Source organism: Kribbella sp. NPDC104740 (assembly GCF_055583505.1).
In genome coordinates this window covers 180,665-404,565 of the sequence record NZ_JBVJNV010000006.1, presented here as the reverse complement: position 1 = coordinate 404,565, position 223,901 = coordinate 180,665, and the positions used below count along the sequence as shown (strand labels likewise).

The window sequence follows — 223,901 nt, the reverse complement described above, 5'->3', positions numbered from 1 at the left end:
CCCCGACCCGTCCGTCAGCAACCCCAGCGACGCCTGCAGCCGCCCGCCCTCGAACGCCCCGAACCACTGCCCGTGCCCCGCTTCGACAACCACCCGGTGCGCGGCCTCGCGACGGCGTACGAAGTCCTCGTACCCGTCGAGGTCCATCGGGTTCGCCGCCAGCGTCAGACCGATCAGCTGCTCCCAGTCGTCGTCGCTGCTCAGGAACCGGTACTCCGACGTCGTGTTCGGCCGTGCCGGTGGAACGACCGAGCGCGCGGTCATCACCGTGCTCCGCTCGATCCGCAACCCGGCCGCCGCCAGCTCGTCCTCGTCAGCCGCCGACCCGTCCACCGAGTCGATGCCGAAGGCAACATGCTTGGCATCCGGGAACGTCGCCGCGAACACCTCCAGCCACCGGCCCAGCTCCCCCGCGCCGATCGCCGACCGCAACAGCAGGAAGTTCCCCCACCAGAAGGTCGGGTTTTGCGGCGTCCGCACCACCACGTGATCGGCGGCGTCGCTCACCACACTCCCGCCGAGCGAGAGCAGTATGAGGTCGGTCCGGTAGCCCAGGCTGTTGATCTCCACGCCTCTATGGTCAGGCCCGCGTCAAGACGATTGTTGCTCCGCGGCCTCGGCGACGTTGCGCTGCATCCCGCCGAAGACGATCCCGTGGAACGGCTTGATCGCCCACCAGTACAGCTGCCCGGGCAGCCCGCGCGGGTGGAACAGCGCGCGCTGCCGGAAGACGGTCCGCCCCTCGGCGTCCTCGTCGACGATCAGCTCCAGCCAGGCCAGCCCCGGCAGCCGCATCTCGGCGCGCAGCCGCAGCAGTTTCGGCTCGTCGATCTCCTCGACGCGCCACCAGTCGAGCGGGTCGCCCACCGACAGGTCCTTCGGGTTCCGGCGCCCGCGCCGAAGTCCGGGCCCGCCGAAGATCCGGTCGAGCAGCCCGCGTGCCCACCAGCCGAGCCGCCAGGAGTACCAGCCGTTGCCGCCGCCGATCCCCTCGATCACTGCCCAGAGCTGCTCCGGCGTCGCCGAGATCGCGCTCTCCCGCTCGTCGACGTACAGGGAACCGCCGGCCCAGTCCGGGTCGCTCGGCAACGGATCACTCGGTACGCCTGGAGTCGCCGCGGACGCCCAGCTCGTCGTGACATCGAGGTCCTGGATGCGCTTCAGCGCCAACTCGACCGCCCGGTCGAAGCCGATCAGCCCTGGCGCCGGGTCGGGCACGTACCGCGCGATGTCGTGCTCCTTGCGAACCACCTCGTGGATCAGGCTGTCGACCAGCGGCCGGGCGATGCTGTTCGGCACCGGTGTCACCAGGCCGACCCAGTGGCTCGACAGCGACGGCGTGAGCAGCGGGAGCGTGACGATCCGGCGGCGCTTGAGATGCGCGACATCGGCGTACCGCTGCATCATCTGGCGGTACGTGAGCACGTCGGGGCCGCCGATGTCGAAGCCGCGGTTCACCTCGGCCGGCATCGCGGCGCTGCCGACCAGGTAGTGCAGCACGTCCCGTACGGCGATCGGCTGGATCCGGGTGTCGAGCCAGCGCGGTGTCACCATCACCGGCAGCCGGTCGGTCAGGTACCGGAGCATCTCGAACGACGCCGACCCGGAACCGAGAATCACCGCCGCCCGCAGTACGGTCGTCGGTACGCCGGACGCGAGCAGGATCTCGCCGACCTCACGGCGCGAACCGAGGTGCGGCGACAGCTCCTCGCCCTCGGGATAGAGCCCGCCGAGATAAACGATCCGCCCGACCCCGGCCTGGCGTGCGGCCGCGCCGAAGGTGCGCGCGCTGTGCCGGTCGCGGGCCTCGAACTTCTTGCCGGTGCCGAGCGCGTGGATCAGGTAGTACGCGACGTCGACGCCTTCGAGCGCGGCCTCGACCTGGTGCTGGTCGGCGGCGTCGGCCTCGACCACCTCCACGTCGTCGTACCAGTCGCGGCTCTCCAGGCGGCGCGGGTTGCGGGCCATCGCGCGGACGCGGTAGCCGGCCTTGAGCAGCTCGGGGACCAGGCGGCCGCCGATGTAACCGGTCACGCCGGTGACCAGGACGAGTTTTCCGGGGTCTGTCACAGCCAGACGAGTGCCCTGCGCGCGTCGAAGTCATGCCGAAGTTGTGCAGCACTTTGACAGGCAGCTTTTTGGCTGCCTATCGTAAAAAGGCAGCCACTGAGCTGCCTGTTAGGAGTGCACAGCGTGATGGACGACGTGTTCCGCGCTCTCGCGGACCCCAGCCGGCGCCGGCTGCTCGATGAGCTGAACGCGCGCAACGGCCAGACCCTGCGCGAGCTGTGCGCGGTGCTGGCGATGGCGCGGCAGTCGGTGAGCAAGCACCTCGCCGTACTGGAGGCCGCGAACCTGGTCAGCACCGTGCGGCGCGGCCGGGAGAAGTTGCACTACCTGAACGCCGAACCGATCAACGCGATCGCGGACCGGTGGATCACCCGGTACGACCGGCGGCGGGTCCGCCTGCTCGCCGACCTCAAGACCACCTTGGAGCAGCAGACCATGAGCGACAACGACTTCGTCTACACCACCTACATCCGGACCACGCCCGAGAAGCTCTGGCGGGCGCTGACCGAGCCCGAGTTCACCACCGAGTACTGGGGGCTGCACCACGAGACCGACTGGCAGCCGGGGTCGCCGATGGAGTGGAAGATGGGCGAGGTGACGATGGCCGGCGCCGGCCAGAAGGTCGTCGAGCACGAGCCTTATCGGCGACTCGCCTACACGTGGCACGTGGTGACGCCGGAGTTCGCGGCGGCCGCTGGGCTGTCGGCCGAGGACGAGGCGGCGACGAAGGACGAGCCGCTGTCGACGGTGACGTTCACCCTCGAGCCGGTGGACGACCAAGTGAAGCTGACCGTCGTCCACACCGGGTTCGAGCCCGGCTCGCGGATCCGGGAGATGGTCGGCGAGGGGTGGGTGCGGCTGATCGCGGACCTGAAGTCGTTCACCGAGACCAGCGTGGCGCTGCGGAGCTGACAATTCGCTGTGTGTTCAGCTGCTGGCTGTCGGTGTCGCTGAAGCTTTCCCGAGGTGCGGCGTCTGCTGCTCCCGGTGAGGAAAGGACCACAGCTGTGCTGCGTACACATTGGCGTGGAAAGGCGGCCTGCGCCGCCGCTGCTCTGTCGGTTCTCGCGCTCGGACTCTCGGGAGCGGCTTCGGCCGCCGCGGCCGAACCCGGTCCGGTCCGGATCAACGAGATCGAGTCCAACGGCGGGTCGCCGGGCGACTGGGTCGAGCTGGTCAACACCGGTACGACGGCCGCGGACGTCTCGGGCTGGATCGTCAAGGACAACGACAACTCGCACTCGTACAAGGTGAAGTCGGGGACGTCGATCGCGGCCGGCGGGTACCTGGTGCTCGACGTCGAGTCGTCGTACGGGCTGGGTAGCGACGTCGAGGCGCGGCTGTACAAGGGCTCGACGCTGATCGACTCGTACGAGTGGAGCGAGCACGCCAGTACGACGTACGGGCGGTGCGCGGATGGGGTCGGCGGGTTCGCGACGACGACCGCTTCGACTCGGGGCTCGGCGAACGCGTGCAGTGGTGGCGGGTCGTCGCAGGGCGCTTGGCCGGGTGGGTCTTCGGTCGCTGTCGCGGACGCGTCGAACGCGTTCGGGGAGAACCTGAGTGGCCTGTCGTTCGAGTCGGCCGGGGTGCTGTGGGCGGCGAACAACGGGCCGGGGAAGCTGTACCGGCTGGTCCCGAACGGGTCAGTGTGGCGGGCGGATGTGACGAAGACTCTGCGGTACGCCAACGGAAGCGGCGATCCGGACGCCGAGGGTGTCGTGCACACGCCTGAGGGTCTGTTCGTGGCGACCGAGCGCGACAACAGCAAGAGCGGCACGAGCCTGCCGAAGGTGCTGCGCTTCGATCCTTCGGGGTCTTCCAACGCGACAGCGGAGTGGAACCTGAAGTCGGACCTCCCCTCAGTCGAGGCGAACAGCGGCCCGGAGGGGATCTCGTGGATCCCCGACAGCTTCCTCACCGCCCACGGCTTCCGCGACGAACGCACCGGGTCGGCGTACTCCCCTGGCTCGTACCCGGGCCACGGCTCCGGACTCTTCTTCGTCGGCCTCGAAGCGAACGGGACGATCTACGCGTACGCGCTGTCGCAGGGCGGCGCGGTCGCTCGCGTCGCGACCATCCCGAGCGGCTTCAGCGCGGTGATGGACCTGGAGTTCGAACCTTCGACCGGTCGGCTGTGGGCGGCCTGCGACGACACATGCGACGGTCGTACGTCGACGCTCGCGATCAACACGGCGGGCAAGTTCGCATCGACCGCTGTCTATGCCCGCCCCACCGGCATGGGCAACTTCAACAACGAGGGCTTCGCGATCGCCCCGACCTGCAGCGGCGGACACAAGCCGGTCGTGTGGTCCGACGACTCGAACGACGCCAACCACGCACTGCGCTCGGGCACGCTGAACTGCTAGTCCTCGCCTCCTACGGACGCCTGTGGATCAGGAGCGGCAGTACGGCGGCCGCTCCTGCTTCGCGGAGTTTGGCGGCCGCGACGGTGATCGGCCACTGGGACGACGACGCGTCGACCACCAGCAGGACCGAGCGGCCCGCGACCGCCTGTGTCGTCGTTCCGTCGATCTCGATCGCGTCGCGCCAGACCTTCGCCTCCTCGGCCGACGACAGACCTTCGTCGAGCGCCGACGGGTGCAGGGTGAGCTCGGTGCGCTCCAGCCGCCCGATCTCGGCGAGGTGGTCGGCGATCGCCGTCGTGAGCGGGCGATACCCGGCTGCCGGGAGCGGGACGACCACCTCGGGCCGGCGGGACCAGGCGTCGCGCCAGCGGGACAGGGCCGCGACGCAGCCGGACTTCAGCGCCTCGACGTGCGCGGGATCAGGGCTGTCGCCGAAGACCGAGCGCAGCACCTCGCGCCACTCCGGCGCGTCGGCGTACACGATCGTGCGGCCGGGATCGGCCAGCAACGCCGGCGGGATCTTGCCCTTCGCGCCGAAGGCTCCGCCCGGCCACATCTTGCGCGGTTCGAGGACGTGGGTCTCGCCGCGCAGCTGGCGGGTGATCGTCTCGACCGTCGCCGGATCAGGCGCGGCGGTGAGCGGGTCCGGGAGCAGGCCGAGGCAGACCGAGCAGCGGCCGCACGGCTCGGCGGTCGGGTCGTCCAGCGACTCCTGGAGCAGTTGCATCAGGCAACGTTCACCGCGGGTGTAGGCGCGCATGATGTCGGCCTCGCGGCGGCGTACGGCGACGATGCCGTCGTAGTGGGCGGCGTCGAAGGTCCACTCGGCGTCGGTCCGCACCCAGCCGCGCTCGACCCGCTCGACGGCGCCGTCGACCGCCAGCTGCTTCAGCATCAGCTCGACGCGGCCGCGGCGGAGCCCGGTCTCGGCCTCCAGCGACGGGACGGTCGCCGGCTGATCGGGCCCGTACGCCGAGAGGCCGGCGAGCAGCCGGTTCACCTGCTCGGGGACGGGGATGGTCGCGGTCGCGAAGTAGTCCCAGACGCCGGCGTCGGCGTCCGATGGAAGCAGCGCGACGACCGCGTGGTCGATGCCGCGGCCGGCCCGGCCGACTTGCTGGTAGTACGAAACCGGCGACGGCGGCGAACCGACGTGGACGACGAAACCGAGGTCGGGTTTGTCGTAGCCCATGCCCAGCGCGGAGGTCGCGACGAGCGCTTTCAGGCGGTTCTCGCGGAGCGCGTCCTCGAGGAACTCGCGCTCGCCGGCTTCCAGGCCACCGGTGTACGCCGCGACGGGGACGGCCGCGCCGTGGACCTCCTGGATCGCGGCGGCCAGGCGCTGCGCGTCGGCGACGGTCAGCGTGTAGACGATGCCGGAACCGGGGAGCTTCGGGAGGTGGTCGACGACCCAAGCGAACCGGTCGAGCGGGGACAGCGCGTCGACGACCGCGAGCTGGAGGCTCGAGCGCGCGAGCGGTCCACGGAGGACGAGCGTGGAGGCACCAAGCTGGTGCGCGACGTCCTCGGTGACGCGGGTGTTCGCGGTCGCTGTGGTGGCGAGGACGGGGGTCTTCGGGTTGAGCTTCTGGAGTACGTCGGAGACGCGCCGGTAGTCCGGGCGGAAGTCGTGCCCCCAGTCGGAGACCGCGTGGGCTTCGTCGATCACCAGCAGCCCGATCTGCCCCGCGAGCCCGTCGAGCACGCGACGGCCGAACCCCGGGTTGGCCAGCCGCTCAGGCGAGACGAGCAGCACGTCGATCGCACCCGAGCGCAGATCGTTCTCGATGTCCGACCAGGCGTCGAAGTTCGAGGAGTTCAACGTCGCGGCCCGCAGGCCTGCTCGCGCCGCCGCGGCCACCTGGTCCCGCATCAACGACAGCAACGGCGAGACCACCAACGTCGGCCCGGCGCCTTCCGACCGCCGGATCGCCGTGCCCGCCCAGTAGACCGCCGACTTGCCCCACCCGGTCGCCTGCACCACGAGCACCCGGGCATTGGGCTCACACAGCGCCGCAACCGCCGTCTCCTGGTCCTCCCGCAACCGAGCCGACTCCCCCGCGATGGCGGAGATCACCCCAGCAGCAGTCGCCGCACGAGCCTCGGACAGCTTCAACGCATCACCCATGGCAAAGACCCTAGACGCCCCCACCCCCAACGCGTGGGCTCCATCGCCCAACCTGTGGAAAAGCGAGGGAGGGAGAGGAGCCGGCCGCCCCGGGCCTTCGCTTCGCTCGGCACCCCACCACCCCGAGCTGGCGCCTACGCAGTTGCTCCGCAGGTGCTGTCCTGGCACGCCGCACCCGGGTGACACGGGTTGCCTGCAGGATCAACCAAGCGCTGCGGCCCCGGCCCGTTCTTCGCCAGTACGTCGTACGGATTGGCCAACCCGCAACGGTCCAACGACAAACAACCGCAGCCCACGCAGTCCTTGAAGTCGTCTCTCAGTTGTTCGAGCTGAAGGATGCGGCGGTCGAGCTCGGCCTGCCAGCACTCCGAGATGTGCTCCCAGTCCTGCCGAGTGGGCGTGCGGTTGTCGGGAAGAAGCGCCAGGATCGCGGCGACCTCGGCGAGCGGGATGCCGACACGCTGCGCGATCCGGATCAGCGCGACGCGGCGCAGCGTGTCGCGTTTGTAGCGACGCTGGTTACCGGCGGTGCGGCGGCTGAGGATCAGGTTCTGGCGCTCGTAGAAGTGCAGCGCGGAGATCGCGACACCGCTGCGGTCGGACAGCTGTCCGACGGTGAGCTCACCCGGTTCGATGTCCATGACCTGCTCCCTTCGACCAACCTCAACCAAAGTCGAGGCTAGCCGATCAGGCAGGGACGACCAGACGCCGCCCGATGCTCGCGGACATCAGTGCGGCAGCAGCACACAACCCACCCGCCAGGTACCACGCGAGGTTGTAGCTCCCCTGCACGTCGCGGATCGCTCCAGCGCCGGTAGCAGCGAGCGCAGCACCCACCTGGTGCGACGCGAACACCCAGCCGAAGACGATCGGCCCGTCCACGCCGAACCACTCCCGGCACAGCGCCACAGTCGGCGGAACAGTCGCCACCCAGTCCAGCCCGTAGAAGATGATGAACACCCAAACGCTCGGCTGCGCCGTCGGCCCGAGCAGCGAAGGCAGCACCAGCAGCGACAGACCGCGCAGCGAGTAGTACGCGATCAGCAAGTACCGCGGATCCCAGCGGTCGGTCAGCCAGCCCGACACGATCGTCCCGCCGACGTCGAAGATCCCCACCAGCGCGAGCAGCGACGCGGCGGTCGTCACCGGCATGCCGTGGTCGTGCGCGGCGGTCACGAAGTGCGTCCCGACCAGTCCGTTCGTCGACGCCCCGCAGATCGCGAACCCACCGGCCAGCAACCAGAACGCCGGACGGCGAGAAGCGTCCCGGAGCGCCGTCAGCGCTCGCAGCGCGCTGCTACCAGTGGTGGTCACCCGCTGCCCGGCCAAGCTCCCCTCCGGGGCGCCGTACGCGCGCAGGCCGACGTCACTCGGGTAGTCCCGCAGGAAGAGCAGCACCAACGGCACCACGGCCAGCGCGGCACCAGCCGCGACCAGTGCCGGCACCCTCCACCCGTACGACGTAGCAAGCGCAGCAATAAGCGGGAGGAACACCAGCTGCCCAGTAGCACCAGCCGCCGTCAGAATCCCCGTGACCAGCCCGCGCCGCTCGACGAACCACCGCCCGGTGATCGTCGCCACGAACGTCATCGACATGGAGCCGGTTCCGACGCCGACCAGCAGCCCCCAGCACAGCAGCAGCTGCCACGACGAGTCCATGAAGATCGTCAGCCCGCTGCCGAGCGCGATCAGCACCAGGGCGCCGCTGACCACCTTGCGCAGCCCGAGCCGGTCCATCAGCGCGGCCGCGAACGGCGAGATCAGCCCGTAGAGCAGCAGGTTGATCGAGACGGCGGCCGAGATCGTCGCGTGCGACCAGCCGAACTCCTCGTGCAACGGGTCGAGCAGCACGCTGGGCACCGACCGGAAGCCGGCGGCGCCGATCAGCGTGACGAACCCGACGGCAGCGACCGGCCAGGCGCGGTGCAGCCGGTACGTCTTCTTCTCCAGGATCTCGGTCACCCAGCGAGTATGCGGACCGGTTTCGCGGCAAACCAGTGGCCTGACCGCCACCATGTGTCAAGATATGGCCATGAGCCCGCACCGGATCGCCGTCCTGGCCCTGGACCCGGTGGTCGGCTTCGACCTGACCATCCCGCCGACGGTCTTCGGCAACGCGACCAGCACCGACGGGACCAACCTGTACGACGTGAAGGTCTGCGGCGTCCGCGCCGAACCGGTCCGGGCCGCGGCCGGGTTCACGATCGTCCCGGACTTCGGCGCCGAGATCCTCGCCGAGGCCGACACCGTGATCATCCCCGGCACCTACCTCCCCGAGCCGCGCAGCCGAGGCACGCTCCCCGACGACGTCGCCGAGGCGCTCGCGTTGATCCGCCCGGGCACCCGGATCGCCTCGATCTGCACCGGCGCGTTCGTGCTGGCCGCGGCCGGGATCCTCGACGGCCGGCCAGCGACGACGCACTGGATCCGTGCCGACTTGTTCCGCGCGCTCTACCCGCAGGTGAAGCTCGACGAGGACCTGCTGTTCATCGACGACGGCGACGTGGTCACCTCGGCCGGGCTGGCCGCCGGCGTCGACCTGTGCCTGCACCTGATCCGCAGCGACTTCGGCAGCGAAGTGGCGAACCGCGCCGCCCGGCACTGCGTCGTACCGCCGTGGCGGGACGGTGGCCAGTCCCAGTTCATCGAGCGGGTGATCCCGGACGAGGGCACTGAGGGCACCGGGCCGACCAGGGCGTGGGCGCTGGAGCGGCTCGACCAGGAGCTCAGCCTGGCCTGCCTGGCGTCGTACGCGCGGATGAGTGTGCGCACGTTCAGTCGGCGCTTCAAGGCCGAGACCGGCCAGTCCCCCGGCACCTGGCTGCTGCAGCAGCGGATCCGGCACGCCTGCCACCTGCTGGAGACGACAGACCTGCCGGTCGACCGGATCGCTGAAGCAGCAGGGCTCGGTACGTCGGCCTCGCTGCGGCACCACCTGCGCAACAGCCTCGGCGTCTCGCCGCTGGCCTACCGCAAGATGTTCAGAGCCGCCTAGCTCAGACGATCACCAGCTCGTGCGGCTGGTTGTTGACCGACTCCACGCCGTCGCTGGTCACGACGACGATGTCCTCGATCCGCGCACCCCAGCGGCCCGCCTGGTAGATCCCCGGCTCGACGCTGAACGCCATGCCCGGCTCCAGCACCAGCTGGTTGCCGGCAACGATGTAGGGCTCCTCATGCACGTCCAGCCCGATCCCGTGCCCGGTCCGGTGGATGAAGTAGTCGCCGAAGCCAGCAGCGGCGATCACCGACCGGGCAGCAGCGTCGATCGACTCAGCAGTCACACCAGGTCGCACCGCGTCGACAGCTGCCTGCTGCGCTTCCTGCAGTACGCCGTACGTCGCGCGCACGTCCGCATCCCGCGGCTCACCGACGGCGTACGTGCGGGTGGAGTCGGAGTTGAACCCCGACGGCAGCGGCCCACCGATGTCGACGACCACCACGTCACCGGACTCGATCACCCGGTCCGACACGTCGTGGTGCGGGCTGGCGCCGTTCGGCCCGCTCCCGACGATCACGAACTCCGCCGTCGTGTGCCCCTCCTCGACGATCGCCGCGGCGATGTCCGCACCGACCTCCGCCTCGGTCCGCCCGGCCCGGAGGAACTCCGGGACCCGCGCGTGCACCCGGTCGATCGCCGCCCCGGCCGCGCGCAGCTCAGCGATCTCGGCCGCGTCCTTGCGCATCCGCAGCTCCCGCACGATCGGCCCGGCCAACACCTGCTCGGCCGCCGGCATCGCCTGCCGCAGCGCCAGCACGTGCAGGGCGATGGCGAAGTCGCTGACCGCCACCTGCTCCGGCTTGCCCAGCCGCTCACCCACCAGCGCGTACGGGTCGTCGCCGTCGACCCACGTCAGCACGTCGACGCCCAGCTCGGCCAGCGGCACGTCGGCGTACCCAGGTGCTTCCAGCTTCGGTACGACGAGCGCAGGAGCACCCGCTGCCGGGATGACCAGCGCGGTGAGCCGCTCGAACGAGCCACCGCCCTGACCGATCAGGTACCGCAGGTCAGAACCGGGCGCAACGACCAGACCGGTCCCCGCAGCGACCTCCTGCGCTCGCTCTAGCCTCCTCCTGAGCACAGCGGGCTCCGGAGCTACTTGGTGCAACTGTCGACGACTCATGCAGCCGACCCTATGTCCCTGGAAGCTACCTGTAAGTAATATCGGCCGCATGGACAAACAACCGCCGGGATGGCCGCTGCTCGTCGCGCTGATCAACGGCCGGAGCGGGATCCCGGACGCGCGGCTCGCCGACGCGGTCCGGGACAAGGTCGTGCTGGTCACCGGTTCGTCGTACGGGATCGGCGAGGCGACAGCCCGGCGGCTGGCCGCGGCCGGGGCGATCGTGCTGCTGGTCGCGCGGACCGCGGAACAGCTCGACGTCGTCGCCGGGGAGATCCGGGCCGCGGGCGGACGGGCTGATGCGTACCCGACAAACCTGGCCGATCCGGCGTCGGTGGAGCAGTTGGTGGCCGACGTACTGCGGGACCATGGGCGAGTCGACGTACTGGTCAGCAACGCGGGCAAGTCGATCCGGCGGTCGATCGCGGACTCCTACCAGCGCTTCCACGACATCGAGCGTACGAACTCGGTGAACTACCTCGGGCCGGCCAAGCTGGTGCTCGAGCTGCTGCCGTCGATGCGCGAGCGCGGCGCCGGGCACATCGTGAACGTGTCGACAGCGGGCGTCCGTACGCCGCCGATGGCGCGCTGGTCGGCGTACCTGGCGTCGAAGAGCGCGTTCGACGTGTGGCTGCGCTGCATCTCGCAGGAACTGCGGCAGGACGGGGTGACGACCTCGACGGTGTACATGGGGTTGGTGCACACGCGGATGAGCGAACCGACGCCGCTGCTGAACAGCCTGCCGGGGTTGTCGCCTTCGCAGGCGGCTGATCAGGTGTGTCGGGCGGTGGCGGAGAAGCCGCACAACATCACGCCGCCGCTGGTACGACCGGCTGATGCGCTGGGCAACCTTTTGCGGGTGCCTACGGATCGGTTGTTCGAGCAGTATTTCAGGAGGGGTAGCGAACGGAAGCGGGCGGAATGAGCGGGCGTGGGGCGGGGGCGTGGGAGCGACTCCGCGCTGGAGCGCGTGGAGTGAGCGCGCCGGGCGGTGGTGCGGGAGCGACGCCGGGTGGAGCGCACGGGATGAGCGCGCGAGGTGATGGCGCAGGAGCGACACCGGGCGAGAGCGCGCGGAGTGAGCGGGCGAGACGCGCTGGCGCGGGAGCAACTCTGAGCGGAGGCGCGTGGAATGAGCGAGCGCCGGGCGGTGGCACGGGAGCGACTCCGGGCGGAAGCGGCGGAATGAGCGGGCGCCGGGCATTGGCGCGGGAGCGACTCCGGGCGGAAGCGGCGGAATGAGCGGGCGCGAGGCGATGGCGCGGGAGCGACACCGGGCGAGAGCGCGCGGAGTGAGCGGGCGCGAGGCGATGGCACGGGAGCGATGCCTAGCGAGAACGTGCGGATCGAGCGACTCGGTGCTCTCGCCCCCATCCCGGCGACGCCGCGTGTGCTGGCGCGGCACGCGCCGGGCGAGGGTATGCGGGCGATCCGCTCGGCGGTCGCGCGGGGGCGGTGCGCTGTGAACACGCAGGCGACACCGCAGGAGCGGCGAGCCGGGGGCATGCGATGAGGCCGCCGGTGCGGCCGATCGGGCCGATGCGGGCGCCGGAGTGGTTGGTGCGCGGTGCGGCTGAGGTTGGTGGCGTGTCGGTTGCGTTGGCGCGGTCCGGGGTCTGGCGGTCGGCTGGGCCGCTGCAGGTACTGGGGATCGAGCGGGCGTTGCGGCGCTGGGGGCAGTCGATGGCGGCGCTCGGCGCGATCGCGGCGATCCGGTTCCCGGACCGGGCCGGGGTGATCGACGAGCGCGGGACGCTGACCTACCGCGAGCTGGACGAGTGGGTGGCGGCGATCGCCGCCGGGCTGCACGCCGAGCACGGGATCGTTGCCGGGAGCAAGGTTGCGGTGCTCTGCCGGAACCATCGGTACTTCCTCGCCGCGACGCTCGCCGCGTCGCGGCTCGGCGCGGACGTGCTGTTCGTGAACACCGAGTTCGCTCCCCCGCAGCTGGCCGCCGTACTGGAGAAGCACCGGCCCGACCTGCTGGTGCACGACGAGGAGTTCGCCGTCGAGCAGGATCTGCCGGCGGTGCTCGGCTGGCAAGAGAACGCGAGCGACCGCAGCCGCGACACCCCCGGCCGACGCGGTCGCGCTGGGGCGGTCGTCGGCGCGACCGGCCGACACCCTCGCGCGGGCGCGGTCGTCAGCGCGGACGTAGAAGGCGCGCCGCACGGCACCCTGGACGACCTGGCGACCTCAGGCGCCCCCGAGCCGCCGTTCCCCGACCGCCCCGGCCACATCACCATCCTCACCTCCGGCACCACCGGCACCCCGAAAGCCGCGCCCCGCGCCCCCACCGCCCTCGGACTCGCCGGCCTCACCGCCTCCGCTCTCCAGCGCTTCGGGCTCCGCGCTGGCGAGCCGATGCTGATCTGCCCGCCGCTGTTCCACGGACTCGGCCTGCTCAACTCGATGCTCGCCCTCTTCCTCGGCTCCCCGCTCGTCCTCGCCCGCCGCTTCGACCCCGCCGCCGTGCTCGCGTCGATCGACGCGACCCGCGCCGGCGCGGTCGTCGCCGTACCGGTGATGCTGCAACGCCTCCTCGACCTCGGCCCCACCGAGCTCGCCCGGTACGACGTCACCTCGCTGCGCGCCGTCGTCTCCGGCGCCTCCGCGCTCCCGCCCTCGCTGGCCGAGCGCTTCATCACCACGTTCGGCCCGGTCCTCTGCGACGCCTACGGATCGAGCGAGATCGGCATCGCGACCATCGCGTCCTCCGCCGACCTCGTCGCCGCCCCCGGCACCGTCGGGCGCCCGTGCCTCGGCAGCTCGGTCCGCATCCTCGGCCCCGACGACCGCCCACTGGACGCTGGCGAGACCGGGCGGATCTTCGCCGGCGGCGGTCTCGTCTTCGGCGGGTACTCCGACGGCAGCAGCAAGACCGTCGTCGACGGCCGGATGAGCACCGGCGACCTCGGACACCTGGACGCGCGCGGGAGGCTGTTCGTCGACGGCCGCGAGGACGACATGATCGTCTCCGGCGGCGAGAACGTGTACCCGGGCGAGGTCGAGGACTGCCTGCTCACGCACCCCGCGGTGCGGGATGTCGCGGTGATCGGTGTAGCGGACGAGGAGTTCGGGCAGCGGTTGGTTGCGTACGTCGTACTCGATCCCGCCAGTGCGACGGGTGATGAGCTGATCGAGCATGTGCGGGCAAACCTGGCGCGCTACAAGGCGCCGCGCGAGGTGGTGGTCGTGGAGGAGCTGCCGCGAACCGCGACCGGGAAGGTCGTCAAGCGGGAGCTCCCCGAAACCTGATCGGCTCCGCCTCTGGCGCGGACTTGCACCACTCACCAAGTCGGCGACACGCCGCGCCACCCGCTCGCCGCTCGGCGTGTCGGCGACTTGGTGAGTGCTGGGGATCCGCGCATGCACCTTCCGCGCCTCGACCGCCGCTCTCGCCGCCGCCCTCACCGCCGGCCCCACCCGGCACGCCAGCCGGCGCGGCGGCGGCTTGGTGAGCGCTGGGGATCCGCGCGAGCCGTTCGCTCTCCACTGTCCGCGACGCAGACCACATCCTGGTCGTCCACCCGGCCCGACGAGACCATCGGCCGACGCCCACCACTGATCAACCTCACGACACGCCGCATCCAAGCCCGCCGCCCCCGGCGTGTCGCTGCCTTGGACAGTGGTGGGCGTCGCACCCACCGAGTGAGCCGGCGCGTCGAGAGCCTGCGGGCTCATGCTGCTCCCACCGGGTTGCTGCTCGACAGCGTTGCGCGGCGGCGGTTGCTGCCTGGCGGTGCTGTGCGGCGGCGGTTGCCCGGACGCGGTTGCCGACGGTGTTGCGCGGCAGCGGTTGCCCGACGGTGATTGCGGGGCGGAGATTTCACGACCGTGGAGGCCCACGAGCCTGCGCGGGGTGGCGTTGAGGGCCGGGTTCGCAGGCGCGGATGCCAGGGCGGGCGGCGGCTCCGGACGTGAGGCTCGGCGGCGGCCGCCCCGCGGTGAGCGGGTCGCTCTTCCGCCGGAGCCGACCACCGACCGGTGGATCGCCGAGACCAAGCTGCACTGCGCGGCGGCGAAGGCCTGCGAGCGTGAGGCGGACGGCGTTGGAGTCCGGGCCTGCGGGCGCGGAAGCCAGGGCGGGCGGCGGCTCCGGACGTGAGGCTCGGCGGCGGCCGCCCCGCGGTGACCGGGCCGCTCTTCCACTGGAGCCGACCACCGACCGGTGGATCGCCGAGACCAAGCTGCACTGCGCGGCGGCGAAGGCGAAGGCGGAGGCGAAGGCGCGCGAGCGTGAGGCGGATGGCGTTGAAGTCCGGGCCTGCGGGCGCGGATGCCAGGCGGGCGGGCGGCGGCTCTGGGCGTGAGGCTGGCGGTGGACCCCGGGTTAGGCGTGCCTCATGGGATTCCGGGTGGTGCCTATTGGTCGGGAAGCGAGCGGGGGGCTGGACCGGTGTACGTCGGATTGATGCCCTTCGGGAGCGGGCCCTTGATGCGGGTTGGCTCCTGCTGCTGCTCCCAGGCGTGAGCGAGCAGGCCGACCGAGCGCGAGAGCACGAACAGGCCGCGGGCGAGCTCGGGGGCGAAGCCGAGCTCGGCGTAGATCGCCGCCGTCGCACCATCTACGTTCATCGGCACCGGCTTGGTGCCCTCAGCAAGTACTTTCTCCAGGGCGAGAGCCAACCGTAGGTACTCACCGCTGACTGCCCCAGCATCCGTAGCCTGCTGGAGCGCGGTGATCAGCGGGTCGCGGCGAGGGTCGCACGGATGCCAGCGGTGCCCGAAGCCCGGGATGAACGCCTTGCGTTGCTTGTACTCGGCAACCAACGCACGCGCCGCCTCCTCCGGCGGGTCGCCTGATGCATCAAGGCGCTGCAAGACCTCGATGCACTGCTGCCCCGCACCGCCGTGCACGTCGCCGAGCAGGTTAACGCCGGTCGCCATCGCGTTGTTCAGGTCCAGGCCGCAGGACGCCGCCATCCGCGCCGCGGCGATCGACGGCGCCTGCGGGCCGTGGTCGACGGCGGCGACGAGGGTGAGCTCGAGCAGCCCGGCCTCGGCCGGGGACGGCAGCTCGCCGCGGGTCATCAGCCAGACCATCTGCGGGTAGCTGACCGCGCCGATCAGCTCCTCGACGGCGTACCCACGGAGGCGGATCACGCCGGGCTGAATGTCGGTGATCGCGGTCGACCACCAGTCGGCAACGTCGCTCATACGACTCCCTCGGCTCGCAGGTCGGCGATCTCTTCGGCGCTGTAGCCGACGCCGGCGAGAACCTCGTCGACATGCTCGCCGAGCAACGGCGGCGGGCTGGTCGGTCCGACAGGTCGCCCATCGACGTGCACGCTGCTCCCGAGAACACGCAGAGAGCGCATCGCCGCCCCGACGCCGTTTCCGTCTCCCCTGCCCGAGCCGTCCTCGTCGTCCCCGTCTCGCCTGCCCACGCCGCCCCCGTCTTGCCTGCCCAGCGAGCGCGCCGCGACTCCGAAGTTGCCCTCGTGGTCCCCGCGCAGGGAGCGTGCCGCAACCCCGGAGTCATCCCCGCCGTCCGCGCGCAGAGAGCGTGCTGCGGCCCCGGAGCCGTGCGCGTCGTCCGCGCGGGGAGAGCGCTCCCCGGTGTTCGCGGCAGCTCTCGGCATCGACCGGTCCGAGGCTTCCGACGTCAGCGGGTCCGAGGATCGCGACGTCAGCGCGTCGGAAGCTCGCGGCGGCAGCGACTCCGAAGCTCGCCGCGGCAGCGCGCCCGAAGCTTGTGACGTCAGCGCGCCTGAGGCTCGCGGACCCAGCGGGTCCGAGGCGCCCGGCATCGGCACCTCGTGTAGGAGAGCGCGCTCCGAGACCTGCGTGAGGGCGAGCGCCTGCGGCACCGTCAGGACCGGCGCGACCGGCACGCCGCTGGTCGCCAGCAACTCGTCCCACTCGGCAGCCGAGCGTTCGCTGAGCGTCTTCTCCAGCTCGTGCGTCAGCTCGGCCCGGTGCTGCTTGCGGGCCTCGCGGGTGGCGAAGCGGTTGTCGGTGATCAGCTCGGGTCGGCCGAGTGCGGTGCACAGTTCGACGTACTGTTCCTGCTTGTTCGCGGCGATGTTCAGTGCGCCGTCGGCGGTCGCGAAGGTGCCGGAGGGTGCCGAGGTGACATTTTCGTTGCCCATGGCCCGTGGTTCGCGGCCGGCGACCAGGTAGTCGGAGACGACCCAGCCCATCGCGGCGACTGCGGTTTCCAGCATCGAGACGTCGAGGTAGCTGCCCTTTCCTGTCCGCGCGCGCTTCACGAGAGCCGCCGAGATCGCGAACGCGGCGGCGTACCCGCCGAGCGTGTCTGCGATCGGGAAGCCGGTCCGCGTGGGCGCGCTCTCCGGCATACCGGTGACGCTCATCATGCCGGACAGGCCCTGGATGATCTGGTCGTACGCCGGACGCCCGCGCATCGGCCCGGTCTGGCCGAAGCCGGAGACCGCGCAGTAGACGAGGCCTTCGTTTAGCTCGTGCAGCACGTTCCAGCTGAAGCCGAGGCGCTCGAGGACGCCGGGGCGGAAGTTCTCCAGCAGCACGTCGGCGTCGCGGACGAGGCGTTCGAAGACCTCGCGCCCGGTCTGTGCTTTGAGGTCGAGGGTGAGAGAGCGCTTCCCGCTGTTCTGGGCTAGGAACGAGACGCCGAGGCCGCGTGCGCTCAGTTCGGGGTCGCCGCCGAGGTTGCGTGCGAGGTCGCCGGTGCCGGGGACCTCGATCTTCACCACGTCCGCGCCCATCAGGCCGAGTTGGTAGCCGGCGAACGGGCCGGCGAGGACGTTGGTCAGGTCGAGGACCCGTACGCCGTCGAGCAGGTCGGCTGCGGGCGAGACCGCCGAAGCACGCTCCCCCAACCCCAACGGGTCGGCCGCAGGCCCGTTCGCCGGAGCGCGCTCTCCCGCCTCCATCAGGTCGCTCGCGAGCCAGCCCGTCGGAGCGTGCTCCCCCGACTCCGGCAGGTCGGCCGCAGGCGCAACCGCCGCTGCACGCTCTCCCGACTTCAGCGGGTCGGGCGCAGGTGCGACCTTCGGAGCGCGCTCTCCCTGGATCTCAGGAGGCACTGAAACCGCTCCAGCCCGTTGCGCTGATCGTGCGTGCGCAGCGGCGTACGGCCTGGACGTACGCCGGGAGGCGTTCCTCGTTGAAGCGGGTTGTGGGGCCGCCGATGCCGACGGCTGCGACGACGCGACCGTCGGAGCGGAGTACGGGAGCGGAGACGCCGGAGGCGCCGAGTTCGCGTTCTCCGTGGGTGATTGCGAAGCCGCGCTCGCCTGTTGCGGCGGCGATTGCGCGGAGCTTCTTCGGGAAGTCGCTGCCGTACGGCGACTCGCCTGCGACATCGTCGATCACCGACGGGTCGGCCGCTAGCACCGGCGGGTCGCTCAGTAGCACCTTCGACGCTGCGCCGCCCCAGAGCGGGAGGGCTGAGCCGACGGCGATCGAGTGCCGTACGCTCAGCGTGCCCTGGGCCTGGGCGAGGCAGACGCGGGTCCGCCCGACCCGGATGTACAGGTTGGCCGTCTCCCCTGTGTCGGCGGCCAGCTTGCCCATCGCGGACCGGACGGCCGGCGGGATCTCCATGCTCGCGCTGCTCAACCGCGACCAGCGCAGGAAGCCCGGGCCGATCGCGTACCGGCCGGGGCCGATCGCCGCCACCAGGCCGCGCTGCTCCAGCGTCGTGACCAGCCGCAGAACGGTTGTCTTGGGCAACTTGCTGGCGGCGGTCAGCTCGGCCAGCGTCCAGGTCGGGTGCTCGTCGTCGAACCGCTCGAGCAGATCCAGCGCTCGGTGCACGCTCCGTACGCCGGCCAGCTCCCGCTCGCCGCCGACCTCAGCTGACGCAGCACCGCTCCGCGCGCCGGCAACCCGCGCCGCCTCCGCGCCCGGCCGCGCCCCAGCAGCCTCCGTGCCGCTCAGCGCACCTGCAGCTCCCGCCGACCCCGCACCGCTCCGCGCCCCAGCAGCTCCCGCTGTACCCGCGCTGGTCCGCTCTCCAGCAGATCCCGTTGCAGAGCTGCTCCGCGCTCCAGCGACTGACGTCGACTCCACGTCGATGCGCGGACCCGCGACTCCCGTCGACTCCACGTCGCCCCGCGCTCCGGCGACACCCGCCGAATCGACACCGCTCCGTGCGCCGGCGGCTTCCGCCGGCTCGGCGCTGGCGCGCGATCCCGCGCCTCCCGCCGCCCCCGCGTCGGCTCGCGCGCCACCAGCTCCGGCGCCCCCAACGCCACCCGCGTCCGCTCGTCCCGCAGCAGCTCCACCGCTGTCCGTCATGCTGCCCCTCTCGCCGGGTTCTTCCTCTCGAAGATAACCCGGCGGTCCGCAGAACGGAATCTCTGTACCTCCTGGTGGAATGCTGCTACGGTCGCCGGAGATCCAGGGCATCGCCGCGCCCTCCGCGTGCCTGAAGGAGGTACCCCATGTTGCGTCCTGTCACCCGTAGGTCGTTTCTCGCCGGCGGGTTGTCGTTGAGCGTGCTGGCGACCACCGGCTGCGCCGCCCTCGAGGGCGGCAGCGTGGCGGGCGACTTTCCGTCCCGCAACGTCGAGATCATGGTTCCGGCCGCGCCGGGCGGCGGCTGGGATCTCACCGCGCGCCAGTTCCAGCACGTCGTACAAGAGGACGACTTCCTGCCGGGCCGTTCCACCTCGGTCGTGAACGTGACCGGCGCCGGTGGCGCCGTCGGGATCTCCAAGCTGGTCACCAAGAACCGGAAGGACCCGCACACGCTGATGATCACCGGGCTGGTGATGGTCGGCGCGCTGACCCTGAACCAGTCGAAGATCACCATCTCCGACACCACGCCGATCGCGACCATCACCGCCGAGCAGGAGGTGTTCGTGGTGAAGGCCGACTCGCCGCTGAAGACGCTGAAGGACCTGGTCAGCCAGTACGAGAAGGACCCCGCGTCGGTCAGCTGGGGCGGCGGGACGATCGGCGGCACCGACCACATCGCGGCCGGCGTACTGGTGAAGACCGCGGGCGGTGACCCGTCGAAGGTGAAGTACATCAGTTACTCCGGCGGCGGTGAGGCGACCGCGGCGATCCTGTCCGGTGATGTCACGGTCGGGATCTCCGGGCTGAGCGAGTTCGAGGAGCAGATCACCGCGGGGAAGATGCGGGTGCTCGCGACCACCGGCACCGATCCGATGACGGTCGACGGTAAGCAGCTGCCGACGCTCAAGTCCGAGGGATACGACACCGAGGTGCTCAACTGGCGTGCGATCGTCGCGCCGCCGGACATCCCCGAGGCCGACCGGCAGCGGCTGATCGAGTTCGTCACCAAGGTGAACAGCTCGCCGGAGTGGGACGAGATCCGCAAGAAGCAGGGCTGGACCGACTTCTTCCAGACCGGCGACGAGGCGAAGCAGTTCATCGCCGACGAGACCACGCGCGTCGAGGGACTCCTGAAAGAACTGGGGATCGTATGAGCACCGAGCAGACAACAGTTCGTACGGCGGACGTCGAGGTCGAGGCGTCGCGGCTGGTGCGGATCATCGCCGCGGTGGTGCTGGTCGTGCTCAGTGCGACCTTCCTGGTGGGTGTGTTCGACATCCGCAGTCCGAAGGGGCTCGATCCGGCCGGTCCGCGGTTCTTCCCGCTGCTCGTCACCGCCGCCTGGTTGCTGCTGAGCATCGCCTACCTGATCGAAGGTCTGCGCTCACCTCGTACGGCGAAGTCCGCCGACCGGAGCTGGTTCGAGCCCGTCGCCGTCTCGGCGCTGCTCGTGCTCTATGCGTTCCTCGTCGTACCGCTCGGCTACATGCTCGCGACCGCGCTGCTCTTCTTCGCCGCGGCTCGCGTGCTCGGCAGCCGGCAGCTCGTGCGTGACATCGTCGTGGCCGTCGTACTGGCTGTCGTCGTGTACGTCGCGTTCACGCAGTTCCTCGACATCTCGCTGCCGGAAGGGGTGCTGGGGCTGTGATCGCGATGGCCGTCTTCGGCGACCTCATGCACGGGTTCGGGACCGTGCTCGACCCGATGAACCTGCTCTGGGCCGTGCTCGGCGTGACGCTCGGCATGCTCGTCGGCATCCTGCCCGGCATCGGCCCGGCGCTGACCATCGCGCTGCTGCTGCCGATCACCTTCAACTTCTCCGACCCGATCGGCGCGTTCATCATGTTCGCCGGGATCTACTACGGCGCCATGTACGGCGGCTCGACGACGTCGATCCTGATCAACACCCCCGGCGAGTCCGCGTCGGTCGCGACCGCGATCGAGGGCCACAAGATGGCCCTCAAGGGGCGCGCCCGGGCGGCGTTGGCGACGGCCGCGATCGGGTCGTTCGTGGCGGGCACGATCTCGACCGTCCTGCTGACGTTCGTCGCGAAGCCGATCGGTAGCCTGGCGAGCAAGTTCCAGGCGACCGACTACTTCGCGATCACGCTGCTCGCGATGGTCGCGGTGACCGCGCTGGTCGGGCACTCGCTGGTCCGCGGGTTGCTGTCGCTGACCGTCGGGTTGTTCATCGGGCTGATCGGGCTCGACAGTCTGTCCGGCGCACAGCGGTACACGTTCGGCACGCTGCGGCTGCTCGACGGCGTCGACGTGGTGATCGTGATCGTCGGGTTGTTCGCGATCGGCGAGACGTTGCACGTGGCATCGAAGCTGCGCAGTACGCCGGACCGCCCGGCCGTGCTCGAGAAGGGCCGGCTGCGGACCGGGTACCTGAACAAGTCCGACTGGAAGCGCTCGTGGGCGCCCTGGCTGCGCGGGACCGCGCTCGGGTTCCCGTTCGGCGCGATCCCGTCGGGCGGCGCCGAGGTGCCGACCTTCCTGTCGTACACGATCGAGCGCCGGCGAGCGAAGAAGGCCGGGCGCAAGCACCCCGACGAGTTCGGCGACGGTGCGATCGAGGGCGTGGCCGGGCCCGAGGCGGCCAACAACGCGTCGTTCTCCGGCGTACTGGTGCCGCTGCTGACGCTCGGCCTGCCGACGTCGGCGACCGCCGCGGTGATGCTGGCGGCGTTCCAGATCTTCAACGTGCAGCCCGGGCCGCAGCTGTTCGAGGACCAGGGCACGCTGGTCTGGACGCTGATCGCGTCCCTGTACGTCGGCAACCTGATCCTGCTGATCATGAACCTGCCGCTGATCCAGATCTGGGTCCAGGTACTCAAGGTCCCGAGGCCGCTGCTGTACGCCGGGATCCTGGTCTTCGCCTGCCTCGGCGTGTACTCGCTGTCCGGCTCCGGGTACGAGGTGCTGATGGCGCTGCTGATCGGTGTCGCCGGGTTCTTCATGCGCAAGCTCGACTTCCCGATCGCGCCGGTGATCCTCGGCGTGATCCTCGGGCCGACGATGGAGGAGCAGTTCCGGCGCGCGCTGGTGATCTCCAACGGCGACGGGAGCGTGTTCTTCACCCGGCCGCTCAGCCTGGTCATCATCGTGCTGACCGTGCTCGCGCTGTTCGTCCCGTACCTGCCGCGGCTGGTCGCTCGGGTGCGTGGGACCCAGCCGACGCGCGACCGGCTGACCTTCGGCGAGGACGACTGATCCGGGCCGCCGGGTTGAGGGGTGGGCACCGGTGCAACCGACTGATGGGAGAGTGACCTCGTGAAGATCCTCGTCGGCTACGTGCCCACCCCCGAAGGCGAGGCCGCGCTCACCGCGGCCGCCGCCGAAGCCGAGCTGCGCGGCGCGGGCGTCCTGCTGCTGAACACCAGCCGCGGCGACGCCTACATCGACAACCGCTACGCCAACGCCGAGGAGCTCGCCGCTGCCGAGACCAAGCTGCGGGAGGCGGGGGTCGAGGTCACCATCCAGCAGGCCGTCGGGACGGGCGACGTCGCTGCCGAGCTTCTCAAGGCAGCCGCCGCTGAGGATGTGTCGCTGATCGTTCTCGGTCTGCGGCGCCGCTCGCCGGTCGGGAAGCTGATCCTGGGCAGCACCGCTCAGCGGGTCTTGCTGGAGTCCCCGGTGCCGGTCCTCGCGGTGAAGGTCACGTCCGCGCGCGACTAATCGGGGTGAGTGATTGGTGCCGGGCACCTAAACTGGTCGGTGCCATGCCTGATGCCCGGACCGAGTCCTCCAGTCCCACCCCAGCCACCGGTCCCGTCCAGGACCCCGCCCGTACGGCGAACAGCCGTCGGCGGCCTCGTCGTCGCGGCGGGCGGTCGGGCGGCCGCGGCACCCCGCCGGAGCCGGGCTCGGAGGCGGGGGCCGGTACTTGGAAAGACGAGGGCGCGGACGCCGGCCGCGCGGACGCCCGTGGAGGCGATGGTCGCGATGCGGACGCCCGCGGCGGAGCTGCTCGCGTGGCGAACGCCCCCGCAGGAGCTGCCCGCGGCGCAGACGTCCCCGGAGCAGCTGCTGCTCGCGGCGCGAACGCGGGTGGCGGCGGACGCCGGGGCGACGCTGGCGACGGGCCGTCCGTCGCCGAGCTTCTGCCTCGGCTGGAGCAGCTGACGGTTCACGACCGCGAGCAGCTCGGGCGCCGGCTCGAACGGGTGCGGACCACTCGCGAGCCTGAGAAGCGCGCGCAAGCGCTCCAGGGGATGCTCGGCGCCGTCGAGCAGGCTGAGCGGCGCGTGGAGCAGCGGCGCTCAGCCGTACCGGAGATCACTTATCCGGAAGAGCTGCCGGTCAGTCAGCTGAAGGACGAGATCGCTCAGGCGATCAAGGACCATCAAGTCGTCGTGATCGCGGGTGAGACCGGGTCCGGGAAGACCACTCAGATTCCGAAGATCTGTCTGGAGCTCGGCCGGGGCGTTCAGGGGCTGATCGGGCACACCCAGCCGCGCCGGCTCGCGGCCAGGACCGTCGCCGAGCGGATCGCCGAGGAGCTCGGGACCGAGCTGGGCGACACCATCGGGTACGCCGTGCGCTTCACCGACAAGGTGAGCGAGCGCTCCCTGGTGAAGCTGATGACCGACGGCATCCTGCTCAACGAGCTGCAGCGCGACCGCGACCTGAGCCGGTACGACACGCTCATCATCGACGAGGCGCACGAGCGCAGCCTGAACATCGACTTCATCCTCGGCTACCTCAAGCAGCTGCTCCCCCGGCGCCCCGACCTCAAGGTGATCATCACCTCGGCGACCATCGACCCCGAGCGGTTCGCCGAGCACTTCTCCGACGCGCACGGCAAGCCCGCGCCGATCGTCGAGGTCTCCGGCCGCACCTACCCGGTCGAGGTCCGCTACCGCCCGGTGAACGACCCGGACGACCCGAGCACGATCGACCGCGACCAGACCCAGGCGATCCTGGACGCGGTCGACGAACTGGCTGTCGAGGCGCCGGGCGACATCCTCGTGTTCCTCAGCGGTGAGCGCGAGATCCGCGACACCGCCGACGCGTTGAACGACAAGTTCGCGGCGCAGCGCGGCCGCCCGGGTCAGTCGGTCGAGGTGCTCCCCCTGTACGCCCGGTTGTCGAACGCCGAGCAGCACCGCGTCTTCCAGCCGCACAGCAGCAGCCGCCGGATCGTGCTCGCGACGAACGTCGCCGAGACCTCGCTGACGGTGCCGGGCATCAAGTACGTGATCGACCCCGGTACGGCGCGCATCTCGCGGTACAGCCATCGCACCAAGGTGCAGCACCTGCCGATCGAGGCGATCAGCCAGGCCAGCGCGAACCAGCGCAAGGGCCGCTCGGGCCGGACCAGCGACGGCATCGCGATCCGCCTGTACTCCGAGGAGCACTTCGAGGCCCGCCCGGAGTTCACCGACCCCGAGATCCTGCGCACCAATCTGGCCTCGGTCATCCTGCAGATGACGTCGATCGGGCTCGGTGACATCGCCGCCTTCCCGTTCATCGACGAGCCGGACAAGCGGAGCATCACCGACGGCCTGCAGCTGCTCACCGAGCTGGGCGCGATCGAGGCCGCGAAGGCCAGTGAGCGGCACCGGCGGCTGACCCCGATCGGCAAGCAGCTCGCGCAGATCCCGCTCGACCCGCGGCTCGCGCGGATGATCGTCGAGGCCGACAAGCACGCCTGCGTACGCGAGGTGATGGTGATCGCGGCCGCGTTGTCGATCCAGGACCCACGCGAGCGGCCGACCGACGCCGAGGCGCAGGCGACCCAGTCGCACGCGCGTTTCCGCGACCCGAACAGCGACTTCCTCGGCTACCTCAACCTCTGGGGCTACCTGAAGAAGCAGCAGAAGGAACTGTCCGGCAACCAGTTCCGCCGGATGTGCCGCAGCGAGTACCTGAACTACCTCCGCGTCCGCGAGTGGCAGGACATCTTCGCGCAGCTCCGCCAGGTCGCCTCCCAGATCGGCGTCACACTCAACTCCGGCGAACCGGCCGACCCACAGGCCGTGCACGTCTCGCTGATGTCCGGTCTGCTCTCGCACCTGGGCATGAAGGACCCGGCCAACCAGCACCAGTACCTCGGGGCCCGCGGCACCAAGTTCGCGATCTTCCCCGGCTCCGGCCTGTTCAAGAAGCCGCCGCAGTTCGTGATGGCCGCGGAGCTGGTCGAGACCTCGCGGCTGTGGGCGCGCGTCAACGCCAAGATCGAGCCCGAGTGGGCCGAGGACATCGCCCAGCATCTGATCAAGCGCAGCTACTCCGAGCCGCACTGGGAGCGCAAGGCCGGCGCCGTGATGGCGTACGAGAAGGTCACCCTGTACGGCGTACCGATCGTTGCCCGCCGCAAGGTGAACTACGGCAAGGTCGACCCCGAGGTCTCTCGCGAGCTGTTCATCCGCAACGCGCTGGTCGAGGGCGACTGGGACACCCACCACAAGTTCTTCCACGCCAACCGCAAGCTGCTCGAAGAGGTCGAGGAGCTCGAGGAGCGCACCCGGCGTCGCGACCTGCGGGTCGACGACGAGACGCTGTTCGCCTTCTACGACGAACGCCTCGGCCCCGAGGTCGTCACCGGGCGGCACTTCGACACCTGGTGGAAGAAGGCCCGGCAGCGCGACGCCGACCTGCTCGACTTCGAGCGCTCGCTGGTGGTCCGTGAGGGCGCCGAGGTCCGCGAGGAGGAGTTCCCGCTCACCTGGTCGCAGCACGGGATGACCTTCGACCTGACCTACGCCTTCGAGCCGGGCACCGACGCGGACGGCGTCACCGTGCACCTGCCGTTGCTGGTGCTCAACCAGGTCACCGCCGACGGGTTCGAGTGGAGCGTGCCGGGCTTCCGCGAGGAGCTCGTCACGACGCTGATCAAGTCGTTGCCCAAGGCCATCAGGCGCAACATCGTGCCGGCCCCGGACCACGCCCGGCAGGTGCTCCCGCACCTCGACCCGGCGTCCGGTCCGCTGACCGACGCGCTGGAGCGCGAGCTGCGCAACCTGCGCGACGTCCAGATCGACGAGTCCGACTGGGACTGGAGCCGGGTGCCCGAGCACCTGCGGATGACGTTCCGGGTGGTCGACGACCAGGGCAAGACCGTGGCCGAGGGCAAGGACCTGGCCCGGTTGAAGGAGCGGCTGAAGCCGAAGACGACGGCCGCGATCTCGCAGGTCGCGTCGAAGGCGGTCAGCGGGCTGGAACGGGCCGGGCTGACCGACTGGACGATCGGCGACCTGCCGCGCAGCTTCTCCGAGCACCGCGCCGGGCTGACCGTCGCCGGGTACCCGGCGCTGGTCGACGAAGGCAAGACGGTCGCCGTCCGGCTGCAGGAGACCGAGCGCGACCAGGCCGCCGCGATGTGGGCCGGGACGCGCAAGCTGCTCCTGCTGACGATGCCGTCGGTGGTCGACGTGGTGCAGAAGAACCTGACCAACCAGCAGAAGATGACGCTGCTGGCCGGTCCGCACCGCAGCGTCGGCGACCTGCTCGACGACGCGATCTCGGCCGCGATCGACCAGCTGATGGCGGCGGCCGGTGGCCCGGCCTGGAACCTGACCGCGTTCTCGATCCTGCGTGACGCCGTACGGTCCGATCTGGCCGACACCGTGCTGACGATCCTGCAGCAGGTCGAGCAGGTGCTCGCGCACGCGCGGACCGTCGACAAGCAGATCTCGCGGTCGTCGAGCCCGGCGCTGCTGGCCGCGCTCTCCGACGTACGGGGTCAGCTGGAGGGGCTCGTGCACCGCGGGTTCATCACCGAGACCGGCGCGCAGCGGCTGCCGGACCTGATCCGCTACCTGCGCGGGATCGAGCAGCGCCTGGACAAGGTCGCCGCGAACGCGATGCGGGACCGGTCCGGGATGGCGGTCGTGCAGCTGCTCACCGAGGAGTACCAGGCGCGGCTGCGCGCCGTACCGACCGGGAAATACCCGAGTCCGGAGCTCCTCGAGGTGCGCTGGATGTTGGAGGAGCTCCGGATCAGTCTGTTCGCGCAGACCATCGGTACGCCGTACCCGGTGTCGGACAAGCGGATCCGGAAGGCGCTGGCGGCGGCCTAGCCTGCTACCGGTGGCTCCGGGGCCGCGGCGTCGAGGAAGCCGGTGACCAGCTCGCGGAACAGCTCGGTGCGGGCCAGGCCGAAGAAGTGGGTGCTGCCCGGGATCACCGCGAGCTGGTGGACGGGCAGGCCCACGAAGTCGGCGTTCACGTCGCCGCCGAGCAGCTGGTAGACCCGGACGGCGTGCTCCAGCGTCATGCCGTCGTTGTCGCCGACCGTGAGCAGGGTCGGGACGCTGATGCTCTTGATCTGCTCGTCGGTCCACTCCGGGACGCCCTGGTTGAAGGTGCCGAGCTTGTCGAGCAGGGCCTGCAGGTGCTCCAGGTCGGGGTGCGGCGACTTGGCCAGGTAGTCGGCCTCCATCGGCGTCCCGGCGATCATCTCCACCTTCATCTCGCCGACCGCGGCGTTCTCCGGCCGGTCGCCGGCCTTCTGGAACGACGCCGACGACATGATCGCCTTCCGGATCAGCTCCGGGTGGTCGATCACCAGGTGCTGCGCGACGCCCGCGCCGACGCTGAACCCGAACACGTCGACCTGCTCCAGGCCGAGGTGCTCCAGCAGGCCGATCACGTCGGAGGCCAGGTTCGGGCAGGTGAGCAGCCGGTCGATGTCGTTGGTCCGGCCGTGCGCCTGGAAATCGGCCGCGATCACCTGGCGGGTCTCGGCCAGCTTCGGCAGCAGCTCGCCGAACTGGAGATCGATGTTGAACAGCCCGCCGTGCAGCAGGAGCAGCGGCGTACCGCCCTCGCCGTGGATCTCGTAGTACATCTCCAGGCCGTTCACAGGCGCGTAACCGGTCTTCACGTTCGTCTCCCCTTGGGTCGGTGGGCCCCCAGTATCGGGGACCGGGGGCCCACCGGGAGGGGTTACGGGTAGTTGGTGACGTAGCGCTGCTGGGTGGCTGCGTTCGCCGTACCGCCGGTGTTGTTGATGACGTTGCTGATCGTGCCGACGCCGCCGAGCGAGACCGAGACCAGGCCGTGGAAGCGCACTCCGGCCGTGTCCGGGACCTCGAAGGAGCGGGAGGCGACGATCGACGGGTTGGTGTTGAAGAACGAGTAGCTGCCGACGCCCCAGGCTTCGTGGTTGCTGACGCCGTTGGCGACCTTGTACGCCGCCCAGCCCTGGGTGCCGCCGCCGCTGGACCAGCCGGCCTGGTTCGGTACGTCGTACGGGAACTCGTTCTGGAAGAAGTACGTGCGGCCGTTGTTGCCGTTCCAGAGCACCTCGTACTGCTGGTAGTGCTCGACGAACAGGCCGTACATGGTCACGTTGTTGCCGTTGACGACGAGTCCGTTGGCGGCGGTGTTGACGTCCCAGCCGATGCCGTCACCGTGGTCGCCGCGCCACAGCCAGAGGTGGTCGCCGATCACGTTGTTGCTGTTCACCTGCACGCTGACCGTGGCCTTGCCGACGTGCGCGCCGCCGATCCGGGCGTAGACGTCGTGCAGGGAGGTCGGGTTCGCGGCGTGGTTCGCGTTCGCGCCGGGCTGGCCGACCTGGATCAGGACCGGCGAGTTGACCGGGCCGGCGTCGACGAGGAAGCCGGCCAGTTTCACGCCGTCGACGTCGGCGACGGTGATCGCCGCCTGGCCGGTGTCGGGGATCAGCGTGGCCAGACCGAGGCCGAGGACGACGGTGTTCGGCTTGGTGACGCGGATCGCGTCGTTCAGGTGGTAGATGCCGGGCGTGAAGAGCAGGTGCTTGCCCTGGTCGAGCGCGGCGTTGATCGTGGCAACCGGGGCGCCGGGCCTGACGACGTAGAAGTCGGCCAGGCTGATCGACGTACCGGCGGCCGGGCCGTTGGACCAGCTCGTTCCCGACGTGTTGGTGCGCAGGGCCGGGACGAAGACCTTGTAGTTGCCGTCGGCACCGAAGTACAGGAACGGCTTCTCCCGGACCTGCGGGGTCTGGCCGACCACCGTGTGCGACGGGTTCGGGAAGTTCTGCGGCGGCGCGCCGTTGACGCCGACGAAGACCATGTTCCAGACCGAACCGGCCCAGCCGTTGCCGAACTCGGAGTTCCGGCTCAGCCACTGCTGCTGCGAGCCCGAGACCACGCGGCCGTCGATCTTGGTGTCGGCGAACAGGCCGCCGCTGGCCCAGCCGTCGCCGCCGTTCCAGAGCTGGATCTCGGGCGCGCCCTTGAGATGCATCCGCCGGTACGGCGCCGCCTGCGACACCGCCCAGCGCTCGATCTGGCCGGGCGGGGTGGTGACGGCGAGGTTCTCGGCGGAGCGCCAGAAGTTCTGGGTCGCGTTGCCCTTGTTCGCCGGGTTGTCGCCCTGCTGGAGCCAGTCGGCCTCGACCCGGACGTGGCCGTTCAGGTTGACGTCGTCCGGGGAGAGACCGAGGCCGGCGACCTGGGTGTAGAAGCCGAGGTTAACGTCGGCGGTGTAGGTGCCGGGCTTCCAGAGGGCGGCGTAGCGCTGGGTGCCGAACTGGTTGGTGTGCATCTCGGCGGCGATCTGGTTCAGCCGGTTCTGCATCTCGGCCTGCGGGGTGCTGGGGCTGAACACCGACACGTTCGGGCCGAAGTCGGGGTTGCGCGGGTCGGTCGGCGGGACCACGGGACCGGTGCCTCCGTCGGTGCTGCGGACGGCGACCTCCCACAGCGAGTAGCCGTAGCCGGTCGCGCGCTGGGTGCCGGTGATCCGCAGGTAGCGGCCGGTGCCGTTGACGTCGAGGGTCTGGGTGCCGCCGGTGCCGGTGGTGGTCGCGTAGAGCTGCGACCAGTTGCCGGCATTGTCGGAGGCCTCGACCCGGAAGGCCTTGCCGTACGCCGTCTCCCAGGTTAGCGCGACCTGGCAGATCGGTTGACTCGACCCGAGATCGATCTGCAGCCACTGCGGGTCGGAGAAAGCGCTCCCCCAGCGCGTTCCCGGGTTGCCGTCGACGGCGGCCGCGGCCGGGACGCCGCCGTTCTCGGTGGAGGAGGCGGTGGCCGGGCGGCCCTGGGCGATGTTCGCCGTACCGCAGGCGGCGTCCTGCTGGGCGGACGCGGCGTCGGCCTCACCAGAGACGACGAGTGCGGCGGCCAGGAGAAGACCTGCGGACGCGAGGGCCAGAGAGCGGCGGAGAACCGCCGGGGACCGGTGCGAGGGCACCGGAGCGCGCGTGCTGAAGGACATGGGCGAGACCAATCAGACGGTGAACAGGGCGGATGAGAGAGCGCTCTCTGAGAGAGTGAACCCGCTCCGGTTCGGTGTCAAGGGAACGTTCCCCGAGCGCGGTTCCGGAACTTACGGTGGGTCGGCGGTGGTGGGGTTCAGCGGCGACCGAGGAGGCCGCGTTCGAACGCGATGGCGACGGCGGCGGCTCGGTCCTTGGCCTCGAGCTTGGCGTAGATGTGGATCAGGTGGGTCTTCACCGTCGCCTCGGTGACGAACAGGTGGTCGGCGACCTCGCGGTTGGTGGTTCCGCGGGCGACGAGGGTGAGGACTTCGAGCTCGCGGGGGCTCAGCTTCTGGTGCTGCGGTGTGCTCGATCGGCGGGTGAGGGTCTGGGCGACCGTGGGCGAGAGCACGCTCTCTCCGCGGGCCGTCGCCTCGACCGCTCGCCGGAGCTCGGCGCGCGGGGTGTCCTTTAGCAGGTAACCGGTCGCGCCCTCGTCGATCGCGGCGAGCACCTCGGCGTCGTCGTCGAATGTCGTCAGGACGAGGATCGCCGGCGCCGGCTGCTGGGCTTTGAGTGCGCGGATGAGGTCGGCGCCGCTGAGACCGGGCATGCGGAGGTCGAGCAGTACGACGTCCGGCCGGTGGCGGGCCGCGACGACCAGCGCCTCGGCGCCGTCGCTTGCTTCGCCGACGACGTCGAAGGCGGGGTCGGCGTCGAAGATGCCGCGCAGGCCGTCGCGGACGATCGGATGGTCGTCGACGATCACGAGCCGGATCATTCGCAGGTTCCGTCGGACGGCGGGATCGCGGGAACGGTTGCAGAGATCGCAGTCCCCCGGCCGGGAACGGACTCGATGGCGAGAGCGCCGGCCAAGCGAATGACTCGCTGGCGCATGGCGATCAGGCCGAAACCACCACCAGTACCTGGGACGAAGCCGGTGCCGTTGTCGTGGATGTCGAGCGCCACCACGTCTTCCAGGTAGGACAGCGTGACCACGACCTGCGTGGCTTCGGCGTGCTTGGTGATGTTGGTGAGGGCTTCTTGGGCGACTCGAAGCAGCGTGGCCTCGACCTCGGGATGCAGCGCGAGTGGGTCTCCGGTGACGGTCAGCTCGGCGGCTGCTCGCGACCACTCGCTCACGAGTTTCTCCAGCGCCGACGCGAGGTCGGTGTCGTGCAGCAGCCCCGGGCGGAGCGCGTGGATCGACCTGCGCGCCTCCGCCAGGCTCTCCCGGGCGAGCCCACCGATCGCCGTCAGCCGCGCCCCGGCCGACCCGGGATCGTCCTCCGCGGCCTCGGTCTGGGTGACGATGCCGGTCAGACCCTGCGCGATCGTGTCGTGAATCTCGCGGGCCATCCGCTGCCGCTCCCCCAGTACGCCGGCCTCCCGCGCGCTGGTCAGCAGCCGGGCCTGCAGCTCCGCGTTCTGCTCGGCGAGCGCCGCGAGCTCGGTGCTGGTCCGCTGCAGTTCGGCGATCAGTTTCCGCCGCTGCTCCGACTCGTTCGCGATCGCGGTGAACAGCACCCCGGTCGCCGAAGCGATCAGGACCGCGACGAGGAACGACACGATCAGATCGCCCGCAGACTCCCCTGCCCGCGGCCGAGCCAGCACCAGTACGGCGGCAGTCGCCGCCACCCCGGCGTACGCGAGTCTCCCCGGCAAGAGCGCGAACGCCTGCAGGAAGATCCCGACGCCGGTCACCGAGAACACCGAGTCCGCGTGGACCAGGAACGCGAGCATCACCAGCATGCCGACCAGGTAGCCGACGCGCACGAGCAGCTGCCGCTCCGGGCGGTACAGCACCGCCATCCAGACCAGCGCGAGCAGACTCACCAGCAGCACCGCAGGACGCCACTCACTGATCAACGCGAAGGTCGCGGGCAGCAGCAAGAACAAGTACGGGAACGCCGGGAGAGCGCGCTCCCATACTGGGACCCGAACAGCGTCGTTCATGCGCGGAAGCACCTGGCCGCGACGGCGGTTGCTGCAACGGTGATGGCCGCCATGACGATCAGGGTAGTGGCGGACAGAGGCGTTCCGGACCAGGCTGCGCGGATCGTTTCGACGGCCGGCGCCATCGGCGTCCAGTCGCCGACCGTGCGCAGCGTGCCCGAGGTCAGCTCGCGCGGAACCATCGCGCCGGAGACGAACACCATCGGGAAGAACAGCGCGAGGCCGAGCAGCGTCGCGCTGCGGTGGTTCGGGACGAGTGCACCGATCAGCAGCCCGATCGCGCCCAGGCTGCTCGCGGCCAGAATCCAGGCCAGCAGCACCTTCACAGCATTAGCAGGCGCCGCCAGGTCGAACGCCAGCGCGCCGATCAGGATCAGCACCGCCGTACCGAGGACGGCGAGCAACAGATGCGCGACCCACTGACCAGCAAGCAACAGGCCAGGTGCGGCGGGCGTTGCGCGCAGCCGCTTCAGGATCCCGCGTTCCCGGTACTGCGCGATCGTGCTCGGCAGCACCACCAGCGCGGCCAGGCCGATCACGAAGATGCTGAGCATCGGGACGTTCGCGTCGATGTCGCGGACACCGCTCGGCAACGTACCGGCGCTGCGCATCTTCACCCAGAGCAGCACCGCCGGGAAGGCCAGCGCGAAGAACGCCGAGGACGGATCGCGGATGATCAACCGAAGCTCGACACCGATGACCCGCGCCAGCCCCTTCACGACAGCTCCGTCTCGGAGATCGCCAAGTACGCGCTCTCCAGCGAGTCCGTCCCGGTCTGCGCGACCAGCTCCGCCGGCGTACCGGAGGCGATCACCCGGCCACCGCCGACCACGACGACGCGGTCGCACAGCGCCTCGGCCTCGTCCATGAAGTGCGTCACCAGCACCACCGTCAGCCCGCGCTCGCGCAGCTTGCGCAACATCGTCCACGTCGTACGCCGGGCCACCGGGTCGAGCCCGGTCGTCAGCTCGTCGAGGAAGACCACCTCCGGGTCCCCGACCAGCGCGAGCGCGACGAACAGCCGCTGCTTCCACCCGCCCGACAGGTTGCCGAACCGCATCCGCTGCTTGTCGGCCAGCTCCCAGTCGGTCATCACCGTGCGCCAGTCGCCGCGCTCGTACAGCCCGGCGTACAGGCGGAACGCCTCGCCGACCCGGAGCGCGTCCGGGAGCGCCGATTCCTGCAGCTGTACGCCGATCCGCTGCTGCAGCGCCCGGCGCTGCATCCACGGGTCCATCCCGAGCACCCGCAGCTCGCCGCCGTCGCGCCGCCGCAGCCCCGACAGGCACTCGACCAGCGTCGTCTTGCCTGCCCCGTTGGCGCCGGCGATCCCGACGATCTGGCCGCGCTCGACGCGCAGCGAGATCCCGTCGACCGCGGCCCTTGTCCGGTAGTTCTTCCTGAGCCCGTCCACCTCGATCACTGTCATGGTTCGAGGCTCCCGTCCGGGCGCGCACGGAACATCAACCGATCGGTGGACCGACGGCAGAAGGCCGGCCTCCCCACAGGGGACGCCGGCCTTCCGGGTGCTTCGGTCGCCTACTCCAGGCAGATCCGGAACGGGTGCCCGGCCGGGTCGGCGTAGACGCGCCAGCCGCGGGCGTTCTCGGCGGGCGGGGCGTCGACGGGGTCGAGCGGCTCGGCGCCGAGGGCGACGACCGCCGCGTGACCGCTGGACAGGTCCTCGACGATCAGGTCGAGGTGAAGCTCGAGGGAGTCGGTGCCCGGCCAGGTGGCCGGGACGTAGTCCTCGGAGCGCCGGAAGGCGAGCGACGAGAACCCGAGCGTCGAACCGGGGCCGCTGAGGCTGCGCCAGTCGTCGTCACCGTGCTCGTCGATCTCCAGACCGAACAGCGTCGAGTAGAACCGGGCGAGCTCGAGCGGGTCCGGGCAGTCCAGCACCACCGAGCCGAGCCGCCCGGCGGTACTGCCCGGCTGCTCTGCCACCTGCGTCATCTGTCCTCCAGCTTCCATGTCAGGAGTTGGGCCCGTCGGAGTCAGAAGGCCCGGAACACCATGACAGGTCACTGGCCCACTGCGCACCTTTCGACACGCACAGTTGACAGGTCAGACAGATCCGCGGCTCGCTCCGCGTGACGCGGACCTGGCAGAGTGCGCCCATGACCGTGCCGCCCGCCACGTTCGTCAAGCACCGGCTGGACGCTCCCCCGGGGTTCTTCAGCGTCGAGGCCGCCGGGCTTCGCTGGCTCGCCGTACCCGGTGGAGTGCCGGTGGTGCCGCCGCTGGACGTCACCGCGACCAGCATGACCACACCGCACCTGGACACCGTGCCGCCGACCGGTGCGGCCGCTGACGAGTTCGGCCGGCTGCTGGCCGTCACGCACGACGCCGGCGCCCGCTGGTACGGCGTACCGCCGGACGGCTGGGACACCGACGGCTTCATCGGCACCATCGAGCTGCCACACAGCCTGCGCCCGCTGGACGCGTGGGGTGCGTTCTACGCCAACCTGCGGCTCCGCCCGTACCTGCGGACGGCGTACGACGCCGGGACGCTCGACACCGATCACCTGAAGGTGTTCGAACGCCTCTGCAGCAAGCTGGAGGCCGGCGCGTACGACGACCCGTCGGAGCGCCCCAGCCGCCTCCACGGCGACCTGTGGTCCGGCAACGTCGTCTGGTGCGCCGACGGCGTCCACCTGATCGACCCGGCCGCCCACGGCGGCCACCGCGAGACGGACCTCGCCATGCTCGGCCTGTTCGGCATGCCGCAGCTGGAACGCGTCCTGCGCGCGTACGACGAGGCGCACCCGCTCACCAACGGCTGGCGCGACCGCGTCGCCCTCCACCGCCTCCACCCGTTGCTGACCCACCTGGTGATGTTCGGCGCCGCCTACCTCCCCCGCGCCCTGGCCGTCGCCCACCACTACTAACGCAAGGAGTTGTCGGAAGGCCCTTGACTCGGGCTGTGAGCAGACGAACACTTCCGGTCATGACACGACTCGCCCGTCCCAGTCGTCAGGTCACCCTGGCCGGTCTTGCCGCAGCCGCCCTGCTGGCGTCCCCACTCCTAGCCACCTCCCCAGCCTCAGCCGAGCCGGCCGTCCAGCAGCAGCCCGCTGCGAGCACCGGCCCGTCGCTGATCCCTAAGCCCGCCAAGCAGCAGGCGCTGCCCGGCCAGAGCTTCGCCCTGCAGCCCTGGAGCCTGGTGGGCCTCGAGACGAGTGCCAAGGAGAGCCGTGCGGCCAAGAAGGTCGCTGACGGGCTCACCAGCCAGCTCCGGCGCTCCACCGGCTATCCGCTGCCGATCATCCCGGCCGTACCGGGTCTGGTCGACGTGAAGCTGTCCACCAACGGCCCGGCCTCGCTCGGCGCCGAGGGCTACCAGCTGCGCGCGGACCGCTCGCAGCTGAGCATCGTCGCGGCCACGCCGGAGGGGCTGTTCCGTGGCGTGACCACACTGCGCCAGCTGCTGCCCGCCAAGGCTGAGTCGAAGACCCGCCAGGCCGGTCCGTGGCGCATCAGCGGTACCGCGATCTCCGACACGCCCCGGTACGACTACCGCGGCGCCATGCTCGACGTGTCCCGGCACTTCTTCTCCGTCGCGGAGGTGAAGCGCTACATCGATCTGGCCTCGCTCTACAAGCTCAACAAGCTCCACCTGCACCTGTCCGACGACCAGGGCTGGCGGATCCAGGTGGACAGCTGGCCGCGGCTCACGACGTACGGCGGCAGCCTGGAGACCACCGGGACGCCCGGAGGCTCGTACAGCAAGGCGGAGTACGCCCAGCTCGTCCAGTACGCCGCCGACCACTTCATGGAGGTCATCCCCGAGATCGACACTCCTGGTCACACCAACGCGGCCCTGGCGTCGTACGCCGAACTGAACTGCGACGGCGTCGCTCCCCCGCTCTACACCGGCACCGAGGTCGGCTTCAGCTCACTGTGCGTCGGCAAGGACATCACCTACGACTTCCTGGACGACGTGTTCCGCGAGGTCGCCGAGCAGAACCCGGGCAGCGTGCTGCACCTAGGCGGCGACGAGGCGCACTCGACGCCGCACTCGGACTACCTGACCTTCGTCCCGAAGGCCTCCGCGCTGGTCACCAAGCAGCACAAGCGTGTGATGGGCTGGCAGGAGATCGCCGAGACCCCGCTGCCGCCGGGCAGCATCGCGCAGTACTGGGGCACCGACGACAACCGGTCCCGCGAGCTGGCCCGCAAGGCGGCCGCTCAGGGCGCGCAGGTCGTGATGTCGCCGGCCAACCGGGCCTACATGGACATGAAGTACGACGACAGCACGCCGTGGGGCCAGGACTGGGCCGGGCTGGTCAGCCTGCGCCAGTCGTACGACTGGAACCCGTCGACGCTGATCCCGAACCTGCCGGAAGGCTCGATCGCGGGCGTCGAGGCCCCGCTGTGGACCGAGACGCTCGACGACGTCGACAAGCTCGAGTACATGGCGTTCCCGCGGCTGCCGGGGATCGCCGAGCTGGGCTGGTCGCCGGCCTCCGCGCTGGACTGGACGGCGTACACCGACCGGCTGGCCGGTCAGGGCTCGCTGTGGGACACGCTCAGCGTGAACTTCTACCGGGCGCCGGAGATCGCCTGGCGGTGACCGCTGACGAGGCCCCGGAGAGCGCGCTCTCCGGGGCCTCAGTCGTTTCCGAGCACTCTGTCGAGCAGCCAGGCGGCATCGGCGTCCAGGTCCTGCTCGGCGACGACCACGACGGCGTCACCGACCTCCAGCCGGTAGATGTACCGGTCGGGCTGCGGACGCCCGTCGCCCAGCGGCTGCTCGACCAGCCGTACGGCGACCGCCTCCAGCCGCTCGGCGTCCGGCTCGGTGGCGGTGTCGAGCTCGCCGCCGGCGGTCAATCCGGCGAATCCACCACTGCGGCTGACTGTGAGAAACACCGAATACTCCCCGGGTCGTGGTCTGCCCAAACCTTCCCGAACCCGCCGGGTTCTGTCCAGCTTCGCGCGACACGCCGACGCAATTCGCGCCGCCGGAAAGGCCATCACCCGGCGTACAGGACGTGCTGTCCTACCTTGTCCCCGGCTGGAAACGCTCACAGCGGCCGGGCCGGCGACGAATCAGCAGGTCGCCGGGGGTTTCGTTGTCTTCGGCCGGTTCCGGTGCGGCTCGCCGGGGCCCTGTCGCGCCCGTCAGGACCCGGTCACCGAGCGTGGCGGGCGGCAACTTTACGCGACACGTGTTCGTGGTCACCCCTTCCACGGGGCTCCAGATCGGCTACAGTTGTCGCGTTGCAGTTTTGGACTCCCATTGACTTTCGCTGTGCTGCATGGCCGGTTTTGTCTATCTGGGGCCTTTCGGCGACACGTGGCCCATGAGGTGTGGGTCGCGGTTTGTTACAAGCCATCAAGGAGATAGACACAAATGGCTGTCGGTACTGTCAAGTGGTTCAACGCTGACAAGGGCTTCGGCTTCATCACCCCGGATGACGGTGGCGCGGACGTGTTCGCGCACTACTCGGCCATCCAGACCTCGGGCTTCCGCTCGCTGGACGAGAACCAGCGCGTCGAGTTCGAGATCACCCAGGGCCAGAAGGGCCTGCAGGCGGAGAACATCCGCCCGATCTGATCCCCGGATCTGATCAGCTCTTCAGCACGGCAAAAACCGAACGGGCCGTCCACCTCCGGGTGGGCGGCCCGTTCGCCGTTGCGGGGCGATTGAGGCCGGGTACCAGTTCGGGCACAGCACGATCCCCCGAGGAGAGCGATGACCGAGCAGGACCGGCCCGGTAACTACACCCGCGACGACGAGGACAAGGGCGAGCGCCTCGACCGGCACTGGAACGAGCTGCTCCAGGAGCTGCGGCTGGCCCAGACCGGAACGCAGATCCTGTTCGCGTTCCTGCTCAGCATCGCCTTCCAGGACCGCTTCCAGGACGCCGACGCCTTCACCCACGACGTGTACGCCGCGACACTGGTCGCCGCCGCGCTGGCGGTCGCGCTGTTCCTCGCCCCGGTCTCGTTCCACCGGATCGTCTTCCAGCAGCGGCTGCGCGACAGGCTGGTCCGGATCGCGCACCATCTGGCCAGCGCCGGCCTGGTCTTCCTGATCGCCGCGATGTGCGGCGGCGTCCTGCTCGCCCTCGACGTGGTGCTGAACCGCACGGTCGCGATCGTCACCGTCGCGGTCGTGCTCACCTGGTTCCTGGTGTTCTGGTACGCGCTCCCGGCGTACGTCCGCCGGGTCAGCAAGAACGACTAACGGAAGCGCGGGAGGACCTCGGTCGCGACCTTCTCCAGGGCGGCCTCGGTGCCGGCGTAGACGCCCTCGGCGCGCGGCCAGTGGGTGATGACGTCGGTGAAGCCGAGGGTCTCGGCGCGGCCGACGGCGTCGGCGAAGGACTCGGCGCTGGACAGCGCGTAGGCCTTCGAGTCCAGCGACAGGTAGCGGTCGAACGGACGGCCTTCCAGTACGTCGTCCAGCCGGTGGCTGAGGTCGGCGACCGTCGACCACCAGGTGTCCAGGTCGTCGGCCTTGCCGCCGGTCGTGACCCAGCCGCTGCCGTACTTCACCGCGAGGCGCAGCGAGCGCGGGCCGTTCGCGGCCATCACGAACGGGACACGTGGTTGCTGGACGCAACCAGGCAGCGTGCGGCCGTTGCGGGTCTCGAAGTACTCGCCCTGGTGGTCGACCCCGTCGGTGGTGAGCAGCTTGTCGAGCAGCTCGGTGAACTCGGTCAGCCGGTCGACCTTCTGCCGCGGGGTCAGGTCCTCGCCGCCGAGGATCGTGGTGTCGATCCCACCGCCGGCGCCGATGCCGCAGATGAAGCGGCCGTTCGAGATGTCGTCCAGGGCAAGGATCTCGCGGGTCAGCGCGAGCGGGTGCCGGAAGTTCGGCGAGGTGACGAACGTGCCGAGTTTCACAGTGGAGGTGACCAGCGCCGCCGCGGTCAGCGTCGGCATCGTTCCGTACCACGGTGAGTCCTGCAGGCCGCCCCAGGTCAGGTGGTCGTAGGTCCAGACGTGGTCGAACCCGAGCTCCTCGGCGGCCCGCCACTTCGGCGCCGCCTCGCTCCACCGGTACTCGGGCAGGATCGTGATTCCGCATCGCATACCGACCACGATAGTTGCATTTCTCCACGATCTTCGACACGGTCGTAAGGCAGTCCCCCCGAAACCCTGGAAAAGGAGGCGCGCCGAAGCGAGGCGTGTAGCAGCCGTGGCGATCGACATCGAGGATCAGCACCTGTCCCCCGATCACGAGAACGAGCATCCTGCACTGGCCACTCCACCACCACCTGGCAGCCGAAGTCGTGGCTCAGGGCTGGACCGAGTCGTCTTCGGCGTCACCGCGGCGATCGCGCTCGCCTTCGTGGCCTGGGGTTTCGCCGACTCCGGCGGCCTCGGGACGGCGTCCGACAGCGCGCTGACCTGGGTCGAGCACAACACCGGCTGGCTGTTCGTGCTGCTGGCCTCGGGTTTCGTGGTCTTCGTGATCTGGCTGGCCGCCGGCCGGTACGGGCGGATCCCGCTCGGCGCCGACGACGAGCAGCCCGAGTTCAAGACCGTGTCCTGGGTGGCGATGATGTTCAGCGCCGGGATGGGCATCGGCCTGATGTTCTACGGCGTCAGCGAGCCGCTCTCGCACTTCACCGCTCCCCCGCCCGGCACGGTCGAGGCCGGGTCGTCGGCGGCGCTGGAGACCGCGATGGCGACCACGCTGTTCCACTGGACCCTGCACCCGTGGGCGATCTACGCCGTCGTCGGCATCGCGATTGCCTACGGCACCTTTCGGCGCGGCCGCTCGCAGCTGATCAGCTCGGCGTTCGCGCCGCTGCTCGGCCGGCGGACCGAAGGGCCGATCGGCAAGGTGATCGACAGCCTGGCGATCTTCGCGACGCTGTTCGGCTCGGCGGCCTCGCTCGGTCTCGGCGCGCTGCAGATCGGGTCCGGCGTCCAGATCCTCGGCTGGATGGACAAGGCCGGTAACGGCGTCCTGGTCGCGGTGATCGCGATCCTGACCGCGGCCTTCGTCGCCTCGGCCGTCTCCGGTGTTGCCAAGGGCATCCAATGGCTGTCGAACATCAACATGGTGCTGGCCGTCGTGCTGGCCGTTTTCGTGTTCGTGGTCGGACCGACCGTGCTGATCCTCAACCTGGTGCCGACCGCGATCGGCGACTACTTCCGCGACCTGGCCGACATGGCCGCGCGGACCGAGGCCAGCGGCGGCGACGCGATGGCGAAGTGGCTGTCCGGCTGGACGGTCTTCTACTGGGCCTGGTGGATCTCGTGGACGCCGTTCGTCGGCATGTTCATCGCGCGGATCAGCCGCGGGCGGACGATCCGGCAGTTCGTCACCGGCGTCCTGCTGGTGCCGTCGCTGGTCAGCCTGGTCTGGTTCTGCGTGTTCGGTGGCGCCGCGATCAACACCCAGCGCAACGGCACCGACATCGCCGGGCAGTCGACGCCGGAGGGGCAGCTGTTCGGGCTGCTGGACACGTTCCCGCTGGCGTCGGTGGCGACGATCGTGGTCGTCGTACTGGTCGCGATCTTCTTCGTGTCCGGCGCGGACGCCGCGTCGATCGTGATGGGGACACTGTCCGAGCGCGGGGCGATCGCGCCGCGCAAGCCGGTCGTCGTGTTCTGGGGCGTGCTGACCGGCGCGGTCGCGGCGGTGATGCTGCTGGCCGGCGGCGGCGGAGCCGAAGCGCTGCAGGGGCTGCAGAACCTGACGATCGTTGCAGCGCTGCCGTTCGCGCTGGTGATGGTCGGGCTCGCGGTCGCGCTGGCCAAGGACCTGCGCACCGATCCGCTGATGCTGCGGCGCGAGATCGGGACCGAGGCGGTCGAGAACGCGGTGATCGAGGGCGTCTCGGCGCACGGCGACGACTTCTCGCTGGTCGTCACCGGGAACGGCGAGGACGCCGCACCGAAGCAGGACGCCGTACCGAAGACGTAGCTGGGAATATGTTGAGGGTTCAACTACATTGGAAGGTGCAACGACTTCCGAGAGGTGGACCCCATGAAGAGCCCGGTGCTGTACCTCAGCCATGGCGCACCGCCGCTGGCCGACGACCGTGAGTGGACGTCCGAGCTGGCGGCGGTGTCGGCCGGTATCGAGCGGCCGACCGCGATCCTGATCGTGTCGGCGCACTGGGAGGCGGCCCCGCTGACGCTCGCCGCGACCGAGACCGTCCCGCTGCTCTACGACTTCTGGGGCTTCCCGGAGCGCTACTACCAGGTCCAGTACGCCGCTCCCGGCGCGCCTGAGCTCGCCGCGCAGGTGCGCAAGCTGCTGCAGGTCCCGGGGACGCCCGTGTACGACGATCCGTCGCGCGGGCTCGACCACGGCGCGTACGTGCCGCTGAAGGAGATGTACCCGGACGCGGACATCCCGGTGCTGCAGGTGTCGATGCCGACGCTCGACCCAGCCGCGCTGTTCGCGATCGGACGCAAGCTCGCGCCGCTGCGGGACCAGGGCGTGCTGATCGTCGGGAGCGGGTTCACGACGCACAACCTGCGCGAGATCAACCTGGCCGGGGCGCCGGGTGCACCCGCGCCGACGTGGTCGGTGGAGTTCGACGACTGGGCCCGGCGGGCGCTGGCGGCGCAGGACGTCGACTCGCTGATCGACTTCCTGCACAAGGCGCCGGCGGCCGGGATCGCACACCCGCGGACCGAGCACTTCGCGCCGCTGTTCGTGTCGCTCGGTGCGGCCGAGGAGTCGCTCGGGAGCGCGGAGACGGTGATCGACGGGTTCTGGTACGGGCTGTCGAAGCGGTCCTGGCAGATCGGCTGAGGCAGCGGCAGTCGGGCTGAGCAGTCAGATCGCCGGCGTCGCGAAGTGCGCGACGCTCGTCGTACCGAGGCTGCTCAGCCAGACCTTGCCGTCGCGCTCGCGCACGCCGGTCGGCATGTGGAACTGCGGGTGCGTCCCCCGGAGGTCGTGCACGAGCCGGCCGGCGTCGTCGTACGCCTGGATCTCGATGATGTCCGCGGGCTTCGGCTTCAGCGCGTCGGGCAGGCCCCAGACCACCTTGCGGAAGACCGGCGCCTTCGGCAGCAGCGTGTCGAGCACGGTGTTGCGCGGGGAGCCGATCGCGACCCAGATCAGCCCGTCGGAGCCGCGCGAGATGTTGTCCGGCAGCCCCGGGATCGCCGCGACCAGCTCGGGCTCGGCGCTGTCCTTGGTGAGGTCGAGCTTGAACAGCCCGTACCCAGCGGTCTCGGCGAAGAACAGCGTCCGCTGGTCGCCGCTGAGCGCGACACCGTTCGGGAACGGGCGCCCGTCCGCCAGCACGGTCAGCTCACCATCGGGCCGCAGGCGGTACACGCTGCCGGTCGACGAGTGCTCGAGCAGGTCGGCCATCCACTCCTCGACACCGAACCGGGTCGAGGAGTTCGTGAAGTAGATCGTGCCGTCGTCGGCGACGTCGGCGTTGTTGCAGAAGCGCAGCGGCCGCCCGTCGACCTCGCCGAGCAGCGTGGTGACCTTGCCGTCGCGATCCATCGTCAGCAGCCCGCGGTTCGCGTCGCAGATCAGCAGCTTGCCGTCCGCGAGCCACTCCAGCCCGAGCGGCCGCCCGCCGGTGTCCGCGAGCGTGCTGATCGTCAGGCCGTCCGCGCTGACCCGCAGGATGCGGCCGTCGCGCAGGCCGGTCAGCACGCTGCCGTCCTCGTCGATCAGCGTGTCCTCAGGCCCGTGCCCCGGTACGGCGACCACCTCGACCGCGAGCTCGGACGCCTCCCGCGCGGGCGGAACGGGTGGGGGCGACCAGCGGACCGGCTCGATACGCGACTTCATCCCCCGAGCCTAGAAGCCCGGCCGCTCCGGCGGCCAGCTCCCAGGCGTGTCCCGGTGGCCAGTTGCCGTGGGCACCTACTCCCCGGTCGAACCGTCCAGGTGCTCGCGGAGCAGATCCGCGTGCCCGTTGTGCCGCGCGTACTCCTCGATCATGTGCGTGACGATCCAGCGCAGGCTGTACGACGTACCTTCGTCCTCAACGACATGATCGCCCGGCAGCCCCGCGATTGCCGCCCGGGCCTGCTCGACGGACTCCTTGTACCGCTGGAGATCTCCGGCGTACGCGGCCGGGTCCAGCTCCGACCAAGCAGCACCGGGCGCCGCGTCGGACGAGTACGGGTACGCCGTCGGCCCCGCGGTGAACGGCCCGACGAACCACCCCAGCTCGTCCTCGGTCAGGTGCCGGACCATGCCGTGCAGCGTCAGCGTCGACGGCGCCAGCACCGCGGCCCCCAACTGCTCAGGCGTGAGCCCCTCGATCTTCCACAGGAACGTGCCGCGCTGGAAGTCGAGAAACCCGATGAGGGTCTCCAGCTCACCAGCGATGTACGGCGGGTCGACGCGTCCGTGCAGCTCCATGGTCGTCAACTATCGCGGGTCAGGGTGTCGCGGTGCTCGGCGACACCGTTCCCGCTCGGATCGGGGACGTACCGGAGGGGTCCTCCGATACGCCCGATAGGATTGCCGGCATGACATCGACTGAGTCCACCGATCGCCCCTATGCGAGCTACCCGGTTCGCATCGGTGTTCAGATCCAGCCCCAGCACGCCGAGTACGCCGACATCCGCCGCGTGGTGGCGAAGGTCGAGGAACTGGGCGTCGACGTGGTGTTCAACTGGGACCACTTCTTCCCGCTCAGCGGCGCCCCGGACGGGCTGCACTTCGAGGCCTGGACGATGCTCGCGGCCTGGGCCGAGGCGACCGAGCGGATCGAGTTCGGCGCGCTGGTGACCTGCAACTCCTACCGCAACGCCGACCTGCTCGCCGACATGGCCCGCACCGTCGACCACATCAGCGACGGCCGGCTGATCTTCGGGATCGGGTCCGGCTGGTTCGAGAAGGACTACGACGAGTACGGCTACGAGTTCGGTACGGCGGGCGGCCGGCTCGACGCGCTCGGGCAGGCGCTGCCGCGGATCGAGCAGCGCTGGGCGAAGCTCAACCCGCGGCCGACGCGGGACATCCCCGTCCTGATCGGTGGCGGCGGTGAGAAGAAGACGCTGAAGCTGGTCGCCCAGCACGCCACGATCTGGCACGGCTTCGGCGACGCCGAGACGATGGCGCACAAGCACGCCGTACTGGACGCGCACTGCGCGACGATCGGGCGCGACCCGGGCGAGATCGAGCGCTCCGCCGCGGTCGGCGACAAGAGCCCGGAGGAGGCCGGCAAGGGCCTGCTCGACGTCGGGACGCGGCTGTTCACGATGAACAGCTCGGGACCGGACTACGACCTCGGGCTGATCCGGGAGTGGCTGGCCTGGCGCGACGAGGTCAACGCGAAGGACTGAACCGGTAGGCCTGCGAGCGCGGGCTTACCTGAACGCGTCGGCGGCCTGCTGGACCATGGTCTGGTGGGCCGTCCACCAGACGCTGTCCCGGTCCTCGATGTTCGGGTTGCTCGCCCGCAACCCGACCGCGCCGTCGATCGTCTCGCGCACGATGTCGGCGTGACCGGCGTGCCGGTTGGTCTCCGCCACGACGTGGACGAGGATCCGGTGCAGCGTCACCTCGCCCTCGCGCCACCACGGCACCTTGCCGACCGAGTCCAGCTCCAGCGCCTCGATCGTCGCGTCCGAGTGCGCGCCGACGCGGCGGTACAGCGCGACCAGCTCGTCGCGCGACTCGTCGGCGGTCGCCCACAGGTCCGCCTCGGGCTCGGCGTCGTCGTCCCACCACGGCAGGTGCTCGGGGAACGGCCGGCCGAAGGTCGCCCCGAAGTACCCGGCCTCGACGATCGCCAGGTGCTTGACCAGGCCGAGCAGGTTGGTGCCGGTCGGCGTGAGCGGCCGGCGTACGTCGTACTCGGAGAGTCCTCCGAGCTTCCACAGCATCGCCTCGCGGACCGAGCGCAGGTACGTGTGCAGCGTGTCTTTGGGATCCACCCGCTCACCCTAGGCGGGCGTCCGGGCCGGACGGCGCTTCGCTAGGATTTCCGGCATGCCTACGCTGCCTACGAACGGTTCGGTGCTGCCCATCACGCGGTGGGGCGAGGACGTCATGCACCGGCTGAACCAGCCGGTCACCGACTTCGGTGACGACCTGCAGAAGCTGGTCGCGGACATGGTCGCGACGATGAACGCCGCCGAGGGGGTCGGCCTGGCCGCGAACCAGGTCGGCGTCGACCTGCAGCTGTTCGTGTTCGACTGCCCCGACAAGGACGGCAACCGGCACCAGGGCGTCGTCTGCAACCCGGTCGTCGAGCTCCCCGAGGGCAAGGACCGCCACCTCGACGAGGGCGAGGAGGGCTGCCTGTCCCTGCCCGGCGCCTTCACCAAGTGCGCCCGCCCCGACTTCGCCCGCGTGACGGGTGTCGACGAGCACGGCGAGCCGGTGACCTACGAAGGCAACGGCCTGCTCGCCCGCTGCCTCCAGCACGAGACCGACCACACCCAGGGCACCGTCTTCGGCGACCGCCTCTCCCGCAAGTACAAGCGCCGCCTCTTCGCCGAAGCCGAAGAGCTCGCCCCGGACTACCCGAGCGACTGGCCGGTCTCGCCCATGCTCAACGCCGAGGCGCACGAGGACCAGCCGGTCAGCGAGTAGCTCGCTGGCGGCGGAGCGCGATCCAGGTCAGTGAGTAGCTTGCTGGCGCCGTAGCCCGATCCACGTCAGTAGTACGGCGCCGGCGCCGTACGCGATCGCCGGCACCCAGGGCGTCTCCCAGGCGTCGACCGCCCTCGCGACCGTCGGCTCACCCGGGTCGTAGACGATCTCGACCCGGTCACCGGTCTTCGGGGCGGCGTCGTACCGGCCGATCGCCGTGGTGATCTCCCGCCCGTCGGCGGTGGTGTAGCGGGCTGTGAACGAGCGCTGGCCGCGGCCCGGCGGCGGCTCCTGCACGACGCTCGCGGTGACCCGTACTCCGCGGCCGTCGAGCCTCGCCAGCTCGACGGCGGCGTTCGCGCCGATGCCGAGCAGGACGACCGCGCCGAGAAGGCAACCGGCGAGGCGCACAGGTGCCGTCGGCCTCCGCATGGCGGTGAGACTACCTGCGGAGGCTTTCGGGCTCTCGTGGGTCAGGCCTGTACGTCGCTCAGCGGCGTGTTCGGGTCGGCGAGCTTGGTCGGGTCGACCTGCTTCTTGGAGCGGATCAGCTCCTGGGTGGGCTTGATGCCGTCGTCCCACTGGTTGATGTGCATGCCGGCGATCACGCGGCGGTCGGCGAGCCAGAAGGCGTGGAACTCCTGCTTCTCGACGTCGCCGCGGGTGACGAGCTGGTCGTAGCCGTTGCCGATCCAGCCGGAGAACTCCATGCCGACGTCGTACTGGTCGGTGAAGAAGTACGGCAGGTGGTCGTAGCTGACGTCCTGGCCGAGCATCGACTTCGCCGCGGCCGGGCCGCCGTTCAGCGCGTTGTCCCAGTGCTCGACGCGCAGGTGCTCGCCGTAGAACGGGTTCTGGATGTTCGCGACGTCACCGACGGCGTACACGTCGGCGTCGTCGGTCCGGAGCGCCGCATCGACCGCGATCCCGTTGTCGACCGTCAGGCCGGCCTGCTCGGCGAGCTCGGTGTTCGGGCGCGCGCCGATGCCGATCACGACCACGTCGGCGGCGTACTCGCTGCCGTCCTCGGTCAGCACCGCCTCGACCTTGTCGGTGCCGCGGAAGCCGGCGACACTCTGGCCGAGCCGCAGGTCGACGCCGTGGCGCCGGTGCAGCGACGCGAAGAACGCGCCCATCTCGCCGCCGAGCGCGGCGGACAGCGGCGTCTCCTGCGGCTCGATCACCGTCACCTCGCAGCCGTACTCCCGCGCGGCCGCCGCGGTCTCGAGCCCGATCCAGCCGGCGCCCACGACGACGACCCTGCCGCCGGCGCGGATCGCGTCGCGGAGCTGGTCGGAGTGCCCGATCCGGCGCAGGTAGTGGATCCCGTCGAGCTTCACCCCGTCGACCTTGAGGCGGCGCGGCGAGACACCGGTGGCGAGCAGGAGCTTGGTGTACCCGATCCGCTCGCCGCTGTCGAAGGAGACCTCGTGCGCGGCCCGATCGAGCCCGGTGACCCGGTTGCCGAGGACGAGCTCGACGTCGTGCTCGGCGTACCAGCTCTCGGCGTGCACGAACGACTTGTCGCGCTCGTCCTTCCCGAGCAGGTACCCCTTCGACAGCCCCGGCCGCTCGTACGGCCGCTCGCGCTCGTCCCCGATCAGGACGACACGCCCGTCGAACCCTTCGCCCCGCAAGGCCTCAGCCGCCTTCGCCCCGGCCAGACTGGCCCCGACGATGACGAAGCTGGATCCGCTGCTCATGAATCTCCTTCTAAAGACGATTGATTTCGACATTAGAAGTCGCGCCCGGCCCAGTCAACGCGTCCGGCCGTACGGTGGACAGATGCGCGAGTTCACGCCGTACGAACAGACGACGGTGGACGCCGATCTGCCGGTGCTGCAGCGGTGGGTCGCGGAGCAGCCGAGGCTCGGCGGCGAGGTGGTCGTCGACCGCGACGCGTACGAATCGAACGTCGGGCACGTGCTGCTGGTCGTGCGACTGCTCGACCATTCGGCGGTACGCCATGCTCGCGAGGAGCTCGCGTCCATGGTGGCTCGGCCGGAGCACCTGAGGGTCCAAGCCTGGCGGTGGATGCCGGACCCCGCGGAGATCGAGCGGCTGCACGAGGAGGTGCGCGCGGTTCGGGTCGCCGGTCCAGGGCGGGGAAAGGTCAGCGTGAGCTGGCCGGACCAGACGACCGGGTTCCTGGTGGTCGCGCTGGACCGCGAGGATCCGGCGCTCGCCGCGGCGATCGAGGCGGTCCGGCCGGGATGGGTGCGGGTGCACCCGGAGCCGATGGTCGTCGACCCGCTGGTGTGATCACCAGCGCGAGGACTCGAGGTCGTTTTCGAGGATCGCTTCGACGGTTTCGGCCGGGGTTTGGTCGGTGGTGTCGAGCCAGAGGCCTTTTCGCGGGATCTCGGTGAGGCCTGTCTGCAGAGTGCGGACGGCGTCGGCGAGCGACTCGCCCGGGCGCTGCCAGGCGGCGTACGTCGTACTGCCGCGGCCCAGCTCGCGGGCGACGATCGAGTCGACGGACGGGACGAGCACCACCAGGTGCGGCTCGACGTCGCGCAGCGAGGCGAACCAGCGCTCGACGTGGGCGCCGAGGATGATGTCGGAACAGGTGAAGTCGAAGCCGGCGTCGGCGTAGTGCTGGGCGATCTTCGCGGTGGCGGCGTACCGGAGCTCCAGCTGGCGGACGGCCTCGGGATCGGGGTCGGGGGTCATGCCGACCGCGCCGGCGACGACGCCGCGGTGGAAGACGTCGCCGTCGAGGGTCGCCGCGGGCGGGCCGAGGCGGGCGGCGAGCAGCGGCGCGATCGTGGACTTGCCGGCGGCCTGCATGCCGGTGATCAGGACGACTTTCCGCATGTGGCCAATCCCATCACGCCCGTCCAGGGCTTTTCGTCGATAAGCTGCGCGGGTGCCATCGATGCAGAGCGAGCCAGGGTCCAAGCGCCCGGTCACGCTCGACGACGTGGCGCGGCACGCGGGAGTCTCGCAGCCGACCGCGTCGCGGGTGCTGAACGGGAGCGCGCGCAAGGTCGCCGAGAGCTACCGCGAACGCGTGCTGGCGGCGGCGCGGCAGCTCGGGTACACGCCGAACCTGCCGGCGCAGGCGATGGCGCGCGGCACGTCGCGGACGGTGGCGCTGGTGATCAGCCTGATCTCCGACCCGTACTTCTCCGCGATGGCCGCCGAGATCATGAAGCAGGCCGAGGCGATCGGGCTGCACGTGTCGATCGCCGTCACCGAGCGGCACGCCGAACGCGAGCTCGATCTCGTGCGCGAGCTGCGCGGCCAGCAGCCGCGCGCGATCATCCTCGCCGGGACCGGGTACGTCGACCCGCCGTCGGAACAGGATCTCGTCGACGAGCTGCGCCGGTACGAGGAGACCGGCGGGCGGGTGGTGCTGATCAGCCGCAGCGACCTGCCCTTCGAGACCGTCGACTTCGACAACCACGAAGGCGCTCGTTCGCTGGCGCGCGAGCTGGCCGAGCTGGGCTACCGCCGCTGCCTGGTCCTCGGCAGCGCCACTCCCCTGCTCTCGATGCAGCGCCGGGTCGAAGGTTTCGTCCAGGGCCTGCTCGAGTCGGGTGTCGGCGACGCCCGGGTCCACCACCCCGACTTCAGCTGGGCCGGCGCCCGCGACTTCGTGCTCTCCTTGAGCGACACCGAGCTCCACGACCTCCAACTCGTCTTCGCGATCACCGACGACATGGCCCTCGGCGCCCTAGCCGGCCTCCGCGAACGCGGCCTCCGCATCCCCGAGGACATCGGCGTCGCCGGCTTCGACGACATCAGCACCCTGCGCGACGTGGTCCCCAAGCTCACCACCGTGCATGTCGCCCTGAACGCCGTCGCCGAAGAAGCCGTCTACCGAGCGACCACCACCGACACGACCCTCACCCGCCGCACGGTCCCGGCGTACCCAGTACTTCGCGCGAGCACCCCGCCGCTCACCAGCTGAACACCAGCCGTTGTACGCCACCGAAGGCCGCTGACGCGGCTCAACGCCGGAACCCCGGCGAGCGACGCCAGCGCCGCTCCGCGCTCCACCGCCCCAAGCGCCCTAGCCCTGGGCACCGGGCACCGGGCACCGGGCATGGCGATGATCGGCCCGGCCTCCCGTCGCCCGCGCGAACACCTGCTGGTGCTCTAACCGGCATGACAAGTGCGAGTGACCGCCAGCTGCAGTCACACCTCCCCCACGTCCGCGCTGGGGCCGCGCCCCCGCGAACTCAGGCGTGAGCCTCCAAAGGACCTGGACGCCGCAAGATGTGTCGCCGTTTCGCCAACTGGCGAGCGGTGTCGCGAGCGCCCGTGCGTGTTGCGCCTCGCGCGTTCTACAGCTTCACTCCTCCGCTCAGTAGGTCGATCTTCCAGTAGCGCTGGAGGCTCAGGAACAAGATGGCCAGGGGGACGATCGAGACCAACACTCCCGCGATGACGATGGAGTACTGCGCTGCCTGGCCGCCGGTGATGATCATCAGGCCGTAGAGGCCGAGGGTGAGGGGGTAGAGGTGGTCGTCGCTGATCATCACGAAGGGCAGGAGGAAGTTGTTCCAGATGCCGATGAATTGGAGGAGGAAGACCGTCACCAAGGCCGGGAGCATGAGGGGCGCGCCTACGGAGCCGAAGATGCGGAGTTCGGAGCCGCCGTCGATTCTGGCGGCTTCCATGATCTCGTCGGGGACCGAGGCTTCGGCGTAGATCTTGCAGAGGTAGATGGCGAAGGGGCTGACGAGCTGGGGTAAGAGGACTGAGGCGTAGTTGTTGGTGAGGCCGAACTTTGCCATCAGCAAGAACTGTGGGATGGCGAGCATGATCTGTGGGAGCAGGACGGCGGCGACGATGGCTCGGAAGAGGGCTCGGCTGCCGGTGAAGTGGTACTTGCCGAGGGCGTAGCCGGCGGCTCCGGCGATCGCTGTCGAGAGCAGGCCGCCGCCTACCGCGTAGATCACCGAGTTGAGGATCCAGCGCGAGAAGATGCCGTTGTTGTACGAGAACAGTGCGTCCAGGTTGGAGAAGAAGCCGCCGGAGAAGGACGGGACGAACGGTGCGGTGGAGAAGAGTTCGTCGTTGGTCTTCGTGGAGGCGATCAGGATCCACAGGACCGGCAGGACGCAGTACAGGGCCCCGATCAGCAGGATGGTCGTGGGGACCCAGCGGATGTGGCGGGTCATCGGGTCTGCCTCCGGGTGAGTCGGCGACCCAGGGCGGAGACCAGGACGGTCGCCGTGACGGTCAGCGTGATCAGGACGAACGACGTCGCGGCGCCCTCGTAGATGCTGTTGTTGACGAAGGCATCGGTGTAGACCCGCATCAGCGGCACCCAGGTCGACGAGATCGCGTTGGCCAGCGGCTTCAGCGTGGTCGGCTCGTTGAACAGCTGCAGCGAGCCGATCACCGAGAACAGCGCCACCATCGCGACTGCGGGCGCGATCATCGGCAGCTTCACCCGGACGGCGATCTGGAACTCCGACGCCCCGTCCAGCTCGGCCGCCTCGAACAGTTCCGGCGGCAACGACCGTACGGCGGTGTACAGGATCACCATGTTGAAGCCGACCACGCCCCACACCGCCACGTTCGCGACGCTGAAGAAGATCCCCTTGGTGCCGAAGTAGTCGACCACGTCACCGCCGATCGGCGAGGTCGCCGGCAGGTACAGGAACCCCCACAGCAGCGACGCGACCACACCCGGTACGGCGTACGGCAGGAAGATCGCGAGCCGCGCGAACCCGACCAGCCGGGCCCGCTTCGCGTCCAGGCAGAGCGCGAAGAGCACCGCCAGCGCGACAGTCATCGGTACGCCGACTCCCGCGATCAGCAGCATCCGCCCCAGGCTCGCCCAGAACTCGCGGTCGCTCAGCGTCGCCGCGTAGTTGGCGAACCCGGCGAACACCTCGGTCGGCTTGCCGCCGCCGAGTAGCCCGCGCCCGACCTTGACGCGCAGGAAGCTCAGGACGACGGCGTAGATCGCCGGAGCGATCGTGAACAGCAGCAGCAGGACCACCGCCGGTGCGACCAGCAGCACCGGGAGCAGGCCGCCACGTCCCTTGGGTCCGGACGTGGCGGCACGAGGCTGACTCATCTCAGCCGGCGACCTGGAAGCCGAGCTTCTTCATGTCGCTGACCGTTGCCTCTTGCATCGTGTCGAGAGCACCGGAGAGCGCGGTCTTGTTCTGCAGCGCCGCTCCGAAGGCGTTGCTGTAGGCATCGAACGTGACGTTCGCGTTCGGGCCCCAGATGTCGAAGCTCCGGACGTTGGCCGAGACCGTTGCCATCAGCGTGTTGTAGTCGGGCTGGTTCGACATGAACGGCGGCGGCGTCTTCAGCGCAGGCAGCTCCCGGCCCTGCTTGGAGGCCGGGAAGGCCTGCACGTCCTTGACCAGGATGCTCATTCCCTCCTCCGACGAGTTCATCCACTCGATGAACTTGGCGGCCTCGGCCGGGTGCTTGGAGTTCGCGGTGACGGCCTCGGTCTCACCGCCCCAGATGCCGACGGTCTTGTCGCCCGCGGTCCACGCGGGCAGCGGTACGGCGGCCCACTTGCCGGCCGTGTCCTTGGCGATCGACGGCAGCTGGTTCGGGCCCCACTGCGCGCCGACCCAGCCGACCAGGGTGCCGTTGTTCATGTCGGTGTTCCACTGCGCCGACCAGTTCGGCTGCGGGCTGACCAGGCCCTTCTTGATCAGGCCGTCCCAGTAGTCGGCGACCTTCTTGCTCGCGGCATCGTTGATGTTCACCGACCAGGTGTCGCCGTCGGCCTTCCACCAGTTGGCCCCGGCCTGCTGCGCGAGCCCGGCGAACCAGCCCGGGTCGGCGGCGGTGAAGTTGCCGATGAACTTCTTCGGCGCGGCCTTCTTCAGCGCCGCGGCGGTGGCGGCGTACTCGTCCCAGGTCGCCGGGGCCTTCAGGCCGAGCTGGTCGAAGACGTCCTTGCGGTAGAAGAACACCATCGGGCAGACGTTCTGCGGTACGCCGTACGTCTTGCCCTCGAACTGGACCTGGGAGAGCGCGGCCTTGTCGTACTTGGTGTCCAGGCCCTTCACGTAGTCGTCGATGGGGACCACGACCTGGTTGGCGATCAGTGCCGGCAGCGCCTGGTACTCGACCTGGGTGATGTCGGGGTTGGTGCCGGCCTTGTTGTTGGTGATCAGCTTGTTGTAGAGCGTGTAGCCGGTGCCGGACGGCTTGGTCAGCTTCACCTGGACGTTCGGGTTCGCGGCGTTCCAGGCGGCGACGACCTTGTCCATGCCGCCGTCCCAGTTGACGAACTCCAGCGTGATCTTCTCGCCCGAGCTGCTGCTGCCACCGCCCGTCGGGGCGGATCCCGAGTCCGAGCTCGAGCACCCGGCGAGCGTGAGCGCCGCCGCGACCAGTACGCCGACGACGGCGGTCTTGCCTGATTTCATCGTGACTCCTTCTCGGGTCCTCACTTCGACGCCCAGGCGGGGTAGCCGGTGGGGGTGGTCTGCAGGCCGATCCACTGCCGGTGCGTGTACGCCGCGAGCTGGCCCTCGCCGCCGTGCCGGGCGTAGCCGTCGTTGACGTGCACCTCGTTGCTGCGCACCTTCTGCGCGAAGGCCAGACCGCGCATCGGGTCGCCGGTGAACACGGAGTTCATCAGCGTGCGGTGCCGGTTCACCAGGTCGAGCGCCTCGGCCTCGCTGTCGACGACGGTGATCGGCATCACCGGGCCGAAGATCTCCTCGGTGAACACCGGCATCTGCGGGGTCACGCCGGTCAGGACGGCGGGCTGGTAGAACGTCCCGTCGTACGTGCCGCCGGTGGCGAGCTTCGCGCCGGCCGCGATCGAGGGGGCGACCAGACCGTCGGCGAAGCGTTCGAGCTGCCGGGGGCTGATGATCGGGCCGAGGTCGACGTCGTCGCGCAGCGGGTCGCCGACCCGGAGCTTCGCGACCCGTTCGACGACGGCCTCGGTGAACTGGTCCGCGACCTGGCGCATCACGATGTGCCGGCCGGCGGTGATGCAGGTCTGGCCCTGGTACCACAGCGACGACCACAGCGCGCAGCTCGCGGCCTGGTCGAGATCCGCGTCGTCCAGTACGACGAACGCGTTGTCGCCGCCGAGCTCGGTCGCCGCGGCGCGGAAGTTCTTCCCGGCGTACGCGGAGATCTGCTGACCGACCTCGAACGAGCCGGTGAAGTGGATGAGATCCAGGTCGGGATGCTCAGAGAGCGTTCTCCCGGTTTCCGGCCCGTCTCCCGGGATCACGTTGAACACCCCGGCCGGTACGCCGGCCGCCTTGGCCGCCTCGGCCAGCATCTGGCCGCCCGCGATCGGGGTCAGCTCGGCCGGCTTCAGCACGACCGCGTTGCCGTAGGCCAGCCCGGGAGCGAGCGCGCGCATCGCGAGGCTCATCGGGTAGTTCCACGGCACGATCAGCCCGATCACCCCGAGCGGGACCGCCCGGGAGAGCGAGATCTTCCCGCTCTTGTACGGCGGCAGGATCGCGCCCGCGTTCTCGGTCAGCTGGGTCGCCGAGTTGAGCAGCTGGTTGATCGACTGGCCCAGCTCCTCCTCCGCCTTCTCGCGCGTGCCACCGGTCTCGCGGATGATCAGCGTGATCAGCTCGTCGCGCCGCTTGTCCAGCTCACCGGCGAAGGCGCGAAGGATCTCGCAGCGTGTGTTCGCGTCGACCTCGGCCCACTCGGCCTGGGCCCGCCGCGCGCTGCGAACCGCCCGGTCGACCTGCTCGGCCGAGGCGCTGCCGTAGCGCGCGAACGGTTGGCCCGACCCCTTGTCGAGCACCGGCACCCAGTCGGACGCGGGCGGTTCGCACCACCCGTCGATCCAGACCTGCGACTCGTAGTCCCGCACACCGCTCGCAGGAACCGAAACCATCGGCGACCTCCCACTGTGAACCCGCCCGGAGGACTCCCCGATGTGTCGCTGGGCCGGTGCTTCCCGCATCCCGGATCGGAATGCGCTTTCCCTGGAGGATTGCGCATTCCCGGTGATCGGTCAAGGGGTGCGGTGGGGTTGGTTGGATCGGTTGAAGCTTTCCGGGTGCGGTCACGCTGAGACTGGCGGTGAAGCTTCCCCAAAGCGCTTCAATCGTAGGATTGAAAGGTATGAGAGAAGAGATCGAGAAGGTCGCGAGCGGGCCGTGCGAACTGCTCGCCGTGAGTGAACCGGCGCACCCGACGCAGGACGCGTCGTTCGGTCCGATCCGCAACGAACTGTTCGCCGAGCTGGTCGGGATGGGGTACCGGTCGATCGCGCTGGAGACCGATCGGGTGGCGAGCTTCCTGGTGGACGACTACGTACGGCGTGGCCAGGGATCGCTGGACGCGGTCATGGACGCGGGGTTCTCGCACGGCTTCGGCGCGGTGGAGGCGAACCGGCAGCTGGTCGAGTGGATGCGGGAGTGGAACTCGAGGCGCGCCGATCAGGTGTCGTTCCACGGGTTCGATCTGCCGACGGAGACGGTGATGGCGCCGCATCCCGCGGCGTACCTGCAGTACGTCGCGGACTACCTCGGACTCGACCTGAGCTTCGAGGACGACGAGCGGTGGAGCCGGCAGGAGGCGATCATGGACGCGAGCCAGTCGCCAGGCCGCAGCCCTGAGGCCATGGAGCTGAGGGTCGTGGCGGACGAGTTGCTCACGGCGCTGTACCGGCGAGCGCCGGAGCTGGTCGCCGCCAGCTCGCGCGGTGCTTGGTATCGGGCTCGTACGCAGGCGAACACCGCGCTCGGGCTGTTGCGCTATCACCAGCAGTCTGCTGAGGAGACCGACGAAACCACGCGCATCTCCGGGCTGCTCGCGGTGCGGGACGTGATAATGGCGCAGAACCTGCTCGACATCCGTTCGCAGGAGGATCAGCGTGGACGGACGTTGGTGTGCGCTCAGAACGCCCACCTGCAAAGGGATCCGAGCGTGCTGGAGATGGGCGGGATGACGCTGACGTGGCAGTCGGCCGGTGCGATCGTGAGCTCGCTGATCGGCGAGCGGTACGCGGTGGTGACGACCACGCTCGACACTCCCCCGGCGGCAGGTTAGTGCGGGCGGGTGGCGTAGAAGGCGACCGCGGCTGAGGACGCGACGTTCAGGGAGTCGACGCCGCCGGACATCGGGATGCGGACGATCACGTCCGATTCCGCGAGGACGTGGGGTTTGAGGCCGTGGCCTTCGGTGCCGAAGATGAGGGCGAGCTTCGGGTCCTGGCGGGCGGTGAGGTCGTCGAGGGTGATCGAGTCGTCGGTGAGGGCGAAGGCGGCGGTGGTGAAGCCGTGGGACTTCAACTTCGCGAGGTCGCCGGGCCAGGAGGTGAGGCGGGTCCACGGGACCTGGAAGACGGTGCCCATGGAGACCTTCACCGAGCGGCGGTAGAGGGGGTCGGCGCAGGTCGGGGTGACCAGGACGGCGTCGACGCCCATCGCGGCGGCGGCGCGGAAGCCGGCGCCGACGTTGGTGTGGTCGACGATGTCGTCGAAGATCGCGATCCGGCCGGTCCGGACGGCGCCGAGCAGGGTGTCGAGGTCGGCGGGCGGTTGGCGCTTGTACGACGCGAGCGCGCCGCGGTGGACGTGGAAGCCGGTGACCTGCTCGGCGAGGTCCTCGGAGACGAGGTAGACGGGGGCCTCGGGCCACTTCTCCAGGACGTCGGCCAGGGTGTCGAGCCAGCGCGGAGCGAGGAGGAACGAGCGGGGCTCGTACCCGGCCTCGGCGGCTCGGCGGATCACCTTGTCGCCCTCGGCGATGAAGAGGCCGTGCTCCTCTTCGAGGAGGCGCCGGAGGTTGACCTCGCGGAGCTGGACGTAGTCGGCGAGGCGAGGGTCGTCGGGCTGGTCGATCTCGACGATCACGCACGCACCGCCCGGCGTCCCGGTCCCCGGCGCTGAGCCCGAACGGCTTCCAGTGCCGCGGGCGCTGTCGTACCGGCAGTCATCGGCGGACCTGCGCGGCGACGTCCACTACGTTGCCGATGACAACGATCGCGGGAGCGCCGAGGCCGGCTTCCTGAGCGGTGGCGGCGATGGTGGCGAGGTCGGCGGTGACCATCTCCTGCGAAGGCAGAGTGCCGTCGGCAATTACCGCGGCGGGGGTGTCGGCGGGGCGACCGTGCTCCAGGAGAGTGGCGGTGATCTTCGGGAGGTTCTCGACCGCCATCAGCAGGACGAGCGTGCCCGAGAGCTGGGCCAGCGCGGGCCAGTTGATCAGCGAGTCCGGGTGGTCCGGCGGGATGTGCCCGGAGACGACGGTGAACTCGTGGGTGACGCCGCGGTGGGTCACCGGGATGCCGGAGACAGCGGGGACCGAGATCGAGCTGGTGATACCGGGAACGACCGTCCACGCGACACCCGCCTCGGCGCACGCGATGGCTTCCTCGAAGCCGCGGCCGAAGACGTACGGGTCGCCGCCCTTGAGCCGGACGACGAGCTTCCCGGCGAGCGCGCGCTCGACGAGGATGCGGTTGATCTCCTCCTGCTGGGCCGAGCGGCCGCGCGGGAGCTTCGCCGCGTCGATCAGCTCGACCTCGGGGTGCAACTCGTCGAGGAGTTGCTGCGGGGCGAGCCGGTCGGCGACGACCACGTCGGCCTCCGCGAGCAGCCGGCGTCCGCGGACGGTGATCAGGTCGGGGTCGCCCGGGCCGCCGCCGACGAGGTACACGCCGGGCTGCTTGTCGAGCGAGTCGCGGGCACCGAGCGCGCCGGTGCGCAGCTCCTCCAGGATCGCGTCCCGCACGGCGGCCGAGCGGCGGTGGTCGCCGGCGCCGAGCACGCCGATCGTCACGTGGTCGTGCTGACCCGACGCCGGGGTCCAGGCGGTCGCACGCGAGCGGTCGTCGGAGCGGACGCAGAAGATGCGCCGCTCCTCGGCCTCGGCGGAGACCTGGTCGTTCACCGCCGCGTCGTCGGTCGCGACCACGACGTACCAGGCGCCGTCGAGGTCGCCGGCGGTGTAGCCGCGCTCGACCCAGCGCAGGTCGGGATTGGTGAGCAGGCCCTCGATCGTCGGGGTGATCGCGGGTGAGATCACGTCGATCTGCGCACCGGTCTCGAGCAGGCGCGGGAGGCGGCGCTGGGCCACTCCCCCGCCGCCGACGACGACCACGCGCCGGCCGGTGAGGACCAAGCCCGAAAGGTAGGGAGCAGGCTCGGTCATTCGCTCTCTCCAGCAGCAATTCCAGCGGACTCGAAAGTCGCCATCTCAGCGAGCGCACGAACGGCGCAGGTCAGGATCGGGTAGGCCAGTACGGCGCCTGTCCCTTCTCCCAGGCGGAGGTCCAGATCGACGAGGGGCTGCAGACCCAGAGCCTTCAAAGCGACAGCATGCCCGGGCTCAGCCGAGCGGTGGCCGGCAACGCAGTAGTCGGTGGCCGACGAGTGCAGCGCCTGAGCGACCAGCGCAGCAGCACCGGCGATCACGCCGTCGAGGATGACCGGGATCTTGTTCGCGGCAGCGCCCAGGATGTAGCCGGTGAGCGCAGCGTGCTCGAGGCCGCCGTACGCCGCCAGCGCGTCGAGCGGCTCAGTCGCCGGTACGCCGTGCAGGGTGAGCGCGGCGGTGACGACCGCGGTCTTGTGGGCGAGGGTGGCATCGTCGATGCCGGTGCCGCGGCCGGTCACGTCGGCCGCGGAGGCGCCGGTGAAGGTGGCGATGAGGGCCGCGGAGGCGGTGGTGTTGGCGATGCCCATGTCGCCGGTGAGCAGGCAGCGGTAGCCGTCGCGCACGAGCTCGTCGGCGAGCTCGTAGCCGACCTCGATCGCGGCCAGCACCTCGTCGGCGGTCAGCGCGGGGCCGACGGACAGATCACGGGTGCCGGGGCGGACCTTGGCGTGAACGATGTCGAGGCCGTCGACGTCGCTGGCCACACCGACGTCCACCACCCGTACGTCGACCTGGTTGTTCTTGGCGAAGGCGTTCACCGCCGCGCCGCCGGCCGCGAAGTTGGCGAGCATTGCGGCGGTGACTTCCTGGGGCCACGGTGAGACACCCTGAGCATGAATACCGTGGTCAGCAGCAAAGACAGTCACCACTGCTGGTGCAGGCACCACCGCACCGGTCATCCCCGCGACACGGATCGACAGATCCTCGAGTACGCCGAGGGAGCCGGCCGGTTTGGTGAGCTGCTGGTGACGCTGCGTGGCTGCGGTCATCGCTGCCTCGTCGGCCGGCTCGATCCGGGTCAGGATCTCCTCCACCGCGGTTTCCTCCAGGTTCGTCGTCGGCCGTTCGGGCACGGCCACCCCCGATCTTCGCATCCCGGCGGCCGCGCCCCGGCCGGAGTCCGCGGGACGAGGCCAGTAATGTCGGGATCACCACACGCGAGATCCCGGGAGGATCATCAGATGTCGCTCGAACGGCCGGTCGCGCAGGACCCGTACGAGAAGCTTCCGACGGTGGGCTCGTTCACCGTCACCAGTACCGACTTCACCGACGGTGAGCCCCTCGACGACGCCCAGGTGTTTGCCGGTGGCAACACCTCCCCGCAGCTCAGCTGGAGCGGGTTCCCGGCGGAGACCAAGGGCTTCGTGGTGACCTGCTACGACCCGGACGCGCCGACCCCGTCCGGGTTCTGGCACTGGATCCTGGTCAACCTGCCGGCCGACGTCACTGAGCTGGAGGCGGGCGCAGGGACGACCGAGCGGCTGTCGAACGGCGCGTTCCACGTCCGCAACGACTACGGCACCAAGAACTTCGGCGGCGCGGCCCCGCCGGCCGGCGACCACCCGCACCGGTACTACTTCGTCGTGCACGCCCTCGACGTGGACAAGCTCGACGTCGACGACCAGGCCAGCGCCGCGGTGGTCAGCTTCAACCTGGCCTTCCACACGCTGGCCCGCGCGATCGCGACCCCGGTCTACACCGCCCCGGAGTGACCGCTGGTACGGCGGGGAGCCGGCAACGACTCCCCGCCGTACTGCTCAGCTGAAGCGCTCACCGGCCTCGGCCTTGCGCACCAGCAGCGCGCTCGGCTCGAAACGAGACCCGTACGCCGCCGCCAGCTCGCGGGCGCGAGCGACGAAGCCGGGCAGGCCGCCGGCGTACTGGTTGACGTACTGCAGGGCGCCGCCGTACAGCGGCGGGAAGCCGATGCCGAAGATCGAGCCGATGTTCGCGTCGGCCACCGAGCGCAGCACGCCTTCGTCGAGGCACTTGACGGTCTCGAGCGACATCGCGAAGGTCAGGCGCTCCTGGAGATCGGCGAACGGTACGTCGGCAGCGCCGCCGAAGTGCTCCCACAGCCCCGGCCACAGGTGCTTCGGCCCGTCCGCCGGGTACTCGTAGAACCCGGCACCGGCCGCCTTGCCCTTGCGGTCGAACTCGCTGACCAGGCGATCGGTCACCGCCATGCCCGGATGCCCGTCGAACGCTCCCGCGCTGTCCCCGGCCGCCTGCGCCGCGTCGCGGATCTTCTGCGGCAGTGTCAGCGTCACCTCGTCCAGCATCGCCAGCGGCGGGGCCGGGAAGCCCATCTGCGTCGCGGCCCGCTCGACCGTCACCGGGTCGACGCCCTCGGCCACCATCGCCGCGCCCTCCATCACCAGCGTGCCGAAGACCCGCGAGGTGAAGAACCCGCGGCTGTCGTTGACCACGATCGGCGTCTTCTTGATCTGCCGGACCACGTCGTACGCCTTGGCCAGTGCACGGTCCGACGTCTTCTCCCCCACGATCAGCTCGACCAGCGGCATCCGGTCGACCGGCGAGAAGAAGTGCATCCCGATGAAGTCGTCCGGACGGTCGATGCCGTCGGCAAGCGACGTGATCGGCAGCGTCGAGGTGTTCGAGCAGAGCAGCGCGTCCGGCTCGACCACGCCGGCGATCTCGGCGAAGACCTTCTGCTTCAGCTCCTCGCTCTCGAAGACCGCCTCGATCACCAGGTCGCAGCCGGCCAGGTCGTTCGGGTCGGCGGTCGGCGTGATCAGGCTGAGGAACGCCTCGGCCTTCGCCGCGGTCGTCCGGCCCTTCTTCAGCTGCTTGGCGAGCAGCTTCTCGGAGTACTGCTTGCCCTTCTCGGCCGCCTCCAGCGAGACGTCCTTGAGCACGACCTCGATGCCCACCTTCGCGCAGGAGTAGGCGATCCCGGCGCCCATCATCCCCGCGCCGAGCACACCGACCTTCACAGCCCGGTACGCCGGTACGCCGTCCGGCCGCGAAGCGCCCGCGTTGATCGCCTGCAGCTCGAAGAAGAACGCGTTGATCATGTTCTTGGCGATCTGCCCGGTCGCCAGCGAGACGAAGTAGCGCGACTCGATCCGGGAGGCGGTGGCGAAGTCGACCTGCGCGCCCTCGACGGCGGCGCTCATGATCGCTCGCGGCGCCGGGTAGGGCGCGCCCTTGAGCTGCTTGCGCAGGTTGGCCGGGAAAGCGGGCAGGAACGCGGCGAGCTTCGGCGAGGACGGCGTACCGCCCGGGATCCTGTAGCCGTCGCGGTCCCAGGGCTGCTTGGCGTCGCCGTCGTACGACTCGATCCACTGCTGAGCACGGGCGAGCAGCTCGTCGCGCGGGACGATCTCGTCGACGATGCCGACCGACTGCGCGTGCGCGGGCTTCATCCGCTGGCCCTGCAGCAGCACCTTCATCAAGGCGTCCTGCAGCCCGAGCATCCGGACCGCGCGGGTGACGCCACCGCCGCCGGGCAGCAGGCCGAGCGTGACCTCCGGGACACCGAGCTCGATCAGATTGTCATCGGCAACGATCCGGTGGTGGCAGGCGAGCGCGATCTCCAGCCCGCCGCCGAGCGCCGACCCGTTGATTGCGGCAACGACCGGGGCGCCGAGGGTCTCCAGCGCGCGGAGCTGGCGCTTGACCTCCTCGACGGTCGCGAACACCTGCGCGGCATCCTCCGGCTGCGCCTGCGAGATCAGCTGCAGGTTGCCACCGGCGAAGAACGTCTTCTTCGCGCTGGTGATCACGACGCCCTTCAAGCCCTCAGCAGCCTGGAGCCGCTCGACCGTCGCGCCCATCGCGGTCAGGTACGCGTCGTTCATCGTGTTCGCCGACGCGTCCGGGTCGTCCATCGTCAGCGTGACGATCCCGCTGTCCTCGGTCCAGGAGATCATGCCGCCAGCCTCTCGATGATGGTCGCGACGCCCATCCCGCCGCCGACGCACAGGGTGGCCAGACCGTAGCGGAGCTCACGGCGCTCCAGCTCGTCCAGCAGGGTTCCGACCAGCATCGCGCCGGTGGCGCCGAGCGGGTGCCCGAGCGCGATCGCGCCGCCGTTCACGTTCACCTTCTCGTGCGGTACGCCGAGGTCGGCCATGAAGTGCAGCACCGCGGCCGCGAACGCCTCGTTCATCTCGAAAAGGTCGATGTCACCGACCTCGAGCCCGGCCTTGGCCAGCGCCTTGCGCGCGGCCGGTGCGGGTCCGGTCAGCATGATGGTCGGATCGGCGCCGCTGACCGCGGCCGCGACCACCCGTCCGCGCGGCGCCTGACCGAGCGCGGCGCCCGCCTTCTCGTTGCCGATGGCCACCAACGCGGCGCCGTCGACGATGCCGGAGGAGTTGCCCGCGTGGTGCACGTGCTCGATCCGCTCGACCCGCACGTACTTCTCCAGCGCGACCGCGTCGAACCCGCCGTGCTCGCCGATCGCGGCGAACGACGCGGGCAGCCCGGCCAGCGTCTCCACCGTCGTACCGGGGCGGACGAGCTGGTCGTGGTCGAGGATCCGCAGGCCGTTGCGGTCGTCGACCGGGACGACCGAGCGCGCGAAGTACCCGTTCGCCCAGGCCTTCGCGGCCCGGGCGTGCGACTCCGCGGCGTACGCGTCGACGTCGCTGCGAGAGAACCCGTCGATGGTCGCGATCAGGTCGGCGCTGATGCCCTGCGGGATGAAGTTGGTCTGCAGCGCGGTCTCCGGGTCCATCGCCCAGGCGCCGCCGTCGGAGGCCATCGGGACGCGCGACATCGACTCGACCCCGCCGGCCAGGATGAAGTCCTCCCAGCCCGAACGCACCCGCTGCGCCGCCTGGTTCACCGCCTCCAGACCGGACGCGCAGAAGCGGTTGAGCTGGACGCCGCCGGTCGTCTCCGGGTACCCGGCAGCCAGTACGGCGGTCCGCGCGATGTCCATGCCCTGGTCGCCGATCGGCGTCACCACCCCGAGCACCACGTCGTCGATGGCCGCCGGGTCGAGCTGCGGGTGGCGGGCCCGCAGCTCGTGCAACAGGCCGGTGACCAGCTGGATCGGTTTGACCTCGTGCAGCGCGCCGGTCGGCTTGCCCTTGCCCCGCGGCGTGCGGATCGCGTCGTACAGGAAGGCTTCACTCATGGTGGTCCCGTCGGTCGAGTTCCCCCGATTGTGACAGTGTTGGTGTCACGGTCGTCAAGAGGGGCCATTATGATCTCCGCCATGTCCGAAGCCGTCCCCGACGCGACCCTCACCGTCGACGAGCTGTCCACCCGGGTCGGGATGACCGTCCGGACCCTGCGCTTCTACGCCGGCCGCGGGCTGATCCCGCCGCCGGTCCGCCGCGGCCGGGTCGGCTACTACGGGCCCGAGCACATCGCCCGCCTCGACCTGGTCCGCGAGCTGCAGGCGCACGGGTTCACGCTGTCCGCGATCGAGGGCTACCTGGAACGCATCCCGGACGACGCCTCCCCGCAGGACATCGCGCTGCACCGGACGCTGCTGACGCCGTGGATGCGCGACCTGCCCGAGACGCTCGACCGGCCGGCGCTGGTCCGGCGTACCGGCCGGGAGCTGACCGACGACGACATCGAGATGCTGGTCGCGCTCGGCGTCGTCGAGCCGACGCCGGACGAGGACGTCTTCCAGGTCGCCACGGCGCACCTCAGCCTCGGCGTCGAGCTGCTCGACCTCGACCTCCCGGTCGAAGCGGTGCTCGCGGCCGGGCGGATCTTCACGGAGCACGGCCGGGCGATCGCCGAGGAACTGACCGAGGTGTTCCGGACCAAGGTCTGGCCGCACTACCGCGACTCGGGCGGCCCGCCGGAGCACATCCAGCAGCTCGTCGAGCGGTTCAAGCCGGTCACCATCCAGGGCCTGGTGCTCGCCTACGAGCGCGCCGTCGGCGAAACCCAGCGCGACACCGTACGCCGCCGGCGACGCTGACAGGATCCGGACATCTCGGTGCCAACCCGGGCGCCGAGCTGCACGTCGACAGGACAACCGACGAAAGGACGTCCTGTGCGCAAGGTCCTGCTGGCCGCCACCAGTCTGATCCTCCTGCTCAACTCGATGCCGCAGGCAACAGCCGCGCCGCCCGCGGTGGGCACGGCGACGTACGACCTGGGCGCGACCGCCTACACGCTGCCCGGTACCGATCTCAAGGCCGAGCTGACCGCGGTCGTGCACTACCCGAAGAAGCTGTCCGGCAAGTACCCGGTGGTGCTGATGTCGCACGGGCTGTGGGACACCTGCATCGACCGCAAGGCCGGCCAACTGGTGTCGGACTGGCCGTGCCCGGCCGGGACCGAGGTGATGCCGAGCTACCGCGGCTACGACTACCTCGGCGACGTGCTCGCCGCCCAGGGCATGATCGTGATCTCGATCGGCGCGAACGGCACCATCCCGCAGTTCGGCGAGGAGCAGGACGCGGGCCGCGCGGCGCTGATCAACAAGCACCTCGCGCTGTGGCAGAAGCTCGCGACCACCGGCACCGGTCCGCTCGCGGGCAAGGTGCGCGACCACGGCAAGGTGGTCGACTTCCGCGGGCACGCCGACCTGATGAACGTCGGGCTGCTCGGTCACTCCCGCGGTGGACGCGGCACGCTCTTCCAGGCCGCCGACATCCACCAGAAGGACTGGCCGGCCGGCGTACGGGTGAAGGCGGTCGTGCCGCTCGCTCCGGCCGAGCCCTACTCCCCCGACGACGACCCGGACGGCGAGACCTACGACCCGTACCGGATCACGAACATCCCGGTGGCCGGGCTGATCGGCAGCTGCGACGGCGCCGTCCAGGGGCAGGTCTACAACTACCTGCAGGCCCACAACAAGGCGCCGCTGTTCCAGTACTTCATCCCGGGCGCGAACCACGACTTCTTCAACACCCAGTGGTCACCGGGCAGCGGCCAGATCGGCGCGTACGACGACGCCACGCCCGCCGGACCGGGCCGCTGCAAGTCGAGCACCGGCTCGTCGGACAAGCAGCTCACCGAGACCCAGCAGCGGGAGGTCGCGACGACATACATCTCCGCGTTCTACCGCCGCTACCTGCTCGGCGACCAGCGGATGAACCCGGTCCTGACCGGCGCGACCCGGCCGCTGCCGTACCCGGTGACGATCAGCAAGGACCTACCCGTTGGACACCCGTAGGTAGGTGAGCCCGCGCAGATCGAGGTAGGTCTCGCTCGGGGTGGTGACGACGCGCAGCAGCACGTCGTCGCACCCCGGGCAGCGGGCGACCATGCCCGGCGCGGACATGTAGAGGTGCGCCTCGGCGAAGACGCCCTCCCGGCCGCAGCCGGCGCACTTGCCGACCGCGGCGGTGAGGTCGACGGCGAACACCTCGCTGAGCGCGCCCGCCGCCGCGTTGCCGTCCAAGTAGGTCGGGACATCCGCGGTCATCGCGGTCCTCCTGTCATCCGAAGCGTTCGGTACGGACCCGGGCCGGGTCGTGGCCGGCGCCGACCAGCAGGTCGGCCACCGTCTCCACGAACCCGGTCGGGCCGCAGACGTAGGTGGTCAGGTCGTCGGCCGCTCCGAACGCCTTGGCGGTCAGCACCTCGGCGTCGATCCGGCCGACCCGGGGTTCGCCGGGCGGCGCCTCCCGGGTGTAGACGAAGGTCAGGTCGACGTCGTCGGACATCGCCAGCTTCTTCAGGTCGGGCAGGTAGATGACCGCCTCCGGGCGACGTACGGAGTACAGCAGGCGGGCCGGCACCGTGCTGGCGGCGTGCGCGTGCTCGCGCAGCATCGCCATCAGCGGTACGACGCCGGAGCCGCCGCCGATCAGCTGGATCCGGCCGACATCCTCCGGGCGCCAGACGAACCAGCCGCCGACCGGGCCGCGGACCTCCAGCGGGTCGCCGACGTTCACGACCTGCACCAGGTACGGCGACACCTCCCCGTCGTCCACCACCTCGACCGTCAGCTCGACCGTCGAACCGGTCCACGCCGAGGCGATCGAGTAGGACCGCGAGGCTCGGTAACCGTCCGGCGCGGTGAGCCGGACGTCCAGGTGCTGCCCGGCCAGGTGCCCGGGCCAGTCCGGCAGGTCGAGCACGATCGTCCGGGCGGTGGCGGTCTCCTCGCGCACCTCGGTGACCGTGCCGGTCTGCCAGGTCAGTCGCCGGCGTACCGCTGTTCTTTCCATGGGTCTCCGTACTCGTGGTAGCCCGCGGTCTCCCAGAAGCCGAGGTCGTCGGTGTCGGACAGCACCAGGCCGCGGACCCACTTGGCGCTCTTCCAGAAGTACAGGTGCGGGATCAGCAACCGCGCCGGACCGCCGTGCTCGGGGTGCAGCGGCTCGCCCTCGAACTCGTAGGCGATCCAGGCCTGCCCGTCGAGCAGGTCCTCCAGCGGGATGTTCGTGGTGTAGCCGCCGTAGCTGTGCGCCATCGTGAAGTCCGCACCGGTCTCGACGTCGGCGAACAGGGTGTCCAGCGAGACACCCTTCCACTCCGACTCCAGCTTCGACCAGCGCGTCACGCAGTGGATGTCGCGGGTGATCTCCTCGGCCGGCAGCTTCAGGAACGCCTGCCAGTCCCACTTGTGCACCTCACCACTCTCGGTGGCGATGCTGAACTCCCAGTGCTCCGGCAGGACGTGCGGGGTCGGCCCGGCCGACAGCACCGGGAAGTCCCGCGTCAGGTACTGCCCCGGCGGCAACTCCGTCCCGCCCCGCCGCCGCCCGGTGAACCCCGGCGACACGATTCCCATCAGCCGACCTCCTCGCTCCAGACCCTCTCGGCAGCAGTCTGGCACGAAGCGCTCAGATTCCCAGTGTTCTCCCGATGATCTCTTTCATGATCTCGGTGGTGCCGCCGTAGATGGTCTGGATGCGGGTGTCCAGGTAGGCCTTGGCGATCGGGTACTCGGTCATGAAGCCGTAGCCGCCGTACAGCTGCAGGCAGCGGTCGACGACCTTCTTCTGGAGCTCGGTGGTCCACCACTTCGCCATCGCGGCCTCACTGACGGTGAGCGTGCCGGCGGTCAGTTCCTCGATGCAGCGGTCGACGAAGACGCGGGCGATCTGGGTCTCGGTGGCCAGTTCGGCGAGGACGAAGCGGCTGTTCTGGAAGGAGCCGATCGGGCGGCCGAAGGCGGTGCGCTCCTTCACGTAGGCCAGGGTCGACTCGAGGATGTTCTCGCAGGCGGCCGCGGCGACGACCGCGATCGTGAGGCGTTCCTGCGGGAGCTTCTCCATCAGGTGCACGAAGCCCTGGCCCTCCTGGCCGAGCAGGTTGGTCGCGGGGACGCGGACGTTGTCGAAGAACAGCTCGGCGGTGTCCTGGGCCTTGAGGCCGATCTTGTCCAGGTTCCGGCCGCGCTCGAAGCCGGGCGCGCCGCGCTCGACGACGAGCAGCGAGATGCCCTGGTAGCCGGCGTCCGGGTCGGTCTTGGCGACGACGATCACCAGGTCGGCCAGGATGCCGTTCGAGATGAACGTCTTCTGCCCGTTGATCACGTACTCGTCGCCGTCGCGGACGGCCGTCGTCCGGATGCCCTGCAGGTCGCTGCCCGCGCCGGGCTCGGTCATCGCGATCGCGGTGATCGTCTCGCCGCTGCAGAACCCCGGCAGCCAGCGCGCCTTCTGCTCGTCGGTCGCGTAGTCCAGCAGGTACGCCGAGTTGATGTCGGTGTGGATGCTGAAGCCGACCCCGCTGGCCCGAGCGCGGGTCAGCTCCTCGATCAGCACCGCGTTGAACCGGTAGTCGCGGACACCTCCGCCGCCGTACTGGTCGGGCATCATGAACCCGAGCAGCCCCGCGCTGCCGGCCGCCGTCCACAGCTCGCGCGGGACGATCCCCGCCTCCTCCCAGGCGTCGTGGTGCGGCACGATCTCCTTGTCGCAGAAGGCGCGCGCGGTCTCGCGGAAGGCGTGGTGGTCGGCGTCGAAGAGGTGACGTTCCATGGGGCTCCTCGGGTCAGTTCTGCTCGGCTTGGACGGCGGCGCCCGAACGCAGCAGTTCGTCCACGCCGTCGACACCCCACTCGGTCAGGGCTGCACGGGTGTGCTGCCCCGGTCTGCTCGGCGGCGCGCCGAGGCTGGTCGGCGTGCGGGAAAATCGTGGCGCGGGTGCTGCCTGTCGTACGCCGTGGTGGTCGACGAAGACTCCGCGCGCCGCGAGGTGCGGGTGTTCGCCGGCCAGCGGCAGGATCGGCGCGACGCAGGCGTCGGTGCCGTCGAAGATCTCGGTCCACTCGGCCTGGGTCTTGCGCGCGAAGGCGGCGGCCAGCTGTTCGCGCAGCTCGGGCCAGTTCGCGACGTCGTACCGATCAGGCGGGTTGATCCCGAGCAGCGCGATCAGCTCGTCGTAGAACTTCGGCTCGATCGCGCCAACGCCCATGTACTGACCGTCGGCGGTCTCGTACACGTCGTAGAACGGCGCCCCGGTGTCCAGCAGGTTCGTCCCCCGCTCCTGCTTCCACACCCCACCCGCCAGCGCCCCGAGCAGCATCGTCGTCAGGTGCGCCGACCCGTCGACGATCGCCGCGTCCACGACCTGGCCCCGCCCGCTCACCCGCGCTTCGGTCAGCGCAGCGAGCACCCCGATCACCAGATACAGCGACCCACCGGCGAAATCCCCGAGCAGATTCGCCGGCACCTGCGGCGGCCCGCCCGCACGCCCGATCGCGTGCAGCGCCCCCGACAGCCCGAGGTAGTCGATGTCGTGCCCGGCCGACTGCGCCAGCGGACCGTCCTGCCCCCACCCGGTCATCCGCCCGTAGACCAGCCGCTCGTTCACCGCCCAGCAGTCCTCGGGTCCGAGCCCGAGTCGCTCAGCGACGCCCGGCCGGAAGCCTTCCACCAGGATGTCGGCCTGACCGACCAGCCGCAGTACGGCGTCGATCGCCTCCGGCCGCTTCAGATCGAGCGCGACACTGCGCCGCCCGCGGTTCACCAGCTCGTACTCCGGTGGGCCCATCGCGAGCCCGCCGCCCGGCCGTTCCACCCGCAGCACGTCGGCCCCGAGCTCGGCCAGCAGCATGCACGCGAACGGCGCCGGCCCGATCCCGGCCAGCTCGACCACCTTGACCCCGCGCAGTGGACCCATACCGCCATTGTGACAGTTCCACTGTCACAGTCGTCAAGCCACGGTCAGCTGACGCTCCACCGTGTGCAGCTTGTCCGGGTTCATCGCGAGGTCGAGCGAGCTGATCAGATCGCCGCTGAACGTGACGAAGCAGACCGCGCGGACGCCGGTCGGGTCGGTCGCGAGCAGGGCCGGCTCGCCGTTGGCCTCGGTGAAGCCGAACTCGACGTCGGCGCCGAACTTCACCAGCGAGCCGAGCAGGTAGCGAGCGACCTTGTCCGCGCCGACGACCGGCAGGCGCGCGGCGCTGACCTTGCCGCCGCCGTCCGAGCGGGACACCACGTCGGCGGTCAGCAGGTCGGTCAGGCCTTCGAGATCGCCCTGCTGAGCGGCCGCCAGGAAGCGTGTGACCAGCTCCTGCCAGTGCGCCCGATCGACGTGCTCGTTGCGCGTCTCCTCGACGGCGACATGCTTGCGAGCCCGGGCGTGCAGCTGCCGCGCGTTGACCTCGGTGGTGCCGATCAGCTCGGCGACCTCGCGGTGCGAGTAGCCGAACGCCTCCCGCAGTACGTACGCCGCACGCTCGGGCGGGGTCAGCCGTTCGAGCACGGTCAGCAGCGCGTAGGAGATCTCCTCACGCTCGGTGATCACGTCCAGCGGGCCGGGCCGGTTGGTCAGCACCGGTTCGGGTAGCCACTCGCCGACGTACGTCTCACGCCGGGCGCGTGCGGAGGTGAGCTGGTTGAGGCAGAGGTTCGTGACGGTCTTGACCAGGAAGCCGGTCGGGTTGGTGATCGTCGACTGGTCGACGCCCTGCCAGCGCAACCAGGCGTCCTGCAACACTTCCTCGGCGTCGGTCACCGTCCCGAGCATCCGGTAGGCGATCGCGAACATCCGCCCGCGCTCCCGCTCGAAGCTGTCCTCCATCCCCTCAGTCTCGCAGCGGCCTCAGCGGAAGGTCTCGGCGGCTTGCTGGAGCTTGCCGTAGTACTCGTGCCAGCCGGTGTCGTCGAGCGCGTCGGCGTCCTTGCCGCCCTGGCCGTCAATCAGCTCGCGGACGATGTCGGCGTGCCCGGCGTGGTGGGCGGTCTCGTCGACGACGCGGACCAGGAGCGCGCCGAACGTCGTCCGGCCGTCGGTCCAGTGCGGGACGTCGGCGGGGGTGTCCAGGTCGAGCAGCGCGAGCGACTCGTCGCTGTGGGCGCAGGCCTGCTGGTACAGGTCGGTGAGGTACTCGGTGGACTCCGTCGGGAGCGCCCACATGTCCGCGCCCTCCCAGACCGAGCCGTCCGCCTCCCACGGCAGCGGGTGCTCCGGTGGGCGGCCGACGCTGGTGCCGAGGTAGACGTACTCGATGCCGGTGAGGTGCTTGACCAGGCCGAGCAGGTTGGTGCCGGAACGGACGAGCGGGCGGCGCCGGTCGTACTCGCTGATCCCGTCGAGCTTGGCGAGCAGCAGCGCCCGGGTCGTGCGCAGGTACTCGTGCAGCACAGACTTGAGGTCCATGCGGCCGACGCTAACTCACGGCACCGACAGAACCGGCGCACCCGGCACCGCAGGCCCTCAGGGCGCCCCTGGCGGCACGAACCGCAGCCCACCCGGCGCGCCCTTCTCGATCAGCGTCAGCAAAGCCGCGGTGTCGAGATGCTCGTCGATCGCGTCGGCGAGCCGGTCGAGCCGGTCCTCCCGCAGCGCGGCGAACGACACCGTGCCGTCCGGCGCCCGCTTGCCCGCGAGCGCCGCGATCTCGGTCAGAAACGTTTGCCGAGCAGCATCGTCGTCGAGCAGCCCGTGCCAGATCGTCCCCCACACGACCCCGCTCCGGCACCCGCCCGGGAACTCCTCCGCATCGCCGGTCACCCCGACCACGCCGTGATGGATCTCGTACGCCGTCGGCGCCGGCCGCGCGAGCACCTTCTCCTTCGCGAACTCCGTTGCCACTGGCAACAACCCGAGCCCGGTGTGCGACCCGCCGCCCTCCACGCCGTACGGGTCGTCGATCGCGCCGCCGAGCAACTGGTACCCGCCGCAGATCCCGAGCACCGGCCGCCCGGCCGCGACTCGCGCCTGGACGGCCTCGGCGAGACCGGTCTCGCGCAGCCAGGCCAGGTCGGACGTCGTCGCCCGCGACCCGGGCAGCACGACCAGGTCGGCGTCGCGGACCTCGGCCGGGCTCGCGGTGAAGAACACGCTCGTCGTCGGCTCGACCGCGAGCGCGTCGAGATCGGTGAAGTTGCTGATCCGCGGGAAGCGCACGACGGCGATCGTCAGCACGTCCGGGTCGTGATCGGTCCGCCGCGCGGGGATGTCGAGCGCGTCCTCGGAGTCGAGCCAGAGCTCCGGCAGCCACGGCAGCACGCCGTACGTCGGCCGGTCGGTGACGCTGGTCAGCATGTCGATGCCCGGCTGCAGCAGCGAGACGTCGCCGCGGAACTTGTTCACCACGAAGCCGCTGATCAGCCGCTGGTCCTCGGCCGACAGCAACGCGACCGTGCCGAACATCGAAGCGAACAGCCCACCGCGATCGATGTCGCCGACCACGACGACCGGCGCCTGCGTGTGCTGCGCGAGCCCCATGTTCACGTAGTCCGACTGCCGCAGGTTGATCTCGGTCGGGCTGCCGGCGCCCTCGCTGATCACCACGTCGTACCGGCTCGCCAGATCGTCGTACGCCGCGAACGCCGCCTTCGCCAGCTCCGCCCTCTCGGTGAGGAAGCCGCGGGCGGTCAGTTCACCCCAGGGCTCCCCCATCAGCACCACGTGACTGCGGCGGTCGCTGCCCGGCTTGAGCAGCACCGGATTCATCGCGGCCTCCGGCTCGGCGCCGGCGGCAACGGCCTGGATCCACTGCGCGCGGCCGATCTCGGCGCCGTCCGCGCAGACCATCGAGTTGTTCGACATGTTCTGCGCCTTGTACGGCGCGACCCGCACGCCCCGGCGCGCCAACCACCGGCACAACCCCGTCACCACAGTCGTCTTGCCCGCGTCGGAGGTCGTACCGGCGATCAGCAGCGAGTTCACCCCAGAACTTTAGCTTTCGTCTTCCGGTGGTTTCTTGGCACTCGGCAGCCGCGGGTTCGTGCCCTGGAAGCGGGTCGACCCGGCGCGTTCGCGGGCCGAGAGCGGCGTCGCGACGTTCTCCAGCGACTGCCCCTCGGCGTCCACTCCGAAGAACCACGCGATCAGACCACCGACCAGCATCACGACCGCGCCGATGATGTAACCGACGGTCAGCGGACCGCGGGCCGGGTTGTCGCCCTCACCGATCAGCGACGCGAACAGGAACGGCGCCACCACACCACCGGTCAGCTGCGAGATCGCGAAGAAGAACGAGATGGCCTGGCCGCGCAGCTCGATCGGGAAGATCTCGCTCACCGTCAGGTACGCCGACGACGCGCCCGCCGAGGCGAAGAAGAACACCACGCACCACAGCCCGGTCAGCGACGCCGCGTTCAGCGCGCCGGCGTTGAACAGCAGCGCGGTGACGAACAGCACCACCGCCGAGATCGAGTACGTCGCCAGGATCATCTTGCGCCGGCCGATGGTGTCGAACAGGTGCCCGAGCAGCAGCGGACCGGCCAGGTTGCCGATCGCGAACGGGAAGAAGTACAGCGCGATGCTGGAGTCGTTCAGCCCGAAGTACGCCTTCAGGACCAGCGCGTAGGTGAAGAAGATCGCGTTGTAGAGGAAGGCCTGGGTGACCATCATCGAGAAGCCCAGGAACGACCGGCTGCGGTACTTGGTCAGCATCACGTGCGCGATCTCGCGGTAGGTCACCGGCGGGTAGTCGACCACGTTGATCGCCTCGTCGTCGCTGACCTCGCGGAGCTCGCCGCCCTGGCGGCGGACGGTTTCCTCGATCTGGTCGACGGTGCGCTCGGCCTCCTCGACCCGGCCGTGCGTCATCAGCCAGCGCGGGCTCTCCGGGATGTGCCGGCGCAGGTAGATGATCATCAGGCCCATCACCGGCCCGATCAGGAAGCACAGCCGCCAGCCCCACTCGATCGGCACGATGTCGTCGTTGAGGAAGACCAGGCCGACCGCGGACCCGATCAGCGCGCCGCCCCAGTAGGTGCCGTTGACGCCGATGTCGACGCGGCCGCGGTACTTCGACGGGATCAGCTCGTCGATCGCGGAGTTGATCGCGGCGTACTCACCGCCGATGCCCATCCCGGCCACGAACCGGCACAGCGCGATCGACCAGAAGTCCCAGCTCAGGCCGGCCGCGCCGGAGGCGACCAGGTAGACCACGAGCGTGATGATGAACAGGTTCCGGCGGCCCCAGCGGTCGGTCAGGCGGCCGAAGAACAGCGCGCCGACCACCTCGCCGGCCAGGTAGATCGAGGCCAGCAGCCCGACCTCGGCGGTGCTCAGGCCGAGGGTCTGCGACTCCTTCAGCACGTTGCCGACCAGCGAGACCAGCTGGATCTCCAGACCGTCCAGGATCCAGGAGACCCCGAGGCCGACGACGATCATCCAGTGGAAGCGGGTCCACGGCAACCGGTCCATCCGGGCGGGCACCAGGCTCGGTATCGCCTTGCCCTCCTCCAACGCAGATTCACTCATGCCCCGCCTCTCCTCCCGGCCGGTCTGAAGTTGTCCGTTGGACCGGGTACCCCGTGCCCGGAGTTTTCATCCGCGGCCGATGGTTCCGGCCCGCGGGCACGGTGCCGGGGGTGCGGCCGGGCTGACTACAGTGGCCCGCATGGACAACGACGTGACCGTCGCGGACGCCCCCGAGCAGCACCGGTACGAGGCCCGCGACGCCGCCGGCGCGCTGATGGGGATCGCCACCTACCGCCGGACCAGCGAGCACATCACCTTCCTGCACACCGAGACGATGCCGGAGTTCCAGGGCCGCGGTGTCGCCGGCCGGGTCGCCAAGCAGTCGCTCGAGGACGCGCGCGCCGCGGGCCTCAAGGTGCGGCCGGCCTGCCCGTACTACATCCAGTACTTCGAGAAGCACCCCGAGTACGCCGACCTGCTGGAGTCGGAGTAGTGGCGGCGCCGGAGCTCGGCAAGCTCGACTGGCAGCCCGCGGCCGACGTACCGGAGCTGCTGGCCGAGCCGGTCCGGGCCGCGCTCGGTGCGCTGCCGGCGTACGCGGCGGCGATCGATCCCGAGCTCGCCGACACCGCCGCGTTCTGCGCCGAGTACGACGTACCGATGGCCGCGTCGGCCAACTGCGTCATCGTGCACGGCAAGCGCGCGGGTGAGTCGACGTACGCCGCGGTGATGGTGCTGGCCACGCACCGGGCCGACGTCAACGGGGTCGTCCGCAAGCACCTGGGCGTCCGGAAGATCTCGTTCGCCGCCCAGGACGACGCGGTCGGCAGCACCGGGATGCAGTACGGCGGCATCACGCCGATCGGGCTCCCGGCCGACTGGCCGGTCCTGGTCGACGAGTCGGTCACCGCGGCCGGTCTGGTCGTGATCGGCAGTGGTCTGCGCTCGTCGAAGATCCTGATCGACGGCGCCGCTCTGGCCACGCTCCCGACATCCACTGTGCTCGCGCTGTCCAGCCCGGCCGCCTGAGGCTGCCGGGTCAGGTTCCGGCGGGCCGCGACAAATCGGCGCCAGATCGCGCCCGGGGCGCTAGCATCGGAGGGTCTTGGGTGAGAGGCGGCTGCCTCCTGCCCTCGATCAGGGGACGCAGGGAGGCTGGGGAAGGCGTGATGAGGTCGTGACCGTGGCAGGCGGGGACGACGGCGGGCCGACCGCTCTGCGGATCATGCTGGGCGGGCACCTGCGCCGGATGCGGGAGACCGCGGGGATCAGCCGGGCCGACGCCGGCTGGCAGATCCGCTCCTCGGAGTCCAAGGTGAGCCGGATGGAGCTCGGCCGGGTCGGCTTCAAGGAGCGCGACGTCGCCGACCTGCTCCGGCTCTACGGGCTCAGCGACGACCGTGAGCGCGAGCGCCTGATGGAGCTGGCCCGGGCCGCGAACAACCCCGGCTGGTGGTCCCGGTACGGCGACGTGATGCCGGCCTGGTTCTCCAACTACGTCGGCCTCGAGGTCGCCGCGAAGCTGATCCGCACCTACGAGGTGCTGTTCGTTCCCGGGCTGCTGCAGACCGAGAACTACGCCCGCGCGGTGGTCCAGTTCGGCAAGGCCTACCTGCCGCAGGAGGAGATCGACCAGCGGGTCGCGCTGCGCGTCACCCGGCAGCAGATCCTCACCCGGGTGAACCCGGTCAAGCTCTGGGTGGTCATCGACGAGGCGGTCCTGCACCGCCCGGTCGGCGGCCGCGAGGTGATGTGCGAGCAGATCGAGCACCTGATCAAGCTCACCAAACTGCCCAACCTGACCCTGCAGCTGATGCCGTTCAGCAATGTCGGTTACCCCAGTGCCGGTGGAGCGTTCAGTATTCTGCGCTTCCCCGAGGGCGACCTGCCCGACGTGGTGTACATCGAGCACGCGGCCAGCGCGCTCTACCTCGACAAGGTCGAGGATCTCGACGAGTACGCCGCGATCATGGACGCGCTGAGCATCGCGGCGGCGCCGGTGAGCGAGACGCCGCGGCTGCTGCTCGAGGCGCTGGAGCGGATGCACTGATCAGAAAAGCCTCCGGGTGATCAGAATTGTGATCACCCGGAGGCTTCTGTTCGCCTGCGGTCAGGCGACCTTCAGGTCGACCTTGATGTTGCCGCGGGTCGCGTTCGAGTACGGGCAGACCTCGTGGGCCTTGGCCACGATCTCCTCGGCCACCGAGCGCTCGACGCCGGGCAGGCTGACGACCAGCGCGACCTCGAGGCCGTAGCCGGCGCCACCGTTGATCGGGCCGATGCCGACCTCGGCGGTGACGGTCGAGCCGTCGCTGTCGACGCGCGCCTTGCGGGCGACCAGCTTCAGCGCGCTGTGGAAGCAGGAGGCGAACCCGGCCGCGAACAGCTGCTCGGGGTTCGTGCCCTCGCCGTTGCCACCCATCTCCTTCGGCGGCGCGACGGTGACGTCCAGCTTGCCGTCGTCGGACGCGGTGTGCCCGTCCCGGCCGCCCTGGGCGGTCGCGCGGGCGGTGTAGATGACTTTCTCGACTGCGATGGTCATGCGGTTGATCTCCTCGTGGGGGTCAGCGAGTGGAACGGAGGTTCAGCGGGTGGGGTCGAGCAGCAGCTTGCCGACGGTCCGCCGGGCACGCATGTCCTCGTGCGCCGTCGCGACCTCGGTCAGGCCGTACTCGGCACCGACGATCGGCTTCAGCTTGCCCGCTGCGACCAGCCCGAACAGGTCCTGCAGCGAGTCGCCGAGCATCCCGGGCCGCCGGAAGCAGTCGACCAGCCAGAAACCGGCCACGGTCCGGGAGCCCTTCATCAGCCGGCCGGGGGCCAGCGCGTTGGCGGCCTCGCCGGAGGCCGCGCCGAAGGTGACCAGCCGGCCGAACGGCGCGAGCGCCTCGAACGACTCGTCGAAGGTCCGGCCGCCGACCATCTCCAGCACCACGTCGACCGGCTTGCCGCCGTTCGCCTCGAGGATGCGGTCCTTCAGGCCCTCAGGGGTGCCGTCGATGGCGACGTCCGCGCCGAGGTCCAGGGTCTGCTGCCGCTTCTCGTCCGAGGACGCGGTCGCGATCACGCGGCCGGCACCCCAGAGCTTGGCGAGCTGGATCGCGAGCGAGCCCACTCCCCCGGCGCCGGCGTGGATCAGCACGGACTCGCCCGGCTGCAGGTTCGTCGAGGTCTTCAGCAGGTGCCAGGCGCTGGTGCCCTGGACGACGAGCGCGAGCGCGTCACCGTCACTGACGCCGTCCGGGACGTCGAAGACCGACACGCCGGCGGCCACCGCCTGCTCGGCGTACCCGCCGGTGCCGACCAGGGCGACCACGCGGCGGCCGTCCGCCGTACGGCCGACGACCTCGCCGCCGGGGACCAGCGGCAGCTTCGCCTTGGTCAGGTAGCTGTTCTCGACCTGGTGGGTGTCGGCGTAGTTGATGCCGGCCCGGTCGACGGTGATCAGCACCTGGCCCTCGGCGGGCACCGGTGCCTCGACCTCGGCCACCTTCAGGACCTCCGGACCGCCGAACTCGGTGATCTGCACTGCACGCACGCCTGACACTTCCTCTCGGTTGGTCTCCTTACACTGTACAGTACAGCGTATGGCAACTCGGACTCCCCGCAATACGCTGAACCCCGAGCTGATCGTCACCACGGCCCTGGAGCTGATGGAGGGCCGCGGTCTCGACAGTTTCAGCCTGCGCGCGCTGGGCAGTGAACTGGGTGTCGGCCCGATGGCGATCTACACCTACTTCCGCAACAAGGACGAGTTGTACGACGCCGTCCGCGACCACCTGATGGGCCTGCTCCCCCCGGTCCCGCCGGGTGCGGCCTGGCCGGACCAGGTCCGCGCGGTCTGCCGCGGGCTGCGCCGGCTGATGCTCCAACATCCTTGCCTGGCGCAACTACTTGCCGGGCGGCCGCTGAGCGGGCACGAGACGGCCCGGGTCGCCGAGGGGCTGCTCGGCGTACTGCGGTCGGCGGGGTTCGACAAGGAGACCGCGGCGCGGACGCACACGACGCTGTTCACCTACGTGCTCGGCGCGACGTCGTGGGAGATCCAGATGGCCTCCGAGCAGCGCGACCCCGAGGGCCTGCGCCGGCTGCGGACGACGATGGAGTCGTTGTCGGCGACGGAGTTCCCGACCGTGGTCGAGCTCGCGCCGGAGCTGGCCCGGACCACCGGCGGCGAGGAGCAGTTCGACTACGGCCTCGACCTGCTGATCAGCGGCCTCAGAACAGCATCGTGACGATCGCGACGACGCCGATCAGCACGATCAGGCAGCGCAGCGCGACCGGCGGCAGCTTGCGGCCGTAGCGGGCGCCGACGAAACCACCGATCGTCGACCCGACCGCGATCAGCCCCGCGGCCAGCCAGTCGACGTCCGCGACGATCACGAACAGGATCGCCGCGACCGTGTTCACGAAGGTGGCCAGCACGTTCTTCAGCGCGTTCATCCGCTGCAGGTTCGCGTCCAGGCCGAGGCCGAGGATCGCCATCAGCAGCACCCCCTGCGCGGCGCCGAAGTAGCCGCCGTACACGCCGGTGAGGAAGACCGCCGGGATCACCCACCAGGCGCCGCGGTGGGTGTGGGTCGGCACGCTGATCCACTTCGACAGCCACGGCTGGAACGCGACCAGCACACAACCGAGCAGGATCAGCACCGGTACGACGGCGTGGAACGCCGAGTCCGGGAGCGTCAGCAGCAGGACCGCGCCGACCACACCGCCGATCAGCGACGCGGGGACCAGCCGGATCATCCGGCCGCGCTGCCCCTCGAGCTCGCGCCGGTAGCCGATCGCGCCGGCCGCCGTACCGGGTGAGAGACCGACACTGTTGCTCACGTTGGCCAGCACCGGAGGAATGCCGACAGCCAGCAGGGCGGGGAACGTCAGCAACGTGCCCGACCCCACCACGGCGTTGATCGTGCCCGCGCCTACCCCCGCCACCAGGACGAACAGCGCCTCGAACCATGTCATCGTTGCAAAACTCTACGCACCGTCAACGACTTGGTCCGCACGAGTCCAGTCGTTGAGCCTTCAGGTGTTGCGGAGAACACACCGGCCCGGACCCCACCGCTGGGTGGGAACCGGGCCGGAATGTCTTGTCTGCAAGGGGAAACTACTGCGCCGCGGGCGGCGGGGGGACCGTGTCCTGCGGCGGGGTGGTCGCCGCCGGCTGCTGCGAGCGGGAGCTGACCGCGGCCTTCTGCGCGGCCTCGATCGCCTCCTGCACCGCGTTGTCGGCCTCGGCGACCGCGGCGTCCGGCGTACTGGTCAGCTCCTGGGCCGGAGCGGCCTGCTCCACCTCGTGCGGCTCCGGGAACGGGCCTTCGGCCTTCTGCGGGATGCCCGCGATCTGGCCGACCGCGCTGCCCAGACCCTCCATCGCCTTGCCGATCTCGCTGGGGATGATCCACAGCTTGTTCGAGTCGCCCTGGGCGATCGACGGCAGCATCTGCAGGTACTGGTAGGCGAGCAGACCCTGGTCGGGCTTGCCGGCGTGGATCGCGTTGAAGACCGTGGTGATGGCCTGGGCCTCACCCTGGGCCTTCAGGATCCGCGCCTCCCGCTCGGCCTGCGCGCGCAGGATCCGGGACTCGCGGTCACCCTGCGCGGTGAGGATCGCGGACTGCTTCTGGCCCTCGGCCGACAGCACGGCGGACTGCCGCATACCCTCGGCGGTCAGGATCGCCGCGCGCTTGTCGCGGTCGGCGCGCATCTGCTTCTCCATCGAGTCCTGGATCGACGGCGGCGGGTCGATCGAGCGGAGCTCGACCCGGTTCACCCGGATGCCCCACTTGCCGGTCGCCTCGTCCAGCACGTACCGCAGCTTCTCGTTGATCTCCTCGCGGCTGGTCAGCGTCTGCTCCAGGTCCATGCCACCGATGATGTTGCGCAGCGTGGTCATGGTGAGCTGCTCGATCGCCTGGATGTAGTTCGAGATCTCGTACGTCGCCCGCACCGGGTCGTTGACCTGGAAGTAGATGACGGAGTCGATCGACACCATCAGGTTGTCCTCGGTGATGACGCCCTGCGGCGGGAACGCGACGACCTGCTCGCGCATGTCGATCGTGTACCGGACCTTGTCGACGAACGGGGTCAGCAGGTTCAGGCCGGGCTGCAGGCCCACCTTGAACTTCCCGAACCGTTCCACGATGCCCACGGTCTGCTGCTGCACGACCCGGACGGACTTGATCAGCGTGACGACCACCAGTAGAGCTACCAGCGCCAGCACGATGAGGAACGCTTCCACGTGACCCTCCACTCCAACGAAACAGGATCGACAGTCTTTCGTACAGACGGGCCACTGCCCAGCCCGGTTCCCTCACGATCCGGAGTCGCTCGGGACAACTTCCGTCGCGCTCGGTCAGCGCGGCGGATCGGAGTCCGGCTTGCCGTCGGTGGCCTGCGCGTCGGGCTCGATCTGCTCGTGCTCGTGGTGGCCGAGCGGCAGGCCGACCGGGTAGACCACGGCGGTCGCGCCGTCGATCTGCATCACCTCGACGCGGGTGCCCGGCGCGATCGTGGTCAGGTCGTCGAACGGCCGCGCGGTCCACAGCTCACCGCCGAGCTTGATCGAGCCGAGACTGTCCGGGTGGATCTCCTTGACCACCACGCCGGTCTTGCCGATCACGTGCTGGGAGCCGGTCTTCATCTCCACGCCGTGATGGATCTTGCGCACCAGCAACGGGCGGATGGCGCCGAGCATCGCGCCGGCCGCGATCAGGCCGAGGACGATCTGCAGCCAGAGCAGGCCCGGGAACAGCGCCGCGCCACCGGCCGCGACGAGCGCGCCGCCGGCCAGCATCAGCAGCGTGAAGTCGAGTGTGGCCAGCTCCGCCAGACCGAGCACGGCGGCGATCCCGAGCCAGACGGCCCAGAGGTGTTCCTGCAGCCAATCCATCATCTGCCAACCCTATCCGCGAACGGGACCTTCGGCAGGTCCACCAACCGTCGGACGCACCCCGAAGCCCTCAGGATTCCTGAGTACCGTGCTCGTACTCCGACAGTACCGCGCGCCGCGGACAGGCCGGCGGAACGCGCGTGGATTTGCCGCCTCAGAAAGCGCGCGCGGTGTACCGGCCGTCGATGTGCTGCAGGGTCAGGGCCAGGTCGAAGGTCTCGCTGAGGGTCTCCGCGGTCAGTGCCTGCTCGATCGGGCCGGCGCTCACGACCCGGCCCTCCTTCAGCAGCAGGGCGTGCGTGAACCCCGGCGGGATCTCCTCGACGTGGTGCGTGACCAGCACCATCGCGGGCGCGCCCTCGGCCGTCGCGATCGAGCTCAGCGACCGCACCAACTGTTCGCGACCCGTAAGGTCGAGCCCGGCCGCCGGTTCGTCGAGCAGCATCAGCTCCGGGTCCGTCATCAACGCGCGCGCGATCTGCACCCGCTTCCGCTCCCCCTCGGACAGCGTCCCGAAGGTGCGGTCGGCCAGGTGCCCGATGCCCAGCTCGGTCAGCAGCTCCTTGGCCCGCTGGTGGTCGACCTCGTCGTACTCCTCGCGCCACCGCCCGACCACGGCGTACGACGCGGAGACGACGACGTCGGAGACCCGCTCGGCCCGCGGCAGCTTGTCGGCGAGCGCCGCGCTGGTCAGCCCGATCCGGGGCCGCAGCTCGAACACGTCGACGGTGCCGACGACCTCGCCGAGCAGCCCGACGATGCCGGACGACGGATGCAGCTGCGCGGCCAGCACCTGCAGCAGCGTGGTCTTGCCGGCGCCGTTCGGCCCGATCACCACCCAGCGGTCGGCCTCGTCCACGGTCCAGTCGACGCCGTCCAGCAACCGCGACTCGCCCCGCACCACCGAGATCCCCGCCAGCTCCACCACTGCAGTCATGAGGCAAAACCTACGGGGTGCCCGGTCGTGGTCGGCGAGGACCCTGCCGGTCGGTCCGGCCTGCTGGCGATGTGAGGTGCGGTGAAAGCCAGGGTGCACGGGTGGAGCCGGGTGGCGGTGGGGGTGAAGTGTCGGGCGGACGGGCGGCGGTGGGAGACTGCTGGGCGTGCTGACCACTGCCGCCTCGGTGCGTTTCACCGTGTGGACGAACGCGATGCTCGCCGGGACCTGCGACCCGGACACCGCCGCGCACCGGATCCTCGGCGACGACGTCGGGCACCACGTCGCCGGACTCGAAGCGCATCCCGAGCCCGCGACGTTGCCGGTGGCGCTCAATCTGCTGCGCGCCGCGGGGGCGCGCGAGGCCTACCTCGCGCTGCCTGTCCCCGGCGATCCGATCGGGCTCGCCGGGCCGCCGGCGTTCAACGAGACCGCGCTGGAAGCCGGCGAGGCCGTCGTGCTCTCGGGTGCGGGGATCGGCCTGATCCCGGCGTACGTCGGGCCGGCCGTGCAGTGGTCGGTGCTGCCCGCGCAGGCTCCCCCACCGGCGGATCTCGGCGAGGCCGACCGCGGGCTGCGCGCGGCGCTGATCGAGGCCGCCGAGTCGCTGGCCGCGCTCGACATCGCGCGCTGGAAGCCGGAGATCGCGGACGCGCTGATCGACATCCGCAAGATCGGCCAGGGCAAGGGCGACGACCTCGCTCCCGGGTACGACGCCCGCGCGGTGAAGGCGGCGGCAACAGCCCGGCGCTGTTTGGCGATCGCCGACGCCGCTTTGGAGGACGACGGAGCTGCAGTGACCGGAGCTGAAGCAGACGCGCGGCGTCGCGCACTCACCGAGCTGGCGGCTTCCGCACGACGTGCGCTGGTCGCCGCCTGCGGACCGTTCGCCGGGCAGTAGACCGCCCGCGCGGCAGCCGTCAGAACGTCGCGATCGGGTTGACCGGGCTGCCCGACGTACCGGCGAAGCGAATCGGTGCGACCGCGAGCTGGAAGTCCCACTGGCCGAGCTCGGCCGCCGTCTCCGCGCAGGCTTCGAGGTCGCAGTTGTCGAGCAGCCACAGGCCCATCGCGACCAAGCTGACCGCGTGCACCGGCATCAGCACGCCGTCGTACCCGGACGGCTGCACGTCCTGCGGCGTGTCGGCGCCGATCAGCGCGACGCCGCGCTCGTGCAACCACGGCAGGCACGACGCGTGCCAGCCGGCCTGGACGATGCTCGGAACCGGCCCGGCCTCGTGCCGCGCCCGGCCGTACCCGGTCCGCAGGAGAACAGCGTCGCCGGGTTGCACCCGCACGCCCTGACGGCGCTCGGCCTCCTCGAGATCCTCGGGGTACACGCCCTCCCCCGGCTGCAGCCACGGCACCTCGCGGACCTTCGCGACGTCCAGCAGCACGCCCCGCGTGACGATCCCGTCAGCCGCCGCCGTCACGGCCGCCCACGCGGATCCGGTCTCGGCGCCGACCAACTCGTGCGACCGCCCGTTGTACATCTGCCCGTCCCAGAACAGATGGCAGGGCGAGTCGACGTGCGTGATCGTGTTGCCGTGGAAGAAGATGCCGAGCCGCTCGTTGGAGAAGCCCCAGCGCCGGTCGTTGTGGAACAGGGCCGGCATGTTCTCCGCGCCCGGCATCTCGGCCGCACACGGGCACGACGTCGTCGCCCGCTCCAGCTCCGCCGGTACGGCGACCTCCCACCCGCACGACACGCTCCGCCCGTGCCGCACCGCCCGCGCGGCCGCCAGGCGGACCTCGTCGGTGACCAGGTTGAGCGTGCCGCGCTCGTCATCGGCACCCCACCGTCCCCAGTTCGACAGCGTGTCGAAGTACCCGAGGACGTCGTCCTGCGTGGGCAGCGGTCGTTCTGGCATCGTCAGAGCACCTCCGGTCGTGCGGGTCGGCCCGCCGACAGTACCGCCGGACCGGCCGACTGCGGCGGCACCGGAATGTGGACCGGGCGTCCACGGATTGGCGCGGCTCGGATAGGTTTCTGTTGCGATGACAGCACAGCCTGAGCACGAGACGCCCCCGCTGGACCGACCGACCCTGCTGGTCACGTTGACCGGCGCGGACCGGCCCGGGTTGACGTCGGCGGTGCTGTCGACGATCGCGACCCGCGGGCTCGAGGTGATCGACGCCGAGCAGGTCGTGCTGCGCGGGCGGCTGGTGCTCGGCGTACTGCTGTCGGCACCGCGCGACCACAAGCAGCTGAAGAAGGAGCTCAAGGAGCTCGCCGAGCAGCTCGACGTCGAGATCGACGTGAAGAAGGGTGTCGGCGACAACGAACCGCGCCGCAAGGGCCGGACCCAGGTGACCGTGATCGGGGCGCCGCTGACCTCGCAGGGCTTCGCGGCGATCGCCGGCCGGATCGCCGACACCGGCGCGAACATCGACCGGATCAGCCGGATGGCGCGGTACCCGGTGACCGCCGTCGAGATCGCGGTCTCCGGTGCCGACACCGACGCGCTGCGCACCGTGCTCGCGCTCGAAGGCGTCCGGCAGGGGCTCGACGTCGCTGTCCAGGCCGGTGGGCTGTACCGCCGCGCGAAGCGGCTGATCGTGATGGACGTCGACTCGACCCTGATCCAGGGCGAGGTGATCGAGATGCTCGCCGCACACGCCGGGCGCGAGGCGGAGGTCGCCGAGGTCACCGAGCGGGCGATGCGCGGCGAGCTGGAGTTCGCCGAGTCGCTGCACCACCGGGTGGCGGCGCTCGAAGGGCTGCCGGCGTCGACACTGGACGAGGTGTACGCCGCGATCCAGCTCGCGCCGGGCGCGCGGACGCTGGTCCGGACGCTGAAGCGGCTCGGGTACCAGTTCGCGATCGTCAGCGGCGGGTTCAGCCAGATCACCGACAAGATCGCGGCCGACCTCGGCATCGACTACTCGGCCGCGAACGAGCTGGAGATCGTCGACGGCAAGCTCACCGGCAAGGTGATCGGCCAGGTCGTCGACCGGCCGGGCAAGGCGGTCGCGCTGCGCCGGTTCGCGGAGTCGTCGCGGACGCCGCTGTCGCAGACCGTCGCGATCGGCGACGGCGCCAACGACCTCGACATGCTCGCGGCCGCCGGGCTCGGCGTGGCGTTCAACGCGAAGCCGGTGGTCCGCGCTGCGGCCGACACGCACCTGAGCGTGCCGTACCTCGACACGATCCTCTACCTGCTCGGCATCTCCCGCGAGGAAGTCGAAGCCGCCGACAACCTCAGCTGAGGTCGAGCTTCCCGGTCTTCGCCGCGGGCGGCGCGACGATCGGCAGCTTCCCGCCGAAGTGCGTGAACGTCGCCTGGACGGCGGTGTTGCCGTCCTTGGTGTCGGCGAGCACGTAGTTCATCTGCCGCGGCCGGTTCTGCTCGTCGACGAGGATCGACAGACTCAGCTGCGCCGGGAGCGTCTTCGCGTCCGTCCGGTCGACGTACACACCGAACGCACCGGCCGCCGCGGCCTTCCTCACGTCGATGACGAGCTGGTACTCGCGCACCGGCGCACCACCCATCGGCTGCACCAGCCCGGGCTTGAACGACGTCGCGTACGCCGTACCGCCGATCAGCTGGTGGAACATCGCGTCGTTCAGGTCCTGCACGACGATCAGCGCCGCGGCCAGCACCTCCGGGTCCTTCTTCGTCAGGTCGAGCTTCACCCACGGCTTCGCCGGGTTCCCGGTCAGCTCGTCGTTCTCCATGTAGAGCACCTTGCCGATCCGCCGCACCGGCAGCCCGTCCTCGACGGTCACCGCGGCATCGGTCGCCGACCCCGCGAGCCGTACGTCGGTAGTCGCCGTCCAGACCGTGCCCTCCGGCCCGCCGTTCAGCACCGCGGACATACGGAACGTGCCCGCCTTCTTCAACGCCGCCAGCACCTTCGGCGCGAACGTCTCCTTGGTCAACTCGACCACCGCAGGCGTCGGCGTCGGCGTCGGCGTCACCACGACCGGCGCGGCCGCGGGCGCCTCCTTCCCCGCCCCACACCCGACCGGTACGACGAACAACGCGAGCACCAGCGCGCGGGACAGCAGGCGGTTCACTTCAGCACTCCGATCTCCGCGGCCGCCGGTGAGTTCGGCGGCGCACAGGAGATGGTGACACGACAACGACCCGGGGACCTACTCGAGCGGTTGCAACAAGCTGCAACCGGTCAGGTGGTCGGTGGGGTGGCGATCCGGGAGGGGGGCGGTGGGGTGAGGGTGAGTTTCTGGCCGAAGCGGCTGAAGGTCGCGAGGACCTGGGAGCGGCCCTGGGTGAAGCGGAGCTGGACCGGGAGGCAGTGGGCGTCGACGGCGATCCGCAGGGTCATTGCTTCGGGCAACGACGGGAGGTCGGCGGTGGTCAGGTAGCCGCCGAGGGCGTCGGCGGCGGTCGCCCGGGCCAGGTCGATGGTGACGACGTACTCCTGGGCCGGGGCGCCGTTGACGGTGATCCGGTCGGCGCGCTGGAAGGTCGTCGCGTGCGCGGCGCCGCCGATCAGGGCGTGCACCTGGGCGGCCCGGGCGAGCCGGTCGGCGGAGCGGGACGACTCGCCGCCGGGCGCCAGCTCGGACCACGGGCGGGACTTGTCGCCGGTGAGCTCGGCGTCCTTCAGGTACAGCGTGCTGCCGACCTTCACGACCTTGCGGCCGCCGCCGGCCGCGATCAGGCCGGCGTGGTCGCCCTTGATCCGCAGGTCGGCGGTGACGACGGCGTCGTCCTTGCCGGGTGTCGTCGTGCGGCTGACGACCCGGAAGGTGTTCTTCTCGGCCAGCCGGGTCAGCAGCTCCGACGACAGGTTCGCGGGCGAGAGTTGGTCGTCCCCCGGCACCTTCGGCGTCGGCGTACCGGACGATCGGCCGGACGTCGTGTCGGCCGCCGACGGGCTCTCGGTCGCGGCGGATCCCGCCGTCGAGGTCGCGCCGCACGCGACCACGGCCAGCGTGGCGACCAGGGCTGCGGCGACGGCTCCGAGGCCGGCTCTCGCGATGCGCACTGCGATTCTCCTCGTTGCGGGGATCGCGTGTTCAGCCCGACCCGGTTCGGGTCACATCGTGACAGATCCGGCGGTCGCCGGGAACACTGTGTGACCTAGCACAAGCTGCCAATCCGTTTGCGAACGCCGTACGGCGGCAGGCAGGATCGCGCGCATGTCTCCCCGCGTCGATCTCCCCGGCCCCTTCAGCGCCCGCCCCGCGACGACGGCCGACGTCCCGGCGCTGCACGAGCTGGTCAGCGCGGTCGAGCACGCCGCCAACGGCGTCGCCGACACGGGCGCGGACGGGATCGAGGCGACCCTGACCCGGCCGGGGCTGGACGCGAACGCCGACAGCCTGATCGTGCACGCGGCCGACGGGCGGGCCGCCGCGTGGGCGTGGATCAACCGCGGCCGGCACGCGCGGGTCGACGTCGCACCGGCGTACCGCGGGCTCGGGATCGGGAGCGCGCTGCTCGACTGGGTCGAGGCGCGGGCCGCCGAGGTCGGGACGGACTGGGTCGCGCAGATCGTCGACGACCAGGACCTGGCCGGCACCGAGCTGCTGCGCTCGCGCGGCTACGAGGTGCTGGCGACGAACTGGATGCTCGAGATGCCGACGACCGGGCTCGACGTGAAGGTCCCGGACGGGGTCACGATCCGGCCGTTCGGCGCCGGCGACGAGCGGGCGGCGTACCAGGTGATCGAGGACGCGTTCGACGACTGGCAGCCGCGGCGCAAGGAGTACGACGAGTGGGCGCGGATGAGCATCGAGCGGTCGAGCTTCGCGCCGGCGCTCTCGCCTGTCGCGTTCGCCGGTGGCGAGTTGGTGGGGGCGGTGCTCAGCCTCGATCTGCCCGAGTCCGGCAGCGACGGGTACGTCGAGCAGGTCGCGGTCCGGAAGGATCAGCGCGGGCGCGGCGTCGCGAAGGCGCTGCTCGCGACGGCGGCGGAGGCGATGCACGGTCTGGGGCGGACCAAGCTGACCTTGTGGACGCACTCGGACACGGGCGCGCTGGCCATGTACGAGCGGCTCGGGATGACCGTGCGGCGGAGTACGACGGTGCACCGCGGCCGGGTCTGAGTCGGCACCAGATCGTGACGAGGTGTTGACTCGCGGCGATGAGAGCGCTCCCATAGGCGTAACCCACCCAGGGAGGTCACCATGCGTTCCCGCCCGAACGTCCCGTGCCGCCCTCGCCTCCGGACCCTGCTCAGTGCACTCGTCGTCCCGGTGCTGGTCGCCGTACCGCTGACGATCGCCGCGCAGGCCAGCGTCCCGCCGCCCGCGAACGGCTGGACCACGGTCTGGTCCGACGACTTCGACGGCCCGAGCGGCAGCCTGCCGTCGAGCACGAACTGGATCGTCGACACCGGCCACGGCTACCCCGGCGGCCCCGGCAACTGGGGCACCGGCGAGATCCAGAACTACACCAGCTCCCCCGACAACCTGTCCCTCGACGGCGCCGGCAACCTGCGGATCACCCCGCGCCGCGACGGTGCCGGCAACTGGACGTCGGCCCGGATCGAGACCCAGCGCGCGAACTTCAAACCGCCCGCGGGCGGCGTCCTCGCGATCGAAGGGCGCATCCAGATGCCGAACGTCACCGGCAACGCGGCGCTCGGCTACTGGCCCGCCTTCTGGGCGCTCGGTTCGCCGTACCGGGGCAACTACTGGAACTGGCCGGGCATCGGCGAGTTCGACATCATGGAGAACGTCAACGGGATCAACTCGGTCTGGGCCGTGCTGCACTGCGGCGTGAACCCGGGCGGCCCGTGCAACGAGACGACCGGCCTCGGCGCCAGCCGCGCCTGCCCGGGGTCGAGCTGCCAGTCGGCGTTCCACACGTACAGGTTCGAGTGGGACACCAGTACGACGCCGAACGCGTTCCGCTGGTACGTCGACGGGCAGCAGTTCCACTCGGTCACCGAGGCGCAGCTCCCGGCCGACACCTGGGCCAGCATGACGTCGCACGCGGGCTACTTCATCCTGCTGAACGTAGCGATGGGTGGGGCGTTCCCCGACGCGTTGAACGGGCCGACGCCGCGCGCTGAGACCGTGCCGGGGCACCCGATGGTCGTTGACTACGTAGCGGTCTCCACCAAGGGTGGCGGCACCACTCCCCCGACGACGCCGCCTCCTGGTGGTAGCGGCGCGTACGGAACGTTGCAGGCCGAGGCGTTCGGCCAGCAAGGAGGTGTGGCCACCGAGACGACCAGTGACACCGGCGGCGGCCAGAACCTCAGCCAGCTCGGCAACGGCGACTGGGCCCGCTACAGCGCCATCGACTTCGGCAGTACGCCGGCCAGGCAGTTCGTCGCCCGCGTCGCGTCAGGCGCCGGCGGCGGGGTCAGCGGGCTGGTCGAGGTCCGGCTCGACAGCCGGTCGAACGCGCCGATCGGCAGCTTCGCGGTCGGCAACACCGGCGGCTGGCAGAGCTGGCGGACCGTACCCGCCAACATCGCGGCGGTCACCGGCGTACACGACGTGTACCTGACCTTCACGAGCGGCCAGCCGGCGGACTTCGTGAACGTCAACTGGTTCACGTTCGGGCACTGAGCCCGTCGAACACCACGCCGGCGCCTCGGACAAGAAATACCTTGTCCCAGGCGCCGGCTTCTTGTTCCAGGCCCCGACGGTCAGGCGATCTGGTCGGCGGCGGGCGCGGAGATCGTCAACGGGTCGCCGAACTTGCTGAACTTCCCTTCGATCTTCGCGCCCTCGGCCTCGTAGCTGAAGCTGCGCGGCAGCGCGTCCGCGTCGACGGAGATCTCGATCGGCAGCGTCGTCAGCTGCGTCTGACCGGCGGTCTCCGGCGTCAGGTAGGTCCCGAAAGCCTTCGCACCGGTCGCTTTCACGACGTCCACGGTCATCTTGTACTTCGTCGTCGCGGCGCCGTCGATCGTGTCCCCCGGCGTACTGGAGAACTCGGTCGCGTACGGCGCCCCGGCCACCACCAGGTACTGGTCCAGCTGCGGCGACAGCAGCTGCAACATCGCGCCGGCCATCAACGCCGACGTGTCCTTGCCGGCACCCTTCGCCGCCGGGTCGTGCTTGACCCACGGCTTGGCCGGGTTGTTGCTCAGCTGCGCCCCCTTGCCGTACAACGTCCCACCGATCCGCACCACCGAAGTCCCCATCGCCGACCCACTCACGTCGGCGCCCTTCCCATCCAGCCGCACGTCCGTCACGAACGTCCCCGGCCCGTCGGAATCGGTCGTCACCGTCTCCAGGTGGAACGTCTTCTTCCCCTGCAGCGCCGCCTGGACCTTCCCCGAGAACTCGTCCTTCGACAACGCCGGCCCCGCCGACGCGGCAGGCTCGTCCGAGCCCCCACACCCGGCCGCCCCCAGCAGCACCCCGACCAGCACGAACCCAACCATCAGTTTCTTCACCCGCGGAGGATGCCACAGGTCCGTCGCGGCGCGGGCCGTCGCACGCCGTGACCTATTCTTCGGCTATGTCTCAACAGGTGGTGAGCAGCGGGCCGGGTGCTCTCTTCGCGATCGGCGGGGCCGAGGACAAGCTGAAGAAGCGGATGGTGCTGCAGGAGTTCGTCGAGGCGGCCGGTGGGTCGAAGGCGCGGATCGTGGTGGTGCCCACGGCGTCCGCGCTCGGGCCGGACGTGACCGACGTGTACTCCGCGTTGTTCTCCGCGCTGGGGGCGGCGAGTGTGGTGGGGGTTCGGCCGGAGAATCGCGAGGACGCGGACGACCCGGCGTTTATCGAACCCCTCAACGAGGCTACTGGGATCTTCATGACCGGTGGAAACCAGCTGAAGCTCAGTGGTGTGGTGACTGGTACGGCGTTCGGGCGGGCGATCACGGCTGCGCACGGGCGTGGGGCTGCTGTGGGTGGGACCTCGGCTGGGGCCAGCATCTTGGCCGAGCACATGATCGCGTTCGGACGGTCGGGAGCGACGCCACGGCAGCGGATGAGTCAGCTGGCCGGCGGGCTCGGGCTGGTGCAGGGCGCGATCGTCGACCAGCACTTCGCGCAGCGGAACCGGTACGGCCGGCTGCTGTCGCTGGTCGCGCAGTCGCCGGGGCTGCTCGGGATCGGCGTGGACGAGGACACGGCGGCCGTCGTACGGGGGTCACATCTGGAGGTTGTCGGGCGCGGCGCGGTGACGATCTTCGACGGGAGCCGGATCACCTCCAACGCGCACTACGCGAAGCGGTCCGAGGCGATCCTCGCCTCCGGCGTCGTCCTGCACGTGCTGCCCGCGACCTCGACGTTCGACCTGCGGGCGCGTGCGTTGCTCTCGTACGGCCCGCAGCCGCCGGCCGAGGAGCTGGCCGAGATCGAGCAGGCCGAGGCGGACCTGCGGAAGCTGGCGCGCGACATCGCGGCCGAGGGCGTCTCCCCGCGGTACTACGCCGAGCAGAAGCGGCGCGCGGGTAAGCGCACCGCCCGGCGGGTGTCGTCGGCGACGGAGTCCAGACCGGAGGCGACCGAGCCTCTGAGCGCGGGCGCCGAACTCAGCCGACCAGACACCGATCCGCAACCAGACAGTGGGACGCAATGACCGAGACCGCCCCCCAGCAGCGCCGTAAGCCCGCCGACCCGCAGGGCACGCCGAGCCCGGACCTGAAGATCATCGAGACCCGGGTCTACCGCGGCCCGAACGTCTGGAGCTACGACCCGGCGATCCACCTGGTCGTCGACCTGGGGTCGCTGGAGCAGTGGCCGTCGGACACCATCGACGGGTTCACCGAGCGCCTGCTCGCCGACCTCCCCCGCCTCGACCAGCACCACTGCTCGCGCGGCCGCCGCGGCGGCTTCATCGAGCGCCTCCAGGAAGGCACCTGGCTCGGGCACATCGCCGAGCACGTCGCCCTGCAGCTGCAGCAGGAGGCCGGCCACGACATGCGGCGCGGCAAGACCCGCCAGGTCAAGGGCATCCCCGGCCGGTACAACATCGTCTACGCGTACGCCGACGAGGCCGTCGGCCTGGCGGCCGGCGAGCTGGCGGTGCGCTTCGTCAACCACCTGGTCCAGCCGGACCCGGACTTCGAGTTCACCACCGAGCTCGAGCGGTTCATCAAGCAGGCCGAGCGGACCGCGTTCGGCCCGTCGACGCAGGCGATCGTGGACGAGGCGACCTCGCGCGACATCCCGTGGATCCGGCTGAACAAGGCCAGCCTGGTGCAGCTCGGCCAGGGCGTGCACGCGAAGCGGATCCGGGCCACGATGACGTCGGAGACCGGTTCGATCGCGGTCGACGTGGCCAGCGACAAGGACCTGACCACGCGGCTGCTGGCCTCGGCCGGCCTGCCGGTCCCCCGCTCGGACTCGGTCCGTACGGTCGAGGACGCGGTCAGCGTCGCGAACAAGATCGGCTACCCGGTCGTCTGCAAGCCGCTCGACGGCAACCACGGCCGCGGCGTCTGCCTGAACCTGGCCGACGCGGACGCGGTCCGCGAGGCGTTCCCGATCGCGGCCGAGCAGTCCCGGCGCGGCTGGGTGATCGTGGAGAACTTCGTCACCGGCCGCGACTACCGCTGCCTGATCATCAACGGCCGGATGGAGGCGATCGCCGAGCGGGTCCCCGCGCACGTGGTCGGCGACGGCGTGCACACGGTCGCCGAGCTGGTCGAGATCACCAACGCCGACCCGCGCCGCGGCGTCGGGCACGAGAAGATCCTGACCCGGATCACGGTCAACGCCGCCGCCCGGGAACTGGTCCGCAGCCAGGGCTTCGAGCTGGACGACGTACCGCCGGAGGACGTCACCGTGAAGCTGACGCTGACCGGCAACATGTCCACCGGTGGGATCTCGATCGACCGCACCTACGAGGCGCACCCGGAGAACGTCGAGATCGCCGAGGAGGCGGCCCGGATGATCGGGCTCGACATCGCCGGGATCGACTTCATCTGCCCCGACATCACCCAGCCGGTCCGCGAGACCGGCGGCGCGATCTGCGAGGTGAACGCGGCCCCGGGCTTCCGGATGCACACCAACCCGACGATCGGCGAGCCGCAGTACATCGCCAAACCGGTCGTCGACATGCTGTTCCCGCCGGGAGCGACCAGCCGGATCCCGATCGTCGCGGTCACCGGCACCAACGGCAAGACGACCACGAGCCGGATGATCAGCCACGTCTTCAAGGGCATGGGCCGCAAGGTCGGGATGACATCGACCGACGGCATCGTGATCGACGAGCGGCTGGTGATCCGGTCCGACGCCTCCGGCCCGAAGTCGGCCCGGATGGTGCTGCAGAACCCGCGCGTCGACTTCGCGGTCTTCGAGGTCGCCCGCGGCGGGATCCTGCGCGAGGGGCTGGGGTACGAGCGCAACGACGTCGCCGTCGTGCTGAACATCCAGCCCGATCACCTCGGGCTGCGCGGCGTCGACACGCTCGAGCAGTTGGCCGACGTGAAGGCGGTGCTGGTCGAGGCGGTGCCGCGGACCGGGTTCGCCGTGCTGAACGCCGACGACCCGCTGGTGCGGAAGATGCGCCGCAAGTGTTCGGGCCAGGTCGTCTGGTTCAGCATGGCCGAGGCCGGCAGCGAGGTCCGCGAGTACATCGAGGGGCACTGCCGCCGCGGTGGCCGCGCGGTGGTGCTGGAGCGGTCCGAGCTCGGCGACATGATCATCATGAAGCACGGCCGGCGCTCGATGCAGCTGGCCTGGACGCACTTGCTCCCGGCAACGTTCGGCGGCCGGGCGATGATGAACGTGCAGAACGTGATGGCCGCCGCGGCGGCCGCGTTTGCGGCCGGGGCGCCGTTGCACGACATCCGGCAGGGCCTGCGCACGTTCAGTACGTCGTACTACCTGTCCCCGGGCCGGCTGAACGAGATCGAGGTGGACGGCCGGCACGTGATCGTCGACTACTGCCACAACGCGCCGGCGATGCGGATGCTCGGCGACTTCGTGGACCGGATCGGCGAGAGCCTCGGCGCGTCGTCGGAGCTCGGGCGGCCGTCGCGGATCGGTGTGATCGCGACCGCGGGCGACCGGCGGGACGACGACATGCGCGAGCTCGGCGAGGTCGCGGCGCAGCACTTCGACGTCGTGGTGGTCCGCGAGGACAACCGGCTGCGTGGCCGCAAGCGCGGCGAGTCGGCCGAGCTGATCATCGAGGGCGTCCGGGCCGCGATGGCCGACGGCGCCCGGTGCCGCTCGGTCGACCTGGTGCTGGAGGAGCTCGACGCCGTACGGCACGCGCTCGGCCGGTCCAACCCCGGTGACCTGGTCGTGCTGTGCGTCGACCAGCACCAGTCGGTCCTGGCCGAGCTGGAGTCGGTGTCGCACCTCGCGCAGGCCGGCGCGCGCTCCGGTGACGAGGGCGGCGACCCCGACTTCGTCCGCCCGGACGAGGAGAGTGAGCAAGCCGACGACGAGTGAGGGGAACTCGGGTGGGGGCAGCGTCGTTGGCCTGTCCGTGAAGACGAAGTTGCTGCTGGCATGTATCGCCGTTGCCCTCCCCCTCCTGGCGTCCTGTGGATCCGGCGCGGCCGCCGCTGACCCCGAACCATCGGTCACTACGCCGGGCGTGCTGGTCGAGGACGCCTGGGTCCGGGCCACCGCCGGGGCGAAGGACACCACGATGACGGCGGCGTTCATGTCGCTGACCAACCCGGGCGACACCGAGATCAAGTTGACCTCGGCAACCTCTCCGGTGGCCGGCGTGGTGCAGCTGCACGAGATGACGATGAAGGACGGCAAGATGGTGATGCAGGAGAAGGCCGGCGGGATCGCCGTACCGGCCGGCTCGCACGCGCACCTGGCGCCGAGCGGTGACCACGTGATGCTGATGGACCTGAAGCAGCCGCTGAAGCCCGGTGACGAGCTGCCGCTGACGCTGAAGTTCTCCGACGGCAGCACGCACGACCTGACCGTCCCGGTGAAGAACTTCACCGAGGAGGAGGAGCACTACCACCCCTCCGAGACCCCGACACCGGCCTCTTGACATCGACAAACTCCAGGCCCTCGCGCCGGCAGCTCCTCTCGTACGCCGGAGCCGCCGCCGCGGGGGCCGCTGTCACCGGCGGCGCCGTTGCCCTCAGCAACGACACCGGGCCCGCCGCGGGCGCGGCGTCGCGCGACCTCAGCCCGTACGGCGACCACCAGCCCGCGATCGCGGCGCCCACCCCGAAGCACACCGAGCTGGTCGCGCTGAACCTGCTCAGCGGCACCGACAAGGCCGCCCTCGGCCGCCTGATGCGCTTGTGGAGCACCGACATCGTCGCGCTCACCGCCGGGCGGCCGACGCCCGGCGACACGGCACCCGAGCTGGCCGTCCCGAACGCCGCGCTGACCGTGACGGTCGGGTTCGGGCCGCGGGTGTTCACGCGGCCCGGGCTGACGGCGTCCAAGCCGCGCGGGCTCGACGACCTGCCGGTGATGCGGCACGACCGGCTGCTCCCGGCCTGGTCCGGCGGCGATCTGCTGATCCTGGTCGGTGCCGATGACCCGGTGAGCGTCGTGCACGCCGTACGGCGGCTGGTGGCGGACGCGGCGCCGTTCGCCAAGCCGGCGTGGCGGCAGAGCGGCTTCTGGAACGGGACCGGGCCGGACGGCCGGCCGGTGACCGGGCGGAACCTGTTCGGTCAGGTCGACGGGACCGGGAACCCGACGGTCGGGACGCCGGAGTTCGACGCGACGGTGTGGGCCGACGGGCCGGACTGGTTCCGCGGCGGCACGACGCTCGTCGTACGGCGGATCCGGATGAACCTGGACACCTGGGACGAGTTGACCCGGTCGGAGCAGGAGCGGGCGGTCGGGCGGAAGCTGTCGACGGGGGCGCCGGTGACCGGGACGGCCGAGCACGACGAACTCGATCTGCTCGCGCGGGACGCGGACGGGCGGCTGGTGATCGCGGAGAACGCGCACGCACGGTTGTCGCACCACAGCACGAACGACGGACGGCGGATCTTCCGCAAGGGGCTCAACTACGTGCACGACACCGGTGCGACGAGGGAGAGCGGGCTGGTGTTCCTCAGCTACCAGGCCGACGTGGCCGGGCAGTTCCTGCCGCTGCTGGCGCGGCTCGACGCTGCCGACGCATTGAACGAGTGGACGACGACAATCGGCTCAGCCGTCTTCGCGATCCCACCAGGATGGCACGAGGACGGCTGGCTGGCGCGCGAGCTGCTGAGCTGAGCCGGCCGGGACAACCGGCCCAGCCCAGGAATCCTCAGCCGGCCCGGAAGCTCAGGAACTTGCTGCTCGGGTAGCTGTGGAAGTTGTTGGCCGGCTCGAGGTTGGCCGGGCCGGTGCAGTCGGCCGTGCGGTACAGCAGCACGTCCTCGGTGGACCAGTTGAACAGGGCGCCGGGGGCGAACGGCAGCACGGTGCAGGCGCCGGGGACGTCGTTGTAAGCGACGGCCTTGCCGGTGAAGCTGGTGGTCTCGAAGAAGCAGGCCTGGCCTTCGGTGCACTCGAAGGCGGTCTGCGCCGCGGACGCCGGTGTGACGGTGAGACCGGTCGCGGCGACGGCGAGCGCGGTGAGGGTCAGGGCGGGACGAATTCTCACAGTTCCTCCACAGGGCGGGGTGATGGCCCCAACCCTATGGTTGAACATTCACTGAAGTGGCTTCGTCCGGCGTGGCGCGGTTATAACGAGCCAGCAGGCGACGCTGGGGCTCGCGCTGGTCGATCCAGTCCAGGTCGTCGGACAGGACCGCGTCGTTGCTGCGGTCGGCGTACGGGTCGAGTGGCGGCGGGGGCGGGGGCAGCGCGCGGAGCTTGAGGGCTGTCATCGGGATGGCCAGGAGTACCGCGAGGACGAGCCAGGGCCAGTAGTCGCGCAGGAGTGGCTCGAAAGTCTCGAAGAAGCTCCTGGTTGCCTCATCTGCTCCGGGGGCTTTCACAGCGTTGACCAGCGCGAAGCAGACCAGGTACCAGCCGGCCAGCACCGGCCAGAAGTACGCCGAGCGCCAGCCGCGCCGCCAGCAGCAGACGTACAGCAAGATCGCGAGCCCGACCGCGACCAGCAGCCCGTTCAGCTGCCAGAGCCAGTGCACGCCGTCGACGTGCGCGGCCGGGCGGGCGGCGTACCAGGCCAGGGGCAGCGCCAGCGCGAACGCCGCCACGACCGAGGACCGGGTGCCCAAGGCACCGAAGAAGGCGCCGACGGCACTTGCCGCGAGCAACGTGATCAGCACGTCGCGCGCCGAGAACGCGTGTCCGCTGAGCCACCAGGTGCCTGCGGCAACGACGAGCACCAGCGGTACGGCGTACCGGACGCGGCCGAGCAGGAACCCGGCCGCCACTCCCCCGGCGAACCCACCGAGCACGAGCAGGTCGACCCGGCCGCCGCCGGCCGGGACGAACTGCGTCGAAGCATCGGGCAGACCGGCCAGGTAGGTCGGGGCGAACCCGGCCACGAACCAGCCGATCACGGCCGCTGGGACAGCCCACAGGTAGCGCATCTGGACCTCGATCCACCCCCGGGGGCCGGGGGAACCGACGGTGTCGGCAGCCCAGCGCACCCGGCCGTGGTCCCGGGCCAGGTCAGTGCTGGGCTCGCTCGACCTTGCTCTTCAAGATCTCCGGGGTATCGACGGTAGCTCCCTCGGACCGCAACCAGGCGTCAAGACTCGCCCGATCCTGCAGAGACATCACCGCGACCACATCACCGGCCCGGGCCTCGGCGACCAGCGCCTTGGCCGCGTCCAGCTCGGTCGGGAACGACGGCACGTCCTCGACGCCGACCGACCGGGTGCCCTCCCGGAACACCTCGTCCAGCTCGGCCGGCGGCCGGCCGCGCAGGTAGGTGTCCTTGTGCCCGATCACGACCCGGTCGGCGCCGCGGGCACCGATCGCGCCCATCGCCGTGACCATCTCGTCGGCCCGGTCGCCCGGGGAGCCGAGCGCGAGCAGCAGCCGGCCGCCCTCGGGGCGGACGCCGTTCATGATCTCCAGCAGCGCCTCGAGGCCGGCCTCGTTGTGGGCCAGGTCGATCACCACGGTGAAGTCGCGGACCGAGTACATGTTCATCCGGCCCGGGTTGTTCTCGTTCGGCGAGAAGCTGGACAGCCCCTCGACGACCGCGGCCTTCGGCAGGTTCAGCCCGAGCGCCGCCGAGGTCGCGGCGAGCGCGTTCTCGACGTTGTAGTGCGACAGCCCGGACAGCGTCATCGGGATGTCGGTGACCTTGAGCAGCGGCTCGGCGTCGCTGGAGTTGTCCAGCACGGTGACGAACCCGTCCAGGACGGTGGTCGCCCGGCCGCCCTCCTCGAGCACGGTCCGGATCGACGGCGAGTCGGGATCGCGGGAGAACACCCAGCACTTGGCCGGCGAGTCCAGCCGCATCGCGAACGTGCGCGGGTCGTCGCCGTTCACCACGCACCAGCCGCGCGGGCGGGTGATCTTGGTGATCACGGCCTTCACCTCGGCGAGCTGGTCGACGGTGTCGATACCACCGAGCCCGAGGTGGTCCGCGGTCACGTTGGTGACCACCGAGACGTCGTTGGACGCCACGCCGATCCCGCGGCGCAGGATACCGCCGCGGGCGGTCTCGGTGACCGCGAGCTGGATGCCGGGCTGGGACAGCACCCGGCCGGCACCGCTCGGGCCGGAGAAGTCGCCGTACTCGACCAGTTCGCCGTCGAAGTACACGCCGTCGGTGCTCGACCAGCCGACGTGCAGCCCGGCCGCGCGGCCGATGTGCGCGATCATCCGCGAGGTGGTGGTCTTGCCGTTCGTCCCGGTCACCGCGACGACCGGCACCTTCGGCCGCAGCGTCGGCGGCGGGTTGCCCGGCGGTTCGTTGCGGACCCGGTCACCGACCGCCGTGACGAGGGCGGCCAGCTCGGACTCCTCGGTGGCGAACGCGTCGACGACCTCGACGATCGCCTCACCGAGCGCCCGGGCGCGCTGCTCGTGGGCCCAGGGGAAAGCCACCACCAGCCGCCGTACGTCGGCCTCCGGACGCACCCGGACGCCGATCCGCCCGATCCCGGCCTCGCGGGCGATCCGGCGGACGATGTGCCCGACCACGCGGATCGCGAACCGCTGCCGGAACCCCGAGCCGATCCGGCCCGGCCGGGTCGCGCCCAGCCCGAGCGCGGAGGCGTAGGCCTTCGCGGCCGGCGCCGGGGCGTCGATCAGCGCGGACAGGTCGAGGGTCAGCTTCACCGCGGCGCGGCTGAAGTAGAGGTTCGCCCCGTCGAGAACGCGGAGCTCTACCTTGGAAGTCACACTAGGCACCCATCGCGTGGTAGCCGCCGTCGACGTGGACGATCTCGCCGGTGGTGGAGGGGAAGAAGTCGCTGAGCAGGCCGACGATGGTCTTACCGGTCGGCTCCAGGTCGGACGGGTCCCAGCCGAGCGGGGCACGGTCCAGCCAGGGCTCCTCGAACTTCTCGAAGCCCGGGATCGCCTTCGCGGCCAGCGTCTTCAGCGGGCCGGCCGAGACCAGGTTGCAGCGGATGCCCTGGGCACCGAGATCGCGGGCCAGGTAGCGCGAGGTGGACTCCAGCGCGGCCTTGGCCACCCCCATCCAGTCGTAGCCCGGCCAGGCGACGGTCGCGTCGAAGGTCAGCCCGACGACGCTGCCGCCGCGGCTCATCAGCGGCGCGCAGGTCACCGCCAGTGCCTTCAGGCTGTACGCCGACACGTGCACGGCGCGCGAGACGTCGTCCCACGGGCCGTCCAGGAACTTGCCGCCGAGGATCGTCTCCGGGTTGCCGTAGGCGATCGAGTGCACGACGCCGTCCAGGCCGTCGACGTGCTCACGGACCTTGTCCGGCAGCGCGGCCAGGTGCTCGGCGTCCGTCACGTCCAGCTCGAGCACCGGCGGTTCGACGGGTAGCCGTTTGGCGATCCGTTTCGTGATGCTCAGCGCGCGGCCGAAGTTCGAGATCAGCACGGTGGCGCCTTGTTCCTGCGCCACCTTGGCCGTGGCGAAACCGATCGAGGAGTCGAGGGTGACTCCGGCGACCAGGATCCGCTTGCCGTCGAGGATGCCCACCGGCGTCCCTTTCCTGGATGAACTGAGAGGTGAGTGTGACTAGTTGCCCATGCCGATGCCGCCGTCGACCGGGATCACCGCGCCGGTGATGTACCCGGCTTCCTCGGACGCGATCCAGCGCACGGCGTTGGCGATCTCGGTGGTCAGGCCGAACCGGCCGAGCGGGATCTGGCCCAGGTACTGCTTCTGGGTCTCCTCCGGGAGGACGGCGGTCATGTCGGTCTCGACGAAGCCCGGCGCGACGACGTTCGTGGTGATCCCGCGGCTGCCCAGCTCACGGGCCATCGAGCGGGCCATCCCGACCATGCCGGACTTGCTGGCCGCGTAGTTCACCTGGCCGGGCGAGCCGAGCAGGCCGACCACCGAGGAGATGAAGACGATCCGGCCCTTGCGCAGCCGCAGCATGCCCTTGGCGGCGCGCTTGGCGACCTTGAACGACCCGGTCAGGTTGGTCTGGATGACCGCGTCCCAGTCGTCGTCGGACATCCGCAGCAGCAGCGTGTCCTTGGTGATGCCGGCGTTCGCGACCAGGACCTCGACCGGGCCCTGCTCGGCCTGGATCGCCTCGAAGGCGGCGTCGACCTGCTCGGTGTCGGTGACGTCACACTTCACCGCGAAGAAGCCCTCCGGCGGCTCGGTGCTGTTGTACGTGATCGCCACGTTGTCGCCGGCGTCCCTGAACGCCGTCGCGATGGCGAGCCCGATGCCCCGGTTGCCCCCGGTGACGAGTACCGATCTGGCCACGAACACTTCTCCTCACTCGATGGACGTGCTGCCGGACGAACGCTATCGCCCGGCCCCGGTGCCGCCGTGAACCGGGCGGACACCGGGGCGGCGGACGGCGTACCGGTCAGGCGTCCTCGAGGCGGAAACCGACCTTGAGCCCGACCTGGTAGTGGTCGATCTGGTTGTCGACGATGTGGCCGCGGATCTGGGTCACCTCGAACCAGTCCAGGTGCCGCAGCGTCTCCCCGGCCCGGCCGATCGCGTTCTGGATCGCCGCGTCGACGCCGTCCTTGGACGTGCCGACGAGCTCGGTCACCCGGTAGGTGCGATCTGTCATCGTGCTCTCCCTTCCCAGCTGCCTGCGGCTGCCCTGAACGAGCGGCGTACCGTTGTCCATAGGTGAGGAGAATAGATGCCCCGACGACGTGAGACCGACAGCCATCCGGTCGTCTCCGTGACCACTGCGCAGCCCGGCCGTTCCGAGGACCTGGAGAGCCGGATCGCGCGGTACGCGTGGATGATGTCGCTGCGGGTGGTGTGCTTCGTGGCGGCGGTGCTGACGCCGTCGCCGTGGCGCTGGATCCTGCTGGTCGGGGCGGTCTTCCTGCCCTCGGTCGCGGTGGTCTTCGCCAACGCGCACCAGAACCGCAAACTGGCCGGCGCCGACAGCTACGAGGCCCCGCCGCGGGTGCAGCTGGAGCGGCAGCCGGGGCCGGTGATCCAGGGAGAATACGTGTCCGATCAGCAGTCCGTTGACGACACCGAAAAGTGATCTCGGCCGGGACTGGATTCTGCGGCCGGATCCGTGTCAGAATCTCCCGCGTGCTCTGAAGTTCACCAGTGAAATTCAGGGACTTGATGCGGCGTCGGACGGCTCCCCCCGTGGCTGTCCGACGTCGCTTCATTTTCCCCAGGCTTTTGATTATTGAGTGATCAGGAACAATTCCTCATGAGTGAACAAGCACCGGCGTCCGTCTGCTCTGCAAAGGGATGTGGCGCCCCCGCCCGCTGGGCGCTGCAGTGGAACAACCCCAAGATCCACACCCCCGACCGGCGTAAGACGTGGCTGGCCTGCGACGACCACAAGCAGTCCTTGAGCGACTTCCTCGGCGCCCGGTCATTCCTGCGAGAGGTCGAACCTTTCACCGGCTGAACAACTCCGGGCGGCGTTACGGGTGAAAAAGTAAATTTCCGGTTCAGATTGCCGCTGAGTGGTAACTAGCCGCCGATCGCGGACATCGGGCGGGCCGGCTGCAGGAACGCCGGGTCGGCGATCCCGTGGCCGGGGAGTTTGCCGCGCATGGCCTTGCGCCAGCGGTCGGCGAGGTCCTCGTCGGAGGCGCCTGCCCGCAGCGCCGTGCGCAGGTCGGACTCGGTGCGCGCGAACAGGCAGTCGCGGACCTGGCCGTCGGCGGTCAGCCGGACCCGGTCGCAGTCGCCGCAGAACGGGCGCGTCACGCTCGCGATGATCCCGACCGTCTGCGGGCCACCCTGCACGGTGAACGACTCCGCCGGGGCACTCCCCCGGGTCGCCGCGTCGGTCGGCTCCAGACCGAACCGCTCGCCGAGCTTCTCGAGGATCTCGTCGGCGGTGATCATCGTCGACCGGTCCCAGCCGTGCTGCGCGTCCAGCGGCATCTGCTCGATGAACCGCAGCTCGTAGTCGTGGTCCAGGCAGAACTGCAGCAGCTCCGGCGCCTGGTCGTCGTTCACGCCGCGCATCAGCACCGCGTTCACCTTCACCGGCGCCAGACCGGCCGCGTGCGCCGCCGCGAGGCCGGCCAGCACGTCCTTCAGCCGGTCCCGGCGGGTGAGCTGCTGGAAGGTGTCCCGGCGGACCGTGTCGAGGCTCACGTTCACCCGGTCCAGGCCGGCCGCGGCCAGCGCGTCGGCCTGGCGGGCCAGGCCGATGCCGTTGGTGGTCAGCGAGACCTGCGGGCGCGGCGTGAGGTTCGTCGTACGGTCGACGATGCCGACCAGGCCGCGGCGCAGCAGCGGCTCACCGCCGGTGAAGCGGATCTCGTCGACGCCGAGGTGGGTGACCGCGATGGAGACCAGCCGGACGATCTCGTCGTCGGTGAGCAGCTCCGGCTTGGCGAGCCAGTCGAGGCCCTCCTCGGGCATGCAGTACGTGCAGCGCAGGTTGCAGCGGTCGGTCAGGGAGACCCTGAGGTCCGTGGCGACCCGGCCGTAGTTGTCGGCCAGACCGTTCCGCGTCTTGGTATACACGCCCCCAGCGTACGTGCCACCGGGCGGGCGACGGCGATGTGTTTCAGGTCATGGCCTAAGTTCGTGGGGTGCGTCGTTTGATGACAAGGCGGTGGATCGGCTCCGCGCTGGTGATCCTGGTCCTGGCCGGGGCCTGCGTGCAGCTCGGCCGCTGGCAGCTGCACCGGCTCGACGAGCGCAAGGAACGCAACCACGTCACCACCAGCAACCTGGCCGCCGCTCCGGCGCCGATCGGCGAGATCGTCGGTGCCGACCACGTCGTCGGGCCGCAGCACGACTGGCGGACCGCGGTCGTCACCGGCCGGTACGACGCGAGCAAGCAGATCGTCGTCCGCTACCGGAACGTGAACGACCGGCCCGGGTTCGAGATCGTCACCCCGCTGATCCTCACCGACGGGACGGCGCTGCTGGTCGACCGCGGCTTCCTCGCCCGCCAAGGCGCCGAGCTGGCGCCGTCGACGATCCCGCCGGTGCCCAGCGGCGAGGTGACCGTCACTGGGCGGCTGCGGCGCAGTGAGCACGGCGGCCACACCAGCGGCGGTACGCCGGTCGACGGCACCGCGCGGCTGATCAACGGGCCGGACTACTCGTCGACGCTCGGGTTGAAGCTGTACGACGGCTACCTGGCGACCGATCAGCAGCAGCCCGCGGCCGATCCGGCGTTCGGCAAGTTCCCCGGGCCGGAGATCGACGACGGGCCGCACTTCTTCTACGCGCTGCAGTGGTTCTTCTTCGCGCTGATGGCGATCGGTGGGCTGGTCTACTTCTCGCGGCAGGACCTAGAGAAGGACAAGGAACCTGAGGGCGCTGCTCCGGGCGAGCCCACCGAGGTTGCCGATCGCAACCGTTCGGAAGCGGTTGTCGGCGTGTCGGACAGTTCCGGGCCGGCGCCGAAGGAATAGCGCGTACTCCGCCTGCCCGTCGGTGAGACATCGTTTCATCATCTGAGACGATGCGGGCCGCGCGCGGCGCGCACCTCAGCGGCTCACGACGTTCTGCGGCAGGATGGTGGGCGTGGACCTCGGACTTCGCGATCGCACGTACATCGTCACCGGCGCCAGCGGTGGACTCGGCTTCGCCACCGCGCGGGCCCTGGCCGCCGAAGGCGCCAACCTGGTGATCTCCAGCCGCAACGAGGAGTCGATCGCGCGGGCCGCCGCCGAGCTCGGCGAGAACGTGGTCGGTATCCCGGTCGACAACGCCGACCCGGAGAGCGCCGAGAGGCTGGCCGCGACGGCGATCGCCAAGTGGGGCGCGCTGCACGGCGCCCTGATCAGCGTCGGCGGGCCGCGGGCCGGTACGGCGCTGGACACCGACGAGGACGACTGGCGCTCGGCCTTCGACAGCGTGTTCCTCGGCGGGCTGCGGATCGCCCGCTCGGTGGCACGGGCCGGCGCGGAGGGGACGTCGCTGGCGTTCGTCCTGTCGTCCTCGGTGAAGTCGCCGATCCCCGGCCTGGCGATCTCCAACGGGCTGCGCCCGGGGCTCGCGATGGTCGCCAAGACGCTGGCCGACGAGCTCGGCCCGAACGGCGTCCGGGTCAACGGCCTGCTGCCGGGCAAGATCGCCACCGACCGGGTCCGCGAGCTCGACTCCAAGGGGGGTGACCCCGAAGCCACCCGCCGCTCGGCCGAGAAGACCATCCCGCTGCGCCGCTACGGCCTCCCGGAGGAGTTCGGCCGGGTCGCAGCCTTCGTCCTGTCCCCCGCCGCGTCGTACCTGACCGGTGTGATGATCCCGGTCGACGGCGGAGCACTCCGAACCATCTAGTCCTTCGGCCGGTCCTTGTCCTTCGAGGGCTGGACGCGCTTCGGCTCGCCGGGCATCTTCGGGTACTCCGGCGGGTACGGCAAGTCGCCTTCGCCGTGGTCCTTCTCGTGCTTGGCGGAGAGCTCGAGCAGTGAGTCGAGCGAGAACGCCTGCTCGCCGACCGCCGCGTGCAGGTCGCCGACCTCGGCGAAGCGGGCCGGCATCGTGAGCACGTCGAAGTCGTCCGGTACGACGTCCTCCAGCTCCTCCCAGCGCAGCGGCGCCGACACCCGGGCGCGCGCGTTCGGACGCACCGAATACGCCGACGCGATCGTCCGGTCGCGGGCCATCTGGTTGTAGTCGATGAAGATCCGCTCGCCGCGCTCCTCCTTCCACCAGTTCACCGTGACCTGGTCGGGCAGGCGACGCGCCAGCTCGCGGCCGAGCGCGATCACCGCGCGCCGCGCCTGGATGAAGTCCCAGCGCGGCTCGATCGGCACGTACACATGCAGGCCCCGCCCGCCGGAGGTCTTCGGGAAGCCCTCCAGCCCGTGCTCGGCGAGCAGCTCGCGCAGCGCCGGCGCGACGGCGACCGCGCTCTTGAAGTCCGTCCCGGGCTGCGGGTCGAGGTCGATCCGCAGCTGGTCCGGCGAGTCCAGCTCAGGGCGCCGTACCGGCCAGGGGTGGAACGTCAGCGTGCCGAGGTTCGCCGCCCAGGCGACCACCGCGAGCTCGGTCGGGCAGACCTCGTCGGCCGGCCGCCCACTGGGGAACTTGATCGTCGCGGTCTCCACCCACTCCGGCGCGCCCTTCGCGACCCGCTTCTGGTAGAACGCGTCGCCCTTGTTGTCCATCCGGGTGGACAGCTTCGCGCCCTCGAACCAGCCGCCGGGCCAGCGCTCCAGCGTGGTCGGGCGGTCCCGGAGCGCGCCGAGGATGCCGTCGCCGACCGCGACGAAGTAGTTCACGATGTCGAGCTTGGTCAGCCCGCGGTCCGCGAAGTACGGCTTGTCCGGGTTGCTGACCCGGACCGTGCGCCCCGCCACCTCGAGCTCGATTGCCTTGGTCGCCGCCATGGCCGTGACGCTACCGCCCGGGACCGACCAAAACCGGTCGTCACTCCCAGGAAAAGCGATCTTTTCCCAACCTCTGGCCACCCTAGGTGACCGAGCGGTAACGTTCCTGCACCTCGTTCCTGGGGCGTGAGGCCCCCGGGACACTCTTGAAGGAGCACGAGGATGAACAGATCCGCCCTGCTCGCCGCTGCCACCGCAGTCGCGACCGCCACCGCCCTGGGCCTCGGGACCGGCACCGCCACCGGCGCCCCGCAGGCCGAACCGGGCCCGTCCCCCGCCACCGCGGCCGCCCGGGTCAAGGCCGCGATCGGCCAGAACCTCGGCACCCTGAAGGCGACCGGCGCCGACGCCTTCACCGTCCGGGACGTGATCGTCGACGCCGACGGCACCAGCCACGTCCGGATGGACCGCAGCATCGGCGGCCTGAAGGTCCTCGGCGGCGACGTCGTCGTGCACCAGGCCAAGGACGGCGCCTGGAAGGACGCCAGCCTGACCCTGACCAAGCCGGCCGACGTCGACCGTACGCCGAAGATCTCGGTCGCCGGCGCCACCGCCAAGGCGCTGACCGGCGGCATGCTGTCCAATGGAATGAAGGCCGAAGGCAAGCCGTCCCTGGTGATCGAGGCCCGCAAGGGCGCGCCCCGCCTGGCGTACCTGGTCACCACCGGCGGCACCCAGGCCGACGGCACACCGAGCCACGTCACCACCACCGTGGACGCGCTCACCGGCGCCAAGCTGGTCAGCGAGCAGCACATCCACACCGCGAGCGGCGACGGCAAGAGCCTGTACTCCGGCACGGTCACGATCGACACCACCCCGGCCACCGGCGGCTTCACGCTGACCGACCCGGCCCGCGGCAACGGCTACACCGCCGACGCGAACAACAAGACCGACTCGATCCTGTGCCAGCTGTTCGGTCTGGGCTGCCCGACCCCGACCCGGCTGAACGACGCCGACAACCACTGGGGCAACGGCCTGAACACCGACCGCGCCTCGGCCGCCGTCGACGCGCACTACGGCGCTGCGAAGACGTTCGACTACTACAAGCTGATCCACGGCCGCAACGGCATCTTCAACGACGGCAAGGGCGTCCCGAGCCGGGTCCACTACGGCACCAACTACGTGAACGCGTTCTGGGACGGCAAGAAGATGACGTACGGCGACGGCGACGGTGTCGCGGCCGGCCCGCTGGTCTCGCTCGATGTGGCCGGGCACGAGATGTCCCACGGCGTCACCACCGCGACCGCGAACCTGACCTACTCCGGTGAGTCCGGCGGCCTGAACGAGGCCACCAGCGACATCTTCGGCACGCTCGTCGAGTTCTACGCCAACAACACCAACGACCCGGGCGACTACTACATCGGCGAGGAGATCATGAAGGACCGCCCGGCGCTGCGGTACATGGACAAGCCGAGCAAGGACGGCCAGTCCAAGGACTGCTGGTACTCCGGCATCGGCAACATCGACGTGCACTACTCCTCCGGCGTCGCCAACCACTTCGCGTACCTGCTCGCCGAGGGCACCGGCCCGAAGACGTTCGGCGGCCTGCCGCACGACTCCACCACCTGCAACGGCACCACGCTGCAGGGCATCGGCAAGGACAAGCTCGGCAAGATCTGGTACCGGGCGCTGACGACGTACATGACCACCGGGACGACGTACGCGCAGGCCCGGACCGCGACGCTGAACGCGGCCACCGACCTGTACGGCGCGGCGAGCGCCGAGCGCACCGCCGTCGCGGCGGCCTGGTCCGCGGTGAGCGTCAACTGATCGCCGACAGCAACTGATCCGCGACCTGGCTGTGGTCGGCTGATCGTTGAACTTGTACACCGGCCCTGTCCCACTGGGGCGGACAGGACCGGTGTACAACGGTCGGCATGGGGAGGGACGTGACGGGGCGCGCGCTCGGCATCGACCTGCACCTGGACGCGGGGGTCGGGGCTCGGGCTGGGCGTTCGGGGCGATCGCTTGAGACGGCGCTGCGGGACGCGGTGGCGTCGGGGCGGCTTGCTGCGGGGACTCGGTTGCCTGGGACCCGCACACTCGCTGCCGACCTCGGGGTCGCACGTGGGACGGTCGTCGAGGCGTACGCGCAGCTGACTGCCGAGGGGTGGTTGGTGAGTACGACGGGCGCGGGAACGTGGGTGGCGCAGGCGTCTCCGTCAGATCGGTCTGCTGCACCCATCCCGAGAAAGTCTGTTGTCGATCTGCGGCCTGGGCGGCCCGATCTCGGTCTGTTTCCGCGGGCGACCTGGGTGGCCGGTGTCCGGCGGGCGCTGGCGGAGGCCGAGCATTCGAGTCTGGACTACGGCGATCCGGCGGGGCTGCTGGTGCTGCGCGAGGCGGTGGCGGCGTACGTCGGGCGGACGCGTGGAGTGCAGGCCGACGCCGGTGCGGTGGTGATCGTCGGTGGGTTCAGTCACGGGCTGGCGGTGCTGTCGCGGGCGTTGCGGGCGCAGGGTGTGCGGACGATCGGGACCGAGGATCCGGGGTTGGTTCACCACCGCGAGATGATCCACCGGAACGGGCTCGCGACCTCGCCGCTGAATGTCGGACCGTGCGGGGCTGAGCCGAGCGAATCAGCCATGGGTGCTGTGCTGCTGACGCCGGCGCACCAGCACCCGCGCGGCGTCGTACTGGGCGCCGGTCAGCGCGCCGGGTTCCTCGACTGGGCCGAGCGCAGCGACGGGTACGTGATCGAGGACGACTACGACGGGGAGTTCCGGTACGACAAGCAGCCCGTGGGCGCGCTGCAGGCGCAGGCGCCGGAGCGGGTGGTCTTCGCCGGGAGCACCAGCAAGTCGCTCGCGCCGGGGTTGCGGATCGGGTGGTTGGTGGTGCCGGAGCGGCTGCGGATCGCCGTACTGGATGCGGTGGTTGCGACCGGCGCGACGGTGAGCGCGCCTGATCAGCTCACGCTCGCGCAGCTGCTGGAGCACGGCGACTACGACCGGCAGGTACGCCGGGCGCGGCAGGTCTACCAGCGGCGGCGGCAGGAGCTGGCCGCGCGAGTGCAGTTGGACGGCGTACCGGCTGGGCTGCATGCGCTTCATCCGCTGGAGTCGGTAGAGCAGGAGAAGCGGCTCATCGACGCGGGGCTGGCGAACGGGCTGCATCTGATGGGGCTGCACACCGCGGGCTACTGGCACTCCCCCGACGACGACCGCGCCGGGCTCGTCATCGGGTATGCGACGCCGCCGCAGCATGCGTGGCGAGCTGCGCTCGACGCGCTCGCCACGCTTCTCAAGTGACTCGGCGATCTGCCCGCGCGGCCAGCTCCTCGGCGTCCGGGAAGGTCATCATCTCGACCCCGGGCGCGCACAGCATCACCACCACGAAGCGGCTCCACGCGTCCGGCAGGTTGTTGGCGGCCCGGTAGTGGATCACGTCGCCGCCGGGCTCCCAGAACGCCTCGCCCGCGGTGATCACCCGCGCGGGCTCGCCTTCGAGCTCGAAGAGCATCTCGCCCTCGAGCATGTAGCCGAAGACCGGGCCGGAGTGCCGGTGCGGCTGGGTGCCCGCGTCGCCGGGCGGGATCTCGATGGTCGCGGTCATCACGTGCGCGCCGGCCGGGATCGCCGGCGTCTGCGAGTCGAGCATCGAGAGGACCGTGTTGGTGGGAGGCAGGTTGTCGATCATGGAACCGAGGCTAAGCACGGCGTACGGCGGACGACTGGTCCACTTCGGCACCGGCGGACTGGACCGGTGCTGTCACGTTCCGGGCCGCTGCGCAGTCTGGGGTGCATGCCCGACGAATCGACGCTGTTCCTGGAGCACCAGCCGCTGCTGGTTGCCATCGGCTACCGGGTGCTCGGCAGCCACGCCGACGCCGAGGACGTCGCACAGGAGGCGTGGTTGCGGTGGGCAACGACCGACCGCGCGGCGGTGGAGAGTCCGCGGCGGTTCCTGATCACGGTGGTGACCCGGCTGGCGATCGACCGGCTCCGGCGGGCGCACCGGCGGCACGAGGTCTACCCCGGTCCGTGGCTGCCGGAGCCGGTGCCGACCGGAAAGCTCGGGCCGGCCGAGACCGCCGAGCAGCGGGACACGTTCTCGCTGGCGACGATGCGGCTGATGAACCAGCTCAGCGCGCCGGAGCGTGCGGTGTTCGTACTGCGGGAGGGCTTCGAGCTGCCGTACGAGGAGATCGGGCGGGCGCTCGACCTGGAGGAGGCGCACGCGCGGCAGCTCTACCGGCGGGCGACCGCGCGGCTGAGCGCCGATCGGGAGCGCTTCCCCGCCGATCCGCACCGGCACCGGGAGCTGGTGGCCCGATTCCTGCAGGCGGCCCGGACGGGAGATCGTGCCGGGCTGCAGCGGTTGCTCGCGCAGGAGGTGACGGTGTGGATCGACGGGGGCGGGAAGCGCAGCGCGGCGCTGCGGCCGGTCGTCGGGGCCGAGCGGGCGAGCCGGCTGGTGCTCGGGACGCTCGGCAAGTACGCCGACGTGGCGCTGCGGATCGCCGACGTGAACGGTCAGGACGCGCTGCTCATCCGGCTCGGCGGTGAGTGGCAGGTCTGCTCGTTCGAGACGGCGGGCGGGCTGATCACCGGCATCCAGTGGATGTCGAACCCGGACAAGCTGAGCTTGTTCAGCGGTGAGCGTTCAGCCAAGTGATCACGTCTTCAGCAGCACCTCCCGTACTGCGCGGACCCAGGACCGAGTAGTGGTCCTGGCCCGGGTACAGCTTGAAGTCGGCTTTCGATCCGGCGTTGCGGACGGCCTGCCGGGTGACGGCCTTCTTGATCGACGGGTCGGCGTCGCCCTGCAGGAGCAGCATCGGCGCGGACGCCCGGCCGCGAGGCACGGTCTGCTCGTCCAGCCAGTCCTGGATCCGCAGCGCGGCCGCCGGGTTCTGCGGGGTGAACTGGTAGTCCGGCAGCTTGTCCCCGAAGTTCACCGTGAAGTCGGCCCAGATCTGGTCGGTGCACTCCTGCCGCGCCTTCGGCAGCAGCGCCAGGGCCTGCTGGCCGAGGTAGTCCTCGAAGCGCAGCTCCGGGTGCACGGTCTTCAAACCGTTCAGCGCCAGCAGGAAGAACCCGCGATCCACCGGCCCCGGCGACGCGTACGAGTAGGCCTGCCCGACGTCGGTCACCGGGCTCACCCCGACCGTCCCGCGGAAGTCGAGGCCCTGGCCGTACGTCGTGGCCAGCTCCCCCGCGGCGATCGCCGCGTGCCCGCCCTGCGAGTGCCCGACCGCGAAGTACTCCGTCGACACCGACGGCTCGGCCCGTACGGCGGCCCGCACGGCGTCGATCACACTGCGGGCTTCGCTGTCGGCGACGATGTACGGGTGCTCGCCGTCGGAGCCGAGGCCCTCGTAGTCGGTCGCGGTGACGGCGTACCCGGCGGAGAGCAGGCGCGCGACGAAGCCGGCGTAGCCGAAGAGGTCGATCTTGCCGTCGGCGTTGCGGGCCGTGGAGGGGGCGCAGCGGTCGATGATGCCGCTGGAGCCGTGCGCCCAGGAGACGATCGGCCAACCGTGCTTGGGCGGGCGGCCCTTCGGGGTGAAGAGCGCGCCGCTGACGACGATGTCGCGGCCGGTCAGCGCGCGGGAACGGTAGGTGATCCGGTCGGCGCGGGAGGAGACCGCGGCCAAGACTGGGTCGAGGCCGGTGATGCGTCGGGTGGAGACGATCTGTCCGGCAACAGACTGTCGTTGCTCGGTCACCGCAACAGCTTGTGTGGTGTGCTGAACGGTGGCTGGTGCAAGGCCCGCGATGGCCGCGACTGCGAGGCCGATCGCGAGCCTGCGGACCTTCGGTGCGTGGTGCATGGGAGAACTCCTGTGCTCGGCATCTGTTGCCGGACACGACGGAACAGCTGGTACGTCGCGTGACAGCGCGAGCTGTGAGCACGCGCACACCCCAGGTGTCTTGCGAGATCAAACGTTTTGTCCATTGCCCACCTCGAACGGCGGATTTACCTTCAGGACATGGGTGGGGACTTACGTGAGGCGCGGCCGCTGTTGCTGGTGGTCGAACGGGATCCGTTGCGGCTGGACCGGATCGAGAACGAACTGGAGCGGAGCTTCGGCGTCGACTTCCGGGTGCGCGGTGAGCTGACGGCAGCCGCCGCGCTGCACTGCCTGGACCTCGCGCACGAGCTGGAGCAACGGGTGGCCGTCGTACTGGTCGATCACGAGCTGCCGGACGACGAACGGGCCGCCGTACTGGCCAAGGCGCGGGAGGCGCATCCGGACGCGCGGCGGGCATTGACGATCCCGTGGGGTGCGTGGGCCGAGCGGGCGACCGCGGCGGCGATCCTGGCCGCGATGTCGAAGGGTGACATCAACTACTACGTGCTGAAGCCGTGGATCGGGCACGACGAGCTGTTCCACCGGACGGTCGCGGAGTTCGTGCAGGAGTGGTCGCGCAACGAGGTCGCGAACCTGCGCGAGGTCGTGGTGGTCGCCGACGAGCGGTCGGCCCGCGGGCACGCGATCCACGCGCTGCTCGGGCGGAACGGGATCCCGAGCGCCTTCCGCGCGACCGGGTCGGCGAACGCCGACCTCGTGCTGGCCGAGATCGGCGAACCCGATCCCGGCGACGGTGTCGTGGTGTGGATGCCTGCGATCGGCGGGACCGTGCTGCACGATCCGACCGACGTCGAGATCGCCGAGGCGTGGGGGGTTTCGACGACCCTGGACGACGAGCAGCGCGACTTCGACGTGCTGGTGATCGGCGGTGGGCCGGCCGGGCTGGCGACCGCGGTCTACGCGTCGTCGGAGGGACTGCGCACGCTCGTCGTCGAGCGCGAGGCGATCGGCGGTCAGGCCGGGACGAGTTCGCTGATCCGCAACTACCTCGGGTTCTCCCGCGGGATCAGCGGGTCGGAGCTGGCCCAGCGCGGGTACCAGCAGGCGTGGGTGTTCGGAGCGCACTTCGCGCTGATGCGCGAGGTCGTCCGACTCGATGCCCTGGGCAACGGGTTCGCCGCCGAGATCGGCGGGGTCGGCGCGGTGACGGCGAAGGCCGTCGTCCTGGCGACCGGGGTCTCGTACCGGCGGCTCGGCGTACCGGCGCTCGAAGCGCTGACCGGAGCCGGGGTGTACTACGGCGCCAGCGTTTCCGAGGCGCACGGGCTGACCGGGCTCGACGCGTGCGTGGTCGGCGGGGGCAACTCCGCCGGCCAGGCCGTGATCCACCTCGCGCGGTACTGCCGCCAGGTGACGCTGGTGGTCCGCGGGCCCGACCTCTCGGCGACCATGTCGCAGTACCTGATCGACGTCATCGACGCGGCACCGAACATCGCCGTCCGGGCCTCCAGCGAGGTCGTCGACGGTGGCGGTGAGGGGCGGCTGGAGCACATCACCCTGCGCGACCGGTCGAGCGGCGCCGAAGAGGTGGTCGCGGCCGACGGCCTGTTCGTGATGATCGGCGCCGAGCCGCGGACGGCGTGGTTGCCCGCGGAGGTCGGGCGGGACAGTCACGGCTTCGTGCAGGCCGGGGCCGACGCGGCCGGGTCGGCGCTGTGGGGCTCGGAGCGATCGCCGCAGCCGTACGAGTCGACGGTCGCGGGGCTCTTCGCGGTCGGCGACGTCCGGTGCGGGTCGGTGAAGCGGGTCGCGTCGGCGGTCGGCGAGGGGTCGGTCGTCGTGTCGCAGGTTCACGAGCACCTCAAGACGCTGCGGATCGCGGAGCAGGCCACCGCTGATGGTTGACGCTCCCCCGACCCCACCCCGCTTCATGTACTCCGCGGGGATGGTCGCGCTGACCGCTCTGGTGCTGCTGGTCCCGCTCGTCGCGCTGCTCCTGCTGCTGCGGGATCCCGGGCTCGACGTGCACTGGGAGCACCACCCGTCGCACTTCTGGCTGGTCCTGCTGACCGCGGCGCTGAGCGCCGTACTGGCTCAGGCGATGGGCGCGGCCGCGCTGCGTCGTGGTGATCCGCGGGTGCTGCTGGTGTCGCTGGCGTTCCTGTCCGCGGCCGGGTTCCTCGCGTTGCACGCGCTGGCGACGCCGGGTGTGCTGCTCAGTACGCCAAACGCCGGGTTCGTGCTCGCGACACCGATCGGGGTCGCGATCGGGTCGGTCTGCGCGGTGCTGTCGAGCCTGCGCTTCGAGGGTGAGCGCTCGGTGGTCTGGATGCGCCGCGGGCGGCGGATCCGGTTCGGGCTGCTGGTGCTGATGGCGTTGTGGGCCGTTGCCTCGGTCACGCAGTTGCCGCCGCTGCACGACACCGCCGTACCGGAGGTTGCCGACGGCATCCTCACCGTGCTGGCCGTCCCGACCGTCCTGCTGTACGGCATCGCGGCCGCGATCTACCTGCGGATGTGGAACGCGCGGCCCTCGCTGATGCTGCTCTCGCTGGTGTCGGCGTTCGTGCTGCTCGCGGAGGCGATGGTCGCGCTGGTCTTCGCGCGGAACTGGGCGCTGTCGTGGTGGGAGTGGCACCTGCTGCTGCTCGCCGCGTTCGTCCTGGTCGTCGCCGGGGTCCGGATCCAGTGGTACGAGGAACGCTTCTCCGACCTGTACGTCGCCGGAACGGTCGCCGGGCGGCGCGAGCTGAGCGTGCTGTTCGCGGACCTGCAGGGGTTCACCACGTTCTCCGAGCAGCACGAGCCGGGCGAGGTGACGGCCATGCTGAACACGTACTTCGAAGTCGTCGTCCCACCCGTGGTCGGCCGGCACGGCGGTGAGGTGGACCGGATCATCGGCGACGCACTGATGGTCACCTTCAACAAACGCGGCGACCAGCCCGACCACGCCCGGCTCGCCGCGGCCGCCGGGCTGGCCTTGCAGGAAGCGGCCGAGCGGGTGTGCGCCGAGCACCCGGACTGGCCGCGGTTCCGGGTCGGGATCAACACCGGCATCGCGACGGTCAGCCTGCTCGGCACCGAGGGCGGCCGCACCCACACGGTGATCGGCGACACCGTCAACGTGGCCAGCCGGATCGAGGGCAAGGCGCCCGGCGGCGGCGTCGCGATCGGGCCGGCCACCAAGGCGCTGCTGCCCGGCGCGGTCACCGAGTCGCTCGGGCCGATCAGCCTCAAGGGCAAGGCCGAACCGCTGGAGGTGCACCGGCTGATCGCGCTCTGACGCATGATCACCCTCGTCTTGCGCGCCGTACGGGCTGTTGGTGCGTTGGCCCTTGGCGCGCCCCGGTGCGGGTGTGAGAATCCGGCTCATGTCTGCCCAGAACCGATCACGGCGCCGCCTGGGCGCCCTCGTGGTCACATCGACACTCGTCCTGACCGGAGTCGCCGCCATCGCGGCCGCCCCGGCGCAGGCCGCCTCCAGCACCGTGGTGATCACCGAGGTGTACGGCGGCGGCGGCAACTCCGGGGCGCCGTACACGCACGACTTCGTCGAGCTGACCAACAACAGCGGCGCCGCGGTCGACCTGACCGGCTGGTCGATCCAGTACGCGTCGTCGGCCGGGACCTCCTGGACGAACAAGATCACCCTGTCCGGCTCGATCGCGCCCGGCGGCGTCTACCTCGCGCAGGGTGCGAGCGGTGGGGCCAACGGCCAGCCGCTGCCGACGCCGGACGCGACGGGCAGCGTGAACATGTCCGCTGCGTCCGGGAAGGTCGCGCTCGTCACCTCCACGGAGTCGCTGACCTGCGCGACGGGCTGCGCGACCGCGGCCGGCGTCGTCGACTTCGTCGGGTACGGCGCGGCCAACGACTTCGAGACCGCGGCCGCTCCCGGCCTGTCGAACACCACCTCGGCGACCCGGAAGACGCCCACGGCCGACGCGGACAACAACGCGGTTGAGTTCGAGGCCGTGAACCCGTCGCCGAAGACGCTGACCACCGCGCCGCCCGCGGAGGACCCCGTTCCGGCCAAGATCCACGAGATCCAGGGGGCGGCGCACCTGTCGCCGCTGAACGGCAAGCTCGTCGGCGAGGTCACTGGTGTGGTCACCGCCAAGAGCGGCAACGGGTTCTGGTTCCAGGACACCGCGCCGGACAGCGACCCGGCGACCAGCGAGGGGCTGTTCGTCTTCACGAGCTCGGCGCCGGCTGTTGCCGTCGGCGACGCCGTGTCGGTTCAGGGCACGGTCGCCGAGTTCCGGCCGGGTGGTTCGGGTGGGAGCGACAACCTGACCACGACCGAGCTGACGAACCCGACCGTCACCGTCACGGGGACTGCCGCCGTCCCTGCGCCGACCATCGTCGGGCCCGGCGGCCGGGTGCCGCCGTCGACGGTGATCGACGACGACTCGAACGGTGACGTCGAGACCACCGGCACCTTCCAGCCGGCCACCGACGGGCTCGACTTCTGGGAGTCGCTCGAGGGCATGTGGCTGGGCATCGACAAGCCGCAGGTGACCGGGCCGACCAACTCGTTCCGCGAGCTGTCCGTCGTACCGGCCGGGTCCGGCCTGCGGACGGCGCGCGGCGGCATCCTGCTGCAGAAGACCGACAGCAACCCCGAGCGGGTGCTGCTGGACGACGTACTGGCTCCGGTCCCGGACGCGAAGACCGGTGACACGCTCGCCGGGACCGTCACCGGGGTCCTGGACTACGGGTTCGGCAACTTCAAGTTCCTGGTCACGCAGACGCCGACCGTCGTCGACGGCGGGCTGAAGCGCGAGAAGACCACGCCGTCGTCGCTGGTCCAGGTCTCGGTCGCGACGTTCAACGTCGAGAACCTCGACCCGTCCGACGGCGCCGCCAAGTTCGACGGGCTCGCCCAGGCGGTCGTCCACAACCTCGCGTCGCCCGACATCCTCGGGCTGGAGGAGGTCCAGGACAACGACGGCGCGACGAACTCCGGGACGACGGCCGCGGACGTCACGCTGAACACGCTGGCCGCGGCGATCCAGAAGGCCGGCGGCCCGAAGTACGCGTGGCGCCAGATCGACCCGGTCGACGGTGACGAAGGTGGCGAGCCGGGTGGGAACATCCGGGTCGCGTTCATGTACCGCACCGACCGGCCGGTCAAGTTCGTCGACCGTGCGGGTGGCGGCTCCACCGTGGCGACGACGATCGTCACCGACCGGTTCGGGCGGCCGCACCTGAGCTCGTCGCCGGGTCGTGTGGACCCGTCGAACCCGGCCTGGGAGGCGACTCGCGTGCCGCTCGCGGGTGAGTTCACCTGGCTCGGGCAGCCGCTGTTCGTGGTGGTCAACCACTTCAGCTCCAAGGGCGGCGACGACCCGCTCTGGGGCCGTGTCCAGCCTCCGGTCCAGAGCTCGGCGCCGAAGCGGCATCTGCAGGCGCAGTCGGTGCGCACGTTCGTCGACCAGATCCTGGCCAAGGACCGCGGCGCCAACGTGATCGTGCTCGGCGACCTGAACGACTTCGACTTCAGCCAGACCGCTGACATCCTGGTCGGAACCGGTCGCACTTCACTGATCAACCTGCCGCGGACGCTGCCGGCCAAGGAGCGGTACAGCTACGTGTTCGAGGGCAACAGCCAGATCCTCGACCAGATCCTGATGTCGCGGAACCTGCAGCCCGGGTCGTCGTACGACGTGGTGCACATGAACGCCGAGTTCCCCGACCAGATCAGCGACCACGACCCGCAGGTGGTCAGGGTGATCCCGCTGCCGTCGTGGTACCGGTGATTACGGGCCGCTGACGGCGGACCCCCGGACGGGGTTTCGCTTGCCCGGCCGCCGATAATGAAAAGGAGCCGGTTTCCCCGGGGAACCGGCTCCTTTTTCGACTGAGGAGGTACGGGCACCGTGACCGACGGCACCAAGCAGTACGCGATCGACAAGACCGACCAGGAGTGGCGCGCGCAGCTGTCCCCGGCGGAGTACCAGGTACTGCGCAAGGCCGGCACCGAGCGGGCGTTCACCGGTGAGTACACCGACACCAAGACCGTCGGCGTCTACAAGTGCCGGGCCTGCGACGCCGAGCTGTTCCGCAGCGAGACCAAGTTCGACTCGCACTGCGGCTGGCCGTCGTTCTTCGCGCCGCTGGCCGAGGAGCGGGTGGAGTACATCACCGACACCACGATGGGCATGAAGCGCGTCGAGGTCCGCTGCGCCAACTGCGGCTCGCACCTGGGCCACGTGTTCGAGGGCGAGGGCTACGGGACGCCGACGGACCTGCGGTACTGCATCAACTCGATCAGCCTGACGCTCGCGCCGGCCTGATCTCCACCTGTCAGAAGCCCGGTCCCTGGTGGGGCCGGGCTTTCTGCTGTTCCGCTCAGATCGGAGTCGCCAGAGCGACCGGGTTGCCGTCGGGGTCGAACGCATACGCCTGGCGTTCGCCCCACGGCATGTTGGCCGGCTCCTGGACGATCTTGTAGCCCGCCTCGCGGAGAATCTCGACCTGCGACTCGACGTTGTCGACGTACACGAACAGCTCGAAGCGCGGTGCCGTGCCGACGGTGATGCCGAGCTGCGCCTCGGGCCAGCCCGTGTCGGCCAGGCCCAGCGACGACTCGCCGCGTTCGAGGCCGACGTAGTGCGGGTCGCCCTCCAGCGGGAACTGGTACGTCAGCTCGTAGCCGAGCAGCGCGTAGAAGTCGATCGAGCGCCGGACGTTGCCGACGTACAGGACAGGGAACGCCTTGCGGTCCATGTCAGGCGAAGTTGGCGACCAGCTCGCCGAGCTCGGTCCGCTTGCCGGTGTAGAACGGGACTTCCTCGCGCACGTGCCGGCGCGCCGTCGACGCGCGCAGGTCGCGCATCAGGTCGACCATCCGGTGCAGCTCGTCGGCCTCGAACGCCAGCATCCACTCGTAGTCGCCGAGCGCGAACGACGCGACCGTGTTCGCCCGGACGTCGGGGTAGCCGCGGGCCATCTTGCCGTGCTCGGCGAGCATGTGCCGGCGCTCCTCGTCGGGCAGCAGGTACCACTCGTACGAGCGGACGAACGGGTACACGCAGATGTACCCGCGGGCCTCCTCGTCGGCCAGGAACGCCGGGATGTGGCTCTTGTTGAACTCCGCCGGGCGGTGCAGCGCGTACTGCGACCAGATCGGCTTGAGGTGGCGCCCGAGCCGGGACCGGCGCAGCGCGTGGTACGCCTTCTGCAGCGCGTCCGAGGTCGGCGCGTGCCACCAGACCATGAAGTCGGCGTCGGCGCGGAACCCCTCCACGTCGTACCAGCCGCGGATCACCACGTCGTCGGCCGCCAGTTTGCCGACCAGCTCGGTCAGCTCCGCGGTCAGCTCGTCGCGGTCGGTGTCGCCGAGCGGCGTCTCGACCTTGAACACCGACCACATCGTGTAGCGGATCACGTTGTTCAGCTCGCGCGCCTTCGGCTTCGCGGGCGTGCTGCTCTCGGGCTGGTTCGCGTCGGTCACGACCCCATTGTCGCCAATGCGGTCAGATGCTCCCGCACCCGGGTTGCCGCCGCGCTACCCGAGGCGACACAGGCGGCGATCCCGACCCCTCGGTACGCCGCCCCGCAGACGGCGAGGCCGGGCTGCTCGGCGACGGCCGCCTCGACGCGGTCGACGCGGTCGAGATGGCCCACGGCGTACTGCGGGAGGCCGCCGCCCCAGCGGGTGACGAGCGAGCCGACGATCTCCGCGTCGAGGCCGATCGCCTTGCGGAGATCCGCGGCGGCGAGCTTGACGAGCTCCTCGTCGGAGCGCTGGAGAACGTACTCCTCACCGAGGCGGCCGACGGAGGTGCGCAGTACGGCGAGGTCGCCGCCGGCCTCGGCGGACCAGTCCCACTTGGCGTGCGAGAAGGTCGCGGCTTTGATCGTACGGCCCTCGTCGGAGGGGACGAGGAAGCCGGATCCGGTCGCTGTGGTGGGCCAGTGCTTCTTCGGGACGGCGAGGGTGACGATCGCCATGCTGGCGTAGTCGATCGCCGCCAGCTCGGTCGCGGCTGTGGGGACGACGTCGGTCAGCATGCGCGCCGCCGGAGATGCGGGGACGGCGACGATCACGGCGTCGGCGCGGAAGTAGGTCGGCGCGGGGACCGGGCCGGCCTCGAGCTCGTACTTCGTGGCCTCGTCGTCAGCGACCTGAGCGATCTTGCGGACCGGCATCGAGCGGTGGATCTCGACGCCGCGCGCTGTGAGGTCGGCCTCCAGCGCGTGGATCAGGCGATTGATCCCGCCGCGCAGCCCCGCGAACACCGGCTTGCCGTCGCTCGCCCGCCGCTGGCTGGTGGCGCGCATCTCTTGGGTCGCCGCGAGCAGGCTCGGCGTGGTCCGCAGCTTCGCGTACAGCTCCGGCACGGCGGCCGCGAGTGAGATCTCCTCCGCGCGCCCGGCGTACACCCCACCCAGCAGCGGATCGACCAGCTTGTTCGTCACCGCCGCGCCCATCCGGTCAGCGACGTACCGCCCGATCGCGACGTCCTCGGTCAGCACCTCCGCCGGCATCTCAGCCTCAGCCGCAACCCGCGCAGCGCCGTCCTCGCCGAGCACATCCGCAGTCGCCGCCGCATCCACCGGCACCCCCATCACCGTCGGCGGAATCGCCCGGATCCGGTCCCCCACCCAGAGCCCCGCCGAGGTCGTCGCCGGATGCACCAGGTCGTCGCCCAGCCCGACCGCCTCGATCAGCGCCACCCCTTCCGGCCGCCGAGCCAACACCGACTCAGCCCCGAGATCGACCGGCACCCCCTCCAGCACGTCCCCCGCAAGCTTCCCACCCAGCCGAGGCGCCCCTTCCAGCACGACCACCCGCGGCGGATTGGGCCCACTCACCAACGCATGCGCCGCAGCCAACCCACTGACCCCACCACCGACAACCACCACCACGGGAGATTCCACGCGCCCATCCTTCACCCAGCGTCCGAACCCGCCCGCTCGGGGTCGGTCGACTTCCCCGCGGCCACCCTTCACCCCGGGCCCGAACCCGCCTGCTCGGGGTCGGTCGACCTCCACGCGAACATCCTTCGCCCCGGGCCCGAACTCGCCTGCTCGGGGTCGGTCCACCTTCACGCGGCCACCCTTCTCCCCACCGGCATCGGGTCCGGCCCCGCCCCGTCGCCGCGCTCGGCGATTGGCAACCCCCAGCCCGCGAAGCGGGTCGGTCGGATGACCGCGCTGATCGGTCGGAGCGGTGAGCCGACCTCCACCACTGACCAACCTGGCGTACGAGCCCGCCTCCCGGCTCATCCCCGCGGCGATGCCGCGCTGACACCGGCGTTGGTCAGTGGTGGGTGTCGCTCGCGGGGTAGGCACCCGCGTGCCGCACCCTCCGGCTTGCGGGGAGCCGACGTTCACCACCGACCAAGCCTGCGGTCCGGGCCATCTAGTGGGCGGCCTACGCGGGGAAGGCGCGCCCGCGGTGGCGTTGGTGGGTGGTGGACGTCGGCGCCGGGCTGTTGTGTTGGACGGTTGCCGCTTGCGGTTGCCGCTTGCGGATGCCGCCGAAGCGGTGTGCCGCGCGAGGTGGCGGGGCCGGACCTGCAGCACTCACCAACTCGGTGGTTGTGGCCATCAGCCAGTCCGTCTAGGCGGGGACGGCGCGTTGGCGGGGGTGTTGGTGAGTGATGGGCGTCCGGGGGCTGCTGGGCCGGCTGGGTGTGCCGCGGGCGGCGGCGTGCTGTCGCCGACGCGGGCCGTGCGGAGAGGCTCGTGTTCGGGAGGGGGCTGGGTGGTCCGCTGGGAATCAGCGTGCGGACTTCTCCTGGACGGCCTTGACGATGCGGTGGAGGACGTCGGGGTCTGCTGTGGGGGGTACGCCGTGGCCGAGGTTGAAGATGTGGGCGGGGGCGGACTTCGCCTCGGTGAGGATTCGGTCGATCTGGGGTTCGATGGCGGGCCAGCCGGCGGTGAGGAGGGCTGGGTCGAGGTTGCCCTGGACGGGCTTGGGGTGGCCGGTGGCGGCGGTGATTCGGCGGACGGCCTCGTCGAGGGGGACTCGCCAGTCGACGCCGATGACGTCGGCGCCGGCTTCGCTCATCAGGCCGAGGAGTTCGCCGGTGTTGACGCCGAAGTGGAGGCGGGGGACGGCGTAGTGCTCGAGGGCCTGGAAGACCTTGGCGGAGTGGGGCTGGACGAATTCGGCGTAGTCGCGCGGGGAGAGAGCGCCGGCCCAGGAGTCGAAGAGTTGGATGGCTGAGGCGCCGGCTTCGATCTGGATGGAGAGGTAGGAGATGGCTACGTCGGCCAGGCGGTCGGCCAGGGCGTGCCAGAGCTTCGGGTTGCCGTGCATGAGGGACTTGGTTTTGGCGTGGTCCTTGCTGGGGCCGCCTTCGACCAGGTACGACGCGACGGTGAAGGGGGCACCGGCGAAGCCGATCAGGGGGGTGCCGCCGAGCTCGGAGACGAGTTGCTGGACGGAGTCGGTGACGTACTCGACGTCGGTCGGCTCGACCGGGCGGACGGCGTCCAGGTCGGCGAAGGAGGTGACCGGTGACGCGACGACCGGGCCGACGCCGGGCTTGATGTCCAGGTCGACGCCGACGGCCTTCAGCGGGAGCACGATGTCGGAGTAGAAGATCGCCGCGTCGACGCCGTAACGGCGTACGGGCTGCAGCGTTATCTCCACGACGAGGTCGGGGCGCGTGCAGGACTCCAGCATCGTGATGCCCTCACGGACCTTCCGGTACTCCGGGAGCGCCCGCCCCGCCTGGCGCATGAACCACACCGGGGTGTGCGTCGACAGCTCCCCCCGAGCAGCCAGCAGGAAAGGAGAACGCTCGAGCGCAGACGATGTGGAAGGCACCCACCGATGATCCCACGCGGTCAGCGCGCCACCGACAGCTGGTCACCCACCTCCCCCAACACCTGATCACCACCCCCCACAACTCCTCACCACAGCTCCCCCAAGGTTTTGGGGCCGCCCGGTCTGGACTGAGGAGAGAGGGAGCGAAGCGACCGAACGACGAGGGAAGACCGGGCGAAAAGCCCCAAAACCCGCCGAGCCGAAGGCGAGGCCAACAAACACAGCCCGCGAACACACCCCGACACCCGCGCCACCCCCGGTGCCCGCACCCCGACGCCCCCGGTGAACCCCGACAAACCCACCACCCCCGGTGATCACCCCTGCCCACCGTGCAACCAACCCTCCCCCATCGGCGCGTCGAAATCCGCGTCGGTGAGTAATCAGTCGTAGGCTGCGGAGCATGGGTGCCCGCAAGCAGGTCGACGCGCCACCCGCGGAGTTCGCCGAGGCTCTCACTCAGTTGCGTGAGGCCCGGTTCCGGCCCGAGGTCTTCGTCGAGGAGATGCCCGCGCCGCAGCGGATCGCTCCGCACGCGGCCGCGGTCAGCGCTGACGTGACGGTTGATGGTGACGACGTCGCCACCGGTCGTCTGGTCGTCCTCTACGACCCGGACGGGAACGACGCCTGGCAGTCGACCTTCCGCTGTGTCGCGTACGTGCGTGCGGCCGTCGAACCGGAGATGGTGACCGACGCGCTGCTCGGTGGCGTGGGCTGGACCTGGTTGATGGAGGCGCTGGCCGACCGGGGTGCGGAGTTCGGAGCACCGAGCGGTACCGTCACCAGGGTGGTGTCCGAAAGTTTCGGTGGGATGGCCGACGACGACGCGACCGCGGAGATCGAGATCCGCGCCTCCTGGAGCCCGGTCCCGGGCCCGGACGGCGGGGTGGACGTGACGCGGCACGCGGAGGCGTGGGGCGAGGTGCTGTGCACCGCGGCAGGGTTGCCGCCGGTGCCGCCCGGTGTGGTCGCGATGCCTACCCGCCGCGGTCAGCGGGGCCAATGAGCCCGGCCGAGACCCAGCAGTCGCCCGTCCCCGAGGACCCGACCGAATCCCTTCCGCTGCTCGAGCTGCGCGACGGGCTGTCCGAGGTCGTCGACACCGACCCCGCGCTGCAGGAGGTCGTGGAGGCGTTCCGGGCCGGCAGTGGGCCGGTCGCGGTCGACGCCGAGCGCGCCTCCGGCTACCGGTACTCGCACCGCGCGTACCTGGTCCAGCTGCGCCGTGAGGGTTCCGGGTCGGCGCTGGTCGACCCGATCCCGTTCGGTGACCTGTCCGCGCTCGGTGACGCGATCGTCGACGCGGAGTGGATCATCCACGCCGCCAACCAGGACCTGGCCTGCCTGGCCGAGGTCGGGATGGTGCCGCGGACCGTGTTCGACACCGAGCTCGCCGGGCGCCTGCTCGGGTATCCGAAGGTCGGGCTGGCGTCGCTGGTCAGCGAGGTGCTCGGGTACCGGATGCGCAAGGAGCACTCGGCCGCCGACTGGTCGACCCGGCCGCTGCCGAGCCCGTGGCTGGTGTACGCCGCGCTGGACGTCGAGATGCTGATCGAGCTGCGGAACGCGATCGAGCAGGAGCTGCGCCGCGAGGGCAAGTGGGAGTGGGCCGAGCAGGAGTTCGCCGCGATCCTGTCCGCGCCGCCGCGGGAGCCGAAGCCGGATCCGTGGCGGCGGACGTCGGGGATGCACCGGGTGCGGAACCGGCGCAGCCTGGCCGTCGTACGGGCGTTGTGGGAGGCGCGCGACCAGATCGCGGAGGCTGCTGACATCTCGCCGGGGCGGATCCTGCCGGATGCGGCGATCGTCGAGGCGGCGGCCGCGATGCCGGTCGACCGGGACACGCTGCAGAAGCTGACCGCGTTCAAGGGCCGCGGCGCGCACCGGCACATGCGGACGTGGTGGGAGGCGATCGATCACGCTCGTCGCCTGCCTGATGGTGAGCTGCCGAAGCAGGGCCCCCGGTACGACGGGCCGCCGCCGGCGCGGGCTTGGGCTGATCGGGACCCGGATGCGGCGGCGCGGTTGTCGGCTGCGCGGGCGACTGTCGGGGAGATCGCCGAGGCGCATCGGTTGCCGACGGAGAACTTGTTGTCGCCGGACACGATTCGCCGGCTGGCGTGGACTCCCCCGGCGACGCCGGATCTGGAGTCGGTGAAGACGTTCCTGCGCGAGCACGCGGCGCGCGAGTGGCAGATCGGGTTGACCGCGCAGGTGCTGACGGACGCGCTGACGGTGACTGCTCCGGCCAAGTCGCTCGACTAGCTTGTCGCCCCAAGCCCCGGACCAGTTGGTCACGGGGATTGGGGGAACTACTTGACGAGCTGGTCGGTGGTCAGGCCTGGAGCTGGCGCTCGATCGCTTCGACGACCTCGGCGGACTCCGGGGTCGTCCGGGTGCGGAAGCGGGCCGCGACCGTGCCTGCCGGGGTGACCAGGAACTTCTCGAAGTTCCACTGGACGTCCCCGGCGTTGCCCTCGGCGTCCGGGGTCAGCGTGAGCTCGGCGAACAGCGGGTGCCGGCCCTCGCCGTTCACCTCGGCCTTGTCGAGCATCGGGAACGTCACGCCGTACGTCGTCGAGCAGAACTCCTGGATCTCCTCGGTCGTGCCGGGCTCCTGGCCGCCGAACTGGTTGCACGGGACGCCGAGGACGGTGAAGCCGCGGTCGGCGTACTTGCGCTGCAGGTTCTCCAGCTCGGTGTACTGCGGGGTGGCGCCGCACTTGGAGGCGACGTTCACGACCAGCACGGTCTTGCCCTGGTAGTCACCGAGGGACGTCTCGGTGCCGGACAGGGACCGCAGGGGGATGTCGTACAGGCTCATCGGTTTCCTTCGAGGGGCAGTTGGCGGGACAGGAAGTCGGCGGTGCGCTGCCAGGCCTGCGCGGCGGCCCCGGCGTGGTGGAACGCGGGCATCGGGTTGTCGAACGCGTGCCCGGCGCCGGCGTAGCGGTGGATCTCGGCGTCGCCGAGCGCGGCGACGATGGTGTCGACCGTGGCCGGCGGCAGGTAGTCGTCGGCGTCGCCGAAGTGGTGCAGGCTCGTCGCCTTCACCTCCGGCGCGAGCGGCAGCAGGTTGGGCAGCGCCGAGCCGTAGTAGCTGATCAGCACGTCCGGGTCGGCGACCGCGGCGACGTTGAAGCCGAGGCCGCCGCCGAAGCAGAAACCGATCACGCCGACCGCGGTGTCACGCCCGCGCAGGTACTCCAGCGCAGCCACCGAGTCGGACACGGCCAGGTCCCAGTCGAGCCGACCCAGTACGGCGAGCGCCCGGTCCAGCAGATCAGGCGCGTCCGGGTCGAGATCGACGCCGTCGAGACGCCAGAAGATCTCCGGCGCGACCACGTGGTACCCGAGCGCGGCGAGCTGCGCGCCGCGCTCCTTGATGTAGTCGGAGACCCCGAAGATCTCCTGCAGCAGCAGGAGCCCCGGCCCCTGCCCTTCCCAGACGTGCACTGGCATCAGGCCGGAGCCGGTGTCGATTTCCAAGGTCACACGGCCGAGCTTACTGTCCTAATTTCGCCACCTGCGGAAGAGCCTCCGGAAACCGCGACGGCTTGGCCGGGACCCAGCGTTTGCACTCCTCGATGGCCGAGTTGAGCAGGCGGTACAGCCGGTCGTCCGGGTCGTTGACGCAGGCCTGGGAGATGCCTTCGACCGCGCACGACACCGCGCGAGGGGCCGTACGGCGGGCGTAGTCGGCGGTTCCCCGGTGCGCCTTCGCGGTGAACGCTCGCGCCCACTTGGTCGCGGCGGGGACCGAGTCGAGGGCCTCCTGCGAGGCCGGGTCGACGCTGTCCAGTGGGCGCCCGTCGAGCTGGGCGAGCTGCCGCTCCCCCACGATCAGCGCGACGGCGAGGATGTACTGGCGCTCCTGCGAGACCACCGGCAGGGCCTGCTGGATGCAGACGGCCGTCACCCGCGGTACGACGTGCGGGTCGTCCGGGGTCAGGCCGATCACCGACGGGATCAGCGGCGCCAGCCGGGACCGGCCGGCGTCCGTCGTACAGTCGTTGACGTCGCGTGCGACGCCCGCGAGCAGCGGGTGGGTGCAGGCCGGATGGTCCGACCAGGGTTCCCCGGCCAGGTAGGACGCGAACTCCATGAAGCAGGCGCCCTTGCGCGGACTGCGGTGCTTGCCCCGGCTCAGGACCGGGACGGAGAGATCGAAGTTGTTCATCTGAGCGACTCCCGAAGCGTGCCTTGATCCAGCATGCGCCTGTTCGCAGCCGGGCGCCACGTCCAACGCGCGGCCGGGCCGCACCGGTTGTGAGCAGCCGCACAGGCGTGGCTGCTTGGGGCGGTTCATTACCGGCGGGTAGCATCGGCAGTGCCACCCCACCCTAAGGAGGGCCTCGTGCCCCGTGAGATCCGCGATGTCGTGTTCGTCGACGGCGTTCGCACCCCGTTCGGCAAGGCCAAGGGTCAGTACGCCGAGACGCGCGCCGACGACCTGGTGATCAAGTGCATCCGTGAGCTGCTGCGCCGCAACCCGTCGCTGCCGCCGGAGCGGGTGGAGGAGGTCGCGATCGCGGCCACCACCCAGATCGGCGACCAGGGCCTGACCATCGGCCGGACCGCCGCGCTGCTGGCCGGCCTGCCGAACACCACCCCGGGCTACGCGATCGACCGGATGTGCGCCGGCGCGATGACCGCGGTGACCACGGTCGCGTCCGGGATCGCCTTCGGCGCCCAGGACGTGGTGATCGCCGGCGGTGTCGAGCACATGGGCCGGCACCCGATGGGCGAGGGCGTCGACCCGAACCCGCGGATCATCTCCGAGAAGCTGGTCGACACCTCCGCGCTGGTGATGGGCTCCACGGCCGAGAACCTGCACGACCGCTACCCGACGATCACCAAGGCCCGCACCGACGCGTACGCCGTACTGTCGCAGGAGCGCGCCGCGAAGGCGTACGCGAACGACCTGATCCAGCCGGACCTGGTCCCGATCGCGATCCGCTCGGCAGAGCAGGGCTGGGGCCTGGCGACGACCGACGAGCCGATGCGGCCCGGGACGACGCTGGACGACCTGGCGAAGCTGAAGACCCCCTTCCGCCCGCACGGCCGGGTCACCGCGGGCAACTCGGCGGGCATCAACGACGGCGCGACCGCCGCGCTGCTCACCTCGGCCGAGGCGGCCGAGGAGCTCGGGCTGAAGCCGAAGATGAAGCTGGTCTCGTACGGTTTCGTCGGGGTCGAGCCCGAGGTGATGGGCTTCGGCCCGGTCCCGGCGACCGAGAAGGCGCTGAAGCAGGCCGGCCTGACCATCGACGACATCCAGGCCTTCGAGGTGAACGAGGCGTTCGCCGTCCAGGTGCTGGCGTTCCTGGAGCACTACGGCATCGCCGACGACGACCCGCGGGTCAACCCGTACGGCGGTGCGATCGCCTTCGGGCACCCGCTGGCCTCCTCCGGCGTCCGGCTGATGAACCAGCTGGCCAAGCAGTTCGAGCAGCGCCCCGAGGTCCGCTACGGCCTCACCACCATGTGCGTCGGCCTCGGCATGGGCGGAACCGTCATCTGGGAGAACCCGAACTGGGAAGGCAACGCCGCATGAGCGACCTCAACACGCTGATCGCCGAAGCGACCGCGATCGAGAACGACGAGCTGGTCACGCTCGCCCCCAGCCGCGACGTGGTGCTGCCGAACCAGGCCGGCACGATGGCGCTGATCACGCTCGACAACGGCCAGGACCACACCAAGCCGAACACCTTCGGCCCGAAGGGTCTGGCCGAGCTGAACCAGGCGATCGACGCGGCGCTGGCCCGCGAGGACGTCGTCGCGATCGGGGTCACCGGCAAGCCGTTCATCCTGGCCGCCGGCGCCGACCTCAGCGGCGTACCGAAGCTGGTCGACCGGGAGCAGGCGCTGAACCTCGGGCGGATCGGCCACGGCGTGATGCGCAAGCTGGCCGAGGGCGGCAAGCCGAGTTTCGCGTTCGTGAACGGTGTCGCGCTCGGCGGCGGCCTGGAGGTCGCGCTGCACGCGTCGTACCGGACGGTGTCGGTGGCGGCCGGGATGATCTCCACGCCGGAGGTCTTCCTCGGGCTGCTCCCGGGTTGGGGCGGCAACTTCCTGCTGCCGAACCTGATCGGCGCCGACAAGGCCGTGAAGGTCGTGGTCGAGAACGCCCTGAACCAGAACAAGATGCTGTCCGGCCCGGAGGCGGTGAAGTTCGGGATCGGCGACGTGCTGCTGGACTCGGCCGACTTCCTGGAGCAGTCGTTCATCTGGGCGAGCAAGGTGCTGACCGGCGAGATCACCGTCGAGCGGCCGGAGATCGACCGCGGCGACGCGTGGGACGCGGCGGTCGCCCGCGGCAAGGCGTTCGCCGACCTCAAGGTCAGCGGCGCGGCGCCCGCGCCGTACCGGGCACTGGACCTGATCGCGGCGGCCAAGGACAACGACCGCGACCGCGGCTTCGCGGCCGAGGACGAGGCGCTGGCCGACCTGATCATGAGCGAGGAGCTGCGCAGCGGCCTCTATGCCTTCGACCTGGTCAACAAGCGCGCCAAGCGTCCCGCCGGTGCGCCGGACAAGTCGCTCGCGCGTCCGGTCAACAAGGTCGGTGTCGTCGGCGCCGGTCTGATGGCCGGCCAGCTCGCCCTGCTCTTCGTACGCCGCCTCGAGGTGCCGGTGGTGCTGACCGACCTCGACCAGGAGCGGGTCGACCGCGGTGTCGGCTACGTGCACGGCGAGATCGACAAGCTGCTCGGCAAGGGCCGGATCCGCCCGGACAAGGCCAACCAGCTGAAGGCGCTGGTCACCGGCTCGGTGGACCGCGCGGTCTTCGCCGACGCCGACTTCGTGATCGAGGCGGTCTTCGAGGAGCTGCAGCTGAAGAAGACGATCTTCGCCGACCTGGAGAAGATCGTCGCGCCGGAGGCGATCCTGGCCACGAACACCTCGTCGCTGCCGATCACCGAGATGGCCGCCGGCCTGGAGCACCCCGAGCGCGTCGTCGGGTTCCACTTCTTCAACCCGGTCGCGGTGCTGCCGCTGCTGGAGATCATCCGGGCCGACCAGACCGACGACGCCTCGCTGGCGACGGCGTTCGCGGTCGGCAAGAAGCTGAAGAAGTCCTGCGTGCTGGTCAAGGACGCGCCGGCCTTCGTGGTGAACCGGCTGCTGACCCGCTTCCTCGGTGAGGTCAGCGCGGCGGTCGACGAAGGGACGCCGATTCCTGAAGCAGACAAGGCGTTGTCGGCGCTCGGCCTGCCGATGCCGCCGTTCGTGCTGCTGCAGCTGGTCGGTCTGCCGGTCGCGCTGCACGTCGCCGAGACGATGAACCGGGCCTACCCGGACCGGTTCGCGGTGTCCGAGAACCTCGCCAAGGTCGTTGCTGCGGGCAAGAGCTCGTTCTACGTCTGGAGCGCCGAGGGCAAGCCGTCGGTCGACCCGGAGGTGGAGGCGATCGTCACGGTCGGCGACCAGCCGTCGAGCGCCGACGAGCTGCGCACCCGGGTGCTGACCGCACTGGCCGAGGAGATCCGGATCATGCTCGACGAGGGTGTCGTCGCCGAGGCCCAGGACATCGACCTGTGCCTGCTGCTCGGCGCCGGCTGGCCGTTCCACCTCGGCGGCATCACGCCGTACCTGGACCGCTCGGGCATCGCCGAGAAGGTCAACGGGCAGCGCTTCCTCCCCAAGGGCGTCGCTTCGCTGGCCTGATCCCCCGAACCTGCTGGGGTCGGTGCGGCGCCCGGAAGCCCGCTCCGGCCCCAGCAGTCCGTTCCGTCAGCCCCGGAAGCGCCTGACCGCCAGGGTCAGCTCCGCCGGGGTCTTGCCGGTGTGGCGCTTCAGGATCGTGCTGTACGCCGCCTCGGTGGTGCCGTGCACCGCGAGGTCGGCGTACAGGGCGGCGACCTTCTTCATGCCGAGGTCGTCGGCCAGGTACTGGACCGCCCACCAGCTCTGGCCGTACGCGCGGTCGCCGTTCGCGTCGAACGCCTTGCGGTCCGGGAGCTCCTTCAGGCCCGGCAGGTACTTGGTCTTCACCGTCCGCCGGTACGGGTCGACGGTCCACTCGGGGTCGTCCTCGACCGAGCGGCAGCGCACGTACTCGGCCAGGCCCTCGCTCAGCCAGAGCGGGACCATCGGGCCGATCGGGACGGTCGCGACGTGGGTCATCTCGTGCACCAGCAGGTCCTCGTCGAGGTCCTTGCGCAGCGCGGGGTTGATGACGATCCGGCTGCCGATCGGCGGGCCGGACGGTTTGCCGAGCTGCTCCCCCTCGTACAAGGTGACCGCCTTGGCGGCGATCGTCCAGCCGCGGCCGTCGCCCGACGTCCACAGCGTCGCCATCACCTGCGGGTCCGGCATCGCGACCACCAGCACCGAGCCGTTCCAGCCGCGCGGCCAGTGCCGGCGGACGGCAGCGACGGCGTCCTCGGAGACCCGCGCGATCGTCTGGCCGAGCGCGAGCTCGCGTTGCCCGACCACCACGACGACCTTGCCGCGGCGGACCAGCGCGACCTCCTGGAAGTCCCACGGCTGCCGGTGCCCGTCGCGGCTCAGCATCTCGTCGGACGCGCCGTCCTCGACCAGCACCCACAGGTTGTCGCGCCGTACGAAGGTGTAGCCCAGATCGGTCTGCACGGGCTTCGGGTCCAGGCCGGCGATCTGGTACCGCATCATCACCCGGGTGCTGAACGTCGTCGGCCCGTACTTCTCGGCCAGCTTCGGCGTCGCCCAGCTGTCGGCGGTGAAGAACTTCAGGCTGCCGAAGCCGAACTTGCGCAGGTTCGTGAACAGCAACCGCTGCCGGGCGACCAGCTTCGGCTGCTTCGGGTCGACCGCGGCGAGGAACCCGGCCGGATCGTTCTTCAGTACGGCGGCCGCCCGCTTCCCGAGCAGCAGGTCGATCTCGCGCTGCCGGCTCTTCTGCTCGGCGCCGGTCAGCTCGTGGGCCGACGGGTTGCCCAGCGCCGCCGCCGTACTCCCGGCCGGTGGCCCGCCGTCCCCGCTCTGCCGCACGGCCACGACCCCGGCGGTCCCCGCCAGCACGAGCGCGGCAGCGGCCGCGACCCAGCGCCTCGGGTGCTTCATGAAAAATCCCGCCCTCGATCGGTCCAACTGCGCGATCCTATCGCCATGACCGTCTACGCCGAGCTGGACGAGATCCTCCGGGAGCTCAGCACGACCGCCCACCGCATCCTCGGCGACAACTTCGTCGGCGCCTACCTGCAGGGCTCGCTCGCGCTCGGCGACGCCGACCGGCAGAGCGACTGCGACTTCCTGATCCCGGTGCACCGCCCGATCACGCCGGCGCAGGAGGCCGCGCTGCGCGCGCTGCACGACGAGATCCCCACCCGCGAGGGGTACTGGAACCGCCGCCTCGAAGGCTCGTACCCGCTGCTGTCCGAGCTGCGCACGCTCGACGGGCTCGGCCGCGACTGGCTCTACATCGACAACGGCTGGCGGGAGATGCAGTGGTCGGCGCACTGCAACACCGAGGTGGTCCGCTGGACCCTGCGCGAGTACGGCGTGACGCTGGCCGGCCCCGATCCGAAGACGCTCGTCGACGTCGTACCGGCGGAGGTCCTGCGGGCGCGGATGCGGGCCGACATCCCGCAACTGCTGCCCGGTCTCGCCACCTGGATCTCGATCGAGCTGGCCTGGGGACAGCGGTACGCCGTGACGACGCTGTGCCGGATGCTGCACACGCTCGCCGACGGCCGGGTCAGCTCGAAGCGCGCGGCGCTGCTCTGGGCGATCGACACCCTCGACCCGGAGTGGACCGGGCTGTGCCGCCGGGCGCTGGACGGCCGCGCCCTCGGGTGGGATCCCGAGGACGCGGCCGACTCCGACGAGGTGGAGCGGACGGTCGCCTTCGCCGCGTTCGCCACAGCGACGGCGACCGCGACCGCGCGCGGCTAGGCCTTGGTGACCTCGCCGGTCTGCTCCTCGCGACCGACCCGGCTGCGGCGGTAGCCGTACAGGAAGTACACGATGAAGCCGAGCGCCATCCAGATCGCGAACCGCAGCCAGGTCTCCAGCGACAGGTTCAGCATCAGGTAGATGCAGATCAGCGCGGCCAGGATCGGGATCACCGGGTTGCCCGGGACGCGGAACGAGCGCTCGATGTCCGGGCGGCGCTTGCGCAGCAGCGGGACCGCGATCGAGACCAGGGTGAACGCGGCCAGGGTGCCGATGTTCACCATCTCCTCGAGCTTGCCGATCGGGGTGACGCCCGCGACGATCGCGACCACGACACCGATCCCGATCGTCAGCCGGTACGGCGTACCGAACTTCGGGTGCGTCTTGCCGAGCTTGGCCGGGACCAGGTGGTCACGGCTCATCGCGAACACCACGCGCGCCGCGCCGATCATCAGCGTCAGCACCACGGTGGTCAGACCCGCGACCGCACCGGCGGAGATCAGCGTCGCGAACCCGGGCCGGCCGACCGACCGGAACGCCTCGGCCAGCGCGGCCTCGCCGTTGATGTCCTTGTAGTTGACCATCCCGGTGATCACGATGCAGACCAGCACGTAGAGCACCGTGCAGATCGCCAGCGAGCCGATGATGCCGCGCGGCAGGTCGCGCTGCGGGTTCTTCGCCTCCTCGGCGGTGGTCGCGACCACGTCGAACCCGATGAACGCGAAGAACACCAGCGACGCGCCCGAGACCAGGCCCATCACGCCGAACGTCGACGGGGTGAACCCGAACAGCGCCTGGAACAACGGGGTGGTGATGGTGACGTCGCCGTTCTCGGCCGGGACGCTGTCGGGGATGAACGGGGTCAGGTTCGAGCCCTTGATGTAGAACAGGCCCGCGATGATCACGAACAGCACCACGAACAGCTTCACCGCGACCAGCGCCAGGTTGACCCGCAGCGACTCCTTGATGCCGACCGTGGCCAGGACCGTCAGCACGATGATCAGCAGCATCGCCAGCACGTTCACGCTGGAGTCGGGGCCGATCGAGTCCGGCCAGCCCAGCCCGATCTGCTCCAGGAACAGATCGGCGTACGTCGACCAGCCCTGCGCCACGACACTTGCCCCGAGCATCAGCTCGAGCAGCAGGTCCCAGCCGATGATCCAGGCGAAGATCTCACCGAGCGAGAAGTACGAGAACGTGTACGCCGAGCCCGAGACCGGGACGGTCGAGGAGAACTCCGCGTAGCACAACGCCGCGAGGCCGCAACAGATCGCCGCCAGCACGAAGGACAGCGCGATACTCGGTCCGGCGTACGCCTGGGCCGCCCGGCCGGTGAGCGTGAAGATGCCGGCGCCGATGATGACGCCGATGCCGAACACGGTCAGGTCCAGGGCGGTGAGGCGTTTCTTGAGCTGGTACTCCGGCTCGTCGGTGTCCGCGATCGACTGCTCGATCGTCTTGGTCCGTAACAGACTCACGACGCCTCCTTGGTCCAGATTTTCTTCAGATGTTACTCACCGTTGAGGCCGGTAGTCTTTCAGCGACATCCACAGCGTCGCCTCGGTGTACCCAGACCTTGTCAGGAGTATGCGGTCGCGGTTGGCCTGGTCGGTACCGTGCCGGGCCAGGTCCTCGTACAGCTCCTCGACCGCCTTCACGCCGATCTCGCGGACCAGGAAGCGCACGGCCAGCCAGCTCACGCCGTACACGTCGGCGTTGCTCTGGTAGAACCCGAGATCGGTGGGCAGCGCGTTCAGGCCGGGCAGCGCCTGGTCGACGACCTCCTGCTCCCACTTCGCGACCTCGCCCGGACCGCTGACCGCCTCGATCCCGCGCCAGGACACGTACTCCGCGACGCCCTCGGCCAGCCAGAGCGGCTCGTACCCGCCGAGGTCGGCGGTGGCGACGTGGGTGATCTCGTGCGACAGCAGGATCTCGTCGATCCGGTCGCGTTCCTTGGGGTTCACCACGATGTACGCGCCGCCGACCGTACCGTCGGCGGTGTCCTGACCGGGCAGCGAGGTGAACGTCGAGCCGGCGCTGGCCGCGGACTCGATGTCCTCGTCGGCGAACCGGGCGTCGCGGACCTCGGTGTCGTCGAGCGCCGCGATCAGCACCGAGCCGCGCCAGCGACGCGGCCAGTACGCCGACACCTGGCCGAGGGCTTCGTTGGCCTCGGCAACGATCGCCTTGGCCCGCTCGGTGTCGCCCTTCTCCACGATCGCCAGCACCCGCGGCCCGCGCCGGACCTCGATCCGGCCGAGGTCCCACGGCTCGCGGTGCGCGGTCGGGCCGAGCTCGTCGTCCAGGTCGTCGTCGTCGGTGATCACCCAGCGGCCGCCGCGGCTGACGAACGTGTAGCCGAGCTCGGTGGTCACCGGGTCGTGGTCGACCTTCGGGATCTGGTAGCGCATCAGGACCCGGACCAGGTACGTCGAGGCGCCGTGCTCGCGGACCACCTCCTGGTCGAACCGCTCCTCGGCCTGGCTGAACCCGACCTCGGTGAAGCCGATCTCGACCAGGTTCGCGAACAGCGTCCGCTGCTCCTGGCGCAACTTGGTGTCGGCCGGGTCGAGGTCGGACAGGAACAGCTTCTCGTTGCCGGTCCGGACCGCGCGGGCACGGCGCAGCAGCACGGTGTCGACGGCGAGCCGGCGGGCGGCGACCGCGGCCGCGGTCTTCGACGGCGGCTTGTTGCTCTGGTTCGGCGGCGCGGTCGGGCCGACACTCACCTTGGGCCGGCTCCGGGCGTCGTCCTCGCGCTGGTCGACGGCGTACACAACGCCGCCGCAGGTCACCGCGACCACCACCAGCAGACCCAGCCAGCGGCGGGGTCTCGGGGGCGGCGCCTGAGCGCCCGGCCGGGCAACCTCAGGGGGTGACACACTCACGTCGGGTCGATTCCTCCGGTCCGCCCGTCCAGCGACAGCCCGGCTACCCTACTCGGTCCTGCCGAATCCACCACCGACACGCCGGGTATACAACTTGCCCCGGGAATCCCCGGGAAACCCCGGGTGTCGGGCAAGCGATCTCCGTAACCGGTTCCGCCTGGTGGATCGATCAGGCTGCCGCAGCAGCTTTCAGGGCCTGAAAGAGTCCGGCCTCGGTGATGCCGAGGTGCTCGAGCATGATCCGGTCGCGTTCGGCCTGGGTCTGGCCGAGCGCGGCCATCTCCTGGTACAGCGTCACCAGCTCCGTCCCGCCGTACCGCTCGAAGAGCAGGTCGACAGCCAGCCAGGACAGCGGGTACGACGTCAGCGAGTCGTGGAAGAACGTCGCGTCGGCGGGCAGCGCCTTGGCCTTGGCGAGGTACTTGGTGCGGACGGTCTGCCGGTACGTGCCGAGCGCGAGCGGTTTCGCGCCGTCCATCGGCAGGAACTCGACCCAGGTCGCGGCGCCCTCGACCAGCCAGCGCGGCGCGAACGTCCCGTACGGCGCGGTCGCGACGTGGGTGAACTCGTGCGCGAGCGTGCGGGCGTCGACCTTGGCGCGGTTGCGCGGGTTGATCACGACGTACGAGTCGGTGCGCTCCCCCACGCCGCTGACCTCGCCGGGCAGCGATCGGTAGACCCAGGTCGCCATCGCGAGCGCGTCCTCGGCGTTCTTCGGGAGCGTGTAGTCGGCGCCGCGGACGATCTTGTCGTCGAGCGCGATGACGACACCGGAGCCGGTCCAGCCGCCCGGCCAGCTCTTGCTGACCGCCTTCACGGCGCTGCCGGCCTTGGTGAGCAGGCTGTTCGCGAGCTTGCCCTGGCCGCGTTCCACGACGACGAGGACTCTCGGGGCGCGTCGGACGAGGACCTCGCCGGTGTCCCAGGCTTCCTGGTGCGAGCCGCGTGGGAGTCTTCGGTCGAGGTCGGTGTCGGAGACGAGAGTCCATTGCTTGTTGGGGCGCTGGACGAAGGTGTAGCCGAGCATCGTGCGGGCGGGGACGGGGTCGATGTCGCGGATCTGGTAGGTCATCGCGATCGCGACGACGAAGGTGCTCGGCCCGTACTTGTCGGTGATCGCCTGGTCGTACTGCTCCTGGAGGCGCTCGTACTTGAGGCTGGCGAAGCCGAAGCGGCGCAGGTTGTCGAAGAGCATGCGCTGGCGGGCGCGAAGGGTCTTGTTGGCCGGGTCGACCGCGGCCAGGAACTGCTCGGGTTTGTTGAGCTTCACCGCTTCGGCGCGGGCGTTCAGTACGGCGTCGACGCCGGAGGCGCGGGCGGCACGGTCGACGACGGGGGTCTTGGGGGCTGCTTCCGCGGGAGGTGTCGCGTCGCGCGAGCCGGATTCGTGCAGGGCGAGCCCGCCGGCAACCGCCGCGGCAACCAGCACAAGAGCGATGAGAACAGGGCCAATTCCTCGGCGGTGTGAAGCTGCGGCGTGCCGTCCACGCACTGGTTCACGTGGACGGCTGTCCACAGGCTCCGGCTCCTCAGGAAACCAAGGGGCTGCCTGAGGTGACTCGCCGGTGTCTGCTTCGGCTGGGTCCTGAGCCTGCTGCTGGGGGAACCAGGGGGCAGGCTCGGGATCAGGCGCCGGTGGGCCGGCCGCGGGCGGTGTCGGGCTCACTGGTGATCGCGTCCCCCTGGTGGCGGGTGATCAGCTCGATCACGTCGCGGGCCAGCTCCTGACCGGTCAGGCCGATCTCCTGCAGGATCGCCGGGCGCTTCGCGTGGTCGAGGAAGCGCTGCGGGATCCCGAAGTCCCGGACCGGCGTGGCGACGCCGGCGTCCCGGATCGCCTGCGCGATCGCCGCACCGCACCCGCCGACGCGGCCGTTGTCCTCGATCGTGACGACGAACTTGTGCTTGCCGGCCAGCTCGATCAGCTCCGGCGCCACCGGCTTCACCCAGCGCGGGTCGACCACGGTCACCCCGAAGCCCTGCGCGCCGAGCCGCTCGGCGACGTCGACGGCGGTCGCCGCCATCGACCCGATACCTACCAGCAGCACGTCGGTGCCGGTGCGGACCAGGACGTCCGTCGTACCGACCCGGTCGATCGCCTCGATGTCGGGGAACACCTCGCCCTTGGCGTAGCGCAGCACGGTCGGGGCGTCGTCCACCTCGATCGCCTCGTTCAGCAGCTCCGCGACCCGCTTGCCGTCCCGCGGCGCGGCCAGCCGCAGCCCCGGCACGAGCTGCAGCAGCGACATGTCCCACATGCCGTTGTGCGACGCGCCGTCGTCACCGGTCACACCGGCGCGGTCGAGCACGAACGTCACCCCGCACTTGTGCAGCGCGACGTCCATCAGCAGCTGGTCGAAGGCCCGGTTCAGGAACGTGGCGTACAGCCCGACGACCGGGTGCAACCCACCCATCGCGAGGCCCGCCGCACTCGTCACCGCGTGCTGCTCGGCGATACCGACGTCGAAGATCCGGTCCGGGAACTCCTGCCCGAACGCCGCGAGGCCGGTCGGGTGCAGCATCGCCGCGGTGATCGCGACCACGTCCGGGCGCCGGTGGCCGATCTCGACCAGTTCCTCGGCGAACACGTCGGTCCAGCCGCGTGGTTTGTGCAGCGGGCGGATCTGGTGGAAGTTGTCCTCCTCGTCCTGCACCGCCGCGTCGTACCCGAAGCCCTTCTGGGTGACCGCGTGCACCAGCACCGGGCCGCCGAACGCCTTGGCCCGGGCCAGCGCGTCCTCCATCGCCTCCCGGTCGTGGCCGTCGACCGGCCCGACGTACTTCAGGCCGAGGTCCTCGAACATGCCCTGCGGGGCCAGCATGTCCTTGAGGCCCTTCTTGACGCCGTGCAGCACCTCGTACATCGGCGGGCCGACGTACGGCGTGCGGCCGAGGTTCGTCTTGACGAGATCGAGGATCTTCTCGTACCGCGGGTTGGTGCGCAGGCTGGTCAGATGCGTCGCGAGGCCGCCGACGGTCGGGCTGTAGGAGCGCCCGTTGTCGTTGACGATCACCACCAGCTTGAGGTCCTCGCCGGCGGCGATGTTGTTCAGCGCCTCCCAGGCCATGCCGCCGGTCAGGCCGCCGTCGCCGATCAGGGCGACCACGTGCCGGTCCTCCTGGCGCAGCCGGTACGCCTTGGCCAGGCCGTCGGCGTACGAGAGCGCCGTCGAGGCGTGGCTGTTCTCGACCAGGTCGTGCTCGGACTCGGCCTGGCTCGGGTACCCCGACAGGCCGCCCTGCTGGCGCAGGGTGTCGAACTTGGGCGCCCGGCCGGTGAGCAGCTTGTGCACGTAGGTCTGGTGGCCGGTGTCGTAGACCAGGCGGTCGCGCGGCGAGTCGAAGACCCGGTGCATCGCCAGGGTGATCTCCACCATGCCGAGGTTCGGGCCGAGATGACCGCCGGTCCGCGAGACCGTTTCGACGAGCACGTCGCGGATCTCCGCGGCGAGGTCCGTCAGCTGCTGATCGGTCAGGTCCTTGAGGTCCGCCGGCCCTCCGACCGTGTCCAGCAAGCGCATCGAGCTCCTCCGCAGGTTGTCCTCGAATGGTCGAGTCTATGCACCCCGGTCGCCGAAGCCGAACGCGGCAACCCCTCCCGGAGCAATCTCACAGTACGGGACGCTCGCGGCGTACGGGTTGTTCACCGGTCGCGCCCATCTCACCTAGAGTAACCGTCATGGAGATGGTGCGGACCCTGTTCCGCAAGTACGACGGCCGCCCCCACCGCCTGATGGAGTCGGTCCACCTCGGCGAGGACGACCACGGCCTCTGGGTCGGCTCCCGCCCCGGCGACCGCGCCCAGCGCGCCGACGGCACCTGGATCAGCGTCGACCACGTCCGCGTCCGCCTGTTCCCGCGCGGCCAGTGGTGGAGCGCCCTGTTCAACGCCGCACCCCACCCCACCGAGATCTACTGCGACATCACCATGCCACCGGAGTTCGGCGTCTCCATGGTCACCGCGGTCGACCTGGACCTCGACATCCGCCGCCTCCGCGACGGCACGGTTCACGTGATGGACGAAGACGAGTTCGCCACCCACCAGATCCACTACGGTTACCCACCCCAGGTGATCGCCACGGCCCAGGCGACGTGCGCCTGGGTCGTGTCCAACATCACCACCACGGAACCGTTCCTGACGGTCTACAAGACGTACTTGGACCGCGTTCGCGAGCTGGCCTAGGAGCCGCAGCCCTCCAGGCCCGGGTAGTCGGCGCAGAGCCGGAACCCGGCGGCGACCCCGACGTAGACCCGCAGGTCGTCGATGCGGCCGTCGAACGCCTGGCCGGACGCCCGTCCGGTGCCGACCACCGTGCTGCCGGCCCGCAGCGGGACACCCGGCGCGGAGACGGTCGAACCGTCGGTCGGGGCGTTGTCGACGGTCAGCTCCACCTTGCCGGTCCCGTTGGCGAGGTTGGCGTCGTACGAGCCGGCCAGGAGGTGCCAGCCGGCGACGGAGTCCCGGTCCACGGTCGAGACCGCCACCGTCTCGGTCGTCGAAGCGGCGTCACCGCGGACGAAGCGCCACTGGCTGGTGAACGTGTCCACCGGCCGGTACTCGAGCCGCCAGGTGTCCTTGCCGGCGGTTCCCTGCCGGGCGATCACCATCGGCTTGGCCGGGTCGTCGACCTTCACCCGGGCCGCGACCGTGAAGGACGCGCTGCCGTCGACCGTGGCGGCGTTCAGCGTCAGCGACTCCTGCGACCGTCCGGTGAGCTCCAGCACGCGCCCGAACTCGGGGTCGTCGACGAACGCACCGGCCGGCTTGGCGAAGCCTGTCAGCGTGAGACCGGCCCCGCGGACCTGCTCCGGCGTCCGCGAGGTGCCGTTGGTCCGTACGGCGTTGTCGAGCGGCCAGTACGCCGCCAGGCCGGCGGTGATCCGGTCGTTGCCGCCGCCACCCACCCGCGGGTCGACCAGCGGCGCGACCTCCTCGGCGACCAGCGCGCGCTGCCACACGGCGACGCGGTCGATCGAACCGGTGAACGCGCCGGCCGGCGTACCGGCGTACTTGCCGCGGCCCACGGTCAACGGGCCGCCGGCCTGCCAGCCGGGGGCCGACTGAGCGGTCTGCTGGAGCCGGCCGTTGACGAAGAGCTGGAGCTGGCCGGTGGCCGCGTCGTACGTGCCGAGCAGGTGCGCCCAGGCACCGTTCACCGGTGCCTCCAGGGACGACACCTTCGAGATCGCCGGGCGATCGACGTCGGCGGAGGTGCGGGCGAAGGTCCACCGCTTCGTGCTCGCGTCGTAGCCGAGGCCGGCCGCTGTACTCCTGGTGCCGGTCACCGCGGCGACGACACCGGTCCGGGTGGCGTTCGCCGGGCGGGCCCAGGCCGAGATGCTGAAGCTCTTCGAGGTGTCGATCACCGGCGCGGTCGCCTCGGCGACACCGTCGACCCCGTCCAGAGCGAGCGCGCCGTCGATGCGTCCCTTGGCGTCGAGCGCCGCCGCGCCGCCGATCGTCAGCGGGTGCGTCAGGCCGGGACCGTCGGCGGCCGTCGTACCGGTGCCGTCGTCGAATCCCCAGGAGCCGACGGCGGCGGGACGCGGCCCGACGTTGAACACGAAGCGCGCGGTGGTGCTGAGCTGCCCGATCGCGTTGATGCTCCGCGCCTCCAGCGTCGCCCAGCCGTCGCGCGGCGGCGCCATGCTGACCGACACGGTGCTGCCGTCGACATCGACGGGAGCCTTGCCCGAGAAGCCGTACCGCAGCGCCACCACGTCGCTGGAGGTCGCGCTGACGGTGACGTCGACCGACTCCCCCAGCGGCATCACGACGGGACAGGTGGTCTGCTCGAGGCAGTTCGCGACCGGTGCGCCGTGGTAGCTCACCGAGATCGCCGGAGGCGTCGGTGGGACCGGCGGGTCGTCGGCGGCCGCGGTCAGGCCACTCAGGCCCGCGACCCCCAACGCCAGTGCTGCCGTGACGGCTCCCCGTCGGAACAGACTCCACCCCTGCATCCGGACCCTCCCCAGGACTCGCTGCCCCGAAGCCGGGGACGCATCATCGTGGAGGGTGGGCAGGGGCGGCGTCTACGGAGTTGCAGTTTGTTGCAGGGTCAGCGGCCGAGGACCTTGTACTTCGCCTCCGCCGAGCCCTTCTGCGGCTCCCACCAAGGCGTGTTGGCCTTGTACCAGTCGATCGTGGCCGACAGGCCCGCGTCGAAGTCGGCGTAACGCGGCTGCCAGCCGAGTTCGGTGCGGATCTTGGTGGAGTCGTTGGAGTAGCGCAGGTCGTGGCCGGGGCGGTCGCTGACGTGGACGAAGGCGTCTTCGGGCTCGCCCATCAGGGTGAGGATCTTCTCGATGATCTGCTTGTTGCTGCGCTCGTCGCCGGAGCCGATCAGGTAGGTCTCGCCGAGGCGGCCGTCGGTGATGATGCGGTGCACGGCGTCGTTGTGGTCCTCGACGTGGGTCCACTCGCGGACGTTCTCGCCGGCGCCGTACAGCTTCGGCTTGTCGCCGATCAGGACGTTGGTGATCTGACGCGGGATCAGCTTCTCGACGTGCTGGTACGGGCCGTAGTTGTTCGCGCAGTTCGACAGCGTCGCGGCGACGCCGTACGAGCGGGCCCAGGCGCGGACCAGCATGTCCGAGCTCGCCTTCGAGGCCGAGTACGGCGAGGACGGGTCGTACGCCGTGGTCTCGGTGAACTGCTCGACCGAGTCCAGCGGCAGGTCGCCGAAGACCTCGTCGGTGGAGATGTGGTGCATCCGCTTGTCGTGCTTGCGGACCGCCTCCAGCAGCGTGAAGGTGCCGATGATGTTCGACTTGATGAACGGCGACGGGTCGTTCAGCGAGTTGTCGACGTGCGACTCGGCGGCGAAGTGCACCAGGACGTCGGTCTCGGCGACCAGCTTGCCGACCAGCTCGGCGTCGCAGATGTCGCCGTGCACGAAGGTGACCTGCTCGGCGACCGGGTCGAGGTTGCTCCGACTGCCGGCGTAGGTGAGCGCGTCGAGCACGGTGACCTCGACGTCGGGGTACCGCCGTACCGTGTCGTGCACGAAGTTCGAGCCGATGAAGCCGGCGCCGCCGGTGATGAGCATCCGTCGCATGCGGCACAGGATAGCGATCCCGGAGGTGACCGGCGGCGCCGGTACGGTGACGCCATGCGCCGAGTCCGGGTTGTCTATCGCAAGTACGACGGCAAGCTCCACTGGCACCAGTGGATGACCTACCTCGGAGAGGACCAGTACGGCGTCTGGTTGGGTGCGCCGGCCGGTGCGACCGCGCAGCGCGGCGAGGAGCCGGCGATCACCATGGACGCGGCCTGCGTGCAGCTGTTCCCGCGCGACAAGTGGTTCACGGCGAGCTTCAACGACGTCCCGGCCAAGACCGAGATCTACTGCGACGTGACGACGCCGGTGACGTTCGGCGAGGAGGAGTTCACGATGGTGGACCTCGACCTGGACGTGGTGAAGCGGCGCGACGGCAGCTTCTACGTCGACGACGAGGACGAGTTCGCCGAGCACCAGGTCAAGTACGACTACCCGGCCGACGTGATCCGGGCCGCGCAGGCCTCCGCGGACTGGCTGTCGGGTGCGGTGCTGACCGAGGAGCCGTTCCGTACGGCGTACAAGACGTACCTCGACCAGGTCCGCTAGAGACAAGGCGGCCGGGCCGCTCCTGGCTGGAACCGCCCCGTCCCAGCCGGTCGGCCCGGCAGCCCTCTCAGCGTCCCCGACCAAGGGGTCATCCGCAAGGTTTTGCGGATCGTTCGAAGGATCTTTCGCGCCGATCACCACCGACCGGCGCGGAAGCGCCGCGGATCAGCGGAAGAACACCGATCCGTACGCCGTCTGCGTCGCCACGTCGACCCCCGGGGCGAGCTGGGCCAGCTGCGGCCCGGAGCACGACGTACCGGTCGACACGAAAGCCGTCGTGTCGGTGCGGTTGGTCAGCCGGTGAAGGCTGCCCGGGTCGCCGGACAAGCGGTAGCAGTTGCCGTTGACCGGGTTGGTGATGGTCTGGCTGTCGTACTGGAAGGTGCCACCGGCCGCCGAGGCCGGCGGCACGCTGGTGAGGCCGAGGGCTGCCGCTCCGACGACGAGGCCGACCGCGATCTTGCGCATGCTGTTCCTCCTGGTGCTCAGGTGACATGACCACTGCACGGTAAGGAGGCGGCCACCGAGCGCGACAGGTTTTGCACAGGGCCTGAAAGCCTTGCAGCGCGGCCGGGGCTCGGCCTGCCACACTGTGCGCGTGGAAATCGCGATCGAGATCGTCGCCCTGGTCGCGCTGGTGGCGACGGGCGCCGCACTGGCCAACCGGATCGGGATGTCGGCGCCCCTGCTGCTGGTCGTGGTCGGCGTCGTGGCGTCGTACCTGCCGTTCGTCCCGCGGGTCGAGCTGTCGCACGAGGTGGTGCTGGTCGGCTTCCTGCCGCCGCTGCTCTACTCGGCGGCGATCAAGACCAGCCTGGTCGACTTCTCCCAGCACCGGCGCTCGATCAGCACGCTGTCGGTCGGCCTGGTCGCGTTCACCGCGGTCGGCGTCGGGTTCGTCGCGTACTGGCTGCTCGGCGCGCTGGCCGAGGCCGACGGGCAGAAGCCGCTGCCGCTGTGGGCCGCGCTCGCGCTCGGCGCTGTGGTCGCACCGCCGGACGCCGTCGCGGCGACCGCGATCGCCCGGAAGGTCGGCCTGCCCCGGCGGGTGGTCACGATCCTCGAGGGCGAGAGCCTGCTGAACGACGCGACCGCGCTGGTCTGCCTACGGACGGCGATCGGCGCCGCCGTGGTGACGCCGATGTTCCTGGACGTCAGCCTCGACTTCCTGCGCGCCGCCGGCGGCGGGATCCTGGTCGGGCTGGTGGTCGCGATCGTGCTGGCCAAGATCCGGCGCCGCTTCACCGACCCGGTGCTGGACACGACGCTCAGCCTGACCGCGCCCTTCATCGCGTACGTCGCCGCGGAGAACCACTACATCCACGCGTCCGGCGTACTGGCGGTGGTGGTGACCGGTCTGCTGCTCGGGCACAAGGCGCCGATCATCCAGTCCGCGGCGTCGCGGATCTCGGAGCGGACCAACTGGCGCACGATCCAGTTCCTGCTCGAGAACGCGGTGTTCCTGCTGATCGGTCTGCAGACCCGGTGGATCCTCGACGACCTGTCGGAGAGCCCGCTGTCGGCGCGCACGATCGCGCTGACCACGATCGGTGTCTTCCTGACCGTCGTGCTGCTGCGGCCGATCTGGATGTTCCCGGTGACGATCCTGTCCCGCAACATCCTCGGCCGGTCGCGGTCCGGCCCGGTCTCCTGGCAGGCGCTGACCGTGCTCTCCTGGGCCGGGATGCGCGGCGTGGTGACACTGGCCGCGGTGTTCGTGCTGCCGGAGAACACGCCGCACCGCGAGCTGCTCGTGTTCATCGCGCTGGCCGTCACCGCCGGCACGCTGCTGCTCCAGGGCTCGACACTCCCCTGGCTGGTCCGCCGGATGAACCTGCCCGGTCCCGACCCGGCCGAGGACGCGCTGCAGGAGGCCGCCGTACTGCAGGCCGCACACAAGGCCGGCGAGGAGGAGCTCGACAAGGTCCTCACCGACGACGACCCGCCGCGGGTCGTCGAGCTGCTCCGCCAGCGCGGCGAGGCCCGGGCGCTGGCCGCCTGGGAACGACTCGGCCGGCCCGAAACGGAGTACGAAACGCCGAGCGAGGCATATCGTCGACTTCGGATGGTCATGCTGCAGGCCGAGCGTGCGCACATCCTCAAGGTCCGGGACGAGGGCCTCGTCGCCGACGAGGTGCTGCAACGGGCACAGATCGCACTCGACATCGAGGAGTCCATCTTGGATCGCGCAGAAGCCGACGACGTCGGCGGACAGTCCGACGACCTCCGCGTACCGGCCCCTCCGGGCGGCCCGTGCGACCACCTGGCCACGGCGCCGGTGGTGACCACGCCGAACACGCCCGAGGGCTGCGAGGAGTGCCTGGCCGCCGGCGGCAGCTGGGTGCACCTGCGGCTGTGCCTGGGCTGCGGGCACGTCGGCTGCTGCGACTCGTCGCAGATGAAGCACGCCAGCAAGCACTTCGCCGAGACCGAGCACCCGGTGATGCGGTCGTTCGAGCCCGGCGAGAACTGGCGCTGGTGCTTCGTCGACGAAACCCTCGGGTGATGGCCGACTGCCTGTTCTGCTCGATCGTCGCCGGGTCGACACCCGCCCACCTCGTGCTGGAGACGCCCGAGGTGGTCGGGTTCCTGGACATCCGGCCGGTGTTCAAGGGGCACACGCTGATCGTGCCGCGCGAGCACGTCGACACCCTGGTCGAGCTGCCCGACGAGCTGACCGTGCCGCTGTTCGGGGCGGCGCGGTCGGTCGCGGCCGCGGTCCGTACGGCGTACGGCGCGCAGGGGTCGTTCGTCGCGGTGAACAACGTGGTGTCGCAGTCGGTGCCGCACCTGCACGTGCACGTCGTCCCGCGGACCAAGGGCGACGGGCTGCGCGGGTTCTTCTGGCCGCGGACCAAGTACGCCGACGAGGACGAGGCGGCGTCGTACGCGGCCCAGCTTCGCGACGCACTTTCTCAGTAGTCGCTGTCCATCCGGGGCCGGCTCGTTCGTGGTAGTGCCGTACCGACCGACGAACCGAGGAGATCCACCGTGAAGTACCTGCTGCTGATCAACGCGAGCCCGACCGCCGACGGCCAGGCCGAGGGCTGTACGCCGTCCGACTGGATGGCCTACGACAAGGAGGTCCGCGACGCGGGCATCCTGGTCTCCGGGGAGTCGCTGGCCGACCTGGTCACCGCCACCACCGTGAAGGTCGACGCCTCCGGTCACCGCACGGTCACCGACGGGCCGTTCGCCGAGACCCGCGAGGTGCTCGGCGGGTTCTACGTGATCGACGTCCCGGACCTGGACGTGGCGCTGGACTGGGCGGCGCGCTGCCCGGGGTCGCGGGGCGACGGCAACATCGTGGTCCGCCCGGTCGCCGACTTCGGCTGATGTACGACGAGCGCTCGACCATCTCCGCCTCGGTGGAGATGGTCGAGCAGGTCTTTCGCGAGGAGCGTGGGCGGCTGCTCGCGGCATTGTCGCGCCGGTTCGGCGATCTCGATCTGGCCGAGGAGGTCACCTCCGACGCGATCGAGGTGGCGCTCGAGAAGTGGCCCGTGGACGGCGTACCGCCGAAGCCCGGCGCGTGGCTGATGACCACCGCGCGCCGCAAGGCCGTCGACCGGCTGCGCCGCGACAAGACGTACGCCGCGCGGCTCGCCGTGCTCCAGGTCGAGGCCGAGCGGACCGCGCCTGCTGCGGACGCCGCCTCCGATGACGAGTTGCCCGACGAGCGGTTGCAGCTGTTCTTCACCTGTGCGCACCCGGCGCTGCCGGCCGAGGACCGGGTCGCGCTGACGTTGCGCTGCCTGGCGGGCCTGACCACGCCCGAGGTCGCGCGGGCGTTCCTGGTGCCGACGGCAACGATGGCGAAGCGGATCGTCCGGGCGAAGAAGAAGATCCGCGAGGCCCGGATCCCGTTCCGCGTGCCTGCCGCCGACGAGCTGCCGGAGCGGCTGCCCGGGGTGCTGCAGGTGACGTACTCCGTCTTCACCGAGGGGTACGCCGCCAGCTCGGGCGCCGATCTGCAGCGCGTCGACCTCGCCGAGGAGGCGATCCGGCTCGCGCGAATCCTGCAGCGGCTGATGCCGGGCGATCGGGAGGTCGCGGGATTGCTCGCGCTGATGCTGCTCATCCATGCGCGGCGCGATGCTCGCACTGGGCCTGATGGTGAGGTCGTGCTGCTCGACGACCAGGACCGCGGGCGGTGGGACCGGACGATGATCGAGGAGGGCCGCGCGCTGGTCGTCCGGGCGATCACCGGGCCGCCAGGGCCGTACGGCGTCCAGGCCGCGATCGCCTCGCTGCACGACGAGGCCGCTTCGGTGGAGACGACGGACTGGCCGCAGATCGTTGCCCTGTACGACGTCCTGCTGGCGCTCGTGCCGTCGCCGGTGGTCGCGCTCAACCGCGCGGCGGCGATCGCGCTGCGCGACGGGCCGGAGGTGGGGTTGCGGCTGATTGACGAGCTGGCCGGGGAGCCGCTGCTGCGTTCGTATCACCCGTATCACTTGGCGCGGGCCGATCTGCTTCAACGGCTCGGGCGCCGGGAGGAGGCTGCGGCGGCCTACGGGTTGGCGCTGGAGACGGCGGGGACGGACCCGGAGCGCGGGCACGTCGAGCGGCGGCTGTCGGCTCTGGGCACGCGCTGAATCGGGCGCGTCGAGCTGCGCCGCACGCGCCCTTCGGGACTGGTGCGCCTCCGAGCCGGACACCCACCACTGATCAACCGTCGTCTCGCGCCACGACACGCCGCGACACGCCGCGTGACCGGCTGATCCGGCGGACTTGGTGAGTGGTGGGTGTCCGCGTCACCGTTCGCCGAGCGTGCGATCCAGGCGCGTCCGCAGGTTTCCCAGCGCCCGCTCGACCGCCGCACGGACCGCCTGGTCCGGGTCGTCCCGCAACGCCTCGATCGCCTCCGCGTGCTCATACTCCCCCGCCGCGCCCACCGCGCGCACAGCGGCCACCCGCACCCGCGGTAGCTCGTGCTCCAGCATCGGCAGCAGCAACTCCACCAGCTCGCCCAGCTCGCGCTGCGCGGTGATCCGGGCGACGTGCTCCCGCACGCGCCACGCCGGGTCGTCCGCAACCACGCGCAGCGCCTCGACCGCCTCGTCGCTCCACGCGTACATCAGCACGCGCGCCGCCCACACCCGCACCCAGTAGTAGTTGACCGGACCAACAGGCCGGCTCCACCCGCCAGGATTCTCCTGCCCGGTCAGCGCGACCAGCTTCGGCAGGTCGCGGCCGAAAGCGTCAGCGCCCGAGATCTCCCCGGTGAGCAGCGCGACGCACCAGTCGACGACCGTCTGTTCGCCGTACCGGGCACAGGCGGCCTGCACGACCGCTCGGGGATGAGCCACCCGGCCAAGTAAACCCGACGATCAGAGCAGCGACTTGAGGATCACCACGATCGACGACAGCCCGGCCAGCGCCAGGATCGTCTGCCGCAGCCGCGGCCCGTGGAACCGCTTCTGCAGCGGTACGGCGACCGCGAACCCGATCCCGAGCGCCGGGATCCACGACAGCCCGTAGAGCAGCTGGTGCCGCGTCAACTGCCCACCGATCGCCACTCCCGCCAGCGACACCGCCGACCCGATGAAGAAGAACGCCGCCAGCGTCGCCCGCAGCCGCGGCCCCTGCTCGTGCTGCAGTACGACGGCCGCCGGCGGCCCGCCGATCGACGCCGCCGTACCGGAGATCCCCGCGACCGCACCGGCGATCACCAGGTTCTGCCGCGTCGCCCGGACGTCGAGCCGCCAGAACGTGAGCACCACCGCGCCCAGCACGACGAACCCGACCACCGCCCCGATCGCCCGCGCCGACAGCCAGCCGAGCACCAGCACCCCGAGCGGCGTCGTCACCACCCGCGCCCCGGTCAGCCAGCCGGCCTGCCGCCAGTCGATCTGGTTCCACTCCCGCACCAGCGTGAGGATCGGCAGCAGCATCCCGAGCACGAGCATCCCGCCCGGCATCAGCGACGGATCGAGCAACGCCACCACCGGCGCCCCGACCAGCATCAGCCCGAGCCCGAGCGTCCCCTGAACGACCGCCGCCACGGCGATCGCCAGACCGCCCAGCAACAAGATCCCCAGCTCCACGTCGCCCAGCCTCTCTCACCGCCGCACCAGCCCGTCGTACGAGCTGCCAGGACCGTTCTACCCGCCTCAGGACCGTACACACCCGACGGAGATGACCTGTAACGATGGTCATACTCCCGGACATGGGTGGAGCATGAGGAGCACTTCGAGCCCGCCCCCGCCGGCCGACGTCGGCGCGCTGCCGGACCACGACCGCCGGTTCCGGGAGCTGTTCGACAGCGAGTTCCGCCCGCTGCTCGGGTATGCGTTGCGCCGGGTCGGTTCGCCTGACGACGCCGCCGACGTGGTCGCCGAGACGATGCTGGTGGCCTGGCGACGGATCGACGAGGTGCCTGTCGACGGCACCGCCCGGCTCTGGCTGTACGGCGTCGCCCGCCGCGTCGTCGCCAACCACCGCCGGGGCGAGCTCCGCCGCGACCGGCTCGCCGGACGGCTGCGGCAGCACCTGGTCGAAGCACTGCCCGACCACACCGAGCTCACCGGATCCACGACGGTGATCCAGCAGGCGATGGCCGGGCTGAACGACGACGACCGTGAGCTGCTGATGCTCACCGCCTGGGACGGTCTCGAACCGCGCGAGGCCGCGATCGTGCTCGGCGTACCGGCACGGACGGTTCGGACACGGCTGCACCGGGCCAGAAGCCGGCTGCGCAAGAGCCTCGGAGACGCCTTCGGTGAAGGCGGACATGTACGGGAAGACCAACCCCAGCGACCGGCACAGGAGGAGCGATGAACGACGACGAGCTCGACCGGCTGATCGCCCGGGCCAATCCGTACTCGGACGAGACCGTGCGGCAGTTGCCGACCGGCAAGGCCGAGTCCGACCTCCTGGAGGCCGTCATCAGCACCCAAGCACCCACCCCGGAAGTCACCCCGCCGCGGACGTCCCGTCCGCCGGTACGGCGACGCGTGGTCGTCCTGGTCGCCGCCGCGGCGACCGTCGCCGTCGCGCTGACCGGGGTGTTCTTCCCGAAGGGCGGCAACCCGGCTGCACCGGTTTCGGCGTACGGCGCCGAGCTGCGGGCCGCGACCGACGCGACGCCGCGGCTGGTGCTCGACGACCCGGCCTGGAAGATCGGCGACGTGCCGGCGTTCGGGCCGGATGAGGGCCAGATCGAGTTCGTGAGCGGCGAGCAGGAGCTGGAGGTCGACTGGCGGCCGGTCGAGCGGTACCCGAGCTGGGAGGACAAGAGCCGTCAGGGCTCCCCCGTCGAGCTGCTCGGGCAGACCGGCAAGCTGTACCTGTCCGGCGAGCCGAGCGACTTCACGATCGTGCTGCCGCCGAAGGGCCGGTACTTCCTGACGATCCGTGCCGACCTCGGTTCGGAAGCGGCGTACCGGAGTCTGGTCGCGAAGCTGAAGACCGTCGACACCGACGCGTGGCTGGACGCGATGCCGGACACGATCGTCAAGCAGTCGGACGCGCCGCGCGTGGTCGACGAGATGCTGACCGGCGTACCGCTGCCCAGCAGTTTCGACCGGGCGCCGCTGCTGAAGGTGCTGGTGCTCGCGCGCTACCACTTCGGGGTGATGGTCACCGGTGAGGTCGCGTGCGGCTGGATCGGGCAGTGGATCGCGGCGAAGAAGTCCGGCGACACCGTGAAGCTGAAGGAAGCGACGACGGCGCTCGCCGGCAGCCGCGGCTGGAAGGTACTGCAGGACATGCAGGCCGACGGCGGCTGGTCGGACGTGCTCTGGCAGACCGGCGACACGGTGGCCCGGGGCGGCAGCCCCGCGAACGGGTGGTCCGCGCTGGGGTGCGCCGAGCGCTGACTGGTGCAGCCCGGCAGCGTGAAATTCGCGCTGCCGGGTTCAGCCGCGGGCCAGGACCTCGATCATGAAGATCTTGATCGTGGCGGCGCTGGCGAGGCTGCCGGCGCCGGACATCTGGACGCCGGTGAGCAGGCCGGACTCGACCGAGGCGGCGCGCCAGTTCGGGACGCCGCTGACCGAGGCGCCGATCGCGAAGCCGATCTGGCCGACGCCGAGTTCCTTGCGGCCGCGGGCCTTCTCCTTGGTCGCCTCGGTGATGTACTGCTGCTTCAGCGCCTCGTAGTCGGCGCCGCTGCCGCGGGTGATGCTGACGATGCCGTCGCCCTTCGCGGACTTCCAGACGCAGCGCGAGTAGCGGCCCGGCGTACTGGCGACGACCTTGCCGACCTTCAGGCCGAGGCGCTCGCTGATCTCCGCCGAGGTGAAGAGCTGGCACAGGCGGTTGCCGGAGACGCGGACGATCGGCGGCTCGCCCTCGTCGATGGTCGGCTCGGGCAGCGCGGGGGCGCCCTTGCTGGAGGTCTTCGTCGGTCCGGCCACGGTCGGCCCGTACGCCGTCGGCTCAGCTGCCGCGCAGCCTGCCAGTACTCCGATCAACGCCGCTGCGACCACAACGCCTGCACGCACAGTCCACCCCGTACTTCGGTCTCGCCCCCGGTTTGCGACCGACAGCCAACCAGGCGCGCATGACCAGTACGCGCCCAGCCGGTGAACAACAAAGACCGGCCCCCAGCAACGGGGACCGGTCTCTGGTTGTCAGTCGGTCAGTTGGCGATCAGCGACCGCAGCACGTACTGCAGGATGCCGCCGTTGCGGTAGTAGTCCGCCTCGCCCGGGGTGTCGATCCGGACCACCGCGTCGAACTCCTTGGTCGACCCGTCGGTGCCGGTGACGGTGACCTTGACGGTCCGCGGGATCTCCCCGTCGTTCAGCGCGGTGACGCCGCTGATGTCGAAGGTCTCCTCGCCGCTCAGTCCGAGGGACTCCGCGTTCTCGCCCTCGGGGAACTGCAGCGGCAGCACGCCCATGCCGATCAGGTTCGACCGGTGGATCCGCTCGAACGACTCGGTGATGACGGCCTTCGCGCCGAGCAGCGCCGTGCCCTTGGCGGCCCAGTCGCGCGACGAGCCCGAGCCGTACTCCTTGCCGGCCAGGATCACCAGCGGCGTACCGGCCTCGGCGTACGCCTCGGAGGCCTCGTAGATGCTCGTCACCGGCGCGTCGTCCTTGGTGAAGTCGCGGGTGAAACCGCCCTCGGTGCCCGGCGCGATCTGGTTGCGGAGCCGGATGTTGGCGAAGGTGCCCCGGATCATCACCTCGTGGTTGCCGCGGCGCGAGCCGTACGAGTTGAAGTCCTTGCGGTCGACGCCGTGGTCGGCGAGGTACTTGCCGGCCGGGCTGTCGGCCTTGATCGAACCGGCCGGCGAGATGTGGTCGGTGGTGACCGAGTCGCCGAGCTTGGCCAGCACCCGGGCGCCGCTGATGTCGGTGACCGGCGACGGCTCCTTGGCCATCCCCTCGAAGTACGGAGGCTTGCGCACGTACGTCGACTCGCCGTCCCAGTCGAAGGTCTTGCCCTCGGGCGTCGGCAGCGACTGCCAGCGCTCGTCACCGGCGAAGACGTCGGCGTAGTCCTTGGCGAACATCTCCTTGTTGATCGAGGTCGCGATCACGGCCTCGACCTCGTCGGCGGCCGGCCAGATGTCCTTCAGGAACACGTCGTTGCCGTCGGTGTCCTGACCCAGCGGGTCGGTCTCGAAGTCGAAGTCCATCGTCCCGGCCAGCGCGTACGCGATCACCAGCGGCGGGCTGGCCAGGTAGTTCATCTTCACGTCCGGGTTGATCCGGCCCTCGAAGTTGCGGTTGCCGGACAGCACCGACACGACCGCCAGGTCGGCCTCCTGCACACCGGCCGAGACCTCCTCGGGCAGCGGGCCCGAGTTGCCGATGCAGGTGGTGCAGCCGTAGCCGACCAGGTGGAAGCCGAGCTTCTCGAGGTACGGCGTGACGCCGGCCTTCTCGTAGTAGTCGGTGACGACCTTCGAGCCCGGGGCGAGCGACGTCTTCACCCACGGCTTGGTGGCCAGGCCCTTGTCGACGGCGTTCTTGGCCAGCAGCGCGGCCGCGAGCATCACCGACGGGTTCGAGGTGTTGGTGCAGGAGGTGATCGAGGCGATCACGACGTGGCCGTGGTCGAGCTCGACCTCCTGGCCGTTCAGGCTGATCTTGGTCTTCTTCGACGGGCGGCCCTGGGCGCCCGCACCGTGCGGGGTGTGCGGCTCGTCGTTGGTGTGACCGTGCCCGTTCGGCGCGTCGCTGGCCGGGAAGCTGCCCAGCTCGGACGGGTCGACGTCCAGCTCCTCGGTGGCGTAGTCGACGAGGGCGCCGCGGAAGCCTTCCTTTGCCTGGCTGAGCTCGATCCGGTCCTGCGGGCGCTTCGGGCCGGCGATCGACGGGACGACCGTCGACAGGTCCAGCTCGAGGTACTCCGAGAAGCGCGGCTCGACCTCGGCGTTGTGCCACAGGCCCTGCTCCTTGGCGTACGCCTCGACGAGCGCGACCTCTTCGTCGCCGCGGCCGGTCAGCCGCAGGTAGTCCAGCGTGACGTCGTCGATCGGGAAGATCGCGCAGGTGGAGCCGAACTCCGGGCTCATGTTGCCGATGGTGGCGCGGTTGGCCAGCGGGACGGCCGCGACGCCGTCGCCGTAGAACTCGACGAACTTGCCGACCACACCGTGCTTGCGCAGCATCTGGGTGATGGTGAGGACGACGTCCGTCGCGGTCGCGCCGGCCGGGACGGACCCGGTCAGCTTGAAGCCGACGACCTTCGGGATCAGCATGCTGACCGGCTGGCCGAGCATCGCGGCCTCGGCCTCGATGCCGCCGACGCCCCAGCCCAGCACGCCCAGGCCGTTGACCATCGTGGTGTGACTGTCGGTGCCGACGCAGGTGTCCGGGTAGGCCTGGCCGTTGCGGACCATGACGGTCCGGGCCAGGTGCTCGATGTTGACCTGGTGGACGATGCCGGTCCCCGGCGGGACGACCTTGAACTCGTCGAACGCGGTCTGGCCCCAGCGCAGGAACTGGTAGCGCTCGCGGTTGCGCTCGTACTCGAGCTCGACGTTGCGCTCGAAGGCGTCCTGGCGGCCGAAGACGTCGATGATGACCGAGTGGTCGATGACCAGCTCGGCCGGGGCCAGCGGGTTGATCTTGGTCGGGTCGCCGCCGAGCTCGGCGACGGCCTCGCGCATGGTGGCCAGGTCGACGACGCACGGCACACCGGTGAAGTCCTGCATGATCACCCGGGCCGGCGTGAACTGGATCTCGGTGTCCGGCGCGGCGTTCGCGTCCCAGTTCCCCAGCTTGGTGATGTGGTCGGCGGTGATGTTCGCGCCGTCCTCGGTGCGCAGCAGGTTCTCGAGCAGCACCTTGAGCGAGTACGGCAGCGTCTGCGCGCCCTCGATACCCGCCAACCTGAAGATCTCGTACGACTGTCCGTTGACCTCGAGTGCACCCTTGGCACCGAAGCTGTCGACGCTGGCCATCAACCTGCTCCTCTGTCCGTCCTGGTCCGCTGGTACCCATCCTGCCGAGCCACCCACCGGCCCCGCAGGTCAGGCTGCCCTAACCTGTCCCCACAAACTCTCTCGACATCAAGATACACGATGTCGAGCCACCACTCTAAGCCGAAACTCCGTTGCCGGGCGCGCCCACCGGCTGATCGACTGCCGCGTGCACACTTCGCCGCCGGACGCGCTGGTCCGCGCGTACGTCCGCTGGAACTGGGCCCGCGCCGTACTGCACAACGGCTGGTGGCTGGTCACGTCGGTCTACCTGGTCGTCGACGCCGGACTCAGCGCCGCCCAGATCGTGGCGATCGGAGCCGTACAGGGGATCTTCGCGCTGTGCTGCGAGATACCGGCCGGCGTCCTGGCCGACACAGTCAGCCGGAAGTGGTCGCTCGTCGTGTCGCAAGTCCTGATGGGGACGGCGATGCTGGCGACCGGACTGGTCACCTCGTTCCCGCTGCTGCTGGCGACCCAGGTGCTGTGGGGGCTGGCGTGGACCTTCGCGAGCGGTTCCGACGTCGCCTGGATCACCGACGAGCTGGACGACCCCGGGCGGGTCTCCGGCGTACTGGCTCGCACCGCCCGTGCCCAGTTGTCCGGCGCGGCGACCGGGCTGGTGGTGATCGGCGCTCTGGCCTGGGCCACCCGGCGCGAGGTGGCCATCGTCACCGCCGGGACTGCGATGCTGCTGCTGAGCCTGTACGTCGTCACCCGCTTCAGCGAGCACCGCTTCGTCCCCTCGGCCGGCGCGCGATGGGCGGCGTCCTGGACGATCTTCCGCCAGGGAGTCGCGCTGGTCCGCGGCAGCCCGGATCTGCTGCGGATCTTTCTGGCGACGTTCCTGGTCAACGGCGCGACCGACGCGGCCGGCCGGCTCGCGCCGAAGCAGCTGCTCGACCTGGGGCTGCCGATCCGGCTCGACCCGATCGTCTGGTTCACCGGGCTGGGCTTCCTCGCCCTCGTCCTCGGTGCGCTGACCCTGCGGATCGCGGGACGGCGCCTCGACGGCGAGCACGCGCGGCACTCGTACGGCGTCGCCGCGCTGGTCGGGACCGCCGGGACTCTCGGGCTGGCGGTCGCGCCGAACGCGGCGACCGGTGCCGCGGCGTTGATCCTGGTGTCGGGGATCGCCGTACCGCTCACCCGGGTGATCTCGACGATCTGGGTCAACGCGCGCACCACGTCCGGCGTACGGGCGACGACGCACTCGTTCCTCGCCCAGGCCGAGTACCTGGGCGAGGTCGTCTGCGGCCTGTTGATCACGCTCGTCGCGCACGTGGCCGGGCTGCCGGCCGCCCTCGCGGGCGGCGCCGCACTCTTCGCCGTGACCGCGGCGATCATGCGGCGCCCTGCCCGGCGTACGGGTTAGGACAGCTGCGGGAGGACCTCGGAGGCGATCAGCTCCAGGTGGTCGAGGTCGGTGAGGTCGAGGATCTGCAGGTAGAACCGGTCGGCGCCGAGCTCGGCGAAGCGGCCGAGGTGGTCGACCATCTCGGCCGGGGTGCCGCCGAGGCCGTGCTGGTTCAGCTGCTCCATCGACCAGCCGAAGGCGGTGGCGCGGCGCTCGACCTCGGCCTTGTCCTTGCCGACGGCAACCCGATGGGCCGCGGACAGGTGCAGGGTCTTCGGGTCGCGGTCGATCGCCGTACAGGCTGCCTGGACGCGGTCGAAGAGGACCTTGGTGTCCTCGACGGTCTTGAAGCCCGCGTTGAACTCGTTCGCGTACTGCGCGGCGAGCGCCGGGGTGCGCTTCTTGCCGGCGCCGCCGACGATGATCGGCGGGTGCGGCTGCTGCACCGGCTTCGGCAGCGCCGGCGAGTCCTTCAGCTGGTAGTGCTTCCCGGTGAACTCGTACTTCTCCCCCACCGGCGTGTCCCACAGCCCGGTGATCAGCTCGAGCTGCTCGGTCAGCAGGTCGAACCGGCCCGGCGTGTCCGGGAAGTCCAGCCCGTACGCCGCGTGCTCGGCCTCGTACCAGCCGGCGCCGAGCCCGAGCTCGGCGCGCCCACCGCTCATCTGGTCGACGCCCGCGACGGTGATCGCGAGCACGCCGGGGTTGCGGAACGTCGCGGAGCTGACCAGCGTCCCGAGCTTGATCCGGCTGGTCTCGCGCGCGAGCCCGGCGAGGGTGATCCAGGCGTCGGTCGGCCCCGGCAGCCCGTCGCTGCCCTCCATCGCGAGGTAGTGGTCGGACCGGAAGAACGCGTCGAACCCGCACTCCTCGGTCTTCTGGGCGACGGCCAGCAGGTCGTCGTACGAGGCACCTTGCTGGGGTTCGGTGAAGATCCTGAGCAACATGGGGACAACGCTATCCCGCGGTGATGTACAGCTGCTCCAGGTAGGACGGCTGGAAGTCCGGGCCGCGCCGGTAGAGGCGGCGTACGAGGCCTTCGACGTCGATCTCGCCCGGGAGCTGGGTGTCCCACCACTCGGGGACCTGGTCGTACCAGCGATCGATGCGGAGGGTGCGGCCCGCGGCGTCGATCCGAGCGAAGAGCCAGCCGCCGTGGTCGGTCTTCGCTTCCTCGATCCAGAGGTCGCCGAGAAGCTCGCTGAGCCGGTCGTCGGGCCATTCGTCGTGCTCGACCTGCGCGGGCTCGAGATCGAAGCGGTAGGACGGGCGGTTGGGGTCGAGCACCTGCACCTGGATGGTGAACCCGGAGGGGACGACGTCGGTCCGGATGCGGCACCAGATCTTGAGAGCTTCGAACGCCGAGGCCTCGGTGGGCTTGGGGCGGGGGCGCTCGGGCTCGGCGCGCATGGCCTGCTCGACGCCGAGCGGGAGGGCGATGGGGGTGCCCGCGCCGGAGAGCTCGGGGATGAGCATGGCGGCGGGGTCTTCGGGGTGGCCGCTGTCTTCGGGGGCGCGGCCGTTGAGGTGCTCGTCGGGCTGTCCGTCAACCAGTTCGGCGCCCTGTGCATCCAGGCGCTCGTCGGTCTGCTCCGGGTGATGCCCGTTCAGCCCACTGACCTGCGCACCAGCCGCCGCGATCCCGGCCGCGGCCGCCTCCGCCGCGTGCTCCCCGTCGCCAGCCCGCCCGTCCGTGCGTACGTCGGCCGCCTGATCCCGCTCGTACGTCTCCACGGCCTCGGCAAGCCCGACGTGCTCTGCGGTGTCGTCCTCGTACCCGTCGCCGAGCGCGGTGACTTCCTCGGTCTTCTCACCGACGTACGAGTCGGTGTGGCTGGCAGCAGGCTGGCCCTCGTACTCACCTCCGAGAGCAGCAACCTTCTCGGTCCGCTCGCCGTCGTACGAGCCTTCACCCCGGTCGCCCTCGCGATCCTGCTCGCCACCTGCGGTCTTCTCATCGACGAGCTGCGCACCATCCGCAGAGGGCGCCTGGCCGGCACTCGGCGCGTCCTCGACACCGGACGGCTGCTCGGCGGACGACGCGTCGTTCACCCGCTGCGCCTGCTCGGTCTCGACGGCGCCTGCCTGCTGGGCTTGCTGCAGCTCGTACTCCGCAGCGTCTGACTCCTCGACCAGCTGCTGCGAGTCGGCGACGCTCGCCTGCTCCCCGGACTGCGGCTGCTGCGAGTCGGCGACGCCTGCTTGCTGCGGCTCGTACTCGGCAGCACTTGCAGGTCCGGCCGGCTGCTGCGAGTCGGCGGAGCCTGCCTGGGGCTCGTACTCCGTGGCAGCCGCTTGCTCGGCCGGCTGCTGCGAGTCGGCGACACTCGCCTGCTCCCCGGACTGCGGCTGGTACCCCTCAGCGCCGACCGGCTCAGCCAACTGCTGCGCATCGGCGCCTACCTGCTGCGCTTGCTGTTGCTCGTACTCCGTGGCACCCGCTCGTTCGACCAGCTGCTGCGCCGAGTCGGCGGCGCTTGTCTGTTCCGCGTACTGCGGATCGGCGTCTGCGGCGGTTGCCTGCTGAGCCGTGTCGGCGGCGCTGCCCTGTTGTGCGTGCTGCGGCCCGGTGTCTGCGGCTGTTGCCTGCTCGGCTGCGGCTGTCCGCTCGGGCGCGACATCCTCGGGTGCGTCCCCGACGACATCCTCGGATGCGTCCCCCGCGGCGGCGCGGCGGGCGAGGTCCTCGGATTCAGCTCCAGCCGGGGATGCCGCGGCGTCGGCCGGTGATGCAGCCTCAAGGTCTTGTTGAGGTTCAGGTGGCTGCGCAGCGATCTCGCCGAGCTGGTCTGCCGTCCAGTCCGCGTTGCCGAGGGTCTCGTCGTGGAAGACCTCGGAGGTGAACTCGTCGTACTCGTCGAGCTCGTCGCCGGAGCCGCCGTACTGGTCGCTCAAGGGCGGGTACGTGCGGGGGCCCGCGCCGGCTGTGGGGTGTTCGCCGGAGTCGATGCGGGCGATGTCCTCGCGGGTGGGCTCGTCGACGATCGCGGCGATCTCGGCGGTCGGAGCGTCGTCCTCGAAGGCGGGGGGCTGGTATGCGGCTTCGTGCTCGGGCGTGCGGGGGTGGCGTGCGGCGTCGTCTTCGGATGTGTGCGGGTCGCGTGTGGCGTCCTGGTCGGACGCGTGCGGGTGCGGTGCGGCGTCGTGGTCGGACGCGTGCGGGTGCCGTGCGGCGTCCTGGTCGGACGCGTGCGGGTGCCGTACGGCGTCCTGGTCGGATGCGTGTGGGTGCCGTACGGCGTTGTCCTCGGATGCGCGGGGGTGGTGTGCGGCATCGCGCTCGGACGCATGCGGGTGATGCGCGGCATCCTGCTCGGGTGCGTGCGCCTGCGGATGGCGTGCGGCGTTGTCGTTGGAGCGCGACGGCTGGTTCTCGGCGTCGTGCTCGGCCTGCGCGGTGTTGCGTGCGGAGAGGTCGGTCGGCTCGGCCGGGTGCTGTTGTTCGGCGCGGATGTTCTGACCGGGGTGGTCCGTGTCCGCGGGGGCGCTGGTCCAGTGGGCGTTTGCTTGCGGCAAATCGTCGGACGCAGCTTCGGGCTCGCCGATCAGCTGGTCTTCGAAGATCGGGGCGTCGGCGGAGTCCGGGTGGATCGTCCAGCGTTGGCCGGGTGCGTAGCGGTCGTCGTCGCCGTCGGATGCGTGGTCGTTTGCCGGGCGCTGGCCATGGTCGGGCCGTCCGGCGCCGGGGGCGAGCTCGTCGGCTGGCTGGTGGGTGTCGCCGGCGCGCTCGGTGTCCGTTGGTACGTCGTACGCCTGGCGGTCGGCGGCTCGGGTTTCGAGGGCGCGTCGGTTGTCGGCTTGAGGGCCGAGAACGCCTCGATCGTTGGCTCGGGCGTCCAGAGCGCGCCGGTCGCCGTCTCGGGCGTCGACAGCGCGGCGGTCGTCGTCGTGAATCTCGGGAGCGTGGTCGACGTCGGCGTCTGTGGCAGGCGCGAGGTAGGCGTCCGGGGCGTCGCCGGCGTGCGCGTCACGGGCATCGCCGGCGTGAGCGTCGCGGGCGTCGCCGGCGTGAGCGTCGCGGGCGTCGACGGTGTGTGGGTCACGGAGGCCGACGGCGTGGGCGTCGAGGGCCTGGTCGGTGGGTGCGTCGGGGTCGACATCGTTGGGTGCGTGGTAGCCGGCGGTGTCGGGGGCGTCTGTCCGCTGGCTGGTGCGGTGTACGTCGGCTGCGTCCGACGTGGTGTCCTCGTCGGCGGGAAGGGCCTCGATGGACTCGGTGGGGAGATCTGCGGGGGACGTTCTGCGTTGGCGGCGGGCGGGGCGCGGCGGGTGCGCCAGGTGGGGGTTGGCTGCCAGGTAGGCCGCTGCGTCTTCGATCCACTCGCCGTTGATCCAGGCGCCGCCTACCCACTCGCGTTCCATGGGGGACGGAGGGGTGAGGTGGTCGTCGAGGGGGGACGACGGGGAGAGATGGGCGTCCAGGGGGGATGACGGGGGCTGAGGTGAGGAGGCGTGGGGCTCGGGTGTTGAGGGCGTCTGGTGGTACGGCTGGGGCGCCGTTGAGTCCGCGGTCGGCTGGAGGGAGGGGACTTCCTCGGAGGACTGCGGTTCGGCATCGCGCTCGTCGTACGGGGGCTGCGGTTCGGCCTTGCGCTCGTGCGGAGGCTGCGGCTCTGCCTCGTGCTCGTCGTACGGCGGCTGTGCATCGTCTTTGGGGGCCTCGACGGGTGGGAAGACGCCGGTGTCGTCGTCGGGGTCTGCGGCGGCGATGGCTTCGGCGACCGGAGGGATGACGCCCGTGTCGTCGCCGGCGGTGAAGGCGTCGAGGGTGCCGGGGTCGGCTACCGGGGGGATCACTCCGGTTTCGTCGTCCGGGGTGGACGAGTCGTCGACGGGGGTCAGTACGCCGGTGTCGTCGTCTGCGGTCGACTGGTCGGCGTCGACGGGGGCGATGACGCCGGTGTCGTCGGCCGGGGACGAGACGGGGGTGAAGGCGGCGGGTACGAACGGGGAGGCGGGGTCGGGGTGTGGCTCCGCGAAGGCGGCGGGCGGCTGGGCGAACGGTGGGGCGGGATGCGCGGACGGGTCTTGCTGGTGCAGAGCCTGGGGCTGCCCGAGGGATGCGGGAGTGCCCGGGTGAGGAGGCTCGGGTTGCCCGAAGGATGCGGGAGCGCCCGGGTGAGGAGGCTCGGGCTGCGCGAAGGGAGCACCGGGGTGAGGGGCTTCGGGGGCAGGTTCGTAGGACCCGGGCGCGAAAGGCGAGGTGGGGGTGGACTCGCGGGTCTGGTCATCGTCGGCGGGGGGCGCGAAGGGTGAGGCGGGCTGCCGGGGATCGGGCTCGCGGGAATCCGGAGCTTGAGGGCCGGCAGGGGGTGCGAACGGCGAGGCTGGGGTGGAGTCGCCACCAGGCGCCTGCGAGTCGTTCGCAGATGGGGCGAACGGCGACGACGATTCCCGGGCCTCGTGGGTCGGGGCGAACGGGGAGTTCGGGTGCGGTGGCTCCGGGAACGGTGTGAAAGGCGCTGTGTCGTCGGCGACCGCTGCCAGTTCGTTGGTGGCCTCGTTCGCGGACGTGGGTGTGTCGGGCGTGTACCTCGCTGCCGCGGGGGCGTCGGCGAAGAGGCTGGCGTAGAAGTCTTCGCCGTCCTGGACGGGGGCGCCTACGCGTGGGGGTTCGGAGGACGGGAGGGGGCGGTCGTAGGTGTACGGCGGCGGGTCAGCGACCGGAGGCTCGGGGGCGGCCAGGCCCAGGCCGGCGAGTGAGGCGTTGTCGTCCTCGCGGGGCTTCTTCTTGCGGCCGAAGAGGCGGGGTTTCTTGCTGACGACGCCGTAGCCATCCTCCGGGGCGTCGCGCGTCGGCTGCGGCTCGCGCGTCGGCTGCGGCTCGTACGCCGGCTGGGGCTCGTACGCCGGCTCAGCTGCGGCGCCGATGACCGGATCAGCGTCCTCCGCGATCGGCTGGCCGGTGAACGGGCTGACGCCCGGCGGCACGATGAAGAGCTCTTCCTCCTCCGGCTCCTCGACCACGACCGGAGCAGGCGTGAACACACGAGCAGCCGCCCCAGGATTGAACTGCGCAGCCGCGACCAAAGCCGCATGGAGGTCAGGCTGCTGCGGCGACCGCGGCCCGATCCCCAGGCGCCCGAAGAAGTGGTTGAGCTCGTCCGCCGACAAGGTCGATGCCCCAGCAGAGCGGATCAGACCGACAGCGAGCGGCACCAGCTCGTCCAGCCCGCCGAGGTAGTCGGCCCACTCCGCGGCCCACTCGACGAGCTCGCGCGCGGAGCCCTCATCAGAGGTGACCCATTCGCCGATCGGGAGGAAGCCGTCGTCGACGGGCTGCCACGGGTCACCCTCGTACGACGCGCGCGCCCACGTGCCGTTGAAGGAGCCGTAGACGAAGCCCAGCTCCCCCGCCGCGATGCGCTGCTTGACCTCCGGCTGGCCGATCCAGTCCGGAGCGCCCGCGAGCAGGTCCGTGCCGGCGGTGCGGCTGTGCTGGGTGTGGTAGCCGAAGAGGACCGAACGGCCGCCGTCCAGGCGGACCATGCGCAGGTCGGAGCCGGTCTCGTCCTGGTGGTACCAGCCGCCGGCGTCGGCGTACCAGCGGCGGTCGAAGCCGGTGGCGTGAGCGACCGCGGCGAGGGCGCTCCAGCGGGCGCGCAGCTCCTCCGGGTCATCCAGGTCGACGAGCGGCATCGGGTATCAGGTCTCCAGCGAGCATCAGGGCACCAGCGCTGAACGGTACCCGAGCCCTACGGCAACTAACCAGTCACAGGTTCGAGCACGGCGACGCACTCTATGTGATGGGTCATCCCGAACAGGTCGAACGCCCGCAGCGAGCTGACGCCGTAGCCGAGGCCCGCGAACGTCTTCAGATCGCGGGCCAGCGCGGCCGGGTCGCAGGCGACGTACGCGATCTTCCGGGGCGCGAGTCCGGCGATCCGGCGTACGACGTGCTTGCCGGCGCCGGTCCGCGGCGGGTCCAGCACAACCAGGTCGACCTGCGACAGCCCCTGCCGGACAGCACCGGTCAGCACCCGGTCCACATCCCCCTGCTCCAGCGTCACACCGGTCAGGTCGTGCAGGTTGCGCCGGGCGTTCTTGACCGCGTCCTTGTCCCCCTCGATCGCCAGCACCGCGCACCCGGCCTCCGCCAGGAACGCAGCGAACAGCCCGACCCCGGAGTACAGGTCCAGCGCGGTCTCTCCGGCAGCAGGCTCCAGCCCAGCCAGTACGGCGTCCACCAGCGTCGTGGCAGCCGCCGGGTGGACCTGCCAGAACCCACCGGCCTCTACCCGGAACCTGCGGTCGCGTACTACCTCCACGACTCGACCACCGCTCGCTACGTCGGTCAGCACCGCCTGCTTGCCCTCCGACGACACCACCGCTTGTACCGACGTTGTGTCGGCCCACCGCTGGTCCAGCACCGAAGGCGTACCGGGGTGTGCGATCAGGCACTGGTCGACCAGCACCAGCTCGTGCGACCTGTGCACCCGCATGCCCGGCCGGCCGTCGGGGCCGACGGCGTACCGCATCCTGGTCCGCCAGCCGAGCCCGTCGTCGCCCGGCGACTCCATCACCACGGTCCGCTCGATGCCACCGATCCGGCGCAGCGTGTCGGAGACCACCGTCGCCTTCAGCCGGCGCTGCTCGACGATGTTGGCGTGCTGGAAGTCGCAGCCGCCGCAGCGCCCCGGCCCGGCGTACGGGCAGGGCGGCTCGATCCGGTGTGGGGAGGGGGTGAGCACCTGCACGACGTCCGCCCGCAGGTACTTGTTGGTCCGCTCGGTCACCCGCGCGTGCACCAGCTCCCCGGGGAGCCCGTGCCGGACGAAGACCACCTGGCCCTCGTAGCGCGCGACACAGTGCCCGCCGTGCGCCACCGGGCCGATCTCCAGCTCCAGCACCGCCCCGACGATGTCGTCGTCGCTCACCGATCTCCTGACGTCTTGCGAGAGCCCCGGCGTACCTGCCCGGCCACCCGCTCCACCCGGTCCTGCCGTTCCTGGGCCGCCTCGGAGGAGATCAGCTGGTACGGAACCGACGTCACCATCACACCAGGTGTGAACAAGAGCCGCCCCTTGAGCCGCAGTGCGCTCTGGTTGTGCAGGAACTGCTCCCACCAGTGCCCGACGACGTACTCGGGGATGTAGACCATCACCACGTCGCGCGGCGACTGCCGCCGGATGTCGCGGACGTACTGCAGGATCGGCCGGGTGATCTCCCGGTACGGCGACGCCAGCCGCTTCAGCGGCACCGGGATGTCGTGCCGCTCCCACTCGGCCTGCAGCGCCTCGGACTCCTCGCGGTCGACGTCGACGGTGACGGCCTCCAGCATGTACGGCCGGGCCGCCTTCGCGAAGGCCAGCGCCCGCAGCGTCGGCTTGTGCAGCTTGGAGACCAGCACGATCGCGTGCACCCGCGACGGCAGCATCAGCTGGTCGTCGCCCTCGATCGCCATCTCGTGGCCGACCGTGTCGTAGTGGCGGCGGATGCCCTTCATCAGCAGGAACAGCACGGCCATCGCGATGATCGCGATGTAGGCGCCGTGGGTGAACTTGGTCAGCAGCACGATCACCAGCACGATCCCGGTCAGCGTCAGGCCGATCGTGTTGATCACCCGCGAGCGCATCATCTGGGCCCGCTTGGCCTGGTCGGTCTCGGTGCGCAGCAGCCGGGTCCAGTGCCGGACCATGCCGGTCTGGCTGATCGTGAACGAGACGAACACGCCGACGATGTAGAGCTGGATCAGCCGCGTCACCTCGGCGTCGAACGCGATGATCAGGAAGATCGCGAACGCGGCCAGGATGATGATGCCGTTGCTGAACGCGAGCCGGTCGCCGCGGGTGTGCAGCTGCTTGGGGAGGTAGCTGTCGCGGGCCAGGATCGAGCCGAGCACCGGGAAGCCGTTGAACGCGGTGTTGGCGGCCAGCACCAGGATCACGCCGGTCGCGGCGGCGACCAGGTAGAAGCCGGGGCTGAAGTGGTCGAAGATGCCCTTGGCCAGCTGCCCGATCACCGGGTCCTGGTGGTAGCCGGGCCCGAGCGGTACGCCGTTGCTCAGCAGCTGCGTGGCCGGGTCCTCGGCGAACCGCACCTTCATCACGTTGGCCAGCGTGACGACGCTGATCACCATCACGATCGAGATGCTGCCGAGCAGCAGCAGCGTGGTCGCGGCGTTCTTGCTCTTCGGCTTCTTGAACGCCGGTACGCCGTTGCTGATGGCTTCGACACCGGTCAGCGCGGCGCAGCCCGAGGAGAACGCGCGCAGCACCAGGAAGCCCATCGCCAGTCCCCCGGCGCCGGTCGCGAACTGGCCTTCGGGCGCGATGTCGAACGACGCGGTGGCCGCGTCCGGCAGGTGGCCGAACAGCATCCGGCCGAAGCCCCAGGCGGCCATCCCGAGGATGGTGAACATGAACACGTACGTCGGCACCGCGAACGCCGTACCGGACTCGCGGACGCCGCGCAGGTTCATCGTGGCCAGGAACAGGACGGCGACCACCGCCGCTGTCGCCTGATGGCCCTCGAGCGCCGGGATCGCCGAGGCGGCGTACTGGGCGGCGGACGAGATCGACACCGCGACGGTCAGCACGTAGTCGACCATCAGCGCGCTGGCCACGGTCAGCCCCGCGGTCGGGCCGAGGTTCACGTTCGCGACCTCGTAGTCACCGCCGCCGGACGGGTAGGCGTGCACGTTCTGCCGGTACGACGCGACCACGACGAGCATCACGAAGGCCACCACGATGGCGACCTTCCAGGAGAAGGTCAGCGCGGTCAGACCGGCCAGCGACAGGGTCAGCAGGATCTCGTCCGGCGCGTAGGCGACCGACGACAGAGCGTCACTGGCGAACACGGGCAGCGCGATCCGCTTCGGCAGCAACGTCTCACCGAGCTGGGTGCTGCGCAGTTTGCGGCCGATCAGCAGTCGCTTGCCGATGTCGCCGAGAGCGGGAGTCACACCGAGGATGTTAGAGGGCCCCCAGGTTCGGTGTAGCGTCTACACCGCCGAATGGATGCCAGCGGCCCCCCGCGGGGCAGGGAGTGATCACGAAGTGCACGTCGTCATCATGGGCTGCGGACGCGTCGGGTCGACGCTCGCCCGGACCCTGGAGAAGCGCAGCCACACGGTGGCGATCATCGACCAGTCGGCGGACTCGTTCCGGCGGCTGAGCCCGAACTTCTCCGGCCGCACGATCACCGGGATGGGCTTCGACCGTGAGGTGCTGATCGAGGCCGGGATCGAGGACGCCGAGGCGTTCGCGGCGGTCTCCAACGGCGACAACTCCAACATCCTGGCCGCGCGGGTCGCGCGGGAGAACTTCGGGATCGAGAACGTGGTGGCCCGGATCTACGACCCGGGCCGCGCCGAGGTCTACCAGCGGCTCGGCATCCCGACCGTCGGCACGGTGAAGTGGACGGTGGACCAGATGGTCCGCCGGCTGCTGCCGAGCGGGTCGGAGCCGGAGTGGCGCGACCCGTCGGCGACGATCCGGCTGGCCGAGGTGCACGTGCACTCGGGCTGGGTCGGTCGGGCCGCCTTCGACATCGAGAAGGCCACCGGGGCCCGGGTCGCGTTCCTGACCCGGCTCGGCGAGGGCCTGCTGCCCAAGGCGGACACGGTCATCCAGGAGGGTGACCTGGTGCACGTCGTGATGCTGGAGACCAACGCGGCGGCGATCGAGGCCCAGCTCGGCGCCAAGCCTGAGGAGCTGTGATGCGGGTAGCCATCGCCGGGGCCGGGAACGTCGGGCGCTCGATCGCCGGCGAGCTCCTGGAGAACGGCCACGAGGTGCTGCTGATCGACAAGGACCCGCGGGCGATCAAGGCCGAGTCGGTGCCGCGCGCCGAGTGGCTGCTGGCCGACGCCTGCGAGCTGTCCTCGCTGGAGGAGGCGGCGCTGCAGCGGTGCCAGGTCGCGATCGCGAGCACCGGTGACGACAAGGTGAACCTGGTCGTGTCGCTGCTGGCCAAGACCGAGTTCGGCGTACCGCGGACTGTTGCCCGGGTCAACCACCCGCGCAACGAGTGGATGTTCAACGAGGCGTGGGGCGTGGACGTGTCGGTGTCGACGCCGCGGATCATGTCGGCGCTGGTCGAGGAGGCGGTCTCGGTCGGCGACCTGGTCCGGCTGTTCACCTTCCGCCAGGGCGACGCGAACCTGGTCGAGCTGACGCTGCCGGAGGACTCGCCGATGATCGGCCTGCGGGTCGGCGACATCGACTGGCCGACCGACACCGCGCTGGTGACGATCATCCGCGAGGGCCGGGTGCTGCGTCCGGACCCCGAGGGCACGCTGGAGCTGAACGACGAGCTGCTGTTCGTCGCCGCGGACGAGACCGAGGAACAGCTCGAGGACATGCTGTCGCCGCACCACCGGAAGTAGGTGGGGAAGGCTGAGGCCTCCCCCACCCGGCAACTACTTCAGACCGAAGGCGTTGTCGATCCTCTGGTCGATCGTGAACTGACCGCTCTCAGCCTTCGTGCGAAGGCTGGCGTACTTGGCTCCTCTCGGAGGATTCAGGTGAGTGGTCCAGCCGGCCTGCGTCTGCCGGAGTGCAGCCGCGCGCCAGGTCTTGCCGTCGTACGAGATCTCCAGCGTCGGCTTGCGGATGCCGGCGGTGGAGTTCGTCTCCGACCAGCGCGGGGTGACGGTCAGCTCGTGACGAGAGACTGTGTAGTCGAGCTGGATCAGCGACAGGACCGTGTCAGTGCTCGCTGACGTGAAGCCCCATTCGGTCCGCGTGGCCGTCGAGTACGGGTTCGGGTAAGTCCCGCGCGTGTTCTCCGCGACCAGCTTGTACGGCAGCCGCTCCGGCTTCAGTCCGCTCGCGGTGAGCTGGTCCCGCGCCTCCTGCGCGACCAGCGTCGAGCCCTGGTACAGGCTCAGCTGCTGGGTGATGTCCCAGTTGCCGAACGCCGTACCGACGTGGTCGCCACCGTCACCCCAGCCAGGTGACACAGCTGCCAGCGACCCCTCGGCACGCACCGGCGACAGCCCCTTGGCCAGCCGCGGCCGCTGCACGGGCCCGAACCACTGCAGAGAACTGCGGCTCCCACCGCGGTAGCTGCGCCAGCCCGTCTCGGTCTGCTGCACCTCCCGGGAGATCTCCGCCTTCGCCTGGTACGGCACACCCGCGGTGACCCAGTCGACGCGATCGCCCTGCACCGCCATCCCGGTCGTGTTCATCGCGGACTCCCAGTCCGTGTTCCACACGTCGTACCGGTTCTCCAGCCCGCGCCCGGCGCGGAAGTTGCGGAAGGCAACGTCGATCCGGGCCAGGTCGCGCCCGGACGGCCGGTACGCCGGTACGCCGGGCACGTGGTCCCAGAAGCGCGACAGGTCGTACAGGTAGTCCAGCGTCGGGTTGGACGTCACCGTCAGAGTACGCCGACCCCTGGTGAGCTGAGCGATCAGCTGCTCGCCCTCCTCGTGCGTCAGCGTCGCGACGGTCAGCGGCGGCGGGCTGGGCAGGTAGATCGAGTCGCTCCACGGCGTCAGTCGACCCGGCCCGTCGTTGACCACCACCAGCAGCTTCGCCCCGGCAGCAGCAGCCGCAGTCGCCTGCTGCTCGATCGACCCGTTGTTGCGTACGACGACCGCCTTACCCCGCTGGCTCCCGGCCCGGTCGCCCAACACCGCCTCCAAGTGCTGCCGGCCCTTCGGCAACGGCTGCGCGCCCTGGCGGACCAGCAGGTCGTCGTACGAGTCGACGGTCAGTGCAGGCTGCTCCAACCGCCAGCGAGCACCAGCAACGAAATCGCCGTCCTTCACAGACGCTGTCGGCAGCACCCAGACGCTGTCGTACGACGGGTTGGTCCAGCGCGACGAGCCGACCGAGAAGTCGCGCCCGAAGTCGCGGTAGACGTTCGCGCGCACCTCGCTCATCGCGGTCGGCTGCGGCGCGGAGGCGGTCAGCTGCCGCGCCTTGCGCGCGTCGTACGTGGCGGTCTTGTCCTTGTCGAGGTGGATGTCGACGAGGGTCAGCACGGCCATACCCCGGCTGCTCGGGCCGTTGGCGCCCTGGACGTCGCCGGTCAGCCAGGTCGTGTAGTCACCCGGCGGCAGCTCGACGTCGACGCCGTCCTCCCCGATCACGAACTGCCCGTACGAGCCGCGGCCGATCAGAATCGCGTCACCCGCCATCGGCCGGCCGGTGCGGTCCTTGGCGTCCAGGTGCAGTGTGTACCGCTCCCCTTCGCGCCCGATCCCGATCACCGTGCTCAGCCGCAGCCCGGTCGAGCTGGTTGCAATCAACCAACCAGACAGCTGCTTGTCGACCGGCGCGGCGTTCACGGCCACGGTCACCTTGACCTGCGCGGTGCCGTGCGCGGGCACGGTCACCGAAGGAGTCGACAGCGCGAACAGCCCGGCCGGTGCGTCCTTCACCTGCGTCGACAGGTTCAGCTCGACCGCCTGATCGCGGTCGTTGGTGTAGGTGACCGTCCGCTCGACCGACTCGTCAGGCGCCACCGGCCAGGGGTGGAAGCCCGAGTAGACCGACGCAGTCGCCCGTACGGCGGACTTGCTGGCCGCTGCAACATCCAGCCGGCCGTTGCCACCCTGGTACGGGATGTAGTCCGGTGTCGACTTGGCCGTGCTGACGATCGCGTCCTTCAGCTGCTGCCCGGTCCAGTCCGGGTGCTGCGCTGCGAGCAGCGCCACGGCTCCGGCGACGTGCGGCGTTGCCATCGACGTACCGCTCATCAGCTGGTAGTAGCTGGTGCCCTCGGCGGCGTACTGCGAACGGGCGGCGAGGATGTCGACGCCCGGCGCGGTGATGTCGGGCTTGAGGCCGCCGTCGCCGACCCGCGGTCCCCAGCTGGAGAACTCCGCGAGCTTGTCGGCGCCGTCGACCGCTCCGACGGTCAGCGCCGCGTCGGCGATGCCCGGTGCGGAGGCGGTGTAGTAGCCCGGACCCGCGTTGCCGGCGGCGACGGTGAAGAGCGCACCGGTCTCGGCGGACAGCTCGTTCAGCGACTGGCTGATCGGGTCGCTGCCGTCGGTCGGGCCGCCGCCGAGGCTCATGCTGACGACCTTGGCGCGCTGGTCGCGCGCGGCCCACTCCATCCCGGCGATGATCCAGGACTCCTGGCCGCTGCCCTCGTTGTCGAGAGCACCTTGCCGATGTGCAGCCGGGCACCGGGCGCGACACCGCGCTCAGCGCCGCCGGAAGCCTCACCGGTACCAGCGATCGTGGACGCGACGTGGGTGCCGTGGCCCTGCCGGTCGGTGACGTCCAGCTCCGGCACGAAGCTGGTGGAGGCCACGACACGGTCGTCGAGGTCCGGGTGCTGCAGGTCGACACCGGTGTCCAGTACGGCGACGTCGACGCCCTCGCCGGTGTTGCCACCGCGCCAGACCTCCGGCGCGCCCACCTGCGCGACGCTGTCGGCCAGGTCGACCTTGAACTTGCCGTCGAGCCACACCTTGTCGATGCCGCCGGCCAAGGTGCTGCGCGCTCCGGCAGTCAGCGACCGCCAGAACGCGGCCGGCTCGTCAGTAGTGAGCGCAGCGCCCTGGATGCTGCTGAGCGTCTGCTGCCTGCGCGCTCCCGACGGCACCTGCTGGCTGCGCGACCTGGTGGCCGCGTCGGTGTAGGTGACGATCAGCGGGAGCTCGTCGCCGTACCCGTCGGCCAGCAGCCGGGTGACGTTGAACAGGTTGGTGTCGAGCCGCTTGGCGGCCAGGAGGTGAGCAGCCGAGCGGGGGTAGACGTAGGTGTCCTTGCCGTCCACGTGGACGTCGTGGTCGGCCAGGCGGCCGTCCGGACCGGTGACGCGGTAGTTCTGCTTGCCGTCGGAGCCGACGGTGATCTCGACCTTGTCACCGGTGATCAAGGTGACGGTACGAGGAGCGGGTGCTGCCGGCAGCGCAGCTGCCGTGGGGGCGGGCGACGCGGTGGCGGAACCACCGGTCAGGGTCGCGGCGACGGTCAGCGCCGCCGCGAGTACGGCGGTCACCGCCCGGGCGCGACCGGGACGTGGAGTCACGAGTGCCTCACAGGGTTTCTACGGACGAAGTCGCGAAATCCTAGGCAGCACAACCGCTGGTGAACGTGGGAAAGCGCTGGCGCATAGAGGACACGTCCGCTACGCGACAGCGCTCAGCAAACCCCTACTTCTTCTTGCCACCACCGAGCAGATGGGTGATGTGGTCGCGCGCCTCGTCCCACTTGTCGGCGGGCAGCGAGCCACGCAGTACGGCGTACGCGAGCCAGAGTGCGAGCGCGTAGAACGGCAGACCGAGGCCGACCTTCGCGATGCCGAGCGCGTTCAGGCTGCCGGCCAGGTACAGCGGCACCTGGACGATCAGGCGGATCGCGAACAGCGCGACGAAGACCCAAGTGGCCCGGCTGAACCCCCGCAGCATCGCGGGGTCGCGACGCCACGCCGTACCGGTCTGGGTGATCAGGCCGTAGAGCACACCGAACAGCGGCCAGCGGATCAGCACGGTGATCAGGTAGAGCAGGCCGTACCCGACGTTGGTGAGCAGGCCGGGCAGGTAGACGTCCTCGGCGTTGCCGCTGCGATTCGCCACCCAGGCCGAGATCAGGACGCCGACGAAACCGCCGAGCACGTTCCGCAGTGGCTGCCGGCGGATCAGCCGCAGCACGGCGACCGCCGCACCGCAGGCGATCGCGACGATCAGCGCGAGCTTCAGGTCGTGGTCGGTGACGCCGTAGACGATCAGGAACGCGATCCACGGCAACCCGATGTCGAGCAGCGCACCCCAGCCACCCAGTGCCTGGAAGAAGTCCTTGTCGGTGCTCTTCGGACGCTCGTCCTTCGGCTCGTCGGTCAGCTCCGCCTCGGCCGCCTCGAGCTCCGGGCGGAGGATGTCGGCCAGCTCCTCGTCGGTGGGGTGCTTCGGCTGGTGCCCGCCCAGGTCCGGTGCGACGTGCCCGTCCAGGTCCCGGTCGGAGTCCTGACCGGCGCGCGGCTCAGCCATGCGCGGCCGTCGGTCGCAGCTCGTAGCGCGGGTTGAACATCACCCGGTCGCCGTCCACCACCCCGATCCGCCCGGAGGCGATCAGCTCCGAGCCGGGGTGGATGCCGGCGATCTTGCGCCGGCCGAGCCAGACCAGCTTCACCGTGCCGGTGCCGTCGTACAACTCGCCCTCCAGGGCCGGGACACCGCCGCGCGGGCTGAAGGTGATGGTCCGCAGCGTCCCGTACAGCGTCACCATCTCCCGGTCGTGACAACCGGTGATGGACCGCGCGCCACAGTCGTGGGCGAAGTCCTTGAGTACCTCGGCGTCCTGCTCGTCCTGGTCTCCGGCCAGGCCGCGGAACGCCCGTCGCCACAGTCCGGCGGGTTTGTCGCTCCCCATGCGAATCAGTGTAATCCGCGCGCGAGCGCGCCGGCGCAGTACTTGTGCACGGAGGATCAGGCCTCTTCCTCGGCGGCCGGCTGCGCACCCGCGGGCAGCTTCAGCGCGAGCGACTCACGCGGCGCCATCGGCTCCGAGCCACGGACCACGACGACGTTGCGGAAGGCCTGCTCCATCGGCGGCGCGGCCTCCGGCTCGACCGCCGCGCGACCGAGCACCGTGCCGCGCAGCAGCCAGCGCGGGCCGTCGATGCCGATCACCCGCGAGGTCTGGCTGAAGATCTGGCCCTCGGGGTCCTGGACCGGTACGACGAGCACGAGCTCGGTGCCGAACGGGCCGTCGGTCTCCGACGCCGTACCGCCCATCTTGGTGGCCTCGCCGGCGATCTCCTGGCGGACCTCGTCCCAGATGCCGGCCGTCCGCGGCGCGGCGAACGCGCGCAGCTCCAGCGCCGAGTCCTCCAGGACCAGCAGGATCGCCTGCACGTCACCGCTCTGCTCGTCGACCTGCAGCCGCAGCTCCATGCCCGGCAGGCCGGTGATCACCAGGGCCCCGAGGTCGATCCGGTCCTCGGCCTCCAGCGTCGCCGGGTCCACCTCGGTGATGTCGAACGGACCGCCGGTGGTGTCCTGCACGGACGCGGTGGTCGTGGACTCCTCGGCGTCACCGTCGCCGGCGGCGCTCTCCCCGGTCTCGTCCGCGGTCGTCTCCTCGACGGCGTCCACGGTCTCCCGGGTGTCCTCGTTCTTGGCCTTGCGGCGGAAGATCACTGCTCTTGCCTACTTCCTCGATCGTCAGTCTTCTGGGGGCGGCACGAACCCCGCCGTAGTCTCCCGTACCCGCAGGTCAGCGGGCTGCACCTGATCAGCGTGTCACACCACCGAAACCACCGGTCGAGCCGTGTCCCCCGGTACCGCGCGCGGAGCCCGGCAGGGTGGTCACCTCGACGAAGCGAGCCTTCTCGACCTGCTGCACGATCAGCTGCGCGATCCGGTCGCCACGGTGCAGGGTGACCTCGGCGTGCGGATCGTGGTTGACCAGGCAGACCTTGATCTCGCCGCGGTAGCCCGCATCCACTGTTCCCGGAGCGTTCACGATCGACACCCCGTGCTTGGCGGCCAGCCCGGACCGCGGGTGCACGAACGCGGCGTACCCGTCCTGCAGCGCGATCGCGATCCCGGTCCCGACCAGCTGCCGCTCCCCCGGCTTGAGCGTCACGTCGTGCGACGCGACCAGGTCCGCGCCGGCGTCTCCCGGGTGCGCGTACGCCGGCAGCGGCAGCTCGGGGTCGAGCCGCTGGATCAGTACCTCGGTCATGGGTTCACCTCGTAGTCGTGAACGGTTTCGGCCGTCAGATCAGTTCCGTGTTTCACGAAGTGCTCGGGCGGGACCACGACGAAAACAGCGTTGGCGCGCAGCGCGATGTTGCCGTCCGGCCCGTTGAGCCGGCCGATCGCCTTCGCGTACATCCGGCGTCCGGCGAACCCCAGGCAGGTCGCCGACAGGTGCAGCGTCGTACCGACCGGCACCGGGCGGATGTAGTCGGTCTCGAGCCGCCCGGTCACCATCGGGCGCCGCAGCAGCCAGGAGAGCCCGCCGAGCGTCTCGTCGAGCGCCAGCGCCAGTACGCCGCCGTGCGCGAGCCCAGGAGCACCCTGGTGGTCAGCTGTCACGGTGAACTCACCGGTGATGCTCACGTCGGCCCCGGCGGTCGACACCAGCCGCAACCCGGTCGGGTGCGACGGGCCGCAGGCCACGCAGCGCTCGTAGTGCGACGGCAGCACCGTGCCGGGAGCAGGAGCTTCCGGGTGACGCTCCGGCGGCTCCAGCTCACGCTGCGGGGTCGCAGAGCGGGTCGGTGGCTCGATCACGAGAGGCGACCCTACCTACGGCGTCTGTTGCGCCACATGCCAGGCTGGTGCTGTGACGAACTACAGGGAGCGGCTGAGCGTGCCGGTGCGCTGGTGGGTCATCGCCGCCCTGCTCGCCCTGACCATCTGGCTGATCGTCGCGGTCCCCGCGGGCCAGCCGGCCGGCCTCGTCGCCGGTGGGATCGTGGCGGCCGTGCTGACCGTCGTGTTCGTCCGGTACGGCGGTGCGCTGGTCGAGGTGGACGCCGAGCGGCTCCGCGCGGCGCAGGCGTCGATCGAGCGCGAGTACCTCGGCAAGGTCGAGGCCCTGACCGGTGAGGCGGTCCGGAACGCGTTCGGCCGCGACTGCGACCCGGCGGCGTACCTGGTGCTGCGCAGCTACGTGCGCGGCGCCGTACGGGTGGAGATCACCGACCCGCACGACCCGGCGCCGTACTGGCTGATCGCCACGCGGCACCCGGAGCAACTGGCTGCCGCCCTGACGCAGAACAGCGTGGCAAGATCCTGAGGAACAGCTGGATCAGCTAAGGAGGCAGTGGTGATCGGAGCCAAGATCGGCTGGAAGCTGGTGCTGGCGGTCTTCACGATGGTGGTCGGGCTGGTCGCCAACAAGGCGGTCACCACGGCCTGGAAGATCGGGTCCGGCGGCAAGCCGCCGAAGGGCAACGAGGCCGGGTACGTCGAGGTGGTCAGCTGGGCGGTGGCCAGCGGCGCGGCCGCGGCGGTGGCCAAGCGGTTCGCCGAGCAGCGGGCGGCGGCGTACTGGCTGAAGTCCACCGGGCACCTGCCGCCCGGGTTCGAGAAGGAAGCCGTGCAGGGCGCGGCCAAGGACGTCGTGAAGGCCTGAGAACGCACCAAGGGACCGGCCCCCGGAAGGGGGACGGTCCCGATTTGGTACGACTCAGCCGAGCAGGGCGACGGTGCTGCTGTTGTCAGGCAGCGCAGTCGCGGCAGATCAGCTGGCCGTTCTTGCTGTTCGCGAGCTGGCTGCGGTGGTGGACCAGGAAGCAGCTCGAACAGGTGAACTCGTCGGCCTGGCGCGGGAGAACCCGTACCGCCAGCTCCTCGTGGCTCAGGTCGGCGCCGGGCAGCTCGAAGCTCTCGGCCGCCTCGGCCTCGTCCTCGTCGACCTTGCCGGAGTTCTTGTCGTGACGGCGAGTCTTCAGCTCTTCGATCGACTCCTCGCTGGAGTCCTCGTCCGTCTTGCGCGGGGCGTCGTAGTCAGTCGCCATGGTGTTTCCCTGCCCTCTTCGTACCCGTGGTGTTGCCTGCTGAGCCCTGGAACGGATAACGCGCCCGAGAAATTCCGCCCGGAATCCTCTGGTCCCCCGAAACCCTTGACAGACAGGCTGGGACCGGACTCGCTTCCGCTCCCGAGGCAGGGATTGTGCCCTATAACCCGGCCATCGCGCGCGTCGGGGTCCACCTTCTGACCCGCGTGTCGAAGAAATTGTCAGGACCGAACAGAAGGTTGCGCGTTACCGCCCCGTACAAGCACTGCGCGTGCACGAACGAGCAGACGCTATGCGCGCAGCGGGTTCGCCGCCGCGAGCGCGTCGTGTAACGCATCGAACACCGCGGGCGTGGCCGCGATCGACATCTCCGGCGAGACCGGGGCGCCGTTCAGGCCACCGACCCGGGCGCCGGCCTCGGAGGCGACGAGCGCGCCGGCGCCGTAGTCCCAGGGGTTCAGCCCGCGCTCGTAGACCGCGTCCAGCCGGCCGCAGCCGACGTAGCAGAGGTCGATCGCGCCGACCCCGATCCGCCGGATGTCGCGGACCTCGGCGATCAACTGCTGAACCACCTCGGCCTGCACCAGCCGCCGGTCCGGGTCGTAGCCGAAGCCGGTGCCGACCAGGGCGCGGTCGAGCGACGTACAGTCCGAGACCCGGATCGGCTTGCCGTCCAGGAACGCGCCGCCGCCGAGCGTCGCGGTGAACACCTCACCCTTCGGCGCGTCCACCACCACCCCGGCCACCGTCACGCCGTCCTGCTCGACCGCGATCGAGACGGCGTACGTCGGGATGTCGTACAGGTAGTTCACCGTGCCGTCGATCGGGTCGACGACCCAGCGGACCCCGCTGGTCCCGTCGATGTCGTCGCCCTCCTCGCCGAGGAACGAGTCGTCCGGCCGCGCCTCGAGCACCCGGGCCCGGATCAGCTCCTCGGACTCGCGGTCGACGGCGGTGACGATGTCGGTCGCCGTGCTCTTGGTGTCGGCGACGGTGATCGTGCCGCGGCGCCGCTCGACGATCAGCTCGGCCGCCTCGGTGGCGACCGTGACGGCCAGCTTCAGCAGTTCCTGCGGGGTGCTCATGCGGTTTCCTTCGCGAGGGAGGTCTGGGAGGAGGTGGGGCGGCGCAGGGCCGGGCAGCAGTCGGGGCGGCAGTTGTCCCAGCCGGGACCCAGCTTGCCCACGCAGGGCCGCTCCGGCTGCTCACCGCGCTCGGCCTCGGCCCGCTCGACCACCAGGTCGCGCAGCATCGTCACGAACCGCGGGTCGGTGCCGGGCGTCGCCGCCCGGGCCATCGGCAGGCCCAGCTTGTCAGCGGTCGCCGCCGCCTCGGTGTCGAGGTCGTAGATGACTTCCATGTGGTCGCTGACGAACCCGATCGGCACCACGGCCACCCCGGGCACGCCGGCCGCGGCCAGCTCCTCCAGGTGGTCGTTGACGTCCGGCTCGAGCCACGGGACCTGCGGCGGGCCGGAGCGCGAGCAGTAGACCAGGTCGGTCCGCCGGGTGACGCCCGTACGCCGCTCCAGCTCGGCGGTGATCTCCGCCGCGACGTCCAGGTGCCAGCTGACGTAGCCGTCGCCGTCCGGGCCGCTGGTCGCGTTCATCGCGGTCGGGATCGAGTGCGTCACGTAGGCGATTGCGGCGCCCTCCGGCAGCTCGCTCAGCGCAGCAGCCGTCGACTCGACGAAGGACCCGACGAAGCCCGGGTGGTTCGCGTAGTGCCGCAGCTTGTCGATCACCGGCGCGTTCTCGACCGCCGCGGTCGCGTCGGCCAGGTTCTCCCGGTACTGCCGGCAGCCCGAGTACGACGGGTAGGCGCTCGTCACGATCACCACCGCGCGGCGGATCCCGTCGGCGGCCATCTCGCGCAGCGTGTCGGTCAGGTACGGCGCCCAGTTGCGGTTGCCCCAGTAGATCGGCAGATCCAGCCCGATCTCGGCGAACGACTCCCGCAGCGCGGCCAGCAGCGCGCGGTTCTGGTCGTTGATCGGGCTCTTGCCGCCGAAGCCGTAGTAGTGCTCGCCGACCTCCTTCAGCCGCTCGTCCGGGATGCCCCGGCCGCGGGTGACGTTCTGGAGGAACGGGAGCACGTCCTCGGGTTTCTCGGGACCACCGAAGGACAGCAGCAGCACGGCGTCGTACGGGGAAGGATCAGGCGACACGGGGTGGGGCATGTAACGAGTTTGTCAGGCCCGCCGGATACGGTGTGCACGGTCCCCCATGCTGAAGCCCTACTACCACCTCATGCGCCGTCCCGGTGCCGCCGCGTTCTGCGCCGCCGGGATCCTCGGGCGTATGCCGATCTCGATGATCGGCCTCGGCATCGTGATCCTGATCGCCCAGGAGAGCGGCTCGTACGGACTGGCCGGAGCGGTCTCCGGCGTCGCCGTGGTCGCCGGTGCGATCACCGGGCCGATCCAGGGCCGACTGGTCGACCGCTTCGGGCAGCGCAGCCTGCTGCTGATCGGCAGCGTGCTGTGCACCGTCGGGCTGGCCGGGCTGCTGCTGGCCGTCCGGGCCGACGCTCCGACCGCCGTGCTCTACCTGCTCTCGTTCCTTGCCGGTGGCACCCGTCCGCAGGTCGGCTCGTTCGTCCGAGCGCGCTGGACGCACCTGCTCGGCCGCGGCCGAGCGCTGCAGACCGCGTTCGCGCTGGAGGCAGTCGGCGACGAGGTGGTCTTCATCATCGGGCCGGTGCTCGTCACCGCCCTGGCAACACAGGTGAGCCCGTACGTCGCTCTGGCGACCGCTGGTGTGCTCGGGCTGGGCGGTGGGATCTGGCTGGCGCTGCTGCGGCGTTCTGATCCCCCTGGCCGTGGCAAGGCGGACGGCGCCGAGCAGGCCCCGCTGCCGTGGCTGTCGCTGATGCTGCTGTCGCTGATCGGTCTGGGGCTCGGGGCGACGCTGGGGAGCGCTGAGGTCGTCACGGTGGCGTTCACGGCCGAGCAGGGGCAGCCGGGGATGTCCGGCGTCGTACTGGCGGTGTGGGCGTTCGGGTCGCTGCTGGCCGGGCTCTGGTACGGCTCAGTGCACTGGCGGGCGCCGGTGGAGCGGCGGCTGCTGATCGGGACGATCCTGCTGGCGATCTCGCTGGCGCCGCTGCCGTGGGTCGGCAACACCGTCGTACTGGGTGGGGTGCTGTTCTGCGCCGGGCTGACGATCGCGCCGACGATGGTGGCGGTCACCGCGTGCGTCGAGGAGTGGGTCCCGCCGCAGCGGTTGACCGAGGCGATCACGTGGACGGTCACCGGGATCCTGCTGGGAGTTGCGCCGGGCAACGCGGCGGCTGGTCACGCGGTCGACCTGTGGGGCGCGTCGTCGGCGTACTGGGTGCCGGTGTCGATCGGGGTGCTGTGCGCTGGGGTGGCCGGGGTCTCGATCGCGTTCGCTCGACCGAAGACGGTGTTCGCGCACAACTAGCGCGGGAGTGGGGCGTTCCAGCCGCGGCGGATCGCCAGCAGGCGGATGAGGAAGCAGATCACCGCGGCCATGATCGGGACCCAGAGCTGGTGGTAGTCGAGCTCGATCGCGACCACGACGATCGCGGCGCCGAGGAAGGCCGGGGTCGCGTAGATCTCCGACCGCAGCACCACCGGTACGCGGCCGGACAGCACGTCGCGGACGACACCGCCACCGATACCGGAGATCGTGCCGAGCAGAGCGGCCGGCAACGGCGAGAGCCCGAAACTGCTCGCCTTCACCGCGCCGGTCACGCAGAACAGCGCGAGGCCGGCCGCGTCGAAGATGTTCACCATCCGCTCGACGCGCCCGATCCGCGGGTGCAGGAAGAACGTCAGCAGCCCGGCCGCGACGGGCACCACCAGGTACCGCCAGTCCTGCAGCGCCGCGGGCGGCGTCGCGCCGATCAGCACGTCCCGGAGGAAGCCGCCGCCCAGCCCGGTCACCATCGCCAGCACCTGGATGCCGAACACGTCCAGCTTCTTCCGTACGCCGACCAGCGCCCCGGTGATCCCGAACACGAAGATCCCCACCAGATCCAGCACCTGCAGCACCACCGACCCGTCCATGCTGCGCACGCTAACCGTCCACAGGCTGGTGCAATCGAGAGGCACGCTGAGGCCCGCGAGGGTTAGGGTCGGCGCCATGCCCGGTCCCCCAGTCGTCGACTACACCGCCACGTCCACCCGCCCAGGCTGGGACGCACTTCCCGGCGCTCTCCAGCACTCCCTGGCCGTTGCCCTAGGCACCGAGATCGCCCACGTCGGGCCTTCGGTCACCTCGGGCTTCACCGGCGGCTTCGCAGCGCCGGTGGACCTGGCCGACGGCCGCCAGGTCTTCGTCAAGGCGGCACCGGACACCCTGCACGCCTACCGCGCCTACCAACGCGAGGCCGAGATCGTCCCGCAGCTACCGGCCGCCATCCGCGTTCCCCGCATCGCCGCGACGGCATCTGAGGCTTCTTGGTTCGCCGTTGCTTCTGAGCGAGTCGACGGCCGTATGCCGGGCAGCCCCTGGAACGTCGACGACTTCGCCGCGGTCACCAGCGCCTGCGAGACGATGGCCGACGCCCTCACCCCCACTCCCCTCGCCGGGCTCGACGTACTCGTCGACGACATCGCCTCCGGCGGCTGGCCGATCGAGCTGCCGGCGCAGATCCTCGCCGGCGACCGCCCGCTCCCCGCCGGCTTCCAGCCCTGGCTCCCCGCCGTACTCCGCGAGCTCGGCGACCTCATCGCGCTCTACCCCGAGGCCCTGGCCGGCGACACCGCCATGCACAACGACCTCCGCCCCGACAACCTGCTCATCGACCGGCACGGCGCCTGCTGGACGGTCGACTGGAACTGGCTCGGCCTCGGCCCCAACTGGTTCGACTGGTCGTGTCTGCTCCCGATCGCGCAGTACGAAGGCATCGACACCCAGGCGGCGATCAGCAAGTCCCCGCTGACCGCCGACGTCCCGCCCGACCACCTCGACTGCGGCGCAGCGCTCGTCGCGGCGTACATGCTCGACCACCTGGACACGCCTCCCCCACTCGGCTGCACCCCGGAACTACGGAGGCACCAGCGCCTGTACGCCTGGACCTTCCTCGACTGGCTGGCGCTGCGCAGAGGCTGGGCCGCCTAGTCCAGGTGGAAGCCCAGCTCCCGGGCCGCCTTCGTCGGTACTGGGTCGGCCCACCGGTTCGCGTAGTTCGCCGCCGTCGCCAGCGAGCGCGGCTCCAGCTTGTCGACGTACACAATTCCGCTCAGGTGATCCGTCTCGTGCTGGAAGATCCGCGCCTGCCAGCCGGACAGCTCCCGCTTCACCCGCTCACCGGCGACGTCCGTGTAGTCCGCGTCGACCTTCAGCGGCCGGTTCACCACCGCGGTGTAGCCGGGCATGCTCAAGCACCCCTCGTAGAAGCCGCGCAGACTCCGCCCGACCGCCTCGTACGACGGGTTGATCGCGGTGAAGAACTCCAGCGGGTACCGCTCGCGGGCCTCCGCGACCTCGTCCGGCACCGGCGCCGGGTCCTCCATGACGGCCATCCGCAACGAGATCCCGACCTGCGGCGCGGCCACGCCGACACCCGGTGCGGCCCGCATCGTCCGCTTCAGCAGCTCGACGAACTCACCGAGCAGCTCGTCGCCGAGCTGTCCGTCGTACGGCTCGGCCTGCTGCCGCAGTACCGGGTCGCCGAGCGCGACGATCGGCGCGACGTCGTCGCGGTACAGCTCGACCAGCGCCTCGACGCGGTTTTTCAGAGTGCTCACCGAAGACACACTAAGATCGTATACATGACCAAGGGTCCGGTGACGCGCTACAAAGTCGAGGTTCAGGACGGCGAGAAGACGTCGCGGCGCGAGGACGTGGTGGTGACCGAGGAGCCGCTCGAGCTCCGGCTGGAGTGGCCGGGCCGGCCTCCGGAAGCGCTGGTCGTGACGATGCGCACGCCGGGCTCCGACTTCGAGCTCGCCGCCGGGTTCTGCCTGGCCGAGGGGTTCGCCGTCCGCCAGGACGCGATCCGGACGGTCGCCTACTGCACCGACGTCGTGCTGACCCGCGAGCAGCAGTTCAACACCGTGACGGTCACCTTCGACGGCCCGCCGGACCGCGAGCCCCCGCAGCGGTACGGCGTGACGTCCGCCGCGTGCGGTGTCTGCGGTCAGCAGAGCCTCGACGAGCTCGCCGAGCGCGAGTACGAGCCGGTCGACCCGGTCGAGGCGCCGCTCGACCTCGTGCTGCGGCTGCCCGACCTGCTCCGCGACGCCCAGCCGACGTTCGGCCGTACCGGCGGTCTGCACGCCGCCGGGCTGTTCACCAACGACGGCCGCAAGGTGATCGTCAAGGAGGACGTCGGCCGGCACAACGCGGTCGACAAGGTCGTCGGCTGGACCGTGCTCAACCAGCACAGCCGCAAGGGCCTGATCCTGACCCTGAGCGGCCGCGCGGGCTACGAGCTGGTGCAGAAGTCGGTCGCCGCCGGGATCGGCATGATCGTCGCGGTCGGCGCGCCGTCGAGCCTGGCCGTCGACCTGGCCCGTAAGTTCGGCATCACGCTCGTCGGCTTCACCCGCGGCGAGCGGTGTGTGATCTACAGCGCACCCGAGCGCGTCCTGCGCTGACCCATCCGCCCCGGGCGCGGCTCCGAAGCTCTTCCGACCAGTTGTGACGAGCGAAGAGGATGCCCGTGAGCGGAGAGTCGACAGCCCTCCCGTGGCCGGTGGTGACCGGCCCCGGAGGTACGACGCCGGCCGAGCTGATGGCCCGGGTGGCCCGCGGTGACGCCGACGCGTTCGCGCACCTGTACGACCAGATGGCGCCGCGGGTGTTCGGCCTGATCCGCCGGGTGCTGCGCAACCCGGCCCAGTCCGAGGAAGTCACCCAGGAGGTGATGGTCGAGGTCTGGCGGACCGCCACCCGGTACGACGCCGACCGCGGCTCCCCGACGTCCTGGATCCTGACGATGGCGCACCGGCGCGCGATCGACCGGGTCCGCTCCGAGCAGTCGGCCACCGACCGGGAGCAGGCCGTCGCGGCGGCCAGCAGCAGCACGGCGTACGACGAGGTCTCGGAAGCGGTCACCACGAACCTGGAGGTCGAGCAGGTCAGGCACTGCCTGTCCGCGCTGACCGAGCTGCAGCGGGAGTCGGTCACGCTGGCCTACTACGGCGGCTACTCCTACCGTGAGGTGGCCGAACTGCTCGACGCCAAACTGGCGACGATCAAAGCACGCATGCGCGACGGCCTGATCCGGCTGCGCGACTGCCTGGGTGTGACGGGGAGGTGAGGGCCATGACGACACCGGACGTGCACATGCTGACCGGTCCCTACGTACTGAACGCACTGCCCGAGGACGAGCGGATCGGGTTCGAGGCACACCTCGCCGACTGCCCGTCGTGCAGCTCCGAGGTGGCCGAGCTGCGAGAGGCGGCCAACAAACTCGGTACGGCGGTCGCCACGCCGCCACCGGCCGCGCTGAAGTCCCGGGTGCTGTCGGAGATCGCGGTGACCCGGCAGCTGCCGCCGATCGTGCGGCAGACCGACGACGACCCGCAGCCGGCGCGCCAGGCCCCAGCCACCGCCGACGTGCCGCACCGCGCGCCCGCTCAGCGCCGCTCCCGCCGCTCGATGCTTGCACTGGCCGCTGCCTTCCTGGCGATCGCCGGTGTCGGTGGCGTTGCCATCGACCAGTACCGCGACAGCCAGCGCGTCGAGCAGCAGAACCAGGACCTGGCCGGGCTCCTGGCCCAGCCGGACGCCCGCACGGCTCGCGCCTCTGTCACCGGCGGCGGCAGCGCCGCAGTAGTCATGTCAGCCAACCAGGACCGAGCCATCGTCCTCCTGCGCGGCCTGCCGAAACTCCCGGACGGCAAGACCTACCAGCTGTGGCTGATGGACAAGTCCCTCACCCCGCACTCGGCCGGCCTCGCCACCCCGGAGGCAACCAGGCTGATCACCGGCGGCGTCAAGGACAAGACCGCCCTCGGCATCACCGTCGAGAACTCCCCCGGCGCGATCACCCCGACCGAGCCGATCATCGCCATGGTGCAGATGGCCTAGGGCTCCACCCAGGGCAACCTTCGCCGAGCTACTGCAGCTTGATGAACGTTGCCCTGGGCACGTACTCGTAGCGGTCCGGCATGCAGGTCAGGATGATCACCTGGCCGTGGTCGCCGGCCCGGCCGAGCAGGGTGCCCATGTCGCGCAGGCGGGCCTTGTCGGACCAGCCGAGGGCGTCGTCGAAGATCACCGGGACGCTGTTCTCGGTGGTGCTGACCAGGTGGCTGATCGCCAGCCGGGTGATGATCGCCAGCTGCTCCTGCGCACCGGTGGACAGCGACTCGACCCGCAGCCGGTTGCCCTCCAGCTCGCGCTCGGCGACGGCCAGGTCGTCGTCCAGCCAGACCCGGAACGTCGGCCCGTAGACACTGCGCCCGAGCGCCTCGATCCTGGTCTGCAACGGCTCCGAGTACTTCGTCTGCGCCGCGGCCCGGTGCCGCCCCAGCGTCTCGTGCACCCGCCGCGCGGCTTCGGCCCGGCGCTGCAGGTTCTCGTGCTCGGCCCGTACGCCGGCCAGCTCGAGCTCGGCGGTGTCCTGCCGAGTCGCCAGCCCGTCGCGGCCCGACTGCTCCAGCCGGCCCTCCGTCGTACGCAGCGAGTCGCGCAGGGTGTCCCGATCGCTCTGCAGCCGCCCAGCGACCGCTAGCGCGTCAGCCAGCTCACCCTCGACGTGGTCCGCACCAGCGGCGTCCACCTGCTCCTGTACGGCGGTCAGCTCCTCCAGCACCGCCTCTACCTCACCGGTGGCCTGCTCCTCGGCCGCGTCGACATCCTCGTCGGCCAGCACCGCCCGGGCCGCCTCCAACGAGGCCGTCGCCGCAGCAACGCGCTCAGCCGCCAGCTCCGCCCGGGCCCGCGCCTGCTGCGCTTCCGACCGGTCCTCGTCCGCAGCCTTCCGCGCCTGCGCCGCAGCGAACTCCGCGTCGGTCAGCAACCGCTCAGCCGTCGCCAGCTCGGACCGCGCCTCCTCCAGCGCCCGCTGCGCACCGGACAGGTCGTCGGGCGCCAGCGGCTCCGGCATCACCAGGTCCTCGAAGTCGAAGGTGTCCTCGGCGAACTCCTCGAACAGCGACATCTGCCCCGGTACGTTCTCCACCGCGGGCTGCTGCTTGCCCTTCGGCGCCTCTTCCTCTTCCTCAGCCGGCTCCTCGCCGACGCCCAACCGGGCGCACAGCAAGGCGATCCGCTCAACCGGGTCCCCACCAGCGGTCAACGACTTCTCCGTACGCCGGGCCTCCTGCAGCTCCGCCGACGCCGTGTCGCTCTTCCGCAGCGACTCCCGCGCAGCAGGCAGGTCCCTGACCTTCGCCCGCTTCAGCAGGTCCGTCTCACGCCGTACGGCCTCGTCGACCAGCGATCGCAGCGACGCCGCGTCCCCACCGGCCCGGACCGTCACCTCCACCTGGCCCGGCACACCCACGTGCAGCGCACCTGAGACCAGCAGAGACACCTCAGCACCCTCAGCCAGCTCCGCCGGCACCTTGGCGCCACCAGCGTCCAGCCCGGTCCCCTCCAGCGAGACCGGCTCCGCACCAACCCGTCGTACCGACACCTCCGGTACGCCGGCCGCCAGCGCCGCACGCGCCTCGACGACCCTGGCGCGCGCGTCCTCCAGCTCGGCGACCAGCGCGTCGGTCACCTTGATCCCGTCGAGCACCCGCGATGCGGCAGCGATCCGGGTCCGCACATCGGCCAGCTCGGCCTGCTGGCCGGTCAGCCGGTCCAGCTCGGCGCGGTCCATCAGCTCGGACACCCGCTGCTCGGCATGCTGCACGTCGCCGCGCCGGTCGTCCTTCAGCTCGACCACCTCGGCCAGCGCGGCCTCGGCGGCGTGCAGTGTGTCGGTGGAGGCCTTGGCGACCTTCTCCGCCTCGGCCCTCAGCTCGGTGAACTCACCGGCCGCGGCGGTGAACCGCTCGACCTCCGCCAGCAGCCGTTCGCGCTCCAGCCGCGTCCGGGTGTGGTTCTCCAGCCGGGCGCGCGCCGTCTCGGCCCTGGCGCGCACCGAGTCCCGCCGGAGCAGGATCTCGTCGGTCTCCTTCTTGCGGACCCGCAGCGCCTCGACGGACTTCAGGTGCTCGGCCAGGCGGCCGCTGAGGTCCTCCAGGTCGAGCGCGAGCCGCTCGGCCCGGCGGATGTCGGCGACGACCTCCTCCATCGCCTTGGCTGCCTGGGCGGATCGCAGCTCGGCGGCGGTCACTGCCTGCGCCGACTTGGCGAAGTCACCGGTCGGTCGGCCGCGCGGCGTCCAGTAGCGGAGGAACTCGTGCTCGACGGCCGAGACCAGCGGCATCGAGGCGCCGTCGACCGGCGTACCGGACTCGGCGGTGACGGCGGTGATCAGCGGCTCGGCGTCCGCCGGGGTCGGCAGGACCAGCGACTGGCCCTGGCTGACCATCAGCGTCTGCCAGAGCACCGGGTCGACGTTCTCGGTGAAGAGCCGGTCGGCCTCGTTGTGGGCCTCGCGGCCGGTGAACGACGCGCGGCTGCCGTCCGGCGCGACGACGGACAGCTCGGTGGACCGGTTCTTCAGCCAGCGCTTGGTGTAGGTCAGCTCGCGGCCGCCCAGCGTCAGCTCGACGGTCACCTCGGGCGCGACGTCGTGGCCGACCGGCTGCACGTCGGTGATCCGCTTCGACTTGGAGTCGTCGGGCAGCTGGAAGACCAGCGCGAACGCCTCGACCAGGCTGGACTTGCCGACCTCGTTGTCGCCGACGACGACCGTCGTACCGATCGCGGGCAGCTGGACGGTCCGGTCCGCGACGCCGCGGAAGTTCCGCAGCGTCAGGCTGTGCAGTCTCATCCGGCGTCCCTGGCCAGGCGGTGCATCAGGGTCAGCGCGGCACCCGCCGACTCGTCGCCACCGGCGAGCGCCTGGCGCAGCTCCTCCATCGCCGCCCGGGCCGGGCCGCTCAGCTGCAGCGCGTCCAGGTCGGCGGCCTCCGGCGCGGGCCGGACGGTCCAGAACTTGGGCCACTTCTCCACACTGGCGAACACCTCGCCGAGCGCGTCGATCGTCGCGTCCAGCCGGCTCATCAGCGGCAACGGCAGCGACCCGTCAGCGGCCAGCCGCACGTACGTCCGCTCCTTGTCCGGCAGCTCGGCGAACCAGTCCTCCAGCGCCTTCAGCGACTCCTCGCCGTCCAGCTCGACGTGGTGCTCGACCATGTGCCACGCACCGACCCGCTGCGGCTCGACGGTGATCGAGTCACCGGACAGCGTCACGGCCAGGACGTTGCCCGGGTCGGTCTCCTCCGGCGCGGTGACCTCCTGCGTCCCGGAGAACCAGATCCGCTCGGTCACCTCGGTCGTCGAGTGCCGGTCACCGAGCCCGACGTACTGCAGCCGCCCGTCCGCGACCGCGGCCTCGAGCGCCGCCTGGTCGATGGTCGGTACGTCGGACATGCCGCCGCTGAGGCTGGTCAGCTGCCCGTGCGCGAGCAGGATCCGCCGTACGGGGCGCTGCCCCTCGTCCTTCGCGCTGCCCGCACCGCCCGCGCCTCGCTTCGCGCCGGCCGCGCCGCTCTTCGCACTCTGCGCGACGGGCGTGAGCCCGGCGTAGCCCGGCGCCGCCGGGTCCGACACCGGCCGCCGCGAACGCCAGGGCGCCCCGACGATCTCCACCCCCGGCACGATCTCCAGCGGCGTCTCGTCAGTGATCACCGTGACGTGCTCCGGCTTGTGCGCGGCCCACTGCGCCGACGTCCACAACGACCCCGGCTCCAGCGCGTCGTGGTTCCCCGGTAGCAGCACCACCGGCACCGGAATCCGCTTCAGCGCCTCACAAGCCCGCAGGATCGTCTGCCGCTCGACCTGGTTGTGCTCGAACACGTCCCCGGTCACCACCAGGAACCGCGCCCCGACCCGCTCCGCGACCTCACCGATCCGCGCGACAGCGTCCAGCCGCGCCTGACCCCACCGGGCCTGACCGTCCGGCCCCAGGAACCGGCGCATCATCCCCAGCTGCCAGTCCGAACTGTGCAGAAACGTGATCGATTCGTCCATCGCGCGAGAACGCTAACCCGACCCGGCGACTACCGCCCAACCCAACACACCCACAACCCGTGACCGCCCGGCATCCGAACACCCATTCGGACTTTTCCGGTCTAGTCTTCTACCATGACGCGCCCTTGGTCGATCACCGCCGGCACCGGTCTGCTGGTCGCTCTCACCGCCGGGTACGGCGTGAAATCGGCCCTCACGTTCACCCGCGGCGGCACCCTCGGTTTCGTCTTCCTGGTCGCGGCGCTAGCCGCCGCGTACGCGACGTACGGACTGCTCCGCGGCAAGACGCTCGGCCACAAGTGCGCCCTGCTCGTCGGCGGCCTCACATTCCCGTACGGCCTGATCTCCCTCCCGCTCGGCCTCGCCTTCGCCGCCGCCGGGATCGCCCTCGTCTACCTGCTCTCCTTCCCCCAGGGCTCGCGCCGCTGGTACACCACCCACCGCACCCCGTCCCAGGCCGACTCCGACCGCCTGCACGTGGACTTCTGATATCCGGTTGCCGGTCCACCCCGCGGCCCGGAAGGATTCGGCGCATGGAGACGGTGCTCGAGACCGAGCGGCTGGTGCTGCGGCGGTTCACGACCGGGGACGTGGAGCTGCTGGTCGAGCTGGACTCCGATCTCGAGGTGATGCGGTTCCTGACCGGGCAGGCGACGCCGCGGGACGAGATCGAGCAGAAGGTGCTGCCGGGGATGCTCGACGTGTACGCGCGGCACCCGGGGCTGGGGACGTTCGCGGCGCACGAGAAGGCGAGCGGGGAGTTCGTCGGCTGGTTCGGGCTCCAGCCGACCGCGGTCGCGGGGACGGTCGACGTCGGGTACCGGCTGCGGCGCGACGTCTGGGGGCGGGGTTACGCGACCGAGGGGACGCGGGCGCTGATCGCGAAGGCATTCGCCGACGGTGCCGAGCGGGTGGTGGCGGACACGATGGCCGTCAACACCAAGTCCCGCCGGGTGATGGTGAAGTCCGGGTTGCGGTTCGTCCGGGTCTTCCATGTGGTCTTCGAGGACCCGCTGCCGGGCACCGAGCACGGCGAGGTCGAGTACGCCGTCGACCGGGCGACCTGGTTAGCTGGAGTCCGTGCCTGACGACAAACCGCCGTACGCCGTACTGGACATCGACGCGACGCTGTCCGACACCAGCCGGCGCGTGCACTTCCTGGAGCGCAAGCCGAAGGACTGGGACTCGTTCTTCGCCGGCGCCAAGGACGACGCGGTGCTCGACGAAGGGCTCGCGGTCGCGACGCAGCTCGCCGAGGGGCACGAGATCGTCTACCTGACCGGGCGGCCGGAGCGGCTGCGACGGTCGACGGTGAAATGGCTGAAGGACAACGGCTTTCCCGACGGACAGCTGTTCATGCGGCGCAACAACGACCGGCGGCCGTCGGCGACGATGAAGCTCTACCGGCTCGACCAGCTCAAGGCCGACCGCCCGGTCGCGATCCTCGTCGACGACGACGTGAAGGTGTGTGCGGCCGCCGAGAAGGCCGGGTACGCCGTCCTGAGGGCCGACTGGGGACTCGATGCCGAGACCCAGCCGACCCTCTTCGACGCGCAGGAGAAGGAAGGCCGGACCTAGGTCCACACCCGGATCACCGCGACCCGCCCGGCGCCGGTCACGTCCGCGGAGCCGTCGAGCTCCACCACGTCACCGGCCGCCAGAGTCTCGGCCTGAGTCCCGACCTCGACGCCGACCGATCCCTCCAGGCAGACGACCACCAGGTGATCCCCCGCCTCGACCGTCAACGGCGCCGCCTCGACGATCACGGTGCCACTGGCCTGACCTCGCCGCGTCATCAGGTTGAGGTCCCGCGTCGGACCGGCCACCCGGCACCGCACCGCGGCCGCACCGTCGAAGCCGAACGGCACGAAGCGAGTCAGCTCCTGCTCGGCCCCGTCCAGCTCCAGGACCATCGCGTCGCCCTCGACCAGCACGATCGTCCGGTCGACGTCCGGGAACACCGAGAACTCGCAGTCCTCCACGACCTCGGCCAGGCTGACCCGCCAGGCGAAGTCGCTCGCCGCACCGCCGCCGGCCAGCTCGGTGGTCAGCCCGGCGCCGTTGCGCCAGGCCACCTGCTGCTGGTCGGCGGCTCGCAGGATCCTCATCGTTACTTGCTCAGCCCGACGATCAGCGTGTTCGCGTACGGCGGGTAGGCGCTCAGGTAGAAGTTCTGCACCTTCGACCCGTGCAGGAACGCGTTGCGGGCGTAGAGCAGCGGAACCATCGGCGAGTCACCGAGGATCTGCTTGTCCAGCGCCGCCCACTGCGTCGCGGCCTTGGCCCGGTCTGGCTCACCGGTCGCGGCGGCGATCGCCGTGTCGACGGCCGGGTTGGAGTACCGGGACAGGTTGTACCCGCCGTTGCCGATCTCCGAGGTGGCGAACAGCGGCTGGATGTTGCCGATCGCGCTCGGGAAGTCCGGCAGCCAGCTGCCGACGGTCAGGTCGTAGTCGCCCTTGGCGTTGGTCTGTACCTCGGTCAGCGCCTCGGCCTCGTACGGCTTGATGGTGACCGTGATCCCGGCCCGCTTCAGGCCCTGCTGGATCGCCTGCGCGACGCCGAGCTTCTGGTTGTCGGCGGCCAGCACCAGGTTGAGGTTGGTGGCACCGGCCGCGGCCAGCATCGTCTTGGCCTTCTCCGGGTCGCCCTGCGGCGGCGCCGGGTACAGGTCGAACTTGCTGTAGCCCTCGATGCCCGGCGTGATCAGCGTGGTCGCGAGCTCGCCACCGAACTCCGGACCGCCGACGGCGACCTGGACGGCCTGCTTGTCGACGGCGTACTGGATCGCCTTGCGGACCTCGGGGTTGGCCAGCGCCGGGCGCTTGTTGTTCATCGCCAGGTACTGCAGCGCGCCGGACGGCGAGGTCGCGACGCGGGCCTTGACCGCCGGGTTGCCGGTCACGGTCGGGATCAGCGCGGCCGGCACCGAGACGCCGGTCGCGGCGGAGAACTTGTCGTCACCGGCGTCGGCGATCAGCCGCTGGTTCACCACGTCGGGCTGCAGACCCATGTCGGTGACGATCGAGTCCGGCAGCGCGGTCCGCGCCGGGTCGGTCGCCTGGTCCCAGTTGGGGTTGCGCTCCAGCTCGAGCTTCGAACCGGGCACGTACTGCTTGACCTGGTAGGGGCCGCTGGCCACGGGGTCCTCGCCGTAGTGGGCGGGGTCGGTGTCGGCCTTCTTCGGCACCGGCGAGAAGGCCGGCATGCTGACGATCCACGGCCAGTCGCCGTACGGCTTGTTCAGCTTGAACACGATCGTGGTCTCGTCCGGTGCCTCGACCGACGCCAGCTCCTGGCCCTTGTACGGACCGGTGTACTTCTCGGCCCCGGCCAGCAGCGCCTTGTGGTAGCCCAGGCCGCCGGACAGCTCCGGCGCGAACGACCGTTCGACGCCGTACTTGATGTCAGCGGCAACGATCGGCGACCCGTCGGCGTACTTGAGGCCCGGCTTCAGCTTGTACGTCCAGGTCTTGCCGCCGTCGGCGACCTGCCCGGTGTCGGTGGCCAGGTCGGGCACCAGCTCGGCGCCCTTGCCCTCGGTGGTCTTCCACGAGGTCAGGCCGCGCAGCACCAGGTGGATACCGCTGATCCCGAGGTTCTGGCTCTTGGCCGGGTCGTAGCTGATCTCCTTGCTGGTGCTCAGGTAGTGCAGCGTGCCGCCCTTCTCCGCGGTGGCGTCGCCACCCGCGCCGGGCGTGGACTTGTCGTTGGCGTTGCAGGCGGCCAGCGCGAGGGCCAGCGCCCCTGCGACAGCGACCGCCCGGGTGATGCTCTTCATGATGTCCTCTCAGACAGTGGGGGTTCGGAGGTTTCGGGGAAGTAGCAGGCGACCCGGTGCTCGCCGCTGACTTCTTCGAGGGCCGGCCGGACCGTCGCGCAGACGTCCTGGGCCTTGTAGCACCGGGTCCGGAACGGACAGCCGGACGGCGGGTCGATCGGCGTCGGCACGTCACCGGTCAGCACGATCCGCTCCCGCACGGCGCCTGGTTCAGGAACCGGTACGGCGGACAGCAACGCCCGCGTGTACGGGTGCGCCGGGTTGGCGTACACGTCGGCGGCCGGGCCCTCCTCGACGATCGTGCCGAGGTACATCACGGCCAGCCGATCAGCCACCTGCCGTACGACGGCCAGGTCGTGCGCGACCAGCACGTACGACAGCCCCAGCTCGTCGCGCAGATCCGCGAGCAGGTTGAGCACCTGCGCCTGGACCGACACGTCGAGCGCGGAGACCGGCTCGTCGCAGACCAGCAGCTCGGGCTTCACCGCGAGCGCCCGGGCGATGCCGATCCGCTGGCGCTGCCCGCCGGAGAACTCGTGCGGGTAGCGCTCGAGGTGCTCCTCGGACAGCCCGACCTGCTGCAGCAGCTCGATCAACTGGGCGCGGCTCGGCTTGATCCCCTGCGCCCGGAACGGCGTCGACAGGATCGTGCCGACCGACTGCCGCGGGTTGAGCGAGGCCTGCGGATCCTGGAAGACCATCTGGATCTTGCGGCGGACCGGGCGCAGCCGGCGGCCGCGCAGCTTGGTGACGTCCTGACCGGCGATGCTGACCGTGCCGGCGGTCGGGTCGAGCAGCCGCATCGCGAGGCGCGCGAGCGTCGACTTGCCCGAGCCGGACTCGCCGACCAGACCGACGGTCTCGCCCTTGCGGACGACGAAGTCGATCCCGTCGACCGCCCGGACCGCACCCGCCTTCCGGAACGGCACACCCCGGACACCGAAGTACTTCTTCACCCCGTTGAGCCGGAGGAGCTCCTCGCCCACGCCATCGCTCGCGGCCGTCGACACTCCGCTCACAGCTTCACCTCCGGGCGCCGGCCCAGGTGGCAGGCCGCCTCGTGGTCGCCCTCGCCGGGTCGCGGCGTCAGCTCCGGCCGTTCGGTCACGCACCGCTCCCCCACCTGTACGGCGTACGCACACCGCGGCTGGAACGGGCACCCCGTCTTCACCGACCCCGGCGACGGCGGGCTCCCGGGAATCGTTGCCAACCGGTGCCGCGGCGGGACATCGACCCGCGGCATCGCGCCGAGCAGCCCCAGGCTGTACGGGTGCGCCGCCCGGAAGAACAGGTCGCGCACGGTGCCGCGCTCGGCCGCGCGGCCGGCGTACATCACCAGGATGTCGTCGGCGACCTCGGCGACCACCCCGAGGTCGTGCGAGATCAGCACCAGCGCGGTGTCGAACTCGCGCTGGACGTCCTCGAGCAGCCGCAGGATCTGCGCCTGGACCGTCACGTCGAGCGCGGTCGTCGGCTCGTCCGCGATCAGCACCTTGGGGTCGTTCACCAAAGCCATAGCGATCACGACCCGCTGCCGCATTCCCCCGGAGAACTCGTGCGGGTACGACCGGGCCCGCTGCTCGGCCGCCGGGATGCCGACCAGGTCGAGCATCCGGACCGCCCGCTTCCAGGCTTCCTTCTTCGAGGTGTCGTGGTGCAGCCGGTACGCCTCGGCGATCTGCCAGCCGACGGAGTAGTACGGGTTGAGCGCGGAGAGCGCGTCCTGGAAGACCAGCGCGATGTCGTTGCCACGGATCTTGCGCAGCTCCTCGTTCGGGAGCCCGACCAGCTCGCGGCCGCCGAGCAGCACCTCGCCCTTGACCTCGGCGTTCGACGGCAGCAGCCCCATCACCGCGGCCGAGCTGACGCTCTTGCCCGAGCCGGACTCGCCGACGATGGCCAGCGTCTGCCCGGGCGCGACCGCGAGGTCGATCCCGGCCACGGCCGGTACCGGCCCGCCCTCGGTCGTGAAGGTGACGTGCAGGTCGTGCACTTCGAGTACAGGCTTGAGATCAGGCGTGAGATCAGGCATGGCCAACCCTCGGGTCGAGAACTCCGTGCAGCACGTCCACCACCAGGTTGGCGACGATCACCAGGAACGCCGCGAACAGCGTCACCCCGACCACCACCGCGACGTCGAGCTGCCCGACGCCGCTGATCAGCAGCTCGCCGAGCCCCTGCATGCTGAACACCTTCTCGGTCAGGATCGCGCCGCCGAGCAGACCACCGAGGTCGAGCCCGAAGATCGTCACGATCGGGACCAGGACCCCGCGCAGGCCGTGCACGACGACGACCCGGCCCTCGCCCGCGCCCTTGGCCCGCGCGGTGGTGATGTGGTCGAGGTTGAGCTCCTCGAGCATCTGCGCCCTGGTCAATCTGATGTACGACGCCGCGTTCAGCGCGGCCAGCACCAGCCAGGGGGTGATCAGGTGCCAGGCCCAGTCGACCGGGCTCTCGGTGAGCGGCACGTACCCGTTGACCGGGACCATGTTCAGCCAGAAACCGAAGACCAGGATCGCCAGCAGCCCGACCAGGAACGACGGTGACGCCACGCCGACCAGCGCGAACCCGACGGCCGCGCGGTCGAGCAGCTTGCCGCGCTTCAGCGCCGCACCGACGCCGAGCGAGACGCCGACGATCAGCCACAGGACGGCCGCGCCGAGCGCGATCGACAGGGTGACGGGCAGCCGGCTGATGATCAGCGTGGTGACCGGGCGGGCCAGCGGGAACGAGTACCCGAAGCAGGGTGCTTTGCACTGCACGGTCGCGGCGCCCTCGCCGAAGCTCCGGCCGGCAACGATGCCCTTGAGGAAGTTGAGGTACTGCTGGACGACGCTCTGGTCGAGCTGCATGAAATGCCGCGCCTGCTCCAGGCGGTCCGGCGTACAGGGTTTTCCGCAGCCGAGCCGGGCCGGGTCGGCGGGCAGCGCGTAGAAGATCAGGTAGACGGCCAGACTGAGCGCGAGCATCACCAGGACGGTCGCCAGCAGCCTGCGGATCACGAACCACACCAGGTCGGGCATCAGTTCGCCCTCCGCAGCCGGACGTCGAACGCGTCCCGGACGCCGTCACCGAGCAGCGTGAAGCCCAGTACGGCGAGAAACAGCATCGCGCCGGGGAACACCAGGAACCACGGGTCGGAGCCGGTGTAGACCCAGGCGATCGAGTCGGAGATCGACCGGCCCAGGCTCGGGGTCGGCGGCGTCACGCCGACGCCGAGGAACGACAGCGCGGCTTCGGTCCCGATCACACCCGGCACGGCCATCGTCGCGATCACCAGCACCGGGCCGAGCAGGTTCGGCAGCAGCTCGCGGGTGACCACGTGCCAGCCGCCGGAACCGGCCGAGCGCGCCGCCTCGACGAACTCGCGGGTGACCAGCGAGCGCGCCTGGTTGCGGATCAGCCGGGCCAGACCGGCCCAGCCGAACACGCTGAGCACCAGGATCAGCAGCAGCCAGCGCGGGAAGCCGGACGGGACAATGATGCCCAGGGCAATCATGAAGACGAGCTGCGGGAAGCCGAACAGGAAGTCGAGCAGCCGCGACACGACCGCGTCGTACCAGCCGCCGAAGTACGCCGCACTGATGCCGACCAGGGTGCCGAGCACGGTGGTGATCGCGGTCGCGACGACGGCGATGAACAGCGACGTACGCAATCCGAGGACCGTGATCGCGAACAGGTCGCGCCCGGTCAGCGGCTCGACGCCGAACCAGTGGTCGCCGCTCAGCCCACCGACCGCGCCGCGCGGGGCGTTGCCGCGCAGGGGGTCGAGCAGGCCGATGTTGTACGTGTAGGCGTCCTGCCCCTCGAGCTTGACCAGCAGCGGTGCGGCCGCCGCGATGACGATCAGTACGACGACCAGGACGGCGCCGAGCCGGGCACTGCGGTCCCGGCGGACACGGCGCAGGGCCTGCCGGGTCGGTGAGACGGCCGTGGCGACCGAGGTACTCACGAGCACTCCTGACAACGATGGACTGGAAACCCAGCCGGATGACGGTAGGCCAGAGTCTTCCACCATCCTGCTCCTGTCTTGAATAGTGAGAATGTCGATCCATCTAGTGGATTTTGCTCTCCTGGGGAAGATCGGTGCCGGTGGGTGGGTTGTGGTTGGCAACAGCCATGGAACCGGGAGCACCGATGCGAGCCGTTGTGCACAGCGAGTTGGGGAACGCCGACGTACTGCGAGTGACCGATCTCGAGGTGCCGTCGCCCGGGCCCGGGGAGGTGCGGGTGCGGATCGCGGTCTCGGGCGTGAACCCGACCGACTGGAAGTCGCGCAGCGGGGCGTACGGCGACACGGAGATCCCGCTGTCGGTGCCGAACCAGGACGGCGCGGGGGTGATCGACGCGGTTGGCTCGGACGTGTCTGGGCCGGCTGTGGGCGACCGGGTCTGGGTGACTCTGGCGGCGTACCAGCGACCAGCCAGTGGAACTGCCCAGGAATTCACTGTCGTACCTGCGTCACGCGTCTTCCCGCTGCCTGATGGTGCGTCCTTCGACATCGGCGCGAGCGTCGGCGTCCCCGCGATCACCGCGCACCGCGCGCTCACCGTCGCCGAGGACGGCCCGTCCCGCCTCGCGCCCGGCGCGCTCGACGGCCGGACGATCCTCGTCGCCGGAGGCGCGGGCGCGGTCGGCCACGCCGCCGTGCAACTCGCCCGCTGGGCCGGCGCGACCGTCATCGCGACGGTCAGCGGCGACGCCAAGGCGGCGTACGCGACGGCCGCCGGTGCCCACCACACGGTCAACTACCGCGACCCCGACGCCGCGGACCAGATCCGCGCGATCGCTCCCGACGGCGTCGACGTGATCGTCGAGGTCGCCGCGGGCGGCAACAGCGACCTGGACCTCGCCGTACTGCGGCCGCGCGGCACGATCGCGATCTACGCCAACGACGGTGGAGCGCCGTTCGCGCTGGACATCCGGCAGAACATGAATCTCAACGCGCGCTACCAGTTCGTGCTGCTGTACACGGTCGGGTGGGACAAGCTGACCGCCGCGGCCCAGGACGTCACCGCGGCGATCGACGCCGGCGCTCTCCCCGTCGGCGAATCGGCCGGCCTGCCGCTGCTGACGTTCTCCCTGGACCAGACCGGCGACGCGCACCGAGCTGTCGAATCAGGTGCCGTGGGCAAGGTTCTGATCCAGGTCGCGGACCTGTAGCGCCGGCCGATCGACTCCCGACGGCTACTCCTGATCGATCAGTTCCCAGCGCCGCCGGGGCCACAGCTTCACGGCGAGCACCGCGAGCACGGCCCCGACGAGCATCCCTGGCAGCGCCCAGCGCCACCCGGTGAACGCGTTGGTGGAGGTGGTGGCAGCCGCCGCCACATCCTCCGCGACGGCGACCTCAGGCGTCGCATCGTCGGTCGTCTTCTCCGAGGTCATCCCCAGCTGAGCCAGCGCCGACAGCAACGCCCCGCTGTCAGCCGCCGGATGCCAGACCGGTTTGTCCGGCAACGTCCCGCCGTTCCGGGTCTCGAACGTCGCCACCCACGGCCCGCCCTCCGCGCCGGTGTAGATCAGATCGAGCCGCCACACCGACATGTCGTGGATCAGCCAGGTCGCCCGCACCACCGGCCCGTGCCCCTCGGCCTTCCATCCCGGATGATCCTTGAACGACGTGCCGATCCCCTGCATCAGCATGTCGTAGTTCGGATCCTGGTGCCCGGCAGCCTCGACCTTCTGCAGCGCCGGCGCACTCACCAGCACACTCGTCGGCCCACCCGCCTGCGCCGGCACCGCGATCCAGGCCGACATGACGATCAGCAACACCCCACCCAACCGCAGCAAAGTCTTCATATGTCACCTACACCGCTGCCGGCCGGGAAGTTCCCGCAGTAATTGCGTTGCTTCGGCCGTCGACGCCCGCAAGGCTGAACTCCATGCGTGACTTCGACCCCGCCGCCGCCTTCGGTCCCTCCGTCGCCGCCCGGGACGTCACCTCCTCCCGCGGCGACGAGCAGCCGGCCGTCGACCTGCTCGCCGACCTCGCCCGCGGCGACTCCGCCTTGGAGTTCGCCATCGGCACCGGCCGCATCGCGCACCCGCTCACGCAACGCGGCATCCGCGTCGACGGCATCGAGCTCTCCCCCGACATGGTCGAGCAACTCCGCACCCGCCCCGGCGGCGCCGACTTCAACGTCCGCGTCGGCGACATGACCACCACCACGACCGGCCGCACCTACCCGCTCGTCTACCTGGTCTTCAACACGATCTTCAACCTGCTCACCCAGGACGCCCAGGTCCGCTGCTTCGAGAACGCCGCGCGCCACCTCACCGACGACGGCGTCTTCCTCGTCGAGGCCGCGGTACCGAGCGCGTGGCTCCCGGCGAACCAGTACGTCAACGCCGAGCAGGTAGAGCCGTCGTACGTCGTACTGGACGTCTGCCGCTACGACCCCGCGACCCAGATCCTCGACGAGAACCACGTCCGCCTCGACGCAGCCGGCGTGCACCTCGGCCCGATCTCCTGCCGCCTGGCCTGGCCCTCCGAGCTCGACCTGATGGCCCGCCTGGCCGGGATGAAGCTGGTCGACCGCTGGGGCGGCTGGGAGAAGGAGCGGTACACCGGCGAGGGCATGCACGTCTCCGTCTACGGCCGCGCTACCGCCTGACCGACTCGGCGATCTCCTGCGCCTGCTGCTTGTCCTGCGCGCCCTCGAGCCGGAACGTGAGGCCGTCGTACACCCAGACCAGCGTGGGCCCAGCGACCCGCTCCCAGCGCTCCACCCCGTTTCGGTCCTCCAGCACCAGCTCGTGCGGCGTGCTGAACCAGTAGCCGTTGACCGACGGCACCGGCTCCAGCGACTCGTAGTACTTCTTCACGTACAGCGGCGACAGCCGATCAGCGAACTGCTCCAGCCGTACGACACCGTGCGCGGTGTTCCAGCTCATCGCGACCTTCCCGTCCGCGCCCTCGGCACCTGCGGGCGCACCGAGCCTGGCTGGTACGAGCGGAGTGATCCCGGCGCTCCGCCCGGCCTCAGCGACCGACTGCTTGCCAGCGACAACCGGCGGCCCAGGCGCACTCGTCGGCCCACTAGGAACAGGACGCGCCTCCACGCCTCCGATGTTGAGCCACTCGGCAACAGCAGCTCGCACCGGCGGCGCCACCATGACCCCGGCGACCAGCACAGCCAGCAACGCCAGCAGCGCTCGCCACTTGCTCCGGATCACCTCACCTGCAGTACGCCGTACAGCCACTCGCTCCAGCACAGCCGCCGCCAGATCAGGCGCCACCGGAGGCGCATACGAACGCCCAAGCGCCCTGAGCTCCTCAGCCAACTGCTCGTCCGTCATCGCTGCACCTCCTTGTCAGGCAGTTGGCTCCGTAGCTTCTGCAGTGCTCGGTGCAGCCGCGACTTGACCGTCCCCTTGGGCCAGCCGAGCACAGTGGCCGTCTCCTGCTCGTCCAGCTCCAACAGGTAGCGGCAGGTCACCACCAGCCGGTACTGGTCGGGCAGAGCCTTCAGCGCGTCCAGCAACTCGCGCCGCCGCTCAGCAGACAGCGCAGCCGTCGCCGGGTCGTCGAGCACCTCGTCCGGCAGCGCCACCAGCTCTTCCCGCCGCAGCCTGCGCCGCCGGGAGCGCATCTGGTTACGCGTCTCGTTGGCGACGATCCGCAGCAGCCACGGCCGGAACGCCGACTCGTTCCGGAAGCTGCCCAGCGACCGGTACGCCTTCACGAACGACTCCTGCACCACGTCGTCCGCGTCCGACCCAGCGCCGAGCAGCACCGCCATCCGCTGCGCCACCGGCGCATGGCGGCGTACCAGCTCCGCGTAGGCGGCAGTGTCGCCGCCCCGGACCCGGTCCACGATGCCGGCCTCGTCGCTGATGCCGCCTCCTTCTCCGTCCACCCCCACTACACCGCTGAACCGCCGGAGGTTCCCGACTACCCGAAATCGTCCTGGATCACCGGCACACTGCTCATCATGACCGCACAGTTCGGACCCCACCGCTGGTCGGCCGGCCACGACCGTACGCCGGACACCGACCGCTTCCGCGGCGCCCGCTTCCACGTCGCCGACCTCCGCGACACCCGCTTCGTCGACTGCGACCTGACCGGCGCCCGGATCGTCGACGCCACGCTCGTCGACGTCGACGTCTCCGGGTACGTCGAACGCCTGGTCGTGAACGGCGTCGACGTCACGGCGTACGTCGAGACCGAGCTCGACCGCCGCCACCCCGAACGCGTCCAGCTGCGCTCGGTGGGCAGCATCGACGACTTCCGCGCCCTGTGGACGACGATCGAGTCCTTGTGGGCCGAGACCACCGCCCGCGTCCCCGCGGCGCTGACCTCGCAGCGAGTCAACGACGAGTGGTCCTTCGCCGAGACGCTGCGCCACCTGGTCTTCATCACCGACTCCTGGGCGAGCCGGACGATCCTCGACCAGGAGAACCCGTTCCACCCGCTGGCGCTCCCGCAGACCGCCTACTCCGTGACCGATGCGGCCACACTGGGCATGACCCTCGCCGCCGCGCCGCCGTACGAGGAGGTCCTGGCCGCCCGCCGGGACCGCCAGTCCGTCGTACGCCAGATCCTCGACTCCCTCACCGACGCCGACCTCGGCCGCCCCTGCAAGCGCCCACCGGCCCCCGGCTACCCCGAAGCCGACCGCCCGGTCGCCGAGTGCCTCTACGTCGTCATGGAGGAGGAGCTCGATCACCACCGCTACGCGACCCGCGACCTCGCTACCTTCACCTGATGGACAAACCGGCCCAGGCCTTCGCCGCCCTCTGCGGCGCCGTACGGCGTGACCTCCCGCGCGGCCCCCGCACCCTCCGCTGGCTTGAAGCCGGCAAGGGCCCAGCCGTCGTCTTCGAGGCCGGGGCCATGTCCCCCGTCATCACCTTCGCCGCCTGCTTCAAGGAGTTGGCGACCGACCACCGCGTCATCGCCTACGACCGAGCCGGCTACGGCCTCAGTGACGCGGCTCCGCTCACGCTGGACCTCCAGATCACCGACCTGATCGCCGTACTCGACGCTGTAGGCCCAGCAGTCCTCGTAGGGCACAGCTGGGGCGGCCTGCTCTCCCAGCTCGTCGCCTGGCAACGCCCTGACCTGCTGAAGGGCCTGGTCCTCCTAGACCCGTCTCACGAGGCCCTGTGGTCGGACTCCCTCACTCCCGAGGCATTCGCCGAAGCCTCCCGTCACCCCACCCCCTCTGACCCTCGCGCCGCCGCCATCCTCCCCGCCGCCCAGGAGCTGGCCATCCAAACCGCCCAGACCGCCGACGAGCCCCTCCTGCGCGACGCCTACCTCTCCTACGTCGAGACCGACGCCCAGCTCTTCACCATCCTCGACGAGATCCCGATGATCCTCGACCACCTCCCCGACATCGCCCACCTCCGTGCTTCCGCAACCTGGCCCGACGTGCCCATCACCCTGTTCACCGCCATGAAGGGCCGCCCAGCCGCCTTCGTCGAACCAGTCCTCGTGGTTCAAGAAGCCTTGGCCGCCGCGGCCAACGCCCACCACACCGTCGTCCCCGACGCCGGCCACTACATTCACCTCGACCGCCCCGACCTGGTGATCCGAGCCGTCCGCGGCGCCCGGTAAATCCATTGCGCCATCGCGCAGCTCTGCGACGATGCGACGGTGCCGAAGACCTTCACCAAGCGCCGTGAGCCGGCCGCGCCGGGCTCGATCCCCGACCGCCTGCAGATGTTCACCCGCGAGGTCCGCTTCTACCGCGAGATCGGCCCAGCCGTCGGCGTCCGAGTCCCGGCCTGCTTCCTCGCCGAGGAGAACAACGGCGCGACCCACCTCGAGCTGGAGGACCTCTCCGACTGGCGCCTCGGCGCCGACCCAGTTGATGCGGCGCGCCTGCTCGCCGGTCTGCACAAGCGCTGGGAAGGCCGCGCCCTCACCGAATGGCCGTGGCTGGCTCAGGACGACGTGTCCGACCTTGTCGACACCCTCTTCACCGAAACCTGGACCACCGCGCGCAACAGGCCCGACCTGACGCCGGCCGTCCGCGCCCTGGGCGACGACCTCGTGGGCCGAGTCGCCGCCGCCGAACAACGGGCCGCGTCCGCCGGACCGCCCACCCTCGTTCACGGCGACGCCTCGGCGCGCAACATGCGCACGTCGTACGACGGCGAGATCGCCCTCCTCGACTGGGAGGACCTGCGCATCGGCCCCGGTCTCGACGACCTCGCCTGGTTCCTGGTCTCCTCGGTCGACCCGTCGAGCTGGGACGCGACCATCGCGGCGTACGGCGACGCGGGCAACCTCCGCGACACGCTGCCGGCGATGGCGATCCAGGGACTGTTCTCGTTCGCCGACGAGCCGGAGTCGAGCCCCGCCGCGGCGCGGTGGATCGCTCGCCTCACCGAGACCGTCCGCCGGATCGGCTGCTGACCAGCGGCGTTGTCCACAAGGAATTCGATCCACGCGAAAACGGTCCGTACGACGTACTAAGGTCGTGGTCGTGCCTGATCTCGACGAGTCGTTCCTTGCCCTGCCGCGCCACGAGCTGGCCGGTGCCGCCCTGCAACGTGCCAAGGATCTCGGCGCGAGTTTCGCGGAGTTCCGGCTGGAGCGGATCCGGTCGGAGTCGATCTCGCTGCGCGACGGTGCGCTGGAGAGCGCGCGCGACGACGAGGACCTCGGGCTGGCCGTGCGCGTCATCCACGACGGGACGTGGGGTTTCGCCGCCGCCGTCGCGCTGACGACGGACAGCGCGGTCGCCGTCGCCGAGCAGGCGGTCAACCTCGCGCAGGTCTCGCGGCCGATCAACACCGAGCCGATCGAGCTGGCCGACGAGCCGGTGTACGACGACGTCACCTGGGTGTCGTCGTACGAGATCGACCCGTTCAGCCTGCCGCGCGCGGAGAAGGTCGCGCTGCTCGCCGACTACAGCCGCCGCCTGCTCGACGCCGACGGTGTCACGCACGTCAACGCGCACGTCGCGTCCGTGCACGAGTGCAAGTTCTACGCGAACTCCGAAGGTACGTCGTACACGCAGCAACGCGTCCGCATCGGCCCGTCGATCCAGGCGACCTCGGTCGACCCCGAGACGGGCCGCTTCGACACGATGACGACCTGCGCTCCCCCGGCCGGTCGCGGCTGGGAGTACATGACCGGCACCGGCTGGGACTGGGACGGCGAGCTCGCCCGGATGCCCGGCTGGCTGGCCGACAAGATGGTTGCCCCCAGCGTCGAACCGGGCCGGTACGACGTGGTCGTCGACCCGACGAACCTCTGGCTGACCATCCATGAGTCGATCGGCCACGCCACCGAGCTCGACCGCGCCCTCGGCTACGAGGCGAACTACGCGGGCACCAGCTTCGCGACCCTCGACCAGCTCGGCACGCTGAAGTACGGCTCGCCGATCATGCACGTCACCGGCGACCGCACCGCCGAGCACGGCCTGTCGACAGTCGGGTACGACGACGAGGGCGTCGCCGGTCAGCAGTGGGACCTGGTCAAGGACGGCATCCTCGTCGGGTACCAGGTCGACCGCCGGATGGCGACGGTCAACGAGGACGTCCTCGGCACGCCACGCTCCAACGGGTGCGCGTACGCCGACTCCTCCGGGCACATCCCCATCCAGCGGATGGCGAACGTCTCGCTGCAACCCGCACTCGACGGCCCCTCGACCGAGGAGCTGATCAGCCGGGTGAAGAACGGGATCTACATCGTCGGCGACAAGTCCTGGTCGATCGACATGCAGCGCTACAACTTCCAGTTCACCGGGCAGCGGTTCTTCAAGATCACCGACGGCAAGCTCGACGGCCAACTGCGCGACGTCGCGTACCAGGCGACCACCACCGAGTTCTGGGGCTCGATGGAGGCGGTCGGCGGCCCGCAGACCTATCTGCTCGGCGGCGCGCTGAACTGCGGCAAGGCGCAGCCGTCCCAGTCCGGCGCGGTCACCCACGGCTGCCCGTCCGCCCTGTTCCGCGACGTCAACATCCTCAACACCACGCAGGAGGCCGGCCGGTGACGACCGCCATTCAGCTCACCCCGCAGGACACCGTCGAGCAGGCCCTGGAGCTGGCAGCCGCCGCGGGCGCCGAGGGCTGCGTCGTCCTCGTCGCCGAGACCTCCAGCGCGAACCTGCGCTGGGCGAACAACACCCTGACCACGAACGGCGCGATGCGCGGCAGCAGCGTCACGGTGATCGCGACCGTCGGCGCTGGCGAAGGGACCGCAGTCGGCATCGTCAGCCGCTCGTCGGTGACGTCGGAGTCGCTGCGCGACATCGTCGAGGCCGCGGTCGCGACCGCCCGCGACGCCGAACCGGCCGAGGACGCCCGCCCGCTCGTCGACGGCACCGTCGGCCCCGGCTGGGACGACGAGGCCGACGAGACGTCGGTCGGCGTGTACGAGAAGTTCGCGCCCGCGCTCGGCGAAGTCCTCGCTCGCGCCGGCCGCGAAGGTCGGTGGCTCTACGGTTTCGCCGACCACGAGGTCGTCACCCTGTACGCCGGCTCGTCCGCCGGGCTGCGCCTGCGGCACTCGCTCCCCCGCGGTTTCGTCAGCGCCACCGGCAAGTCCGGCGATCTGTCCCAGTCCGCCTGGGCCGGCGCCGCCACCCGCGACTTCACCGACATCGACCCGCTGTCCCTCGACGCCGAACTGACCCGCCGCCTCGGCTGGGCCCAGCGCACCGTCTCGGTCGACGCCGGCCGCCACCCCACGATCCTCCCGCCCGCCGCGGTCGCCGACCTCACGACGTACCTGTTCTGGACCTTGGACGGCCGAGACGCCGCCGACGGCAACAGCCCGTTCTCCAAGCCAGGCGGCGGTTCCCGCGTAGGCGAAACCCTGTCACCGCACCCGGTGAACCTCCGCTCCGACCCGCACCTCCCAGGCCTCGAAACCTTCCCCTTCGCCGTAGCCCGCTCCTCCGGCGGCGCCAGCAGCGTCTTCGACAACGGCCTGACCCTCACCGCGACGGACTGGATCCGCACCGGCAAACTAGAAACCCTCATGCAAAGCCGCTTCACCGCATCTCTGGCCGGAACGTCGGCAGCCACCCCCGCCATCGACAACTACATCCTCTCCGTAGACGGCGCCACCGGCTCAGTAGACGACCTGGTCGCGGGGATGGACAACGGCCTACTCCTCACCTGCCTCTGGTACATCCGAGTAGTAGACCCCCAAACCCTCCTCGTCACCGGCCTCACCCGCGACGGCGTCTACCAGGTCGAAAACGGCGAAGTCACCGCCGCCGTCAACAACTTCCGCTTCAACGAAAGCCCCATCGACCTCCTCACCCGCTTCACCGCCGCAGGCGCCACCGTCCCCTCCTTCTCCCGCGAGTGGGGCGACGACTTCTCCCGCACCGCCACCCCACCCCTCCTCATCCCCGACTTCAACATGTCCACCCCCAGCCAGGCGAACTAACCTCCGCCGCCCGCTGCCGAACAGACGGCGAGCACGCGAGGCAAGCAGATGAACAGGCAAGCAAGAGGCGCACCGGCCAGGTCGACCGGTGCGCCAAGTCAGCCGGTGCCCCGGACCTGACCGGTGCGACTCGGCCCCCGACCTCCCCGCTTTCCCTTCGCCGGCAGCGGCGGGAAGTTCCAGCGACGTCACCCGGCGAGACAGCGGCGACCAGCCGGGAGTGGACGTGGTGAACAAGTCAGCCGGGCGGACGTCGCGAGCGTGCCGGCGGCGCGGGCGGGCGAGCAGGCGAGCAGGCGAGCAGGCGAGCAGGCGAACGAGCAAGACACCCGCGAGCAGAGGGCGCGCCGACTGCAGCAGCCGGTGCGCCGGAAGCTGCACCGTAACCAAGTCAGCCGGTACCCCGGACCTGACCGGTGCGACTCGGCCTCGACCTCCTCGCCTTCCCTTCGCCGGCAGCGGCGGGAAGTTCCAGCGACGTCACCCGGCGGGGCAGCGGCGACCAGCCGAGAGTGGACGTGGTGAACGAGCCAGTCGGGTGGATGGGGTGAGCGCGCCGGCCAGGTGCCTGGCGTCAGCCCGCCAACCGGGTGCGCGAGGCAGGTGGCTGGGGTGACGAAGCAGCTGGAGTTGGCACAAGGGCCGACACGACAGCCCCGCCGCGCGCCCACCAGAAAGGCTCAGGCCGGCTTGGCCTGGGTGACTCTCCACAGCTTGCGGCGATCTTCGTCGTACAGGTCCGCGCCGCCGAGTTCCCACTGGTCGGCGAGGTCGTTGATCAGGGTCGGGTCGAAGAAGCGGGCGGCGAAGCCGTCTTTGGAGTAGAGACCGTCGCCTACCTCGGGGGACTTGGCGTAGCAGGGGTCTTCGGTGGACCAGGCCGAGTAGACGAACAGGCCGCCGGGGCGGAGGACGCGGCGGATTTCGTTGAGGAGGGAGCGGAGTTCGGTGCGGGTGAAGGCCATGTTGAGGAGCAGGTTCGCGTAGACGGCGTTGACCGTCGCGTCGGCGGGCGGCAGGGGGTCGCGTACGTCGTGCAGTGCCGCGGTCACTCGGTCGTCGAGGCCGTCACGCTGTGCGTCCAGCCGGAGCTGGTGCAGGGCTGACTCGCTGAAGTCGGTCGCGTGCACGCTGAAACCCTGACGGGCCAGGTACAGCGCGTCACGGCCGTGGCCGGCGCCGAGTTCGAGGACGTCGTCGATGCCTGCGGCACCGAAGAGGCGCACCGTCCAGCGCGCCAGTGCCGACGGTTCCGGCCCGTGCAGGCGCGGCTTGTCGTCGTACGCGCGCTGCCACCTGTCCTGCTGAGCCCTCGCGAGCTCCTGCTCAGTCTTCATCTTGCTCCCCGTGGTCGCCGTGCCGGTCGGGAGGACCAGCAGACCGCTGCAGCCTACGCGACATCTCCCAGCCCGTCTCCCCGCGGCCGTCCTTTGCCAACCGCAACGACCCCTGCGAAAAATAGTTGCCATTAGCAAGCACAACCCGGCGGCCGCCCACCAGCACAGCAGAACGCGTCACCAGGTCCGGACATACCGACCACTCCCGCTACGCGCCGTCATCAGACCTGTGAGCCGGTTGGTATCCAACTGAGCCCTCACCGCGCGGCACAGCCGGCCGCAACGAGCGAGCCGCTGCGCGACGAGCCCGAAACGAACACTCCGGTACGCCGCGCGCCCCCGCCGCGCCCTTCCCATACTGGAGGTGAACCACGATGAAGCCGGGGGGCGAATGGCCAACCGCGATGATCCGGACTCATCCGACGCCGTCGTACTGACGCATGCGCTGCGGGCGCTCCGGATGCGGGCCGGCGTGGTTCTGGCCAGGCTCGAGGACACCAAGAACGAGGACGTCGCCTCCCTCCTCAACCTTCCCGTGGTCCGCGCGCACGCCGAGCGTCAGGAGATCGGCCGCCCCGACGCCGCGCTCCAGATCATCGCCCAAGCCGTCCGCGACACCACGAACGCGACCCACCGGATCGTCGCGGACGCCGTACTGGGTCTCGGTGTGCTCGCCGATGTCTACGCCCAGCACGGCCTCGACGACAAGGTGATCCAGTCCCTGCGCGCAGGCGCCGTCGGCCGTCGCCGCGCGACCTTGCTCGCGAACTGGCGTCGCCTCCACGACGCGATGGGCGAGCCGTCCATCGAACCGCCCAGCGACCGAACCCTTCGCGGCAGCACCGAACCCGAGGTCCTCCGCCAGCTCGCCCGCCGCCTGATCCAGCCCGGCCCGGTCTCCCCTACCGCCGGCCCGCTGTCCAGTGCGAGCGACCCCGATCCACCGCCAACCGCTCCCGCGGGCCGCGTTCTCGTCGTCGGCGGCGCGGTGATGGACGCGATCTTCCGGACCCGGATGATCCCGCAGCACGAGACCTCCGTCCCCGCGCACGACTTCACCCTCACGCCCGGCGGCAAAGGCGTCACCCAGGCGATCGCCGCAGCGCGTCTCGGCCTGAAGGTCTCGCTCGTCGCCGCGGTCGCCGACGACCCGTTCGGTCACGAGATCGTCCAGCACCTGCGCGCGGAGAACGTGGACACGTCGCTGCTCAAGATCGTCCGCGGCGCCCGTACGCCGATGACCGGCGTCTTCGAGCTCTCCCTCGGCGACAGCATCGCGGCGGTGTGGCGCAACGAGAAGGAGATCAGCCTGACCGTCCGCGACGTCGATCTGCTCGGCCGGCAGATCGCGGAGTGCGACGCGCTCCTGCTCACCTTCGAGGTCCCACGCGAAACGGTCCAGCGCACCCTGAGCCTGGCGCACTCGAACGAGGCGCACCCGATCATCATCGTCACCCCCGGCCAGCCGCACACCGACGGCCGCATCTCCCGCCCGGCGCTCGCCCAGATCGACTACCTGGTCGCGCACGCCTGGGAGCTGGAGCGCTACCGCCCGACCGACCAGGACCGCTTCGACGCCGACCGCCTCGGCGAGCACCTCCTGGACGCCGGCGTCGGCACCCTCTGCCTGCTCAGCAACGGCGGCGGCCTGATCTACTCCCGCACCGCCCCCACGATCGACCGCCTCCCGACGGTCTCCCGCTCCCCCTTCAAAGAGGTCTCGATCACCCGCGACGCGTTCTGCGCCGCCCTGGCCGCCAAACTCATCGACGACGGCCCCACCCTCACCGCCGCCATCGCCCGCTGGGTCACCGCCGCGATGGCCTGCGCCGCCGAGGACTTCTCCCTGGCCACCACGATGCCGGACCGCGACCGCATCAACCGCAAGCTCCGCGAGGCCCAGAACTTCTGAGTGTACGACGGACGCACGTCGCCGCGAGGCTGCCCAGGGACGCCGCCGCTGCCTTTTGGCAACCAGCGCGCCGTTTTGGCAACGCGAACGCCCCCGGATTGCCAGAAAGGAGGTCTCCGGTCGCCGATTTGGCTATGTCCGGACCTGTTGGCGATGCCAAAGAAAGTGCATTGACACCCATTTGCCATGCGCTTCACTGATAGCAATCAATCGAAGCGGTGAAGGGACCCAATCTAGCGCACACCGCGAAGTTTGCAAGTCCGGAGATCGAAAGTGAGGGGCCGAGATGACCGAGAACAGCGCCCTCGTACTCATCGTGATGCTGACCACCGCCGTCGCTCTGTACAGGTTCTGGAAGCAGATCATCGGGATCCTGGTGATCTCGATCGTGATCGGCTTCGGCTACGGCGTGTACAGCTTCGCTGTCGCGATGACGAACTGACCGACCGCATCACGATCACCGCGAGCGAGGCCTTCACCGACGATGCTGAACGCTTCGCCCTCCCTGACCAGCAAAGCCTGACCAGTAAGGCCTTACGAGCGCCGGCGGACCAGCCGGCGCTCGTTCGGCTCGACCGCCTCGGTGCCGCCACGTACCCGGCAGCACCAGATCATCGAGTCCGCGAGCTCGGCCCGGCTCTGCTCGACCGGTACGCCGTACCGGCCGCGCACCTCGGCCAGGCTCTGCGTCCCGTACCGCAGCCGCAATTGCCGTGGGCTGATCGCGACCCCGTCGACGTACAGATAAGGCCGCGGCCGTACCGACAACCAGTGCTGCCAGTTCGCCGCGCGATAACTCGACCCGGTGAATCCGAGATTCCGGTCGACCACCGTGGTGAGCAGTTCCGCGGTGGATTCCGAGCGCGACAATTCCTTGCGTACTCCGGCCAGCAGCGTAGAAATGGCATTCTTCGGCGCGACATCGAACGAGTAGACCCGGGACACGTCCCACATCCGCTCCGCCGGTACGCCGAACTGCCGGCTCAGCTGCTTGCCGACGACCGCCCAGTCCATCGGCGACACGCTGCACAACGACACCGGCCGTAGATGGATCGGATCGACCAGCGCGAAGTTCCGCGAGCCAGGCCGCGCGCTGCGCAGGTAGTGCAGCGACCCGAAGATCGGGTCGGCATCCTCGGTCGCGCACTCGACGAACCGCAGCACGCTCAGCGGGTACGCCTCGGTCGGCACGAGCTCAGGGATCCTGGCCTGGTCGGCCCGCAGCCCGACCGCCGCGTGCCGCAGCTCGGCCTCGAGATCACGCCGCCGGATCCGCCCGCTGTACGCCGCCACGCGAGGCAGCTGCAGCAGCGTCCGTACGGCGAGCGCCCGCGCCTCGACGCCGTGCCGCGCGGCCGCGGCGCCGACCAGGCCGGCGAAGTGCTCGTCACCCGCGCGGCACAGCTCGAGCGTGAGTGGGATCCGGGCCGAGTCCCGGAGGGCAGGAACTTCTGCCCCGATGGCAAGGGCGCTCATCCGGCCGCCTCCTGTCGTGCACGGTGCCCGCGGGCACGCTGAGAAGGATGGTACCTGGGGCAGCCCGCCCGGAATCGTGGCGAGCTGCGCCCGGTCCGTCGACTAGGACCGGGTGAATCGTCGTTCGGTTCCCTCGAGCGGAGGGAGAATCAGGCCGAGGGCTCCTGATCGAGCAGCCGGGCCTTGAGGAGGTCGAGCCGCTTCTGGACCAGGTCGCTGCTCAGCTCGATCGGATCGAGCCGCGAGATGTGGGCGTCGTAGAAGACATCGAGACGTTCGAGCAGTTCGTCGTGCGGCCAGCAGAGCACTTCGTAGTTCCGCAGCGTCTCGACCTGGTCGGCGGTGAAGTCGATGACCCAGCGTTGCTCGGAGGCGCCGTCGACGACCTCGACCCAGCAGTGCGAGGTCAGCACCGGCGTCGATTCATGCGTCACGGTGCCGTAGCAGTACGAGAGCTGCGACTCGTCGACGCGCTCAAGCAGTTGTTCGATCAGCCACGCGGAGGTGACCCCGCACTGCCCGCGCGACGGCCGCGCGTCCTCCGCCGGCGCGTCCAGCGGGCCGCTGTACATCGTGTCCGCGTTCCATGCCTTGAGCAAACGCTTGCGATACTTGCCGAGATCATCGGCCCAGCTGGGCAGCTGCCGGAACGGCTGCAGAAGAGCAAGGGCTCGATCGACCCCGGGGTGCGGCACTGGACGTCCTTAGTGAGCAAGTGGCTGGCACGTCGTTCTCTGCGCAATCGCGACAGCGGCCAGCCCGGTTCTCGGACTGCCCCCAGCAAGAACGCCCCCTGCGTCCGGCATGCGATCGGCGCCGGACGATACAAGGACATCTTGCCTGTGAATCGGGCGATTGTCGCCCTCTTCCGGCAGCCTGCGTTCGGTCACGCAAGCCACAGGAATAGTAACGATAAGTCACCCGAAACGTCACTCCCTCACCGGCGAAATCGGCGTCGCGTCGTGGAGCGGATTCTTAAGGGTTCCTGTCTTAGGAATCGGTGGGCGGGTGTCCAGGTCCGCGTAGCCAAGAGTCAGTCGGTAGCCGTTCAGCGGGTAGCGGGTGAAGGTTTCGCCCGTCAGCGCCGTGGCGGCGATTCGGTCGGCGAGGTGGGGGTTTTCGAGCGCGTAGCGGTCGAGTTCGCCTCGGACCAGGCCCCAGAGGTCGACAGTCGGGACGAGGTGGGAGAGCGGGTTGAGGACGCCGAGGAAGAGGGCGTCGACCATGTACTGGCGCAGGACGTTCCAGGGCTTTCTCGGGAGGACTCGATCGTGGGAGTCCGGTTCCGCGCCACGCGCGGGGATGGGGTCGGTGGAGAGGTTGACGTCGTCGACGAGGTCCTTGATGACCAGACGGGATGGGAGGCCGGACTCGTCGCAGATGATGGCGAGGTTCTCGCCGTGGGGGTTGACGGTGATGCCGTAGTGGTGGAGGAGGTGGAGCAGCGGCCGGAGGATGGTGGCGAGGAGGTGGCTGATCCAGACCTCGGGGGTGGCGCCGGAGCGTTGGATGTACGACGCGACCAGCGGTTCGCCGGCGGAGTCGATGTGGAGGACGGCGGCGAGGGGCCAGGCGGTTTCAGCTGGGCGAAGGCGGGGGTCCAGGGGGTCGCGCCAGATGCAGCCGAGGGTTTCGGTCCACTGGTACGGGATGCCGGGTGCGGCATTGAGTTGCGGGTGCCGGACGGTGACCGAGGCGACCTCGCCGAGCAGTTCGGCGCCCAGCGCCTGCAGGGTTTCGTCGCGGTACCAGAGGCCGCGGAGCCACTGGGTGACCATGGGCGCGGCGAGCGTGCAGTGGACGGGGATGCCTCGGTAGACCGAGGTGTTGAGGATCTTCAGCGGGAGCTTGACCTGGTAGCGCAGCGGGGACGAGAGATTGACCATCGTGCGGATCGACTGCGTCGGCAGGTAGTCGTCCGGCCCCTCCCCCAGGACGACGATCTCGCCGGTGGCCAGTTCGCGTGACCACTGGGTGCGGACGACGTGGTCCAGCTGCCACGGGTGGACCGGGAGCCAGACGTACGAGTCCGGGTCGACCAGCTGGTTCCGGAACACCTCCAGCGCCTCGGGTCCGAGCTCGCGGCCGACCACTGCGTGCTCCGACAGGTCAGGAGTCCCCCGGAACTCCGCCAGGCCTCGCCGTACCGCCAGCCAGACCAGGCGGAGCGGCGTACGGGCTTCTGGGGTGTAGCGGTCGCTGTCGGAGGCTGAGAAGCCCTGGCGGCCCTTGTTGGCGACGAGGATCGGGTGGCCGGTCAGGTGACCTTCCAGCTCAGTGTGGTGAAGCTCCGCGAGCTCTGCATTGCCCACAGCAGTAGAAGCCATCCGTACGTCGGCAGCGAGCGTGCTCGACAGCTCAGCCGTGTAGCCCGCCAGCGTCGGCCCGTCCAACCCCAGTACGTCGGCAGCGTCCAGCAGGAACTGCAGCGGGTCGACAGCCGGCTCGCTCTCGTCATTGCCGAGGATGCCGGCCGTGGTCCGCTGCACCGAGCCAGGCGTCACCCGGTACGTCGCGAACGGCCCCTCTTCGTACGCGAACGTGTAGGCGACACCACCAAGCTCCAGCCGCCCGTCGACAGGCGTCAGCAGAGCCTCGCTGCAGAACTGGGAGATCAGCTTCGCCAGGAGTTCCGACGAGCAGCGCGTCCAGCTCATGCGGGCTGGGCGAAGCTGGTGAAGGCGGTGGACTTCTGCAGCCGGAAGACCTCGCGCCCGGCGACGGTGTTCAGGATCGTCGCGTTGCGCACGGCCCCGATCCCGAGGTCCGGTGCCGCGACGCCATGGCTGTGCAGATCGGCGTTGGACACGAACATCCTCTCCAGGCCGCGGACGCTGTGGTCCCGGTTGATCGCCCACCGACCAGCAGCGTCCCGCTGGACCAGCGACTCGACAGACGGCTGCAGGAACTCCAGCGCCCGGTTGCGGTAACCAGTAGCGGCGACAACCACGTCACACGTGTGCTGGAAGGTCCGGCCGCTGTCAGCGCGCTCTGTCGTCAGCACAACCCCGTCCGGCCCGTCCACAGCAGCAGTGACCGCCACACCGCACTGCAGCTCAGCAGCGACGTCCTGCGAGTACAGGAGGTCGTGGATCTGATCCAGCGTCTCCGACGAGATCCCCTTGTAGTGCCGCCACTGCTCCTTCACCAGCCGGTCTCGCACTGGCTCGTCGAGCGAGTGGAAGTAGTCCACGTACGACGGTGTCGTCATCTCCAGCACCAGCTTCGAGTAGTCCAGCGGTGCGAACGACGCCGTACGGGTCAGCCAGCTCACTGCCGGTCCGCCAGAGCGCAGCAGGTCCAGCGTGCACTCAGCCCCCGACTGCCCCGACCCGACGACAGCTACGCGCCCAGCGCCCAGCAACTGCTCCCGCCGGTACAGGTAGTCGCCGGAGTGCAGCAGCCGCGTAGCAGGCAGGTCAGCCAAGGCAGCCGGTACAGACGGCTCAGTACCGACGCCGAGCACCAGGTGCCGAGCCACCATCACCTCATCACCAGCAGAAACGGTGAAGACCGACCCGTCCCACTCCACCGACGTCACCTCGCGCCCGAAGTGCAGCGAGTCCAGCTGCGCCGCGCACCAGCGCAGGTAGGACTCGTACTCCCGCCGGGTCGGGTGGAACTGCTCCCGCACGTAGAACTGGTAGAGCCGGTCGTTGTCCCGCAGGTACGACAGGAACGACAGGCGGTGCGCCGGCTCGACCAGGCTGACCAGGTCGGCCAGGAACGAGACCTGCAGCATCGCGTCGTCGAACATCAGCCCGCGGTGCCAGGTGAACTCCGGCCGGCTGTCCAGTACGGCGACCTGCAGGTCGAGCCCGTCGGCCAGCGCGGCCAGGCCTAAGTTGAACGGCCCGGCGCCGATCGCGATCACGTCGTAGCTCATCTATTCCTCCACGGCCCTGGTGCGGACCATCAGTAGTGCGGTCTTCTCGGGCAGCTGTAGCTCCCCGGACGGCTCGAACCCGGCTGCGGCGAACGCGCGCAGCGAGGGGGTGTTGCGGACATCCGGCTCAGCCACGACCCGCGAGCAGCGGGGATCGGCCCGCAGCACCGCGTCAGCGAGGGCGCGCAGCAGGCGCCGCCCGATCCCCCGGCCCACCTGGGCCACGTCGCCGATCGCGACGTGCAGCCCCCAGTCGTGCTCGCGCCAGGCGTAGTACTCCGCGAGCCGATCGTGCCGGACGCGGTACAGCTCGACGTACGCCAAAGCAACGCCCTCAGCAGCAACCAGGCAGGGCACCGAGTGCTCCCCCGCCGCCTGCTCGTCCAGCACCTGGGCCCAGCGCTCCACGGACCAGTCGGACTCCCACCACGGCAGGATGTGCGGCTGCGCCATCCACCAGGCGACGAGAGCCGCGTCGGATGCCTCAGCGGGGCGGAGGTCGAAGCCGTCGTCGAGGTGCAGCACCGGCGCGACCTCGCACCTCATCGAGCCGCGCCAAGCCGCAGGGGGTTCGGGATCTCCAGGTAGACCGACTGGTTGTCGAGCGGCGCGACCACCTCGTCGATGCCCTTCAGCCGGGTCAGCATATTCGCCTTGCACGGCAGCTGGTCGGCGCTGAGCCAGCGCTGGGCCAGCCGGTCGCCGTCAGGCCCTGCAGCCTTCAGCGACGGCAGCGCCTCCGACAGCCGATCCCGTACGACGTCCAGCAGCGCCCGCTCGTCCGCTACTCCGTCCACCCCCAGTGCGCCCACCACAGCGAGCGCCTGGTTGTGCAGCAGGTAGTAGGTGAGCCGGTCGTCGACGATCGCGTCCTCGACCACGGCCAGCGTGGAGTCGCTCTCACCGGTCACCGCGAGCAGGCCCTCCAGGTACGACGACGCCAGGTAGTAGCCCTGATTGTCGCGGTACGCGCCGCCGATGACCCGGCCGGCGTCGTCCAGCCGGACCAGCGTGTTCTGCTGGTGCGCCTCCAGGCCGATGCCGGTCTCGGCGTACAGGCAGAGCATCGGGACGAGCACCTGGTCGACGTACGACGCCACCCATGCACCCGGATCGTCCAGTACGCCGGGGAGCGCGCTGAGCCGGCTGCCACCGCCCAGGCGCGGTGCGACGAGCCCGGCGAGACAGGCGTAGCTGTCGACGTCGGCTGGCACCTCGCGGACCGCCACGTCGAGCCCGGTGAGCGTCGGCCCGCCCTCGTCGAGCGCGACCCAGGCTGGGTCGCGGACGATCGAGAAGCCGGGGTGCTGCGTCGCCGTACCGGCGTTGTACGCCGCGTCGAGCAGGCGGTTGATCTCGAGGCCGCGGCGCAGCTCTGTTGGTGTGGACTCGCGGCGCGAGTTGGTGATCCGCAGCCCGAGCGACAGCTTCAGCATGACCGGCAGGTCGGGGTGGTAGACGGTGCGGAGGCTGGAGGTCGGGTACCACTGCGCGCCGAGCGGTCCGAGCGGGCGCACCCGGCCGGCGCGGATCAGGTCGGCCACGCGGGGGCGCTGGGCGACAGACGCGGCCTGCCATGGGTGGGCTGGTACCAGCGCGGTGCCTGGCGCCGGCGTGGTACCGGCCAAGGCTGCCATCAGCTGCTGCGCGTCCAGTCCTTGGAGCGACGGCGCACCCGTCACCTGGTCCGAGGAGACCAGGTCCTGGTCGACCTCGAACCAGTGCACGGCGAAGCGGCCGCCGAGCTCAGGTGAGTACGCCGCGAGCTCGGCGCCAGTCAGTCCGTCGCGGCTCTTCGGGGCGGGGTGCATCTGATGGCCGACGAGCAGGGCCTGCTCGTGGGCGAGGAAGCGGCCGCGCCCAGCCGCCTCCTGCCCTTCGCCGGTGCTGGCCGGTGCGCCGGCGAAGAACGTCTCGACGTTGCGCACCGACTCCGCGGTACGCGCTGCCAGGTCGTCGACCTCGGACGGATCAGCATCAACAGCCAGCAACCGAACCAAGTCCTCCGGCACAGGCGCCTCTCCATTGACCGCCACATCCGCGAACAGATGCAGTCCAGTGGGAGAGGCGTGCAGGACCTGCGCGGTGACCTCGGCATCACCAACCGGGAAGCTGAGCGGGCCGGGAGCAACCTCTACCCCCGCCTCCCGCGTGTAGCACCGCAGGATCGCGTTCAGATGGGCGTCGACTGCCGCTTGCGTCGTGGGGGTCACGCTGCTCCTTCGCCGCCGGCCGACCGGACTTCGTGGCCGGTGGCCACGACCAGGTCGAGCAGTTCCTCGATGTCCGACGCGGTGGCGTTCGGGTTCAGCAGCGTCAACTTCAACGCGACCGCCGCCGGACGGTCGCCTCCGCCGGGAATCCTGGTCCGGCCGATCAGCACCCGTCCCGACGTCAGCAACCGGCGCCGGACCTCACCCTGGAGCGCGTCCACGCCGGCCGCGTCCAGCCCCCGCCCGGCGACCCGGAACAGCACCGTGGTCAGGGTCACCGGCGCCAGCAGCTCGAGGTTGCTGTCGGCAACGACCCTGGCCGCGGCGGCGTGCGCGAGCTCGTGGCAGGTGTCGAGCATCTTGCCCAGTCCGGCCCGGCCGTAAGCGGTCAAAGTCGTGGCGACTTTCACAGCGTCCGGGCGCCGCGTCGTCTGTAGACTTCGCCCGAGCAGACCGTCCAGCCCGGAGTCGATGTCGTCGGCCGGGTTGAGGTAGTCGACCGAGCGGCCGAGCGCGGAGAACCGGTCCCGGTCCGCGACCAGCAGCATGCTCGTCGCCGCCGGCTGCCAGCCGATCTTGTGCAGGTCGAGCGTCACCGAGTCGGCCGCCGGCAGCTCCGAGAGCAGCGGCGCCAGCCGGTCCGAGAACAACGCCCCGAACCCGTACGCCGCGTCCGCGTGCACCCAGGCGCCGTACGGGCGAGCCAGCTCGGCGATCCCCTCGATCGGGTCGATCGTGCCGTAGTCCGTCGTACCGGCGGTGGCGACGACGGCGATCGGAGTCCGACCGGGCACGGCCAGCTCGTCAGCCAGTACGTCGAGGCGCAAGCGGAAGTCACCGTCGGTCGGGATCGCGATCACCGCGTCCTCCCCCAGCCCGAGCGCGGCGCACGCGCGCTGGATCGAGAAGTGCGCCAGCTCGGAGCACAGCACGACCGGCCGCCGCATCGCGTAGACGCCGTCCCGGCGGACGTCGAGACCCGCCGCCGCGGCTGCGTTGTCGCGCGCGATCAGCATCGCGAGCAGGTTGGAGATCGACCCACCAGGAGTCAGTACGCCGTCAGCCGCCGGGCCGAAACCGGCCATCGCCGCCAGCGCCCGGACGACCCACTGCTCGATCGCCAGCGTCGCCGGGCCGGAGTCGTAGGTGTCCATCGACGCGTTGCTCGCCGACGCGATCCGGTCGGCGTCGACCGCGACCTGCAGCACCGGCGGCTGCAGGTGCGCCGCGGCGTGCGGATGGCTCAGGTCGATGCCGTCGCGGTCGAGCAGACCGGCGATCAGGTCCAGCGCCGCCGACTCACCGACACCGGTCGACGGCACCCGCGGCTCACCGAGCACCGCGCCGGTTCGCCGTAACACGTCCGCCGGCTGACCGGCCGGCAACGGCCCGCGGTCCCGATCCACTACCGTGGAAGCCAACGGCCACTTCGAGACGGGCAGCTCGACCGGCGACGGCGCGAGACCCACTTGCTGCAACATCCAGCGACTCCAGGAAAGTTGTTGAGTAAGGCAACCCTTACTTAGGTAGCCCTAACCTACTTCTCCTGCAGGTGATGTCAATTCACCGCCCGTACGGCGCGCGGGTCAGGACGAAGGTAGCGATGTTGAGCTCGTCGACGCCACCGTCAGCGCCGCGCACGACCCGCAGTTTCTCCCCCGCGAAGTACCCGTCGCGCCCCTGGTAGAGATCAGGACCGAGCGGCGAGAACCGGCAGGTGAGAGCGCCGCTCAGTTGGAGGATGCACCCACTCACCGACATCGTCACGGGCGTGTTGCCCCAGTACCAGTGGCCGAGCAGCTCCTCGCCCTGCGGCAACTCCGGCTCCGGCACCCACTCTGGCGGCAGCCACGGCTCGTGCGTCACGAGCGTCCGCATCAGGTCGAGCGGCACCGACGAGCACTTCCCGTACGTCGCGTTGGCCAGCGCGACCGCGCCGATCCGCCGTACGCGATCGACGAACAGTCCGGCGACGAACCCCGGCATCGAACCCGTGTGACCGGCAAAGAGATAAGGATCGTCGGCCTGCAAGCGCAGCCCCAACCCGTACGCCGCGTTCAGCGCCTCGCGCGGATCGGCCGACGCCGGCGTCGCCATCTCCTCGACGCTCTCCCGCCGCAGCACCTCCGGCACCGGGTCGATCCAGAAGTTCGCGTACGCCGCCAGGTCCTCGATCGTGCTCCACAGCTGCCCGGCCGGTGCCATCGCGCCCGCGTCGTACGCCGGCTCCGGCGCCAGCCGCCCGCTGAACGGGTGCACCGAGAAACCTTCAGCCGCCGGAGCTTCCGGGAAGTACGTCGTCCGCCGCATCCCCAGCGGCAGCAGGATCCGCTCCCGCACCAGGTCGAACCACGACTCGCCCCGCAGCCGCGCGACGATCTCACCGAGCAACCCGTACCCGAGGTTCGAGTAGTGGTACCGCTGATCCGGCCCACCCGCAGCCTGCGACTCGTCCATCGCCGCGGCCAGCGCCTCGAACGAGACGCCCGGGTTGCGCTCCCACCACGGGCCCTCGGGCTCGGCGTTCATGCCGCCGGAGTGCGACAGCAGGTGCCGCAGCGTCCGGTCGCCGAACGCGATCCCCGGCAAATGCTTGCCCACGGCATCGTTCAGCGCGAGCAGCCCGTCGTCGCGGCACTGCAGCACCAGGATCGCGGTCAGCGTCTTGGTGATCGACCCGATCCGGTACTGCCGCTCCGGACCGGGCAGCTCACCACCGGACCCAGCGAACTGCCCGCGCGACCCGGTCCACACCAGCGCCCCGTCGCGCACCACACCCGCGGTGATCGACGGCAGCTTCCACTCACTCTGGGCCGCCGCCACCTCGGCGTACAGGGCGGCGGCGGTCTCAGGGCGAACGGTCACTCAAAGGCCTCCGGGGAAGGGCAGGAGCAGATCAGGTTGCGGTCGCCGTACGCGCCGTCGATGCGGCGCACCGGCGGCCAGTACTTCGTGGTCCGGTCGACCGACTGCGGGAAGGCGGCCTCCTCGCGGGTGTAGGCGTGCTCCCACTTGTCGTTGATCACCGCGGACGCCGTGTGCGGCGCGTTGACCAGCGGGTTGTCGCCGGCCGGCCACTCCCCGGCCGCGACCCGGTCGACCTCGTGCTTGATCGCGATCATCGCGTCGATGAAGCGGTCCAGCTCGCCCAGGTCCTCGGACTCGGTCGGCTCGACCATCAGCGTGCCCGGCACCGGGAACGACATCGTCGGCGCGTGGAAGCCGTAGTCGATCAGCCGCTTCGCGACGTCGTCGACGGTGACACCGGTCTCCTTGGTCATCGGCCGCAGGTCGAGGATGCACTCGTGCGCGACCAGGCCGTTCTCGCCGGTGTAGAGCACCGGGAACGCGTTCTCGAGCCGCTTGGCGACGTAGTTCGCGGTCAGCACCGCGGCCTTGGTCGCCGACGTCAGGCCCTCGGCGCCCATCATCCTGATGTAGGCCCAGGAGATCGCCAGCACACCGGCCGAGCCGAACGGCGCCGCCGAGATCGGGCCGACACCGGACTCCGGACCGGCCTGGTCGAGCAGCGGGTGGTTCGGCAGGTACGGCGCCAGGTGCGCCGCGACCGCGACCGGACCGACGCCCGGGCCGCCACCACCGTGCGGGATGCAGAAGGTCTTGTGCAGGTTCAGGTGCGAGACGTCGCCGCCGAACTCGCCGGGCTTGGCCAGGCCGAGCAGGGCGTTCAGGTTCGCGCCGTCGACGTACACCTGACCGCCGTTGTCGTGGACGATCCGGCAGACCTCGGTGACGCTCTCCTCGTACACGCCGTGCGTGGACGGGTAGGTGATCATGATCGCGGCCAGCTTGTCGGCGTGCTCAGAAGCCTTGCTGCGCAGGTCGTCCAGGTCGATGGTGCCGTCGTCGTTGCCCTTGACAACCACGACCTTCATCCCGGCCATCACCGCGGAGGCGGCGTTGGTGCCGTGCGCGCTGGACGGGATGAGGCAGACGTTGCGGTCCTCGTTGCGCTGATTCGATTCCTTCTGGGCCCGGTGGTACCCGCGGATCGCCAGCAGGCCGGCCAGCTCGCCCTGCGAGCCGGCGTTCGGCTGGATCGAGACCTTGGCGTACCCGGTGACCTCGGCCAGCCAGCGCTCCAGCTGACCGATCAGCGTCACGTACCCGGCGGCGTCCTCGATCGGCGCGAACGGGTGCAGGTCGGCGAACTCGGGCCAGGTGACCGCTTCCATCTCGGTGGTCGCGTTCAGCTTCATCGTGCAGGAGCCGAGCGGAATCATGCCGCGGTCGAGCGCGTAGTCGTAGTCCGACAGCTTGCGCAGGTAGCGCAGCATCGCGGTCTCGGACCGGTGCGTGTTGAAGACCGGGTGGGTCAGGTAGTCCGACGTCCGGGCCACGGCCTCGGACAGGTTCCCGCCGCCGAGCGCGGCGTCGTACCGGACGCCGAACGAGCGGCAGACCCGGCCGAGCGCGGCGGCGTCGGTCTTCTCGTCGCAGGAGATCCCGACGTGGTCGGCGTCGACCAGGCGCAGCCAGATCCCGTTCTGCCGGGCGGTGTCGACGACGTCGGCGGCGCGACCGGGGACGCGGGCCAGGACGGTGTCGAAGAACTGCTCGTGCACGACCTCGACGCCACCGGCGCGCAGCGAGGCGGCCAGGCTGTCGGCGTTCGCGTGCACGCGCTCGGCGATCGCCTTCAGTCCGTCCGGGCCGTGGTAGACGGCGTACATGGACGCGACGACGGCGAGCAGGACCTGAGCCGTACAGATGTTGGACGTCGCCTTCTCGCGACGGATGTGCTGCTCACGGGTCTGCAGGGCCAGCCGGTACGCCGGCGCGCCGTCGGCATCGACCGAGACGCCGACGAGGCGACCGGGCAACGACCGCTCGAGACCGGCCCGGACCGACATGAAGCCGGCGTGCGGACCGCCGTAGAACAAGGGGACTCCGAAGCGCTGCGAGGACCCGACGACGATGTCGGCGCCGGCCTCACCCGGTGCCTCCAGCAACGTCAGCGCGAGCAGGTCGGAGGCGACGGCAACCAGCGTCTCGCGCTCGTGCGCCGCCGTGACCAGCGGCTTCAGGTCGCGGACGACGCCGCCGGAGCCCGGGTACTGGACCAGGAAACCGAAGAAGTCACCCTCGGGCAGACCGCGAGTGGTGTCGGCGACGACGACCTCGATGCCGAGCGCCTCGGCGCGGGTCTCGACCACCGCGATCGTCTGCGCGAAGCAGTCGGCGTCGACCAGGAAGCGGTTGCTCTTGGCCCCTCCAGCCGACGACCGCCGGTTCGACCGGTGCGCCAGCGTCATCGCCTCGGCGGCCGCGGTGCCCTCGTCGAGCAGCGACGCGTTCGCGGTCGGCAGGCCGGTCAGGTCCGACACGACGGTCTGGAAGTTCAGCAGCGCCTCCAGCCGGCCCTGCGAGATCTCCGGCTGGTACGGCGTGTACGCCGTGTACCAGGCCGGGTTCTCGACCAGGCGGCGGACGATCACCGACGGGGTGAAGGTTCCGTAGTAGCCCTGGCCGATCATCGAGGTGGCGACGTTGTTGCGGCCGGCCAGCCGGCGGAGCTCGGTCAGCGCGTCGACCTCGGAGGCCGGCTCGGGCAGCCGGAGCGGCTCGGCCGAGCGGATCGAGGCCGGGACCGCGGCGTCGACCAGCGCGTCGACGTCGGCGTAGCCGAGGGTCTGCACCATCCGGGCCACCTCGTCGGCCCGCGGACCGATGTGGCGGTCGGCGAAGGTTGCTGAGATTTCAGTCATCAAGAGGCTCCGTTGCTGGCTGTCGCTTCCGGTGGCCTCCCCCTCTGTCACGCACGGCAGCACGCTTCAGAGTCGCCTGACGCACCCGGTCCATGGGCCTGAGAGGTTCCGGGGAGGAATTGCCCCTTCGGCGCCCGTCGTACGGGTCTCTCCCGAGTGCGGTGAACAGCTAGAGAGCAGCGTACCTCAGCCGGTCATCCGGGCGCGGCGACGGGCAGCGAGCTCGTCGTTCGCGTGCGGGCCGGACTCCTCGTCGTGGCCGTCGGCGCGCTCGGTCGGCAGCTCCGACAACGAGCCCTCGACCTCCCGCCAGACGCCACCGAGCGCGATCCCGAAGACCCCCTGGCCGCCGGCCAGCAGGTCGATCACCTCGTCCGGCGAGGTGCACATGTAGACCGAGGCGCCGTCGCTCATCAGCGTGATCTGGGTCAGGTCGTCGATGCCGCGCTTGCTCAGGTGGGCGATCGCGGTGCGGATCTGCTGCAGCGAGATGCCGGCGTCGAGCAGGCGCTTGATCACCTTGAGCAGCAGCACGTCGCGGAAGCCGTACAACCGCTGGGTGCCGGAGCCGGTGGCCGGGCGGACCGACGGCGAGACCAGGCCGGTACGGGCCCAGTAGTCGAGCTGACGGTACGTGATCCCCGCGGCGGCGCAGGCGGTCGGGCCACGGAAGCCGACATCCTCCGGCATCGGGCGCAGGTCGTCGTCGAAGAGCAGGCCTTGCACCCCCGCTGCGGCGGCCGCGTCGGCGCGTGCTTCGGACGCCTGCTGCGCCGTCAGATCAGTGTCGCCGGTGCGTGTCACGCCTGAGCCTCCCTGGGTACCGACTGGAACGGACTACATCCGTGGAGTTACAACTCCTCACAACTCCTTCAAGGTAAGCCGCCGACTTGACCCGGTCAACGACAACCGCTCCGAGCCGAAAGCGTGTCGCGACTCCGGGCCGAATTGTTACCAACCCGGCCTTGTACCAGAGACACCAAATTTGCGGGTCCCGGTGAAGGCTCGAGCGCGGCCTCAGGACTTGTCGAAGTCCTCCGGGGAGACCTGGTCGAGGAACTCGCGGAAGCGCTCCACTTCCTCTTCCTCCTCCACCTCGTCGGCCTCGTCGTTCTCACTCTCCGGGACCGGTACGCCGGCCTCGGCGAGGATCTCCTCGCTGCAGAACACCGGCGTGCCGGTGCGCAGCGCGAGCGCGATCGAGTCCGACGGGCGGGCGGAGATCTCGGTCTTGTCGTCGAAGACCAGGATCGCCTCGAACACCCCGTCGGTCAGGTTCACGATCCGGACCTGGGTCAGGGTGTGACCCAGGACACGGATCACCTCGGCGAAGATGTCGTGGGTGAGCGGCCGCGGCGGCTCCATCCCCTGCTGCGCGAACGCGATCGCGCTGGCCTCGGCCGCACCGATCCAGATCGGCAGGTACCGCTCACCGCCGACCTCCCGGAGCAGCACGATCGGCTGACTCGAGGGCATCTCGACCCGGACTCCGATTACGTCGACTTCGCGCACACCCTCAGCCTACTCCGCGACGCCGACACAAGCTGGCCGACGTACGGTCAACGGCTGAGCCGCGACCTGACGAGTGCGGCGTGCAACCGTACGGCGAGCGCAGCCAGCTCCTGCGTCTTGTCGTCCCGGCGAGGCCCGGCGACCTGTTCGATGAGCCCGACCTCGCGGTCGGCCGCCGTCCGGAACGGGCGCAGGTGCCGCGGCTCCACGCCGTACCGGCCGAACTCGGCGGCCGCCTTCGCGACCAGGATCGCGTCGCCGTCGTAGTGGTTGCCGCGAGCCACCACCAGCTGGTGGCTCTCCAACTGCTCCAGCAACTCAGCCGAGATCCCGGCCGCGACGCGCAGCTCCTCACGCGTCAGCTTCAACTCGGTGCGGTCGGCACCGAAGTCCTCCGCCACCGGCAGACCCGCAGGCTCGACCGCCGCAGGTGCCGCCGGACGACCACCGGGTGTCGGCCGCAGCCCGCGGTCCATGGCGCCGAGGTGTTCCTTGATCACCTTCAGCGGCAGGTACTGGTCGCGCTGCGCGGTCAGGACGTAGCGCAGCCGCTCGATGTCGGCCGCGCTGAACTTGCGGTACCCGGACGCGGTCCGGGCCGGCGTCACCAGTCCCTCGGCCTCGAGGAAGCGGAGCTTGGAGATGGTGACGTCGGCGAACTCGGCCTGCAGGACCTGCAGCACCGCTCCGATGCTGCTTCCTCCGGCGTCAGCCTCAGGCCTGGCCACTGGCGTAGTAGACGAGCCGGTACTTGCCGATCTGGACCTCGTCACCGTTGTTCAGCGCGACCTCGTCGATCCGGTCGCGGTTCACGTAGGTGCCGTTCAGGCTGCCGACGTCGCGGACCTTGACCCCGGCCGGGTCGCGGCGGAACTCCGCGTGCCGGCGCGAGACGGTGACGTCGTCGAGGAAGATGTCGCTGTCGGGGTGCCGGCCGGCGGTGACCACGTCGACGTCGAGCAGGAACCGGCTGCCCGCGTTCGGGCCGCGCTGGACGATCAGCAGCGCCGACCCGGCCGGGAGCGCGCCGACGGCGGCCTCGTCCTCGGCGGTCAGTCCCTCACCGGCCAGCTCGATCCGCTCGGTGTCGGGCTCGGCGCTGATCGGGGTCAGCATCGCGGTGTCGGTGACGCCGGGGGCGGGCACCGGACGGTCCGCGCCAGGGAGCATCGTTCCGCACTGCGAGCAGAACCTGCTGCCCTCGGAGTTCTCGTGCCCGCACTGGTTGCAGAACGGCATGCTGTGATCCTCCCGATCGCCGGCGGTCCGGCGACGTTGTCGTAGATCCCCGTGATGACTGTCGTGGTGCAAGTGTGGACTGCGCCCTCAACCCTCGACCGGCGGTTGAGGCCGCAAACCTATCAGTCCTGGTGCGTCAGGACGGGTCGAGCTGGCCCTTGTAGGTGTCGGCGTCCATCAGGGCCGCCACCTCCTCGTCGTCGTCGACGCGGATGTCGAGCAGCCAGCCCTCGCCGTACGGGTCGGTGTTGACCAGGTCGGGCTGGTCGGCCAGCGCCTCGTTGACGGCGGTGACGGTGCCGTTGACCGGGGCGAACAGGTCGCTGACGGACTTGGTCGACTCCAGCTCGCCGCAGGCGTCACCGGCCCGTACGACGGCCCCGACCTCGGGCAGCTGGACGTAGACGATGTCACCGAGCGCGTCCTGGGCGAAGTCGGTGATACCGACCCGCACCGGGCCTTCCTCGCCGGCCTTCACCCACTCGTGCTCGGCCGTGTACTTCAGGTCTTCGGGGTACACCTCGGGTCCTCTTTCGCTCAGGATCTACTTGGTCGGGCTGGGGGCCGGGCGAGCGTAGCGATGCTCCTCCGGCGCGTGCAAGGCGCTGACGGTCAGCTGCCGCAGCTCGGTCACCTCGGCGGTGCCACCGATCTGCGGACCGGTCACCTCGCTGACCAGGCCGCCGGGGAAGTTGGCCGCCTCGGCCAGGTTGTGGGACTCGCCGATCGCCTCGATCACGTACGGCGAAACCAGCTTCTCGCCGTCCACCCGGACACCGGGCGCGTCGTCGGTCAGGTCGGTGCTGGCCACCACCCGGACCTGGCCGTTGATCTGGATCGCCTCGGCACCGGCGTCGCGCAGTTCCTCGATCGCGTCCAGCAGGTTGCCGGACGTCATTTTGCCGTCGGGGTCGTTCAGCGTGATCCGGACACCAGGCCCCTGTGCGGGCAGCGTCCCGGCCAGGATGCTGAGCGTGCGGACCTGCTGCTCGGCCTGCTCGCGCGCGGTCTGGGCCTTGTCGGCACTGGAGGACAGCGTGTTCTTGCGCTCCTCCAGCTCGGTGATCTCGCTCTCCAGCCGGCGGTTGTTCTGGTTGAGGCCGTCGAGGATCGCGATCAGGTCCTCGCGGCGGGCGTTCTGGTAGCCGTCGTCGGCGCGGTTGACGCGGACCTGGACGACCGCCGTACAGGCCACCAGCGCCAGGACGACGGCCACGATCGCCTGACCGCGGGACGGCTTGAAGCCGGCCTTCAACCGGCGCAGCGCCAGGTTCGGGCCCTTGACCCGCGGCTGCGGCATCGGCGTCGGGGCAACCGGGTGCGCCGGCTCGGCCGGCGGCGTCTCCCGGGCCGGCTCCGGCTCCGCGCCGCGCCGCGACTCGGCGGTCCGGCGGTGCTCGGCGCGGTGGTGCGCCTCGCGGCCACTGGCCGGCTTGGCCGGGCCGTCGGGCGGCGGCGTGCTCTCGGGCGGTCGCTGGTCGTCGCTCATCGTCAGGCCCGGAAGACGTGCCGGCGGATCGCGGCCATGTTGGTGAAGATCCGGATGCCGAGCACGACCACGACGCCGGTGGACAGCTGCGAGCCGACGCCGAGCTGGTCACCGAGGTAGACGATCAGGGCCGCGATCAGCACGTTCGACACGAACGAGACGACGAACACCTTGTCGTCGAAGATCCCGTCCAGGAACGCGCGGAGCGCGCCGAAGACCGCGTCCAGCGCGGCGACGACGGCGATCGGCAGGTACGGCTGGGCCCAGTCGGGCACGTCGGGCGCGACCAGCAGGCCGATCACGACGCCGATCA

The 223,901-nt window shown here is 70.4% G+C and carries 208 protein-coding genes and 1 riboswitch (2 of these 209 running past the window's edge); of the genes, 83 read left to right on the top strand and 125 right to left on the bottom strand.

All coding sequences use genetic code 11. The features are described from left to right. Positions 1–570, bottom strand: the 5' portion of a protein-coding gene (locus tag ACZ6Z4_RS29940) for a GNAT family N-acetyltransferase (RefSeq protein WP_465571469.1). It extends 219 nt beyond the left edge of the window; only the first 570 of its 789 coding nucleotides appear in the window; the start codon lies at positions 568–570; its stop codon lies beyond the left edge, outside the window. 21 nt (positions 571–591) lie between these two features. Further along, positions 592–2,070 carry an SDR family oxidoreductase gene (locus ACZ6Z4_RS29935; RefSeq protein ID WP_465571466.1) on the bottom strand — a complete coding sequence of 493 codons (1,479 nt, stop codon included), beginning with the start codon at positions 2,068–2,070 and terminating at the stop codon, positions 592–594. A gap of 126 nt (positions 2,071–2,196) precedes the next feature. Between ACZ6Z4_RS29935 and ACZ6Z4_RS29930 the strand changes: the two genes are divergently transcribed. Next, positions 2,197–2,982, top strand: coding sequence for an ArsR/SmtB family transcription factor (locus ACZ6Z4_RS29930; RefSeq protein WP_465571464.1), 786 nt, complete (start codon positions 2,197–2,199; stop codon positions 2,980–2,982). A 95-nt stretch (positions 2,983–3,077) separates the two neighbouring features. Next, on the top strand, positions 3,078–4,439 hold the full coding sequence (locus ACZ6Z4_RS29925; RefSeq protein WP_465571462.1) for a lamin tail domain-containing protein: 1,362 nt from the start codon (positions 3,078–3,080) through the stop codon (positions 4,437–4,439). A 10-nt stretch (positions 4,440–4,449) separates the two neighbouring features. On the opposite strand, the gene ACZ6Z4_RS29920 is transcribed toward ACZ6Z4_RS29925, so the two are convergent. The 3 genes from ACZ6Z4_RS29920 to ACZ6Z4_RS29910 all read right to left on the bottom strand — a co-directional run bounded on the left by ACZ6Z4_RS29920 (position 4,450) and on the right by ACZ6Z4_RS29910 (position 8,529). After that, the gene (locus ACZ6Z4_RS29920; protein ID WP_465571459.1) at positions 4,450–6,567 is read right to left on the bottom strand and encodes a RecQ family ATP-dependent DNA helicase; all 2,118 of its coding nucleotides are present in this window, start codon (positions 6,565–6,567) and stop codon (positions 4,450–4,452) included. Positions 6,568–6,701: 134 nt separating this feature from the next. Then, complete coding sequence (gene soxR, locus ACZ6Z4_RS29915) at positions 6,702–7,208, bottom strand: redox-sensitive transcriptional activator SoxR (RefSeq protein ID WP_465571456.1); 507 nt, start codon at positions 7,206–7,208, stop codon at positions 6,702–6,704. A 46-nt stretch (positions 7,209–7,254) separates the two neighbouring features. Further along, on the bottom strand, positions 7,255–8,529 hold the full coding sequence (locus ACZ6Z4_RS29910) for an MFS transporter (protein ID WP_465571451.1): 1,275 nt from the start codon (positions 8,527–8,529) through the stop codon (positions 7,255–7,257). 70 nt (positions 8,530–8,599) lie between these two features. Between ACZ6Z4_RS29910 and ACZ6Z4_RS29905 the strand changes: the two genes are divergently transcribed. Continuing rightward, positions 8,600–9,562 (top strand): GlxA family transcriptional regulator, encoded by a 963-nt coding sequence (locus tag ACZ6Z4_RS29905; RefSeq protein WP_465571448.1) that lies wholly within the window; start codon positions 8,600–8,602, stop codon positions 9,560–9,562. Position 9,563: 1 nt separating this feature from the next. Here the strand turns inward: ACZ6Z4_RS29905 and ACZ6Z4_RS29900 are convergent, their stop codons facing one another. Further along, positions 9,564–10,691: a M24 family metallopeptidase gene (locus tag ACZ6Z4_RS29900; protein ID WP_465571445.1), complete on the bottom strand. Its 1,128-nt coding sequence runs from the start codon at positions 10,689–10,691 to the stop codon at positions 9,564–9,566. A 49-nt stretch (positions 10,692–10,740) separates the two neighbouring features. On the opposite strand from ACZ6Z4_RS29900, the gene ACZ6Z4_RS29895 reads away from it, so the two are divergent. Both ACZ6Z4_RS29895 and ACZ6Z4_RS29890 read left to right on the top strand, forming a co-directional pair. Beyond that, positions 10,741–11,616 carry an SDR family NAD(P)-dependent oxidoreductase gene (locus tag ACZ6Z4_RS29895; RefSeq protein WP_465571440.1) on the top strand — a complete coding sequence of 292 codons (876 nt, stop codon included), beginning with the start codon at positions 10,741–10,743 and terminating at the stop codon, positions 11,614–11,616. A gap of 662 nt (positions 11,617–12,278) precedes the next feature. Continuing rightward, the gene (locus ACZ6Z4_RS29890) at positions 12,279–13,949 is read left to right on the top strand and encodes an AMP-binding protein (RefSeq protein ID WP_465571437.1); all 1,671 of its coding nucleotides are present in this window, start codon (positions 12,279–12,281) and stop codon (positions 13,947–13,949) included. 1,107 nt (positions 13,950–15,056) lie between these two features. On the opposite strand, the gene ACZ6Z4_RS29885 is transcribed toward ACZ6Z4_RS29890, so the two are convergent. Genes ACZ6Z4_RS29885 through ACZ6Z4_RS29875 form a run of 3 tightly spaced genes read right to left on the bottom strand, consistent with a single transcriptional unit; the run spans position 15,057 to position 18,728 of the window. After that, positions 15,057–15,851 (bottom strand): citryl-CoA lyase, encoded by a 795-nt coding sequence (locus ACZ6Z4_RS29885; RefSeq protein ID WP_465571432.1) that lies wholly within the window; start codon positions 15,849–15,851, stop codon positions 15,057–15,059. Next, on the bottom strand, positions 15,848–17,704 hold the full coding sequence (locus ACZ6Z4_RS29880) for a CoA transferase (RefSeq protein ID WP_465571428.1): 1,857 nt from the start codon (positions 17,702–17,704) through the stop codon (positions 15,848–15,850). Before ACZ6Z4_RS29880 ends, ACZ6Z4_RS29885 begins: the two co-directional genes overlap by 4 nt. Further along, positions 17,694–18,728 carry an IclR family transcriptional regulator gene (locus tag ACZ6Z4_RS29875; protein ID WP_465571425.1) on the bottom strand — a complete coding sequence of 345 codons (1,035 nt, stop codon included), beginning with the start codon at positions 18,726–18,728 and terminating at the stop codon, positions 17,694–17,696. The genes ACZ6Z4_RS29880 and ACZ6Z4_RS29875 overlap by 11 nt, the downstream gene beginning before the upstream one ends. 338 nt (positions 18,729–19,066) lie before the next feature. Here ACZ6Z4_RS29875 and ACZ6Z4_RS29870 point away from each other — a divergent pair, with 338 nt between their 5' ends. From ACZ6Z4_RS29870 to hrpA, 6 genes are all read left to right on the top strand, one after another. Next, positions 19,067–20,077 carry a Bug family tripartite tricarboxylate transporter substrate binding protein gene (locus tag ACZ6Z4_RS29870; protein ID WP_465571422.1) on the top strand — a complete coding sequence of 337 codons (1,011 nt, stop codon included), beginning with the start codon at positions 19,067–19,069 and terminating at the stop codon, positions 20,075–20,077. Further along, positions 20,074–20,571: a tripartite tricarboxylate transporter TctB family protein gene (locus ACZ6Z4_RS29865; RefSeq protein WP_465571417.1), complete on the top strand. Its 498-nt coding sequence runs from the start codon at positions 20,074–20,076 to the stop codon at positions 20,569–20,571. The genes ACZ6Z4_RS29870 and ACZ6Z4_RS29865 overlap by 4 nt, the downstream gene beginning before the upstream one ends. Before the next feature lie 5 nt (positions 20,572–20,576). Beyond that, positions 20,577–22,139, top strand: a complete 1,563-nt coding sequence (locus tag ACZ6Z4_RS29860; RefSeq protein ID WP_465571850.1) for a tripartite tricarboxylate transporter permease — start codon at positions 20,577–20,579, stop codon at positions 22,137–22,139. A 60-nt stretch (positions 22,140–22,199) separates the two neighbouring features. Continuing rightward, positions 22,200–22,604 (top strand): universal stress protein, encoded by a 405-nt coding sequence (locus ACZ6Z4_RS29855; protein ID WP_465571414.1) that lies wholly within the window; start codon positions 22,200–22,202, stop codon positions 22,602–22,604. Between the two features lie 249 nt (positions 22,605–22,853). Continuing rightward, positions 22,854–23,051, top strand: a complete 198-nt coding sequence (locus tag ACZ6Z4_RS29850; protein ID WP_465571863.1) for a hypothetical protein — start codon at positions 22,854–22,856, stop codon at positions 23,049–23,051. Next, a complete protein-coding gene (gene hrpA, locus ACZ6Z4_RS29845; RefSeq protein ID WP_465571847.1) occupies positions 23,030–26,950 on the top strand; it encodes an ATP-dependent RNA helicase HrpA in 3,921 nt (1,306 codons plus the stop codon). Before ACZ6Z4_RS29850 ends, hrpA begins: the two co-directional genes overlap by 22 nt. On the opposite strand, the gene ACZ6Z4_RS29840 is transcribed toward hrpA, so the two are convergent. From ACZ6Z4_RS29840 to ACZ6Z4_RS29810, 7 genes are all read right to left on the bottom strand, one after another. Then, a complete protein-coding gene (locus ACZ6Z4_RS29840) occupies positions 26,947–27,756 on the bottom strand; it encodes an alpha/beta fold hydrolase (RefSeq protein ID WP_465571407.1) in 810 nt (269 codons plus the stop codon). The genes hrpA and ACZ6Z4_RS29840 overlap by 4 nt on opposite strands. A gap of 62 nt (positions 27,757–27,818) precedes the next feature. Continuing rightward, positions 27,819–30,083, bottom strand: a complete 2,265-nt coding sequence (locus ACZ6Z4_RS29835; RefSeq protein WP_465571404.1) for a discoidin domain-containing protein — start codon at positions 30,081–30,083, stop codon at positions 27,819–27,821. Positions 30,084–30,220: 137 nt separating this feature from the next. Continuing rightward, positions 30,221–30,847 (bottom strand): response regulator, encoded by a 627-nt coding sequence (locus tag ACZ6Z4_RS29830; protein WP_465571397.1) that lies wholly within the window; start codon positions 30,845–30,847, stop codon positions 30,221–30,223. Further along, the gene (locus ACZ6Z4_RS29825; RefSeq protein ID WP_465571390.1) at positions 30,844–32,022 is read right to left on the bottom strand and encodes a sensor histidine kinase; all 1,179 of its coding nucleotides are present in this window, start codon (positions 32,020–32,022) and stop codon (positions 30,844–30,846) included. Before ACZ6Z4_RS29825 ends, ACZ6Z4_RS29830 begins: the two co-directional genes overlap by 4 nt. Then, on the bottom strand, positions 32,019–32,741 hold the full coding sequence (locus ACZ6Z4_RS29820) for an ABC transporter permease (RefSeq protein ID WP_465571386.1): 723 nt from the start codon (positions 32,739–32,741) through the stop codon (positions 32,019–32,021). Before ACZ6Z4_RS29820 ends, ACZ6Z4_RS29825 begins: the two co-directional genes overlap by 4 nt. Beyond that, on the bottom strand, positions 32,738–33,451 hold the full coding sequence (locus ACZ6Z4_RS29815; protein WP_465571381.1) for an ABC transporter ATP-binding protein: 714 nt from the start codon (positions 33,449–33,451) through the stop codon (positions 32,738–32,740). The genes ACZ6Z4_RS29820 and ACZ6Z4_RS29815 overlap by 4 nt, the downstream gene beginning before the upstream one ends. A 110-nt stretch (positions 33,452–33,561) precedes the next feature. Further along, a complete protein-coding gene (locus ACZ6Z4_RS29810) occupies positions 33,562–33,978 on the bottom strand; it encodes a VOC family protein (RefSeq protein ID WP_363677778.1) in 417 nt (138 codons plus the stop codon). Positions 33,979–34,142: 164 nt separating this feature from the next. On the opposite strand from ACZ6Z4_RS29810, the gene ACZ6Z4_RS29805 reads away from it, so the two are divergent. After that, entirely contained in the window at positions 34,143–34,913 is a 771-nt protein-coding gene (locus tag ACZ6Z4_RS29805; protein ID WP_465571376.1) for a fructosamine kinase family protein, read from the top strand. Between the two features lie 59 nt (positions 34,914–34,972). Beyond that, complete coding sequence (locus ACZ6Z4_RS29800; RefSeq protein ID WP_465571371.1) at positions 34,973–36,598, top strand: beta-N-acetylhexosaminidase; 1,626 nt, start codon at positions 34,973–34,975, stop codon at positions 36,596–36,598. Positions 36,599–36,636: 38 nt separating this feature from the next. Here ACZ6Z4_RS29800 and ACZ6Z4_RS29795 read toward each other — a convergent pair whose 3' ends face one another. Continuing rightward, on the bottom strand, positions 36,637–36,897 hold the full coding sequence (locus ACZ6Z4_RS29795) for a protealysin inhibitor emfourin (RefSeq protein ID WP_465571368.1): 261 nt from the start codon (positions 36,895–36,897) through the stop codon (positions 36,637–36,639). Between the two features lie 484 nt (positions 36,898–37,381). Here ACZ6Z4_RS29795 and ACZ6Z4_RS29790 point away from each other — a divergent pair, with 484 nt between their 5' ends. Next, positions 37,382–37,585 carry a cold-shock protein gene (locus ACZ6Z4_RS29790; protein ID WP_012921273.1) on the top strand — a complete coding sequence of 68 codons (204 nt, stop codon included), beginning with the start codon at positions 37,382–37,384 and terminating at the stop codon, positions 37,583–37,585. Positions 37,586–37,723: 138 nt separating this feature from the next. Then, positions 37,724–38,218 (top strand): DUF6328 family protein, encoded by a 495-nt coding sequence (locus ACZ6Z4_RS29785; protein WP_465571360.1) that lies wholly within the window; start codon positions 37,724–37,726, stop codon positions 38,216–38,218. Here the strand turns inward: ACZ6Z4_RS29785 and ACZ6Z4_RS29780 are convergent. Continuing rightward, positions 38,215–39,069 (bottom strand): LLM class flavin-dependent oxidoreductase, encoded by an 855-nt coding sequence (locus tag ACZ6Z4_RS29780; RefSeq protein ID WP_465571357.1) that lies wholly within the window; start codon positions 39,067–39,069, stop codon positions 38,215–38,217. The two genes, ACZ6Z4_RS29785 and ACZ6Z4_RS29780, sit on opposite strands and share 4 nt — an antisense overlap. 106 nt (positions 39,070–39,175) lie before the next feature. Between ACZ6Z4_RS29780 and ACZ6Z4_RS29775 the strand changes: the two genes are divergently transcribed. Both ACZ6Z4_RS29775 and ACZ6Z4_RS29770 read left to right on the top strand, forming a co-directional pair. Beyond that, positions 39,176–40,915 carry a BCCT family transporter gene (locus tag ACZ6Z4_RS29775; RefSeq protein ID WP_465571353.1) on the top strand — a complete coding sequence of 580 codons (1,740 nt, stop codon included), beginning with the start codon at positions 39,176–39,178 and terminating at the stop codon, positions 40,913–40,915. Positions 40,916–40,978: 63 nt separating this feature from the next. Further along, entirely contained in the window at positions 40,979–41,755 is a 777-nt protein-coding gene (locus ACZ6Z4_RS29770; protein ID WP_465571349.1) for a dioxygenase family protein, read from the top strand. A 24-nt stretch (positions 41,756–41,779) separates the two neighbouring features. On the opposite strand, the gene ACZ6Z4_RS29765 is transcribed toward ACZ6Z4_RS29770, so the two are convergent. After that, on the bottom strand, positions 41,780–42,760 hold the full coding sequence (locus tag ACZ6Z4_RS29765; protein ID WP_465571343.1) for an SMP-30/gluconolactonase/LRE family protein: 981 nt from the start codon (positions 42,758–42,760) through the stop codon (positions 41,780–41,782). Positions 42,761–42,835: 75 nt separating this feature from the next. Then, positions 42,836–43,339: a DinB family protein gene (locus ACZ6Z4_RS29760; RefSeq protein WP_465571338.1), complete on the bottom strand. Its 504-nt coding sequence runs from the start codon at positions 43,337–43,339 to the stop codon at positions 42,836–42,838. A 110-nt stretch (positions 43,340–43,449) separates the two neighbouring features. Here ACZ6Z4_RS29760 and ACZ6Z4_RS29755 point away from each other — a divergent pair, with 110 nt between their 5' ends. Continuing rightward, positions 43,450–44,268, top strand: a complete 819-nt coding sequence (locus tag ACZ6Z4_RS29755) for an LLM class F420-dependent oxidoreductase (protein WP_465571335.1) — start codon at positions 43,450–43,452, stop codon at positions 44,266–44,268. Between the two features lie 24 nt (positions 44,269–44,292). Here the strand turns inward: ACZ6Z4_RS29755 and ACZ6Z4_RS29750 are convergent, their stop codons facing one another. Then, positions 44,293–44,862 carry a DinB family protein gene (locus ACZ6Z4_RS29750; protein WP_465571332.1) on the bottom strand — a complete coding sequence of 190 codons (570 nt, stop codon included), beginning with the start codon at positions 44,860–44,862 and terminating at the stop codon, positions 44,293–44,295. A 55-nt stretch (positions 44,863–44,917) separates the two neighbouring features. On the opposite strand from ACZ6Z4_RS29750, the gene def reads away from it, so the two are divergent. Then, positions 44,918–45,523 carry a peptide deformylase gene (gene def / locus ACZ6Z4_RS29745; RefSeq protein ID WP_465571329.1) on the top strand — a complete coding sequence of 202 codons (606 nt, stop codon included), beginning with the start codon at positions 44,918–44,920 and terminating at the stop codon, positions 45,521–45,523. A gap of 27 nt (positions 45,524–45,550) precedes the next feature. Here def and ACZ6Z4_RS29740 read toward each other — a convergent pair whose 3' ends face one another. Both ACZ6Z4_RS29740 and ACZ6Z4_RS29735 read right to left on the bottom strand, forming a co-directional pair. Next, positions 45,551–45,955 (bottom strand): DUF3592 domain-containing protein, encoded by a 405-nt coding sequence (locus tag ACZ6Z4_RS29740; protein WP_465571325.1) that lies wholly within the window; start codon positions 45,953–45,955, stop codon positions 45,551–45,553. Positions 45,956–45,996: 41 nt separating this feature from the next. After that, positions 45,997–47,226 (bottom strand): NAD(P)/FAD-dependent oxidoreductase, encoded by a 1,230-nt coding sequence (locus tag ACZ6Z4_RS29735; RefSeq protein WP_465571322.1) that lies wholly within the window; start codon positions 47,224–47,226, stop codon positions 45,997–45,999. Between the two features lie 82 nt (positions 47,227–47,308). Here ACZ6Z4_RS29735 and ACZ6Z4_RS29730 point away from each other — a divergent pair, with 82 nt between their 5' ends. Next, entirely contained in the window at positions 47,309–47,785 is a 477-nt protein-coding gene (locus ACZ6Z4_RS29730; protein ID WP_465571319.1) for a hypothetical protein, read from the top strand. Here the strand turns inward: ACZ6Z4_RS29730 and ACZ6Z4_RS29725 are convergent, their stop codons facing one another. Then, on the bottom strand, positions 47,786–48,340 hold the full coding sequence (locus tag ACZ6Z4_RS29725; RefSeq protein ID WP_465571316.1) for an AAA family ATPase: 555 nt from the start codon (positions 48,338–48,340) through the stop codon (positions 47,786–47,788). 61 nt (positions 48,341–48,401) lie between these two features. Here ACZ6Z4_RS29725 and ACZ6Z4_RS29720 point away from each other — a divergent pair, with 61 nt between their 5' ends. Then, the gene (locus ACZ6Z4_RS29720; RefSeq protein WP_465571313.1) at positions 48,402–49,439 is read left to right on the top strand and encodes a LacI family DNA-binding transcriptional regulator; all 1,038 of its coding nucleotides are present in this window, start codon (positions 48,402–48,404) and stop codon (positions 49,437–49,439) included. 376 nt (positions 49,440–49,815) lie between these two features. Here ACZ6Z4_RS29720 and ACZ6Z4_RS29715 read toward each other — a convergent pair whose 3' ends face one another. From ACZ6Z4_RS29715 to ACZ6Z4_RS29700, 4 genes are read right to left on the bottom strand one after another with little or no spacing between them, the layout of a single operon-like run. Continuing rightward, on the bottom strand, positions 49,816–50,655 hold the full coding sequence (locus tag ACZ6Z4_RS29715) for a carbohydrate ABC transporter permease (RefSeq protein WP_465571310.1): 840 nt from the start codon (positions 50,653–50,655) through the stop codon (positions 49,816–49,818). Next, complete coding sequence (locus ACZ6Z4_RS29710) at positions 50,652–51,563, bottom strand: carbohydrate ABC transporter permease (protein WP_465571307.1); 912 nt, start codon at positions 51,561–51,563, stop codon at positions 50,652–50,654. The genes ACZ6Z4_RS29715 and ACZ6Z4_RS29710 overlap by 4 nt, the downstream gene beginning before the upstream one ends. A 1-nt stretch (position 51,564) precedes the next feature. Further along, positions 51,565–52,887, bottom strand: a complete 1,323-nt coding sequence (locus ACZ6Z4_RS29705; protein WP_465571304.1) for an ABC transporter substrate-binding protein — start codon at positions 52,885–52,887, stop codon at positions 51,565–51,567. A 20-nt stretch (positions 52,888–52,907) separates the two neighbouring features. Next, positions 52,908–54,341 (bottom strand): aldehyde dehydrogenase family protein, encoded by a 1,434-nt coding sequence (locus ACZ6Z4_RS29700; RefSeq protein WP_465571301.1) that lies wholly within the window; start codon positions 54,339–54,341, stop codon positions 52,908–52,910. 230 nt (positions 54,342–54,571) lie between these two features. Between ACZ6Z4_RS29700 and ACZ6Z4_RS29695 the strand changes: the two genes are divergently transcribed. Further along, positions 54,572–55,501 (top strand): erythromycin esterase family protein, encoded by a 930-nt coding sequence (locus tag ACZ6Z4_RS29695; protein ID WP_465571298.1) that lies wholly within the window; start codon positions 54,572–54,574, stop codon positions 55,499–55,501. On the opposite strand, the gene ACZ6Z4_RS29690 is transcribed toward ACZ6Z4_RS29695, so the two are convergent. The 3 genes from ACZ6Z4_RS29690 to cobT all read right to left on the bottom strand — a co-directional run bounded on the left by ACZ6Z4_RS29690 (position 55,498) and on the right by cobT (position 58,692). After that, positions 55,498–56,307, bottom strand: a complete 810-nt coding sequence (locus ACZ6Z4_RS29690; RefSeq protein WP_465571295.1) for a TrmH family RNA methyltransferase — start codon at positions 56,305–56,307, stop codon at positions 55,498–55,500. The genes ACZ6Z4_RS29695 and ACZ6Z4_RS29690 overlap by 4 nt on opposite strands. 79 nt (positions 56,308–56,386) lie before the next feature. Beyond that, positions 56,387–57,607, bottom strand: a complete 1,221-nt coding sequence (cobA, locus tag ACZ6Z4_RS29685; protein WP_465571291.1) for a uroporphyrinogen-III C-methyltransferase — start codon at positions 57,605–57,607, stop codon at positions 56,387–56,389. Next, positions 57,604–58,692, bottom strand: coding sequence for a nicotinate-nucleotide--dimethylbenzimidazole phosphoribosyltransferase (gene cobT, locus ACZ6Z4_RS29680; protein WP_465571288.1), 1,089 nt, complete (start codon positions 58,690–58,692; stop codon positions 57,604–57,606). Before cobT ends, cobA begins: the two co-directional genes overlap by 4 nt. Before the next feature lie 102 nt (positions 58,693–58,794). On the opposite strand from cobT, the gene ACZ6Z4_RS29675 reads away from it, so the two are divergent. Next, a complete protein-coding gene (locus ACZ6Z4_RS29675) occupies positions 58,795–59,325 on the top strand; it encodes a YbhB/YbcL family Raf kinase inhibitor-like protein (RefSeq protein ID WP_465571283.1) in 531 nt (176 codons plus the stop codon). Between the two features lie 45 nt (positions 59,326–59,370). Here the strand turns inward: ACZ6Z4_RS29675 and ACZ6Z4_RS29670 are convergent, their stop codons facing one another. Both ACZ6Z4_RS29670 and ACZ6Z4_RS29665 read right to left on the bottom strand, forming a co-directional pair. After that, on the bottom strand, positions 59,371–61,509 hold the full coding sequence (locus tag ACZ6Z4_RS29670) for a 3-hydroxyacyl-CoA dehydrogenase NAD-binding domain-containing protein (protein WP_465571281.1): 2,139 nt from the start codon (positions 61,507–61,509) through the stop codon (positions 59,371–59,373). Continuing rightward, on the bottom strand, positions 61,506–62,723 hold the full coding sequence (locus ACZ6Z4_RS29665) for an acetyl-CoA C-acetyltransferase (RefSeq protein WP_465571279.1): 1,218 nt from the start codon (positions 62,721–62,723) through the stop codon (positions 61,506–61,508). The genes ACZ6Z4_RS29670 and ACZ6Z4_RS29665 overlap by 4 nt, the downstream gene beginning before the upstream one ends. 81 nt (positions 62,724–62,804) lie before the next feature. On the opposite strand from ACZ6Z4_RS29665, the gene ACZ6Z4_RS29660 reads away from it, so the two are divergent. Both ACZ6Z4_RS29660 and ACZ6Z4_RS29655 read left to right on the top strand, forming a co-directional pair. Beyond that, positions 62,805–63,527 (top strand): MerR family transcriptional regulator, encoded by a 723-nt coding sequence (locus ACZ6Z4_RS29660; protein WP_465571276.1) that lies wholly within the window; start codon positions 62,805–62,807, stop codon positions 63,525–63,527. A 75-nt stretch (positions 63,528–63,602) separates the two neighbouring features. Next, entirely contained in the window at positions 63,603–64,730 is a 1,128-nt protein-coding gene (locus ACZ6Z4_RS29655; protein ID WP_465571273.1) for an alpha/beta hydrolase family protein, read from the top strand. Here the strand turns inward: ACZ6Z4_RS29655 and ACZ6Z4_RS29650 are convergent. The 9 genes from ACZ6Z4_RS29650 to ACZ6Z4_RS29610 are packed head-to-tail and all read right to left on the bottom strand — an operon-like array spanning position 64,710 to position 73,180. Next, positions 64,710–64,982, bottom strand: coding sequence for a DUF6510 family protein (locus ACZ6Z4_RS29650; protein ID WP_465571270.1), 273 nt, complete (start codon positions 64,980–64,982; stop codon positions 64,710–64,712). The two genes, ACZ6Z4_RS29655 and ACZ6Z4_RS29650, sit on opposite strands and share 21 nt — an antisense overlap. Positions 64,983–64,995: 13 nt before the next feature. Further along, positions 64,996–65,730, bottom strand: coding sequence for a ferredoxin reductase (locus ACZ6Z4_RS29645; protein ID WP_465571263.1), 735 nt, complete (start codon positions 65,728–65,730; stop codon positions 64,996–64,998). Next, positions 65,700–66,296: a molybdopterin-dependent oxidoreductase gene (locus ACZ6Z4_RS29640; protein WP_465571260.1), complete on the bottom strand. Its 597-nt coding sequence runs from the start codon at positions 66,294–66,296 to the stop codon at positions 65,700–65,702. The genes ACZ6Z4_RS29645 and ACZ6Z4_RS29640 overlap by 31 nt, the downstream gene beginning before the upstream one ends. A 52-nt stretch (positions 66,297–66,348) precedes the next feature. Then, positions 66,349–67,491 (bottom strand): acyl-CoA dehydrogenase family protein, encoded by a 1,143-nt coding sequence (locus ACZ6Z4_RS29635; protein ID WP_465571257.1) that lies wholly within the window; start codon positions 67,489–67,491, stop codon positions 66,349–66,351. 13 nt (positions 67,492–67,504) lie between these two features. Next, positions 67,505–68,635 carry a CaiB/BaiF CoA transferase family protein gene (locus tag ACZ6Z4_RS29630; RefSeq protein WP_465571254.1) on the bottom strand — a complete coding sequence of 377 codons (1,131 nt, stop codon included), beginning with the start codon at positions 68,633–68,635 and terminating at the stop codon, positions 67,505–67,507. Between the two features lie 33 nt (positions 68,636–68,668). After that, on the bottom strand, positions 68,669–69,541 hold the full coding sequence (locus ACZ6Z4_RS29625; RefSeq protein WP_465571248.1) for an RNA polymerase sigma-70 factor: 873 nt from the start codon (positions 69,539–69,541) through the stop codon (positions 68,669–68,671). A gap of 21 nt (positions 69,542–69,562) precedes the next feature. Further along, on the bottom strand, positions 69,563–70,120 hold the full coding sequence (locus ACZ6Z4_RS29620; RefSeq protein ID WP_465571244.1) for a DinB family protein: 558 nt from the start codon (positions 70,118–70,120) through the stop codon (positions 69,563–69,565). A 57-nt stretch (positions 70,121–70,177) separates the two neighbouring features. Beyond that, complete coding sequence (locus tag ACZ6Z4_RS29615) at positions 70,178–71,635, bottom strand: cobyric acid synthase (protein WP_465571241.1); 1,458 nt, start codon at positions 71,633–71,635, stop codon at positions 70,178–70,180. 9 nt (positions 71,636–71,644) lie between these two features. After that, positions 71,645–73,180: an MFS transporter gene (locus tag ACZ6Z4_RS29610; RefSeq protein ID WP_465571237.1), complete on the bottom strand. Its 1,536-nt coding sequence runs from the start codon at positions 73,178–73,180 to the stop codon at positions 71,645–71,647. 139 nt (positions 73,181–73,319) lie between these two features. Here ACZ6Z4_RS29610 and ACZ6Z4_RS29605 point away from each other — a divergent pair, with 139 nt between their 5' ends. The 3 genes from ACZ6Z4_RS29605 to ACZ6Z4_RS29595 all read left to right on the top strand — a co-directional run bounded on the left by ACZ6Z4_RS29605 (position 73,320) and on the right by ACZ6Z4_RS29595 (position 75,170). Then, positions 73,320–73,613 (top strand): GNAT family N-acetyltransferase, encoded by a 294-nt coding sequence (locus tag ACZ6Z4_RS29605; RefSeq protein ID WP_465571233.1) that lies wholly within the window; start codon positions 73,320–73,322, stop codon positions 73,611–73,613. Next, on the top strand, positions 73,613–74,149 hold the full coding sequence (locus tag ACZ6Z4_RS29600) for a YbaK/EbsC family protein (RefSeq protein WP_465571230.1): 537 nt from the start codon (positions 73,613–73,615) through the stop codon (positions 74,147–74,149). Before ACZ6Z4_RS29605 ends, ACZ6Z4_RS29600 begins: the two co-directional genes overlap by 1 nt. Positions 74,150–74,345: 196 nt before the next feature. Then, positions 74,346–75,170, top strand: coding sequence for a helix-turn-helix domain-containing protein (locus tag ACZ6Z4_RS29595; RefSeq protein WP_465571843.1), 825 nt, complete (start codon positions 74,346–74,348; stop codon positions 75,168–75,170). A gap of 60 nt (positions 75,171–75,230) precedes the next feature. On the opposite strand, the gene ACZ6Z4_RS29590 is transcribed toward ACZ6Z4_RS29595, so the two are convergent. Both ACZ6Z4_RS29590 and ACZ6Z4_RS29585 read right to left on the bottom strand, forming a co-directional pair. Next, positions 75,231–75,662, bottom strand: a complete 432-nt coding sequence (locus ACZ6Z4_RS29590; protein WP_465571227.1) for an organic hydroperoxide resistance protein — start codon at positions 75,660–75,662, stop codon at positions 75,231–75,233. A 42-nt stretch (positions 75,663–75,704) separates the two neighbouring features. Then, complete coding sequence (locus tag ACZ6Z4_RS29585; RefSeq protein WP_465571224.1) at positions 75,705–76,658, bottom strand: quinone oxidoreductase family protein; 954 nt, start codon at positions 76,656–76,658, stop codon at positions 75,705–75,707. Positions 76,659–76,707: 49 nt separating this feature from the next. Between ACZ6Z4_RS29585 and ACZ6Z4_RS29580 the strand changes: the two genes are divergently transcribed. After that, the gene (locus ACZ6Z4_RS29580) at positions 76,708–77,355 is read left to right on the top strand and encodes a TetR/AcrR family transcriptional regulator (protein ID WP_465571219.1); all 648 of its coding nucleotides are present in this window, start codon (positions 76,708–76,710) and stop codon (positions 77,353–77,355) included. On the opposite strand, the gene ACZ6Z4_RS29575 is transcribed toward ACZ6Z4_RS29580, so the two are convergent. The 4 genes from ACZ6Z4_RS29575 to ACZ6Z4_RS29560 form a co-directional block, all read right to left on the bottom strand. Next, the gene (locus tag ACZ6Z4_RS29575; protein ID WP_465571216.1) at positions 77,339–78,085 is read right to left on the bottom strand and encodes a sulfite exporter TauE/SafE family protein; all 747 of its coding nucleotides are present in this window, start codon (positions 78,083–78,085) and stop codon (positions 77,339–77,341) included. The genes ACZ6Z4_RS29580 and ACZ6Z4_RS29575 overlap by 17 nt on opposite strands. 142 nt (positions 78,086–78,227) lie before the next feature. Beyond that, positions 78,228–79,361 carry an SPFH domain-containing protein gene (locus tag ACZ6Z4_RS29570; protein ID WP_465571213.1) on the bottom strand — a complete coding sequence of 378 codons (1,134 nt, stop codon included), beginning with the start codon at positions 79,359–79,361 and terminating at the stop codon, positions 78,228–78,230. 114 nt (positions 79,362–79,475) lie between these two features. Continuing rightward, positions 79,476–80,015, bottom strand: a complete 540-nt coding sequence (locus ACZ6Z4_RS29565; RefSeq protein ID WP_465571210.1) for an NfeD family protein — start codon at positions 80,013–80,015, stop codon at positions 79,476–79,478. 151 nt (positions 80,016–80,166) lie between these two features. Then, positions 80,167–80,949 carry an ABC transporter ATP-binding protein gene (locus ACZ6Z4_RS29560; protein ID WP_465571207.1) on the bottom strand — a complete coding sequence of 261 codons (783 nt, stop codon included), beginning with the start codon at positions 80,947–80,949 and terminating at the stop codon, positions 80,167–80,169. A 166-nt stretch (positions 80,950–81,115) separates the two neighbouring features. Here ACZ6Z4_RS29560 and ACZ6Z4_RS29555 point away from each other — a divergent pair, with 166 nt between their 5' ends. After that, on the top strand, positions 81,116–81,850 hold the full coding sequence (locus ACZ6Z4_RS29555; protein WP_465571201.1) for a hypothetical protein: 735 nt from the start codon (positions 81,116–81,118) through the stop codon (positions 81,848–81,850). 19 nt (positions 81,851–81,869) lie between these two features. On the opposite strand, the gene ACZ6Z4_RS29550 is transcribed toward ACZ6Z4_RS29555, so the two are convergent. Beyond that, on the bottom strand, positions 81,870–82,820 hold the full coding sequence (locus ACZ6Z4_RS29550; protein WP_465571198.1) for a cyclase family protein: 951 nt from the start codon (positions 82,818–82,820) through the stop codon (positions 81,870–81,872). 127 nt (positions 82,821–82,947) lie between these two features. Between ACZ6Z4_RS29550 and serB the strand changes: the two genes are divergently transcribed. Beyond that, entirely contained in the window at positions 82,948–84,159 is a 1,212-nt protein-coding gene (serB, locus tag ACZ6Z4_RS29545) for a phosphoserine phosphatase SerB (protein WP_465571194.1), read from the top strand. Here the strand turns inward: serB and ACZ6Z4_RS29540 are convergent. Beyond that, entirely contained in the window at positions 84,152–84,970 is an 819-nt protein-coding gene (locus ACZ6Z4_RS29540) for a hypothetical protein (protein ID WP_465571190.1), read from the bottom strand. The two genes, serB and ACZ6Z4_RS29540, sit on opposite strands and share 8 nt — an antisense overlap. Before the next feature lie 110 nt (positions 84,971–85,080). Beyond that, entirely contained in the window at positions 85,081–85,905 is an 825-nt protein-coding gene (locus tag ACZ6Z4_RS29535; protein ID WP_465571187.1) for a hypothetical protein, read from the bottom strand. A gap of 154 nt (positions 85,906–86,059) precedes the next feature. On the opposite strand from ACZ6Z4_RS29535, the gene ACZ6Z4_RS29530 reads away from it, so the two are divergent. Both ACZ6Z4_RS29530 and ACZ6Z4_RS29525 read left to right on the top strand, forming a co-directional pair. After that, entirely contained in the window at positions 86,060–86,968 is a 909-nt protein-coding gene (locus tag ACZ6Z4_RS29530; protein ID WP_465571184.1) for a GNAT family N-acetyltransferase, read from the top strand. Positions 86,969–87,049: 81 nt separating this feature from the next. Then, positions 87,050–88,444, top strand: a complete 1,395-nt coding sequence (locus ACZ6Z4_RS29525; RefSeq protein WP_465571179.1) for a glycoside hydrolase family 16 protein — start codon at positions 87,050–87,052, stop codon at positions 88,442–88,444. An 80-nt stretch (positions 88,445–88,524) separates the two neighbouring features. On the opposite strand, the gene ACZ6Z4_RS29520 is transcribed toward ACZ6Z4_RS29525, so the two are convergent. Further along, positions 88,525–89,280 carry a hypothetical protein gene (locus tag ACZ6Z4_RS29520; protein WP_465571176.1) on the bottom strand — a complete coding sequence of 252 codons (756 nt, stop codon included), beginning with the start codon at positions 89,278–89,280 and terminating at the stop codon, positions 88,525–88,527. A 65-nt stretch (positions 89,281–89,345) separates the two neighbouring features. Between ACZ6Z4_RS29520 and ACZ6Z4_RS29515 the strand changes: the two genes are divergently transcribed. From ACZ6Z4_RS29515 to ACZ6Z4_RS29500, 4 genes are read left to right on the top strand one after another with little or no spacing between them, the layout of a single operon-like run. Next, positions 89,346–90,413: a cyanophycinase gene (locus ACZ6Z4_RS29515; RefSeq protein WP_465571174.1), complete on the top strand. Its 1,068-nt coding sequence runs from the start codon at positions 89,346–89,348 to the stop codon at positions 90,411–90,413. Then, on the top strand, positions 90,410–93,238 hold the full coding sequence (gene cphA / locus ACZ6Z4_RS29510; protein ID WP_465571171.1) for a cyanophycin synthetase: 2,829 nt from the start codon (positions 90,410–90,412) through the stop codon (positions 93,236–93,238). Before ACZ6Z4_RS29515 ends, cphA begins: the two co-directional genes overlap by 4 nt. Before the next feature lie 37 nt (positions 93,239–93,275). Continuing rightward, positions 93,276–93,803 carry a copper chaperone PCu(A)C gene (locus tag ACZ6Z4_RS29505; RefSeq protein WP_465571168.1) on the top strand — a complete coding sequence of 176 codons (528 nt, stop codon included), beginning with the start codon at positions 93,276–93,278 and terminating at the stop codon, positions 93,801–93,803. Continuing rightward, positions 93,800–94,996, top strand: coding sequence for a Dyp-type peroxidase (locus tag ACZ6Z4_RS29500; protein WP_465571166.1), 1,197 nt, complete (start codon positions 93,800–93,802; stop codon positions 94,994–94,996). The genes ACZ6Z4_RS29505 and ACZ6Z4_RS29500 overlap by 4 nt, the downstream gene beginning before the upstream one ends. Positions 94,997–95,030: 34 nt before the next feature. On the opposite strand, the gene ACZ6Z4_RS29495 is transcribed toward ACZ6Z4_RS29500, so the two are convergent. From ACZ6Z4_RS29495 to ACZ6Z4_RS29470, 6 genes are all read right to left on the bottom strand, one after another. Continuing rightward, a complete protein-coding gene (locus ACZ6Z4_RS29495; protein ID WP_363675027.1) occupies positions 95,031–95,369 on the bottom strand; it encodes a hypothetical protein in 339 nt (112 codons plus the stop codon). A 34-nt stretch (positions 95,370–95,403) separates the two neighbouring features. Continuing rightward, the gene (locus ACZ6Z4_RS29490) at positions 95,404–96,267 is read right to left on the bottom strand and encodes a hypothetical protein (protein WP_465571162.1); all 864 of its coding nucleotides are present in this window, start codon (positions 96,265–96,267) and stop codon (positions 95,404–95,406) included. Positions 96,268–96,349: 82 nt separating this feature from the next. Beyond that, entirely contained in the window at positions 96,350–98,038 is a 1,689-nt protein-coding gene (locus tag ACZ6Z4_RS29485; RefSeq protein WP_465571159.1) for a Mur ligase family protein, read from the bottom strand. Position 98,039: 1 nt separating this feature from the next. Beyond that, positions 98,040–98,810, bottom strand: a complete 771-nt coding sequence (gene fabI / locus ACZ6Z4_RS29480) for an enoyl-ACP reductase FabI (RefSeq protein WP_465571156.1) — start codon at positions 98,808–98,810, stop codon at positions 98,040–98,042. A 39-nt stretch (positions 98,811–98,849) separates the two neighbouring features. Further along, the gene (gene fabG, locus ACZ6Z4_RS29475) at positions 98,850–99,554 is read right to left on the bottom strand and encodes a 3-oxoacyl-[acyl-carrier-protein] reductase (RefSeq protein WP_465571153.1); all 705 of its coding nucleotides are present in this window, start codon (positions 99,552–99,554) and stop codon (positions 98,850–98,852) included. 106 nt (positions 99,555–99,660) lie between these two features. Continuing rightward, positions 99,661–99,873 (bottom strand): dodecin, encoded by a 213-nt coding sequence (locus tag ACZ6Z4_RS29470; RefSeq protein WP_344170733.1) that lies wholly within the window; start codon positions 99,871–99,873, stop codon positions 99,661–99,663. A gap of 75 nt (positions 99,874–99,948) precedes the next feature. Here ACZ6Z4_RS29470 and ACZ6Z4_RS29465 point away from each other — a divergent pair, with 75 nt between their 5' ends. Together ACZ6Z4_RS29465 and ACZ6Z4_RS29460 are read left to right on the top strand one after the other, a co-directional pair. Further along, the gene (locus ACZ6Z4_RS29465; RefSeq protein ID WP_465571146.1) at positions 99,949–100,308 is read left to right on the top strand and encodes a DUF3099 domain-containing protein; all 360 of its coding nucleotides are present in this window, start codon (positions 99,949–99,951) and stop codon (positions 100,306–100,308) included. 177 nt (positions 100,309–100,485) lie between these two features. Beyond that, positions 100,486–100,689 carry a hypothetical protein gene (locus tag ACZ6Z4_RS29460; protein ID WP_363675039.1) on the top strand — a complete coding sequence of 68 codons (204 nt, stop codon included), beginning with the start codon at positions 100,486–100,488 and terminating at the stop codon, positions 100,687–100,689. Between the two features lie 65 nt (positions 100,690–100,754). Here the strand turns inward: ACZ6Z4_RS29460 and moaA are convergent, their stop codons facing one another. After that, the gene (gene moaA / locus ACZ6Z4_RS29455) at positions 100,755–101,765 is read right to left on the bottom strand and encodes a GTP 3',8-cyclase MoaA (RefSeq protein WP_465571143.1); all 1,011 of its coding nucleotides are present in this window, start codon (positions 101,763–101,765) and stop codon (positions 100,755–100,757) included. A gap of 80 nt (positions 101,766–101,845) precedes the next feature. Here moaA and ACZ6Z4_RS29450 point away from each other — a divergent pair, with 80 nt between their 5' ends. Continuing rightward, the gene (locus tag ACZ6Z4_RS29450) at positions 101,846–102,667 is read left to right on the top strand and encodes an SURF1 family cytochrome oxidase biogenesis protein (protein ID WP_465571140.1); all 822 of its coding nucleotides are present in this window, start codon (positions 101,846–101,848) and stop codon (positions 102,665–102,667) included. A gap of 103 nt (positions 102,668–102,770) precedes the next feature. Then, entirely contained in the window at positions 102,771–103,535 is a 765-nt protein-coding gene (locus ACZ6Z4_RS29445) for an SDR family oxidoreductase (RefSeq protein ID WP_363675045.1), read from the top strand. On the opposite strand, the gene ligD is transcribed toward ACZ6Z4_RS29445, so the two are convergent. Beyond that, positions 103,532–104,590: a non-homologous end-joining DNA ligase gene (gene ligD, locus ACZ6Z4_RS29440; protein WP_465571137.1), complete on the bottom strand. Its 1,059-nt coding sequence runs from the start codon at positions 104,588–104,590 to the stop codon at positions 103,532–103,534. The two genes, ACZ6Z4_RS29445 and ligD, sit on opposite strands and share 4 nt — an antisense overlap. A 162-nt stretch (positions 104,591–104,752) precedes the next feature. On the opposite strand from ligD, the gene ACZ6Z4_RS29435 reads away from it, so the two are divergent. Next, entirely contained in the window at positions 104,753–106,360 is a 1,608-nt protein-coding gene (locus ACZ6Z4_RS29435) for a M4 family metallopeptidase (protein ID WP_465571134.1), read from the top strand. A gap of 107 nt (positions 106,361–106,467) precedes the next feature. Further along, a complete protein-coding gene (pdxR, locus tag ACZ6Z4_RS29430) occupies positions 106,468–107,841 on the top strand; it encodes a MocR-like pyridoxine biosynthesis transcription factor PdxR (RefSeq protein WP_465571114.1) in 1,374 nt (457 codons plus the stop codon). On the opposite strand, the gene ACZ6Z4_RS29425 is transcribed toward pdxR, so the two are convergent. Next, positions 107,834–108,229: a cupin domain-containing protein gene (locus ACZ6Z4_RS29425; RefSeq protein ID WP_465571111.1), complete on the bottom strand. Its 396-nt coding sequence runs from the start codon at positions 108,227–108,229 to the stop codon at positions 107,834–107,836. The genes pdxR and ACZ6Z4_RS29425 overlap by 8 nt on opposite strands. A gap of 105 nt (positions 108,230–108,334) precedes the next feature. Between ACZ6Z4_RS29425 and sigJ the strand changes: the two genes are divergently transcribed. Then, positions 108,335–109,207, top strand: a complete 873-nt coding sequence (gene sigJ, locus ACZ6Z4_RS29420; RefSeq protein ID WP_465571108.1) for an RNA polymerase sigma factor SigJ — start codon at positions 108,335–108,337, stop codon at positions 109,205–109,207. Here sigJ and ACZ6Z4_RS29415 read toward each other — a convergent pair. Beyond that, the gene (locus tag ACZ6Z4_RS29415) at positions 109,182–110,261 is read right to left on the bottom strand and encodes an alpha/beta hydrolase (RefSeq protein WP_465571106.1); all 1,080 of its coding nucleotides are present in this window, start codon (positions 110,259–110,261) and stop codon (positions 109,182–109,184) included. The genes sigJ and ACZ6Z4_RS29415 overlap by 26 nt on opposite strands. 264 nt (positions 110,262–110,525) lie before the next feature. On the opposite strand from ACZ6Z4_RS29415, the gene ACZ6Z4_RS29410 reads away from it, so the two are divergent. The 4 genes from ACZ6Z4_RS29410 (at position 110,526) to msrB (ending at position 116,647) form a co-directional block, all read left to right on the top strand. Continuing rightward, a complete protein-coding gene (locus ACZ6Z4_RS29410; protein ID WP_465571104.1) occupies positions 110,526–112,253 on the top strand; it encodes an NAD(P)/FAD-dependent oxidoreductase in 1,728 nt (575 codons plus the stop codon). Then, entirely contained in the window at positions 112,246–113,631 is a 1,386-nt protein-coding gene (locus ACZ6Z4_RS29405) for an adenylate/guanylate cyclase domain-containing protein (RefSeq protein ID WP_465571101.1), read from the top strand. The genes ACZ6Z4_RS29410 and ACZ6Z4_RS29405 overlap by 8 nt, the downstream gene beginning before the upstream one ends. 88 nt (positions 113,632–113,719) lie before the next feature. After that, positions 113,720–116,110, top strand: coding sequence for a lamin tail domain-containing protein (locus tag ACZ6Z4_RS29400; RefSeq protein ID WP_465571099.1), 2,391 nt, complete (start codon positions 113,720–113,722; stop codon positions 116,108–116,110). 120 nt (positions 116,111–116,230) lie between these two features. Beyond that, positions 116,231–116,647: a peptide-methionine (R)-S-oxide reductase MsrB gene (msrB, locus tag ACZ6Z4_RS29395; protein WP_465571097.1), complete on the top strand. Its 417-nt coding sequence runs from the start codon at positions 116,231–116,233 to the stop codon at positions 116,645–116,647. Positions 116,648–116,702: 55 nt separating this feature from the next. Here the strand turns inward: msrB and ACZ6Z4_RS29390 are convergent, their stop codons facing one another. From ACZ6Z4_RS29390 to hemE, 4 genes are all read right to left on the bottom strand, one after another. Next, a complete protein-coding gene (locus ACZ6Z4_RS29390; protein WP_465571095.1) occupies positions 116,703–117,080 on the bottom strand; it encodes a VOC family protein in 378 nt (125 codons plus the stop codon). Position 117,081: 1 nt separating this feature from the next. Then, positions 117,082–117,807 (bottom strand): hydrogen peroxide-dependent heme synthase, encoded by a 726-nt coding sequence (gene hemQ / locus ACZ6Z4_RS29385; protein ID WP_465571093.1) that lies wholly within the window; start codon positions 117,805–117,807, stop codon positions 117,082–117,084. After that, positions 117,804–119,237: a protoporphyrinogen oxidase gene (hemG, locus tag ACZ6Z4_RS29380; RefSeq protein WP_465571091.1), complete on the bottom strand. Its 1,434-nt coding sequence runs from the start codon at positions 119,235–119,237 to the stop codon at positions 117,804–117,806. Before hemG ends, hemQ begins: the two co-directional genes overlap by 4 nt. A gap of 844 nt (positions 119,238–120,081) precedes the next feature. Further along, positions 120,082–121,140, bottom strand: coding sequence for a uroporphyrinogen decarboxylase (gene hemE / locus ACZ6Z4_RS29375; RefSeq protein WP_465571088.1), 1,059 nt, complete (start codon positions 121,138–121,140; stop codon positions 120,082–120,084). 400 nt (positions 121,141–121,540) lie between these two features. Between hemE and ACZ6Z4_RS29370 the strand changes: the two genes are divergently transcribed. Both ACZ6Z4_RS29370 and ACZ6Z4_RS29365 read left to right on the top strand, forming a co-directional pair. Next, positions 121,541–122,143 carry a DUF3000 domain-containing protein gene (locus ACZ6Z4_RS29370; RefSeq protein WP_363675075.1) on the top strand — a complete coding sequence of 201 codons (603 nt, stop codon included), beginning with the start codon at positions 121,541–121,543 and terminating at the stop codon, positions 122,141–122,143. Continuing rightward, entirely contained in the window at positions 122,140–123,402 is a 1,263-nt protein-coding gene (locus ACZ6Z4_RS29365; RefSeq protein WP_465571080.1) for an HRDC domain-containing protein, read from the top strand. Before ACZ6Z4_RS29370 ends, ACZ6Z4_RS29365 begins: the two co-directional genes overlap by 4 nt. A gap of 70 nt (positions 123,403–123,472) precedes the next feature. Here ACZ6Z4_RS29365 and ACZ6Z4_RS29360 read toward each other — a convergent pair whose 3' ends face one another. Genes ACZ6Z4_RS29360 through ACZ6Z4_RS29350 form a run of 3 tightly spaced genes read right to left on the bottom strand, consistent with a single transcriptional unit; the run spans position 123,473 to position 125,317 of the window. Continuing rightward, a complete protein-coding gene (locus ACZ6Z4_RS29360; RefSeq protein WP_363675079.1) occupies positions 123,473–123,961 on the bottom strand; it encodes a glutathione peroxidase in 489 nt (162 codons plus the stop codon). Then, positions 123,958–124,632, bottom strand: a complete 675-nt coding sequence (locus tag ACZ6Z4_RS29355) for a dienelactone hydrolase family protein (RefSeq protein ID WP_465571075.1) — start codon at positions 124,630–124,632, stop codon at positions 123,958–123,960. The genes ACZ6Z4_RS29360 and ACZ6Z4_RS29355 overlap by 4 nt, the downstream gene beginning before the upstream one ends. A gap of 10 nt (positions 124,633–124,642) precedes the next feature. Beyond that, a complete protein-coding gene (locus ACZ6Z4_RS29350; protein ID WP_465571072.1) occupies positions 124,643–125,317 on the bottom strand; it encodes a hypothetical protein in 675 nt (224 codons plus the stop codon). Positions 125,318–125,494: 177 nt separating this feature from the next. On the opposite strand from ACZ6Z4_RS29350, the gene ACZ6Z4_RS29345 reads away from it, so the two are divergent. Both ACZ6Z4_RS29345 and ACZ6Z4_RS29340 read left to right on the top strand, forming a co-directional pair. Then, complete coding sequence (locus ACZ6Z4_RS29345) at positions 125,495–126,694, top strand: thiolase family protein (RefSeq protein WP_465571069.1); 1,200 nt, start codon at positions 125,495–125,497, stop codon at positions 126,692–126,694. Next, positions 126,691–128,808, top strand: a complete 2,118-nt coding sequence (locus ACZ6Z4_RS29340; protein WP_465571066.1) for a 3-hydroxyacyl-CoA dehydrogenase NAD-binding domain-containing protein — start codon at positions 126,691–126,693, stop codon at positions 128,806–128,808. The genes ACZ6Z4_RS29345 and ACZ6Z4_RS29340 overlap by 4 nt, the downstream gene beginning before the upstream one ends. A 66-nt stretch (positions 128,809–128,874) precedes the next feature. On the opposite strand, the gene ACZ6Z4_RS29335 is transcribed toward ACZ6Z4_RS29340, so the two are convergent. After that, a complete protein-coding gene (locus ACZ6Z4_RS29335) occupies positions 128,875–130,185 on the bottom strand; it encodes a hypothetical protein (protein WP_465571063.1) in 1,311 nt (436 codons plus the stop codon). A gap of 45 nt (positions 130,186–130,230) precedes the next feature. Between ACZ6Z4_RS29335 and ACZ6Z4_RS29330 the strand changes: the two genes are divergently transcribed. Beyond that, positions 130,231–131,016, top strand: coding sequence for an aminoglycoside adenylyltransferase domain-containing protein (locus ACZ6Z4_RS29330; protein ID WP_465571058.1), 786 nt, complete (start codon positions 130,231–130,233; stop codon positions 131,014–131,016). Here ACZ6Z4_RS29330 and ACZ6Z4_RS29325 read toward each other — a convergent pair. From ACZ6Z4_RS29325 to dxs, 4 genes are all read right to left on the bottom strand, one after another. Beyond that, the gene (locus ACZ6Z4_RS29325; RefSeq protein WP_465571054.1) at positions 131,013–132,494 is read right to left on the bottom strand and encodes an APC family permease; all 1,482 of its coding nucleotides are present in this window, start codon (positions 132,492–132,494) and stop codon (positions 131,013–131,015) included. The two genes, ACZ6Z4_RS29330 and ACZ6Z4_RS29325, sit on opposite strands and share 4 nt — an antisense overlap. Before the next feature lie 36 nt (positions 132,495–132,530). Then, on the bottom strand, positions 132,531–133,907 hold the full coding sequence (locus tag ACZ6Z4_RS29320; RefSeq protein WP_465571050.1) for a hypothetical protein: 1,377 nt from the start codon (positions 133,905–133,907) through the stop codon (positions 132,531–132,533). Between the two features lie 169 nt (positions 133,908–134,076). Continuing rightward, on the bottom strand, positions 134,077–135,336 hold the full coding sequence (locus ACZ6Z4_RS29315; protein WP_465571047.1) for a hypothetical protein: 1,260 nt from the start codon (positions 135,334–135,336) through the stop codon (positions 134,077–134,079). 196 nt (positions 135,337–135,532) lie between these two features. Beyond that, entirely contained in the window at positions 135,533–137,428 is a 1,896-nt protein-coding gene (gene dxs / locus ACZ6Z4_RS29310) for a 1-deoxy-D-xylulose-5-phosphate synthase (protein WP_465571044.1), read from the bottom strand. Between the two features lie 158 nt (positions 137,429–137,586). On the opposite strand from dxs, the gene ACZ6Z4_RS29305 reads away from it, so the two are divergent. Beyond that, the gene (locus tag ACZ6Z4_RS29305; RefSeq protein WP_465571042.1) at positions 137,587–138,090 is read left to right on the top strand and encodes a DUF402 domain-containing protein; all 504 of its coding nucleotides are present in this window, start codon (positions 137,587–137,589) and stop codon (positions 138,088–138,090) included. Here ACZ6Z4_RS29305 and ACZ6Z4_RS29300 read toward each other — a convergent pair. Together ACZ6Z4_RS29300 and rfbB are read right to left on the bottom strand one after the other, a co-directional pair. Beyond that, entirely contained in the window at positions 138,087–139,868 is a 1,782-nt protein-coding gene (locus ACZ6Z4_RS29300) for a LamG domain-containing protein (RefSeq protein ID WP_465571038.1), read from the bottom strand. The two genes, ACZ6Z4_RS29305 and ACZ6Z4_RS29300, sit on opposite strands and share 4 nt — an antisense overlap. 98 nt (positions 139,869–139,966) lie before the next feature. Beyond that, positions 139,967–140,965 carry a dTDP-glucose 4,6-dehydratase gene (gene rfbB, locus ACZ6Z4_RS29295; protein ID WP_465571033.1) on the bottom strand — a complete coding sequence of 333 codons (999 nt, stop codon included), beginning with the start codon at positions 140,963–140,965 and terminating at the stop codon, positions 139,967–139,969. A 54-nt stretch (positions 140,966–141,019) separates the two neighbouring features. Between rfbB and ACZ6Z4_RS29290 the strand changes: the two genes are divergently transcribed. Next, positions 141,020–141,514, top strand: a complete 495-nt coding sequence (locus ACZ6Z4_RS29290) for a DUF402 domain-containing protein (RefSeq protein WP_465571028.1) — start codon at positions 141,020–141,022, stop codon at positions 141,512–141,514. 165 nt (positions 141,515–141,679) lie between these two features. Here the strand turns inward: ACZ6Z4_RS29290 and ACZ6Z4_RS29285 are convergent, their stop codons facing one another. Next, entirely contained in the window at positions 141,680–141,982 is a 303-nt protein-coding gene (locus ACZ6Z4_RS29285; RefSeq protein WP_465571023.1) for a hypothetical protein, read from the bottom strand. 130 nt (positions 141,983–142,112) lie between these two features. On the opposite strand from ACZ6Z4_RS29285, the gene ACZ6Z4_RS29280 reads away from it, so the two are divergent. The 4 genes from ACZ6Z4_RS29280 to ACZ6Z4_RS29265 all read left to right on the top strand — a co-directional run bounded on the left by ACZ6Z4_RS29280 (position 142,113) and on the right by ACZ6Z4_RS29265 (position 146,112). Then, on the top strand, positions 142,113–144,020 hold the full coding sequence (locus tag ACZ6Z4_RS29280; RefSeq protein WP_465571018.1) for a Na+/H+ antiporter: 1,908 nt from the start codon (positions 142,113–142,115) through the stop codon (positions 144,018–144,020). Then, positions 144,020–144,436: an HIT family protein gene (locus ACZ6Z4_RS29275; protein WP_465571015.1), complete on the top strand. Its 417-nt coding sequence runs from the start codon at positions 144,020–144,022 to the stop codon at positions 144,434–144,436. The genes ACZ6Z4_RS29280 and ACZ6Z4_RS29275 overlap by 1 nt, the downstream gene beginning before the upstream one ends. A 69-nt stretch (positions 144,437–144,505) precedes the next feature. Beyond that, positions 144,506–144,850 (top strand): YciI family protein, encoded by a 345-nt coding sequence (locus ACZ6Z4_RS29270; RefSeq protein WP_465571010.1) that lies wholly within the window; start codon positions 144,506–144,508, stop codon positions 144,848–144,850. Further along, positions 144,850–146,112 carry an RNA polymerase sigma factor gene (locus ACZ6Z4_RS29265; protein ID WP_465571007.1) on the top strand — a complete coding sequence of 421 codons (1,263 nt, stop codon included), beginning with the start codon at positions 144,850–144,852 and terminating at the stop codon, positions 146,110–146,112. The genes ACZ6Z4_RS29270 and ACZ6Z4_RS29265 overlap by 1 nt, the downstream gene beginning before the upstream one ends. A 159-nt stretch (positions 146,113–146,271) precedes the next feature. On the opposite strand, the gene ACZ6Z4_RS29260 is transcribed toward ACZ6Z4_RS29265, so the two are convergent. Further along, the gene (locus tag ACZ6Z4_RS29260) at positions 146,272–146,826 is read right to left on the bottom strand and encodes a HEAT repeat domain-containing protein (RefSeq protein ID WP_465571002.1); all 555 of its coding nucleotides are present in this window, start codon (positions 146,824–146,826) and stop codon (positions 146,272–146,274) included. A gap of 21 nt (positions 146,827–146,847) precedes the next feature. After that, a complete protein-coding gene (locus ACZ6Z4_RS29255) occupies positions 146,848–147,564 on the bottom strand; it encodes a sulfite exporter TauE/SafE family protein (RefSeq protein ID WP_465570996.1) in 717 nt (238 codons plus the stop codon). 133 nt (positions 147,565–147,697) lie between these two features. Between ACZ6Z4_RS29255 and ACZ6Z4_RS29250 the strand changes: the two genes are divergently transcribed. Beyond that, entirely contained in the window at positions 147,698–148,297 is a 600-nt protein-coding gene (locus ACZ6Z4_RS29250) for an RNA polymerase sigma factor (RefSeq protein WP_465570994.1), read from the top strand. Next, positions 148,294–149,337: a hypothetical protein gene (locus ACZ6Z4_RS29245; RefSeq protein WP_465570991.1), complete on the top strand. Its 1,044-nt coding sequence runs from the start codon at positions 148,294–148,296 to the stop codon at positions 149,335–149,337. The genes ACZ6Z4_RS29250 and ACZ6Z4_RS29245 overlap by 4 nt, the downstream gene beginning before the upstream one ends. 39 nt (positions 149,338–149,376) lie before the next feature. On the opposite strand, the gene ACZ6Z4_RS29240 is transcribed toward ACZ6Z4_RS29245, so the two are convergent. After that, a complete protein-coding gene (locus tag ACZ6Z4_RS29240) occupies positions 149,377–149,964 on the bottom strand; it encodes a DUF3558 domain-containing protein (protein WP_465570988.1) in 588 nt (195 codons plus the stop codon). Between the two features lie 137 nt (positions 149,965–150,101). Beyond that, entirely contained in the window at positions 150,102–152,882 is a 2,781-nt protein-coding gene (gene acnA / locus ACZ6Z4_RS29235) for an aconitate hydratase AcnA (RefSeq protein WP_465570985.1), read from the bottom strand. Between the two features lie 187 nt (positions 152,883–153,069). Between acnA and ACZ6Z4_RS29230 the strand changes: the two genes are divergently transcribed. Beyond that, a complete protein-coding gene (locus ACZ6Z4_RS29230; RefSeq protein ID WP_465570979.1) occupies positions 153,070–154,275 on the top strand; it encodes an MFS transporter in 1,206 nt (401 codons plus the stop codon). On the opposite strand, the gene ACZ6Z4_RS29225 is transcribed toward ACZ6Z4_RS29230, so the two are convergent. From ACZ6Z4_RS29225 to ACZ6Z4_RS29210, 4 genes are all read right to left on the bottom strand, one after another. After that, positions 154,272–155,204 carry an LLM class F420-dependent oxidoreductase gene (locus ACZ6Z4_RS29225; protein WP_465570972.1) on the bottom strand — a complete coding sequence of 311 codons (933 nt, stop codon included), beginning with the start codon at positions 155,202–155,204 and terminating at the stop codon, positions 154,272–154,274. The two genes, ACZ6Z4_RS29230 and ACZ6Z4_RS29225, sit on opposite strands and share 4 nt — an antisense overlap. A 10-nt stretch (positions 155,205–155,214) precedes the next feature. Continuing rightward, positions 155,215–160,896 (bottom strand): hypothetical protein, encoded by a 5,682-nt coding sequence (locus ACZ6Z4_RS29220; protein ID WP_465570967.1) that lies wholly within the window; start codon positions 160,894–160,896, stop codon positions 155,215–155,217. A gap of 65 nt (positions 160,897–160,961) precedes the next feature. Then, positions 160,962–162,134 carry a class I SAM-dependent RNA methyltransferase gene (locus ACZ6Z4_RS29215; RefSeq protein ID WP_465570960.1) on the bottom strand — a complete coding sequence of 391 codons (1,173 nt, stop codon included), beginning with the start codon at positions 162,132–162,134 and terminating at the stop codon, positions 160,962–160,964. Beyond that, on the bottom strand, positions 162,131–164,161 hold the full coding sequence (locus ACZ6Z4_RS29210; RefSeq protein WP_465570954.1) for an APC family permease: 2,031 nt from the start codon (positions 164,159–164,161) through the stop codon (positions 162,131–162,133). The genes ACZ6Z4_RS29215 and ACZ6Z4_RS29210 overlap by 4 nt, the downstream gene beginning before the upstream one ends. A gap of 55 nt (positions 164,162–164,216) precedes the next feature. Between ACZ6Z4_RS29210 and ACZ6Z4_RS29205 the strand changes: the two genes are divergently transcribed. Further along, the gene (locus ACZ6Z4_RS29205; RefSeq protein WP_465570951.1) at positions 164,217–164,918 is read left to right on the top strand and encodes a potassium channel family protein; all 702 of its coding nucleotides are present in this window, start codon (positions 164,217–164,219) and stop codon (positions 164,916–164,918) included. Continuing rightward, a complete protein-coding gene (locus ACZ6Z4_RS29200) occupies positions 164,918–165,586 on the top strand; it encodes a potassium channel family protein (protein WP_077016494.1) in 669 nt (222 codons plus the stop codon). Before ACZ6Z4_RS29205 ends, ACZ6Z4_RS29200 begins: the two co-directional genes overlap by 1 nt. Before the next feature lie 33 nt (positions 165,587–165,619). On the opposite strand, the gene ACZ6Z4_RS29195 is transcribed toward ACZ6Z4_RS29200, so the two are convergent. From ACZ6Z4_RS29195 to ACZ6Z4_RS29165, 7 genes are all read right to left on the bottom strand, one after another. Then, positions 165,620–168,271 carry a S8 family serine peptidase gene (locus ACZ6Z4_RS29195; RefSeq protein ID WP_465570945.1) on the bottom strand — a complete coding sequence of 884 codons (2,652 nt, stop codon included), beginning with the start codon at positions 168,269–168,271 and terminating at the stop codon, positions 165,620–165,622. Beyond that, positions 168,226–169,194, bottom strand: a complete 969-nt coding sequence (locus ACZ6Z4_RS29190) for a S8 family peptidase (RefSeq protein ID WP_465570940.1) — start codon at positions 169,192–169,194, stop codon at positions 168,226–168,228. Before ACZ6Z4_RS29190 ends, ACZ6Z4_RS29195 begins: the two co-directional genes overlap by 46 nt. A 124-nt stretch (positions 169,195–169,318) precedes the next feature. After that, a complete protein-coding gene (locus ACZ6Z4_RS29185) occupies positions 169,319–170,152 on the bottom strand; it encodes a DUF3159 domain-containing protein (RefSeq protein WP_465570937.1) in 834 nt (277 codons plus the stop codon). Then, entirely contained in the window at positions 170,145–170,534 is a 390-nt protein-coding gene (locus ACZ6Z4_RS29180) for an OB-fold nucleic acid binding domain-containing protein (RefSeq protein ID WP_184794433.1), read from the bottom strand. Before ACZ6Z4_RS29180 ends, ACZ6Z4_RS29185 begins: the two co-directional genes overlap by 8 nt. Before the next feature lie 56 nt (positions 170,535–170,590). Beyond that, positions 170,591–171,304 carry a DUF3710 domain-containing protein gene (locus ACZ6Z4_RS29175; protein ID WP_465570928.1) on the bottom strand — a complete coding sequence of 238 codons (714 nt, stop codon included), beginning with the start codon at positions 171,302–171,304 and terminating at the stop codon, positions 170,591–170,593. Between the two features lie 94 nt (positions 171,305–171,398). Further along, the gene (dut, locus tag ACZ6Z4_RS29170; protein WP_465570923.1) at positions 171,399–171,851 is read right to left on the bottom strand and encodes a dUTP diphosphatase; all 453 of its coding nucleotides are present in this window, start codon (positions 171,849–171,851) and stop codon (positions 171,399–171,401) included. Then, positions 171,848–172,405 (bottom strand): PaaI family thioesterase, encoded by a 558-nt coding sequence (locus ACZ6Z4_RS29165; RefSeq protein WP_465570918.1) that lies wholly within the window; start codon positions 172,403–172,405, stop codon positions 171,848–171,850. Before ACZ6Z4_RS29165 ends, dut begins: the two co-directional genes overlap by 4 nt. Before the next feature lie 52 nt (positions 172,406–172,457). Here ACZ6Z4_RS29165 and ACZ6Z4_RS29160 point away from each other — a divergent pair, with 52 nt between their 5' ends. Together ACZ6Z4_RS29160 and ACZ6Z4_RS29155 are read left to right on the top strand one after the other, a co-directional pair. Continuing rightward, complete coding sequence (locus tag ACZ6Z4_RS29160; protein ID WP_465570914.1) at positions 172,458–172,913, top strand: DUF3093 domain-containing protein; 456 nt, start codon at positions 172,458–172,460, stop codon at positions 172,911–172,913. 30 nt (positions 172,914–172,943) lie between these two features. Further along, positions 172,944–173,252: a DUF4235 domain-containing protein gene (locus tag ACZ6Z4_RS29155; RefSeq protein ID WP_465570909.1), complete on the top strand. Its 309-nt coding sequence runs from the start codon at positions 172,944–172,946 to the stop codon at positions 173,250–173,252. A gap of 85 nt (positions 173,253–173,337) precedes the next feature. Here ACZ6Z4_RS29155 and ACZ6Z4_RS29150 read toward each other — a convergent pair whose 3' ends face one another. From ACZ6Z4_RS29150 to ACZ6Z4_RS29140, 3 genes are all read right to left on the bottom strand, one after another. After that, positions 173,338–173,637 carry a DUF4193 domain-containing protein gene (locus ACZ6Z4_RS29150; RefSeq protein WP_012921380.1) on the bottom strand — a complete coding sequence of 100 codons (300 nt, stop codon included), beginning with the start codon at positions 173,635–173,637 and terminating at the stop codon, positions 173,338–173,340. A gap of 290 nt (positions 173,638–173,927) precedes the next feature. Next, positions 173,928–174,722, bottom strand: a complete 795-nt coding sequence (locus ACZ6Z4_RS29145) for an inositol monophosphatase family protein (protein WP_465570897.1) — start codon at positions 174,720–174,722, stop codon at positions 173,928–173,930. After that, on the bottom strand, positions 174,719–175,816 hold the full coding sequence (locus tag ACZ6Z4_RS29140) for a ferrochelatase (RefSeq protein ID WP_465570890.1): 1,098 nt from the start codon (positions 175,814–175,816) through the stop codon (positions 174,719–174,721). The genes ACZ6Z4_RS29145 and ACZ6Z4_RS29140 overlap by 4 nt, the downstream gene beginning before the upstream one ends. Positions 175,817–175,862: 46 nt before the next feature. On the opposite strand from ACZ6Z4_RS29140, the gene ACZ6Z4_RS29135 reads away from it, so the two are divergent. Continuing rightward, positions 175,863–177,062 (top strand): MFS transporter, encoded by a 1,200-nt coding sequence (locus ACZ6Z4_RS29135; RefSeq protein WP_465570882.1) that lies wholly within the window; start codon positions 175,863–175,865, stop codon positions 177,060–177,062. Here the strand turns inward: ACZ6Z4_RS29135 and ACZ6Z4_RS29130 are convergent. Continuing rightward, complete coding sequence (locus ACZ6Z4_RS29130) at positions 177,059–177,670, bottom strand: trimeric intracellular cation channel family protein (protein WP_465570879.1); 612 nt, start codon at positions 177,668–177,670, stop codon at positions 177,059–177,061. The two genes, ACZ6Z4_RS29135 and ACZ6Z4_RS29130, sit on opposite strands and share 4 nt — an antisense overlap. Positions 177,671–177,746: 76 nt before the next feature. On the opposite strand from ACZ6Z4_RS29130, the gene ACZ6Z4_RS29125 reads away from it, so the two are divergent. Next, positions 177,747–178,727, top strand: a complete 981-nt coding sequence (locus ACZ6Z4_RS29125; RefSeq protein ID WP_465570876.1) for a phosphotransferase family protein — start codon at positions 177,747–177,749, stop codon at positions 178,725–178,727. On the opposite strand, the gene ACZ6Z4_RS29120 is transcribed toward ACZ6Z4_RS29125, so the two are convergent. Then, complete coding sequence (locus ACZ6Z4_RS29120) at positions 178,724–179,356, bottom strand: peptide deformylase (protein ID WP_465570871.1); 633 nt, start codon at positions 179,354–179,356, stop codon at positions 178,724–178,726. The two genes, ACZ6Z4_RS29125 and ACZ6Z4_RS29120, sit on opposite strands and share 4 nt — an antisense overlap. A 24-nt stretch (positions 179,357–179,380) precedes the next feature. Between ACZ6Z4_RS29120 and fdhD the strand changes: the two genes are divergently transcribed. The 3 genes from fdhD (at position 179,381) to ACZ6Z4_RS29105 (ending at position 181,646) form a co-directional block, all read left to right on the top strand. Next, positions 179,381–180,208 (top strand): formate dehydrogenase accessory sulfurtransferase FdhD, encoded by an 828-nt coding sequence (fdhD, locus tag ACZ6Z4_RS29115; RefSeq protein ID WP_465570867.1) that lies wholly within the window; start codon positions 179,381–179,383, stop codon positions 180,206–180,208. 65 nt (positions 180,209–180,273) lie between these two features. Then, positions 180,274–180,873 carry a sigma-70 family RNA polymerase sigma factor gene (locus ACZ6Z4_RS29110; RefSeq protein WP_465570863.1) on the top strand — a complete coding sequence of 200 codons (600 nt, stop codon included), beginning with the start codon at positions 180,274–180,276 and terminating at the stop codon, positions 180,871–180,873. Between the two features lie 5 nt (positions 180,874–180,878). Continuing rightward, entirely contained in the window at positions 180,879–181,646 is a 768-nt protein-coding gene (locus ACZ6Z4_RS29105) for an anti-sigma factor (protein ID WP_465570856.1), read from the top strand. Between the two features lie 28 nt (positions 181,647–181,674). Here the strand turns inward: ACZ6Z4_RS29105 and ACZ6Z4_RS29100 are convergent, their stop codons facing one another. Together ACZ6Z4_RS29100 and ACZ6Z4_RS29095 are read right to left on the bottom strand one after the other, a co-directional pair. Then, positions 181,675–184,449 carry an AAA family ATPase gene (locus tag ACZ6Z4_RS29100; RefSeq protein ID WP_465570851.1) on the bottom strand — a complete coding sequence of 925 codons (2,775 nt, stop codon included), beginning with the start codon at positions 184,447–184,449 and terminating at the stop codon, positions 181,675–181,677. Continuing rightward, positions 184,446–185,651, bottom strand: a complete 1,206-nt coding sequence (locus ACZ6Z4_RS29095) for a metallophosphoesterase family protein (protein WP_465570848.1) — start codon at positions 185,649–185,651, stop codon at positions 184,446–184,448. The genes ACZ6Z4_RS29100 and ACZ6Z4_RS29095 overlap by 4 nt, the downstream gene beginning before the upstream one ends. A gap of 114 nt (positions 185,652–185,765) precedes the next feature. Here ACZ6Z4_RS29095 and ACZ6Z4_RS29090 point away from each other — a divergent pair, with 114 nt between their 5' ends. Genes ACZ6Z4_RS29090 through ACZ6Z4_RS29080 form a run of 3 tightly spaced genes read left to right on the top strand, consistent with a single transcriptional unit; the run spans position 185,766 to position 187,229 of the window. After that, positions 185,766–186,140, top strand: a complete 375-nt coding sequence (locus ACZ6Z4_RS29090) for a hypothetical protein (protein ID WP_465570845.1) — start codon at positions 185,766–185,768, stop codon at positions 186,138–186,140. A 44-nt stretch (positions 186,141–186,184) separates the two neighbouring features. After that, positions 186,185–186,739, top strand: a complete 555-nt coding sequence (locus ACZ6Z4_RS29085) for a GNAT family N-acetyltransferase (RefSeq protein WP_465570842.1) — start codon at positions 186,185–186,187, stop codon at positions 186,737–186,739. Further along, positions 186,732–187,229 (top strand): phosphatase domain-containing protein, encoded by a 498-nt coding sequence (locus tag ACZ6Z4_RS29080; protein WP_465570837.1) that lies wholly within the window; start codon positions 186,732–186,734, stop codon positions 187,227–187,229. Before ACZ6Z4_RS29085 ends, ACZ6Z4_RS29080 begins: the two co-directional genes overlap by 8 nt. On the opposite strand, the gene ACZ6Z4_RS29075 is transcribed toward ACZ6Z4_RS29080, so the two are convergent. From ACZ6Z4_RS29075 to ACZ6Z4_RS29050, 6 genes are read right to left on the bottom strand one after another with little or no spacing between them, the layout of a single operon-like run. Continuing rightward, positions 187,226–187,759, bottom strand: a complete 534-nt coding sequence (locus ACZ6Z4_RS29075) for a HutD/Ves family protein (RefSeq protein WP_465570831.1) — start codon at positions 187,757–187,759, stop codon at positions 187,226–187,228. The two genes, ACZ6Z4_RS29080 and ACZ6Z4_RS29075, sit on opposite strands and share 4 nt — an antisense overlap. A gap of 2 nt (positions 187,760–187,761) precedes the next feature. Further along, positions 187,762–189,432: an ABC transporter substrate-binding protein gene (locus ACZ6Z4_RS29070; protein WP_465570828.1), complete on the bottom strand. Its 1,671-nt coding sequence runs from the start codon at positions 189,430–189,432 to the stop codon at positions 187,762–187,764. Next, entirely contained in the window at positions 189,429–190,451 is a 1,023-nt protein-coding gene (locus ACZ6Z4_RS29065; RefSeq protein ID WP_465570821.1) for an ABC transporter ATP-binding protein, read from the bottom strand. The genes ACZ6Z4_RS29070 and ACZ6Z4_RS29065 overlap by 4 nt, the downstream gene beginning before the upstream one ends. Beyond that, positions 190,448–191,464, bottom strand: a complete 1,017-nt coding sequence (locus ACZ6Z4_RS29060) for an ABC transporter ATP-binding protein (protein WP_465570819.1) — start codon at positions 191,462–191,464, stop codon at positions 190,448–190,450. The genes ACZ6Z4_RS29065 and ACZ6Z4_RS29060 overlap by 4 nt, the downstream gene beginning before the upstream one ends. Beyond that, positions 191,457–192,455, bottom strand: coding sequence for an ABC transporter permease (locus tag ACZ6Z4_RS29055; protein WP_465570816.1), 999 nt, complete (start codon positions 192,453–192,455; stop codon positions 191,457–191,459). The genes ACZ6Z4_RS29060 and ACZ6Z4_RS29055 overlap by 8 nt, the downstream gene beginning before the upstream one ends. Beyond that, positions 192,455–193,384: an ABC transporter permease gene (locus ACZ6Z4_RS29050; RefSeq protein ID WP_465570812.1), complete on the bottom strand. Its 930-nt coding sequence runs from the start codon at positions 193,382–193,384 to the stop codon at positions 192,455–192,457. Before ACZ6Z4_RS29050 ends, ACZ6Z4_RS29055 begins: the two co-directional genes overlap by 1 nt. A gap of 185 nt (positions 193,385–193,569) precedes the next feature. Between ACZ6Z4_RS29050 and ACZ6Z4_RS29045 the strand changes: the two genes are divergently transcribed. Further along, positions 193,570–194,595, top strand: coding sequence for an NADPH:quinone reductase (locus ACZ6Z4_RS29045; RefSeq protein ID WP_465570805.1), 1,026 nt, complete (start codon positions 193,570–193,572; stop codon positions 194,593–194,595). Positions 194,596–194,619: 24 nt separating this feature from the next. Here ACZ6Z4_RS29045 and ACZ6Z4_RS29040 read toward each other — a convergent pair whose 3' ends face one another. Beyond that, the gene (locus tag ACZ6Z4_RS29040; protein ID WP_465570799.1) at positions 194,620–195,234 is read right to left on the bottom strand and encodes a hypothetical protein; all 615 of its coding nucleotides are present in this window, start codon (positions 195,232–195,234) and stop codon (positions 194,620–194,622) included. Between the two features lie 83 nt (positions 195,235–195,317). Between ACZ6Z4_RS29040 and ACZ6Z4_RS29035 the strand changes: the two genes are divergently transcribed. Beyond that, positions 195,318–196,049: a class I SAM-dependent DNA methyltransferase gene (locus tag ACZ6Z4_RS29035; protein ID WP_465570794.1), complete on the top strand. Its 732-nt coding sequence runs from the start codon at positions 195,318–195,320 to the stop codon at positions 196,047–196,049. Here the strand turns inward: ACZ6Z4_RS29035 and ACZ6Z4_RS29030 are convergent. After that, positions 196,039–196,734, bottom strand: a complete 696-nt coding sequence (locus ACZ6Z4_RS29030; protein WP_465570789.1) for a hypothetical protein — start codon at positions 196,732–196,734, stop codon at positions 196,039–196,041. The two genes, ACZ6Z4_RS29035 and ACZ6Z4_RS29030, sit on opposite strands and share 11 nt — an antisense overlap. Continuing rightward, positions 196,731–197,294 carry an RNA polymerase sigma factor gene (locus ACZ6Z4_RS29025; protein ID WP_465570783.1) on the bottom strand — a complete coding sequence of 188 codons (564 nt, stop codon included), beginning with the start codon at positions 197,292–197,294 and terminating at the stop codon, positions 196,731–196,733. Before ACZ6Z4_RS29025 ends, ACZ6Z4_RS29030 begins: the two co-directional genes overlap by 4 nt. Positions 197,295–197,369: 75 nt before the next feature. Between ACZ6Z4_RS29025 and ACZ6Z4_RS29020 the strand changes: the two genes are divergently transcribed. From ACZ6Z4_RS29020 to ACZ6Z4_RS29000, 5 genes are all read left to right on the top strand, one after another. Beyond that, positions 197,370–198,143 carry a DinB family protein gene (locus tag ACZ6Z4_RS29020; protein WP_465570780.1) on the top strand — a complete coding sequence of 258 codons (774 nt, stop codon included), beginning with the start codon at positions 197,370–197,372 and terminating at the stop codon, positions 198,141–198,143. Further along, a complete protein-coding gene (locus ACZ6Z4_RS29015; protein ID WP_465570777.1) occupies positions 198,143–198,997 on the top strand; it encodes an alpha/beta fold hydrolase in 855 nt (284 codons plus the stop codon). Before ACZ6Z4_RS29020 ends, ACZ6Z4_RS29015 begins: the two co-directional genes overlap by 1 nt. A gap of 39 nt (positions 198,998–199,036) precedes the next feature. After that, entirely contained in the window at positions 199,037–199,801 is a 765-nt protein-coding gene (locus ACZ6Z4_RS29010) for a phosphotransferase family protein (RefSeq protein ID WP_465570771.1), read from the top strand. Positions 199,802–199,871: 70 nt separating this feature from the next. Beyond that, entirely contained in the window at positions 199,872–201,389 is a 1,518-nt protein-coding gene (locus ACZ6Z4_RS29005; RefSeq protein WP_465570765.1) for a TldD/PmbA family protein, read from the top strand. Next, positions 201,386–202,795 (top strand): metallopeptidase TldD-related protein, encoded by a 1,410-nt coding sequence (locus ACZ6Z4_RS29000; protein WP_465570762.1) that lies wholly within the window; start codon positions 201,386–201,388, stop codon positions 202,793–202,795. Before ACZ6Z4_RS29005 ends, ACZ6Z4_RS29000 begins: the two co-directional genes overlap by 4 nt. A gap of 680 nt (positions 202,796–203,475) precedes the next feature. Here the strand turns inward: ACZ6Z4_RS29000 and ACZ6Z4_RS28995 are convergent. Then, positions 203,476–204,132 (bottom strand): class I SAM-dependent methyltransferase, encoded by a 657-nt coding sequence (locus ACZ6Z4_RS28995; RefSeq protein ID WP_465570756.1) that lies wholly within the window; start codon positions 204,130–204,132, stop codon positions 203,476–203,478. A gap of 391 nt (positions 204,133–204,523) precedes the next feature. Between ACZ6Z4_RS28995 and ACZ6Z4_RS28990 the strand changes: the two genes are divergently transcribed. Both ACZ6Z4_RS28990 and ACZ6Z4_RS28985 read left to right on the top strand, forming a co-directional pair. Continuing rightward, positions 204,524–206,044: a PfkB family carbohydrate kinase gene (locus ACZ6Z4_RS28990; RefSeq protein WP_465570751.1), complete on the top strand. Its 1,521-nt coding sequence runs from the start codon at positions 204,524–204,526 to the stop codon at positions 206,042–206,044. 286 nt (positions 206,045–206,330) lie between these two features. Then, complete coding sequence (locus tag ACZ6Z4_RS28985) at positions 206,331–206,486, top strand: hypothetical protein (protein WP_465570748.1); 156 nt, start codon at positions 206,331–206,333, stop codon at positions 206,484–206,486. Between the two features lie 92 nt (positions 206,487–206,578). Here ACZ6Z4_RS28985 and ACZ6Z4_RS28980 read toward each other — a convergent pair whose 3' ends face one another. The 16 genes from ACZ6Z4_RS28980 to ACZ6Z4_RS28905 form a co-directional block, all read right to left on the bottom strand. Continuing rightward, a complete protein-coding gene (locus tag ACZ6Z4_RS28980; RefSeq protein ID WP_465570745.1) occupies positions 206,579–207,520 on the bottom strand; it encodes a Mom family adenine methylcarbamoylation protein in 942 nt (313 codons plus the stop codon). 149 nt (positions 207,521–207,669) lie between these two features. Further along, positions 207,670–208,215, bottom strand: a complete 546-nt coding sequence (locus ACZ6Z4_RS28975; RefSeq protein ID WP_465570740.1) for a hypothetical protein — start codon at positions 208,213–208,215, stop codon at positions 207,670–207,672. 234 nt (positions 208,216–208,449) lie between these two features. Further along, positions 208,450–210,177, bottom strand: coding sequence for an IucA/IucC family protein (locus tag ACZ6Z4_RS28970; protein ID WP_465570735.1), 1,728 nt, complete (start codon positions 210,175–210,177; stop codon positions 208,450–208,452). Next, complete coding sequence (locus ACZ6Z4_RS28965) at positions 210,174–211,406, bottom strand: lysine N(6)-hydroxylase/L-ornithine N(5)-oxygenase family protein (protein ID WP_465570732.1); 1,233 nt, start codon at positions 211,404–211,406, stop codon at positions 210,174–210,176. Before ACZ6Z4_RS28965 ends, ACZ6Z4_RS28970 begins: the two co-directional genes overlap by 4 nt. Next, positions 211,407–211,952, bottom strand: a complete 546-nt coding sequence (locus ACZ6Z4_RS28960) for a GNAT family N-acetyltransferase (RefSeq protein ID WP_465570729.1) — start codon at positions 211,950–211,952, stop codon at positions 211,407–211,409. Continuing rightward, positions 211,949–213,619, bottom strand: a complete 1,671-nt coding sequence (locus tag ACZ6Z4_RS28955) for an IucA/IucC family protein (protein ID WP_465570726.1) — start codon at positions 213,617–213,619, stop codon at positions 211,949–211,951. Before ACZ6Z4_RS28955 ends, ACZ6Z4_RS28960 begins: the two co-directional genes overlap by 4 nt. Beyond that, positions 213,616–215,100: a pyridoxal phosphate-dependent decarboxylase family protein gene (locus tag ACZ6Z4_RS28950; protein WP_465570722.1), complete on the bottom strand. Its 1,485-nt coding sequence runs from the start codon at positions 215,098–215,100 to the stop codon at positions 213,616–213,618. Before ACZ6Z4_RS28950 ends, ACZ6Z4_RS28955 begins: the two co-directional genes overlap by 4 nt. An 82-nt stretch (positions 215,101–215,182) precedes the next feature. Then, the gene (locus ACZ6Z4_RS28945) at positions 215,183–216,484 is read right to left on the bottom strand and encodes a serine hydrolase domain-containing protein (RefSeq protein ID WP_465570719.1); all 1,302 of its coding nucleotides are present in this window, start codon (positions 216,482–216,484) and stop codon (positions 215,183–215,185) included. Next, the gene (gcvP, locus tag ACZ6Z4_RS28940; RefSeq protein ID WP_465570714.1) at positions 216,481–219,348 is read right to left on the bottom strand and encodes an aminomethyl-transferring glycine dehydrogenase; all 2,868 of its coding nucleotides are present in this window, start codon (positions 219,346–219,348) and stop codon (positions 216,481–216,483) included. The genes ACZ6Z4_RS28945 and gcvP overlap by 4 nt, the downstream gene beginning before the upstream one ends. A 76-nt stretch (positions 219,349–219,424) precedes the next feature. Next, positions 219,425–219,513: riboswitch (glycine riboswitch) on the bottom strand. 21 nt (positions 219,514–219,534) lie between these two features. Then, a complete protein-coding gene (locus ACZ6Z4_RS28935) occupies positions 219,535–220,152 on the bottom strand; it encodes a MerR family transcriptional regulator (RefSeq protein WP_465570708.1) in 618 nt (205 codons plus the stop codon). Between the two features lie 213 nt (positions 220,153–220,365). Further along, the gene (locus ACZ6Z4_RS28930; protein ID WP_363675239.1) at positions 220,366–220,860 is read right to left on the bottom strand and encodes a bifunctional nuclease family protein; all 495 of its coding nucleotides are present in this window, start codon (positions 220,858–220,860) and stop codon (positions 220,366–220,368) included. 47 nt (positions 220,861–220,907) lie between these two features. Continuing rightward, positions 220,908–221,543: a transcriptional regulator FtsR gene (gene ftsR, locus ACZ6Z4_RS28925; protein WP_465570702.1), complete on the bottom strand. Its 636-nt coding sequence runs from the start codon at positions 221,541–221,543 to the stop codon at positions 220,908–220,910. A gap of 31 nt (positions 221,544–221,574) precedes the next feature. Next, positions 221,575–222,099: an FHA domain-containing protein gene (locus ACZ6Z4_RS28920; protein ID WP_363675243.1), complete on the bottom strand. Its 525-nt coding sequence runs from the start codon at positions 222,097–222,099 to the stop codon at positions 221,575–221,577. Between the two features lie 136 nt (positions 222,100–222,235). After that, entirely contained in the window at positions 222,236–222,619 is a 384-nt protein-coding gene (gene gcvH, locus ACZ6Z4_RS28915) for a glycine cleavage system protein GcvH (protein WP_363675245.1), read from the bottom strand. 24 nt (positions 222,620–222,643) lie between these two features. After that, positions 222,644–223,588, bottom strand: coding sequence for a DUF881 domain-containing protein (locus ACZ6Z4_RS28910; RefSeq protein WP_465570697.1), 945 nt, complete (start codon positions 223,586–223,588; stop codon positions 222,644–222,646). Between the two features lie 2 nt (positions 223,589–223,590). Then, on the bottom strand, positions 223,591–223,901 hold the 3' portion of the coding sequence (locus tag ACZ6Z4_RS28905; protein ID WP_077016542.1) for a small basic family protein. It continues 22 nt past the right edge of the window; 311 of the gene's 333 nt are visible here — the last part of the coding sequence; the start codon falls outside the window, past its right edge; it ends in the stop codon at positions 223,591–223,593.

Excerpts from the sequence above, each read along its gene's own strand:
- ACZ6Z4_RS29045 (WP_465570805.1), top strand. The coding sequence starts at position 193,570 with ATGCGAGCCGTTGTGCACAGCGAGTTGGGGAACGCCGACGTACTGCGA.
- ACZ6Z4_RS29805 (WP_465571376.1), top strand. The coding sequence starts at position 34,143 with ATGACCGTGCCGCCCGCCACGTTCGTCAAGCACCGGCTGGACGCTCCC.
- ACZ6Z4_RS29515 (WP_465571174.1), top strand. The coding sequence starts at position 89,346 with ATGTCTCAACAGGTGGTGAGCAGCGGGCCGGGTGCTCTCTTCGCGATC.
- cphA (WP_465571171.1), top strand. The coding sequence starts at position 90,410 with ATGACCGAGACCGCCCCCCAGCAGCGCCGTAAGCCCGCCGACCCGCAG.
- ACZ6Z4_RS29030 (WP_465570789.1), bottom strand. The coding sequence starts at position 196,734 with ATGACGGACGAGCAGTTGGCTGAGGAGCTCAGGGCGCTTGGGCGTTCG.
- ACZ6Z4_RS29305 (WP_465571042.1), top strand. The coding sequence starts at position 137,587 with ATGGAGATGGTGCGGACCCTGTTCCGCAAGTACGACGGCCGCCCCCAC.
- ACZ6Z4_RS29765 (WP_465571343.1), bottom strand. The coding sequence starts at position 42,760 with ATGAAGTCGCGTATCGAGCCGGTCCGCTGGTCGCCCCCACCCGTTCCG.
- ACZ6Z4_RS29405 (WP_465571101.1), top strand. The coding sequence starts at position 112,246 with ATGGTTGACGCTCCCCCGACCCCACCCCGCTTCATGTACTCCGCGGGG.
- def (WP_465571329.1), top strand. The coding sequence starts at position 44,918 with ATGCCTACGCTGCCTACGAACGGTTCGGTGCTGCCCATCACGCGGTGG.
- ACZ6Z4_RS29020 (WP_465570780.1), top strand. The coding sequence starts at position 197,370 with ATGACCGCACAGTTCGGACCCCACCGCTGGTCGGCCGGCCACGACCGT.
- ACZ6Z4_RS29490 (WP_465571162.1), bottom strand. The coding sequence starts at position 96,267 with ATGCGCTACCTGTGGGCTGTCCCAGCGGCCGTGATCGGCTGGTTCGTG.
- ACZ6Z4_RS29560 (WP_465571207.1), bottom strand. The coding sequence starts at position 80,949 with ATGACTGCAGTGGTGGAGCTGGCGGGGATCTCGGTGGTGCGGGGCGAG.
- ACZ6Z4_RS29630 (WP_465571254.1), bottom strand. The coding sequence starts at position 68,635 with ATGGGTCCACTGCGCGGGGTCAAGGTGGTCGAGCTGGCCGGGATCGGG.
- gcvP (WP_465570714.1), bottom strand. The coding sequence starts at position 219,348 with ATGACTGAAATCTCAGCAACCTTCGCCGACCGCCACATCGGTCCGCGG.
- serB (WP_465571194.1), top strand. The coding sequence starts at position 82,948 with ATGACAGCACAGCCTGAGCACGAGACGCCCCCGCTGGACCGACCGACC.
- ACZ6Z4_RS29225 (WP_465570972.1), bottom strand. The coding sequence starts at position 155,204 with ATGTTGCTCAGGATCTTCACCGAACCCCAGCAAGGTGCCTCGTACGAC.
- fdhD (WP_465570867.1), top strand. The coding sequence starts at position 179,381 with ATGACCAAGGGTCCGGTGACGCGCTACAAAGTCGAGGTTCAGGACGGC.
- ACZ6Z4_RS29055 (WP_465570816.1), bottom strand. The coding sequence starts at position 192,455 with ATGCCCGACCTGGTGTGGTTCGTGATCCGCAGGCTGCTGGCGACCGTC.
- ACZ6Z4_RS29275 (WP_465571015.1), top strand. The coding sequence starts at position 144,020 with ATGGCCGACTGCCTGTTCTGCTCGATCGTCGCCGGGTCGACACCCGCC.
- ACZ6Z4_RS29200 (WP_077016494.1), top strand. The coding sequence starts at position 164,918 with ATGCGGGTAGCCATCGCCGGGGCCGGGAACGTCGGGCGCTCGATCGCC.
- ACZ6Z4_RS29525 (WP_465571179.1), top strand. The coding sequence starts at position 87,050 with ATGCGTTCCCGCCCGAACGTCCCGTGCCGCCCTCGCCTCCGGACCCTG.
- ACZ6Z4_RS29465 (WP_465571146.1), top strand. The coding sequence starts at position 99,949 with ATGCCCCGACGACGTGAGACCGACAGCCATCCGGTCGTCTCCGTGACC.
- ACZ6Z4_RS29410 (WP_465571104.1), top strand. The coding sequence starts at position 110,526 with ATGGGTGGGGACTTACGTGAGGCGCGGCCGCTGTTGCTGGTGGTCGAA.
- ACZ6Z4_RS29100 (WP_465570851.1), bottom strand. The coding sequence starts at position 184,449 with ATGAGACTGCACAGCCTGACGCTGCGGAACTTCCGCGGCGTCGCGGAC.
- ACZ6Z4_RS29835 (WP_465571404.1), bottom strand. The coding sequence starts at position 30,083 with ATGTCCTTCAGCACGCGCGCTCCGGTGCCCTCGCACCGGTCCCCGGCG.
- ACZ6Z4_RS29810 (WP_363677778.1), bottom strand. The coding sequence starts at position 33,978 with ATGACGCAGGTGGCAGAGCAGCCGGGCAGTACCGCCGGGCGGCTCGGC.
- ACZ6Z4_RS29350 (WP_465571072.1), bottom strand. The coding sequence starts at position 125,317 with ATGAACAACTTCGATCTCTCCGTCCCGGTCCTGAGCCGGGGCAAGCAC.
- ACZ6Z4_RS29105 (WP_465570856.1), top strand. The coding sequence starts at position 180,879 with ATGACGACACCGGACGTGCACATGCTGACCGGTCCCTACGTACTGAAC.
- dxs (WP_465571044.1), bottom strand. The coding sequence starts at position 137,428 with ATGCGCTTGCTGGACACGGTCGGAGGGCCGGCGGACCTCAAGGACCTG.
- dut (WP_465570923.1), bottom strand. The coding sequence starts at position 171,851 with ATGACCGAGGTACTGATCCAGCGGCTCGACCCCGAGCTGCCGCTGCCG.
- ACZ6Z4_RS29695 (WP_465571298.1), top strand. The coding sequence starts at position 54,572 with ATGAGAGAAGAGATCGAGAAGGTCGCGAGCGGGCCGTGCGAACTGCTC.
- ACZ6Z4_RS29760 (WP_465571338.1), bottom strand. The coding sequence starts at position 43,339 with ATGGAGCTGCACGGACGCGTCGACCCGCCGTACATCGCTGGTGAGCTG.
- ACZ6Z4_RS29445 (WP_363675045.1), top strand. The coding sequence starts at position 102,771 with ATGGTGGGCGTGGACCTCGGACTTCGCGATCGCACGTACATCGTCACC.
- ACZ6Z4_RS29720 (WP_465571313.1), top strand. The coding sequence starts at position 48,402 with ATGCAGAGCGAGCCAGGGTCCAAGCGCCCGGTCACGCTCGACGACGTG.
- ACZ6Z4_RS29145 (WP_465570897.1), bottom strand. The coding sequence starts at position 174,722 with ATGAGCACCCCGCAGGAACTGCTGAAGCTGGCCGTCACGGTCGCCACC.
- ACZ6Z4_RS29640 (WP_465571260.1), bottom strand. The coding sequence starts at position 66,296 with ATGGGAATCGTGTCGCCGGGGTTCACCGGGCGGCGGCGGGGCGGGACG.
- ACZ6Z4_RS29725 (WP_465571316.1), bottom strand. The coding sequence starts at position 48,340 with ATGCGGAAAGTCGTCCTGATCACCGGCATGCAGGCCGCCGGCAAGTCC.
- ACZ6Z4_RS29060 (WP_465570819.1), bottom strand. The coding sequence starts at position 191,464 with ATGCCTGATCTCACGCCTGATCTCAAGCCTGTACTCGAAGTGCACGAC.
- ACZ6Z4_RS29340 (WP_465571066.1), top strand. The coding sequence starts at position 126,691 with ATGAGCGACCTCAACACGCTGATCGCCGAAGCGACCGCGATCGAGAAC.
- ACZ6Z4_RS29650 (WP_465571270.1), bottom strand. The coding sequence starts at position 64,982 with ATGACCGCGGATGTCCCGACCTACTTGGACGGCAACGCGGCGGCGGGC.
- cobA (WP_465571291.1), bottom strand. The coding sequence starts at position 57,607 with ATGACCGAGCCTGCTCCCTACCTTTCGGGCTTGGTCCTCACCGGCCGG.
- ACZ6Z4_RS29645 (WP_465571263.1), bottom strand. The coding sequence starts at position 65,730 with ATGGAAAGAACAGCGGTACGCCGGCGACTGACCTGGCAGACCGGCACG.
- ACZ6Z4_RS28965 (WP_465570732.1), bottom strand. The coding sequence starts at position 211,406 with ATGAGCTACGACGTGATCGCGATCGGCGCCGGGCCGTTCAACTTAGGC.
- ACZ6Z4_RS29700 (WP_465571301.1), bottom strand. The coding sequence starts at position 54,341 with ATGGTTTCGGTTCCTGCGAGCGGTGTGCGGGACTACGAGTCGCAGGTC.
- ACZ6Z4_RS28985 (WP_465570748.1), top strand. The coding sequence starts at position 206,331 with ATGACCGAGAACAGCGCCCTCGTACTCATCGTGATGCTGACCACCGCC.
- ACZ6Z4_RS29530 (WP_465571184.1), top strand. The coding sequence starts at position 86,060 with ATGTCTCCCCGCGTCGATCTCCCCGGCCCCTTCAGCGCCCGCCCCGCG.
- ACZ6Z4_RS29705 (WP_465571304.1), bottom strand. The coding sequence starts at position 52,887 with ATGAAATCAGGCAAGACCGCCGTCGTCGGCGTACTGGTCGCGGCGGCG.
- ACZ6Z4_RS29865 (WP_465571417.1), top strand. The coding sequence starts at position 20,074 with ATGAGCACCGAGCAGACAACAGTTCGTACGGCGGACGTCGAGGTCGAG.
- soxR (WP_465571456.1), bottom strand. The coding sequence starts at position 7,208 with ATGGACATCGAACCGGGTGAGCTCACCGTCGGACAGCTGTCCGACCGC.
- ACZ6Z4_RS29365 (WP_465571080.1), top strand. The coding sequence starts at position 122,140 with ATGAGCCCGGCCGAGACCCAGCAGTCGCCCGTCCCCGAGGACCCGACC.
- ACZ6Z4_RS29205 (WP_465570951.1), top strand. The coding sequence starts at position 164,217 with ATGCCAGCGGCCCCCCGCGGGGCAGGGAGTGATCACGAAGTGCACGTC.
- ACZ6Z4_RS29790 (WP_012921273.1), top strand. The coding sequence starts at position 37,382 with ATGGCTGTCGGTACTGTCAAGTGGTTCAACGCTGACAAGGGCTTCGGC.
- ACZ6Z4_RS29770 (WP_465571349.1), top strand. The coding sequence starts at position 40,979 with ATGAAGAGCCCGGTGCTGTACCTCAGCCATGGCGCACCGCCGCTGGCC.
- ACZ6Z4_RS29360 (WP_363675079.1), bottom strand. The coding sequence starts at position 123,961 with ATGAGCCTGTACGACATCCCCCTGCGGTCCCTGTCCGGCACCGAGACG.
- ACZ6Z4_RS29370 (WP_363675075.1), top strand. The coding sequence starts at position 121,541 with ATGGGTGCCCGCAAGCAGGTCGACGCGCCACCCGCGGAGTTCGCCGAG.
- ACZ6Z4_RS29660 (WP_465571276.1), top strand. The coding sequence starts at position 62,805 with ATGTCCGAAGCCGTCCCCGACGCGACCCTCACCGTCGACGAGCTGTCC.
- ACZ6Z4_RS28910 (WP_465570697.1), bottom strand. The coding sequence starts at position 223,588 with ATGAGCGACGACCAGCGACCGCCCGAGAGCACGCCGCCGCCCGACGGC.
- ACZ6Z4_RS29195 (WP_465570945.1), bottom strand. The coding sequence starts at position 168,271 with ATGGAGTGGGCCGCGCGCGACCAGCGCGCCAAGGTCGTCAGCATGAGC.
- ACZ6Z4_RS29185 (WP_465570937.1), bottom strand. The coding sequence starts at position 170,152 with ATGGCTGAGCCGCGCGCCGGTCAGGACTCCGACCGGGACCTGGACGGG.
- ACZ6Z4_RS29800 (WP_465571371.1), top strand. The coding sequence starts at position 34,973 with ATGACACGACTCGCCCGTCCCAGTCGTCAGGTCACCCTGGCCGGTCTT.
- ACZ6Z4_RS29895 (WP_465571440.1), top strand. The coding sequence starts at position 10,741 with ATGGACAAACAACCGCCGGGATGGCCGCTGCTCGTCGCGCTGATCAAC.
- ACZ6Z4_RS29330 (WP_465571058.1), top strand. The coding sequence starts at position 130,231 with ATGACCGTCTACGCCGAGCTGGACGAGATCCTCCGGGAGCTCAGCACG.
- ACZ6Z4_RS29285 (WP_465571023.1), bottom strand. The coding sequence starts at position 141,982 with ATGCGCAAGATCGCGGTCGGCCTCGTCGTCGGAGCGGCAGCCCTCGGC.
- ACZ6Z4_RS29075 (WP_465570831.1), bottom strand. The coding sequence starts at position 187,759 with ATGAGGATCCTGCGAGCCGCCGACCAGCAGCAGGTGGCCTGGCGCAAC.
- ACZ6Z4_RS29125 (WP_465570876.1), top strand. The coding sequence starts at position 177,747 with ATGCCCGGTCCCCCAGTCGTCGACTACACCGCCACGTCCACCCGCCCA.
- ligD (WP_465571137.1), bottom strand. The coding sequence starts at position 104,590 with ATGGCGGCGACCAAGGCAATCGAGCTCGAGGTGGCGGGGCGCACGGTC.
- ACZ6Z4_RS29130 (WP_465570879.1), bottom strand. The coding sequence starts at position 177,670 with ATGGACGGGTCGGTGGTGCTGCAGGTGCTGGATCTGGTGGGGATCTTC.
- ACZ6Z4_RS29300 (WP_465571038.1), bottom strand. The coding sequence starts at position 139,868 with ATGCAGGGGTGGAGTCTGTTCCGACGGGGAGCCGTCACGGCAGCACTG.
- ACZ6Z4_RS29625 (WP_465571248.1), bottom strand. The coding sequence starts at position 69,541 with ATGGAGGACAGCTTCGAGCGGGAGCGCGGGCGGATGTTCGCGATCGCC.
- ACZ6Z4_RS28980 (WP_465570745.1), bottom strand. The coding sequence starts at position 207,520 with ATGAGCGCCCTTGCCATCGGGGCAGAAGTTCCTGCCCTCCGGGACTCG.
- ACZ6Z4_RS29135 (WP_465570882.1), top strand. The coding sequence starts at position 175,863 with ATGCTGAAGCCCTACTACCACCTCATGCGCCGTCCCGGTGCCGCCGCG.
- ACZ6Z4_RS29900 (WP_465571445.1), bottom strand. The coding sequence starts at position 10,691 with ATGAGTCGTCGACAGTTGCACCAAGTAGCTCCGGAGCCCGCTGTGCTC.
- ACZ6Z4_RS29180 (WP_184794433.1), bottom strand. The coding sequence starts at position 170,534 with ATGGGGAGCGACAAACCCGCCGGACTGTGGCGACGGGCGTTCCGCGGC.
- ACZ6Z4_RS29015 (WP_465570777.1), top strand. The coding sequence starts at position 198,143 with ATGGACAAACCGGCCCAGGCCTTCGCCGCCCTCTGCGGCGCCGTACGG.
- acnA (WP_465570985.1), bottom strand. The coding sequence starts at position 152,882 with ATGGCCAGCGTCGACAGCTTCGGTGCCAAGGGTGCACTCGAGGTCAAC.
- ACZ6Z4_RS28990 (WP_465570751.1), top strand. The coding sequence starts at position 204,524 with ATGGCCAACCGCGATGATCCGGACTCATCCGACGCCGTCGTACTGACG.
- ACZ6Z4_RS29095 (WP_465570848.1), bottom strand. The coding sequence starts at position 185,651 with ATGGACGAATCGATCACGTTTCTGCACAGTTCGGACTGGCAGCTGGGG.
- ACZ6Z4_RS29665 (WP_465571279.1), bottom strand. The coding sequence starts at position 62,723 with ATGAGTGAAGCCTTCCTGTACGACGCGATCCGCACGCCGCGGGGCAAG.
- ACZ6Z4_RS29825 (WP_465571390.1), bottom strand. The coding sequence starts at position 32,022 with ATGAACGACGCTGTTCGGGTCCCAGTATGGGAGCGCGCTCTCCCGGCG.
- ACZ6Z4_RS29040 (WP_465570799.1), bottom strand. The coding sequence starts at position 195,234 with ATGAAGACTTTGCTGCGGTTGGGTGGGGTGTTGCTGATCGTCATGTCG.
- ACZ6Z4_RS29070 (WP_465570828.1), bottom strand. The coding sequence starts at position 189,432 with ATGAAGAGCATCACCCGGGCGGTCGCTGTCGCAGGGGCGCTGGCCCTC.
- ACZ6Z4_RS29905 (WP_465571448.1), top strand. The coding sequence starts at position 8,600 with ATGAGCCCGCACCGGATCGCCGTCCTGGCCCTGGACCCGGTGGTCGGC.
- ACZ6Z4_RS29035 (WP_465570794.1), top strand. The coding sequence starts at position 195,318 with ATGCGTGACTTCGACCCCGCCGCCGCCTTCGGTCCCTCCGTCGCCGCC.
- ACZ6Z4_RS29390 (WP_465571095.1), bottom strand. The coding sequence starts at position 117,080 with ATGGACCGCAAGGCGTTCCCTGTCCTGTACGTCGGCAACGTCCGGCGC.
- ACZ6Z4_RS29550 (WP_465571198.1), bottom strand. The coding sequence starts at position 82,820 with ATGCCAGAACGACCGCTGCCCACGCAGGACGACGTCCTCGGGTACTTC.
- pdxR (WP_465571114.1), top strand. The coding sequence starts at position 106,468 with ATGGGGAGGGACGTGACGGGGCGCGCGCTCGGCATCGACCTGCACCTG.
- ACZ6Z4_RS29580 (WP_465571219.1), top strand. The coding sequence starts at position 76,708 with ATGGCAACTCGGACTCCCCGCAATACGCTGAACCCCGAGCTGATCGTC.
- rfbB (WP_465571033.1), bottom strand. The coding sequence starts at position 140,965 with ATGCGACGGATGCTCATCACCGGCGGCGCCGGCTTCATCGGCTCGAAC.
- ACZ6Z4_RS29425 (WP_465571111.1), bottom strand. The coding sequence starts at position 108,229 with ATGATCGACAACCTGCCTCCCACCAACACGGTCCTCTCGATGCTCGAC.
- ACZ6Z4_RS29290 (WP_465571028.1), top strand. The coding sequence starts at position 141,020 with ATGCGCCGAGTCCGGGTTGTCTATCGCAAGTACGACGGCAAGCTCCAC.
- sigJ (WP_465571108.1), top strand. The coding sequence starts at position 108,335 with ATGCCCGACGAATCGACGCTGTTCCTGGAGCACCAGCCGCTGCTGGTT.
- ACZ6Z4_RS29470 (WP_344170733.1), bottom strand. The coding sequence starts at position 99,873 with ATGACAGATCGCACCTACCGGGTGACCGAGCTCGTCGGCACGTCCAAG.
- ACZ6Z4_RS29565 (WP_465571210.1), bottom strand. The coding sequence starts at position 80,015 with ATGATGGATTGGCTGCAGGAACACCTCTGGGCCGTCTGGCTCGGGATC.
- ACZ6Z4_RS29090 (WP_465570845.1), top strand. The coding sequence starts at position 185,766 with ATGACGCGCCCTTGGTCGATCACCGCCGGCACCGGTCTGCTGGTCGCT.
- ACZ6Z4_RS29930 (WP_465571464.1), top strand. The coding sequence starts at position 2,197 with ATGGACGACGTGTTCCGCGCTCTCGCGGACCCCAGCCGGCGCCGGCTG.
- ACZ6Z4_RS29710 (WP_465571307.1), bottom strand. The coding sequence starts at position 51,563 with ATGAGTCAGCCTCGTGCCGCCACGTCCGGACCCAAGGGACGTGGCGGC.
- ACZ6Z4_RS29220 (WP_465570967.1), bottom strand. The coding sequence starts at position 160,896 with ATGCCGCTCGTCGACCTGGATGACCCGGAGGAGCTGCGCGCCCGCTGG.
- ACZ6Z4_RS29635 (WP_465571257.1), bottom strand. The coding sequence starts at position 67,491 with ATGGAACGTCACCTCTTCGACGCCGACCACCACGCCTTCCGCGAGACC.
- ACZ6Z4_RS29140 (WP_465570890.1), bottom strand. The coding sequence starts at position 175,816 with ATGCCCCACCCCGTGTCGCCTGATCCTTCCCCGTACGACGCCGTGCTG.
- ACZ6Z4_RS29250 (WP_465570994.1), top strand. The coding sequence starts at position 147,698 with ATGAGGAGCACTTCGAGCCCGCCCCCGCCGGCCGACGTCGGCGCGCTG.
- ACZ6Z4_RS29595 (WP_465571843.1), top strand. The coding sequence starts at position 74,346 with ATGCTGGGCGGGCACCTGCGCCGGATGCGGGAGACCGCGGGGATCAGC.
- ACZ6Z4_RS29785 (WP_465571360.1), top strand. The coding sequence starts at position 37,724 with ATGACCGAGCAGGACCGGCCCGGTAACTACACCCGCGACGACGAGGAC.
- ACZ6Z4_RS28950 (WP_465570722.1), bottom strand. The coding sequence starts at position 215,100 with ATGTTGCAGCAAGTGGGTCTCGCGCCGTCGCCGGTCGAGCTGCCCGTC.
- ACZ6Z4_RS29815 (WP_465571381.1), bottom strand. The coding sequence starts at position 33,451 with ATGACAGTGATCGAGGTGGACGGGCTCAGGAAGAACTACCGGACAAGG.
- ACZ6Z4_RS29400 (WP_465571099.1), top strand. The coding sequence starts at position 113,720 with ATGTCTGCCCAGAACCGATCACGGCGCCGCCTGGGCGCCCTCGTGGTC.
- ACZ6Z4_RS29610 (WP_465571237.1), bottom strand. The coding sequence starts at position 73,180 with ATGAGTGAATCTGCGTTGGAGGAGGGCAAGGCGATACCGAGCCTGGTG.
- ACZ6Z4_RS29460 (WP_363675039.1), top strand. The coding sequence starts at position 100,486 with ATGAGTGAACAAGCACCGGCGTCCGTCTGCTCTGCAAAGGGATGTGGC.
- ACZ6Z4_RS29860 (WP_465571850.1), top strand. The coding sequence starts at position 20,577 with ATGGCCGTCTTCGGCGACCTCATGCACGGGTTCGGGACCGTGCTCGAC.
- ACZ6Z4_RS29590 (WP_465571227.1), bottom strand. The coding sequence starts at position 75,662 with ATGACCATCGCAGTCGAGAAAGTCATCTACACCGCCCGCGCGACCGCC.
- ACZ6Z4_RS29755 (WP_465571335.1), top strand. The coding sequence starts at position 43,450 with ATGACATCGACTGAGTCCACCGATCGCCCCTATGCGAGCTACCCGGTT.
- ACZ6Z4_RS29675 (WP_465571283.1), top strand. The coding sequence starts at position 58,795 with ATGTCGCTCGAACGGCCGGTCGCGCAGGACCCGTACGAGAAGCTTCCG.
- ACZ6Z4_RS29715 (WP_465571310.1), bottom strand. The coding sequence starts at position 50,655 with ATGACCCGCCACATCCGCTGGGTCCCCACGACCATCCTGCTGATCGGG.
- ACZ6Z4_RS29265 (WP_465571007.1), top strand. The coding sequence starts at position 144,850 with ATGTACGACGAGCGCTCGACCATCTCCGCCTCGGTGGAGATGGTCGAG.
- ACZ6Z4_RS29575 (WP_465571216.1), bottom strand. The coding sequence starts at position 78,085 with ATGACATGGTTCGAGGCGCTGTTCGTCCTGGTGGCGGGGGTAGGCGCG.
- ACZ6Z4_RS29730 (WP_465571319.1), top strand. The coding sequence starts at position 47,309 with ATGCGCGAGTTCACGCCGTACGAACAGACGACGGTGGACGCCGATCTG.
- ACZ6Z4_RS29450 (WP_465571140.1), top strand. The coding sequence starts at position 101,846 with ATGACAAGGCGGTGGATCGGCTCCGCGCTGGTGATCCTGGTCCTGGCC.
- ACZ6Z4_RS28995 (WP_465570756.1), bottom strand. The coding sequence starts at position 204,132 with ATGAAGACTGAGCAGGAGCTCGCGAGGGCTCAGCAGGACAGGTGGCAG.
- ACZ6Z4_RS29780 (WP_465571357.1), bottom strand. The coding sequence starts at position 39,069 with ATGCGATGCGGAATCACGATCCTGCCCGAGTACCGGTGGAGCGAGGCG.
- ACZ6Z4_RS28960 (WP_465570729.1), bottom strand. The coding sequence starts at position 211,952 with ATGAGGTGCGAGGTCGCGCCGGTGCTGCACCTCGACGACGGCTTCGAC.
- ACZ6Z4_RS29085 (WP_465570842.1), top strand. The coding sequence starts at position 186,185 with ATGGAGACGGTGCTCGAGACCGAGCGGCTGGTGCTGCGGCGGTTCACG.
- ACZ6Z4_RS29245 (WP_465570991.1), top strand. The coding sequence starts at position 148,294 with ATGAACGACGACGAGCTCGACCGGCTGATCGCCCGGGCCAATCCGTAC.
- ACZ6Z4_RS29335 (WP_465571063.1), bottom strand. The coding sequence starts at position 130,185 with ATGAAGCACCCGAGGCGCTGGGTCGCGGCCGCTGCCGCGCTCGTGCTG.
- ACZ6Z4_RS29735 (WP_465571322.1), bottom strand. The coding sequence starts at position 47,226 with ATGAGCAGCGGATCCAGCTTCGTCATCGTCGGGGCCAGTCTGGCCGGG.
- ACZ6Z4_RS29150 (WP_012921380.1), bottom strand. The coding sequence starts at position 173,637 with ATGGCGACTGACTACGACGCCCCGCGCAAGACGGACGAGGACTCCAGC.
- ACZ6Z4_RS29670 (WP_465571281.1), bottom strand. The coding sequence starts at position 61,509 with ATGATCTCCTGGACCGAGGACAGCGGGATCGTCACGCTGACGATGGAC.
- ACZ6Z4_RS29620 (WP_465571244.1), bottom strand. The coding sequence starts at position 70,120 with ATGGACCTCAAGTCTGTGCTGCACGAGTACCTGCGCACGACCCGGGCG.
- ACZ6Z4_RS28920 (WP_363675243.1), bottom strand. The coding sequence starts at position 222,099 with ATGCCGTTCTGCAACCAGTGCGGGCACGAGAACTCCGAGGGCAGCAGG.
- ACZ6Z4_RS29885 (WP_465571432.1), bottom strand. The coding sequence starts at position 15,851 with ATGAGCGACGTTGCCGACTGGTGGTCGACCGCGATCACCGACATTCAG.
- ACZ6Z4_RS29605 (WP_465571233.1), top strand. The coding sequence starts at position 73,320 with ATGGACAACGACGTGACCGTCGCGGACGCCCCCGAGCAGCACCGGTAC.
- ACZ6Z4_RS29435 (WP_465571134.1), top strand. The coding sequence starts at position 104,753 with ATGAACAGATCCGCCCTGCTCGCCGCTGCCACCGCAGTCGCGACCGCC.
- ACZ6Z4_RS29920 (WP_465571459.1), bottom strand. The coding sequence starts at position 6,567 with ATGGGTGATGCGTTGAAGCTGTCCGAGGCTCGTGCGGCGACTGCTGCT.
- ACZ6Z4_RS29870 (WP_465571422.1), top strand. The coding sequence starts at position 19,067 with ATGTTGCGTCCTGTCACCCGTAGGTCGTTTCTCGCCGGCGGGTTGTCG.
- ACZ6Z4_RS29830 (WP_465571397.1), bottom strand. The coding sequence starts at position 30,847 with ATGATCCGGCTCGTGATCGTCGACGACCATCCGATCGTCCGCGACGGC.
- ACZ6Z4_RS28970 (WP_465570735.1), bottom strand. The coding sequence starts at position 210,177 with ATGAGCTGGACGCGCTGCTCGTCGGAACTCCTGGCGAAGCTGATCTCC.
- ACZ6Z4_RS29740 (WP_465571325.1), bottom strand. The coding sequence starts at position 45,955 with ATGCGGAGGCCGACGGCACCTGTGCGCCTCGCCGGTTGCCTTCTCGGC.